The sequence below is a fragment of the Bacillus sp. AG4(2022) genome (assembly GCF_031844465.1).
Classification (GTDB): Bacteria; Bacillota; Bacilli; order Bacillales; family Cytobacillaceae; genus Bacillus_AB; species Bacillus_AB infantis.
This window is the reverse complement of sequence record NZ_JAUZVH010000001.1, coordinates 512,455-743,140: the sequence shown is the minus strand read 5'-3', so window position 1 is coordinate 743,140 and position 230,686 is coordinate 512,455. Positions and strand designations below refer to the sequence as shown.

227 protein-coding genes and 1 other annotated feature (2 of these 228 running past the window's edge) are annotated in these 230,686 nt (G+C 47.0%); of the genes, 207 read left to right on the top strand and 20 right to left on the bottom strand.

What is annotated here, in order from left to right; genetic code table 11:
- Nucleotides 1-240, top strand: the 3' end of a protein-coding gene (locus Q9R36_RS03675) for a polysaccharide deacetylase family protein (protein WP_306010333.1). The gene continues 630 nt to the left of window position 1, outside the view; the window shows 240 of its 870 coding nt (coding positions 631-870); its start codon lies beyond the left edge, outside the window; its stop codon occupies nucleotides 238-240.
- A gap of 38 nt (nucleotides 241-278) precedes the next feature.
- On the opposite strand, the gene Q9R36_RS03670 is transcribed toward Q9R36_RS03675, so the two are convergent.
- Together Q9R36_RS03670 and Q9R36_RS03665 are read right to left on the bottom strand one after the other, a co-directional pair.
- Complete coding sequence (locus tag Q9R36_RS03670) at nucleotides 279-608, bottom strand: hypothetical protein (protein ID WP_311224550.1); 330 nt, start codon at nucleotides 606-608, stop codon at nucleotides 279-281.
- A 58-nt stretch (nucleotides 609-666) separates the two neighbouring features.
- Nucleotides 667-1,101 (bottom strand): DUF1885 family protein, encoded by a 435-nt coding sequence (locus tag Q9R36_RS03665; protein WP_101550705.1) that lies wholly within the window; start codon nucleotides 1,099-1,101, stop codon nucleotides 667-669.
- A 251-nt stretch (nucleotides 1,102-1,352) separates the two neighbouring features.
- Here Q9R36_RS03665 and Q9R36_RS03660 point away from each other — a divergent pair, with 251 nt between their 5' ends.
- Nucleotides 1,353-1,475 carry a GapA-binding peptide SR1P gene (locus Q9R36_RS03660; RefSeq protein WP_083783061.1) on the top strand — a complete coding sequence of 41 codons (123 nt, stop codon included), beginning with the start codon at nucleotides 1,353-1,355 and terminating at the stop codon, nucleotides 1,473-1,475.
- A gap of 302 nt (nucleotides 1,476-1,777) precedes the next feature.
- Here Q9R36_RS03660 and Q9R36_RS03655 read toward each other — a convergent pair whose 3' ends face one another.
- Entirely contained in the window at nucleotides 1,778-3,247 is a 1,470-nt protein-coding gene (locus Q9R36_RS03655; protein ID WP_224950165.1) for an aminotransferase class I/II-fold pyridoxal phosphate-dependent enzyme, read from the bottom strand.
- A gap of 284 nt (nucleotides 3,248-3,531) precedes the next feature.
- Between Q9R36_RS03655 and Q9R36_RS03650 the strand changes: the two genes are divergently transcribed.
- Both Q9R36_RS03650 and Q9R36_RS03645 read left to right on the top strand, forming a co-directional pair.
- Entirely contained in the window at nucleotides 3,532-4,491 is a 960-nt protein-coding gene (locus Q9R36_RS03650) for an NAD(P)H-dependent flavin oxidoreductase (RefSeq protein ID WP_311224549.1), read from the top strand.
- A gap of 68 nt (nucleotides 4,492-4,559) precedes the next feature.
- Nucleotides 4,560-4,832, top strand: a complete 273-nt coding sequence (locus Q9R36_RS03645) for a UPF0223 family protein (RefSeq protein ID WP_009791105.1) — start codon at nucleotides 4,560-4,562, stop codon at nucleotides 4,830-4,832.
- A 61-nt stretch (nucleotides 4,833-4,893) separates the two neighbouring features.
- On the opposite strand, the gene Q9R36_RS03640 is transcribed toward Q9R36_RS03645, so the two are convergent.
- The gene (locus tag Q9R36_RS03640; protein WP_311224548.1) at nucleotides 4,894-5,514 is read right to left on the bottom strand and encodes a YktB family protein; all 621 of its coding nucleotides are present in this window, start codon (nucleotides 5,512-5,514) and stop codon (nucleotides 4,894-4,896) included.
- A gap of 192 nt (nucleotides 5,515-5,706) precedes the next feature.
- Here Q9R36_RS03640 and Q9R36_RS03635 point away from each other — a divergent pair, with 192 nt between their 5' ends.
- The 3 genes from Q9R36_RS03635 to Q9R36_RS03625 all read left to right on the top strand — a co-directional run bounded on the left by Q9R36_RS03635 (nucleotide 5,707) and on the right by Q9R36_RS03625 (nucleotide 7,454).
- On the top strand, nucleotides 5,707-5,901 hold the full coding sequence (locus Q9R36_RS03635; RefSeq protein WP_009791107.1) for a hypothetical protein: 195 nt from the start codon (nucleotides 5,707-5,709) through the stop codon (nucleotides 5,899-5,901).
- Between the two features lie 295 nt (nucleotides 5,902-6,196).
- Nucleotides 6,197-6,997 (top strand): inositol monophosphatase family protein, encoded by an 801-nt coding sequence (locus Q9R36_RS03630; RefSeq protein WP_009791108.1) that lies wholly within the window; start codon nucleotides 6,197-6,199, stop codon nucleotides 6,995-6,997.
- Nucleotides 6,984-7,454 (top strand): GNAT family N-acetyltransferase, encoded by a 471-nt coding sequence (locus Q9R36_RS03625; protein ID WP_253616615.1) that lies wholly within the window; start codon nucleotides 6,984-6,986, stop codon nucleotides 7,452-7,454. Before Q9R36_RS03630 ends, Q9R36_RS03625 begins: the two co-directional genes overlap by 14 nt.
- Before the next feature lie 64 nt (nucleotides 7,455-7,518).
- Here the strand turns inward: Q9R36_RS03625 and Q9R36_RS03620 are convergent, their stop codons facing one another.
- Entirely contained in the window at nucleotides 7,519-7,704 is a 186-nt protein-coding gene (locus Q9R36_RS03620) for a YlaF family protein (protein WP_009791110.1), read from the bottom strand.
- A 264-nt stretch (nucleotides 7,705-7,968) separates the two neighbouring features.
- Between Q9R36_RS03620 and typA the strand changes: the two genes are divergently transcribed.
- Genes typA through Q9R36_RS03605 form a run of 3 tightly spaced genes read left to right on the top strand, consistent with a single transcriptional unit; the run spans nucleotide 7,969 to nucleotide 10,452 of the window.
- The gene (typA, locus tag Q9R36_RS03615; RefSeq protein WP_009791111.1) at nucleotides 7,969-9,807 is read left to right on the top strand and encodes a translational GTPase TypA; all 1,839 of its coding nucleotides are present in this window, start codon (nucleotides 7,969-7,971) and stop codon (nucleotides 9,805-9,807) included.
- A gap of 24 nt (nucleotides 9,808-9,831) precedes the next feature.
- On the top strand, nucleotides 9,832-10,140 hold the full coding sequence (locus Q9R36_RS03610) for a YlaH-like family protein (RefSeq protein WP_009791112.1): 309 nt from the start codon (nucleotides 9,832-9,834) through the stop codon (nucleotides 10,138-10,140).
- A gap of 24 nt (nucleotides 10,141-10,164) precedes the next feature.
- Complete coding sequence (locus Q9R36_RS03605; RefSeq protein ID WP_094768896.1) at nucleotides 10,165-10,452, top strand: hypothetical protein; 288 nt, start codon at nucleotides 10,165-10,167, stop codon at nucleotides 10,450-10,452.
- A gap of 19 nt (nucleotides 10,453-10,471) precedes the next feature.
- On the opposite strand, the gene Q9R36_RS03600 is transcribed toward Q9R36_RS03605, so the two are convergent.
- The gene (locus tag Q9R36_RS03600) at nucleotides 10,472-10,915 is read right to left on the bottom strand and encodes a hypothetical protein (protein ID WP_101550699.1); all 444 of its coding nucleotides are present in this window, start codon (nucleotides 10,913-10,915) and stop codon (nucleotides 10,472-10,474) included.
- Nucleotides 10,909-11,109 (bottom strand): YlaI family protein, encoded by a 201-nt coding sequence (locus Q9R36_RS03595; protein ID WP_009791115.1) that lies wholly within the window; start codon nucleotides 11,107-11,109, stop codon nucleotides 10,909-10,911. Before Q9R36_RS03595 ends, Q9R36_RS03600 begins: the two co-directional genes overlap by 7 nt.
- A 260-nt stretch (nucleotides 11,110-11,369) precedes the next feature.
- Here Q9R36_RS03595 and Q9R36_RS03590 point away from each other — a divergent pair, with 260 nt between their 5' ends.
- Nucleotides 11,370-11,825: a pyridoxamine 5'-phosphate oxidase family protein gene (locus Q9R36_RS03590; protein ID WP_009791117.1), complete on the top strand. Its 456-nt coding sequence runs from the start codon at nucleotides 11,370-11,372 to the stop codon at nucleotides 11,823-11,825.
- A gap of 39 nt (nucleotides 11,826-11,864) precedes the next feature.
- Here the strand turns inward: Q9R36_RS03590 and Q9R36_RS03585 are convergent, their stop codons facing one another.
- Nucleotides 11,865-12,452: a YhcN/YlaJ family sporulation lipoprotein gene (locus Q9R36_RS03585; protein WP_022543679.1), complete on the bottom strand. Its 588-nt coding sequence runs from the start codon at nucleotides 12,450-12,452 to the stop codon at nucleotides 11,865-11,867.
- Nucleotides 12,453-12,709: 257 nt separating this feature from the next.
- Between Q9R36_RS03585 and Q9R36_RS03580 the strand changes: the two genes are divergently transcribed.
- Nucleotides 12,710-14,038, top strand: coding sequence for a PhoH family protein (locus Q9R36_RS03580; protein ID WP_009791119.1), 1,329 nt, complete (start codon nucleotides 12,710-12,712; stop codon nucleotides 14,036-14,038).
- Nucleotides 14,039-14,268: 230 nt separating this feature from the next.
- Here Q9R36_RS03580 and Q9R36_RS03575 read toward each other — a convergent pair whose 3' ends face one another.
- A complete protein-coding gene (locus Q9R36_RS03575) occupies nucleotides 14,269-14,766 on the bottom strand; it encodes a molybdopterin-binding protein (RefSeq protein ID WP_101550697.1) in 498 nt (165 codons plus the stop codon).
- Nucleotides 14,767-14,976: 210 nt separating this feature from the next.
- On the opposite strand from Q9R36_RS03575, the gene Q9R36_RS03570 reads away from it, so the two are divergent.
- From Q9R36_RS03570 to pyc, 3 genes are all read left to right on the top strand, one after another.
- Nucleotides 14,977-15,258, top strand: coding sequence for an Fpa/YlaN family protein (locus Q9R36_RS03570; RefSeq protein WP_094768883.1), 282 nt, complete (start codon nucleotides 14,977-14,979; stop codon nucleotides 15,256-15,258).
- 224 nt (nucleotides 15,259-15,482) lie between these two features.
- A complete protein-coding gene (locus Q9R36_RS03565) occupies nucleotides 15,483-16,691 on the top strand; it encodes an FtsW/RodA/SpoVE family cell cycle protein (protein ID WP_009791122.1) in 1,209 nt (402 codons plus the stop codon).
- Nucleotides 16,692-16,917: 226 nt separating this feature from the next.
- A complete protein-coding gene (gene pyc, locus Q9R36_RS03560; protein ID WP_165352506.1) occupies nucleotides 16,918-20,358 on the top strand; it encodes a pyruvate carboxylase in 3,441 nt (1,146 codons plus the stop codon).
- A gap of 119 nt (nucleotides 20,359-20,477) precedes the next feature.
- Here the strand turns inward: pyc and Q9R36_RS03555 are convergent, their stop codons facing one another.
- On the bottom strand, nucleotides 20,478-21,455 hold the full coding sequence (locus tag Q9R36_RS03555; protein ID WP_311224547.1) for a COX15/CtaA family protein: 978 nt from the start codon (nucleotides 21,453-21,455) through the stop codon (nucleotides 20,478-20,480).
- Nucleotides 21,456-21,989: 534 nt separating this feature from the next.
- Between Q9R36_RS03555 and cyoE the strand changes: the two genes are divergently transcribed.
- The 8 genes from cyoE (at nucleotide 21,990) to Q9R36_RS03515 (ending at nucleotide 30,013) form a co-directional block, all read left to right on the top strand.
- Nucleotides 21,990-22,928, top strand: a complete 939-nt coding sequence (gene cyoE, locus Q9R36_RS03550) for a heme o synthase (RefSeq protein ID WP_009791126.1) — start codon at nucleotides 21,990-21,992, stop codon at nucleotides 22,926-22,928.
- A gap of 110 nt (nucleotides 22,929-23,038) precedes the next feature.
- Nucleotides 23,039-24,106: a cytochrome c oxidase subunit II gene (coxB, locus tag Q9R36_RS03545; protein WP_009791127.1), complete on the top strand. Its 1,068-nt coding sequence runs from the start codon at nucleotides 23,039-23,041 to the stop codon at nucleotides 24,104-24,106.
- Between the two features lie 25 nt (nucleotides 24,107-24,131).
- A complete protein-coding gene (gene ctaD, locus Q9R36_RS03540) occupies nucleotides 24,132-26,009 on the top strand; it encodes a cytochrome c oxidase subunit I (RefSeq protein WP_022543683.1) in 1,878 nt (625 codons plus the stop codon).
- Nucleotides 26,009-26,638, top strand: coding sequence for a cytochrome (ubi)quinol oxidase subunit III (locus tag Q9R36_RS03535; protein ID WP_009791129.1), 630 nt, complete (start codon nucleotides 26,009-26,011; stop codon nucleotides 26,636-26,638). The genes ctaD and Q9R36_RS03535 overlap by 1 nt, the downstream gene beginning before the upstream one ends.
- A gap of 4 nt (nucleotides 26,639-26,642) precedes the next feature.
- The gene (gene ctaF / locus Q9R36_RS03530) at nucleotides 26,643-26,978 is read left to right on the top strand and encodes a cytochrome c oxidase subunit IVB (protein WP_035401058.1); all 336 of its coding nucleotides are present in this window, start codon (nucleotides 26,643-26,645) and stop codon (nucleotides 26,976-26,978) included.
- Nucleotides 26,979-27,162: 184 nt separating this feature from the next.
- On the top strand, nucleotides 27,163-28,074 hold the full coding sequence (ctaG, locus tag Q9R36_RS03525) for a cytochrome c oxidase assembly factor CtaG (protein WP_022543684.1): 912 nt from the start codon (nucleotides 27,163-27,165) through the stop codon (nucleotides 28,072-28,074).
- 159 nt (nucleotides 28,075-28,233) lie between these two features.
- Nucleotides 28,234-28,701, top strand: coding sequence for a DUF420 domain-containing protein (locus Q9R36_RS03520; protein WP_009791133.1), 468 nt, complete (start codon nucleotides 28,234-28,236; stop codon nucleotides 28,699-28,701).
- 136 nt (nucleotides 28,702-28,837) lie between these two features.
- Nucleotides 28,838-30,013, top strand: coding sequence for a GNAT family N-acetyltransferase (locus Q9R36_RS03515; protein WP_311224546.1), 1,176 nt, complete (start codon nucleotides 28,838-28,840; stop codon nucleotides 30,011-30,013).
- 110 nt (nucleotides 30,014-30,123) lie between these two features.
- On the opposite strand, the gene ytvI is transcribed toward Q9R36_RS03515, so the two are convergent.
- Together ytvI and Q9R36_RS03505 are read right to left on the bottom strand one after the other, a co-directional pair.
- Complete coding sequence (ytvI, locus tag Q9R36_RS03510; RefSeq protein ID WP_009791135.1) at nucleotides 30,124-31,182, bottom strand: sporulation integral membrane protein YtvI; 1,059 nt, start codon at nucleotides 31,180-31,182, stop codon at nucleotides 30,124-30,126.
- Nucleotides 31,183-31,376: 194 nt separating this feature from the next.
- Nucleotides 31,377-31,736, bottom strand: a complete 360-nt coding sequence (locus Q9R36_RS03505; RefSeq protein WP_009791136.1) for a YugN family protein — start codon at nucleotides 31,734-31,736, stop codon at nucleotides 31,377-31,379.
- Nucleotides 31,737-32,074: 338 nt separating this feature from the next.
- Between Q9R36_RS03505 and Q9R36_RS03500 the strand changes: the two genes are divergently transcribed.
- Nucleotides 32,075-32,506 (top strand): CBS domain-containing protein, encoded by a 432-nt coding sequence (locus Q9R36_RS03500; protein ID WP_009791138.1) that lies wholly within the window; start codon nucleotides 32,075-32,077, stop codon nucleotides 32,504-32,506.
- A 603-nt stretch (nucleotides 32,507-33,109) separates the two neighbouring features.
- Entirely contained in the window at nucleotides 33,110-34,135 is a 1,026-nt protein-coding gene (locus Q9R36_RS03495) for a CAP domain-containing protein (RefSeq protein WP_396137099.1), read from the top strand.
- A 43-nt stretch (nucleotides 34,136-34,178) separates the two neighbouring features.
- On the opposite strand, the gene Q9R36_RS03490 is transcribed toward Q9R36_RS03495, so the two are convergent.
- Both Q9R36_RS03490 and Q9R36_RS03485 read right to left on the bottom strand, forming a co-directional pair.
- Nucleotides 34,179-34,568: a hypothetical protein gene (locus tag Q9R36_RS03490; protein ID WP_009791141.1), complete on the bottom strand. Its 390-nt coding sequence runs from the start codon at nucleotides 34,566-34,568 to the stop codon at nucleotides 34,179-34,181.
- Between the two features lie 10 nt (nucleotides 34,569-34,578).
- Nucleotides 34,579-35,064 (bottom strand): PaaI family thioesterase, encoded by a 486-nt coding sequence (locus Q9R36_RS03485; RefSeq protein ID WP_311224544.1) that lies wholly within the window; start codon nucleotides 35,062-35,064, stop codon nucleotides 34,579-34,581.
- Nucleotides 35,065-35,207: 143 nt separating this feature from the next.
- Here Q9R36_RS03485 and Q9R36_RS03480 point away from each other — a divergent pair, with 143 nt between their 5' ends.
- From Q9R36_RS03480 to Q9R36_RS03460, 5 genes are all read left to right on the top strand, one after another.
- On the top strand, nucleotides 35,208-35,606 hold the full coding sequence (locus Q9R36_RS03480) for a YlbD family protein (protein WP_009791143.1): 399 nt from the start codon (nucleotides 35,208-35,210) through the stop codon (nucleotides 35,604-35,606).
- Nucleotides 35,607-35,623: 17 nt separating this feature from the next.
- Nucleotides 35,624-35,866 (top strand): YlbE-like family protein, encoded by a 243-nt coding sequence (locus Q9R36_RS03475; protein ID WP_009791144.1) that lies wholly within the window; start codon nucleotides 35,624-35,626, stop codon nucleotides 35,864-35,866.
- Between the two features lie 139 nt (nucleotides 35,867-36,005).
- Nucleotides 36,006-36,419 (top strand): hypothetical protein, encoded by a 414-nt coding sequence (locus Q9R36_RS03470; protein ID WP_253616619.1) that lies wholly within the window; start codon nucleotides 36,006-36,008, stop codon nucleotides 36,417-36,419.
- Nucleotides 36,420-36,478: 59 nt separating this feature from the next.
- Complete coding sequence (locus Q9R36_RS03465) at nucleotides 36,479-36,919, top strand: YlbF/YmcA family competence regulator (RefSeq protein ID WP_009791146.1); 441 nt, start codon at nucleotides 36,479-36,481, stop codon at nucleotides 36,917-36,919.
- Nucleotides 36,920-37,055: 136 nt separating this feature from the next.
- Nucleotides 37,056-37,331 carry a YlbG family protein gene (locus Q9R36_RS03460; RefSeq protein WP_009791147.1) on the top strand — a complete coding sequence of 92 codons (276 nt, stop codon included), beginning with the start codon at nucleotides 37,056-37,058 and terminating at the stop codon, nucleotides 37,329-37,331.
- 122 nt (nucleotides 37,332-37,453) lie between these two features.
- On the opposite strand, the gene Q9R36_RS03455 is transcribed toward Q9R36_RS03460, so the two are convergent.
- The gene (locus tag Q9R36_RS03455) at nucleotides 37,454-37,843 is read right to left on the bottom strand and encodes a DUF7147 family protein (protein ID WP_094769948.1); all 390 of its coding nucleotides are present in this window, start codon (nucleotides 37,841-37,843) and stop codon (nucleotides 37,454-37,456) included.
- 251 nt (nucleotides 37,844-38,094) lie between these two features.
- Here Q9R36_RS03455 and Q9R36_RS03450 point away from each other — a divergent pair, with 251 nt between their 5' ends.
- The 3 genes from Q9R36_RS03450 (at nucleotide 38,095) to coaD (ending at nucleotide 41,179) form a co-directional block, all read left to right on the top strand.
- A complete protein-coding gene (locus tag Q9R36_RS03450; protein WP_311224543.1) occupies nucleotides 38,095-39,513 on the top strand; it encodes a hypothetical protein in 1,419 nt (472 codons plus the stop codon).
- Between the two features lie 605 nt (nucleotides 39,514-40,118).
- Nucleotides 40,119-40,688, top strand: coding sequence for a 16S rRNA (guanine(966)-N(2))-methyltransferase RsmD (gene rsmD / locus Q9R36_RS03445; protein WP_101550679.1), 570 nt, complete (start codon nucleotides 40,119-40,121; stop codon nucleotides 40,686-40,688).
- Between the two features lie 2 nt (nucleotides 40,689-40,690).
- On the top strand, nucleotides 40,691-41,179 hold the full coding sequence (gene coaD, locus Q9R36_RS03440) for a pantetheine-phosphate adenylyltransferase (protein WP_022543689.1): 489 nt from the start codon (nucleotides 40,691-40,693) through the stop codon (nucleotides 41,177-41,179).
- Nucleotides 41,180-41,199: 20 nt separating this feature from the next.
- On the opposite strand, the gene ylbJ is transcribed toward coaD, so the two are convergent.
- On the bottom strand, nucleotides 41,200-42,426 hold the full coding sequence (gene ylbJ / locus Q9R36_RS03435; RefSeq protein ID WP_035401061.1) for a sporulation integral membrane protein YlbJ: 1,227 nt from the start codon (nucleotides 42,424-42,426) through the stop codon (nucleotides 41,200-41,202).
- A gap of 326 nt (nucleotides 42,427-42,752) precedes the next feature.
- On the opposite strand from ylbJ, the gene Q9R36_RS03430 reads away from it, so the two are divergent.
- Both Q9R36_RS03430 and Q9R36_RS03425 read left to right on the top strand, forming a co-directional pair.
- Complete coding sequence (locus Q9R36_RS03430; protein ID WP_022543690.1) at nucleotides 42,753-43,553, top strand: patatin-like phospholipase family protein; 801 nt, start codon at nucleotides 42,753-42,755, stop codon at nucleotides 43,551-43,553.
- A complete protein-coding gene (locus tag Q9R36_RS03425; protein ID WP_022543691.1) occupies nucleotides 43,540-44,562 on the top strand; it encodes a SepM family pheromone-processing serine protease in 1,023 nt (340 codons plus the stop codon). The genes Q9R36_RS03430 and Q9R36_RS03425 overlap by 14 nt, the downstream gene beginning before the upstream one ends.
- 39 nt (nucleotides 44,563-44,601) lie before the next feature.
- On the opposite strand, the gene Q9R36_RS03420 is transcribed toward Q9R36_RS03425, so the two are convergent.
- Nucleotides 44,602-45,828, bottom strand: coding sequence for a nucleotidyltransferase (locus Q9R36_RS03420; protein WP_311224542.1), 1,227 nt, complete (start codon nucleotides 45,826-45,828; stop codon nucleotides 44,602-44,604).
- 224 nt (nucleotides 45,829-46,052) lie between these two features.
- Here Q9R36_RS03420 and Q9R36_RS03415 point away from each other — a divergent pair, with 224 nt between their 5' ends.
- From Q9R36_RS03415 to Q9R36_RS03400, 4 genes are all read left to right on the top strand, one after another.
- Nucleotides 46,053-46,574: a YceD family protein gene (locus tag Q9R36_RS03415; protein ID WP_094769954.1), complete on the top strand. Its 522-nt coding sequence runs from the start codon at nucleotides 46,053-46,055 to the stop codon at nucleotides 46,572-46,574.
- 126 nt (nucleotides 46,575-46,700) lie between these two features.
- On the top strand, nucleotides 46,701-46,874 hold the full coding sequence (gene rpmF, locus Q9R36_RS03410; RefSeq protein ID WP_009791160.1) for a 50S ribosomal protein L32: 174 nt from the start codon (nucleotides 46,701-46,703) through the stop codon (nucleotides 46,872-46,874).
- Nucleotides 46,875-47,013: 139 nt separating this feature from the next.
- Complete coding sequence (locus Q9R36_RS03405; RefSeq protein WP_311224634.1) at nucleotides 47,014-47,772, top strand: enoyl-CoA hydratase/isomerase family protein; 759 nt, start codon at nucleotides 47,014-47,016, stop codon at nucleotides 47,770-47,772.
- A 78-nt stretch (nucleotides 47,773-47,850) separates the two neighbouring features.
- Nucleotides 47,851-48,453: an RsfA family transcriptional regulator gene (locus tag Q9R36_RS03400; protein WP_009791162.1), complete on the top strand. Its 603-nt coding sequence runs from the start codon at nucleotides 47,851-47,853 to the stop codon at nucleotides 48,451-48,453.
- 51 nt (nucleotides 48,454-48,504) lie between these two features.
- Here Q9R36_RS03400 and Q9R36_RS03395 read toward each other — a convergent pair whose 3' ends face one another.
- The gene (locus Q9R36_RS03395) at nucleotides 48,505-48,987 is read right to left on the bottom strand and encodes an N-acetyltransferase (protein WP_009791163.1); all 483 of its coding nucleotides are present in this window, start codon (nucleotides 48,985-48,987) and stop codon (nucleotides 48,505-48,507) included.
- Between the two features lie 341 nt (nucleotides 48,988-49,328).
- Here Q9R36_RS03395 and Q9R36_RS03390 point away from each other — a divergent pair, with 341 nt between their 5' ends.
- From Q9R36_RS03390 to pyrE, 48 genes are all read left to right on the top strand, one after another.
- Complete coding sequence (locus Q9R36_RS03390; protein WP_101551133.1) at nucleotides 49,329-50,672, top strand: acetyl-CoA carboxylase biotin carboxylase subunit; 1,344 nt, start codon at nucleotides 49,329-49,331, stop codon at nucleotides 50,670-50,672.
- Between the two features lie 14 nt (nucleotides 50,673-50,686).
- Nucleotides 50,687-50,899: a biotin/lipoyl-containing protein gene (locus tag Q9R36_RS03385; RefSeq protein ID WP_009791165.1), complete on the top strand. Its 213-nt coding sequence runs from the start codon at nucleotides 50,687-50,689 to the stop codon at nucleotides 50,897-50,899.
- A gap of 32 nt (nucleotides 50,900-50,931) precedes the next feature.
- The gene (locus Q9R36_RS03380) at nucleotides 50,932-52,473 is read left to right on the top strand and encodes an acyl-CoA carboxylase subunit beta (RefSeq protein WP_009791166.1); all 1,542 of its coding nucleotides are present in this window, start codon (nucleotides 50,932-50,934) and stop codon (nucleotides 52,471-52,473) included.
- Between the two features lie 865 nt (nucleotides 52,474-53,338).
- On the top strand, nucleotides 53,339-54,232 hold the full coding sequence (locus Q9R36_RS03375) for a 2-dehydropantoate 2-reductase (RefSeq protein WP_311224541.1): 894 nt from the start codon (nucleotides 53,339-53,341) through the stop codon (nucleotides 54,230-54,232).
- 12 nt (nucleotides 54,233-54,244) lie between these two features.
- Complete coding sequence (locus Q9R36_RS03370; protein WP_101550669.1) at nucleotides 54,245-54,640, top strand: DUF3397 domain-containing protein; 396 nt, start codon at nucleotides 54,245-54,247, stop codon at nucleotides 54,638-54,640.
- Nucleotides 54,641-54,764: 124 nt separating this feature from the next.
- On the top strand, nucleotides 54,765-56,399 hold the full coding sequence (gene bshC / locus Q9R36_RS03365) for a bacillithiol biosynthesis cysteine-adding enzyme BshC (RefSeq protein ID WP_101550667.1): 1,635 nt from the start codon (nucleotides 54,765-54,767) through the stop codon (nucleotides 56,397-56,399).
- A gap of 307 nt (nucleotides 56,400-56,706) precedes the next feature.
- Nucleotides 56,707-57,138 carry a division/cell wall cluster transcriptional repressor MraZ gene (gene mraZ / locus Q9R36_RS03360; RefSeq protein ID WP_009791171.1) on the top strand — a complete coding sequence of 144 codons (432 nt, stop codon included), beginning with the start codon at nucleotides 56,707-56,709 and terminating at the stop codon, nucleotides 57,136-57,138.
- A 61-nt stretch (nucleotides 57,139-57,199) separates the two neighbouring features.
- Nucleotides 57,200-58,132: a 16S rRNA (cytosine(1402)-N(4))-methyltransferase RsmH gene (gene rsmH / locus Q9R36_RS03355; RefSeq protein ID WP_009791172.1), complete on the top strand. Its 933-nt coding sequence runs from the start codon at nucleotides 57,200-57,202 to the stop codon at nucleotides 58,130-58,132.
- 94 nt (nucleotides 58,133-58,226) lie between these two features.
- Nucleotides 58,227-58,586 carry a cell division protein FtsL gene (gene ftsL, locus Q9R36_RS03350; RefSeq protein ID WP_009791173.1) on the top strand — a complete coding sequence of 120 codons (360 nt, stop codon included), beginning with the start codon at nucleotides 58,227-58,229 and terminating at the stop codon, nucleotides 58,584-58,586.
- Nucleotides 58,583-60,826, top strand: a complete 2,244-nt coding sequence (locus Q9R36_RS03345) for a penicillin-binding protein (protein WP_009791174.1) — start codon at nucleotides 58,583-58,585, stop codon at nucleotides 60,824-60,826. The genes ftsL and Q9R36_RS03345 overlap by 4 nt, the downstream gene beginning before the upstream one ends.
- Nucleotides 60,827-60,920: 94 nt before the next feature.
- Nucleotides 60,921-62,837: a stage V sporulation protein D gene (locus Q9R36_RS03340; protein ID WP_022543694.1), complete on the top strand. Its 1,917-nt coding sequence runs from the start codon at nucleotides 60,921-60,923 to the stop codon at nucleotides 62,835-62,837.
- A 321-nt stretch (nucleotides 62,838-63,158) separates the two neighbouring features.
- The gene (locus Q9R36_RS03335) at nucleotides 63,159-64,619 is read left to right on the top strand and encodes a UDP-N-acetylmuramoyl-L-alanyl-D-glutamate--2,6-diaminopimelate ligase (RefSeq protein WP_101550665.1); all 1,461 of its coding nucleotides are present in this window, start codon (nucleotides 63,159-63,161) and stop codon (nucleotides 64,617-64,619) included.
- Nucleotides 64,620-64,703: 84 nt separating this feature from the next.
- Nucleotides 64,704-64,853, top strand: coding sequence for a hypothetical protein (locus Q9R36_RS03330; protein WP_009791178.1), 150 nt, complete (start codon nucleotides 64,704-64,706; stop codon nucleotides 64,851-64,853).
- Between the two features lies 1 nt (nucleotide 64,854).
- Nucleotides 64,855-65,829: a phospho-N-acetylmuramoyl-pentapeptide-transferase gene (gene mraY, locus Q9R36_RS03325; RefSeq protein ID WP_009791179.1), complete on the top strand. Its 975-nt coding sequence runs from the start codon at nucleotides 64,855-64,857 to the stop codon at nucleotides 65,827-65,829.
- Entirely contained in the window at nucleotides 65,830-67,182 is a 1,353-nt protein-coding gene (gene murD / locus Q9R36_RS03320) for a UDP-N-acetylmuramoyl-L-alanine--D-glutamate ligase (RefSeq protein WP_094767511.1), read from the top strand.
- 109 nt (nucleotides 67,183-67,291) lie between these two features.
- Nucleotides 67,292-68,392: a stage V sporulation protein E gene (spoVE, locus tag Q9R36_RS03315; protein ID WP_022543696.1), complete on the top strand. Its 1,101-nt coding sequence runs from the start codon at nucleotides 67,292-67,294 to the stop codon at nucleotides 68,390-68,392.
- 280 nt (nucleotides 68,393-68,672) lie between these two features.
- Nucleotides 68,673-69,776, top strand: coding sequence for an undecaprenyldiphospho-muramoylpentapeptide beta-N-acetylglucosaminyltransferase (gene murG / locus Q9R36_RS03310; RefSeq protein WP_311224540.1), 1,104 nt, complete (start codon nucleotides 68,673-68,675; stop codon nucleotides 69,774-69,776).
- Nucleotides 69,777-69,830: 54 nt separating this feature from the next.
- On the top strand, nucleotides 69,831-70,739 hold the full coding sequence (murB, locus tag Q9R36_RS03305; RefSeq protein WP_101550663.1) for a UDP-N-acetylmuramate dehydrogenase: 909 nt from the start codon (nucleotides 69,831-69,833) through the stop codon (nucleotides 70,737-70,739).
- Between the two features lie 203 nt (nucleotides 70,740-70,942).
- On the top strand, nucleotides 70,943-71,737 hold the full coding sequence (locus Q9R36_RS03300) for a cell division protein FtsQ/DivIB (protein ID WP_094767509.1): 795 nt from the start codon (nucleotides 70,943-70,945) through the stop codon (nucleotides 71,735-71,737).
- Entirely contained in the window at nucleotides 71,697-72,416 is a 720-nt protein-coding gene (locus Q9R36_RS03295; RefSeq protein WP_101550661.1) for a DUF881 domain-containing protein, read from the top strand. The genes Q9R36_RS03300 and Q9R36_RS03295 overlap by 41 nt, the downstream gene beginning before the upstream one ends.
- Before the next feature lie 47 nt (nucleotides 72,417-72,463).
- Nucleotides 72,464-73,192: a DUF881 domain-containing protein gene (locus Q9R36_RS03290; RefSeq protein WP_022543698.1), complete on the top strand. Its 729-nt coding sequence runs from the start codon at nucleotides 72,464-72,466 to the stop codon at nucleotides 73,190-73,192.
- A complete protein-coding gene (locus Q9R36_RS03285) occupies nucleotides 73,192-73,551 on the top strand; it encodes a small basic family protein (RefSeq protein ID WP_009791189.1) in 360 nt (119 codons plus the stop codon). The genes Q9R36_RS03290 and Q9R36_RS03285 overlap by 1 nt, the downstream gene beginning before the upstream one ends.
- 126 nt (nucleotides 73,552-73,677) lie before the next feature.
- Nucleotides 73,678-74,958 carry a cell division protein FtsA gene (gene ftsA, locus Q9R36_RS03280; protein WP_101550659.1) on the top strand — a complete coding sequence of 427 codons (1,281 nt, stop codon included), beginning with the start codon at nucleotides 73,678-73,680 and terminating at the stop codon, nucleotides 74,956-74,958.
- Between the two features lie 41 nt (nucleotides 74,959-74,999).
- A complete protein-coding gene (gene ftsZ / locus Q9R36_RS03275) occupies nucleotides 75,000-76,166 on the top strand; it encodes a cell division protein FtsZ (protein ID WP_009791191.1) in 1,167 nt (388 codons plus the stop codon).
- A 270-nt stretch (nucleotides 76,167-76,436) separates the two neighbouring features.
- A complete protein-coding gene (gene spoIIGA / locus Q9R36_RS03270; protein ID WP_101550657.1) occupies nucleotides 76,437-77,375 on the top strand; it encodes a sigma-E processing peptidase SpoIIGA in 939 nt (312 codons plus the stop codon).
- A 44-nt stretch (nucleotides 77,376-77,419) separates the two neighbouring features.
- Complete coding sequence (gene sigE, locus Q9R36_RS03265; protein ID WP_009791193.1) at nucleotides 77,420-78,139, top strand: RNA polymerase sporulation sigma factor SigE; 720 nt, start codon at nucleotides 77,420-77,422, stop codon at nucleotides 78,137-78,139.
- A 143-nt stretch (nucleotides 78,140-78,282) separates the two neighbouring features.
- Nucleotides 78,283-79,062, top strand: a complete 780-nt coding sequence (gene sigG / locus Q9R36_RS03260) for an RNA polymerase sporulation sigma factor SigG (RefSeq protein WP_009791194.1) — start codon at nucleotides 78,283-78,285, stop codon at nucleotides 79,060-79,062.
- A 468-nt stretch (nucleotides 79,063-79,530) separates the two neighbouring features.
- A complete protein-coding gene (locus tag Q9R36_RS03255; protein WP_009791726.1) occupies nucleotides 79,531-79,800 on the top strand; it encodes a YlmC/YmxH family sporulation protein in 270 nt (89 codons plus the stop codon).
- A 73-nt stretch (nucleotides 79,801-79,873) separates the two neighbouring features.
- The gene (pgeF, locus tag Q9R36_RS03250) at nucleotides 79,874-80,701 is read left to right on the top strand and encodes a peptidoglycan editing factor PgeF (RefSeq protein WP_311224539.1); all 828 of its coding nucleotides are present in this window, start codon (nucleotides 79,874-79,876) and stop codon (nucleotides 80,699-80,701) included.
- A complete protein-coding gene (locus tag Q9R36_RS03245) occupies nucleotides 80,702-81,373 on the top strand; it encodes a YggS family pyridoxal phosphate-dependent enzyme (protein WP_311224538.1) in 672 nt (223 codons plus the stop codon). It begins immediately after the preceding gene.
- Between the two features lie 16 nt (nucleotides 81,374-81,389).
- Entirely contained in the window at nucleotides 81,390-81,830 is a 441-nt protein-coding gene (locus Q9R36_RS03240; protein WP_009791729.1) for a cell division protein SepF, read from the top strand.
- A 6-nt stretch (nucleotides 81,831-81,836) separates the two neighbouring features.
- Nucleotides 81,837-82,100: a YggT family protein gene (locus Q9R36_RS03235; RefSeq protein WP_009791730.1), complete on the top strand. Its 264-nt coding sequence runs from the start codon at nucleotides 81,837-81,839 to the stop codon at nucleotides 82,098-82,100.
- Nucleotides 82,101-82,208: 108 nt separating this feature from the next.
- Entirely contained in the window at nucleotides 82,209-82,982 is a 774-nt protein-coding gene (locus Q9R36_RS03230; protein WP_311224537.1) for a YlmH family RNA-binding protein, read from the top strand.
- Between the two features lie 122 nt (nucleotides 82,983-83,104).
- On the top strand, nucleotides 83,105-83,620 hold the full coding sequence (locus tag Q9R36_RS03225; RefSeq protein ID WP_022543700.1) for a DivIVA domain-containing protein: 516 nt from the start codon (nucleotides 83,105-83,107) through the stop codon (nucleotides 83,618-83,620).
- A 44-nt stretch (nucleotides 83,621-83,664) separates the two neighbouring features.
- Nucleotides 83,665-83,908 (top strand) — a binding site (T-box leader).
- A 92-nt stretch (nucleotides 83,909-84,000) separates the two neighbouring features.
- Nucleotides 84,001-86,772, top strand: a complete 2,772-nt coding sequence (gene ileS / locus Q9R36_RS03220; RefSeq protein WP_311224536.1) for an isoleucine--tRNA ligase — start codon at nucleotides 84,001-84,003, stop codon at nucleotides 86,770-86,772.
- A 195-nt stretch (nucleotides 86,773-86,967) separates the two neighbouring features.
- Nucleotides 86,968-87,309 (top strand): hypothetical protein, encoded by a 342-nt coding sequence (locus Q9R36_RS03215; RefSeq protein WP_022543701.1) that lies wholly within the window; start codon nucleotides 86,968-86,970, stop codon nucleotides 87,307-87,309.
- A gap of 99 nt (nucleotides 87,310-87,408) precedes the next feature.
- Nucleotides 87,409-87,897: a signal peptidase II gene (gene lspA / locus Q9R36_RS03210; RefSeq protein WP_022543702.1), complete on the top strand. Its 489-nt coding sequence runs from the start codon at nucleotides 87,409-87,411 to the stop codon at nucleotides 87,895-87,897.
- A complete protein-coding gene (locus Q9R36_RS03205; protein ID WP_094767499.1) occupies nucleotides 87,872-88,777 on the top strand; it encodes an RluA family pseudouridine synthase in 906 nt (301 codons plus the stop codon). The genes lspA and Q9R36_RS03205 overlap by 26 nt, the downstream gene beginning before the upstream one ends.
- 216 nt (nucleotides 88,778-88,993) lie before the next feature.
- Nucleotides 88,994-89,536, top strand: a complete 543-nt coding sequence (pyrR, locus tag Q9R36_RS03200) for a bifunctional pyr operon transcriptional regulator/uracil phosphoribosyltransferase PyrR (protein WP_009795986.1) — start codon at nucleotides 88,994-88,996, stop codon at nucleotides 89,534-89,536.
- Nucleotides 89,537-89,679: 143 nt separating this feature from the next.
- A complete protein-coding gene (locus Q9R36_RS03195) occupies nucleotides 89,680-90,984 on the top strand; it encodes a solute carrier family 23 protein (protein WP_035403544.1) in 1,305 nt (434 codons plus the stop codon).
- A gap of 175 nt (nucleotides 90,985-91,159) precedes the next feature.
- Nucleotides 91,160-92,098 carry an aspartate carbamoyltransferase catalytic subunit gene (locus Q9R36_RS03190; protein WP_035403541.1) on the top strand — a complete coding sequence of 313 codons (939 nt, stop codon included), beginning with the start codon at nucleotides 91,160-91,162 and terminating at the stop codon, nucleotides 92,096-92,098.
- Entirely contained in the window at nucleotides 92,061-93,347 is a 1,287-nt protein-coding gene (locus Q9R36_RS03185; RefSeq protein WP_009795983.1) for a dihydroorotase, read from the top strand. Before Q9R36_RS03190 ends, Q9R36_RS03185 begins: the two co-directional genes overlap by 38 nt.
- Nucleotides 93,344-94,450, top strand: coding sequence for a carbamoyl phosphate synthase small subunit (locus Q9R36_RS03180; protein WP_009795982.1), 1,107 nt, complete (start codon nucleotides 93,344-93,346; stop codon nucleotides 94,448-94,450). The genes Q9R36_RS03185 and Q9R36_RS03180 overlap by 4 nt, the downstream gene beginning before the upstream one ends.
- Nucleotides 94,429-97,641, top strand: coding sequence for a carbamoyl-phosphate synthase large subunit (gene carB / locus Q9R36_RS03175; protein ID WP_311224535.1), 3,213 nt, complete (start codon nucleotides 94,429-94,431; stop codon nucleotides 97,639-97,641). The genes Q9R36_RS03180 and carB overlap by 22 nt, the downstream gene beginning before the upstream one ends.
- Complete coding sequence (locus Q9R36_RS03170; protein WP_311224534.1) at nucleotides 97,638-98,417, top strand: dihydroorotate dehydrogenase electron transfer subunit; 780 nt, start codon at nucleotides 97,638-97,640, stop codon at nucleotides 98,415-98,417. Before carB ends, Q9R36_RS03170 begins: the two co-directional genes overlap by 4 nt.
- Nucleotides 98,414-99,355, top strand: a complete 942-nt coding sequence (locus Q9R36_RS03165) for a dihydroorotate dehydrogenase (RefSeq protein ID WP_311224533.1) — start codon at nucleotides 98,414-98,416, stop codon at nucleotides 99,353-99,355. The genes Q9R36_RS03170 and Q9R36_RS03165 overlap by 4 nt, the downstream gene beginning before the upstream one ends.
- Nucleotides 99,327-100,043, top strand: coding sequence for an orotidine-5'-phosphate decarboxylase (pyrF, locus tag Q9R36_RS03160; RefSeq protein WP_129611798.1), 717 nt, complete (start codon nucleotides 99,327-99,329; stop codon nucleotides 100,041-100,043). Before Q9R36_RS03165 ends, pyrF begins: the two co-directional genes overlap by 29 nt.
- The gene (gene pyrE, locus Q9R36_RS03155) at nucleotides 100,040-100,675 is read left to right on the top strand and encodes an orotate phosphoribosyltransferase (RefSeq protein ID WP_094767494.1); all 636 of its coding nucleotides are present in this window, start codon (nucleotides 100,040-100,042) and stop codon (nucleotides 100,673-100,675) included. Before pyrF ends, pyrE begins: the two co-directional genes overlap by 4 nt.
- Before the next feature lie 75 nt (nucleotides 100,676-100,750).
- Here the strand turns inward: pyrE and Q9R36_RS03150 are convergent, their stop codons facing one another.
- Nucleotides 100,751-102,463 carry an Rqc2 family fibronectin-binding protein gene (locus Q9R36_RS03150; RefSeq protein WP_311224532.1) on the bottom strand — a complete coding sequence of 571 codons (1,713 nt, stop codon included), beginning with the start codon at nucleotides 102,461-102,463 and terminating at the stop codon, nucleotides 100,751-100,753.
- 329 nt (nucleotides 102,464-102,792) lie between these two features.
- On the opposite strand from Q9R36_RS03150, the gene Q9R36_RS03145 reads away from it, so the two are divergent.
- The 17 genes from Q9R36_RS03145 (at nucleotide 102,793) to spoVM (ending at nucleotide 121,204) form a co-directional block, all read left to right on the top strand.
- A complete protein-coding gene (locus Q9R36_RS03145; RefSeq protein ID WP_009795974.1) occupies nucleotides 102,793-105,471 on the top strand; it encodes a calcium-translocating P-type ATPase, SERCA-type in 2,679 nt (892 codons plus the stop codon).
- Nucleotides 105,472-105,675: 204 nt separating this feature from the next.
- Complete coding sequence (locus Q9R36_RS03140; protein ID WP_148950243.1) at nucleotides 105,676-106,551, top strand: YicC/YloC family endoribonuclease; 876 nt, start codon at nucleotides 105,676-105,678, stop codon at nucleotides 106,549-106,551.
- A gap of 57 nt (nucleotides 106,552-106,608) precedes the next feature.
- Complete coding sequence (gene remA / locus Q9R36_RS03135) at nucleotides 106,609-106,872, top strand: extracellular matrix/biofilm regulator RemA (protein WP_009795972.1); 264 nt, start codon at nucleotides 106,609-106,611, stop codon at nucleotides 106,870-106,872.
- Between the two features lie 10 nt (nucleotides 106,873-106,882).
- The gene (gene gmk, locus Q9R36_RS03130; RefSeq protein ID WP_009795971.1) at nucleotides 106,883-107,497 is read left to right on the top strand and encodes a guanylate kinase; all 615 of its coding nucleotides are present in this window, start codon (nucleotides 106,883-106,885) and stop codon (nucleotides 107,495-107,497) included.
- A 4-nt stretch (nucleotides 107,498-107,501) separates the two neighbouring features.
- Complete coding sequence (rpoZ, locus tag Q9R36_RS03125; protein ID WP_022543704.1) at nucleotides 107,502-107,723, top strand: DNA-directed RNA polymerase subunit omega; 222 nt, start codon at nucleotides 107,502-107,504, stop codon at nucleotides 107,721-107,723.
- Nucleotides 107,724-108,475: 752 nt separating this feature from the next.
- Nucleotides 108,476-109,681: a bifunctional phosphopantothenoylcysteine decarboxylase/phosphopantothenate--cysteine ligase CoaBC gene (coaBC, locus tag Q9R36_RS03120; protein WP_009795968.1), complete on the top strand. Its 1,206-nt coding sequence runs from the start codon at nucleotides 108,476-108,478 to the stop codon at nucleotides 109,679-109,681.
- On the top strand, nucleotides 109,678-112,086 hold the full coding sequence (gene priA / locus Q9R36_RS03115) for a primosomal protein N' (RefSeq protein ID WP_009795967.1): 2,409 nt from the start codon (nucleotides 109,678-109,680) through the stop codon (nucleotides 112,084-112,086). Before coaBC ends, priA begins: the two co-directional genes overlap by 4 nt.
- 70 nt (nucleotides 112,087-112,156) lie before the next feature.
- The gene (gene def / locus Q9R36_RS03110; protein ID WP_035403535.1) at nucleotides 112,157-112,642 is read left to right on the top strand and encodes a peptide deformylase; all 486 of its coding nucleotides are present in this window, start codon (nucleotides 112,157-112,159) and stop codon (nucleotides 112,640-112,642) included.
- A complete protein-coding gene (gene fmt / locus Q9R36_RS03105) occupies nucleotides 112,639-113,595 on the top strand; it encodes a methionyl-tRNA formyltransferase (protein ID WP_009795965.1) in 957 nt (318 codons plus the stop codon). Before def ends, fmt begins: the two co-directional genes overlap by 4 nt.
- The gene (gene rsmB / locus Q9R36_RS03100; protein WP_101550637.1) at nucleotides 113,585-114,931 is read left to right on the top strand and encodes a 16S rRNA (cytosine(967)-C(5))-methyltransferase RsmB; all 1,347 of its coding nucleotides are present in this window, start codon (nucleotides 113,585-113,587) and stop codon (nucleotides 114,929-114,931) included. Before fmt ends, rsmB begins: the two co-directional genes overlap by 11 nt.
- The gene (rlmN, locus tag Q9R36_RS03095) at nucleotides 114,931-116,019 is read left to right on the top strand and encodes a dual-specificity RNA methyltransferase RlmN (RefSeq protein ID WP_009795963.1); all 1,089 of its coding nucleotides are present in this window, start codon (nucleotides 114,931-114,933) and stop codon (nucleotides 116,017-116,019) included. The genes rsmB and rlmN overlap by 1 nt, the downstream gene beginning before the upstream one ends.
- A gap of 4 nt (nucleotides 116,020-116,023) precedes the next feature.
- Nucleotides 116,024-116,785 carry a Stp1/IreP family PP2C-type Ser/Thr phosphatase gene (locus tag Q9R36_RS03090; protein ID WP_101550633.1) on the top strand — a complete coding sequence of 254 codons (762 nt, stop codon included), beginning with the start codon at nucleotides 116,024-116,026 and terminating at the stop codon, nucleotides 116,783-116,785.
- Nucleotides 116,779-118,755 carry a Stk1 family PASTA domain-containing Ser/Thr kinase gene (pknB, locus tag Q9R36_RS03085; RefSeq protein WP_101550631.1) on the top strand — a complete coding sequence of 659 codons (1,977 nt, stop codon included), beginning with the start codon at nucleotides 116,779-116,781 and terminating at the stop codon, nucleotides 118,753-118,755. Before Q9R36_RS03090 ends, pknB begins: the two co-directional genes overlap by 7 nt.
- Nucleotides 118,756-118,775: 20 nt before the next feature.
- The gene (gene rsgA, locus Q9R36_RS03080) at nucleotides 118,776-119,657 is read left to right on the top strand and encodes a ribosome small subunit-dependent GTPase A (RefSeq protein ID WP_009795960.1); all 882 of its coding nucleotides are present in this window, start codon (nucleotides 118,776-118,778) and stop codon (nucleotides 119,655-119,657) included.
- A gap of 1 nt (nucleotide 119,658) precedes the next feature.
- On the top strand, nucleotides 119,659-120,303 hold the full coding sequence (gene rpe / locus Q9R36_RS03075) for a ribulose-phosphate 3-epimerase (RefSeq protein ID WP_009795959.1): 645 nt from the start codon (nucleotides 119,659-119,661) through the stop codon (nucleotides 120,301-120,303).
- A 71-nt stretch (nucleotides 120,304-120,374) separates the two neighbouring features.
- The gene (locus tag Q9R36_RS03070) at nucleotides 120,375-121,019 is read left to right on the top strand and encodes a thiamine diphosphokinase (protein ID WP_094767531.1); all 645 of its coding nucleotides are present in this window, start codon (nucleotides 120,375-120,377) and stop codon (nucleotides 121,017-121,019) included.
- Nucleotides 121,020-121,123: 104 nt separating this feature from the next.
- Entirely contained in the window at nucleotides 121,124-121,204 is an 81-nt protein-coding gene (spoVM, locus tag Q9R36_RS03065) for a stage V sporulation protein SpoVM (protein ID WP_022543708.1), read from the top strand.
- 161 nt (nucleotides 121,205-121,365) lie between these two features.
- On the opposite strand, the gene rpmB is transcribed toward spoVM, so the two are convergent.
- Nucleotides 121,366-121,554, bottom strand: coding sequence for a 50S ribosomal protein L28 (rpmB, locus tag Q9R36_RS03060; RefSeq protein WP_009795956.1), 189 nt, complete (start codon nucleotides 121,552-121,554; stop codon nucleotides 121,366-121,368).
- A gap of 314 nt (nucleotides 121,555-121,868) precedes the next feature.
- Here rpmB and Q9R36_RS03055 point away from each other — a divergent pair, with 314 nt between their 5' ends.
- The 103 genes from Q9R36_RS03055 to asd form a co-directional block, all read left to right on the top strand.
- Entirely contained in the window at nucleotides 121,869-122,231 is a 363-nt protein-coding gene (locus Q9R36_RS03055) for an Asp23/Gls24 family envelope stress response protein (protein ID WP_009795954.1), read from the top strand.
- 16 nt (nucleotides 122,232-122,247) lie between these two features.
- The gene (locus Q9R36_RS03050; RefSeq protein ID WP_311224531.1) at nucleotides 122,248-123,930 is read left to right on the top strand and encodes a DAK2 domain-containing protein; all 1,683 of its coding nucleotides are present in this window, start codon (nucleotides 122,248-122,250) and stop codon (nucleotides 123,928-123,930) included.
- A gap of 99 nt (nucleotides 123,931-124,029) precedes the next feature.
- Nucleotides 124,030-126,123 (top strand): ATP-dependent DNA helicase RecG, encoded by a 2,094-nt coding sequence (gene recG / locus Q9R36_RS03045; protein WP_311224530.1) that lies wholly within the window; start codon nucleotides 124,030-124,032, stop codon nucleotides 126,121-126,123.
- Between the two features lie 108 nt (nucleotides 126,124-126,231).
- Nucleotides 126,232-126,801 carry a transcription factor FapR gene (gene fapR / locus Q9R36_RS03040; protein WP_009795951.1) on the top strand — a complete coding sequence of 190 codons (570 nt, stop codon included), beginning with the start codon at nucleotides 126,232-126,234 and terminating at the stop codon, nucleotides 126,799-126,801.
- Nucleotides 126,802-126,838: 37 nt separating this feature from the next.
- A complete protein-coding gene (gene plsX, locus Q9R36_RS03035; protein ID WP_311224633.1) occupies nucleotides 126,839-127,840 on the top strand; it encodes a phosphate acyltransferase PlsX in 1,002 nt (333 codons plus the stop codon).
- 32 nt (nucleotides 127,841-127,872) lie between these two features.
- Nucleotides 127,873-128,820, top strand: coding sequence for an ACP S-malonyltransferase (gene fabD / locus Q9R36_RS03030; protein ID WP_009795949.1), 948 nt, complete (start codon nucleotides 127,873-127,875; stop codon nucleotides 128,818-128,820).
- Nucleotides 128,817-129,560, top strand: a complete 744-nt coding sequence (gene fabG, locus Q9R36_RS03025; RefSeq protein WP_094767483.1) for a 3-oxoacyl-[acyl-carrier-protein] reductase — start codon at nucleotides 128,817-128,819, stop codon at nucleotides 129,558-129,560. The genes fabD and fabG overlap by 4 nt, the downstream gene beginning before the upstream one ends.
- A 94-nt stretch (nucleotides 129,561-129,654) precedes the next feature.
- Nucleotides 129,655-129,888 carry an acyl carrier protein gene (locus tag Q9R36_RS03020; protein ID WP_009795947.1) on the top strand — a complete coding sequence of 78 codons (234 nt, stop codon included), beginning with the start codon at nucleotides 129,655-129,657 and terminating at the stop codon, nucleotides 129,886-129,888.
- 229 nt (nucleotides 129,889-130,117) lie between these two features.
- A complete protein-coding gene (gene rnc, locus Q9R36_RS03015; RefSeq protein WP_009795945.1) occupies nucleotides 130,118-130,897 on the top strand; it encodes a ribonuclease III in 780 nt (259 codons plus the stop codon).
- Between the two features lie 13 nt (nucleotides 130,898-130,910).
- On the top strand, nucleotides 130,911-134,477 hold the full coding sequence (smc, locus tag Q9R36_RS03010; protein ID WP_311224529.1) for a chromosome segregation protein SMC: 3,567 nt from the start codon (nucleotides 130,911-130,913) through the stop codon (nucleotides 134,475-134,477).
- Nucleotides 134,478-134,556: 79 nt separating this feature from the next.
- On the top strand, nucleotides 134,557-135,546 hold the full coding sequence (gene ftsY / locus Q9R36_RS03005) for a signal recognition particle-docking protein FtsY (RefSeq protein WP_009795943.1): 990 nt from the start codon (nucleotides 134,557-134,559) through the stop codon (nucleotides 135,544-135,546).
- A gap of 327 nt (nucleotides 135,547-135,873) precedes the next feature.
- Nucleotides 135,874-136,986: an IS110 family RNA-guided transposase gene (locus Q9R36_RS03000; RefSeq protein WP_187445551.1), complete on the top strand. Its 1,113-nt coding sequence runs from the start codon at nucleotides 135,874-135,876 to the stop codon at nucleotides 136,984-136,986.
- A gap of 906 nt (nucleotides 136,987-137,892) precedes the next feature.
- A complete protein-coding gene (locus tag Q9R36_RS02995) occupies nucleotides 137,893-140,259 on the top strand; it encodes a hypothetical protein (RefSeq protein WP_311224528.1) in 2,367 nt (788 codons plus the stop codon).
- Nucleotides 140,259-141,194: an ABC transporter ATP-binding protein gene (locus tag Q9R36_RS02990; RefSeq protein ID WP_311224527.1), complete on the top strand. Its 936-nt coding sequence runs from the start codon at nucleotides 140,259-140,261 to the stop codon at nucleotides 141,192-141,194. Before Q9R36_RS02995 ends, Q9R36_RS02990 begins: the two co-directional genes overlap by 1 nt.
- Entirely contained in the window at nucleotides 141,191-142,030 is an 840-nt protein-coding gene (locus Q9R36_RS02985) for an ABC transporter permease (protein ID WP_311224526.1), read from the top strand. The genes Q9R36_RS02990 and Q9R36_RS02985 overlap by 4 nt, the downstream gene beginning before the upstream one ends.
- A 13-nt stretch (nucleotides 142,031-142,043) precedes the next feature.
- Nucleotides 142,044-143,585: a hypothetical protein gene (locus Q9R36_RS02980; protein ID WP_311224525.1), complete on the top strand. Its 1,542-nt coding sequence runs from the start codon at nucleotides 142,044-142,046 to the stop codon at nucleotides 143,583-143,585.
- A 5-nt stretch (nucleotides 143,586-143,590) separates the two neighbouring features.
- Nucleotides 143,591-144,607 (top strand): AAA family ATPase, encoded by a 1,017-nt coding sequence (locus Q9R36_RS02975; RefSeq protein ID WP_311224524.1) that lies wholly within the window; start codon nucleotides 143,591-143,593, stop codon nucleotides 144,605-144,607.
- The gene (locus Q9R36_RS02970) at nucleotides 144,600-145,466 is read left to right on the top strand and encodes a DUF58 domain-containing protein (protein WP_311224523.1); all 867 of its coding nucleotides are present in this window, start codon (nucleotides 144,600-144,602) and stop codon (nucleotides 145,464-145,466) included. The genes Q9R36_RS02975 and Q9R36_RS02970 overlap by 8 nt, the downstream gene beginning before the upstream one ends.
- Nucleotides 145,467-145,477: 11 nt before the next feature.
- Entirely contained in the window at nucleotides 145,478-147,244 is a 1,767-nt protein-coding gene (locus tag Q9R36_RS02965) for a vWA domain-containing protein (protein ID WP_311224522.1), read from the top strand.
- Nucleotides 147,228-149,990: a VWA domain-containing protein gene (locus Q9R36_RS02960; RefSeq protein WP_311224521.1), complete on the top strand. Its 2,763-nt coding sequence runs from the start codon at nucleotides 147,228-147,230 to the stop codon at nucleotides 149,988-149,990. Before Q9R36_RS02965 ends, Q9R36_RS02960 begins: the two co-directional genes overlap by 17 nt.
- A 108-nt stretch (nucleotides 149,991-150,098) precedes the next feature.
- Nucleotides 150,099-150,431: a putative DNA-binding protein gene (locus Q9R36_RS02955; RefSeq protein ID WP_009795933.1), complete on the top strand. Its 333-nt coding sequence runs from the start codon at nucleotides 150,099-150,101 to the stop codon at nucleotides 150,429-150,431.
- Between the two features lie 12 nt (nucleotides 150,432-150,443).
- Complete coding sequence (ffh, locus tag Q9R36_RS02950) at nucleotides 150,444-151,793, top strand: signal recognition particle protein (RefSeq protein ID WP_009795932.1); 1,350 nt, start codon at nucleotides 150,444-150,446, stop codon at nucleotides 151,791-151,793.
- A 169-nt stretch (nucleotides 151,794-151,962) separates the two neighbouring features.
- On the top strand, nucleotides 151,963-152,235 hold the full coding sequence (gene rpsP / locus Q9R36_RS02945; protein ID WP_009795931.1) for a 30S ribosomal protein S16: 273 nt from the start codon (nucleotides 151,963-151,965) through the stop codon (nucleotides 152,233-152,235).
- Between the two features lie 11 nt (nucleotides 152,236-152,246).
- A complete protein-coding gene (locus Q9R36_RS02940) occupies nucleotides 152,247-152,477 on the top strand; it encodes a KH domain-containing protein (RefSeq protein ID WP_009795930.1) in 231 nt (76 codons plus the stop codon).
- Between the two features lie 117 nt (nucleotides 152,478-152,594).
- Complete coding sequence (locus Q9R36_RS02935) at nucleotides 152,595-152,981, top strand: YlqD family protein (RefSeq protein WP_311224520.1); 387 nt, start codon at nucleotides 152,595-152,597, stop codon at nucleotides 152,979-152,981.
- A 15-nt stretch (nucleotides 152,982-152,996) separates the two neighbouring features.
- The gene (gene rimM, locus Q9R36_RS02930; protein WP_022543710.1) at nucleotides 152,997-153,515 is read left to right on the top strand and encodes a ribosome maturation factor RimM; all 519 of its coding nucleotides are present in this window, start codon (nucleotides 152,997-152,999) and stop codon (nucleotides 153,513-153,515) included.
- Nucleotides 153,512-154,261: a tRNA (guanosine(37)-N1)-methyltransferase TrmD gene (trmD, locus tag Q9R36_RS02925; protein ID WP_094767475.1), complete on the top strand. Its 750-nt coding sequence runs from the start codon at nucleotides 153,512-153,514 to the stop codon at nucleotides 154,259-154,261. Before rimM ends, trmD begins: the two co-directional genes overlap by 4 nt.
- Nucleotides 154,262-154,390: 129 nt before the next feature.
- On the top strand, nucleotides 154,391-154,735 hold the full coding sequence (rplS, locus tag Q9R36_RS02920; protein WP_009795926.1) for a 50S ribosomal protein L19: 345 nt from the start codon (nucleotides 154,391-154,393) through the stop codon (nucleotides 154,733-154,735).
- A 377-nt stretch (nucleotides 154,736-155,112) separates the two neighbouring features.
- Nucleotides 155,113-155,664 carry a signal peptidase I gene (lepB, locus tag Q9R36_RS02915; RefSeq protein WP_009795924.1) on the top strand — a complete coding sequence of 184 codons (552 nt, stop codon included), beginning with the start codon at nucleotides 155,113-155,115 and terminating at the stop codon, nucleotides 155,662-155,664.
- A 30-nt stretch (nucleotides 155,665-155,694) separates the two neighbouring features.
- A complete protein-coding gene (ylqF, locus tag Q9R36_RS02910; RefSeq protein WP_035403507.1) occupies nucleotides 155,695-156,567 on the top strand; it encodes a ribosome biogenesis GTPase YlqF in 873 nt (290 codons plus the stop codon).
- Nucleotides 156,568-156,729: 162 nt separating this feature from the next.
- On the top strand, nucleotides 156,730-157,497 hold the full coding sequence (locus Q9R36_RS02905; RefSeq protein WP_094767473.1) for a ribonuclease HII: 768 nt from the start codon (nucleotides 156,730-156,732) through the stop codon (nucleotides 157,495-157,497).
- Nucleotides 157,498-157,509: 12 nt separating this feature from the next.
- Complete coding sequence (locus Q9R36_RS02900; RefSeq protein WP_311224519.1) at nucleotides 157,510-159,387, top strand: hypothetical protein; 1,878 nt, start codon at nucleotides 157,510-157,512, stop codon at nucleotides 159,385-159,387.
- Nucleotides 159,384-159,683, top strand: coding sequence for an EscU/YscU/HrcU family type III secretion system export apparatus switch protein (locus tag Q9R36_RS02895; RefSeq protein ID WP_009795919.1), 300 nt, complete (start codon nucleotides 159,384-159,386; stop codon nucleotides 159,681-159,683). The genes Q9R36_RS02900 and Q9R36_RS02895 overlap by 4 nt, the downstream gene beginning before the upstream one ends.
- A 326-nt stretch (nucleotides 159,684-160,009) precedes the next feature.
- Complete coding sequence (sucC, locus tag Q9R36_RS02890) at nucleotides 160,010-161,170, top strand: ADP-forming succinate--CoA ligase subunit beta (RefSeq protein WP_311224518.1); 1,161 nt, start codon at nucleotides 160,010-160,012, stop codon at nucleotides 161,168-161,170.
- A 16-nt stretch (nucleotides 161,171-161,186) separates the two neighbouring features.
- Nucleotides 161,187-162,089 carry a succinate--CoA ligase subunit alpha gene (sucD, locus tag Q9R36_RS02885; protein ID WP_009795917.1) on the top strand — a complete coding sequence of 301 codons (903 nt, stop codon included), beginning with the start codon at nucleotides 161,187-161,189 and terminating at the stop codon, nucleotides 162,087-162,089.
- 96 nt (nucleotides 162,090-162,185) lie between these two features.
- A complete protein-coding gene (dprA, locus tag Q9R36_RS02880; protein ID WP_311224517.1) occupies nucleotides 162,186-163,031 on the top strand; it encodes a DNA-processing protein DprA in 846 nt (281 codons plus the stop codon).
- Between the two features lie 458 nt (nucleotides 163,032-163,489).
- Nucleotides 163,490-165,565: a type I DNA topoisomerase gene (gene topA / locus Q9R36_RS02875; protein WP_311224516.1), complete on the top strand. Its 2,076-nt coding sequence runs from the start codon at nucleotides 163,490-163,492 to the stop codon at nucleotides 165,563-165,565.
- 231 nt (nucleotides 165,566-165,796) lie between these two features.
- A complete protein-coding gene (trmFO, locus tag Q9R36_RS02870) occupies nucleotides 165,797-167,104 on the top strand; it encodes an FADH(2)-oxidizing methylenetetrahydrofolate--tRNA-(uracil(54)-C(5))-methyltransferase TrmFO (protein WP_009795913.1) in 1,308 nt (435 codons plus the stop codon).
- 62 nt (nucleotides 167,105-167,166) lie between these two features.
- Complete coding sequence (xerC, locus tag Q9R36_RS02865) at nucleotides 167,167-168,069, top strand: tyrosine recombinase XerC (protein ID WP_035403504.1); 903 nt, start codon at nucleotides 167,167-167,169, stop codon at nucleotides 168,067-168,069.
- Between the two features lie 22 nt (nucleotides 168,070-168,091).
- The gene (hslV, locus tag Q9R36_RS02860; RefSeq protein WP_009795911.1) at nucleotides 168,092-168,634 is read left to right on the top strand and encodes an ATP-dependent protease subunit HslV; all 543 of its coding nucleotides are present in this window, start codon (nucleotides 168,092-168,094) and stop codon (nucleotides 168,632-168,634) included.
- Between the two features lie 111 nt (nucleotides 168,635-168,745).
- Nucleotides 168,746-170,149, top strand: coding sequence for an ATP-dependent protease ATPase subunit HslU (gene hslU / locus Q9R36_RS02855; RefSeq protein ID WP_224950217.1), 1,404 nt, complete (start codon nucleotides 168,746-168,748; stop codon nucleotides 170,147-170,149).
- A gap of 116 nt (nucleotides 170,150-170,265) precedes the next feature.
- A complete protein-coding gene (gene codY / locus Q9R36_RS02850; RefSeq protein ID WP_009795909.1) occupies nucleotides 170,266-171,045 on the top strand; it encodes a GTP-sensing pleiotropic transcriptional regulator CodY in 780 nt (259 codons plus the stop codon).
- A gap of 483 nt (nucleotides 171,046-171,528) precedes the next feature.
- Nucleotides 171,529-171,927 carry a flagellar basal body rod protein FlgB gene (flgB, locus tag Q9R36_RS02845; RefSeq protein ID WP_022543712.1) on the top strand — a complete coding sequence of 133 codons (399 nt, stop codon included), beginning with the start codon at nucleotides 171,529-171,531 and terminating at the stop codon, nucleotides 171,925-171,927.
- A gap of 2 nt (nucleotides 171,928-171,929) precedes the next feature.
- Nucleotides 171,930-172,379 carry a flagellar basal body rod protein FlgC gene (gene flgC / locus Q9R36_RS02840; protein WP_009795906.1) on the top strand — a complete coding sequence of 150 codons (450 nt, stop codon included), beginning with the start codon at nucleotides 171,930-171,932 and terminating at the stop codon, nucleotides 172,377-172,379.
- A 49-nt stretch (nucleotides 172,380-172,428) separates the two neighbouring features.
- Entirely contained in the window at nucleotides 172,429-172,701 is a 273-nt protein-coding gene (fliE, locus tag Q9R36_RS02835) for a flagellar hook-basal body complex protein FliE (RefSeq protein WP_473829076.1), read from the top strand.
- 77 nt (nucleotides 172,702-172,778) lie between these two features.
- Nucleotides 172,779-174,365, top strand: a complete 1,587-nt coding sequence (gene fliF, locus Q9R36_RS02830; RefSeq protein WP_129611780.1) for a flagellar basal-body MS-ring/collar protein FliF — start codon at nucleotides 172,779-172,781, stop codon at nucleotides 174,363-174,365.
- A 12-nt stretch (nucleotides 174,366-174,377) separates the two neighbouring features.
- A complete protein-coding gene (fliG, locus tag Q9R36_RS02825) occupies nucleotides 174,378-175,394 on the top strand; it encodes a flagellar motor switch protein FliG (protein WP_311224515.1) in 1,017 nt (338 codons plus the stop codon).
- Nucleotides 175,378-176,148 carry a flagellar assembly protein FliH gene (gene fliH / locus Q9R36_RS02820; RefSeq protein WP_311224514.1) on the top strand — a complete coding sequence of 257 codons (771 nt, stop codon included), beginning with the start codon at nucleotides 175,378-175,380 and terminating at the stop codon, nucleotides 176,146-176,148. The genes fliG and fliH overlap by 17 nt, the downstream gene beginning before the upstream one ends.
- Nucleotides 176,145-177,461, top strand: a complete 1,317-nt coding sequence (gene fliI / locus Q9R36_RS02815; RefSeq protein ID WP_009795901.1) for a flagellar protein export ATPase FliI — start codon at nucleotides 176,145-176,147, stop codon at nucleotides 177,459-177,461. The genes fliH and fliI overlap by 4 nt, the downstream gene beginning before the upstream one ends.
- 3 nt (nucleotides 177,462-177,464) lie before the next feature.
- A complete protein-coding gene (gene fliJ, locus Q9R36_RS02810; protein WP_009795900.1) occupies nucleotides 177,465-177,920 on the top strand; it encodes a flagellar export protein FliJ in 456 nt (151 codons plus the stop codon).
- A complete protein-coding gene (locus Q9R36_RS02805; protein WP_101547489.1) occupies nucleotides 177,917-178,522 on the top strand; it encodes a MotE family protein in 606 nt (201 codons plus the stop codon). Before fliJ ends, Q9R36_RS02805 begins: the two co-directional genes overlap by 4 nt.
- A 30-nt stretch (nucleotides 178,523-178,552) precedes the next feature.
- On the top strand, nucleotides 178,553-179,815 hold the full coding sequence (locus Q9R36_RS02800) for a flagellar hook-length control protein FliK (protein WP_311224513.1): 1,263 nt from the start codon (nucleotides 178,553-178,555) through the stop codon (nucleotides 179,813-179,815).
- A gap of 8 nt (nucleotides 179,816-179,823) precedes the next feature.
- On the top strand, nucleotides 179,824-180,459 hold the full coding sequence (gene flgD, locus Q9R36_RS02795) for a flagellar hook assembly protein FlgD (protein ID WP_224950223.1): 636 nt from the start codon (nucleotides 179,824-179,826) through the stop codon (nucleotides 180,457-180,459).
- Between the two features lie 16 nt (nucleotides 180,460-180,475).
- A complete protein-coding gene (locus Q9R36_RS02790; protein WP_009795896.1) occupies nucleotides 180,476-180,862 on the top strand; it encodes a TIGR02530 family flagellar biosynthesis protein in 387 nt (128 codons plus the stop codon).
- A gap of 81 nt (nucleotides 180,863-180,943) precedes the next feature.
- Nucleotides 180,944-181,744: a flagellar basal body rod protein FlgG gene (gene flgG, locus Q9R36_RS02785; protein WP_224950264.1), complete on the top strand. Its 801-nt coding sequence runs from the start codon at nucleotides 180,944-180,946 to the stop codon at nucleotides 181,742-181,744.
- A 48-nt stretch (nucleotides 181,745-181,792) separates the two neighbouring features.
- Entirely contained in the window at nucleotides 181,793-182,014 is a 222-nt protein-coding gene (locus Q9R36_RS02780; protein ID WP_009795894.1) for a flagellar FlbD family protein, read from the top strand.
- Entirely contained in the window at nucleotides 182,004-182,432 is a 429-nt protein-coding gene (fliL, locus tag Q9R36_RS02775; RefSeq protein WP_009795893.1) for a flagellar basal body-associated protein FliL, read from the top strand. Before Q9R36_RS02780 ends, fliL begins: the two co-directional genes overlap by 11 nt.
- A gap of 44 nt (nucleotides 182,433-182,476) precedes the next feature.
- Nucleotides 182,477-183,475, top strand: a complete 999-nt coding sequence (gene fliM / locus Q9R36_RS02770; protein ID WP_009795892.1) for a flagellar motor switch protein FliM — start codon at nucleotides 182,477-182,479, stop codon at nucleotides 183,473-183,475.
- On the top strand, nucleotides 183,465-184,691 hold the full coding sequence (gene fliY, locus Q9R36_RS02765; RefSeq protein ID WP_009795891.1) for a flagellar motor switch phosphatase FliY: 1,227 nt from the start codon (nucleotides 183,465-183,467) through the stop codon (nucleotides 184,689-184,691). Before fliM ends, fliY begins: the two co-directional genes overlap by 11 nt.
- Nucleotides 184,692-184,712: 21 nt before the next feature.
- Nucleotides 184,713-185,075 carry a response regulator gene (locus Q9R36_RS02760; protein ID WP_009795890.1) on the top strand — a complete coding sequence of 121 codons (363 nt, stop codon included), beginning with the start codon at nucleotides 184,713-184,715 and terminating at the stop codon, nucleotides 185,073-185,075.
- Nucleotides 185,076-185,103: 28 nt separating this feature from the next.
- Nucleotides 185,104-185,793 (top strand): flagellar biosynthetic protein FliO, encoded by a 690-nt coding sequence (locus Q9R36_RS02755; RefSeq protein WP_253616647.1) that lies wholly within the window; start codon nucleotides 185,104-185,106, stop codon nucleotides 185,791-185,793.
- Complete coding sequence (fliP, locus tag Q9R36_RS02750; RefSeq protein WP_311224512.1) at nucleotides 185,790-186,455, top strand: flagellar type III secretion system pore protein FliP; 666 nt, start codon at nucleotides 185,790-185,792, stop codon at nucleotides 186,453-186,455. Before Q9R36_RS02755 ends, fliP begins: the two co-directional genes overlap by 4 nt.
- A gap of 12 nt (nucleotides 186,456-186,467) precedes the next feature.
- Nucleotides 186,468-186,737 (top strand): flagellar biosynthesis protein FliQ, encoded by a 270-nt coding sequence (fliQ, locus tag Q9R36_RS02745; protein ID WP_009795887.1) that lies wholly within the window; start codon nucleotides 186,468-186,470, stop codon nucleotides 186,735-186,737.
- Nucleotides 186,738-186,741: 4 nt separating this feature from the next.
- Nucleotides 186,742-187,524, top strand: a complete 783-nt coding sequence (fliR, locus tag Q9R36_RS02740) for a flagellar biosynthetic protein FliR (protein ID WP_009795886.1) — start codon at nucleotides 186,742-186,744, stop codon at nucleotides 187,522-187,524.
- Complete coding sequence (gene flhB / locus Q9R36_RS02735; protein WP_009795885.1) at nucleotides 187,521-188,603, top strand: flagellar biosynthesis protein FlhB; 1,083 nt, start codon at nucleotides 187,521-187,523, stop codon at nucleotides 188,601-188,603. The genes fliR and flhB overlap by 4 nt, the downstream gene beginning before the upstream one ends.
- A gap of 242 nt (nucleotides 188,604-188,845) precedes the next feature.
- Nucleotides 188,846-190,882, top strand: a complete 2,037-nt coding sequence (gene flhA / locus Q9R36_RS02730; RefSeq protein ID WP_009795884.1) for a flagellar biosynthesis protein FlhA — start codon at nucleotides 188,846-188,848, stop codon at nucleotides 190,880-190,882.
- Complete coding sequence (flhF, locus tag Q9R36_RS02725) at nucleotides 190,879-192,024, top strand: flagellar biosynthesis GTPase FlhF (protein ID WP_009795883.1); 1,146 nt, start codon at nucleotides 190,879-190,881, stop codon at nucleotides 192,022-192,024. Before flhA ends, flhF begins: the two co-directional genes overlap by 4 nt.
- Nucleotides 192,017-192,889 (top strand): MinD/ParA family protein, encoded by an 873-nt coding sequence (locus Q9R36_RS02720; protein WP_009795882.1) that lies wholly within the window; start codon nucleotides 192,017-192,019, stop codon nucleotides 192,887-192,889. Before flhF ends, Q9R36_RS02720 begins: the two co-directional genes overlap by 8 nt.
- Nucleotides 192,890-193,981: a protein-glutamate methylesterase/protein-glutamine glutaminase gene (locus Q9R36_RS02715; protein ID WP_311224511.1), complete on the top strand. Its 1,092-nt coding sequence runs from the start codon at nucleotides 192,890-192,892 to the stop codon at nucleotides 193,979-193,981.
- Between the two features lie 20 nt (nucleotides 193,982-194,001).
- On the top strand, nucleotides 194,002-196,026 hold the full coding sequence (locus Q9R36_RS02710) for a chemotaxis protein CheA (RefSeq protein ID WP_009795880.1): 2,025 nt from the start codon (nucleotides 194,002-194,004) through the stop codon (nucleotides 196,024-196,026).
- Between the two features lie 43 nt (nucleotides 196,027-196,069).
- Nucleotides 196,070-196,534 carry a chemotaxis protein CheW gene (locus tag Q9R36_RS02705; protein ID WP_009795879.1) on the top strand — a complete coding sequence of 155 codons (465 nt, stop codon included), beginning with the start codon at nucleotides 196,070-196,072 and terminating at the stop codon, nucleotides 196,532-196,534.
- Entirely contained in the window at nucleotides 196,527-197,183 is a 657-nt protein-coding gene (locus tag Q9R36_RS02700; protein ID WP_009795878.1) for a chemotaxis protein CheC, read from the top strand. Before Q9R36_RS02705 ends, Q9R36_RS02700 begins: the two co-directional genes overlap by 8 nt.
- On the top strand, nucleotides 197,176-197,673 hold the full coding sequence (locus tag Q9R36_RS02695; protein ID WP_009795877.1) for a chemotaxis protein CheD: 498 nt from the start codon (nucleotides 197,176-197,178) through the stop codon (nucleotides 197,671-197,673). The genes Q9R36_RS02700 and Q9R36_RS02695 overlap by 8 nt, the downstream gene beginning before the upstream one ends.
- A 264-nt stretch (nucleotides 197,674-197,937) precedes the next feature.
- Nucleotides 197,938-198,699, top strand: a complete 762-nt coding sequence (locus Q9R36_RS02690; protein WP_009795875.1) for a FliA/WhiG family RNA polymerase sigma factor — start codon at nucleotides 197,938-197,940, stop codon at nucleotides 198,697-198,699.
- A gap of 68 nt (nucleotides 198,700-198,767) precedes the next feature.
- The gene (locus tag Q9R36_RS02685) at nucleotides 198,768-199,073 is read left to right on the top strand and encodes a hypothetical protein (RefSeq protein WP_009795874.1); all 306 of its coding nucleotides are present in this window, start codon (nucleotides 198,768-198,770) and stop codon (nucleotides 199,071-199,073) included.
- Between the two features lie 9 nt (nucleotides 199,074-199,082).
- Nucleotides 199,083-199,697 carry a hypothetical protein gene (locus Q9R36_RS02680; RefSeq protein ID WP_009795873.1) on the top strand — a complete coding sequence of 205 codons (615 nt, stop codon included), beginning with the start codon at nucleotides 199,083-199,085 and terminating at the stop codon, nucleotides 199,695-199,697.
- A 144-nt stretch (nucleotides 199,698-199,841) separates the two neighbouring features.
- On the top strand, nucleotides 199,842-200,543 hold the full coding sequence (rpsB, locus tag Q9R36_RS02675) for a 30S ribosomal protein S2 (protein ID WP_009795872.1): 702 nt from the start codon (nucleotides 199,842-199,844) through the stop codon (nucleotides 200,541-200,543).
- 89 nt (nucleotides 200,544-200,632) lie between these two features.
- Complete coding sequence (gene tsf / locus Q9R36_RS02670; protein ID WP_009795871.1) at nucleotides 200,633-201,514, top strand: translation elongation factor Ts; 882 nt, start codon at nucleotides 200,633-200,635, stop codon at nucleotides 201,512-201,514.
- A gap of 104 nt (nucleotides 201,515-201,618) precedes the next feature.
- A complete protein-coding gene (gene pyrH / locus Q9R36_RS02665; RefSeq protein WP_009795870.1) occupies nucleotides 201,619-202,344 on the top strand; it encodes a UMP kinase in 726 nt (241 codons plus the stop codon).
- Nucleotides 202,344-202,901, top strand: coding sequence for a ribosome recycling factor (gene frr, locus Q9R36_RS02660; RefSeq protein WP_009795869.1), 558 nt, complete (start codon nucleotides 202,344-202,346; stop codon nucleotides 202,899-202,901). The genes pyrH and frr overlap by 1 nt, the downstream gene beginning before the upstream one ends.
- Nucleotides 202,902-203,188: 287 nt before the next feature.
- The gene (locus tag Q9R36_RS02655; protein ID WP_009795867.1) at nucleotides 203,189-203,965 is read left to right on the top strand and encodes an undecaprenyl pyrophosphate synthase; all 777 of its coding nucleotides are present in this window, start codon (nucleotides 203,189-203,191) and stop codon (nucleotides 203,963-203,965) included.
- Between the two features lie 19 nt (nucleotides 203,966-203,984).
- Nucleotides 203,985-204,782, top strand: a complete 798-nt coding sequence (locus tag Q9R36_RS02650) for a phosphatidate cytidylyltransferase (protein WP_094767432.1) — start codon at nucleotides 203,985-203,987, stop codon at nucleotides 204,780-204,782.
- Between the two features lie 43 nt (nucleotides 204,783-204,825).
- On the top strand, nucleotides 204,826-205,968 hold the full coding sequence (locus tag Q9R36_RS02645; protein WP_311224510.1) for a 1-deoxy-D-xylulose-5-phosphate reductoisomerase: 1,143 nt from the start codon (nucleotides 204,826-204,828) through the stop codon (nucleotides 205,966-205,968).
- Between the two features lie 242 nt (nucleotides 205,969-206,210).
- The gene (rseP, locus tag Q9R36_RS02640) at nucleotides 206,211-207,488 is read left to right on the top strand and encodes an RIP metalloprotease RseP (RefSeq protein WP_094767430.1); all 1,278 of its coding nucleotides are present in this window, start codon (nucleotides 206,211-206,213) and stop codon (nucleotides 207,486-207,488) included.
- Nucleotides 207,489-207,616: 128 nt separating this feature from the next.
- Complete coding sequence (locus Q9R36_RS02635; protein WP_311224509.1) at nucleotides 207,617-209,323, top strand: proline--tRNA ligase; 1,707 nt, start codon at nucleotides 207,617-207,619, stop codon at nucleotides 209,321-209,323.
- A 1,159-nt stretch (nucleotides 209,324-210,482) separates the two neighbouring features.
- Nucleotides 210,483-214,805: a PolC-type DNA polymerase III gene (locus Q9R36_RS02630; RefSeq protein WP_009795859.1), complete on the top strand. Its 4,323-nt coding sequence runs from the start codon at nucleotides 210,483-210,485 to the stop codon at nucleotides 214,803-214,805.
- A 339-nt stretch (nucleotides 214,806-215,144) separates the two neighbouring features.
- Complete coding sequence (gene rimP / locus Q9R36_RS02625) at nucleotides 215,145-215,618, top strand: ribosome maturation factor RimP (RefSeq protein WP_170939423.1); 474 nt, start codon at nucleotides 215,145-215,147, stop codon at nucleotides 215,616-215,618.
- A gap of 42 nt (nucleotides 215,619-215,660) precedes the next feature.
- Entirely contained in the window at nucleotides 215,661-216,845 is a 1,185-nt protein-coding gene (gene nusA / locus Q9R36_RS02620; RefSeq protein ID WP_094767427.1) for a transcription termination factor NusA, read from the top strand.
- 16 nt (nucleotides 216,846-216,861) lie between these two features.
- Complete coding sequence (rnpM, locus tag Q9R36_RS02615; protein ID WP_035403514.1) at nucleotides 216,862-217,143, top strand: RNase P modulator RnpM; 282 nt, start codon at nucleotides 216,862-216,864, stop codon at nucleotides 217,141-217,143.
- Nucleotides 217,143-217,445 (top strand): YlxQ family RNA-binding protein, encoded by a 303-nt coding sequence (locus Q9R36_RS02610; protein WP_009795854.1) that lies wholly within the window; start codon nucleotides 217,143-217,145, stop codon nucleotides 217,443-217,445. The genes rnpM and Q9R36_RS02610 overlap by 1 nt, the downstream gene beginning before the upstream one ends.
- Before the next feature lie 19 nt (nucleotides 217,446-217,464).
- The gene (gene infB / locus Q9R36_RS02605) at nucleotides 217,465-219,711 is read left to right on the top strand and encodes a translation initiation factor IF-2 (RefSeq protein WP_306009591.1); all 2,247 of its coding nucleotides are present in this window, start codon (nucleotides 217,465-217,467) and stop codon (nucleotides 219,709-219,711) included.
- Nucleotides 219,711-219,992, top strand: coding sequence for a DUF503 domain-containing protein (locus Q9R36_RS02600; protein WP_009796000.1), 282 nt, complete (start codon nucleotides 219,711-219,713; stop codon nucleotides 219,990-219,992). Before infB ends, Q9R36_RS02600 begins: the two co-directional genes overlap by 1 nt.
- A gap of 14 nt (nucleotides 219,993-220,006) precedes the next feature.
- Nucleotides 220,007-220,378, top strand: a complete 372-nt coding sequence (gene rbfA / locus Q9R36_RS02595; protein WP_022543722.1) for a 30S ribosome-binding factor RbfA — start codon at nucleotides 220,007-220,009, stop codon at nucleotides 220,376-220,378.
- 91 nt (nucleotides 220,379-220,469) lie between these two features.
- Nucleotides 220,470-221,387, top strand: coding sequence for a tRNA pseudouridine(55) synthase TruB (gene truB, locus Q9R36_RS02590; protein ID WP_094767426.1), 918 nt, complete (start codon nucleotides 220,470-220,472; stop codon nucleotides 221,385-221,387).
- 32 nt (nucleotides 221,388-221,419) lie between these two features.
- Nucleotides 221,420-222,376, top strand: a complete 957-nt coding sequence (gene ribF, locus Q9R36_RS02585) for a bifunctional riboflavin kinase/FAD synthetase (protein WP_009795997.1) — start codon at nucleotides 221,420-221,422, stop codon at nucleotides 222,374-222,376.
- A 118-nt stretch (nucleotides 222,377-222,494) separates the two neighbouring features.
- A complete protein-coding gene (gene rpsO / locus Q9R36_RS02580) occupies nucleotides 222,495-222,764 on the top strand; it encodes a 30S ribosomal protein S15 (RefSeq protein ID WP_009795996.1) in 270 nt (89 codons plus the stop codon).
- A 240-nt stretch (nucleotides 222,765-223,004) separates the two neighbouring features.
- On the top strand, nucleotides 223,005-225,125 hold the full coding sequence (gene pnp / locus Q9R36_RS02575) for a polyribonucleotide nucleotidyltransferase (protein WP_009795994.1): 2,121 nt from the start codon (nucleotides 223,005-223,007) through the stop codon (nucleotides 225,123-225,125).
- Nucleotides 225,126-225,351: 226 nt separating this feature from the next.
- The gene (locus Q9R36_RS02570) at nucleotides 225,352-226,305 is read left to right on the top strand and encodes a polysaccharide deacetylase family protein (protein ID WP_101547507.1); all 954 of its coding nucleotides are present in this window, start codon (nucleotides 225,352-225,354) and stop codon (nucleotides 226,303-226,305) included.
- 93 nt (nucleotides 226,306-226,398) lie between these two features.
- Nucleotides 226,399-227,637 carry a M16 family metallopeptidase gene (locus Q9R36_RS02565; RefSeq protein ID WP_101547508.1) on the top strand — a complete coding sequence of 413 codons (1,239 nt, stop codon included), beginning with the start codon at nucleotides 226,399-226,401 and terminating at the stop codon, nucleotides 227,635-227,637.
- 590 nt (nucleotides 227,638-228,227) lie between these two features.
- Nucleotides 228,228-228,473 (top strand): YlmC/YmxH family sporulation protein, encoded by a 246-nt coding sequence (locus Q9R36_RS02560; protein ID WP_022543725.1) that lies wholly within the window; start codon nucleotides 228,228-228,230, stop codon nucleotides 228,471-228,473.
- A 293-nt stretch (nucleotides 228,474-228,766) separates the two neighbouring features.
- Nucleotides 228,767-229,675 carry a dipicolinic acid synthetase subunit A gene (dpaA, locus tag Q9R36_RS02555; protein WP_022543727.1) on the top strand — a complete coding sequence of 303 codons (909 nt, stop codon included), beginning with the start codon at nucleotides 228,767-228,769 and terminating at the stop codon, nucleotides 229,673-229,675.
- Nucleotides 229,665-230,264 (top strand): dipicolinate synthase subunit B, encoded by a 600-nt coding sequence (locus tag Q9R36_RS02550; RefSeq protein ID WP_009791644.1) that lies wholly within the window; start codon nucleotides 229,665-229,667, stop codon nucleotides 230,262-230,264. Before dpaA ends, Q9R36_RS02550 begins: the two co-directional genes overlap by 11 nt.
- Nucleotides 230,265-230,523: 259 nt before the next feature.
- Nucleotides 230,524-230,686 carry the beginning of an aspartate-semialdehyde dehydrogenase gene (asd, locus tag Q9R36_RS02545; RefSeq protein ID WP_009791642.1) on the top strand. The gene runs 887 nt beyond the window's last position, so the window shows 163 of its 1,050 coding nt (coding positions 1-163); its start codon is at nucleotides 230,524-230,526; its stop codon lies beyond the right edge, outside the window.

Sequence of the window (230,686 nt, the reverse complement as noted above, 5' to 3'; positions counted from 1 at the left end):
GCTGCAGCGGAAGGAATGGAGCTCATGAACTGGACATATGGATACGATTGGGAAAAGGACTATCAAAACAAAGAGGCCTTGACGGACATTATGGTCAATTCCCCATATCTGACCGACGGAGCCAATCTGCTTATGCATGACAGAGATTGGACGAATGCAGCGCTGGAGGGGATTGTAAAGGGCCTTCAGGCAAAAGGGTATGAAATTGTGGATCCTGACAGGATCCAAACAGCTTTATAAACCAGAAAAAGAGCGGCATCGAGTGCCGCTCTTTCTTCTTACCTTCTAACATTCCCTTTAAATAATCTAGCTATTATAGTTGTGACTGCGAAAAAGAAAAGAAAATAGCTCAGCTCTGTCAACACGAGGGGCGTAAGCTTGTAATTCGTTTCTTTTTCCAGGGGAGATTCAAATTGTATAACCACCGGATATGCATCCTCCTGCTCTGGCAGATAGCTGGTCTGCTCGGCAAAAGGGAAAGGGCCCCCGAATAGAAGATTCTGTGTTAATGAATCCGGCTTGTCTTCCAGCCTTGCGTCAAAGATGAAAGGGGACACCAGTGCAAAAGCCAGACTGACTATTATGATGATTAGGACTCTTTTCTTCAAGCTGACAACTCCTTAATACCTGAAACTTATTTCAACGAATCTATATTATCATACCTTATTATTTTCGCCCGTTAAAGTACATAATTCTTCCGTTGAACAGCTGCAGTTCAGCCTGGAGTTTCTTAGCTAAAAATTTACAGAATTCATTCGCTTTGCTTTTGTCGCCCATTGCTGCATTTTCCGGCAGGGTAAGCTGTATATAGGATTGGATCCGCTCTGTGCTGTCAGCATCTTGTATCATTTCTGTTCCTACTCCTATCAGTATCGTATTATAACGGTCATCCAAAGATTGCAGCCAAAGCCGTTTTCCGTCTCCTTGTGTATATTCCTTTATTTCATAAGGAAAGGCTGCTTTGCTGTAACCCCAATCAACCTGATCGCCGGTTTTTGCGGTTATAGCTTTATAATATTCCAGTAAATCTTTTACCTCCTGAATTGTAATCGTTTCCTGGCTTGATGTTTTGACCAGTTTTATGTAAGCGCTGCTCGACATGAAGAAACCTCCTTTAAAAACAGAATATTTAGATTTAATTTTACCATTCTTGCGGGATGCTGTAACCTTATAGAAGTTTTTAAAAGGGAATGATCCTTCCTCCCTGGAAAAAAAGAATGAAAAATAAGCGATAACCCGCAAAATGTGTCATACAATTTAGGCTTGATATTTTAATAATGTTATAATATTATAGATTTAGAGTAAAATAAAACGCTTTCAAAACCAAATTCAGCGAAAAGGGGATTGAACAGATGGGCACAATAGTATGTCAGGATTGCAATTCAACAATCGATCACTTTGAAGATGAAAAGGTAACGGTTCTGTATGCGAAATGCAATTGCAGAAAAGGCGGACAAAAAGAGAAAAGCAATTAGAATCAGCATTAAAAATGATTTTATAGAAGAAAGCATGCAAAAATTGCATGCTTTCTTTTTTACTGTATAGGAATTTATAATTAGTAATCCTTGTGGATTATTATCAATTCTTGATCCACGTCCAGCAGCTGCGCCGAGGTCACAAGCCAAACCTCCCAAAAAGGCAAAGAACGCCTTTCGGGGAGGTTCGTCTTGAGGCCCCCCAGGATGGGGGTCATGCAGACGTTGCAGCAGGAAGTGGCGTTTTTAGTCTGCGTTCCTTAAGGGGTGGATCAAGGCGCTTGCGCTTTTGTTCCATATTCTTACCTGATCGCTTTATGCTCTTTAATCACACGCAGGAATTTGAAATCGTAGTCCTCAGGTCCCTGGACAGGCAGTCCTGCCTCCATATTTGTTTTAATATAGACAAGATTATCCTTCGTGATGATTTCCCCTGGAATGAAGATTGGAATTCCTGGAGGGTAGACCATGATGAATTCTGCAATGATGCGCCCTTCAGATTCGTCAAAAGGGACAAGCTCAGTTTCTGCATAAAAAGCATCCCGTGGCGTTAACGAAAGCACCGGTATATTAGGCAGCATCACTTTTGCATCCTTGCGTTCAGTTTCTTGAAGGCCGCCCGCAGATAATTCCCTGAGTGCAGCAAGCAGGGCATCTGCCTCTTGTTTGGTATCTCCTGGAGTAATGATGCAGAGGATATTATATAAATCTGATAGCTCGACCTCGATATTAAACTTCTCGCGGAGCCATTTTTCTACATCATATCCTGTTACATTTAACTCTTTCACAGAGATAATCAATTTGGTCGGATCATAATCATAAGCCGCCTTGGTTTCAAGAATCTCGTCACCGACACAGTAGAGGCGGTCAACCTCATTGATTTCTTTCCTCATATACTGTGCCAGGTCTATTGTCCGCTCAATCAGCTCTTTCCCCTCTGTAGCAAGTCTTCTTCTTGCAACATCAAGAGACGCAAGCAGCAGATAGGAGGTAGAGGTCGTTGTCAGCATGCTTAGGATCGACTGAACGCGCTTAGGGGAAACAAGATTTCCTTTAACATTCAGGATTGAACTTTGCGTCATTGATCCGCCCAGTTTATGGACACTGGTAGCGGCCATATCGGCGCCAGCCTGCATCGCAGACATCGGCAGGTCTTCATGGAAATGAATATGAACACCATGTGCTTCATCCACAAGGACAGGCACCTCATAGGAATGAGCGATCTCAACAATCTCCTTCAGGTTTGCTGATATTCCAAAATAGGTAGGATTGATAACCAGCACACCTTTAGCGTCGGGATGCTGGCTAAGTGCCTTCTCCACTGAATCTGTAGTGATTCCATGTGAAATTCCCAGCTTTTCATCAACCTCCGGGTGAATGAAAATAGGGGTCGCACCTGAGAAGACAATGGCTGACATCACAGATTTATGAACATTTCTTGGTACGATAATTTTGTCCCCAGGCCCGCAGACTGCCATGACCATCGTCATGATCGCTCCGCTGGTTCCCTGAACTGAAAAGAATGTATGATCTGCACCAAATGCTTCTGCAGCCAGGTCCTGCGCCTGTTTGATGATTCCTTTCGGCTGATGGAGATCATCAAGGGGGCCGATGTTAATCAAATCGATTGACAGGGCATTATCTCCGATAAATTCTCGGAACTCCGGATCAATTCCCGCCCCTTTTTTATGTCCGGGTATATGAAATTGAATAGGGTTCTTTTTTGCATGTTCCAGTAAACCGCTGAATAACGGTGTTTCAGATTGTAGCAACTATTCCCACACCTCTTTAATCATTGTCGTTAATATACTTATAAAACAAATGAATTATAGCATTAAAGCATATGGATGCAAAGCGATTCTAGCCGGCATTGGCAGGCAAATTTGCAGAGCGGCTGAATATATCCCTTTTCTGTAGCATTCGATGAAATACTCTTGACTATTCGCCCCTGCGCCCATACAGTGGATTTCCGGTTTCCCGCCTGTTAAAAAAGGAATTTTCAGCTGCTGTCCCGAAGTATTTGAAGGAGAATTGAGAAGGAAAAGGGGAGACAAAGATGAAATGGGAGACTAGAGTAACGGAATTATTGGATATACAGTACCCGATCATTCAAGGAGGCCTCGCGCATCTTGCGTACTCTGAGCTTGCAGGAGCGGTTTCCAATGCAGGCGGACTGGGACAAATAACAGCCATGTCGCTGCCTTCGCCGGAGGAGCTCAAAACGGAAATCAGAAAGGTCAAAACGATAACGGAAAAGCCTTTTGGCGTTAATTTTGCCATCGGGCAGCATGGCAGGCCATTCGAGGGGTTCCTGGAAGCAGCGCTTCAGGAGGGTGTCCCGGTCATTTCTATGACGGGCGGGAATCCGGCCCCGATTTTTGAGATGCTGAAGGGAACTGATGTCAGGAAGCTTGTGCTTGTGGCGGCAAGAAGGCAGGCTGTTAAAGCAGAAGAACTCGGCGCGGATGCTGTGATGGTTGTCGGCCAGGAGGGGGGAGGGCATCTTGGAAGGACAGATACCGGGACAATGGTGCTTGTTCCCCAGGTTTCAGATGCTGTGTCGATTCCAGTGATCGCCTCTGGCGGGATCGGCGACGGCAGGGGCTTGATGGCTGCCTTGAGCCTTGGTGCGGAAGGAATTGAAATGGGCACAAGATTTGTGGCTACAGAAGAGTGTGTGCATGCTTCAAAGCTGTATAAAGAAAGACTGGTCGGGGGATCGGAAAATGACACAATTGTCATTAAACGTTCGCTCGGGGCTCCTGCGAGGGTCATTGCCAACTCATGGGCGGACAGAATATTGGAAATTGAAAAGAATAATGGCAGTTATGAAGAACTGAAGGATTATATAAGCGGGCAGGCAAACAAGCGCTATATCCATGACGGCTCTGAAACTGAAGGATTTGCCTGGGCAGGGCAGGTAATGGGCATGATTAAGGATATTCCTTCAGCTGGCGATCTGGTCAGCAGGATTATTAAAGAAGCAGAAGATATCCGGCGCTCATGGGCAGACTAGGACAAGAATTGCAAAATTTTCTTGGACTGGTTAAAATCAGCTAAGATGCTTGAAGAGGAGTGAAATCTTTGGAATATCAATATCCAATCGACCCGGATTGGTCGACAGAAGAGATTGTAGACGTGATAAAGTTCTTTGAGAGCGTTGAAGCCGCTTATGAAAAAGGGGTCGACAGGGAAATCCTTATGGATTCGTACCGCCGTTTTAAAGAAATTGTACCAGGCAAGGCCCAGGAAAAGACAGTCTGCAGCGAATTTGAAGAAACAAGCGGGTATTCGCCATACCGTTCCGTAAAAGCAGCCAAAGAGGCAAAAGCCGGGGACAAAGTAAAAATGAAGTAAACAAAAGAACCTGCATCGATCTGATGCAGGTTCTTTTGGCAGTTTGGGCGTCTGGACCCGTTTATGCCATTTTGTATAGGGGTAATAGATTTTTAAATACAGAATCAGCTTTCTGCAGGAATTCCTCAGCGCTGAGCTTGATGGCTTCTTCACACGGTATGTTGACACCGCAGAGGATTTCCGCCTTTTTAACGTTTTCGAGGCGGTCGAACATGGCCTCAAGTTCTGACTTATCAAGGGAACTGTGAGAAACGGCGCCAGGCTTTGTGTGATCTCCTGACCATACATAGCTGCCGGGGATGCTGCTGTAAATTTCGCTTAAGTTTTTCTTTAATGCAGCCCCGAATTCCTTTTTATTGGGTGCTTCGTAAATGGTGGCAAACCAAATGAACACATGGCTTTCCCATAATCCGATCTGAAAATGGGGGAGCATTTTATATCCTCTTGGATTAGCCGCAAAGGCAACCCAGGTATCATTTGGCGGATTGATTGTCCTTCTGGCATGCTTGGCAACATGGGGATGCATTTCATCTCCTGTAAGAGCTGATAAGCCCGGCGCAAAATAGCTGCCCAGCTCCTCAAGCTTTGGACGGATATTTTCTTTCAAGCTATCCATTCTTTCTTCTAGTCCATCTATTTTAAAAACATCAAAGTCTGCATTGGAAAAGCCGCTGAATGGCATATGTATAACCTCCTGCTGATTTTGGCAACATTATAGCACAGCGCAGGAAAAAGGGGAAATGAACAGCTTCTGACCTCTTATTTACAGGCAATGGGTATCAGCACAATTTTGTTGCAACTGCTTTGAGGACTTCATATTATAATAAAAAAAGATATCTGAAAATTCAACTAAAACCGGAAGGGGTGCAAGATCATGAAACAATTAATGAATTCTGTAAAGAAAAAAGCCGGTGAAAAGGAAAGAACTGCCGTACTGAGGCTTGAAATGGATTATGAATTGGCGACACTTTTCGAAGCAATGGGCGACAATAATGAGAATGTCAAAAAAAGAACAAAACAAAAGCTCGAAAAGATACGTGAAGAGCTGGTTAGGCTGAAAGCGCTGTGAGAGAAAGGCTCTAGCATTTATTTAAATATATATAAAGGTTCATTAAAAAGGAGAAAAAATGTCAGAATGGTCAGCTGAAAACTTCTATAGAAAATAAAAACGGGCTCCCGGTAACATGGCTGGAGTCCGTTTATTATTTTTTCTGAAGGGAAAAAAGAAGGATATTGCTTAATAGAGTGAGGCGGGGGGACGCTATGCTTGAGAAGTTCCTGCATTTCCGATAATCTTATCATTAATATATGGCCGGGCGCAGGGCGCTGGCAGCTGGAGCCCGGCCTTTACGGAGGAAAGAGAAATGACGAACTGGGACCATATTGATGAAAAAGCAAAAGAATGGGTAAAAGAAGCCGGAAGAAGGATTAAGGATTCTTTCCAAAAAACGCTGACTATTGAAACGAAATCCAACCGGAATGATCTTGTGACTGACATCGACCAGGCGACCGAGCAGTTTTTTATCAGCAAAATCAATGAAACATATCCTGAACACCGCATTTTTGGCGAAGAAGGATTTGGGGACAAAATAGAGGATCTGGATGGAGTTGTCTGGATTATCGACCCAATTGATGGAACAATGAATTTTGTTCATCAGCAAAGGAATTTCGCCATATCGATCGGGATATATGAAGATGGGGTTGGAAAGATCGGCCTTATTTACGATGTGGTCCATGATGAGCTTTATCATGCTTTCCAGGGTAAAGGCGCCTATCTGGACGATATGCAAATACCGAGCCTGAAAGAAGCAAGTGTCCAGGATGCTATCATAGGGCTGAATGCTACCTGGGTCACTGAAAACAAAAGGATCGACCCAAGTCTGCTGGCCCCGCTTGTCAGGGATGTTAGAGGCACCCGTTCATACGGATCTGCTGCTATTGAAATGGCTTATGTTGCAACAGGCCGCATCGATGCATATATATCACTGAGACTGGCCCCGTGGGACTTTGCTGGAGGGAATATCCTTATAACCGAATTGGGAGGCAAAGCGACTACCCTGAAAGGGGAAGATCTGAACCTGTTAGAGCAAAGCTCAGTTTTCATCTGCAAGCCTGGCCTGCATGAAAAGATCCTCAGGGACTATTTGCAAAATGGCAGCTGGTAAGATCACCTCAAGGAGCCTTTCAGCAGGAGACTATGCTTTTTTTCAATATTTGGCTGACCATTCAGGAGAATGGCTTGTGCATGAGACACAGGGGAGGGGCATTGAGGAATACATAGAGGTGTATTCAGAACTTGATGGAGAATGGAGAGTGTGGGAGAAGGATGGTGAAAGGGCGGGTGTTACCTTCCATGTAAGAAGGGCACCTTCTAACCGGAAGCCTTGGCTCGGGACTATCCTTGTTCATCCGGACAGAAGAGGGACAGGCCTTGGCTGCGGGATCCTCTTGACACTAGGGGAAGAATTGGCTGCAGAGAATAAGGCGGTATTTGCCGCTGTTCCAGCAAGTGAATCCGGCTGGCTGGAGTTTCTTTCGAAAAGCGGCTTTGAGCAGTATAAATCCGAAAAAGATGAAGGAGGCAAAGAGCACCTCCTTTTGCTGAAGCCTCTTCAGCCATGAACAGCAACAGACTATAAAAAGAAGCCGGACCCCCAATGGGCCGGCTTCTTCGCTGGTTCTATAGTTATAATAATCCGTTTTCGCGCATTTTCTTCTTGGTTTTAAATCCGAAGCCCATTACAAGCACAAGGGCTGCAATACAGGCAATTACCCCGAATATACTTTTCTCGGCAATCGATATGCCGACACCCATGATGCAGGCTGCTGCTGCCACGGCAAAGAATAATAAAGGCCACTTAATGTTTTTCAAAAAAATCCCCCTCCCTAAAGTTTAACCGGGACCAGGCACCTGAAGATTCACTTAAAATCATAAGCAAGTCCAGAATTGAAGCATGGAAAATGTATATCAAGCCCAGTCTTTAGGTATAGTGTAGATATGTGTTCTTTTCTTTAAAATTTATTTTACACAAAAAACTTTTAGTTTACCACTGTCATTATGGTATAATGTTTTAGTTGTGATTGTTTATAAAGCTTTAAAATAAATTAGCTTAGAATATAGCTAGGAGTGAATTTTTTGAAAATCAGAGAAGATCTTCGCAATATCGCGATTATTGCCCACGTTGACCACGGAAAAACGACACTTGTTGACCAGCTGCTGAAACAGTCAGGAACTTTCCGGACTAATGAGCATGTGGAAGAACGTGCGATGGATTCCAATGACCTTGAAAGAGAGCGCGGAATTACCATCCTGGCTAAAAATACAGCCATCCAGTACAAAGATACAAGAATCAATATCCTTGATACTCCGGGCCACGCTGACTTTGGCGGCGAGGTTGAGCGTATCATGAAAATGGTTGATGGTGTTCTGCTTGTTGTCGACGCATACGAAGGCTGTATGCCGCAGACGCGCTTTGTATTGAAAAAAGCGCTTGAACAGAATCTGACGCCAATTGTTGTTGTTAACAAAATTGACCGTGACTTTGCGCGTCCTGCCGAAGTCATTGACGAAGTCCTTGACCTGTTCATCGAGCTTGATGCCAATGAAGAACAGCTTGAGTTCCCTGTTATTTATGCATCTGCCATCAATGGAACAGCAAGTACAGATCCTGAAAAGCAGGATGAGAACATGCAGTCCCTTTATGATGCGATTGTCGATCATATTCCTGCACCAGTTGACAATAGTGAAGAGCATCTTCAATTCCAGGTTGCCCTTCTTGACTATAACGACTATGTCGGAAGAATCGGGATTGGCCGTGTTTTCCGCGGAACCATGCAGGTCGGCCAGCAGGTTGCACTCATGAAGCTTGATGGAAGTGTAAAACAATTCCGTGTAAGCAAAATTTTTGGCTTCTTCGGGCTGAAGCGCCAGGAAATTCAGGAAGCGAAGGCAGGCGACCTGATTGCCGTTTCCGGAATGGAAGATATCAATGTAGGGGAAACCGTTACACCTGTTGAGCATCAGGAAGCTCTTCCTGTCCTCCGTATCGACGAGCCTACACTGCAGATGACATTCCTGGTCAATAACAGTCCATTTGCAGGAAGAGAAGGCAAGTTCGTTACATCGCGTAAAATTGAAGAAAGGCTTCGTGCCCAGCTTCAGACAGATGTAAGTCTTCGCGTTGAGAACACAGAGTCACCTGATGCTTGGGTTGTGTCAGGACGCGGTGAGCTTCACCTTTCCATCCTGATTGAAAATATGAGACGTGAAGGCTATGAGCTTCAAGTGTCAAAGCCGGAGGTCATTGTAAAAGTAATCGACGGCGTAAGATGTGAGCCTGTTGAGCGCGTGCAGATCGATGTTCCTGAGGAGCATACTGGTTCAATCATGGAATCAATCGGTGCCCGAAAAGGCGAAATGCTTGATATGATTAATAACGGCAGCGGCCAGGTCCGCCTGATCTTTAACGTTCCTGCTCGCGGCCTGATCGGATATACAACTGAATTCCTGACGCTTACCCGCGGATATGGAATCATCAACCATTCCTTTGACAGCTATCAGCCAATGGCACAGGGCCAGGTTGGCGGAAGGCGCCAGGGTGTTCTTGTGTCCATGGAAAGCGGAAAAGCTTCTACTTATGGAATCATGCAGGTTGAAGACAGAGGAATCATCTTCCTGGAAGCCGGAACAGAAATCTATGAAGGCATGATTGTTGGAGAACATACTCGTGAGAATGACATCACCGTCAATATCACAAAAGTAAAACAGGCTACCAATATACGTTCTGCCAATAAAGACCAGACGGCTACTATGAAAAAGCCGCGCATCATGACGCTTGAAGAAGCGCTTGAGTACCTAAATGATGATGAGTATTGCGAAGTGACTCCGGAATCCATCCGCCTGCGCAAGAAAATCCTGGATAAGAACGAACGTGAACGGATCGCTAAAAAGAAGAAATACGCAGAAACGAACTAAAGACTTAAAAAGGAGGAGAGCAATATGATTGCTGAACGCCTGTCTTTTTTCGCCGCGTTATATAAAGTGGACGAGAATCCTGAATTAGGAATGTGGATGCTCTATATAACCATCATTCTTTTATGTGTAGTCGTATTCAAGCTCGGATTTGCCAAAAAGCTCCCGCTGGCAAAGTCGGCTGTCATTTATTTGTTTTTAATCCTGGGCTGCACGGTCCTGACCTTTTTGGGAGTCTTTCTCCCAATTGGGGAGGGCCTGGTGGTTGCCGCCCTTATCCTGATCATCTATAAAATCAGGCTGCACCAGCAGAAAAAACAGGAAGCAGGCATGTAGCAGCCGGGGAGGCAGGTCGTTATGATGAAATCTCTGCAGGATTCAATCTATAATTGGCTTACAATCAAGGTTGTTTGCGATGCACGGCCGGAGGATACTGCAGCTGCAGAAACGGAAGAAATGTTCAAAGCTATTCTGACTGAGGACTTAAAGCTTTCAGAGATTGAGGCTGTTAAAGAAGCGGATTTTTATACTGTCTTTTTTACAGATGAAAATGAAAGAAGAAGCTTCCGTTTTCCGGCTGAGCTGATCGATGTCATGCTGGACCAAATCAATGAAGAGCCGGAGAAATATCCGAACTTCCCATTATAAGAAAAACCCGCTTCCCCCATCAGGGCAAGCGGGTTTTTCTGATTCCCAGCCAAAAGAAGCTGGCGAGGACTATGCTGTAGAGAATATGGCCTGCTGTCCACAAACCGAATGCCATCATATCACCCGGGAGCGGTACCTGCCGCTCTGCCAGAAGGGAGAGTGGAAAATAGAGCAGGAGGGCAGGAAAAGTGATGGCAAACGACCATAAAAAGCATCCCCGCAGTGTCAGCCATTTTCCGGCCTGCAGAATAAGCAGCAGGCAAAAGCTTAACAGCAGCGAAAATAGGAGATGGAAAAAGAATTCAGATGCCTCGCTCCAGCGAATATCCCCCAGCACGGGAATAAAATCGATATTCAGAAGCAGCACATACACTTTCTTGCCGGTCAATGTTTCAGCGGCCTTCAGGAATAATCCCAAAAAAAAGCCTGCTCCAGCCCCGGAGGCAAGGGCGGTTTTTACCATTCCTCTTCTTCCGTGCGGCTCCGGTAAAGCTTAAAGTTGCCTGTGGCGGCCCTTTGGTTGGTTTTTTCCGTTATTCTTTCTTCGCACGGCTTGCACATATACGTATGGATTGGCCGGTTACGCAGGCGTTTTGCCTGAAATGATTCATTTTCAATCGATTCTATCTTATCGCAAAGCACACATTTTACTCTCATAATGACACCCCGATTTATTAATGTAGTTGAATGATCAGAAGTCTGAAGCAGCACTGGTCCTCGCGGCCGGCCCTCTGCCTATTTTTCAGCCGAAGGGACAGCCCGTCAGAAAAGCTGCTTATCTATATTGCTTATTTATATTATAGTACAGTTTGGCAAGAGTTTCGAATTAGATTGCACCGGGGGCAGAGCATCTGGGAACGGGTTCTTGAAAGTTGGGGAAAGTCATACTATTATAGGACTAAGAGGAGGGGAAAGTAATGGCAAATCAAGTTGAGCCGAGGCTGATCAAGCCCTTATTCGATGAGCTTCAGCAGGAGCGGTTTGTTACTCTCGCAACAGTGGACCATGAAACAGGCGGGCCGAACGTGAATGCTATATCATGGGTCCTGGCAAAGGATGAAGAAACAATCTGCTTTGCTATTGACAGCAGATCGAGGATTATTGAAAATATTAAACATAACAGGCATGTAGTCATCAATATCATTGCCAACGAATCTACATACTCCATCCAGGGAGAAGCGGCAGTGAAGCTGGAAAAAATGGAATCTGTCCCCCTCAAGCTGGCACTTGCAGAACTGAAGATCAGTGAGGTAAGGGATGTTATGTTTTATGGATCTAAAATGACAGCTGATCCCCAATATGACAAAACATATGATAAAAAAGCAGCAGAAAGGCTCGATCAGCAGGTGATGGAGGCCATGAAAAAAGCTTAGTCGCGGGACTAAGCTTTTTTTGTGCTGATTCATATAACTTTAATCTTTATGGTAATTCGATTGCTTTTGCTGCTTATCCTCCAGCTCAGAACGTTCTGATGAATTGAGCTTGTTTTTTGGCTCCTCGGTCGCATCCTTCGGCTGGGGCTCAGTGATGTCCCCGGGAACTTCAGGCATAATCCTTCCCGTGATATCTGCGAGTTCATTCAGTATGCCCTGGATGGGACGCCCGTTTTGTATATCCTGGCCGACTTCCCGGATCCTCGCATTCAAGTCGGGGTCTGCTACTACAAGCGCCCTTGCCCCATGAGGGTCGTTGCGCAGGCTTTCTGTAACAGAATATTTAATGGAGCCCACTTCAGATCTGTCTATATCTTTATCCACATCAATCCCTACAATGGCATATCCTGCGAAAACCACAGCCGCCGCATCTTTGACATTTGGCACCCTTTCTGCCAGATCTACAAGATGCCTTGAGATTTCCTGTTCTGATTCCCTGCTGTTATTCGTTATGGTGCTGTTCTTAACATTCACCAGATTCCGGCTGCCGTCATCTGCTGATTGGCTGTTCGCAGCACAGCCTGCCAGCATTGAAACAGCGGCTATATAACCAAGCCATCTCTTCAATTTAAGCACCTCCAATTATTCTTATTCCGGATGTTTTCCAGATGCTGAAAAGCTACATGCCCGGGAAAGTTCTTCGTAAGGATTATTCTGCAAAAATTCGTCTATCTTTATGCAGGAAAACATATAGTTTACCAAGGCTTGTTTCTTAAAGCTTATGATTGCTTCTTCAAGCCAGGCAAAATGCAGGCTCCGGACAGCGAAATATAAGCCTTAGAAGAAACATTCATTTTGACCTACAAGGAGCAGGAGGCATCATATTGACGAAAATATATGTATTGGATACCAATGTCCTGCTGCAGGACCCGCATTCTATCTTTTCTTTTGAAGACAATGAAGTAGTCATTCCGGCAGTTGTCCTGGAAGAGGTTGACTCTAAGAAACGATATATGGACGAGGTTGGGAGAAATGCAAGGCAGGTTTCGAGGCTGATTGATAATCTGAGGGAAACCGGCAAGCTGCATGAAAGGATTCAGCTTGAAAATGGCGGGGGACTCAGAATTGAGCTGAATCACCGGTCTTTTCATGAATTGCAGGAGATATTCATTGAAAAAACAAATGACAACCGGATCCTTGCAGTCGCAAAGAATCTTTCACTGGAAGAAGAGACTAAGGAAAACGGCCGCCCGGTCATACTTGTCAGCAAAGATGCATTAGTGAGGGTGAAGGCGGATGCAATCGGGCTTCAGACAGAAGATTTTCTGAGTGACAGGGTGGTTGAAAATGACCATATTTATACGGGATTTCTTGAGGTGTATGTAAGCGTCGATCTTTTGGGGAGATTTTATGAAAAAGGGGAGGTGCCGCTTGCTGATATAGCCAATCACCCTTTTTATCCCAACCAATTCATCATTATGAAAGATGCACTGGGCTCTTCTTCTTCTGCGATAGGCATAGTAGACCAGGCGGGAAAGAAAGCCAGAAAGCTTGTGTTTGACGGGGACCATATCTGGGGGATCCGCCCTCGCAATGTACAGCAGACAATGGCCGCAGAGCTCCTTCTCCGTAAAGATGTGCCGCTTGTGACGCTGGTTGGGAAAGCGGGGACAGGGAAGACACTGCTCGCACTGGCAGCAGGCCTGATGCAGACTGAGGATTTCGGAGAATACAAAAAGCTGCTGGTGGCCAGGCCGATCGTTCCTGTAGGCAAGGATATCGGCTATCTCCCGGGGGAGAAAGAAGAAAAATTAAGGCCATGGATGCAGCCGATTTACGATAATCTGGAATATCTTTTTAATGCCAAGAAACCGGGCGAGCTTGATGCCATCCTTGCAGGGATGGGGTCGATCGAGGTCGAGGCGCTCACATATATAAGGGGAAGAAGCGTGCCGGATCAGTATATCATCATTGATGAAGCCCAAAACCTTACCAAGCACGAAGTAAAGACTATCCTTACCCGGGTGGGAGAAGGAAGCAAGATTGTCCTGATGGGAGATCCGGAACAGATCGACCATCCGTATCTTGATGCCTTCAATAATGGACTTACCTATGTAGTGGAAAGATTTAAGGACCAAAAGATTTCAGGCCATACTAAGCTTATTAAAGGGGAAAGGTCAGGTCTGGCACAGCTGGCAGCTGATCTTTTATAAGAGGTATATATGGCGGGCTGGAGCCGGATATAGCATTTTCAATTTCATGTCATCCGTATGGCGCACGAAAAAGGGGAACTTGAGCCGCTGTATCAGTAAGAGAGGGAACAGCGGCCTTTTATGGAACTTACTCCTGTAATACAAAAGCTGATTACGCCCTGTAGAATATTAATCTTATGCCCATAATTAAAGAGGGCGGAGCATCCCGGCTCCCCCCTCCTGCATGATAATCAGCGAACGATGAACTGCTTTATATGCCTGATCGGATTATCCTTATTGCTTCCGTCTCCGTAATAGACGTGCACCGGGCCGTCCTCTTTCAGCGGCTTGCCGTTCAGAGAGTAGCCGAGGATCAGATCTTCAGCGGTTTCCAGCGGCATTTCCACCTCGCCGTCACCGGCAGAGATGACAAAGGAAGAGGCATCTTCAGCAGGTTCGGCATTTTTAAGGAAAGGCTTTAAGGGAATGCCGAAAGTCCCGTTAAGCACTTTTTCTTTCTCGAATTTTTTTTCGGTCTTTAATGTCGGAGGATGGACAGCACCCTCCATGATTTCTCTGTCCCAGTGCTTTGAAACTGATTTTGTATACTCTTCGAGCTCATCCTTTTTGATGATATCAGCGTGAAAGAATTCGTTCAGGTCTACCCTTCGGTCATCAAAAATCCATACACCGGGATCAAGTGTGATCTCAAATTTCACTTTCCCTTTTATCATTATGATATTGTCCATAACTAGCTACCTCCTGTATGTACCTTCTTAAATTATACCTATTTTTGTCTGTGAAAGATACTATGGGACCCTCACACTGGAAGCCCCTCCTGGCGGGGTGCTGGTATTTATCCCCGCATGTGCAGCTTTCCCCTTATATGTCTTGCATTTTTGCCTTCTTAAGTATAAAATTTATAGATAGATAATCGCTCGGAAACGGGGGGATCCATGTTGGCGTCAGAACTGATAGTCGATCATCAAGAAAAAGCCAATGCCTTGCTTAAGGCGGACGCTGATAAAATATTAAAGCTTATTAAAGTGCAGATGGATAATCTGACAATGCCCCAGTGCCCTTTGTATGAGGAAGTGCTTGATACGCAGATGTTCGGTTTATCCCGTGAAATAGATTTTGCCGTCCGGCTCGGGCTCATCGAGGAAAAGACAGGCAAAGCCATCCTGGGAGAGCTTGAAAAAGAACTCTCCATCCTGCATGAAGCTTCATTAAGAAAATAAATGTAAAAAACTCAAACTTTCTTTTAACACAAGGGTTTGAGTTTTTTTGTACATGCTATGGTAAAGAAAAAGAAGTGCAGCATAATTTTAAATAGTATGACATAATTCTGATGTTTGATGAATTAATATGTTACATTAAAATTAACATTTCTTTACTTCAATGCAGGAATCTCCTTTCTATAGTAGAATAGGTAATACAACGCAGAAGATGAGGAAGAGGTTGGATGTTCAAAAAAATATTAAAATCATACGATTACACATTGATTGCTGTCGTCGTTATGCTGGCATTATTCGGTCTCATTATGATTTACAGTGCAAGTATGGTAACAGCCGTGCAAAGGTATGGCTTCGAAAGCGACCATTTCTATCAAAGACAGAAGATCTATCTGCTCGGGGCCGCCTTAGTATTTATTTTCACAGCACTCTTTCCCTATAAGGCGCTGATCAGCAATAAGATCCTTGTTCCGATGGTTTTCGGTTCACTGATCGGCCTTGGCGCTTTGTTTATATTCGGCCATGTGGCAGGGAATGCGCAAAGCTGGTTTAAACTCGGGCCATTGAGCCTCCAGCCTTCAGAATTTGTAAAGATTTTTGTTATTATTTATCTATCAGCCGTTTATGCAAAGAAACAGAGCTATATCGACCAGTTTAATAAAGGGGTTGTCCCACCCCTGGTATACTTGATCCTTGTCTGCATGCTTGTGGCTGTACAGCCGGATTTCGGGACAGCGGCAATCATTTTCCTGATATCGGCCACAATCATCCTGAGTTCCGGCATGAGCTATAAAAACATCTTAAAGCTGTGTCTGATTGCCTTTATCATTGCCCTCCCGTTTATCCTGATTATGAATGACAAGCTCTTCTCCGATGTGCAAATGGCCAGGATCCAGGTTCTTCAGGATCCCTTTGCAGATGCCCAGAATGACGGGTATCATCTTGTCAACTCTTTCCTGGCTCTCGGAGCAGGCGGTGTAAAAGGGCTCGGCCTCGGGCAGAGCGTGCAGAAGCTTGGCTATCTGCCAGAACCGCACACAGATTTCATCATGGCTGTCATAGCAGAGGAGCTGGGGGCATTCGGTGTTTGTTTCGTTCTGCTCTCACTTGGGTATATCGTTCTGAGGGGCCTGTACATAGGGATGAAATGCAAGGATCCTTTTGGAAGCCTGCTTGCCATCGGCATTGCTGGGATGATCGGCATCCAGTCATTCATCAACCTCGGAGGGATTTCAGGCGTGATACCTCTGACAGGGGTCCCGCTTCCATTTGTGAGCTACGGCGGATCTTCACTTCTGCAGCTTTCAATTGCGATGGGGATTCTTGTAAACGTATCAATGTTTGTAAACTATGAATCTAAATATAAAAATAGAGCCAGCGAAAAACAGGCAGAACAAAACCAGAAAGTTTCCGGGGGAGCCTATTTTTATAAAAAATAAGCGCAGGGGACGTGTTTTTTCCTTGCGTTTTTTTACACATTCACTCTTAATACAGGAACGCTTTAAAGCTGCAGGCATTTAAATCAGGGCTGCAGGCTTTGGCCGCTTTGCTGCAGAATCTCTGCTGCAAAGCGGCCGAAGTCTTTACATATAGCAATACAAATTAGCCAAGCCTTTCTGCAAGTTCCGGAAAGGCATCTAAAAGACTATGGATGGGGTGGAATTTGTGAGCAGACAAATTAATAAGGTACTGGTTGCCAATAGAGGAGAAATCGCAATCCGGGTTTTTCGGGCATGCACTGAGCTGAATATCCGGACCGTGGCTGTTTATTCTAAGGAAGATTCAGGCTCCTACCACCGGTATAAAGCAGATGAGGCTTACCTCGTCGGAGAAGGCAAAAAGCCGATTGATGCCTATCTGGATATAGAGGGGATCATCGGGATTGCGAAGGCAAGAAATGTTGACGCCATTCATCCCGGCTATGGTTTTTTGTCAGAAAATATTGAATTCGCTAAAAGATGTGAAGAGGAAGGCATCATTTTTATTGGACCAACTTCCCGGCACCTGGATATGTTCGGGGACAAAGTAAAGGCAAAAGATCAGGCGATGCGTGCGGAAATCCCTGTCATTCCGGGGAGCGACGGGCCGGTTAAAAGCCTGGAAGAAGTGATTTTATTCGGGAAGGACCATGGTTTCCCGATCATCATCAAAGCCTCCCTTGGCGGCGGAGGCAGAGGGATGAGGATTGTCAGAAGCCTTGATGATGTGAAAGAGGCATACGAAAGGGCGAAATCAGAAGCGAAGGCTGCTTTCGGGAATGATGAGGTTTATGTTGAAAAATTCATCGAAAACCCTAAGCATATCGAAGTTCAGATCATCGGTGACAAAAGCGGGAACATCGTCCACCTGTTTGAAAGGGACTGCTCAGTGCAGCGGCGCCATCAAAAAGTGGTCGAGGTTGCACCGTGCGTCTCTCTCTCTGAAGAATTCCGCGGGAGAATCTGTGATGCTGCTGTAAGGCTGATGAAAAATGTCGACTATGTGAATGCCGGAACAGTGGAATTCCTTACCTCCGGGGATGAGTTTTTCTTCATTGAGGTAAATCCCCGCGTACAGGTTGAGCATACGATCACTGAAATGGTGACAGGGGTGGATATTGTCCAGACGCAGATCCTTGTCGCAGAAGGATTTGATCTCCATAGCCGGGAAGTGGGGATCCCTGCACAGGAGGATATAAAGATCAATGGCTATGCGATCCAGTCCCGGGTTACCACTGAGGATCCTCTGAACAATTTTATGCCTGATACGGGGAAGCTCATGACCTACCGATCCGGTGGCGGTTTCGGGGTGAGGCTCGATGCAGGCAATGGCTTCCAGGGGGCTGTTATAACCCCATATTATGATTCGCTGCTCGTCAAACTGTCCACATGGGCACTAACCTTTGAGCAGGCTGCTTCAAAAATGGTGAGGAACCTGCAGGAATTCAGGATCCGCGGAATCAAGACAAATATTCCTTTCCTTGAAAATGTCGTCAAGCACGAGAAGTTCATTACAGGGGAATATGATACATCTTTCATCGACAAATCGCCTGAGCTGTTTTTATTCCCTAAACGAAAAGACCGCGGCACAAAGATGCTTGCCTATATCGGCAATGTAACAGTCAACGGCTTCCCGGGGGTAGAGAAAAAGAAGCGGCCGGTTTTCGAGAAGCCGAGGATTCCGAAGCTCCGCTATAACCAGGAATACCAGGACGGGACAAAGCAGATCCTGGACAGCCAGGGTCCGGAAGGTCTGGTGAAATGGATCAAGGAGCAGGATAAGGTCCTATTGACTGACACCACCTTCCGTGATGCCCATCAGTCCCTGCTGGCCACGCGCGTACGTACGACTGACATCGCGCATATTGCAGAACCGACAGCAAAGCTTCTGCCGGAAATGTTCTCTTATGAAATGTGGGGAGGGGCAACCTTTGATGTTGCATACCGTTTCTTAAAAGAGGATCCTTGGGAAAGGCTTCTCAAGCTAAGGGAAAAAATGCCGAATGTCCTTTTCCAGATGCTTTTGAGGGCTTCCAATGCTGTAGGCTATAAAAACTATCCTGATAATGTGATCAGGGAGTTTGTTCAAAAGTCTGCTTATGCAGGCATCGATGTTTTCCGTATATTTGATAGCCTGAACTGGGTCAAAGGGATGGAAGTGGCGATAGAGGCTGTGCGTGATACCGGCAAAATAGCAGAAGCAGCCATCTGCTACACCGGCGACATTTCGGACAGCGCGAGGACCAAGTATAATCTGGAATATTACAAATCAATGGCAAAGGAGCTTGAAAACCAGGGAGCGCATATTCTGGCCATTAAAGATATGGCGGGGCTGCTCAAGCCGAAATCAGCGTATGAACTGATTTCAGAGCTGAAAGAAACAGTTGATATTCCAATCCATCTTCACATGCATGATACGAGCGGGAACGGCGTCATGACCTACAGCAAGGCTATCGAGGCCGGTGTGGACATTGTGGATGTTGCACTAAGCACGATGGCCGGCCTGACTTCACAGCCAAGCGCAAGCTCCCTGTATTATGCCCTTTCAGGAGAGGAACGCCAGCCTGAAGTGAATGTTGAAGCACTGGAGCAGCTGTCCCACTATTGGGAAGATGTCCGGAAATACTACCAGGATTTTGAGTCCGGAATGAAGTCTCCACATACGGAGATCTATAAGCATGAGATGCCTGGAGGGCAGTACAGCAACCTGCAGCAGCAGGCAAAAGCGGTAGGCCTTGGGGAAAAATGGGACCTGGTCAAGGAAATGTATTCCCGGGTCAACCACATGTTCGGCGATATCATAAAAGTCACTCCTTCATCAAAGGTTGTCGGCGATATGGCTCTGTATATGGTCCAAAATGAATTGACAGAAGAAGATGTCATCACACGCGGACACTCGCTCGACTTCCCTGATTCTGTAGTTGAACTGTTTGAAGGGTCTCTCGGCCAGCCTTATGGCGGCTTCCCGAAAGAGCTTCAGGAAGTTATATTAAAGGGTAAAGAACCAATCACTGTAAGGCCGGGAGAGCTTCTGGAGGACGTGGATTTCGATAAGCTTAAGGAGAAGCTTTTCCACGAGCTCGGAAGGCCGGTGACAAGCTTTGAAGCGATTGCCTATGCACTCTATCCGAAAGTATTCATGGAATACTGCAGCACTGTCGAGCAGTTTGGCGATGTTTCCGTTCTGGATACGCCGACCTACCTGTACGGCCTGAGGCTGGGAGAAGAAATAGAAGTGGAAATTGAAACTGGAAAAACGCTGATTGTAAAGCTTGTTTCCATCGGACAGCCGCAAGCGGACGGCACCAGGATCGTTTACTTTGAATTGAACGGGCAGCCCCGCGAGGTTTCCATCAAGGATGAAAGCATTAAAATTGCTGCATCTGCAAAGATGAAGGCTGATCCTAAAAATGAGAAGCATATAGCAGCATCCATGCCAGGTACAGTTATTAAGGTTATTGTTGAAAAAGGGGAAAAGGTCGAAAAGGGCGATCATCTGATGATCACGGAAGCGATGAAGATGGAAACGACCGTCCAGGCCCCTTATTCCGGTACGGTCGGTGAAATCCATGTTGCAAATGGGGAAGCCATCCAGACTGGAGACCTTTTGATCGAGCTTTCAAAATAGAGGAAATCAGGGCCGAAAGAAAAAATATAGCAAAAGAGGATGGGCAGCCGGTGAGCTGCCCATCCTCTTTTTTATGAATACAGCAATGAAGCATTTTTTTAAAGGTGTTTCCTCGGTCCTTATTGAACAGGAACAGACCGGTGTGCCGCATTGTTTTCTTTTTCAGCTGCAGGCGGCACGCTTGCAAGTGCTGCGGCGTTTTTCCTGCTCCTTGCAGTAAGGAGGATAAAATAGCTGAAAACACCGAACAGGCATGAGATGAAGAAGGCATGTCCAAGTGCAATGAACAAGTTGAGGCGGGATATAACAACCATCGCTCCAAAAGCAACCTGAAGGGACACAAGGATAAAGGATATAATCCATCCCCAGAACACGACCTTCTGGTGGCGGTAATGCCTGACGGCCAATATAGTGATATAACCTACCCAAAGAAAAATAATTCCGGCAGCAGCCCTGTGGCCCATCTGTATCCATTCATACATATTGCCCGGCAGCATAATGCTGTCATTCAGGCAGAATGGCCAATCGCGGCAAACAAGGCTGGCATTGGTATGCCTGACGAGGGCACCGCTGTACACGACCGCATAAGAATAAATCGTAATGCCGATGATATGCTTTTGCATCCGTTTATCCAGAACAAGCTTTTCCGCCTGGAACTTTTTATCCACCTCAAAAATCAGAAGTGTGAGGAGCAGGACTGAAGCAAAAGATATCAGGGAAATCCCGAAATGAAGGGCCAGTACAAAATCTGACTGCCCCCATTTAACCGCAGCTGCTCCGATCAGACCCTGCAGGACGAGAAAGAAGAAAGAGACAAGAGCAAGGAATTTTGTTTCTCTTACATGGCCCAGCGCTTTCCAGGACCAGACCGAGAGCACCAGGACCAGTATGCCGACCCCGCCGGATACAACCCGGTGGGCCAGTTCGATGATCAGCTCCGGCGTTATATTGCTCGGGATGAGCTCTCCGTGGCAGAGCGGCCAGGATCTTCCGCATCCCATCCCGGATTCAGTTTTTGTCACAAGAGCCCCTCCAAGGAGCACCATCAGCATTCCGATCGTTGTCAGCACTGCAAACCATTTAAGCAAACGCTGCAATCATGTCACCTTCTTTTAAATTAATTTCATAAATTGCCATAATAGACTTAATCTGTATAATAATAGGGTATAATAGTTCAGGTGAGGCAGCCGGCGCATCGTATCACGAAAACGCTGACTGTTCGATACTACACAATTATGGAGGATTTTACAACTCCCCGGCAGCATATTCCGGCTATAATCTATTATTCATTCAAGTCAGTTGTACTAATAGGTAAGATCTCCGTAATGCTTCAATTATATATTATGCTAAAAAAGTAACCAGTTACAATGTTTGTCATCTCCTCGACACAAATTAGTCATAATTAATTCGAAAAAAATTCACAAAAAAACGCCAAAGTATGATTTAATATACAGAGGCATAGTTATTTTTCTACACAAACTTTTGACAATTTTTATGACATTTGAATAGTAATAACTGCTATTTCGATTAGCATTCCCTCGTTTTCTGTTGCAAATATAGCATCGTATTACTTATAGTAGTTGTAGTGTAGAAAAGCTTTATTTGTGATAAGGGTTAAAGGAGGAGAAGTTATGTCAAACACAAGGGCTTTCAGTGAAGCTGCTTTAGAAAACAGTGAACGAAGCCTTCAAGCCAATATACCGGAGACAACTGCATGGAAGGATTTCCTGGCGCTCATCAAGGTAGGTATAATCAATTCAAACATGATCACTACCTTCACTGGTTTGTGGCTGGCCCTTCATTTTACAGATCAGCATTTTTTCAACAATCTTGATATTGTTTTTTATACACTGGTCGGATCTTCACTGATCATTGCGGGTTCCTGTGCATACAACAATTACTATGACCGCGATATCGACCATTTGATGGAAAGGACAAAAGACAGGCCTACAGTTACAGGAAAGGTCAGCCCGGGCAGGGTGGCACTGCTGAGCATATCCACCATCGCATTGGGAACCTTGCTGCTGCTCCTTGCATCACCCGCAGCTGCTGTAATTGGATTGATAGGCGTCTTTAGTTATGTAGTCCTCTATACAATGTGGACTAAGCGCAAGTATGTTTCCAATACAATCGTAGGAAGCATTTCCGGAGCAGTGCCGCCGCTGATCGGCTGGGCTGCAGTTGACGGAAACCTGGACATGATAGCTTGGGCGCTGTTCCTTGTTATGTTTGCCTGGCAGCCTCCTCATTTCTACGCACTTGCCATGAGGCGTGCAGAGGAATACAGGGCAGCAGGCATACCGATGCTTCCGGTTGTAAAAGGGTTCCGCACTACGAAAAAACATATTTTTGCATGGCTGGCTGTGCTTCTGCCCCTGCCGCTGATGCTTACATCTCTCGGTCTTCCATTCCTGATCCTTGCTTCGGCATTGAATGTCGGCTGGATAGTCCTTGGGATCTATGCCAACAAATTCAAGGATGATATTAAGTGGGCAAAGGCAATGTTCATTTACTCGCTTCAATATCTGACGATTATGTTTGTGGCAATGGTGATCGTTACACTTATTTAACCTACGTTAGGAGATTCCCTTCCGCGCATGAGCGGGGGAGGGAATTTATCCATATTTTTTTTGATCAAACAACAAAAGAAATTTTTTACGAAAGAGGGGTTTGATTAAGCATGAAAAGGCTTGCAAAATGGCGTCTTGCATCACTGTTTGCAATTTTGACGCTCATTCTTTCCGGGTGCGGCGAACCGTTTTTGTCCACGCTTCAGCCTTCCGGGGAAGTTGCGAAAACGCAATATGACTTAATGCTGCTGAGCACGGCGATTATGGTGGGAGTAATTGTCGTTGTCACGGTGCTTTTCCTGGTTGTTATTTTTAAGTTTCGCCGCAAAGACGAAAGAATTCCAAAACAGGTTGAAGGAAGTCACAAATTAGAAATCATCTGGACAGTTATTCCTATTCTTCTGCTTCTTGTTCTGACCGTTCCTACAGTAGCACAGACTTTCAAGCTTGCGGATGTTTCTCCAATGGAGAAAAAGAACGAAGAAGGGAAAACGGATGCATTGGTTGTCAATGTCCGTGCAAATCTTTACTGGTGGGAATTTGAGTATCCAAACCAGGAGATCATCACTGGGCAGGAACTTGTCGTTCCAACTGGTGAAAAGGTTTACTTTAATCTGAAGGCATCTGATGTTAAGCATTCATTCTGGGTCCCTGCAGTCGGGGGCAAGATGGATACGAACACTGATAATGTCAATAAGTTCTATCTGAAGTTCGATAAAGAGAGCTCTGATGTTGCAGGCGATCTTTTTTACGGAAAATGTGCGGAGCTTTGCGGACCTTCACATGCTCTGATGGACTTCAAGGTGAAAGCAATCTCTGGCGAAGAGTTTGATCAGTGGGTTGCGGATATGCAGAATGCAGAAGAGCCTCAGCCTCAGTCAGAAGTTGCACAGCAGGGTCAGGAGATCTTTAACAACAGCTGTATCGGCTGTCACGCTGTGACTCCTGTGGATGGAAGGCCGGAGCAGGCAAGGCAGGCTCCAAACCTTGCAAACTTTGGCGAGCGCGACCGTGTTGCCGGTATCCTGGATCACAATGAAAAAGAATTGAAGAACTGGCTGAAGGATCCTGAAGCTTATAAGCCGGGGAATAAAATGACTGGTACATATGGCCAGCTTTCAGATGAGGAGCTTGACGCTCTGACAGAATATCTGATGGGCCTTAAAGTTCAGGAGTAATGAGTTCGAAAGGGAGGTAAAACTTGTGAGTACCTACGCTCAGAAGAAAGGATTCGGCGCCACTTTATGGGACTATCTAACAACAGTGGACCATAAGAAAATCGCGATCCTTTATCTAATTGCCGGCGGTTTCTTCTTTATAGTGGGTGGACTTGAAGCCATGTTCATCCGTATTCAGCTGGCAGTTCCAAACAATGATTTCTTAAGTGCCGGCTTGTACAATGAGATATTGACAATGCACGGTACAACCATGATATTCCTGGCAGCTATGCCATTGATCTTTGCTTTTATGAACGCAGTCGTTCCTCTTCAGATCGGTGCGCGGGATGTAGCGTTCCCGTTCCTTAACTCACTTGGGTTCTGGCTGTTCTTCTTTGGAGGAATCTTCCTTAATCTGTCATGGTTTTTAGGAGGGGCTCCAGATGCTGGTTGGACGTCTTACGCTTCCTTATCGATGGCATCTGAAGGCCACGGGATCGATTTCTATGCACTCGGACTGCAGATTTCCGGTGCTGGTACCCTTATCGGGGGGATTAACTTCCTTGTAACGATTGTCAATATGCGTGCCCCTGGCATGACATATATGCGTATGCCATTGTTCACATGGTCTACATTTGTAGTATCTGCACTTATTCTGTTTGCGTTCCCGGCTCTTACTGTCGGTATCTTTCTATTGATCTTTGACCGCATGTTCGGCTCTAATTTCTTTGATGTTGCCAACGGCGGAAACACAGTTATCTGGGAGCATTTATTCTGGATTTTCGGACACCCTGAAGTATATATCCTGATTCTGCCTGCTTTCGGTATTTTCTCTGAGATCTTTGCTACTTTCTCAAGAAAAAGGCTGTTCGGATATTCTTCCATGGTATTCGCAACGGTATTGATCGGTTTCCTTGGCTTCATGGTATGGGCTCACCATATGTTTACAACAGGGCTCGGGCCAATTGCCAACGCTATCTTTGCTGTAGCGACAATGGCGATCGCTGTTCCTACAGGAATCAAGATTTTCAACTGGCTCTTTACAATGTGGGGGGGAAGCATCAGATTTACAACACCGATGCTTTATGCAGTAGCCTTCATTCCTTCCTTTGTTGCCGGCGGGGTAACAGGGGTTATGAACGCAGCTGCTCCAGCCGATTACCAGTTCCATGACAGCTACTTTGTTGTAGCTCACTTCCACTATGTAATCGTTGGCGGTGTTGTTCTTGGACTATTGGCAGGCCTTCATTTCTACTGGCCAAAAATGTTTGGAACCATGCTGAGCGAAAAGCTTGGAAAGATCACTTTCTGGCTGTTCCTGATCGGTTTCCATCTGACATTCTTTATCCAGCACTTCCTGGGCTTGATGGGTATGCCTCGCCGCGTATTCACATTCCTGCCTGGACAGGGGCTTGAAACAGGAAATATGATCAGTACAATTGGTGCATTCTTCATGGCAGTTGCCGTGCTGATTTTGCTTATCAATATCATTGTGACAAGTGTTAAAAATGTTAAAGTCGGGAATGACCCTTGGGGAGACGGGCGCACACTGGAGTGGGCTATCCCTTCACCGCCGCCATTCTACAACTTTAAGCAGACGCCGCTTGTCCGCGGTTTAGATGCATACTGGCTTGAAAAGATGGAAGGCAAGAACGCGTTGACGCCTGCAGAGCCGATCGGCGATATCCATATGCCTAATTCATCTTTCATTCCATTCATGATTTCGTTTGGACTGTTCGTAGCTGCCTTTGGTGCAATGTACCACGGCGACGACGGCAACAACTGGGGCATTCCTGTCCTGATTCTCGGCATGGCCATTACACTGGGCTCCATGTTCCTGAGATCTGTCAAGGATGACCACGGCTTCCATATTCATAAAGAAGATTTACTTAAAGAAGATGATGACAAGGGGGTAAAGGCATAATGCATACAGAAGAAAAAATGACTGTAGAAACATGGCCTGCATCGCCTGAGAAACAAACCCTCGAAGCAAAGAATAAATTTCTGGGCTTCTGGTTCTTCCTTGGCGGGGAGACGGTGCTTTTCGCATCTCTCTTCGCAACCTATCTTGCTTTAAAAGATAAGGTTCCGGGAACAGAACATGCCCTGGCTAAGGACCTGTTTGAATTGCCGCTCGTCTTTGCAGCTACCATGCTTCTATTGACGAGCTCACTGACAAGCGTTTACGCCATGTACCATATGAAAAATTTCAACTTCAAGAAGATGCAGCTCTGGATGTGGATCACCGTTGCCCTCGGCGCTGCGTTCCTTGGACTGGAGATTTACGAATTCAATCACTATGTGCATGAATACCACCATACATTCACAAGCAGTGCTTTCGGTTCAGCCTTTTATACGTTGGTAGGCTTCCATGGAGGACACGTTGCATTCGGTCTCCTGTGGATCACAACACTGCTGATCCGCAACTCAAGACGGGGATTGAGCCTTTACAACGCTCCAAAATTTTATGTCGCAAGCTTATACTGGCATTTTATTGACGTTGTTTGGGTATTTATCTTTACAGTAGTATACTTAATGGGAATGGTGGGATAAACTGATGGCGAATCAACAACCGAACTCAGGTAACCCAAGAGTAGACATTGAATACCGTCGCAAGAAAAGTGCAGAGGAAATGAGAATGCAGGTCATCACTTTTGCCCTGATGATTTTCCTTACGCTTGTAGCATTTGTAGCTGTTGGCTATGAGGAATTTTCGGCATGGTTCATCGTGCCGTTCATCCTGATCCTTGCAGTTGTGCAAGTTATCTTCCAGCTTTATTATTTCATGCATATGAGCCATAAGGGCCATGAGGCTCCTGCACTGTTCCTGTATTCCGGCTTGCTCGTGGGTGCAATTACAGTATTGGCTTTCATGACAATTATCTGGTGGTAAAAAAGAAATCGGCTTTTAGCCGATTTTCTTTTTTTGTATGAATAAGGAGATTTGATGAACTTTGTGCAGGGCTTGCCTGCAGTAAGCTGTGTATTATTGAGTTTCATCTCCAGCAGCGGTATAATGGCTTTGTACATGCATTTGACAGTGCAAGCGACAATATTACTTTAAGAGGTGGCAAGCGATGCTTACACTAGACATATTCGGTTTTAGAGCGCTTTGGAGTCCTTATTTCTTTATAGTCATGCTGGCAATCCTTGCAGCCTATTTTCTGCTGACAGTAAAATACCGGCAGCGATTCAGCGGGAGCACCCCTCTTTCAGCCAAACAGGCAGTTCTGTTTACGGCTGCTATCATTCTTGTGTATGCAGTAAAAGGCTCACCGGTAGACCTGATGAGCCATATCACCTTTTACGCGCATATGATTCAGATGTCGATACTATATCTGATTGTACCGCCCCTTTTGATTACAGGGATCCCGGAATGGCTATGGCGAAAGATACTGGCACCGGCAAGTATTCAAAAAGTTTTCAGGTTCTTAACAAAGCCCCTGATAGCCCTGATTTTGTTCAATGGAATTTTCTCCATTTACCATATTCCATTGATCTTTGACGCAGTCAAGACGAATATGTGGCTTCATGGCGGCTATTCTATACTTCTGTTCATCCTTGCCGGGCTGATGTGGTGGCCTCTTGTGAATAAACTTGAAGAATACGAATCCTTGAATGGGCTGAAGAAGGTCGGGTATATTTTTGCTGACGGCATTCTTCTTACACCTGCTTGTGCGCTGATCATTTTTGCAGACACACCTATTTACGCGACCTTCTCGGATCCGCGTGCCTGGGCTGATGCCATGCATCTCTGTGTTCCTTCAGCCACGCTGGCTTCGCTCAATTTGAGCGGTCCTGAAATGTTCAACAGCATGTCTGCCCTCAATGACCAGCAGCTTGGCGGCGTTCTTATGAAGGTATTCCAGGAAGTTGTATACGGGGTTGTCCTCGCTCAGGTCTTCTTCCAATGGTACAAGAAGGAACAGCAGGAAACTGAAGCAGAACTTAAGGCTTCCAGATCGCTTGATCCGCAGATTGCCGAGTAGGAAAAAATCTCCCAGGCCGGGAGATTTTTTCTATTAAATGGTATCTGGATTTATGAACAATTAGGGAACATTGCTGAAAGAAGCGGATTGTTTATTGAAAAATCGCCGCTGTTTTAATAGAATTGATTTTGTAAACATGAGTCCAGAGAGGAAGTTATTATGAACTATTCATTGCCTGTTTTGCCTACAATCAGCACCACGTTCATTGTATTGAGCGCTGTTACAGTAGCGATCGGCTGGTATCAGATCCGCCAGCGGAAAATAGAAGCGCATAAAAAGACAATGCTGCTGGCGGCAGTATTTGCTATCATTTTCTTCATTATTTATGCGAGCAGGACGGTTTTTATCGGCAATACTGCCTTTGGAGGGCCGGATGATATAAAAATTTATTATACCTTATTTTTGATTTTCCATATTACATTGGCTACTACAGGAGCAGTATTCGGCATTGTCACACTGCTGACCGGCTATACGAATAAATTGGAAAAGCACCGAAAAATTGGTCCGATAACAAGCATCATCTGGTTTTTTACGGCGATAACAGGAGTAGCTGTTTATCTGCTGTTATATGTGTTCTATCATGGCGGGGAAACCACATCAGTCATTAAAGCAATTTTAGGATTCTGATTAAGCTCTGCAGTCCGCTGCTATACAAAAGGGAGGCTCCGCTTGACGGTGCCTCCCTTTTACGTCTTATGATTCTGAATGAAGGAAATACAAGCCACTCTATAGAATAGATAAAAGTAGAATGGAGGCAATCATAGTGGAAATAAAATTATTGCAAGAGGATTCATTTGATGAAGCCATCAGGCTTTCCAGTTATGCTTTTCAATATCATGTACCAGAAAGTGATTTCCCTAAAAGGAAAGAAACAATGAGGAAACATAAGATATATGGAGCCTATGAAGATGGAAAACTGGCTGCCAAGCTTCACTTACTGGACTTAAAAGTTAAAATTCAGGACAAAGAATGGAAAATGGGCGGAATAGCAGGAGTGGCCACCTTTCCTGAGTACAGAAGAAGGGGCTATGTATCAGGACTAATGCGCCAGGCTCTGTCGGCTATGAAGGAAAATGGGCAGATAATATCCTTTCTCCATCCCTTCAATATTCATTTTTACAGGAAATACGGATGGGAACTGGTTTCTGACCAAAAAAGAGTTGAAATCAATAAAATAGATTTACATATGATCGGCCAGCTGTCCGGAAGGATCACCAGATTTAACAAAGATACCCATGATGCAACAGCAGAAGAGATATACGACCGCTTCACCAGCAAGTTTTCCGGCATGCTTGTCAGGGACAGGGACTGGTGGCTCAAGAGTGTTTATTCCGACTATCAAATTGCGGTATGGCAAACGGATGAAGGAAGGCCGGAAGGTTATATTCTTTACAAGGTTGAAAAGAGCATCCTCGACATTCAGGAATTAGCTGCTTTAACTGCTGAAGCTCGGATTGGTTTGTGGAACTTTATCTGCCAGCATGATTCTATGGTTGATAAAGTAAAGGTGCTTACATCGGTCCACGATCCTTTCCCGTACTATCTCAAGCAGCCAAAGCAGCATATGGAGGTCACCCCTTATTTTATGGCACGGATTGTAGATCTTTCAATGGCATTGGGCACCTATCGATTTAACGGAATTCCGGAACAATCATTGTTCCTGCATGTTGCAGACGAATTAGCTCCCTGGAACACAGGGACCTATCAGCTGTCAGCCAATGGTGTTCAATACTTTCCGCCAAAAGAGGGGGGCAGCTGCGCCCATCCGCCAAAGAGAGGGCTGCAATTGAGCATCAATGCACTGACGGCTGTTATCACTGGATACAAGCGGCCGATTGAGCTGTATGAACTTGGAGAGATCAAGGGATCTGCAGAAGATGCTGACATATTTGAAAAAATGCTTCCCCATCAAAAAGCGTTTTTCTATGATTTTTTCTAACAATAATTATGAGCAGCATGAGTTTGGGTAAGCTGCCGAATCTCTTTAACTCCAGAAAAAAACAAGCAGGGATCTTTTATATAAGAGCCCTGCTTGTTTTTTGAAACTGTTTAAACTTTGAAATCCATCTTAATCAGCCCTGCTTCTTTTGCAGAATTGAAAGCAATCAAAATAAGCGGCCCGATGATAAAGCCAAGAATGCCAAGGAGCTTAAGCCCGAGATACATGGCTATCAAGGTGGAAAGTGGGGAGAGCCCGATGTGGGTTCCCATTACTTTTGGCTCTACGGTTCTTCTGATGATGAGCAGGACAGCTGCCAGGACGGCAAGCTTCGTGCCCAGAACCACATCCCCTGTCAAAAGATGAAACAGCGCCCACGGCCCGAGTATAACAATTGAGCCTATGATCGGAATGAAATCAATGATCCACAGGACGAGCGCCATGACCAGTGCGATATCCGGCGCTATGATAAGAAGCCCGACAAGACTCACAAAAAAGATGATCAGGCTTACGAGGAACTGTGCCTTGAAAAAGCCCAATACAACATAAGAGAGACGGGATGTCATGAAAGAGACCTTATCGGCTGTCTTTTCTGTCAAGTGGTTGTAGGCACCACGCCGGAGCCTCGGAAGATCGATCAGGAACAGGAATAATGCAATTAAATAAACAAGGAAGCTGACAAGATAATTCGGGATATTGGTAAGCAGCGCCTTCACATTATCAATGCTTACATATGCAACCAGTTCAGTTTTCGTTTTATTCAGGAAAGTCTGTACCTGGTTGCTGATCTCATCCACCACATCTTTTGGAAGATCTTCTGCAGCACGGGTGAACTTTTCCTCTGCATCAAGCCATGCATTGTTTATTTCATTCACATATTCCGGAGCATTTTCAACCAGCTTAATGGCTTCGGTGATCACTTTTGTCGTAATAAAATATCCGGACAGTCCAATAAACAGAACAAAAGCAATGAAAACGATCATGACGGAAATTCTTCGTTTGATGTTAAGTTTTCCCTGCAGAAGCTTTACGAGCGGTTCAAGCATGAGTGCTGTTATAAAAGCAACAATCAGCGGGACGGAAACAGGGAGGATGAAATAGAAAAGCGTGCCTATTAAGATTAGCCCAATAAGCCAGATGAAAAAACGTTTTGTAAAAAAACCGGACAAGGTGAAACTCCTTTCCAAATCACTGAGGGTTTAGCTTCAGATATTGATTCTTTAAACTGAGATATATTATTATATTATATTACGCAGAACTGCTGGCCTACAACTGATTTTGTCCGCTTTTTTATCTGGAAAAAAAGACGCATGGTTTCATGCGTCTTTTACAGTGCTTCCCATTGTAATGCGGTTCCTGCAGCTTACAGTGCAAACCCTTTAACTTTGCTCTGGATGTCTGCAAGGGTTTTTTCGCATTGGCTGACCAGTGTCTTAGGGAAGCTTTCTCCTTCTCCATACTCAATTCCATGGGGATAATAATGCTTTCCTAATAAAGGAGTCATCAGCTGGATAACGGCTTTATGGGAGCCGATATCCCCTTCCGCTGCGTAACCGAAGACACGCAGATAGAAAACGCCTTCTTTTAATTCAAACTTGCGGTCGTATGTAACTCTTTCATAATCCCATTGGCCTTCACGGACCAATCCATGTTCAAGCATCACTTCATCAAGACGTGTAAGGTCTGCTTTCAGTTCTTCCAAACCAGTATTTTCGAACTTCATCTTTGTCCCTCCTGAAAAACAATGCCGTCCTTTTGGACAGCAATTCTGTAAGTAAAGGCAACCAGCGGCCAAGCCTTTCAAAAAAGGCATCCCGGGACTATAAGCAATGAAATCGGGACCCTTTTATCTCAAATTTAATAATAGTAGAAAAATGTCAAAGTTGCAACGAATAGATGAAGAAAACTTAAAACAGTCACAATTATGCTGGTCTTTATGGCTGTCCTTATTTTGCCGCTGCAGTACATAATTATCCCTTGACTGGAAAACCTATCTTTTAGCGAATCTGTCTGCCCCTCTGAATGAGGCGGCAGGCAGGAATCAAATAAGGAGGGCTTATAATGAAGAAAATTGGCGATATAATGACAAGAGATGTAGATTGCTGCACTCTTCTGGACAATATGTATGAGGTAGCTTTGAAAATGAAGGAGCAGGATGTCGGCGCCATCCCGATTGTGGATGCTGACAGGCTTGTAGGGATGATTACAGATCGGGACATCGTGGTAAGAGGGGTGGCAGAGAAGCATCCGGGATCTACAAAAGTGGAGGATATCATGAGCAGTGATCTTGTTACAGTCTCGCCTGATGCCAATATCAGTGAAGCGTCAAGGATCATGGCTGAGCATCAGATCAGGAGGCTTCCTGTCGTAGAAAACGGCAAACTGGCCGGCATCATATCCCTCGGCGACCTTGCCGTCAGCAGCCGCACCAACGCCCAGGCCGGAATGGCCCTCACAGACATCTCTGAACACGAAAATGAAGCAACTCAATAAAAACTGCTTAGTTTAGGAAAATTTGTATAAAAAAGAGTATGAAGTTAAAGCGTATGAAGTTATCGGTCACAAAGTGCCAACAGTTTTTAAAACCCAGTTGATTGGAGTGGAGGACAAAGACTCCAGCCAATAGTGCTTTCAGGATTGAATTAATATGTGCGGCTAGCTGCTTTATAATGGGGTTAAGCAAGAACAATTTTTGAAAAACACTGATGGCCGGAGAGGAAGACACGTAGACGCCTGCGGGATTGCAGCGGAAATGTTGAGACCCCACAGCGCGCAAGCGCGAGGAGGCTCAACTCCGCCCCGCGGAAAGCGAAGTGTCTGGAACGGAGACCATCAGCCCCAATTTACAATTAAAACTGGTTTTGAAAAATTAATTTATAGGTTAATAGTTCAAACTCGGACTGCTTAAGCAGTCTTTTTGTGTTTTCAAAGACTAACCTGCAATTTTGTCATTCTATTCTATTAAAAAGAAAGTTGAAAATGATATAATAATCTATATACTGCGGCATATAATGATAGAAAAGATAGAAAAGACGGCAGGGAGGGGGCTGGAGTCTGCTAAAATTAATCCGTATTTTAATTATTGTATCCATTTTTTTGGTGATTAGTTTTTATTTTAATATATCATCAGACCCTAAAGACGAACTCCTGATCAGTGATGAGGAAACGAAACCCCAGAAAGACGATTCTCTCAGCGAGCAAAATATGATTGACGAATCTTCCTTAAAGCTTCCGGGGGAGGGCCTGTCATCGCTTATTGGCAAAAATGCCTCTGATCTGCAGGTCTTGCTTGGTGACCCGGAACGTAAAGACCCATCAGAATATGGCTATGAATGGTGGATTTATAAGAAAGGCACCAGCCAGTATGTTCAGGCGGGCGTATTGGATGGAAGGATTGTCACGCTGTTTGCCACAGGGCCCGATGCTGACGTGAGTCCTTTCCATATAGGTCAGCCGGTCAGCGAAATTTATTCTTCTGTGTTTATTGACACTAATATTAATTTTCAATACAAAGGCAGCTCATACCGGTTTGAACTCTCTGAAGACGATCTGAATACCAGGCCGCTCATCAAGGCCGGAAATATTTATGCACAGCTGTATATCGACCGTTTCACAGGCGAGCTGTCCAGCATCAGGTATATGGATGCCCCGACGCTTGTAAAGCTCCGGCCTTATGAACTGGTATACAGGGGTGACCTGATAGAAGCCGAGCCTTCAGAGCAGGCAGAAAAGAGGCTGATTGAAGAAGGCAATGAAAAACAGATATACGACATCAGCAACTTTATCAGGGCAAGGCATGAATTGAATGTGCTTGAATGGGACGAAGCTACTGCAAAAGTAGCTTATGAGCATAGCAGGGATATGTTTGAAAGCAAACAGTTTTCCCATACCTCGGAAAAATACGGCGAGCTGTCGGACAGGCTTGAGGCTGGGGAGGTTTTTTATCAGATGGCTGGCGAGAATATCGCTGCTCACTATGTGGATGCTCCCGCAGTAGTTGAAGGCTGGCTGAATAGCAAAGGCCACAGGGAGAGCCTGCTAAACCCGGATTTCACCCACCTGGGCGTCGGCGTGTACGACAGGCATTATACTCAGAATTTTATACAGAAATGGCAAGAGTGAAGATAGTCAAAGAGGCCTCCGAACTGCCGGGAGCCTCTTTTTTTTAGTCTGTTTCAAGGGATGCTGTCTGATTCAGTCCTTTTTTGGGCATTGAACGGTTTACAATGAAAATATCTTTCTGCCATTTCCCGAAAAGGATAATAAATTCGCCCTCTTTAAAACCGGGATACCTGAATTCTTGATCTGCTGCCTGCAGCTTTCTGGCTATGATTGTCTTTGCTGAAGCCTGGAGGCGCATTTCAAGCACCCAAACATACAGATGATGATAATAGCGCTGCTTTTCAAGGTGAAGCGCAGTGACTTTTCCTTCAATCACAGCTTCTTCAGGGACCATGCCAATACTTCTCCATTCTGCTTCGGAATTCCGCCTTTCCTTCCTCGTGACCCAGAAGAAGTATAAGCATATAATAGGGATGACAATGGCGGTGACCATAGCGCCCTCCTTATTTTTTTTCTATAACAAAAAAGCTGCCAGTAGCCTGTGCGATCTTCCGTCCGTCAGCCCTGTATACATCAGCAGAAAGAACCATGGTCTTCGTGCCTTTGTGGCTGAGGGCGGCTGTACATATAATGTTTTCGCCTTTACCGACAGCCAGATAGTGGATATTCAGCTGTGTGGTGACTGCCCCATAGCCCTCAGGCAGAAGGGAGTTGGCAAGGGTGCCCATTGCTGAATCGACAGCAGTGGCCGTGATCCCTCCATGCACGATGCCGAGTGTATTATGCAGGAGGGGGGAGACGGGCATTGTAATTTTGCATTCCTGTGCTGTGATGGTCCGGTCCATATGCAGGATGCCGCCTATATAGGAGCTGTTTATGTTATTCTGCTTCTTCTTCACTCCGGCAAGAAGTGTGTGCAAAACCTTCCTGTCGTCATCAGTGGCCTGTTCAAGGCAGGCTTCGAATAAATCCCTTAGCTGCTCATCCATAAATATCACCTTTCACATGCTTTCTGCTTCATATCTTATCATTTAATTGGCATTTTTTGCATCTGTGAAAGACAGCTTTCACATTTCATGAAGCTTTTTCATATGGTAAAGTAGGCGAATGCATCAGATGAGGTGATTGGATTATGACAGTAAAGAAACTTCATCCTTCCGTTGCGCAATTCAAGGACTTCGTAAAATCCAGGCCGCATATCATAAAAGAAGTAAGAGATGGAAAGTCGACGTGGCAGGATCTATACGAAGATTGGTACCTTCTCGGTGAGGAGGATGCCAGATGGGGCGAATCGGATCCTGGGGCAGAAGTGAAGGAAGAGGAGAAAAAAAGCGACTGGATGTCCACGGTGATGGGCACCGTCAAAAAAATGGATCCCGGCCAGGTGCAAGGATATATTAATAATCTCAGCCAGGCCCTGTCTGCGGTCCAGGGCGTAATCTCCCAATTCCAGACAGGAGGCCAGACCCCAGGCTCACAAAGCCCGGTCCAGGCAAAACCGCCAAATCCTTTTTCATTCCGGAAAGATTGATTTAAGGCAGGTGTGAGATGAGAAGAGATATCCTTGACTATTTAGAGCAGAAAAAAGAACTGAAGCAATTTATTAGAGAACAGCCCCAATGGTATCGCACTTTGTCCAGGAATCCCCAGGAAATACAAGCGCTGGAGGTTGCCGCACTGCATTATTATAAAAGAACGATCCCGCATCATGTTGAGAAGTTCACCAATGGCGTCCAGATGGCTTCCATGATGATGAGCATGTTTCAGGCAATGAACTCACAATCTTCATAGTAAGCTCTTCTCCCGGGAGAAGAGCTTTTTTCATTGTGTTTTAAAAAAAGATTCGCTCTCTCTTTGAAAATTTCTGCTCATAAACAGCTGCCTTCCAAGAAAGACTAGTAATAGCCTGGTGGCAAAGGAGGAACAAGAAATGAAAAAAGTAATCGCCTTGTTCATTGGAATCGGAGCAGTGCTGGCTGCCGGATGCGGCAAAGATTTGCCGGAACCGGAGGCAAAGCTGTTTGAAACAGCGGATATTGGGGCTAAAAACATTTCAGCAGCAGGGCTGGAGGAAAAGGAGAGCCCGCTATTTGTTAAATATACAATCCATGGCAGTGACCTATACATAGACTGTATCGTTACAGGAGTTTCTTTCCGGGATGGTGCAGGGGAACAGCAAGGGAAAATCCTGCTGTATGCTGACGGAAAGAAAGTGCGGGAAGTCCATGCTGCTTCCTTTTCGGTCAAAGGGCTCGCAAGCGGACTCCATCACATAAAGGTGAAAGTAGTTTCAAAAGGAAGTACTGTGGAGGCGGAAAAGGAATTTACTGTAAAAATACCTTAAGCACATACTTCGCAATTTAACATATTCATGATAGAATATGAATCGGAGGTGGGCTTTTCATGCTTGCAACAACCGAAAGAGTCGAATTGCTTGAGAGAGCTGACCAATTATCGGCCATGATTCTTACATCAGAAGCGGCGGAGCAGTACCGCGCTTGTTTATATAAAGTGAAAAACAGCAGGGAGACTCAAAGGAAAATTCAAGCCTTTGTAAAAATGAAGGAGCAGTACGAAGAAGTGCAGCGCTTCGGAAGGTATCATCCTGATTATAAAACAGTGATGATGAGCATCAGGGAAGTGAAAAGGGAGATGGACATGGATATTCATCTGGCTGAGTTCAAAAAGGCTGAAACAGATCTGCAAAGCCTGCTTGACGAAGTCAGTCTCATCATTGGAAAGTCTGTCTCGGAAAGTGTTAAGGTGCCGACTGGCAACCCGTTCTTTGACTCCAGCTGCGGAGGCGGCTGCGGATCAGGCGGAAGCTGCAGCTGTTCCGCATAAATCAGCATGGCCCGGGAGCTTGTACTCCCGGGCTTTTTGCATTCCGCAGCGGCACATAAGTCTATAAGCTTTTCTTGATATATGCCTTTTTGTTTGCTAGACTATAAAAAACTGCCAAATTGAAGGGGAAAATTATATGCTAGGTCAGCGACAGGGAATCATTGTTTGGCTTTATTCTCTTAAGCAGGCAAAAATGCTGAGACGGTTTGGAAATGTCCACTATGTTTCCAAAAAGCTGAAGTATGCGGTCATTTACTGCGATATAGAGGATACTGAGGCATTGATCCAAAAAATTTCATCCTATTCATTCGTAAAAAAGGCTGAGCCTTCCTATAAACCGTTCCTGAAGACAGAATTCGAAAATTCGAAGCCGGATAAAGCGAAAGAATACGATTATAAAATGGGTATTTAAAAAGGCAGGGAGAAATCCCTGCCTTTTTTCTGATGAACAAACAATTCAATTCTGCTGCGATGAGCCTTCTGTCCTGAAGTGCCTTAAGCTTGTCGGGTCTGATCAAGGCTTTTCCGCATTTCTTAGTGCAGCGGCTGAATATAATGGTTCAATCTGAGAATGCCGATGAGGTACTGATAGAATAATTCTTTTTCTGCAAAGAGTGCAGAAGGCTTGACTTCCAGCCGGATCATTTCCTTTTCGCAATCATCAGCTAAATCCTTAAATAATTGAAACCTGGCGTTGGGAGCTTTGTCAGGATGGGGGATACCTTCCCGGCAAATATACAGAGGCTGGAATTTCCCTGTCTCGGCAGGCCTGAGCACCGCGGCGACCGATGTCATCTCTTTCCCTTCATAAGCGGATTGAAATGCTATCAAATGCTGCAGCCGATGTTTGTTAGAACGGACAATTTCAAGTAATTCATATATATCGGAATAGCCTTCTCCCAATTCAATAAAACGCTGGATCACATAGATTCCTCCTGGTTAATATGAAAAAATTTAATGAATCTCCTGATACTTTATCACTAAGCAGAGTGTTTGAGAAGCCTGCACTCTAATCTGGAAACGGGTCCTCTGGCGGAAAATTATAGAATGAACGAAAAAAACTCAAATCACGAATCAGGATAAAAGTTTCATGAAATCGTAAAAAAAAGGATAGTCCTGGTCAGGTTCATTTGCTATTGTATGAATAAAGAATTATTTTTCGAAGGGGAATCGGCATGTGGAAAGGATTGTTTCTCAGTTTTTTGGCATTAGGGACTGTAATCGGCGCAATGCTGTTCTTTCAGTGGAATGCCTACTCCAAACAGTCAGAGCCTTCTAAGGTGCTGGAGTCAGCCCAACAGGAGCTGACAATAGAAACAACACAAGATCAATTATTCGTTACACAGACTATAAAAGGCCTGTCGAAAGGCAAAGAATACAGAACTGTCAACACAGAAAAGCAGTTCAGATGGGAATGTCCCGGCATAGAAGGGAAGGGATGCAGCTCTTCTGATGAGGATCCGTCCACATTCATTTCTGAAGACGGCAGCCTCACCTTCGAATATATAATCCCTGTGGGCGCTTCTCCAGCCGCGTTCCTGCTGACTGATTGGACGACCATGATTCCTGATGTTCACATAGATGATACACTCACCGTCATTGTAGATTCCTCCAGAAGGTCCGGAACCTGGTCTGCCGGCGGCCGCCCGGAAGGGTACAAGCAGGGAGAGCTGATCGATTATTATGTGTTTGAACGGGAAGGAGACGCACCGGCAGTCTTCTGGCAGGCTGAAAAGCTGAACACTTTTGAGGCAGGCGATAATATCATCTTTTTAGCTGCGGAAAAAGAAAACGGACTTGCCATAGCTCCGGAATCGGCGGAGAAAATGGCAGATCTTCCGTTCTTAACTTTAATACAAACCAGTTCCTATAAAGAAGCTGCCGGCAGCGGACTAATGATCATCAATCCCGGAACTGATCCAAATGAGCTGATGGCTAAAATTCTGTCTCAAGCTCTAAAAGAGAAATTCAGCGGGACACCTCCTGGTGAAACCTGGCTGCTGGATTTAGCAGCTTCGGCAGCACTCTCACAGGAGCCTGGCTCTGAAAAGGCAAAAAGTCTTCTGGCAGGGCTGAAGGAGGTCATGGGTGAAGAAGGAATGGAACGATTTTACTCTTACGTTAAAAACTCGGATTCTCTTAATGCGGAACAGCTGGATCGTTTCCTTGTAAGTGAGCTTGGAAAGGATACAAGCTATTTTACCTTGAACAAAGATGAGAAAGCACCTTATATTCCTTTTTATTTTGCCGATGAGCGGAATATAGATGTCAATGGGACAGAGTCAGATTTGGAGGCAATCGGCCTGGATGGAAAAACATATTTTCCATTTATTAAAACTGCAGGGCTGCTTGGATTCAAAGCGGAAAAAGTTTCTGCTAAAGAAATTTTCCTTCAGGGGGCAGGCAATAATAGCTACCGTTTCTATCTGGACAAAAACATTTTCATATACAATGAAGAGGACTACGGGCTCCTGGAGAATCCGCTGGTAACAGTAGGATCAGAGCTTTTTATGGACAGTCACTGGCTGGAAGCACTATTTAAAATTAAAGTTGCCGAAGATGAACACAGGATTTCTATCGAAAAAGGCAAATAAGAAAAGCTGGCGATGCCAGTTTTTTTCATTTGTTCGTCTGTTAAAAGAAAAGAATGTACCGATAACTATCTAATTTCAAACTTTCCAGCACTCCCGCCATTCTTTTGGCAGAAACAGAAAAAAACCCTGCATTCCTGCAGGGCCCTTCTATATCCCATAGGGACAGAAGGCAAAGGGAGAGGAGAAACCGGAGGAAGAACTTATGGGGAAACGTAAGTCTTCTCCGCGGTTGGCAACAACACCCTCGAATAGATGTTGTTACTTACATTATTTCCATAAAGAACACGGTTATACACCTTTTGGGAACATTTTTTGCAGTTAAGGAAATTTACTAATCCAGCGCCTGCCCCTCGAGTCATAAGCCAAGCCCCCCAAAAAGGCAAAGAACGCCTTTTCGGGTGTCTTGTCTTAAGGCCCCCAGGATGGGGGTCATGCAGACGTTGCCACAGGACGTGGCGTTCTTAGTCTGCGTTCCTTAAGTGAGCAAGGCGCTTCCGCTTTTCTAATGAATCCGCTTTCAAATAGCCTGTTGGCGGCATGGGGCGAATTGTGTTAGGATAAATAAGAAAATAAGGGAAAATGTCAAATGATTGTGGTGATGAATGATGAGAGTGGTGTCAGGTGAATGTAAAGGCATTTCTTTAAAAGCAGTGCCCGGAAATACAACAAGGCCAACCACCGATAAGGTTAAAGAAGCTATTTTTAACATGATTGGGCCGTATTTTGATGGCGGAACCGGACTCGACCTTTTTGCCGGCAGCGGAGGCCTCGGAATTGAAGCTTTAAGCCGGGGGCTGGAAAGCGTGATTTTCGTTGACCGGGAAGGAAAGGCAATCAAGACGGTCCATGAAAACCTGGAAGCCTGCGGCCTAGAAGAAAAGGCGGAGGTTTACCGGAACGATTCTGAAAGGGCATTGAAAGCGATTGTTAAAAGGGAAATTTCCTTTGACTATATCTTCCTGGACCCTCCTTATAAAAAACAGCAGCTGTTGAAGCTGATGGAATTGATCGGCCGGCATTCCCTCCTGAAAGAAGAGGGAGTTATCGTTTGTGAACATGCTTCAGATATAGAGCTGCCGGGTGAGACAGGGAATTTTGTGAAAACTAAAAGCGAGACATATGGAATAATAGCAGTTTCAATTTTTACATACAGCAACGGTAATGAAGGAGGATGACAATGGCAAGCATTGCAGTTTGTCCGGGCAGCTTTGATCCCATTACATATGGCCACCTGGATATCATTAAAAGGGCCTCGAAGGTTTTTGACCAGATTCATGTGGTCCTGCTTAATAACTCATCCAAAAATCCGCTTTTTTCTGTTGATGAGCGCATCAGCCTGATCAGTGAGGTGACGAGGGAATTCCCCAATGTGAAAGTGGACTCTTTCCAGGGACTGCTTGTTGACTATGCAAAAGGGGTCGGGGCAAGCGCAATCATCAGGGGCCTCAGGGCGGTTTCAGATTTTGAGTATGAGATGCAGATTACATCAATGAACCGGGTCTTGAATGAGGAAATAGAAACGTTTTTCATGATGACAAACAACCAATTTTCTTTTCTAAGCTCCAGCATCGTCAAAGAAGTGGCTAAATACGGCGGAGATATTTCCGAGCTTGTGCCAGAGGCTGTCCAAAAAGCGCTCAGCGGGAAATTCAGTCTTCAGCAGTAAAAATAACCGGCGTGTGCCGGTTATTTTTTTTGTGCATCTCCTGCATAAATTTGCCTGCCCAGCAGGAAAATATAGACAAGCAAAGCTGCGAGCGTTATCAGCGGTCCATGCTCTGCCAGGAAGGCTGCAGCCTGTGAATAAGCATTTCCGCCAAATAGCCCAACAGGCAAAGCATTGGAAGGGGCATCTGTATGATAGAACCTCTCATAGACTGGCCCCCAAAGAAGAAAGGCGAACATAGCCGCAGCAATTCCATGGATGATTCTTGCAGCAAAGAAAGGCTTAAAGCCGATATCTGTCTGGGCCAGAATGCTGGCCACCTGAGCCTGTACACTAAACCCTGAGAATCCCAGTACAAGACTTGTTACGATCACCTGCTGCATCAGGGTGGCCTGCTGAATCTGGCTCGTCATCTGGCTTCCCAGTGTTATTTCAAACAGACCTGATATAAATGGGATGCTGAGCTCGGAAGGAAGACTGATGCTGCTGAAGGCGACTGCTATGAATTCGGCTGCAAAAGCTGTGATATGCAGATGGAAGAGCAATTTATTGATAACCGAAAATAAGATGATGAAGCCCCCGATCATAAGCAGCGTCTGGACTGATGACATAACAGCGTCGCCGAGCAATTTACCGATGGGCCTGTTGTCATTGATTCGTGTCTGATGGAGAGCAGAAAACGCAGCCCTGAGAGAATTTTTCCTTTTTGGCTTTGAGCGGGTCATCTCTTCTTTTCTTCCATAAAATCGCATGATCAGGCCGACAGTAATATTTCCAAGATAGTGGGCCAGAGCCAGTATGATGCCGATTTTTGCATTGTTGAAAAAACCGACAGAGACTGCTCCAAAAATAAACAGGGGGTTGGATGAGTTTGTAAAAGAAACGAGCCTTTCAGCTTCTGTTTTAGTCAGCTGATCTTCCTGGCGCAGCCTGGCAGTAAGTTTTGCCCCGGCAGGATAGCCTGAAGCCATCCCCATCGCCCAGACAAAACCTCCGACGCCCGGAACGCGGAAAAGCGGCCGCATGAGCGGCTCCAGCAAAACGCCGAGGAATTTGACCACCCCGAATCCAATCAGCATCTCAGATACTATGAAAAAGGGGAGGAGAGAAGGAAAGACAATTTCCCACCACATATTGAGGCCTCTAATCGACGCGTCGACTGATTCTTGTGGAAAGGATATGAGCGATACAGCCATTAATGTAACGGATGAAGCTAATATGAGTGTTTTTAGTTTGGAACGCAACACCGGCAAATCCTCCCTTATCAGGTAAACAAACTGTGCAGCTCATGCAGAACAGTGATAAACTGTATTTATAATCAGCGGGCCGGGTCTGGAGCGGCAAACCGTCCCTCCTGAGGCGCAGTAGATTTTTCAGCCAATATACAGGGTTTTCCATTTGCTTTGCCCAATCGGCTTCAGCCGGGCACGCCTTGTCCCCATATATCCCAATATACTCATAGAAAGATAAAATAGACCATAAGATTAAACCAGGCTTTATTGTGTTTGATGCGGAGGTAAGCAAATTCTTGACTATCGCCCGCCATGAGTCATATATAAAAGGGGGGATGCTGATGAGGCAGCCCGTGATTGGATTGGCGCTGGGATCAGGGGGAGCCAGGGGGTTCGCCCATCTTGGCGTCATCAAAGTGCTGAAAGAGGAAGGAATTAACGTCGATGTGATTGCCGGGAGCAGCATGGGAGCGCTTGTAGGCTGCTTTTATGGAGCAGGACTGGACATTGACAGGCTCTATAAGCTGGCAGGTGCTTTCAAAAGAAAGTACTATCTTGATTTTACAGTGCCGAAGATGGGGTTTCTGGCTGGCAAGAAGGTGAAGGAACTTATTCGATTGTTTACCCATGGCAAGAACCTGGAAGATCTTGATATCCCTGTCAGAGTGGTTGCAACTGATCTTAAGGCAGGGGAAAAAGTTGTTTTCAGCAAAGGGCCGATTGCTGATGCCGTCAGGGCAAGCATATCAATACCCGGGATTTTCACTCCGGAAAAACTGGAAGACCGGCTCCTGGTCGATGGGGGAGTCATTGACAGGGTGCCGGTGTCAGTTGTCGAAGAAATGGGAGCGGACCTGATCATAGCTGTCGATGTGTCAAGAGTGAAGACCAGCTCTGACATCACATCGATATTCGATGTGATCATGCAAAGCCTGGATATTATGCAGATGGAGCTCGTTTCGAACCGGGAGATCGCCTCTGATATCATGATCAGACCGCATGTGGAAATGTACAGCTCAAGGGCTTTCACCAATATTGAAGATATCATCAGGATTGGGGAAGAGGAAGCAAGAAAGCAAGTTCCCAGAATAAAGGAAGCTATTCAAAATTGGAAGGGGCAAGAAGACGATGAAGAGAAATAAAATCTTCCTCCGTTCCTTCTTTATCGCTGCAGTGATTTTGCTGGCAGGGTTTTTCTATTATCTGCCTTACTATGTAACAAAACCAGGCATGGCCAAGCAGCTGGAACCGATAATTGAAGTGGAAGGCGGATATGATGAGGCAGGGGACTTCATGCTTACAACCGTCAGGATGGGCAGGGCCAATATTTACTCCTATCTGACTGCAAAGGTGAGCAAGTTCCAGGAAATCTATCCTGTCGAGGAAATTAGGCGCGAAGATGAAACTGATGAAGAATACAATGTCCGCCAGCTGCATCTGATGGACACATCAAAAACAGCAGCCATTGAGGTTGCCTATAAAAAGGCTGGCCTGCCGGTGGATTATGAGTACAGAGGGGTCTATGTGATGAATGTCCTGCCTGATATGCCTGCTGACGGAGTGCTGAAGGCCGGCGATATGATAACACAAGTCGACCATCAGAAATTCAAGTCGTCTGAAGAATTCATTTCATATGTCAGCAAACAAAAAGAGGGAGACACCATTACACTTGCCTATAAAAGAGGCGGGGAGAGCAAAGAAGCAGAGGTTTCCCTGAAAGCTTTCAAGGATGATCCTGATAAAGTCGGGATCGGCATATCGCTTGTCGATGACAAGGAGATTAAAGTCGAGCCGGAAGTCAGCCTCAATACAGAGGAAATAGGCGGTCCGTCCGCTGGATTGATGTTTTCACTGGAAATCTACAATCAGCTGACTAAGGAAGACTTGACAAGAGGTTATCAGATTGCAGGAACAGGAACCATTTCTGCCGATGGAACAGTCGGAAGGATTGGCGGGATTGAGCAGAAAATTGTAGCGGCCGACAAAGCTGGCGCAGAAATCTTTCTGGCGCCGAATGAAAATGGCGCAGCCGGGTCGAACTACAGCGAAGCAGCAAAAACTGCCGAGGAGATCGGGACAGATATGAAAATCATTCCGATCAACACATTTGAAGAAGCGGTAGATTATTTGGAAGGTTTGGATCCAAAATAACTAAGCAGGCAGGATCAATCCCTGCCTGCTCCTTTTTTGTCAGGCCCTGCTGCCTTTCAGATAGATTGGCGGCTGAGTGTATTCCATTTCCAGCAGTTTCTGGCGCTGCGGATGTGGGAGGGCTGAAGCATAGATCCTGGCTGCCCGTATATCCTGCCGCAGAGCTTCTTCCGGGCTGGAAGACAGCTTGGAGATGAGAGGCAGGCCGAGGCTTCCTTTTTGCCTGTTTAAATATATCCGCCCTTCTTCACTCATCCCGAGCAGCCGGAGATAGGATGCTGACTTAGGCTGCGGCAGCATTTCTTCTTTTTTCGTGTTGGTCAGTATATGGACACAAGCCCGCTGCAGCCTTGTCCAGGTATATCGCTTCGTTTTTATGGATTCCATAAACTCATGGAAGGTTCCTGCCTTTATGGCCGAATGCATGATTCTGTTTTCAAGGCCTTCTTCCATTTCGTAAATTTCTTTTAGTTCAGGAGCGGACATCTGGAGCAGCCGGTACTTGAGGAAGGGCCAGTACATTTCCCACTGGTGGAAGGCACCGAATGTTTTTTTATAATCTTCCATGATGTCAAGCGTTGTTCCAGGAACATATGATTTGATATCGGTCAGTTCAAGCCCGTCTGAAAACAAAGCTTTCCTGATGCTTGTTGCGCTCGCAATGGTCTCTGATGAGAAATGTTCGTCATGATAGCCGGCACTTTTTCTTTCCACAGTCAGGAGCTCCAATTCCTTATGGCGGGAATAGACCGACTTGGCGTACTGATAGCCGAGAATATTGTTCGGCTTGGACAGGTCCAGCCCGGCTTCGTCCAGCCCGAGATCTTTGAAAGCAAGTGACAATGCTTTAGGGTAGCTGTTTCCGTCTTCTATATGGTGCTTGATCCTTTCCTGGTAGGCTTCATTATGCTCATCGAGCAGATGGACGGCAGCGTTGAATGTTTCGATGTTTCCTGATTCGCTCCCAAAGCAGAGGGAGCTGCATCCTGCAGCAGCAAGAATGGAAACTGCACCGTCTGCAAAAGTTTCGGCATTTTGAACAGCGAACTTATAGGGAAGCTCAAAAACGAGGTCGGCGCCGGCTTTTAACGCCATTTCAGCCCGTGCCCATTTAGAGAGGAGCGCCGGTTCCCCTCTTTGGAGGAAATTTCCGCTCATGACAGCTATGGCAATATCTGCGCCTGCTGCTTGCCTCGATTTTTTCAGATGATATAAATGCCCGTTATGGAAAGGATTATACTCAACGATCACACCAACTGCTTTCATAAGAACATTCCCCTTATAATGGTTTAATATCGGCTGCTTGTGATAAACCTATGTTATAGTGACAGAAGCTATAATGGTAGATGAGGCTACTCCTTCAAGAGGAAAAAGCCCGGAAAATAAGCCGATTCTGCGTTTAACTAGCTTAAATTATAGTGTAAAGAAAAAATATTGACAAATAATTATATGAAAGCTATAATTACTTTTGTTGCCTTGGGGTGATTCGTATGAAATGGACAATAAGTCAATTACAGAAATATCGAAGCAAGGATTATCCGATCGATGAGACAGTGGATGTGAGCGGGATCAGGGAGACCGACCCGACGATCAGAGAAGTTTCGCCGATTCATATATTTGGCCGGGCGGATATAGATTCGTCCAAGGTGACTTTTCATTTAGCGATTAAAGGTCATCTGGTGCTGCCTTGTTCTCGTACGTTAGTTGATGTGCATTATCCAATTAATGTTGAAACAACTGAAACATTCCTCTTAAAAGGTTTGGATTATGAAACCGAAGAGGAAACCCATCAGGTGAAAGGCGATGTCATTGATCTTCAGCCGATCATTGAAGAAATCCTTTTGCTTGAAGTCCCTATGCAGGTTTTTTGCGAGGACAGCGGTGAAGAGGGGGCCCCCCAATCCGGCAAGGACTGGGAAGTCATCCAGGAGGAAGACCTTCAAAAGAAAGTCGACCCCCGTCTTGCTGGGCTTGCGAATTTCTTTGATCAAAATGATCCCTCCGGCGAATAGCAGGAGACTGGATTATGATCCCCGGAATATTTCCGGACTTATGAACTACTACAAGAAGCATTTGAAGAATCCAGCGAATACCTGGCCTTCATAACTTTCTTAATACTCTTTAAGGAGGTGGGAAGAATGGCTGTACCTTTTAGAAGAACTTCTAAAACTGCGAAAAGAAAACGTCGCACTCATTTCAAACTGCAAGTGCCTGGTATGGTAGAATGCCCAAACTGTGGTGAGATGAAACTTGCTCACCGCGTGTGCAAGGCTTGCGGAACATACAAAGGAAAAGAAGTTGTTAACGACTAATTTTCACTATTAAAAGCACAGGGATTATATCCCTGTGCTTTTAATTTTGGCATTTTCCGGGTGAAGCTGGGCTGTTCTGTGATTTTATTGCTATTTAGCCGGACTTCTTCCTATAATGGAAGAAAAGTGAAGGAAGATGATGATGCCGTATTCAATAGAACAGCATGAAGATGGGCTGCTTCAATTCACGATCAACAGGCCGGAAGTCCGGAATGCAATCAACTATGAAGTAATGGAAGGGCTGAGGGAGGCAGTCAATCTGGCGGGCAGGAAAGAGGTTAAGGCACTTATGATAACCGGAGCCGGAGGCCATGCTTTTTGTTCAGGCGGAGATTTGGGGCTCTTCCACAGCCTGAAGACAGAGGATGAGGCTTTTGGAATGCTGTCAGGGATGGCGGAAATCCTGAAAGACCTGCTGTTCCTGCCAAAACCGACAGTGGCTTTTTTAAATGGGGCGGCGGTTGGAGGAGGCTGTGAGATTGCATCTGCATGCGATTTCCGTATAGCAGCTCCGGGTGCAAAGGCTGGATTCATCCAGGGAAAGCTAGCAATTACGACCGGCTGGGGCGGCGGCTCTATTTTAATGGAGAAACTCCTGCCAGCCAATGCGCTGAAAATGCTGGCGGAAGCATCGGTTTATGGATGCTCTGAACTGCTGGAGCTCGGATTCATTCATAGGATAAGCCAAAAGGAAGCGCTCGAAAGCTGCAGGGATTATTTGTCAAAAATTCTCCAGCTGGATGTGAATGTGCTTGAAAGCTACAAAAGGCTGCAGATTAAAAAGTGGCAAAACAGCCATATTCTGCAGAGAATTGACGACGAAGTCCGCCACTGTTCAGTTCTGTGGGAAAAGGATGAGCATCATGCGCAGGTGGACAAATTTCTAAATCGCTCTTAGTCATTATAATTTATTTTGCATCAGTCTATCTTTTCTAGCAGAAGCATATGCTTTTAAAAAGACTAGGAGGGATAGCTGATGTCGACAACAAGGCAGGATGCCTGGACCCAGGATGAGGATCTGCTGCTTGCCGAAGTGGTGCTTCGCCATATCCGGGAAGGCGGTACACAGCTGCAGGCCTTCGAGGAAGTGGGAAAACAGCTTTCAAGGACCCCTGCGGCCTGCGGTTTCAGATGGAATTCTTATGTGAGGAAGCAATATAAATCAGGGATTGAGCTTGCTAAGAAACAGCGGAAGGAATTGAAGAAAAAGCCGGAAGCAGTCCAGACTGGCAAGCAGGAACCTGAATCCGCCAAAACGGAGGATGGTACCTCAACGGAAAAAGCCGCTACCGGGGCAGAAATCCCTGAAGTTGAGGTTATAGTGGGTTACATTGAAGCATTGTACCGCAAAGCCAATCAGCCAGCCGCGGCTGAGACGGGAGAGCAGATCAAGAAACTGGAAAATCAGGTATATTACCTGGCTGCAGAAAACGAAAGGCTGCTGAAGGAGATTTCTGTCATGGAAAGAGACTATGAAGCGCTTACGGAAATAATGGAAAGGGCAAGGAAGATGGTGGTGCTGAAAGAGGAAGACCGCCAGCAGAAAACAAAGAACAGCCAGCAGGTATTTCAAAAGTGATCATACTAAAAAGCGGACAATTGATGTCCGCTTTCTGGCTGTCTGCCCCTGTTATTTGCTTTCAACCGTCTGTTCAGAGGCTCCGGCAGGAATCCACACCAATGGGTTTTCTCCCAGATCCCTTTCTATGTCATACGAGACGGAAGTGAATCCCATCCTTTCCCAGAATTCCTTTGATTTGATGCGGGGATTGGTTTTGATAGGAAGACTGAAGCTTTTCGCAAAGTTCACAAGCGCAGTTCCGTACCCTTTGCCCTGGTAATCAGGAAGAACTTCCAGCTTCCAGAGCTCAAGATAATCCTGCGGCGGGCTGAAATACCGGTCAAACTTCGCAGCCTCCCGGTAAAGACTCATTCTGGCAACCAGCTTATCCCCGAAATAGATCCCGTAAAAAGGAGACTCGCTGTCGTTCTCAATAATATTGGCTTCAAGATCTTCAAACATGGATAATTCCTGCAGGCCATATTCTTTGAATCTTTTAAATTCCTCAAGTGTTTTATAGTTCACCTTTAATTTTTCTACTTTAAATTCCATTATGTTTCCCCCTTGCGTACTGGTTACATTACATCATATGAATTTTTTTGCCCTGCAGTATAGAAAATTAAACCTGCCTGTTACAGCAAATATTTGAAGGCGCTTTCCAATATTATATAACAAAATAACAAATAATTCTGCATAATCAAGTTGTAATCGATGTTGAATTTTATGGCAGCATGCAGATATCTGGAATGAATGCTGCTGTCAGGCAAAAAGAAAGAGAGCTATTAGCTATTTTCAAATAATATAGAAAGCGTTTTCAAAAAAAGAAGGGAAAAAGGAGAACTTTGTAGAAATATATTTTATTGCAGGGATTAAGCCAGGAAAGGGGACTGAATGTGCGAAAAATACTGATTGCAAACCGCGGGGAGATTGCCTCGCGCGTTATTAGAACATGCCGTGAAATGGGAATTGAAACGATTGCTGTTTACTCAGATGCAGATAGCGGAATGCCATATGTCCAGGAAGCAGATCATGCTTTCCGGATAGGGGAGCCCCCGGTTGGCAGATCTTATCTCAAAACAGATGAAATACTGCGGATTGCCAAAGCTGAAGGGGCCGATGCTATTCACCCAGGCTACGGCTTTTTGTCAGAAAACGCGGCTTTTGCCCGCGCTGCAGCTGATGCGGGAATCGTCTTCATCGGACCCTCCCCTGAGACCATAGAGCTGATGGGAGATAAAATCGTTTCCCGGGATACTATGGTAAAGGCGGGAGTTGCGGTCGTTCCGGGAAGCAGTGAAGGTGTCGCCACGCTGGAAGAAGCTATAAGCCTTGCAGATGAAATGGGCTATCCTGTCATGCTTAAGGCAAGCGGCGGCGGGGGAGGGATCGGAATGATCCGCTGTGAAAATGAGCAAGCGCTCGCTAAGTCCTACGAATCAACGAAAGCACGGGCAAAAGCTTATTTTGGCTCAGATGAAGTATTCGTAGAAAAGTATATTCCTAATGCCAGGCATATCGAGGTCCAAATATTCGGGGATTCATTCGGAAACCTTGTGCACCTGTATGAAAGGGACTGCTCCATCCAAAGAAGACACCAAAAAGTGGTTGAGGAGTCGCCATCCCCTTTTTTATCTGAGGGGACAAGGCAGAATATGCTGAAAACAGCGCTCAGAGCAGGAGAAGCGGTCGGCTATGTGAATGCCGGAACTGTTGAATTCATTGTAGATGAAGAAGAGAATTTCTATTTCCTGGAGATGAATACAAGGCTCCAGGTCGAGCATCCCGTAACCGAGCAGATCACCGGCCTGGATCTTGTAAAATGGCAGATCCTCGTGGCAAGGGGCGAAAAGCTTCCATTGCTGCAGGATGAAATAGCAAGGAACGGCCATGCAATCGAGTTCAGGCTTTATGCAGAAGATCCTGTAAGTTTCATGCCTTCTCCGGGAAAAATTGATAGCTTTTACTGGATAACGGGGGACGGGATCCGGATGGATAACGGATATCTCGCTGAAAACACAGTCACACCTTTTTACGATCCAATGATTTCGAAGTGCATCATTTTCGGGGGCTCGAGGTCAGAAGCGATCCAGCGGGCATCTGATTTCTTTACACATTTGGAAATCACGGGGATCAAAACAAATGCTCCTTTATTTCAGCAGATATTGAATGACGAAGATTTTATTAAAGGAAATTATACAACTGCCTTTTTGGCGGAAAAGAAATTTGCAGTTCATTAAGAGGAGGAAATCACATGAAAGAAATAACATCATCAATGGCTGGTACAGTTTTGAACACAATGGCAGGGCCTGGGGACGAGGTCAAGGCCGGCCAGGAAGTCATTATGCTGGAGTCCATGAAAATGGAAATCCCGGTTGAAAGCCATATGGACGGAAAAGTAGCTGAGGTAAAAGTCTCGGCCGGTGATTTTGTCAATGAAGGAGACGTTCTGATCGTACTGGAATAGCAGTCCGCCAAAAGAAATAGAGGAGGCATAACATGAAGGCAGTCAACACTTTGACCGAAACATTAAGGGAAAGGTCCGAAGCGGCAGAAGCCGGCGGGCCCCCTAAATATCATGAAAAGCTGAAGGCGCAAAATAAGCTGTTTGTCAGAAAGCGCCTCGAGCTTTTATTTGATGACGGGGAGTATATGGAAGACGGCAAATTTGCCAATTGCAAGGAAGAAGGCCTCCCGGCTGACGGTGTTGTTTGCGCCACTGGAAAAGTGGGCGGACAGACAGTCTGTGTCATGGCAAATGATTCAACCGTAAAGGCTGGATCCTGGGGGGCAAGGACCGTCGAAAAAATCATCCGGATCCAGGAAACCGCCGAGAAGCTGAAGGTTCCATTATTGTATTTAGTAGATTCTGCCGGCGCCAGGATTACAGATCAGCTGGAAATGTTTCCAAACCGCCGAGGTGCCGGCCGAATATTCTATAATCAGGTCAAGCTGTCGGGAGTCATCCCGCAGATTTGCCTGCTGTTCGGCCCATCTGCTGCAGGGGGGGCTTATATACCGGCTTTTTGTGATATCGTCATCATGGTGGATCAAAACGCATCCATGTACCTGGGTTCACCAAGGATGGCTGAAAAGGTCATTGGGGAAAAGGTGACGCTGGAAGAAATGGGCGGAGCACGTATGCATTGTTCTGTCAGCGGCTGCGGCGACGTACTTGCATACAGTGAGGAAGAAGCGATCGAATATGCCAAACGGTACTTGCCGTACTTCCCTCCAAACTTCCTGAAGAAAACGGAACTGCTGGAGGGAATGGCAGCCAAAGAGGGCCGTCAGCTGGAAGACATCATTCCGGTTAACCAAAATGCGCCTTTTGATATGTATGAATGCATTGATGCATTGATTGACGAAGGCAGTTTCTTTGAAATCAAGAAGCTGTTTGCTCCTGAAATCGTTACCGGGCTGGCACGGATAGGCGGGAGAGCTGTCGGTATCATTGCCAATCAGCCGAAGGTTAAAGGCGGTGTGCTGTTTGTTGATTCAGCCGATAAAGCGGCAAAATTCATTCAGCTCTGTGATGCCTTCCATATTCCGCTGCTGTTCCTTGCAGATGTCCCAGGTTTCATGATTGGCACAAAGGTTGAGCGCGCCGGCATTATCCGCCACGGCGCAAAGCTGATCGCAGCCATGAGCTCGGCAACTGTTCCGAAGATATCCGTCATTGTGCGAAAGGCATATGGGGCCGGATTATACGCAATGGCGGGCCCTGCATTCGAACCTGACTGCTGCATTGCCCTGCCGACCGCACAGATTGCGGTAATGGGCCCTGAAGCCGCCGTCAACGCCGTATATTCCAATAAAATCAATGAAATAGAAGATCCAAAGGAGAAAATCGCCTTTGTCCAGGAGAAGCAGCAGGAATACAAAGAACATATCGATATCTACAGGCTTGCTTCAGAATTGATCGTAGATGATATTGTCGCTGCCTCTGATCTCCGCGATCAGCTGATCGAGAGATTCTCTTATTATGAAACAAAAGAACTGAATTTCAGCGTGAGAAAGCATCCGGTTTATCCGGTTTGATAGAAAGGCCTCATCAGGGCTAGGCTTTGCTGCTGGATAATAGAAAAGAGGAGGGTTCCGGTCCAGAGGCTGGAACCCTTTATTTGTAGATAAAGAAGACAGAGGATCCTAGTCAAGGCTGCTGAGACCCTCTGACCAGGAAAAAAGAAAAACAGAGGGTTTTAGTCAGAGCCACTAAGACCCTCTAACCAGAAAAAAAGAAAACAGATGGTCTTAGTCAGAGCCACTAAGACCCTCTGATCAAGAAAAAAGAAAACAGAGGGTCTTAGTCAGAGCCACTGGGACCCTCAGATCAAGAAAAAAGAAAACAAAGGGTTTTAGTCAGAGCCACTGGGGCCCTCTGATCAAGAAAAAGAAAACAGAGGGTCTTAGTCAGAGCCACTGAGGCCCTCTGATCAAGAAAAAAGAAAACAGAGGGTCTTAGTCAGAGCCACTAAGACCCTCTAACCAGAAAAAAAAGAAAACAGATGGTCTTAGTCAAGGCCGCTAAGACCCTCTGACCAGGAAAAAAGAAAACAGAGGGTTTTAGTCAGAGCCAGTAAGACCCTCTGACCAGAAAAAAAAGAAAACAGAGGGTCTTAGTCAGAGCCAGTAAGACCCTCTGATCAAGAAAAAAGAAAACAGAGGGTTTCAGTCAGAGCCACTGAGGCCCTCTGACCACTGTAGTTCTGCTCCGCTCTACTCATCAAGCCAAAATGCCTTTAATTTACTTTTAAATACCTTCTGCGCGTGCTGGCCACTTGCCTGATTTCATCCCATAACTTCAGCTTTTTTTATAAAAAAAAGAAAAAGTCCCAGGCGGAGTACAGGAAGTTGGCTATATCTGATAGAATATTACTAAAAGTTACAAAATAGAGGAGTTATTATGAAAATAGGAATCATTGGCGGGGGGGCAATTGGATTATTATTTGCAGCATACTTGCAGAAAGGTCATGACGTCACTCTGTATGTCCGTTCTGAAGAGCAGAAAAAGCTTATCTCTTCATATGGGATTTCATTATTGGCGGAAGGCAGGGAACATATTTCTTCTGTACAGGTGCTGCTGACTGATGAATGGAAGGGAGAAGAAGAGCTCTCCATTATTGCGGTCAAGCAATATGATATCCACCCCCTTATTTCTATCATAAATGATAATCAGGCGGCCCCACCCTCTTCTTTTTTATTTCTCCAGAATGGAATGGGCCATCTGTCACTGCTTCACGAACTCAGGGCCAGGGCCATCCTTGTAGGAACTGTTGAGCATGGGGCTTTAAAAAAAGATGCAAGGACCGTTCAGCACACAGGTGCTGGAAGAACGAACATAGCGGTTTTCTCAGGAGAAGGAACAGAAGCGGCCGAATGCCTGGAGGAAACTTCAGGGGACTTTCCTTTTACTGTCCGCAAGGATTACAAGGAAATGCTCCTTCAAAAGCTTGTCATCAATGCTGTAGTCAACCCGTTGACTGGCATTCTTCAAGTGAAAAATGGAGAATTGATTGAAAATCCCTTTTATTACATAGTAGTGCAGAAATATTTTGCGGAAATTGCCGCTGTGCTGGAGCTGTCCGATCCTGAAGAAGCTTTTGATGCTTTGGTTTCAGTCTGCAGGAAAACTTCATCAAACACTTCATCTATGTTAAAAGACCTGCAAAACCAGAGGCAAACAGAAGCTGATGCCATTCTCGGATATATTCTGGGAGAAGCGGATAAAAAAAATAAACACGCTCCCCTTGTTCATGCATTTTATTCGTGCATCAAGGGGAAGGAGCCTGGAAACTAGGGGGGATCCATCATGTCATCATTCTTTTCGGCAGTTGCCGCAACACTTGTAACAGTACCGCTGCTAGGCTACCTGATTGTATTCGTCATCAGCAAGCAGATTACAGGAAGCCACAAAAAGTCAGTCCGCATTGCACTCGACTCTAGTACATTTCTTCTTATTCTTTCTGTTCATTTTTTGATCCTGGCTATTTGGGAACGGTCTTATTTATGGATTATAGTGCTGTTCATGCTGTTTGCTGCAGTCATATTCACAGTCATCCATTGGAAAGTTAAACATGAAATTAATATCCAGATGATTTTCAAGGGGTTCTGGCGATTCAATTTTCTTTTGTTTTTCTCTGCCTATATTGTCCTTTTGATCTTCGGTGTCTTTCAAAGTGTCTCCGGCTATCTGTCTATTCCGTAAGCAGGCAATGCTCCGATAGTCATTTTTGGGGCATGTTTCTCAGGCAAAGTTTTTTTCTTTTCAATTCTGACAATGATATACTCAGATAGGAGTGAAAATTGTTGACCAGAAAGGAAGTACTTAGATGGAGATTTTAAATCTCTCACTGCCGGCATCCAGCCGGTTTGCGACAGATTATACGTCTCATGAGCCTGAGGTGGAGCGTTTTTTCCATTACCGCTATCATGATGCCAGCGAATATCAAAGGCGTTTGAACGAGCTGAAGGGACGGAAGTTTTACAGAGAAGAGCTTGCCGATTATATCGGGCAATATATGTCCAGATTTCCTTCTTCGGACAAAACCGGCATTTCATTAGATAAGCTTCGCTCGGAGGACAGTGTGGTCATCATCGGCGGACAGCAAGCAGGAATATTGACTGGGCCTTTATATACTATACATAAAGTAATTTCTATAATTGTTCTTGCAAAGCAGAAGGAAGCCGAACTCGGAGTTCCCGTTGTACCGGTGTTCTGGATAGCCGGGGAGGATCATGATTATCATGAGGTCAATCATATCTTTGCGGAGAACAGCGGGCGGATTGAAAAAGCTGTGTATCCGCATAAGATACTGGAGAAGAAAATGGTATCTATGATCGAGCTGGATCGAGCCCTGTGTTTCCGCTGGGCTGAAAGCCTGATTGAAGGCTATGGAGAAACAGAGCATACAAAAGATCTGCTTCAGTTTGTCCAGCGGGCTGCCGACGAGTCAGAAACCTTTGTGGACTTTTTTTCATATATGATTATGGAGCTGTTTAAGGAATATGGCATTTTGCTTGCCGATTCAGGCGACAGCCGCCTGAGAAAGCTTGAAAAAAACATTTTCTCTGAACAGCTGAGCCAGTTTTCCTCCATCACCAAAGCTGTCAAACAGCAGCAGAGGGAAGTGGAGGCGGCCGGTTTTAAGCCGGCGATCGAAATAGGAGATAATGCAGCAAACCTTTTCTTCTATGATGAACTCAATTCTGAAAGGGTCCTTCTGGAATATAATGAGGAACTCAGCGTATTCGAAGGCAAAAACGGAGCTATTCAGTTTTCTCTTGATGAACTGTCGCTGATTGCCAAGGGATCGCCTGAAAAGCTAAGCAATAATGTGGTGACAAGGCCAATTACGCAGGAACGGCTTTTCCCGGTCCTTGCTTTTATTGCCGGCCCGGGGGAAATTGCCTATTGGGCAGAGCTCAAACAGGCATTTGAACATCTCGGCATGGAGATGCCTCCGATTGTGCCAAGGCTGAATATCACATTGCTGGAAAGGCCTGTTGCTTCGGACATCCAGGATCTGGACCTGGAAATGGCAGCGGTTTTGGAAAATGGAACAGGCAAAGAGCAGGAAGCTTTTGTGGATGGAGTAAAGGACCAGGCGCTTTCAAGCCTTTTCGGAGAAACGAAAAAGCAGCTGATCAGCCAGTATAAGATGATTGAAAGCCGTCTTCGGGAAACTGACAGGGGAATGCTGCCCCTGCTTGAAAAAAATGAATCTTTTCTTCTAAAGCAGCTGGATTTCATGGAGGCGAAGACTGAAGAAAGCTTGAAAAACAGGCATTCAGCCATTCTTTCTAAATACAGGCGGATTGAAGCTGCCTTAAGGCCATCGGGGTCGCCTCAGGAACGGATCTGGAATATCCTATATTATCTGAATTTGCATGGTCTTACCCTTATAGACGATATAATGGAGCTTCCATTTGAGTTTGATGGAAAGCATAAACTGGTAAAGCTCTAAAAAGAAGGACGGCCACTGACCTGCATGCCTGTAAAGAGGTTTGGGATGGAAACATTCCAAACCTCTTTTTTTTTATGAGTTTTTTTGAAATGGAAATTTGTTTCCCCATCCCTTGTCAATATGGCTGGGAATTTTTTCGCATTGAGAGCAGCGCCTGCATCCAGGAAAGAATTTTCCATCAGGAAATAAAAAGGAGAAAAATAATTATTTACCAGAAGGATTTGCAGAATGCAAGGAGAATATTAAAAACATGTGGAGGAAAGTGGGGGAATGTGGTACATTTGAGTTGGAAAGTGGGGTTTAGGGCATGTTCATGGGCGAATACCATCATAATGTTGATACAAAAGGCCGTTTGATAGTGCCTGCTAAATTCCGTGACAATTTGGGCGAAATGTTCATTTTGACACGCGGGCTTGATCAATGTTTGTTTGGCTATCCGCTTTCTGAATGGAAGCAGCTTGAAACAAAGCTGAAAGGGCTGCCCTTGACCAAGAAGGATGCACGAGCGTTTACCCGCTTTTTCTTTTCCGGTGCATCTGAATGCGAACTCGATAAGCAGGGAAGAATCAACATTTCCAGCCCGCTCATGCAATATGCGAAGCTGGAAAAGGAATGTGTCATAGTAGGCGTTTCCAATCGAATCGAAATATGGAGCAAACATCTGTGGGAAGATTTTTTTGCAGAGTCAGAGGAATCTTTTGCTGAAATTGCAGAAAATATGATTGGGTTTGATATATAATGGGAATGTTTTATTAGTATAATAATTCCTCGATGATTCGATTGGAAGGTGGAAGACAAGGATGTTTGATCATAAAACAGTTTTGCTGGAGGAAACGGTAGCCGGTCTCGATATTAAGCCGGATGGCGTCTATGTCGATTGTACAATGGGCGGGGCCGGCCACAGTGAACTGATTCTGACACAGCTGTCAAGCCGGGGGAAGCTGTATGCTTTTGACCAGGATGAAACAGCTATTGAAAATGCACAAGAGAAGCTCAGCAAATATGGAGACAAAATCACTATAATAAAAAGCAATTTTCTTCATTTAAAGGAAGAGCTGGAAAAAGCCGGAGTCACTGAGGTGGATGGTGTGCTCTATGATCTTGGCGTATCTTCGCCGCAGCTTGATACACCTGAGCGGGGATTCAGCTATCATCATGATGCTCCGCTTGATATGCGGATGGATAAGGATGCAAGCCTGTCCGCTTATGAAGTGGTGAATGATTGGCCGTATGAGGACCTTGTCAGGATTTTCTTCCGGTATGGCGAGGAAAAGTTCTCAAAGCAAATAGCAAGAAAGATTGAAGCCGCCAGGGAGAAAGCACCGATTGAGACGACCTCCCAGCTGGTCGAACTGATAAAAGACGGCATACCGGCACCGGCAAGAAGGAAGGGCGGCCATCCTGCCAAGCGGGTTTTCCAGGCAATCAGGATTGCTGTCAACGATGAGCTTGGTGTTTTTGAGAAGTCGCTTGAGCAGGCGATTGATATTCTAAAGCCAGGCGGCCGGATCAGTGTCATAACTTTCCACTCGCTTGAGGACAGGATATGCAAAGCGACTTTCAAGAAAGCAAGCGAGACTCCGCCGCTGCCTCCGGGCCTGCCGATCATTCCAGACGAGTTCAAGCCGGTGCTTAAGCTTGTTGCAAGGAAGCCTATACTTCCATCAGAAGAAGAGCTGGAAGAAAATAACAGGGCGCGGTCGGCAAAGCTGAGGGTTGCAGAAAAACTGTAAGCAGACTAATAAGGGGACAAGCTTAACAGCTTGCCCCAATATAAAAATTAAGGCCAGGCATTGTCCGGCCCTATATGATCACAGGAGGGATAAAATGAGCAACTTGGCAAGGAAAATGCAGCAGGAGGAAGTACAGCAGCACAAGACAGCTGTAAAGGTGAAGAAGGTTAAGATTAAGAACCTGTGGCTCTCGCCCGGCGAAAAAATAATGGGTGTCGTTTTTGGGGCCATTGTCTGTTTTGGCGCTGTCCACATCATTTCAAACCAGGCTGCCATTTATGAGATGAACAAAGATATCCAGGATATCCAAACCTCTATAAACGAGAAAGAAAAATCAAATCGCGAGCTTGAAATGCAAATCAGCGAGCTAAGTACATACGAGCGCATTTTTGAAAAAGCAAAATCTCTTGGTCTGACACTTAATGAAAATGTCAGAGGTGTACAGGATAAATGATGAAAAAACAGCCAAATATCAATTATGGAGCAGCGATATTATTTGTAATATTCAGCCTGCTCTTTTTTGTTCTGATGTACAGATTTGTGTCAATTCAAATAACAGGAGAAGCGGGCGGCCAGCCTTTGGCGGCAAAAGCGGAGCAGAAGTATACCAATGAACGCGTCCTTGAGGCGAAAAGGGGAACCATCTATGACCGGGGGGGCGATGTGGTAGCAGAGGACGCCAGCTCATTTACGCTGGTTGCCATTCTTGATAAAGATATGACTGTCAACAAAAAGAAGCCTAAGCACGTGGTTGACAAAGATAAAACGGCAAGGGAGCTTTCCAAGGTAATTGACCTGGAAGAATCCGAGATTAAGAGGATTCTATCAAAGCCTGATGCCAAACAGGTGGAGTTTGGTACGGCAGGCCGCAATATATCCAATTCGCTTAAGAGGGAAATCGAGGACCTGAAGCTTCCGGGAATTTCTTTCCGGCCGGAAATCAAGCGATTCTACCCTAATGGTATGTTTGCATCCCATCTGGTGGGCTATGTTGAAAAGCCCGAAGAAGAGGATAAGGATGAGCCGGAAAGAACGCCGGCAGTCGGAAAGCTCGGGATAGAAAAAAGCCTGAACACCGTCCTGAGCGGCATCAATGGGAAGGTAACCTATGAAAAAGATCACTGGGGATATCTTCTCCCGGGGACTGACGAAAAGGTAAAACCGGCCAAGGATGGAAATGATGTTTATCTGACGATCGATAAAAAAATCCAGACATTTCTGGAAGACAGCATGAATAGTGTCCAAAAAGAATATAATCCGAAGAAAATGGTGGCGATCGTGGCTGACCCTAAGACAGGGGACATCCTGGCCATGTCTCAGCGGCCGTCCTTCCATCCCCAGACAAGGGAAGGCCTGTCAGATGATTGGTATAATGAGGCAATCGAGACTTCATTTGAACCTGGTTCGACCATGAAGATATTTACGCTGGCATCTGCGATTGAAGAAGGGCAGTTCAATCCCAATGCCTGGTATGAGTCAGGGACCTATGTGGTGGACAAGGGATCAAGGCCGGTCCGGGACCATAACTATGGACGGGGATGGGGTTCAATCACCTATCTCGAAGGAGTGCAGCGATCCTCCAATGTTGCTTTTGCAAAAATTGCCAAAGAGCAGCTTGGCTTTGATGCTTTCAGGAAGTATTTGACCAGGTTTGGGTTTGATAATCCTACCGGAATAGACCTTCCGAATGAAACAGGTGCTAAATTCGCCTATCAGTATCCGATTGAAAAGGCAAACACTGCATTCGGACAAGGGACGGCTGTCACGCCGATCCAGCAGATCCAGGCAGCAACCGCCATTGCGAATAAAGGGCAGATGATGAAGCCCCATGTGATTGACAAAATCGTTGATTCAGCAACAGGAGAAGTAATCAAGGACACAAAGCCTGAAAGCGCCGGAAAGCCGATATCCGAAAAAACGGCGAAGGAAGTCCTTGATATACTTGAAACAGTAGTTTCATCAGAGAAAGGTACAGGCTATAAAAAATATAATCTGGAAGGCTATAAAGTTGCCGGGAAAACCGGAACCGCACAGATTCCGGGATCAGGCGGATATTTGACCGGGCCAGAAAACTATGTTTTCTCCTTCATGGGCATGGCGCCGGCAGAAGATCCTGAGCTGGTCATGTATGTGGCAGTCCAACAGCCGCAAATCGATGATTACGTAAAAGGGTCTCTGCCTGTATCGCAGATATTCAAGCCGGTTATGCAGAACAGCCTTCAATATTTGAATATAGAACCTTCAAAGCAGACGAAGGTCGAAGCAAAAGAGGTTCCGGATGTTGCAGGCCTTTCTGCGGATGATGCTGCCAAAAAGCTGAGCGGCGCAGGGTTTGTGCCGGCGGTGATCGGGAAGGGCGGCAAAATAACGGGACAGCTTCCGGAACCGGGAGCTTCTATACTCGAAGGGGAACGGGTAGTCATTAAAACGGACGGGACTTTGAATGTTCCTGATATGCAGGGCTGGTCTATGAGGGATGTTATGAAGACGGCTAAAATTGCCGGCCTGAAGCTGAATACGGTAGGCAGCGGCTTTGCAGTCAAACAGAATCTTTCCCCGGGATCTCCAGTCAAAGAAGGCGAGTTTCTAATTGTGGACTTTGAAACGCCTCTGGAACAATACAGCCGGTCAGCTGCCGAAGAGGATGAAGCTGCCGGCGGGGAAGACGCTGAAGAGGAAGAAGTATTGGATTAACAGTAAAGGGCGCACCGTTTCAGGCGGTGCGTTCTATTTGTGCCGGTACAAGCATATAGTTGAACGAGCCATAATTGAAGGAGGTTCGTTTTTCATGCGCGTTTCAAATGTTACCGTAAGAAAACGGTTGACCATTGCTTTATTGGCAGGCATACTCATCTTTTTCATCATCGATATCCGGCTCGGATATGTCCAGTTTTTCCTTGGCAGCATGCTGACGGATGAAGCTAAAGAGCTGTGGAGCCGGGACATCCCGTTCGAGCCGGAAAGGGGAGAAATCGTCGACCGCAATGGTGTGGCTTTGGCAACCAATGTCAGTGCCCCGACCGTCTATGTCGTTCCAAGGCAGGTAAAGGATCCTGATGAGACGGCTGAGAAGCTGGCCGCCATACTGAATATGTCCGAGGAGAAGGCGCTTCAGCTGATCACCAAGCAGGCATCAAGTGTGAAAATACCTGAGGGCAGAAAAATTTCCCATGAAAAAGCAACAGAAATCAGGGCAGAGGGAATGGCTGGGGTCTATATCGCCGAGGACTCCAAGCGGCATTATCCTTTTGGCAATTATCTTTCACATGTGCTCGGATTTGCCGGGATCGACAACCAGGGGCTGATGGGGCTGGAGCTTTACTATGACAAAGATCTGAAGGGCGAGAAAGGCTCTGTCAAATTTTACGCAAATGCAAAAGGACAGCGGATGAATGATATGGCAGATGATTATAAGCCGCCGGTCGATGGCATGGACCTGAAGCTGACGATCGACTCGAAGGTGCAGACGATTGTCGAGAGGGAGCTGGATATTGCAGAGGCGGCCTATAATCCGGACGGGATCATTGCGATTGCCATGAACCCGAATACAGGGGAAATCCTCGCAATGTCAAGCAGGCCGGACTTTGATCCTGCCAATTTCCGGAACGTTGCGCCGGATATTTACAACCGGAACCTGCCGGTCTGGAGCTCATATGAGCCGGGCTCCACTTTTAAAATCATCACTCTTGCAGCTGCCCTTGAAGAAGGGAAAGTAGACCTTGCCGAAGATCACTTTCATGATCCGGGCTACACTGAAGTAGGAGGAGCGAAGCTGCGCTGCTGGAAAAGAGGGGGGCATGGAAGCCAATCATTCCTCGAAGTCGTGCAGAATTCATGCAACCCGGGCTTTGTGGAATTAGGAGAAAGGCTTGGGAAGGAAACACTGTTTAAATATATTAAAGACTTTGGTTTTGGTGCAAAAACAGGCATAGATCTTCAGGGTGAATCAAAAGGGATCTTATTCGATCTTGAAAATGTCGGTCCGGTTGAACTGGCGACCACTGCTTTTGGACAGGGTGTTTCCGTTACGCCGATCCAGCAGGTTGCAGCAATATCAGCAGCCGTCAATGGCGGGACGCTGTATACACCATTTATAGCAAAAGAGCTGATTGACCCTGCTTCAGGTGAAATCGTGATGAGAAAAACCCCTGAGGCTAAGAGGAAGGTCATATCAGAGGAAACTTCTAAGGAAATCCGCCTAGCACTTGAAAGTGTAGTGGCTCAAGGGTCCGGGAAAAAAGCGTTCGTAGACGGATACAGGGTCGGCGGCAAAACCGGGACTGCGCAAAAGGCGGAAAACGGAAGATATCTCGAGAACAATCATATTGTGTCCTTTATAGGCTTTGCCCCTGCGGACGATCCTGAGCTTGTTGTTTATGTGGCAGTTGACAATCCTAAAGGCACTATCCAGTTTGGCGGGGTGGTTGCTGCACCGATCGTCGGGAATATCATGGGCGACAGCCTTAGGGCAATGGGTGTTGAGCCGAGAAAGGAACAGCTTGAAAAAGAGCTGACATGGCTGGATACTCCGATGGTGGAAGTGCCCGATTTAGTAGGCATTACGAAAAAGGAGCTCGGCGAATTGATTGTCAACCTGAAAATAGACGGCAGCGGGGAAGGCGAGACAGTTGTCAGGCAAACCCCTCAGCCTGGTGTGAAACTGAAGGAAGGGTCAACAATCAGACTGTATTTTGATGACAAATAAGAGCAGGATGCGGGCGGCCGGTCAGCGCTGCCCGTTTTCTTTAGTAAGAAGCAAAAGGAATTTATTCATCCATTTCAGTCAAAGGAAGTTTTTCTTTAAATTTTCATTACTAAATGGCTAAAAGAAGAATAATCATGTAAAATATAAGTCGCCATGCAGGAATTATTTTGGCTGAGAGCTTTAGGGAAAGCATACAGCTGCTTTTTCAGCTATGAAAAAAGCAGCTGCAGATCCGCTGCGTGGCCGACTGAGCAAAACGGCAGGGGATGATGCAGGCTGATGCTGCCTGTCTTTCCTGCGGAATGAGAGGAATGGGTTCAATTGAAATTACATACACTGCTACACTATCTCCACCCCTTTAAACCTTTTGGTGGTGATAATCCTGAAATTGTGTCCATAGAAAATGATAGCAGGCAAGTGAAAAAAGGGAGCTTGTTCATCTGCATCGAGGGCTTTACGGTTGATGGACATCATTATGCAGAAACAGCTGTCCAGAACGGGGCGGCGGCCGTTTTGGCTGAGAGGGAGCTTTCGCTGAATGTCCCTGTCATCATTGTCAAGGATACAGCAAGGGCCATGGCTGTACTGGCGGATGCTTTCTACGGCCAGCCAAGCCAGCAGCTGCATTTGATTGGAATCACCGGTACAAACGGGAAAACGACGACAAGCCATCTTATTGAAAAGATTCTGGCTGATGCCGGCAAAAGCACGGGCCTCATCGGGACGATGTACACCAAAGTCGCCGGCGAGACGCTTGAAACGAAGAATACGACGCCGGAAAGCCTGACATTGCAGAAGACCTTTGCTTCCATGGTCGAAAAGAAAGTGGAAGCGGCTGTTATGGAAGTAAGCTCCCACGCACTTGATGAAGGGCGCGTCCATGGCTGTGATTTCAATGTGGCCGTATTTACTAATCTGACACAGGACCATTTGGATTACCACAATACAATGGACGAATACAGAAGGGCTAAAGGCTTGCTTTTTGCACAGCTTGGGAGCGCGTTCTATCACAATAAACCTAAGTATGCTGTACTGAATGCCGATGATCCGGCAAGCGCCGAATACAGGAAATCGACTGCCGCGCAGATTCTGACCTATGCAATCGATAATGAGGCGGATTTGCGTGCCGTGCACATCCAGATGGATGCCAGAGGCACTTCATTTGACCTTGTCAGCCCGTTTGGCGTGCACCCTGTTGCCATGCAGCTGATCGGCAAATTCAGTGTTTATAATGTGCTGGCTGCAATTGGGGCAGCTTTGGCTTCAGGTCTTGAGCTCGAAGCGATCCTGGAATCCATTTCAACTGTCAAAGGTGTCCCGGGCAGATTTGAAACAGTGGATGCCGGACAGAATTTTTCTGTGATTGTCGACTATGCGCATACTCCTGACAGTCTGGAAAATGCATTGGAAACGGTAAAAGAGTTTGCTGAGGGCCGGATTTTCGTCGTAGTTGGCTGCGGCGGTGACAGAGACAGAACCAAAAGGCCACTGATGGCTAAAATCGCTTGCAGGCTTGCAACTGATGCGGTATTTACATCGGATAATCCGAGAAGCGAAGATCCGGAAGAAATATTGAAAGATATGGCTGCGGGCGTCCCTGAAGGAAATTATACAATGATAGCAGACCGCAAAGAGGCAATAGCATACAGTGTTGGTGCTGCAGGCAAGGGAGATGTGATTCTCATAGCAGGCAAAGGGCATGAAACATACCAGCAGATCGGCGGGCAGACATTTGACTTTGACGACAGGACTGCAGCTAGAGAAGCTATACAAAACAGATAACCAGGGCAGCAGCCGGGAAAGCTGCTGCTCCGATGATATACTCTATAACAAATAATAAATAGATATACTGAAAGGCTTTTGATCATGACGAATACTATTCAATCCAGCGGTGCCGAATGCGGCATGGCTGCCCATAACTACCATAAGATAGAAAATAAAAGTCTTAATGACAGGCTCACTACATATGATATTGCAGTAATGAATGAGCGGGCATTACAGGAAGGAGGGGAATAAAATGATGGAGCAGGCAATATTTCTGACAATCCTGATGGGGTTTTTAATAACAGTCCTACTATCTCCCATTTTCATCCCTTTCCTTAGAAGGCTGAAATTCGGCCAGAGCATCCGGGAGGAAGGACCGCAGTCGCACCAGAAAAAAACCGGTACGCCGACAATGGGCGGGATCATGATTCTGCTTTCGGTTACTGTGACTACCCTGGTGATGTCCAGCAAGTTTGCAGAGCCTACAGCGGAGATATATATGGTCCTGCTGGTCACACTGGGCTTTGGGCTTCTCGGTTTTCTAGATGATTTCATCAAGGTGGCGCTAAAAAGGAATCTAGGCCTTACTTCTAAGCAAAAGCTGCTGGGCCAGATTATCATATCGCTCATTTTTTATTTCATCTTCCAGACAAATGAATTTTCAACAGAGGTGTCTATTCCATTTACAGATCTGTCCATTGATTTAGGCTGGAGCTATGCATTGTTCATCATTTTTTGGCTCGTCGGCTTTTCCAACGCTGTCAATCTGACAGACGGGCTGGACGGACTTGTTTCCGGTACTGCGGCAATCGCGTTCGGTGCCTTTGCTGTTCTGGCATGGAACCAGTCCCAATTTGAAGTGTCGATTTTTTCAGTTGCTGTTGTGGGTGCAGTCCTGGGATTCCTTGTATTCAATGCCCATCCGGCAAAAGTATTCATGGGCGACACCGGTTCGCTTGCCCTGGGCGGTGCAATTGCAACTGTTGCCATCCTGACAAAGCTTGAGTTCATCCTGATCATCATCGGGGGAGTTTTTGTCATTGAGACGCTTTCTGTTATTCTGCAGGTAATATCTTTTAAAACAACTGGCAAGAGGATTTTTAAAATGAGTCCCCTTCACCACCATTATGAGCTTGTCGGCTGGTCGGAATGGCGCGTAGTAGTGACTTTCTGGACAGTCGGGCTCCTGTTTGCAATCCTGGGAATCTATATCGAGGTGTGGTTATAATTGAAGCAGATAGATACTTACAATCATAAAAAAATTCTTGTACTCGGACTCGCCAAGAGCGGGGTGAGTGCAGCTTCCCTGCTGCACAAGCTGGGGGCCTTCGTTACTGTTAATGATATGAAGCCTTTATCTGAAAATCCGGAAGCCCAGGGCTTGCTTGAGCAGGGGATCAAGGTTATTTGCGGAGACCATCCGATAGAGCTTTTGGATGAAGGGTTTGAACTTATTGTTAAGAACCCGGGAATCCCTTATCATAATCCAATGATAGAGGGCGCCATGGAGCGCAGCATTCCTGTCATTACAGAAGTGGAGCTTGCTTATCAGATTTCCGAAGCGCCATTTATCGCGATCACTGGAACGAACGGGAAGACAACAACCACAACCCTTGTCCATGAAATGCTGGAAGCGGGCGGAAAGTCGCCGTTGATTGCGGGGAATATTGGGACTGTTGCCACAGGCGTTGCTGAAGGTGCAAGATCCGATCATACCATTGTCATTGAGCTGTCTTCTTTCCAGCTGATGGGCATAGAGGCCTTCAGGCCGAAAATCGCGATTCTTACAAATCTGTATGATGCCCATCTGGATTATCATGGGACAAGGCATGATTACTTTGAAGCCAAAGCCAATATTACTAAAAACCAGACAGAAGAAGATTACTTTATTATCAATGCTGATCAGGAGGCTGTCATTCAATTAGCAGAAGAAAGCCGCGCCCGGATTGTGCCGTTCTCTGTCAGCAGGGTTCTTGAGGCAGGGGCATGTGTAAAGGATGGCTGGATCTGCTTTAATGGGGAGCCTGTCATGAAGCGGGAAGATGCATCCCTTCCCGGCAATCATAATCTGGAGAACATTCTTTCTTCGATTGCAGCCGCGAAGCTTTCAGGCGTGGATAATAAAGCGATCTTTAAGGTCATGTCCTCTTTTGCAGGTGTCAAACACAGACTTCAGTATATCGGTGAAGTGGATGGACGGAAATTCTACAATGATTCCAAGGCTACTAATATACTTGCTACGAAAAATGCCATTGCCGCTTTTGATGTTCCTGTCATACTGCTGGCCGGCGGCCTCGACCGCGGCAATGGCTTTGAAGAATTGATCCCTTCACTGGCTAATGTAGAAACATTGATCACCTTTGGGCAGACAGCCGGAAAAATAGAAGAGGCAGGAAAGCTTGCGGGAATAAAATCGATCATGCGTGTCGATAATGTTGCTAGCGCCGTACCCGCCGCCCACAGGCTTTCAAAGCCGGGCGATGTCATTCTCCTCTCGCCGGCATGTGCAAGCTGGGACCAATACAAAACTTTTGAGGTCAGGGGAGACATTTTTATCGATGCGGTGCATAAGCTTAAGTAAGGGCTTGTCCCGGGCGCTGACCGTCCGGGAGCGACTGCATCTTCATTGTGCTGCAAACTAGAATGCATGCTCATGCAGGCCCTAAAACTTGCATTCGAGGTGTATTCTGTTGCCAACAAAAAAATCTACTCCGGACTTTATATTGATTTTAGTTACATTTACTCTGCTGGCAGTCGGCCTCATTATGGTATACAGCGCCAGTGCCATTTGGGCAGAGTATAAGTTTGATGATTCCTTTTTCTTTGCGAAGAGGCAGATGCTCTTTGCAGCTGCAGGCATCATGGCCATGTTTTTTATCATGAATATCGATTATTGGACATGGAGGACCTGGGCCAAGGCAATTGTAATTATTTGCTTTGTACTGCTGGTTCTCGTTCTTATTCCCGGGGTGGGAAATGTAAGGAATGGATCAAGGAGCTGGATAGGCGTAGGGGCATTTTCCATCCAGCCTTCCGAATTCATGAAGCTTGCCATGATTGCGTTCCTGGCTAAGTACCTTTCTGAAAGGCAAAAGCTGATAACCTCTTTCCGCAAGGGGCTCCTCCCTTCCCTTGGGCTCGCATTTCTTGCATTCGGGATGATTATGCTTCAGCCTGACCTTGGGACAGGGACCGTGATGATCGGGACCTGTGTGGTTATGATATTTATCTCCGGGGCGAAGATAAGCCATTTTGCTGTTCTTGGGCTTATCGGCCTGGGGGGCTTTGCGGGGCTGGTGCTGTCAGCTCCGTACAGGATGAAGCGGATCACATCATTCCTTGATCCATGGGAGGATCCGCTTGGGAGCGGCTTCCAGATCATCCAGTCATTATATGCAATAGGGCCAGGCGGGCTATTCGGCCTTGGCCTCGGGGAGAGCAGGCAAAAGTTTTTTTATCTGCCTGAACCCCAGACCGATTTTATTTTTGCCATCCTGGCGGAAGAATTGGGTTTCATCGGTGGTTCTTTCGTGCTTTTATTGTTTTCTCTCCTCCTCTGGAGGGGGATAAGGATTGCGCTGGGAGCACCTGATTTGTACGGCAGCTTCCTTGCCGTGGGAATCATTGCGATGGTGGCGATCCAGGTTATGATAAACATCGGGGTTGTTACCGGGCTGATGCCGGTAACTGGGATTACACTCCCTTTCCTCAGCTATGGCGGTTCATCCCTCACTCTAATGCTGATGGCGATCGGAGTCCTCCTGAATATAAGCCGGCATGCGAGATATTGACCCTGTTTCCGACAGGGTTTCTTTTTACTTTCCGGGCTGGCTTTACAAGGGAAAGAAGCTTTCTTCTGTACAGCTTCAAAAATCAGGGTGACTATCCAGATATTTTAAGGATTTTTATTACATTTGCATGACATTAATGTTATGGCTTATTAGAGCCGTTTAGATTATAGTAGAATGGGGTAAAGCGTGAGAGTGTTTTTTAAGGGAAACTTTGTGCTGCCACCCCTTTAAGGCTATTAATGCCTGCTAAATACCAACACTCTTCTTTGAGGTGAAAGTCATGAGAATTGCAGTCAGCGGAGGCGGTACAGGAGGACATATATATCCTGCACTCGCATTGATCAGAGAAATTCAAAAAGAGAATAAAGACACAGAGTTTTTATATATAGGCACAGAAAAGGGGCTCGAAAGCACTCTCGTGGAAAGAGAAGGCATCCCGTTTAAATCTATACATATCACTGGCTTCAAAAGAAAGCTGTCTTTTGAAAATATGAAAACTGTATTCAGATTCCTGAAAGGAACAGCTGACAGCAGGAAAATGCTGAAGGACTTCAAGGCGGACATTGTCATCGGAACCGGCGGCTATGTGTGCGGTCCTGTTGTCTATGCAGCTGCCAAGCTTGGCATCCCCACAATCATACACGAGCAAAATAGTGTCCCGGGACTGACCAACAAATTCCTGAGCAGATATGTCGATAAAATCGCAGTCTGTTTTGAAGAAGCAAAAGAATTTTTTCCATCGGAAAAGGTTATCTTGACTGGAAATCCCCGCGCCTCAGAAGTGATTGGCCAGGACCCTGTCAAAGGCAGGCTTTCAGCCGGTCTGAAGACAAATATCCCTTCTGTTTTAATTTTTGGCGGCAGCAGGGGCGCAAGGCCGATTAATGAAGCTGTGCTGAAATCGCTCGCCGAGCTGCAGGATAAGCCTTACCAGGTGCTGTATGTGACAGGAGAAGTGCACTATGAGGAAGTCAGAAAAGAGGTAGAACTGGTCGGCAATCCGCCAAATGTGATCCTAAAGCCATTTGTCCATAATATGCCGGAGGTTTTGGCCGGCACGGACCTGACTGTGGCAAGGGCGGGGGCGACCACTCTTGCAGAGCTGACATCACTTGGAATCCCGAGCATACTGGTGCCAAGCCCTTATGTGACCAACAACCACCAGGAGAAGAATGCCAGGGCCCTTTCTGATAACGGGGCAGCAGAACTTCTGCTTGAAAAAGAACTGACCAGCAAGAAGCTTGTCGCTTCAATTGATGGAATACTCCTTGATGAGAAGAAACTGAAGGATATGAAAAAAGCGGCCAGGGAATTGGGGATACCGGATGCGGCCAGAAGGCTGCACCGCGTTATGGAAGACCTTGTCCGTAAGAAGGGCCAGTAGCCCAAAGAGCTTAAAAGACATAAGATAGTAAAAACAATGGAAAGGGAGGTATATATGGACGAATTGATCAGCAGGCTTAAAGATATGCAGGTTGGAAAAGTGAAAGAACAAGAACCTTTGGCCAACCATACAACCATGAAAATAGGCGGACCCGCCGATTTGTTTGTAGAGCCTTCATCTATAGACAATTTCATTAAAACAATGGAGCTTATCCGTGAACATAATATCAAGTGGAGGGTAATAGGCAGGGGATCGAATCTGCTTGTATCAGATAAAGGGATTGAAGGGGCCGTCATTAAGCTTGGCCCAGGATTGGATAAACTGGAAGTGGATGGTTCTGAAGTGACTGCGGGCGGAGGATTCTCTATTGTGAGCCTGTCCGTCCAGATCAGCCGGAAAGGCCTTTCCGGCCTGGAATTCGCAAGCGGCATCCCCGGCTCGGTCGGCGGTGCAGTCTATATGAATGCAGGCGCCCACGGGTCTGATATTTCAAAGATCCTAAAAAAAGCTTTTGTGCTCTTTGAAGATGGAACCATGGAATGGCTCACCAATGAGCAAATGAAATTTTCCTACCGTACATCAGTTCTTCAGAAGGAGCGGCCCGGCATCGTACTTGAGGCAGTGTTCAGCCTTCAGGAAGGAGAGAGGGACAGCATAGTGGCAGAGATGCAAAAGAACAAGGATTACCGGAAAGAAACACAGCCCTATAATTATCCTTGTGCAGGAAGCATCTTCCGCAATCCTCTTCCACAATATGCCGGCCAGCTGATTGAGTCTGCAGGTTTAAAAGGCCACAGCATCGGCGGGGCTAAGATTTCCGAGCTGCATGGAAACTTCATCGTAAATGCCGGCAGCGCGTCGGCCGAAGATGTTCTTGGATTGATCGAGCATGTAAAAGATACTATCTATTCCCAATTTAAGGTTAAAATGGAAACTGAAGTGGAAATTATCGGCCGAAAGTAACAGGAAATTCTCCTTACTGCTGCCATTTATTGTGATATAATATTTCCTTAGAAATAACCTTTAAAAGCCGGCAGAAGACACACCGGCATCCGGATATGCCGGTGCCCATTCTGCTTTCCGTCTGACGAGAACGTTATGCTGCCTGCCAGGCTGATAGGCTATTGGCATTATGCGGCTCAAGCTTTTATAGTGAGGTGAAGGTTATGGAGAAAGGGAACGTAGTCTCGCTGGAGGATCGAATTCCCAAACTGAAGCAGCAAAGAAGGAAAAAAGCGAACCGCAGGCTTATCGTTTTATTGCTTTTATTCTTTTCTATGATTGTTTTTGTGATATATTTCCAGTCGCCTTTAAGCCGTGTAAAAGAGATCAGCATCAGCGGAAATCAGACATACACGACAAAAGAATTGATTGCCGTAAGCGGCCTTTCTAAGAAAACAAATATTTGGAAGGTTGATAAGGGGGCAATTGAGGGTAGACTGAAAGAGCTGCCTGAAATCAGCGGGGCTGAAATAAAAACCCGCCTCCCCAATACGGTTGACATCAAGGTGGCTGAGCACAATCGCATTGCCTACATAGCGAAAGAAAAAAGTTTTTTGCCTGTACTTGAAAACGGGATGATACTTAGCAAACAGGAAATCACAGACATTCCAGTTAATGCACCGCTGCTGCTCGGATTCAAGGAGGGCGACGTCCTCCTTGAGATGATAGACAGCCTGGAAAGCCTTCCGAAAGAGGTGCTGAACGCAATTTCGGAGATTCATTATTCTCCTAAAGAAACGGACGAGTATCATATTACTCTATATATGAATGACGGGTTCGAAGTTAGTGCAACATTGCGGAGCTTTTCAGAAAAGATGGCGCATTATCCTTCAATCATCAGCCAGCTGGACCCTGGGGTCAGCGGCGTGATTGATCTGGAAGTAGGTTCTTATTTTAAAGCCTACGGTCCGGAAGGAGATGATAGCCGTGGAGAAGAAGAAGAAGAAGGTGAAAGGTAAGCGGGTTGTCCTTTCATTGGTGCTCCTTGTTCTCGGCTATATGCTTTCATTTTCCTATCACTTTACAAAAAGTGAAAATGAGGAAGCAGACATGACAGGAAGCCAGTGGGAACGGGACTCTGCACTGAGAAGCCAGCTCATCAGCATGGAAGAGCGCAACCGCAGGCTCCAGAAGGAATTGGACAGCAAACAGGGACAGGTTCTCCAATTCGAAAAGGATTTGTCAAAAGAGGCGCAGGTATATTTCAACCTGGCAGAGGACGCAGAAAAATACAGGATGTATCTTGGGAAAGTCGCCGTCCTGGGCAAAGGGGTGGAGGTCACATTGGCTGACGGGGATTATAATCCCAGCGAAGCCAATGTAAACAGCTATATTGTCCATGAACACCATGTTTTCAAGGTAATCAATGAACTGTATATCTCTGGTGCTTCAGCTGTTGCAGTTAACGGCCAGCGCCTTTCCCATGACTCATATATTTTGTGCAATGGCCCTGTCATTGAAATTGATGGAAAGCAGCATCCGGCACCTTTTATCATTGAAGCAATCGGCGATCCGGAGGTTCTTTCTTCAGCGCTGAACCTTACAGGCGGAGTCAAGGATTCGCTTGTCAACGAGAACATCCAGTTCTCGCTGGAGGAAAAGGCTGAAATCAAAATGGAACCCAATCTGGGGAATTAAATACGGCTGATCCACTTACTGGAAGCAGAGAAAGTAAGGTGGAAATCGTGAAAAGGAATCAGATCATAAGCTTTACGGTAATTTCCGCTGTGATCGGCTTTATGATTGCGGTCCAGTTCCAATCCGTCAAAGAGCCGGTGGTGAGGGATACCCGCGACACATGGCAGCTTAGGGAGGACTTGCGGAAAGAACAGGAAATTCAGCTGAGGCTGATACGGGAAATCAGATCAAACGAGCTGAAGCTTGCTCAATATGAAAATAAGCGGGAACAAAGCAAAGAACAGGTGCTGAAGGAAACGCTGGATGAGCTTAAAGAGGAAGCTGGCCTTACGGAAGTAAAAGGTCCGGGGGTTATCATCCTCATTGAGCCTGCTGTTGAAGAAGCACTCCTGGGCAATGCACCCGGTGATGTTTCGCCTGATCTGCTTAAAAGGCTGGTCAATGAGCTGAATATGCATGATGCTGAGCAAATATCGATTGACGGGCACAGAATCATTAATACGACCGTCATCCGCGATATTAACGGCGAAACCAAAATCGACGGCCATGCAGTCAGTTCTTTGCCGATTGAAGTCAGAGCGGCCGCAGAAGATATGCAGTCAGCTCAAAAGCTTTATAATCAGATGCAGGTATCCAAATCGGCAGAAGAATTTTTTGTCGAAAATCTCAGGGTCACTATCCTAAAGCCAAAGGAGAACATTGTTATCCCTGCCTATCAGGACACGATCCGGGTAAAAAATATGGAACCTGCAGAAGAAAAAGGAGGCAGTTCTTAATGTGGCTTCCCGTACTGGGTTTGCTTATCGGGGCCATACTGGGCCTTCTTACGGACTTCAGGATCCCTGATGAGTACTCCAATTATTTGTCTATTGCAGTGCTGGCTGCCCTTGACACCCTGTTTGGGGGCATCCGTGCGCATCTGCAGGATATATATGATGAAAAGGTATTTGTATCCGGCTTTTTCTTTAACATCCTGCTGGCAGCATCTTTAGCTTTTCTGGGGGTTCATCTTGGTGTAGACTTGTATTTAGCCGCTGTTTTTGCGTTTGGTGTAAGGCTTTTCCAAAACATAGCGGTCATCCGGAGAATTATTCTGACCAAATGGTCGAACCGAGAAAAAGTAGAAAAAAGTTAAGATAGAATAAAGGGAAATATATTAGTTTTGCCGAATAATTTAAATGATTATATTAATTTAAGATAAAACTAAAAATTGGCATTATTGTTGTTCAATAATCGGATTTGCAAAAGGAGGTGCCAGAGAATGAACAGCAATGAAATTTATGTTAGTCTTGACATCGGTACATCCAGTGTAAAAGTAATCATTGGTGAAATGGTCAACGACTCTTTAAACATTATCGGTGTAGGCAATGTGAAGTCTGAAGGATTGCGCAAAGGCTCAATTGTTGATATAGATGAAACCGTTCATTCTATAAAAAAGGCAATCGAACAAGCTGAGAGAATGATAGGGATGGAGATCAGGCAGGTCATCGTCGGCATCACCGGAAATCATGTCATGCTCCAGCCTTCGCATGGAGTAGTGGCAGTCTCCAGTGATAACAGGGAGATTACAGATGAAGATGTTGCAAGGGTGATCGATGCCGCCCAGGTGGTTTCCATCCCTCCTGAAAGAGAGATTGTGGATGTCATTCCGAAGCAATTCATTGTAGACGGTTTGAATGAAATAAACGACCCGCGGGGCATGATCGGTGTCCGCCTGGAAATGGAAGGCACCATTATTACAGGTTCTAAGACAATTCTACATAATATTCTGAGATGTGTTGAAAGAGCAGGGCTTGAAATTTTGGACATAACGCTCCAGCCGCTTGCAGCAGGGGCATTCGCACTTTCAAAGGACGAAATGAATCTCGGAGTGGCCTTGGTCGATATGGGCGGCGGCTCTACAACCATTGCCCTGTTCGAGCAGGGAATCATGAAGGCAACAATCGTACTTCCTGTCGGCGGGGACCATATTACAAAGGATTTATCTATTGGCCTCAGGACCTCTACAGAGGATGCCGAAAAAATCAAAACAAAATACGGTTATGCTTTTTATGACCATGCTTCTGAAGATGAAGTCTTCAGTGTCCCGATTATCGGGAGCGATCAGCACCAGCAATTTAATCAGCTTGAAATTTCTGATATTATTGAAGCAAGGATGGAAGAAATTTTCGATCTGATCCAGAATGAGATTAAGAGATTGGGAGTCAGCGACCTGCCAGGAGGCTATGTCCTGACAGGTGGAGTAGCCAACACCCAGGGCATCCTGGAACTGGCACAGATCATTTTCCAGAACCGCGTCCGGATTGCCATTCCGGATTATATCGGCGTAAGGGAGCCGCAGTATACAACAGCAGTCGGCCTGATCAAGTTTGCCTATAAAAATGCAAGGCTTCAGGGCAGGAAGATAGAGCCTGCCCAAGTGAACGAAGCGAAGGAGAAACGCGTCCAAAAACAACCGCAACCAAAAGCAAGACCGGAAAAACAGCCGGAAGAAAAGATTACATCACGAGTTAAAAAGTTCCTTGGCTACTTTTTCGAGTAAACAGTGCTTTAAGGAATATCGACGAATTAGGAGGATTTGTCATGTTGGAATTTGACACTAATTTAGATTCACTAGCGACCATAAAGGTTATCGGCGTTGGCGGCGGAGGAAATAATGCGGTAAACCGCATGATCGAACACGGCGTTCAAGGCGTAGAATTCATCGCAGTTAATACGGATGCACAGGCACTGAACCTCTCGAAAGCAGAAGTGAAAATGCAGATCGGCGGAAAGCTGACGCGCGGACTGGGTGCCGGTGCTAATCCGGAAGTAGGCAAAAAGGCTGCTGAGGAAAGCAAAGAGCAGATTGAAGAAGCACTGAAAGGCGCAGATATGGTGTTTGTCACTGCCGGAATGGGAGGCGGTACAGGTACTGGAGCTGCACCTGTCATTGCACAGATTGCAAGGGACTTGGGCGCTTTGACAGTAGGGGTCGTTACAAGGCCGTTTACATTCGAAGGCCGCAAGCGTGCCGGACAGGCTGCAGGCGGAATTGCTTCCATGAAGGAAGCTGTTGATACCCTGATTGTCATTCCGAATGACCGTCTATTAGAAATTGTAGACAAAAGCACTCCGATGCTTGAAGCATTCCGTGAAGCGGATAATGTGCTTCGCCAGGGTGTTCAGGGCATATCCGACCTGATTGCCACTCCAGGGCTGATCAACCTTGACTTTGCTGATGTAAAGACCATCATGTCAAGCAAGGGTTCTGCACTGATGGGGATCGGCGTCTCTTCAGGAGAAAACCGTGCGGCAGAAGCGGCAAAGAAAGCTGTTTCTTCTCCGCTGCTTGAAACGTCCATTGATGGTGCACAGGGTGTCCTGATGAATATCACCGGCGGTTCAAGCCTGAGCCTTTATGAGGTTCAGGAAGCTGCAGATATCGTAGCCTCCGCTTCAGACCAGGATGTCAATATGATCTTCGGTTCTGTTATCAATGAAAACCTGAAAGACGAAATCGTGGTTACAGTAATTGCGACTGGGTTCAATGAAGAAGTGGCCGCGCCAAAACCGGCACGCCCATCATTTGGACAGCCTAAACAGCAGCAGACGCATTCACCTTCCCTTAACCGGGACAGGGACAGGGAGCCAAAGCGCGAAGAGCAGAGCCATGAGCCGCCTGTAAGGAACTCATCATCTCAGTCTTCACAAGGTGAAGAAACATTGGATATCCCGACTTTCCTGAGAAACCGCAATAGAAGAAGATAAGATAGCATTCGCTGAACGGCGCCTCATATGAGGCGCCGTTTTATTTTGGTTTTTAAGATTGATTCGTATTTTTTTAGACAGGCATATAAAACAAAATACTGACAAAAACCGAAGGGAATAGTGAAAAAATTCTCCTAAACAGGCTACAGAAAGTGACACACTTCAATGATATGGCTGGGGTATACTTTTCCATAAGATTAATAGATAGATGAATAATCAGTTTTTGGCATCCGGACTTAATAAGCCGGATATGTCTGGAGTGAAGCTGGGTTGGCTATTTATTTGGATATCATTTGGCTGCTGAACTTTCTTTTTGACAGCCTCCTGCTGTATCTCACAGCGATCTTCCTGAAAAGGGATGTTTCTATTTGGCGGATACTGGCGGGCGGTGCTGCGGGCTCAATGATCGTTCTGCTCGCGGTAACACCGGTTCAGTCTATTTCCGGGCATCCGCTATCAAAGCTGCTTTTTTCAATTGTCATGGTCGTCCTTGCCTTTGGATATAAAAGGGCCGGATATTTTATTAAAGGCCTGTTTACTTTTTATATGGCAACTTTCCTCATTGGAGGGACTTTGATAGGTGCCCATTATTTTGTGAAATTTGATTTTGAGCTTTCTTCAGCCGTCCTGCTGGGAAGTGTCAAAGGCTTCGGGGATCCGATCAGCTGGATGTTTGTCATATTTGGATTTCCTGCTGCCTGGCATTTTTCACGGAAGCACGGAGAAAACATGGAAATGGCCAATCTCCAATATGACCAGCTGGCTGAGGTCTGCATTTCGATTAATGGGATTGACCTGAACTTTAAGGGGCTTGTTGATACGGGAAATCAGCTTTATGATCCAATATCCAGGACTCCGGTCATGATTGCATCCCTAAAAGGGATGGCAGAAAAGCTTCCTGAAGTTCTCCTCGCCGTTTCCCAGGATCCTGAGCCTTTCCTGATGGGGGAGGCAAGAATCCCGCCTGAATGGGAAAATCGGATGAGAATTCTTCCTTGCAAGGTGGTTGGACAAGAACATCAGCTTATTATTGCCATGAAGCCAGACAGGATCATCATCCAAAGGGGGGAAGAAAAAATCCTGGCAGGCAAGGCGCTCATCTCTTTTACAATGCAGCAGCTCTCCAGTGATGATGCATTTGACTGCATTATCCATCCAAAGATGATGACAGGTGCCGGAAAAGCAGAATCAGCGGAAAAGGTAAGTTAATAATACTATACTCGGAAAAACATAATTTAGAAGGAGGACAACTCATGAAAAATTTGAAGTTTCGCCTATCCTATTACTGGTATAAACTGCTGATCAAACTTGGGCTCAAGACTGATGAAATATTCTATATAGGCGGCAGCGAGGCTCTCCCTCCCCCTCTTTCAAAAGAAGAAGAAGAAGTTCTTCTGATTAAGCTCCCCAAAGGCGATAAAGCTGCAAGATCAATGCTGATCGAAAGAAATCTCCGCCTCGTCGTATACATTGCCCGGAAGTTTGAAAATACGGGCATCAATATTGAAGACCTGATCAGCATCGGGACAATCGGGCTCATCAAAGCGGTCAACACTTTTAATCCGGAAAAGAAAATCAAGCTTGCCACTTATGCATCCAGGTGTATTGAAAACGAAATACTGATGTACCTGAGGCGGAACAATAAAATCAGGTCGGAGGTTTCCTTCGATGAGCCTCTGAATATTGACTGGGATGGGAATGAGCTCCTTTTGTCCGATGTGCTGGGAACCGAAGAAGACATTATTACTAAGGACCTGGAGGCGAATGTAGATAAGAAGCTTCTGCTGAAGGCCCTTCACCAGCTCACTGACAGAGAGAAGCAGATCATGGAGCTCCGTTTCGGCCTCGGCTCTGGCGAGGAAAAAACACAGAAAGATGTGGCTGACATGCTTGGCATTTCACAGTCTTACATATCAAGGCTAGAAAAGAGAATCATCAAAAGATTGAAAAAGGAATTCAACAAGATGGTTTAAATTTTTTTTTATCCCGCTTAGCCCTTATTCAGACTGTATATGCCGTTTATTCCGGGGATCATGGAAAATCGGTATGTGCATATTTTTCCTTTCCGAGGAGATACTGTTTTTTGTACAGCAGCTCCTGTGAGGAGGGAAATGGATTGACTCGAAATAAAGTAGAAATTTGCGGTGTTGATACATCAAAGCTTCCCGTTTTGAAAAACGAAGAAATGAGAAAACTCTTCAAGCAAATGCATGAAGGTGATACATATGCCCGGGAGTGCCTAGTCAATGGCAACCTTCGGCTGGTACTGAGTGTCATCCAGCGCTTTAACAACAGAGGCGAATTTGTAGATGATCTCTTCCAGGTGGGATGTATCGGCCTGATGAAATCTATTGATAATTTTGATTTAAGCCAGAATGTAAAGTTCTCCACTTATGCTGTTCCGATGATCATTGGTGAGATCAGAAGGTATTTGAGGGATAATAATCCTATCAGGGTATCAAGGTCATTAAGAGATATAGCCTACAAAGCTTTGCAGGTCAGGGAACGCCTGATGAGTGAAACGTCAAAGGAACCAACGGCTGAGGAAATAGCCAGGGTCCTTGAAGTGCCCCATGAAGAAATCGTGTTTGCACTTGATGCGATACAGGATCCGGTCTCATTATTCGAGCCCATCTATAACGATGGAGGCGATCCGATATTTGTCATGGACCAGCTGAGCGACGAGCGCAATAAAGATATTCAATGGATTGAAGAAATTGCCCTCAAAGAAGGCATGCGCAGGCTTAACGAAAGAGAAAAGCTCATATTGAGAAAGCGCTTTTTCCAAGGCAAAACGCAAATGGAAGTAGCCGAAGAAATCGGCATCTCCCAAGCCCAGGTCTCCCGCCTTGAAAAAGCCGCCATCAAGCAAATGAACAAAAATATCCAAAGCTGAAAGCTGCTGAAAAGCAGCTTTTTGTTTTGGGTTTTATGTTCTAAGAAAAGGTTAGGGACTCAAAGTATGTATGTAGGGTTTAATGGCAGCCAAAAAATTCTGAAAACCTGTTGATTGCAGTGGAAGGCACGAAGACTCCTCATAAAATGCATGCGCATTTTCTTCGTGCGATGTGATTTCAGGGAAGAAAATTCAATGTCCTGTGGGAGATAGCGGAAATGTTGAGACCCCGCAGCGCGCAAGCGTGAGGAGGCTCAACTCCGCCCCACGGAAAGCGAAGTGCCTGCAAAGGTAATCAACAGCCCAATCAATAAGAAAAAAAATTGAAGATAACTTATCTCGTTATTCTTAGCTGCGTAAGATGTTTTAGCTGTTATTGAATATTTCCCTAAAACCCCCCATCAAATCAAAATATTCCATCCTTCCGCAACATATAATCAAGTAAGCAACAAATGGCGGGGGTGGACCATGGTTAAGATATCAGAATTCCAGGTCAAGGACGTAGTAAATGTGGCCGACGGCAAAAAACTTGGAAGCATCGGGGATATTGACATCAATCTGATGAGCGGAAAAATTGAAGCCGTCATCATCAGCGGAGCAGGAAAAGTCCTCGGATTCTTTGGAAAAGATGAGGATATCATCATTCCGTGGAAAAATATTCTAAAAATCGGCGAGGACGTCATTCTTGTTCGCTATAAAATCTCAGAAGAACTCAAACAGGTGGAAGAGGATGCGTAAGCTTCCTCCTTTTTTCTGTAACACGAACATTCTTTATGATAAACTAAAGAAAAACACGAAGAGGACACGATAAATGGAGCCATTTGTACTAAAGGAAAGCAAGTTTTTTTCCATTGAAGACTGGACGGAAAAGTTTCCGGGCCTTGCTGCAGGTTTTTCCACGAAAAATGGAGGGAATAGCAATGGAGACTACAGTAGCCTCAACCTTGGCCTTCATGTAAATGATTCTGTCCAGGCGGTATGCGGCAACAGGGAAATTTTCTCTGAGTCAATAGGCTTTCCATTGCCAGCATGGACGGGGGCAGAGCAGACCCATGAAACCTTTATACGGAAAGTATCAAAGGAAGATGCAGGAACAGGCGCTTTGGATTATGGGCAGGCATTCAGGAGGACTGATGGCTTTTTCACACTTGAGCAGGGCCTGCTTTTAACTCTATGCTTTGCTGACTGTGTCCCACTTTATTTCACACATCCTGATTCAGGGGCTATAGGGGCCGCACATGCCGGCTGGAAAGGGACTGTCGGCGGGATTGCCGGAAATATGACCGGTGTCTTTAAGAATGAAGGAATCGATCCGGGGGAAATTTTGGCGGCAATCGGGCCTTCCATTTGCGAAAAATGTTATATTGCCGACAGCAGAGTTGTCAATTTAGTGAAAAATAGACTAGAAGATGTCGATAAAAAACCATATAATCAAGTAAAAGAGAATCAATACCAGCTTGATCTGAAAGAAGTGAACAAACAGCTTCTCATGAAATCAGGCATCCGGGAAGAGAATATAATTGTATCCGGCTATTGCACCAGCTGCCATGAGGAATACTTTTTTTCCCATCGCAGGGATGGGGGGAAGACTGGCAGGATGATGAGCTACATAGGCTGGAAGGAGGCTGACTGCAGCTAGATGAAGGTAGAGGAAAATCTTAAGAGCATTCTAGAAAAAATAGATGAAGCCTGTAAAAGGTCAGGGAGAAATCCCGGCGAAGTGACCATAATCGCTGTAACAAAATATGTTTCCACGGAAAGGGCAAAAGAGGCGGTGTCTGCGGGAATCGCCAATTTGGGCGAAAACCGGGATGATGGTATGCTTGCCAAGCATGAAGAAATCGGCCATGCTGCCAAATGGCATTTCATCGGATCGCTGCAGACCAGGAAAGTCAAGAATATAATCGGCATTGCCGATTATATCCACTCACTGGACAGGCTTTCACTGGCGAAGGAAATAGACAAGCGGGCAGAAGAAACAGTCCAATGCCTGATACAGGTCAATGCTTCCGGTGAAGAGTCAAAACAGGGGCTTTCTCCTGAGGAAGTGATTCCGTTTGTAAAAGACCTGGAGGCTTATCCTTACATTTCTGCTGCAGGGCTGATGACGATGGCCCCTTTGACGGACGATGAGGAAGTATTGCGGCATTGTTTCCGGACACTGAAAACTCTGCAGAAGAATATCCAGGATTTAAACCTTGCTCATGCGCCTTGCAGGGAACTTTCCATGGGCATGTCCAATGACTTTGGAATTGCAGTGGAAGAAGGGGCCACCATGGTCCGGATCGGAACTGCTCTTGTCGGAGAATAAGCAGGAGGTATAAAAAATGAGCATTAAATCAAAAATAAAAACATTTTTTTTCCTTGATGATGAATATGACTATAAAGAAGAGGAAATCATCGAAGAAGAAATCGAACCTGTCAGGCCTCAAAAACAGCCTGCTTCTCCAAAGCAGAATGTGGTCAGCCTGCAAAGTGTCCAGAAGTCTTCAAAGGTTGTGCTTGTTGAACCCAGGGTATATGCCGAAGCCCAGGATATTGCAGACCAGCTTAAAAACCGCCGGGCTGTGGTAGTTAATCTGCAGCGCATCGAAAGGGACCAGGCAAAAAGGATTGTCGATTTTTTGAGCGGCACGGTATATGCCATTGGCGGCGACATCCAGAAAATTGGAACAGATATCTTTTTATGCACTCCAGATAATGTGGAGGTGTCAGGGAATATTTCCCAAATCATGCAGGAGCATGATCTAGAAAATGCGAGGTGGTAGCACTACATGGCAACAGTAGTAGGTATTTTAAGTCAAATAATTTCGTTATATTCCTGGGCATTGATTATTTACATATTGCTGTCCTGGTTTCCAAATGCAAGAGAATCGTCCATTGGCCAGTTTTTAGCCCGTATATGCGAGCCATATCTGGAACCATTCCGCAGGTTCATACCGCCGCTGGGGATGATTGATATCTCGCCGATCGTGGCGATTTTTGTCCTGCGGTTTGCCACCAGTGGACTTTATCAGCTCTATTATTGGGTTGCATAGAATTACCAATAACTTGGGACTCTGAGCAGTCCCTTTTTTGGTGGCTGCTGTGATATGCTTGAACATGTCCGCAGATGCCTTCCTGAATAATATAAAAGGAGAGTGCCGATGTCTATTTATCAGCATTTTCGGCTTGAGGAGAAAGAATTCATCGACCAGTCTCTGGGCTGGAAGGACTATGTTGAAACATCCTATGTACCTAAATTGACTGACTTCCTTGATCCGAGAGAGCAGCAGATTGTAAAAATGATTGTCGGGGAGCATTCCGGCGTGAAGCTTCGCTTATTCGGGGGAACTGAGGGTACAGAGCGAAAAAGGGCCCTTCTGTATCCTGAATACTTTACCCCTGATGAAGAAGAATTCTCTATCACGCTCTTTGAAATAAATTATCCCAGCAAATTTGTTTCAATCGAACACCCTCAAATACTTGGCAGCCTTATGGCTCTTGGCTTGAAGAGGGGGAAATTCGGGGATATCACTGTCCAGGATGAAAGGGCGCAGTTTTTTGTCTCCCGCGAAATTGAAGACTATGTAAGCATGCAGCTGGAATCGATCGGCAAAGCTTCCGTCACTCTGAAAAAATTGCCGCTGGAGAAAGCGATCACTGCAGCAGGTGCATGGGAGGAATCGTCAGCTTCTGTTTCCTCGCTGAGACTGGATGCCGTCATTTCGGCCATATACAATATTTCCAGGCAAAAATCACAGCTCTTTGTCCAGCAGGGTCTTGTAAAAGTTAATTGGGGACAAGTAGAGGATCCTTCTTTTGTTTGCGGGGAAGCTGATGTTCTTTCTGTAAGGGGAAAAGGCCGATCTAAAATCATAGAAGTAGAAGGAAAGACAAAGAAAGATAAATGGAGAATCATTACGGGAAAGCAAAAATAAATTATTTTTTTGCAGGATTTTAAAAGAAAATGTCGAATATATCTTTATCACTGTGATAATATCAGAAATCAGCGTATTCACGCTGTCATACATATGCTTTAAGACTCATAGGGGGTGGCATTATGCCTTTAACACCATTAGATATACATAACAAGGAGTTCAGCAAAGGCTTCAGAGGCTATGACGAAGATGAAGTAAACGAATTTCTTGACCAGATCATCAAGGATTACGAAATACTGATCAGGGAGAAAAAGGAGCTTTCCGAAAGGCTTACAGATCTGAATGACCGGATCGGGCATTTCACCAATATTGAGGAAACGCTGAACAAATCCATCGTCGTTGCACAGGAAGCCGCTGAAGAAGTCAGGCGCAATGCACAGAAGGAAGCCAAGCTGATCATCAAGGAAGCGGAGAAGAATGCCGACCGCATTGTGAATGAATCCTTATCAAAAGCAAGGAAGATTGCCCTGGAGATCGAGGATTTGAAGAAGCAGTCAAAGGTCTTCAGAACACGGTTCAGGATGCTGATCGAAGCACAGCTGGATATGCTCAATACAGAGGACTGGGACCATCTCCTTCAGTATGAGCTCGATTCAACGGATCTGAAATCAACTGAGGAAGAAGACTCACTGGCTTGACGTAGCCTGCATGAATCGAATATAATCCATATCATAAGAAAATATTGACTGCGTTGAAAGGGACAGTACAGCATTCTATATGCTTTTAAGATTAGCGATCCAGGGACGGTGGGAGCCTGGAATAAGCAGATTGCTGGAAGATCACCCTAGAGTACCTGCCTGAACGTTCTCCGAACCAGTAAGGTGCAGGCGTTTCATCCGCGTTAAGGATGCTTTGAGCGGGCAGAATGATTCTTTTCTGTCTACAAGGGTGGTACCGCGGGAGCTATAAGCCTTCTCGTCCCTTTACCGGGATGAGAGGGCTTTTTTTGTTTTTCTCAAGTGGAAAACGCCCGGTAACGGCAAGTCAAATTACCTAAATGAAAGCAGGAGGAATTGCAGTGGAATACAAAGATACATTATTGATGCCAAAAACAGAATTTCCGATGCGCGGAAATCTCCCAAAAAGGGAGCCGGAAATCCAGGGCAAATGGGAAGAAATGAATATTTATGAAAAGGTGCAGGAGCATACGAAGGGCCGGCCGATGTTTGTTCTCCATGATGGCCCTCCATATGCTAACGGCGATATCCATATGGGCCATGCGCTGAATAAAATCCTTAAAGATTTTATTGTCCGCTACAAGTCCATGAGCGGATTCCATGCACCATATGTACCAGGCTGGGATACCCACGGCCTGCCGATTGAGCAGGCATTGACGAATAAAGGCGTTAAGAGAAAAGAAATGACAGTTGCCGAGTTCAGAAAGCTTTGCGAGGAGTATGCCTATGAACAGGTTGACAGCCAGCGTTCACAATTTAAACGCCTTGGCGTCCGCGGCGACTGGGAAAACCCTTATATCACGCTGCAGCCTCAATATGAAGCACAGCAGATCAAGGTATTTGGCGATATGGCTAAAAAAGGCTATATCTACAAAGGGAAGAAACCGGTCTACTGGTCACCTTCCAGTGAATCAGCACTTGCCGAAGCGGAGATTGAATACCAGGATAAGCGCTCTCCTTCCATTTATGTTGGCTTTAAAGTCAAAGATGGAAAAGGTGTATTGGATCAGGATGTCCAAATCGTCATCTGGACGACAACTCCTTGGACGATCCCGGCCAATCTGGGGATCAGCGTCCATCCTGACCTTAATTATGTGGTTGCAGAAGCGGGCGGCAGCAAATATCTGGTCGCAGAAGAGCTCTTGGAATCTGTGGCAGGAGAAACTGGCTGGGAAGACCCGGCTGTCGTTAAGACAGTCAAAGGAAGCGAGCTGGAAAACATCCTTGCCTCCCATCCGCTTTATGGCCGCGATTCGCTTGTCATGCTTGGCGACCATGTAACCGTTGATGCAGGTACAGGCTGTGTCCACACTGCGCCCGGCCATGGTGAAGATGACTTTTATGTTGGCCAGAAATATGGACTTGAGGTATTGTGCCCGGTCGATGATAAGGGTCTTATGACCAATGAAGCTGAAGGCTTTGAAGGCCTCTTCTATGACGAAGCCAACAAGCCGATCACCGAAGCGCTTAAAGAAAAGGGTGCATTATTGGGCCTGAAGTTCATCACTCACTCTTATCCGCATGACTGGAGAACGAAGAAGCCGGTCATTTTCAGGGCTACAGCGCAATGGTTCGCATCCATCAAGGACTTCCGCAATGAGCTCCTGGAAGCTGTTAAAGAAACGAAATGGGTGCCGGCATGGGGAGAAACACGCCTGTTCAATATGGTCCGCGACCGCGGCGACTGGTGTATTTCCCGCCAGCGTGCATGGGGCGTTCCTATCCCTGTCTTTTATGCTGAAAACGGCGACAGCATCATTACTGATGAAACAATTGATCATGTTTCTGCCCTTTTCAGGGAACACGGCTCCAATATCTGGTTCGAGAAAGAGGCCAAAGAGCTATTGCCTGAAGGGTTCACACATCCTGGCAGCCCGAATGGCAAGTTCACAAAAGAAACGGATATCATGGATGTCTGGTTTGATTCCGGCTCATCCCACCAGGCTGTCCTGGAAGAACGCGATGATCTGCAGCGTCCTGCAGACCTTTACCTTGAAGGCTCTGATCAGTACAGAGGCTGGTTCAATTCATCCCTGTCCACCTCAGTGGCAGTAACTGGAAAGGCGCCGTATAAGGGCGTTCTTAGCCACGGCTTTGCACTTGACGGCGAAGGCAGGAAAATGAGTAAATCCATCGGAAATGTTGTCGTTCCGGCGAAGGTCATGAACCAGCTTGGAGCAGATATCCTGCGTCTTTGGGTGGCATCTGTAGACTACCAGGCAGACGTAAGAGTCTCTGACCCGATCCTGAAGCAGGTTGCTGAGGTTTACCGCAAGATCAGAAACACATTCAGATTCCTGCTTGGGAACCTGGCTGACTTCAATCCTGAGAAAGATGCAGTTGTCTTTGAAAACCTCAGGGAAGTCGATCAGTTCATGCTCGTGAAGCTGAACAAGCTGGTCAAAAACGTCAAGGAAGCTTATGACCGCTATGAATTCGCAGGCATTTACCATGTGATCAATAATTTCTGTACATTGGACTTAAGTTCATTCTACCTGGATTTTGCCAAAGATGTTCTTTACATCGAGGCCGAAGATAATGCGGACCGCCGTGCGATTCAGACAGTGCTTTATGAAAGCCTTGTTGCGCTTGCAAAGCTGACTGCGCCGATTCTTTCTCATACAGCTGATGAAGTATGGTCCTTTATCCCTGCTGCGAAGGAAGAAAGTGTCCAGCTGACAGACATGCCTGAATACAAAGAGCTTCCTAATGCAGATGAACTGATGAAAAAATGGTCATCATTCATGAATTTGCGCGATGAAGTGCTTAAAGCACTTGAAGAGGCACGAAATGAAAAAGTGATCGGGAAATCCCTGGCAGCAAAGATCACTCTTTATCCAACGGCTGAAACTAGAAGCCTTCTTGACAGCATTAAAGAAGATGTGAAACAGCTGTTCATCGTTTCCGCCTTTGAAATCGGCGGAGAGTATGGCGAGGCGCCGGAAGAAGCCCTCAAGTTCGACAAAGCGGCAATTCTTGTGTCTAAAGCAGAAGGCGAAACATGCGAGCGCTGCTGGACAGTTACACCGGAAGTCGGTGCTGATTCCAGCCACCCTTCGCTTTGCCCGCGCTGTGCAAGTGTTGTAAAAAACAACTATAGCCATTTGGCATAATAACAGACCCGGCTGCCTGGTGCAGCCGGGTTTTTGATTTTTTTCCTGTCACTTAACCCCCGAAAGATTACCTTTTTTTTCGATAAATCCTTCCACCTTATCTAAACTTTGTGCTCTTTGTTAAATGTTTATCAGGTTCTGTGCGCCCAGGCCGGAGATAATAATTTTAAACAAAGAAGAACGGAGGAAGCGGCAATGGACAGCTCATTTGAAAAGCTCTATTCAGAACTCCGTGCAACTAAAGAGGAATTGCTTCAGAGACTGGAAAGCGGAAGATGCTCAGCCCTTATCCAGCCATTAATATATGATGAGTTGGCCGATATTAACCGCGCCATCGGAAAATTGGAAAAAGGGGAATACGGAAAATGTGAAATATCCGGGGAATTGATACCGGAAAATCTGCTGTCAGTCATCCCAACTATGGTAGCATTGTCAGATTATGATAAGCTTGGGGCGTTTTGCCGAAAGCCGATGGAATCAGTTTTTGAACCGTCCGCAGACACCGCTTCTTTCTTGATGATGATTATGAGAGGCTGAACCGGTCAGCAGCAGCCTTCATAGTGGATAAAAGGTGTCGTTTTCATGGAGATTATGCTAAAATGCTAAGGTAATGACTTCAAATTGGAGGTAGCCTTTGTGTTTTATTACATAATTGCCTTATTTGTTATTGCTCTGGATCAGCTGACCAAATGGCTGATTGTTAAAAATATGGAGCTTGGTGAAAGCATCCCGGTGATCGAGAATTTTCTTTATATCACATCGCACCGCAACAGGGGGGCGGCATGGGGAATTCTTGAAGGGCAAATGTGGTTTTTCTATGTTATTACAGTTGCCGTCATCATAGGTATTGTCTATTACATCAAGACCGCAGCAAAAGGGAAGCGATTGCTTGGCATCGCACTGGGATTAATGCTCGGAGGGGCGATCGGCAATTTTATCGACAGGGTTTTCCGCAAAGAAGTGGTTGATTTCGTCAACACATATATCTTTGGATATGATTTTCCTGTCTTTAATGTGGCCGATTCATCATTGGTTGTCGGGGTAATCATACTGATGATACAAATGCTCCGGGAAGAGCGGGAAGCGAAGGAGAAATCGAATGGAGAAAATGGAATACATCATTAATGAAGAAGTGGCAGGGGAAAGGCTTGATAAAGCTGTTTCACTGCTGAACGAAGAGCTGTCAAGATCACAGGCGCAGCAAATGATCAAGGATGGCCATATCCTTGTCAACGGCCAGGGAACTAAAACGAATTATAAATGCAGCACTGATGATAAGATTGAAATATCATTCCCAGAACCGGAAGAGCTTGATGTCTTACCGGAAGAGATGGACCTTGATATCTATTATGAAGATGGTGATGTCCTTGTCGTTAATAAGCCTAAGGGAATGGTCGTCCATCCTGCGCCAGGTCATGCATCAGGAACGCTGGTCAATGGCCTTATGGCACACTGCAAGGACCTTTCCGGCATCAATGGCGTCCTGCGCCCGGGAATCGTTCACCGCATCGATAAGGATACATCAGGCCTGCTGATGGTTGCCAAGAATGATATGGCCCATGAAAGCCTGGTGAATCAGCTTGTTGAAAAAACCGTGACAAGGAAGTACCAGGCAATTGTTCATGGAACCATCCCTCATGACTATGGGACGGTTGATGCTCCACTTGGAAGGGATCCTAAAGACAGGCAGAGCATGACAGTGGTGGATGGCGGAAAGCATGCGGTCACGCATTTTCATGTGATTCACCGCTACAAGGATTTTACCCATGTGGAATGCCAGCTTGAAACAGGAAGGACCCACCAGATCCGCGTTCATATGAAATATATCGGCTATCCGCTGGCAGGGGACCCGAAGTACGGGCCAAGAAAGACACTTGAAATCGGCGGACAGGCACTGCATGCAGGTGTTCTGGGCTTTGTGCATCCAAGAACCGGGGAATACATGGAATTTGAGGCTCCTCTTCCGGCATACTTCTCGGAACTCCTGGAAAAACTGGGCAAGTAGCATCTAAAAAATAATAATCGTTGACATCTGTCCTAAAATATTTTACTATAGCTTTAATGAATATGACCTTTAAGACCAGTCCTGTGAGACTGAGAAGGTATCGGATACGGAAGGGATTCCCCTTCCTGCACTAAAAGTGCAGCCAAACCTCTCGTCGTGCAGGCGGGAGGTTTTTTTATACAAGAATCGTGCAGCCTGATGCTGGAGGGTGATAACATGACACAAAAAGCAGTGGTATTAGATGAACAGGCAATCAGGAGGGCATTGACCAGGATCGCCCATGAAATCATTGAGAAGAACAAAGGGATAGATGAATGTGTGCTTGTAGGGATCAGGACCCGAGGCATCTACTTGGCAAATCGCCTGGCTGACAGGATTGAACAGATCGAGGGTAAAAGGATCCCTGTCGGGGAGTTGGATATTACACTGTACCGTGATGATCTGACAAAGAAAACGGATGACGATCAGCCGCTGGTCAAAGGCAGCGACATTCCGCAGGATATCACCAATCAAAAAGTCATCCTCATCGACGATGTACTGTATACAGGCAGGACAGTCAGAGCGGGCCTCGATGCCCTGGTAGACATCGGCAGACCGGCTGCGATTCAGCTGGCAGTCCTGGTGGACAGGGGCCATAGAGAGCTCCCGATCCGGGCAGATTATGTAGGCAAAAACATACCGACTTCCAGCTCGGAAAAAATAGTCGTTGAACTGAAGGAAGTAGATGAAACCGATCAAGTAAGCATCTTTGAAAACTGAACATCCCCCTTTTAACGCAGTCCAGAGAGGCTGGCAAAGGGGAACATGGCTGGTGTCTTTTCAGCTGTGCTCCTATGCCCTCTGTGCGAAAAAGCAAGAGGGTTTTTTTGCGGGGAAAAGACGAATACAAAGGAGACAAAGCCATGAATAAACCATTATTAGACGTAAACGAAGTACCAAAGCCATTTCAATGGATTACCTTAAGCATCCAGCATTTATTCGCCATGTTCGGCGCAACCATTCTTGTTCCTTACCTCGTCGGACTTGATCCGGCCATTGCACTCATTTCGAGCGGACTTGGAACCATTGCTTTTCTGATCATCACAAAATGGCAGGTTCCGGCATATCTTGGCTCATCCTTTGCCTTCATCGCACCGATCATCGCAGCGAAGACCGCAGGCGGGCCGGGCGCAGCCATGATCGGCAGCTTTATGGCCGGCCTGGTATACGGCATCGTGGCGCTCATCATTAAAAAAGCAGGTTATCGCTGGATCATGAAGCTGCTTCCGCCTGTTGTGGTCGGCCCGGTCATCATTGTCATCGGACTTGGTCTTGCAGGCACAGCGGTAGGAATGGCAATGAACAATGCAGACGGGGAATACAGCTTCCTGTACTTTTCCGCCGGCCTCGTCACATTGGCGGCCACGATTGTTTTCTCCATCTACTTTAAAGGGATGCTGAGCATGATCCCGATTCTTGGCGGGATCATCATCGGGTATATATACTCCGTATTTGCGGGTCTTGTAGATTTCACTCCGGTTCTCGAAGCAAAGTGGTTTGAAGCACCAAATTTCCTCATTCCATTTGCAGATTATAAAGTTGATCTGTCATCATTGAAGATCGCATTGCTGATGGTGCCTGTAGCAGTCGTCACTTTATCAGAGCATATAGGCCACCAGCTTGTTCTCAGCAAAGTTGTAGGCAGGGATTATATTAAAAACCCGGGACTTCACAGGTCGATTCTCGGGGACGGGATGGCAACCATCATTTCCGCGCTGATCGGCGGACCGCCTAAAACAACTTACGGCGAAAATATCGGCGTCCTTGCGATCACAAGGGTCTACAGTGTATATGTGCTGGCCGGTGCTGCAGTAGTTGCGACAGTGTTTGGCTTCATCGGCAAGATCACTGCGCTGATCGCTTCAATCCCGACACCTGTGATGGGCGGGGTTTCCATCCTGCTGTTCGGCATCATCGCCTCGTCCGGATTGAGAATGCTGGTTGACAGCAAGGTGGACTTTGGGGACAAACGGAATCTGGTCATCTCGTCTGTCATCCTGGTCATCGGGATCGGCGGAGCCCATGTAACTCTGGGCGGATTAAATCTGGAAGGTATGGCGCTCGCGGCAATCTGCGGTGTGGTGCTCAACCTGATCCTGCCAGGCAAACCTCAGATTGAAGAAGATATGTTTGAAGCGGAAACCGAAAAAAAAAGTAATGTTGCATAAGAAAGACACTTTTTAAAGAAGTCCAGAGAGGCTTGCAAGGGTGTTGATGTGCTGCGGGAGGAAGCTCGGCTGCTTTTTCCCGTGCAGTATGGCATGTTGACTTTTCAGCACCCTGAACCAGGTTCAGGGTGCTTTTTTTACAGCCTTGCCCGCCTCCGTTAAGGGGGAAGCAAAGATGAAAGATCTGCTCACGATGAATGAATTGAGCTTAATGGAAATCGGGGAGATTCTGAAACAGGCGCAGGAGTTTGCTGAAGGCGCAGTGTGGAGGCCGTCTTCACAGTCCTTCGTTGCCAATCTCTTCTTTGAGGCAAGCACAAGGACCAAGTGCAGCTTTGAAGTTGCTGAGAGGAGGCTTGGACTTGATGTCATCCCGTTTGAAGCAGGGACTTCAAGCGTCCAGAAGGGCGAATCGCTTTATGACACGGTGAGGACACTCGAGTCCATTGGTGTCGATGCGGTGGTCATCCGCCATCAGGAGGAAGATTACTTTAGCGCACTTTCCGGTAAGATAGGCATCCCGGTCCTGAATGCAGGTGACGGCTGCGGGCACCATCCAACCCAGTCGCTGCTGGATCTGCTGACGATCCGGCAGGAGTTCCGCCGCTTTGCCGGCTTGAAGGTGGCCATCATCGGCGACATCCTTCACAGCAGGGTGGCAAGGTCCAATGCTGAAGCACTGGCAAGGCTTGGGGCAGAGGTTGTATTCTCAGGGCCGGAAGAATGGTTCGACCCTTCCTTCCGCCATTCTGGAAGCTTTGAAGAAATCGATGAAGCGGCTGCGACTGCGGATGTGGTCATGCTCCTGAGAATACAGCATGAGAGGCATCAGGAAAGCACAGGGATGTCTGCTGCCGAGTACCACGAAAAATACGGACTGACAGAAAAGCGCGAAAGGCGGATGAAGCAGGGAAGCATCATCATGCATCCTGCCCCGGTCAACAGAGGGGTTGAAATAGCTGACAGCCTGGTGGAATGCAGCAGGTCGAGAATTTTCAAACAAATGGAAAATGGTGTATTTGTCCGCATGGCAGTGCTGAAAAGGGCACTTGAACATAAAGAGGGGAGAGGTAATCATGAAAAAGCTGATCAAAAATGGCAGATTGCTTACTGAAAACGGAGAGCTGGTACAGAAGGATATCCTGATCGAGGGCGGAAAAATTGCGAAGATCGGGGTTGAATTTGAAGGTACAGATGCTGAAGTGATAGATGCAGGAGGGCTGCTGGCAGTCCCGGGCTTGGTCGATCTTCATGTACACCTGCGGGAACCGGGGGGAGAAAAGAAAGAAACGATTGAAACAGGGACCCTGGCTGCAGCACGCGGAGGCTTTACAACAATTGCCCCAATGCCGAACACCAGGCCGGTGCCTGACACGGTGGAGCAGCTGGAATGGCTGAACAGAAGGATTGCGGAAACGGCTCATGTGCGGGTCCTTCCTTATGCTTCGATCACCGTCAGGCAGCTTGGCAGTGAGCTGACCGATTTTGAAGGGCTGAAGCAGGCCGGCGCCTTTGCTTTTACTGATGACGGCGTGGGAGTGCAGTCAGCCGGGATGATGCTTTCTGCGATGAAAAAAGCTGCTGCTGTCAGCATGCCTGTCGTTGCTCACTGCGAAGAAAATACGCTGATCAATAAAGGCTCTGTCCATGAAGGGGAATTTTCAAGAAAGCATGCAATCAATGGGATTCCATCTGTATGCGAATCTGTACATATTGCTAGAGATGTGCTCCTGGCTGAAGCGGCTGGCTGCCACTATCATGTGTGCCACATCTCTACTAAAGAGTCTGTCAGGGTTGTCAGAGACAGCAAAAGGGCAGGGATCAAGGTAACTGCCGAGGTTACGCCTCATCATCTGCTCTTATGCGAAGATGATATTCCGGGCCTTGACGCAAATTTCAAGATGAATCCGCCGCTAAGGAGCGCCAGTGACCGTGAGGCACTAATAGAAGGTCTTTTGGACGGTACGATTGATTTTATCGCAACCGATCACGCCCCGCATACCTCGGAAGAAAAAGAGGAGGGAATGGAGCTGGCCCCATTTGGGATCACAGGGCTTGAAACAGCCTTTCCGCTTCTCTACACACATCTGGTGCTAAAGGGGACCCTTACTTTAAAACAGCTGGTTGATTTCATGACAATCAAGCCTTCAGAAGCTTTCGGCCTGCCATATGGAAAGCTGGAGGAAGGTTCCCCTGCCGACCTGGTGCTGGTTAATCTGGATCATGGGCAGAACATTGATCCGCAGGAATTTGTTTCAAAAGGGAAAAACACCCCATTCTCAGGCTGGAACTGCAAAGGCTGGCCGGTCCTGACAATAGCGGGCGGAAAAACGGTATGGGCGAAGGAGAGTGTCAACGCATGAAAAAACAGCTGATTTTGGAAGACGGAACCATTTTTATCGGGGAAGGTTTTGGGAGCGATTCTGCAGCTTTCGGAGAAGTCGTATTCAACACAGGGATGACCGGATATCAGGAAATCCTCTCTGACCCTTCATACTGCAGCCAGATCGTGGTGCTGACTTACCCTCTAATCGGGAATTATGGCATCAACAGGGATGATTTTGAGAGCATTCTGCCGGCGATTCACGGATTTGTTGTTAAAGAAGCGGCTGAATACCCTTCTAACTGGAGGAACGAGCATTCTTTAGGCGCTTATCTTGAAGCGAAAGGCATTCCTGGAATAGCGGGGATCGACACTAGGAAACTGACAAGAATCATCCGGAAGCATGGAACTTTAAAAGGGAGCATATGCCCGATTGAACAGGATCCTTCCGAAGTGATTGAAAAACTGAAATCTGCTGTCCTTCCGCATGACCAGGTGAAAAGAGTATCAACGAAGACAGCCTATCCTTCCCCGGGCCGCGGGCGCAGGGTCGTACTTGTGGATTACGGCATGAAGCATGGAATTCTCAGGGAGCTGAACAAGCGCGGCTGTGATGTGATCGTGGTGCCATACCATACAACAAGCGAAGAGATCCTCAGCCTGAGCCCTGACGGGGTTATGCTTTCAAATGGGCCTGGGGACCCGAAAGATGTAGTGGAAGCCATCCCGATGATACAGGGGCTGCTCGGGAAGGTCCCATTGTTTGGAATCTGCCTCGGCCACCAGCTGTTTGCCCTTGCTTGCGGCGCTGATACTGAGAAACTGAAATTCGGCCACAGGGGGTCCAATCATCCTGTCAAAGAACTTAAAACAGGGAAAGTGGCGCTGACTTCACAAAATCATGGATACTCTGTCAACGAAGATTCTATTTACGGTACACCGCTTGAAGTGACGCATATTGCGCTTAATGACGGGACAGTCGAAGGGCTGAAACATAAGAATGTACCTGCTTTTACAGTCCAATATCATCCTGAAGCCTCTCCGGGGCCGGAAGATGCCAATAATCTTTTTGAACAATTTATGCAAATGATCGAATCTGAGAAACGGGAAGGTGCTGCAGCATGCCAAAGCGTACAGATATAAAAAGCATTCTAGTGATCGGGTCGGGGCCCATTGTCATCGGGCAGGCGGCAGAATTCGACTATGCCGGGACACAGGCCTGCATAGCGCTGAAAGAAGAAGGATACAGGGTCATCCTTGTCAACTCGAATCCGGCGACCATCATGACAGATACAGAGATTGCCGATGCCGTCTATATTGAACCCCTGACACTTGAGTTTGTCAGCAGGATCATCCGCAAAGAGCGCCCGGATGCGATCGTTCCGACCCTGGGGGGACAGACCGGCCTGAACCTGGCAGTCGAGCTTTCTAAAGCAGGCGTGCTTGAAGAGTGCGGTGTGGAAGTGCTCGGCACAAAGCTGTCGGCCATTGAAAAGGCGGAAGACCGCGATCTGTTCAGAAGCTTAATGAATGAATTGGGTGAGCCGGTCCCTGAAAGTGAAATCATCCATAATATCGATGAGGCCCTTGCATTTGCAGAGCAGATCGGCTATCCGGTGATTGTCCGTCCTGCTTTCACGCTCGGCGGAACAGGGGGCGGCATCTGCCATGATGAGGAAGAACTGCTGGAAATCACGGCGAGCGGCCTGAAGAACAGCCCTGTCACCCAGTGCCTGCTCGAGAAGAGCATAGCTGGCTTCAAAGAAATAGAATACGAGGTTATGAGAGACTCGAACGATAATGCGATCGTTGTCTGCAATATGGAGAACATCGATCCGGTAGGGGTACATACAGGAGATTCTATCGTTGTCGCTCCGAGCCAGACCTTAAGCGACCGTGAATACCAGCTGCTCCGCAATGTATCGCTGAAAATCATCCGTGCCCTGGAAATCGAGGGAGGCTGCAATGTTCAGCTCGCGCTGGATCCATACAGCTTCGACTATTACATCATTGAAGTGAATCCTCGTGTCAGCCGCTCTTCTGCGCTGGCTTCAAAAGCAACAGGCTATCCGATTGCCAAACTGGCGGCGAAGATTGCCGTTGGCCTGACGCTTGATGAGATGATGAACCCGGTCACCGGAAAAACGTATGCGTGCTTTGAGCCTGCCCTTGACTATATTGTCACCAAGATCCCGCGCTGGCCTTTTGATAAATTTGAGTCAGCCAACCGCTCTCTCGGTACACAGATGAAAGCAACAGGTGAGGTAATGGCCATCGGGCGGACTTTTGAAGAGTCACTGCTTAAGGCCATCAGGTCGCTGGAAGCCAATGTATACCATTTTGCTTTGAATAATCCTGAGGAAATCGATGATGCTCTTATGGAAAAGCGTATCCGCAAAGCAGGCGATGAGAGGCTGTTCTACATCTCTGAAGCGCTGAGGCGGGGAGTAACGATCGAAACCATCCATGAGTGGAGCGAGATCGACTTATTCTTCCTTTATAAAATGAACAAAATCGTGGCATTTGAGAAGACACTCTCTGGCAAACGGTTTGACCAGGACACAGCGAAAAAAGCAAAGGAAATGGGCTTTTCTGACCTGGTGATTGCGGGGCTGTGGGATGCCTCAGAGCAGGAGGTCTACAGCTGGAGGAAGAAAAACGGCATTGTACCGGTATATAAGATGGTTGATACCTGTGCGGCGGAGTTCGAATCAGAAACACCTTATTATTACGGAACCTATGAAGAAGAAAACGAGTCTATCGTTACAGACAGGAAAAGCATCGTCGTGCTTGGGTCCGGGCCGATCCGCATTGGTCAGGGAATTGAGTTCGACTATGCAACCGTACACTCTGTATGGGCAATTAAAGAAGCCGGCTATGAAGCAATCATCATCAACAATAATCCGGAAACTGTGTCTACAGACTTCAGCATTTCCGATAAGCTTTATTTTGAACCGCTGACGATTGAGGATGTTATGCATATCATCGATCTGGAAAAACCCGAGGGGGCAGTGGTCCAATTCGGGGGCCAGACAGCGATCAATCTTGCGGCAGAACTTGTGAAACGAGGAGTGAAAATCCTCGGGACATCACTTGAAAACCTTGACCGTGCTGAGGACAGGGACAAATTTGAAATGGCGCTGACAGACCTGGGCATTCCCCAGCCGCAGGGAAAGACAGCTTTCTCTGCAGAAGATGCGGCCGTTATTGCTGCTGAAATCGGCTACCCTGTCCTTGTCCGCCCTTCATATGTCCTTGGAGGCAGGGCAATGGAGATTGTCTATAAAGAAGAAGAGCTGCTTCATTATATGAAAAATGCGGTACGTGTGAATCCGGAACATCCTGTTCTGATCGACCGCTACCTGACAGGCAAGGAAATCGAAGTTGATGCAATTTCTGACGGAGAAAGAGTCGTCATTCCAGGCATCATGGAGCATATCGAACGGGCAGGCGTCCACTCGGGCGACTCCATCGCCGTATACCCGCCTCAAAATCTGACTGATGAAGTGAAAGCGAAACTGGCCGAATATACGGAAAAGCTGGCAAAGGGCCTCGGCATCATCGGTCTCCTGAATATCCAGTATGTAGTGGCAAAAGGAGAGGTATTTGTCCTGGAAGTGAACCCGCGGTCCAGCCGGACAGTTCCATTCCTGTCTAAAATAACCAATGTCCCGATGGCTAATATTGCAACAAAGGTAATCCTTGGGCAGTCGCTTGAAAGCCAGGGGTATGAGTCAGGCCTTGTACCTGAAAAGCAGGGCGTGTATGTAAAGGTGCCGGTGTTTTCCTTTGCTAAGCTAAGACGGGTAGACATCACGCTCGGCCCTGAGATGAAGTCGACAGGTGAAGTCATGGGGAAAGATCATACCCTTGAAAAAGCCTTATATAAAGGCCTTGTCGCATCAGGTATGAAAATCAGCAGTTACGGAAATGTCCTGATGACAGTGGCCGACAAAGATAAAGAAGAAGCGCTCGCACTTGCCAGGAGGTTTGCAGAAATCGGCTATCAGGTAATGGCGACAAGCGGTACGGCAGGCTATTTCTCTGCAGCAGGCATTCCAGTGAAAGTGGTCGGCAAAATCGGGGCAGAAGGCCCGGACCTGCTGGATGTCATCCGCAATGGAGAGGCACAGCTGGTCATCAATACGCTGACAAAAGGAAAGCAGCCGGCGCGCGACGGCTTCCGGATCCGCAGGGAATCAGTGGAAAACGGGGTCGCGTGCCTGACATCCCTGGACACAGCTGAAGCGATTCTCCAGGTAATTGAATCCATGAACTTCTCAGCAGAGGCCATGATGCCGGGCAGCCATGAGAAGAAGGCGGTCCTTCTATGATCAGGAAGGAACTCTGTACGATCGTTTCACATCAGGAAATTGCTAAAGACATTTATGAGCTCACCTTAAAAGGTGAGCTTGTCAATGAGATGGAGACTGCGGGACAGTTCGTCCATTTAAAAGTATCAAACGGATATGACCCGCTTTTAAGAAGGCCGATTTCGATTGCGGAAATCAATAAAAGCCGCCAGACCTTTACGATGATCTACAGGGCAGGAGGCAGGGGCACTATTCTGCTGGCTTCAAAGCAGTCAGGCGAAAAGGTCGATGTCCTTGGTCCGCTGGGCAATGGCTTTCCTGACAATGAAGCCCTGCCAGGCCAGACAGCCCTCCTTATAGGCGGGGGAATTGGTGTGCCGCCCTTATATGATTTGTCTCAAAGGCTGAAGGCGCGGGGCGTCAAGGCGGTACATGTGCTTGGATTTCAATCGGCTGAACAAGTGTTTTATGAAAAGGAATTTTCAGTGCTGGGAGAAACATATATTGCAACCGCGGATGGAACATACGGATCCAGGGGCTTTGTGACAGATATTATCAGCCGGGAATCGCTTGTATTTGATGTAATATATGCCTGCGGGCCGACACCAATGCTCAGGGCACTGGAAAATGCCTACCTGGACAAAAAGGTATTTTTATCGCTGGAAGAGCGGATGGGATGCGGCCTGGGTGCATGCTTTGCCTGTGTCTGCCATACGGCGGATGACCCGGAGGGCTTCAGCTATAAAAAAGTCTGCACTGACGGGCCTGTGTTCAGGGCAGGGGAGGTTGTACTATGAGTATGCTGAATGTGGAGCTGCCAGGATTAACCCTTAAAAATCCGATCATGCCTGCCTCCGGCTGCTTCGGCTTCGGAAAGGAATACAGCGGGCTGTATGATTTGAGCCTGCTGGGAGCCATTATGATAAAAGCGACCACTCTTGAGCCGAGATTCGGGAATCCGACTCCTAGGGTCGCTGAAACACCAGCTGGGATGCTGAATGCAATCGGCCTGCAAAATCCGGGGCTTGATCATGTGCTTATGGAAGAGCTTCCGAGACTGGAGCAATATGATGTTCCTATTATCGCCAATATAGCAGGCAGCACGGAAGAAGATTATATAGAAGTGGCCAGAGAGTTATCAAAGGCATCCAATGTAAAGGCTTTGGAGGTGAACATTTCCTGCCCGAACGTCAAGACGGGCGGCATAGCTTTCGGGACCATCCCCGAAATCGCAAAGAGCCTGACAAAGAAAGTAAAGGCTGCATCTGCAGTGCCTGTTTATGTAAAACTGTCCCCGAATGTCACCAATATTGTAGAAATGGCTAAAGCCGTTGAAGAAGGCGGTGCAGACGGTCTTACTATGATTAATACACTTCTTGGCATGAGGATGGATCTGAACACAGGCCGACCAATCCTTGCCAACCGGACGGGAGGCCTTTCCGGACCATCGATAAAGCCTGTGGCGTTAAGGATGATCTATGAAGTGAGCCAGCAGGTGGATCTGCCCATCATCGGAATGGGCGGAGTGGAAACAGCGGAGGATGTGATTGAGTTCTTTTATGCAGGGGCTTCAGCTGTTGCGGTCGGAACAGCCAATTTCGTCGATCCTTTTGTCTGTCCAAACATAATAGATAAGCTCCCAGAATTGCTGGAGAAGCTTGGTTTTGAGCATATTAGCGAATGTACGGGAAGGAGCTGGGGCCAGCATGAAGAATCCGCTTATCATCGCGCTTGATTTTGCTGAAAAGGAAGAAGTCTTATCCTTCCTCGGGAAATTTCCGGAAGAAAAATTATTTGTCAAAGTGGGCATGGAGCTTTTTTACCAGGAGGGACCTGACATGGTCCGGGAACTGAAGGCGGCCGGGCATGAAGTATTCCTGGATTTAAAGCTCCATGATATTCCTAATACAGTCGGCAGTGCCATGCGAAGGATTGCCGGTCTTGGATGCGATCTGGTGAATGTCCATGCAGCCGGCGGCAGCGAAATGATGAAAGCCGCCCTTGAAGGGCTGGATGAAGGGACAGCAGCCGGAAAAAAAAGGCCTCTGTGCATTGCGGTGACACAGCTCACCAGCACATCAGAGGAACAGATGCGGGCAGAGCAGCTGATCCCTGTTGCACTGAATGATTCTGTTATTCATTATGCAGGGCTTGCCAGACAGTCAGGGCTTGATGGCGTCGTCTGCTCCCCGCATGAAGCAAAGCTGCTGAACAGCCGTTTTGGGGAAGGATTCCTGACAGTGACGCCAGGCATCCGTCTGGCAGAAGAGGCGGCAGGTGATCAAAAGAGGATCAGCACACCGGGATTTGCAAGGCAGGAAGGAGTCTCGGCCATAGTAGTAGGCCGTTCCATCACAAAAGCTGCTGATCCGTATGAAGCTTATCTGTCATTTAAAAATCAATGGGAGGGCGTTTTGTCATGAATAAAACAATTGCTGAAAGATTGCTGGAAATTGGAGCGGTTACTCTGCAGCCTTCCAATCCTTTCACCTGGTCATCGGGGCTGCTGTCTCCCATCTACTGTGATAACCGCCTGACAATGTCCTATCCGGAGGTGCGCAGGGAAATAGCCGCAGGGCTTAAAGTGCTTATAGAAGAGCATTTCCCTGACGCTGAAGTTATTGCCGGAACTGCGACTGCAGGCATTCCTCATGCCGCCTGGGCAAGCGATTTGCTGGAATTGCCGATGTGCTATGTCCGTTCAAAAGCGAAAGAGCATGGAAAAGGAAAGCAGATTGAAGGAAGAGCGGAAAAAGGGCAGAAAGTAGTTGTGGTCGAAGATCTTATTTCAACTGGAGGCAGCGTCATCACAGCTGTTGATGCTCTTCGTGAAGCAGGCTGTGAAGTGCTTGGGGCTGTATCCATTTTTACATATGAGCTGAAGCAGGGCGATCAGAAGCTTGCTGAAGCAGGGATACAGTCATATTCCCTGGCCACCTTCACAGAGCTTGCGGAGACAGCAAGAGAGAAGGGCCATATCACAACTGGCGAAATGGATGCCCTTTCGGAATGGAGAGAGAATCCAGCCGAATGGGGCGCTGCTGCCAGACAATAATTGAAGTACTTAAAGTAAGATTTCTTTTCTTGAAATAAAAAAGGAAGCAGAATCTGCGGACTCTGCTTCTTTTTTTTATTGTGATTTTTTTAGTGTCAAAACTGTTTCTTCGTCCGGCGTAACATAAACAGTCTGCTGATTGTCATAGATGACAAACCCAGGTTTTGCACCGCTTGGCTTTTTGACATGGCGCACCTGGGTATAGTCAACAGGCACCGAGCCGGAGCTGCGGGCCTTGCTGAAATAGGCAGCAAGCTTTGCGGCTTCAAGTATCGTTTCATCTGAAGGTGTTTTATCCCTGATGACGACATGAGAGCCGGGGATATCCTTTGTATGAAGCCAGATTTCATCTCTGGCAGCAAGCTTATTGGTCAGATAGTCATTTTGCTTGTTGTTCTTGCCGACATAAATTTCTGTACCGTCTGTTGCTGTATATCTGTCCAGGACTGGCTTCACATTGGCTGATTTTTTATTTTGCTTTTTCTGGCGGATGCGGATATAGCCGCCCTCTGCCAGCTCTTCTCTTATTTCCTCGATATCTTTAGTGGAAGCCGCTTCAACCTGCTGCAAAAGGGACTCAAAGTATGCGGCCTCTTCCTTTGCCTTATCGATCTGCTCTTTAACAATGCCGGCGGCTGTTTTAGCTTTCTGATATTTGGTGAAATATTTCTGCGCATTCTCTGAAGGAGTTTTTTGCGGATCGAGCGGGATGACCATCGTCGCGCCGTTTTCATCATAATAGTTGATGACCTCGATTTCCTTCATGCCTTTTTCAGCCATATACAGATTAGCCGTGAGCAGTTCGCCGGACAGCTGGTACTGATCGGCATTCCTGGCTTCCTCCAGCGTTTTTTCAAGCTTCTCGATCTTTTTCTCGTTTTTCTCTTTCTCATTGATAATAAAGCGCTCAAGGTCATTTCCCTGCTGCTTGACCCGGTCCCTTTCGGCCTTCCCGAAATAAAACCGGTCCAGCATCCCGCTTAAGGTTTCGAAAGTCCGGCTGCTGCCTCCTGTATGCTCAAGAGGGAACAGGTAAAAATTCTCCTTCTGTCCTGCCGTAATGGCTGGAGTATACTCATGATTTTTAACTGGTCCCAGCAAATCCAAAAATGCCTTGGGAATTGTATTGCGGTTGCTCATTCTTGCACGTTTGACAGCTTCTTTCGCGAAAAGAGGCGAAATGCCCGCAAATTGTTCCACAAGCTGCTTATCCATTTTCCCGGCATTAAAATCAAGCCTTCTAAGTATATCCTCTTCTTCAAGCCCCAGCGGGTTGATTTTATTCTGTTCCGGCGGGTTTACATATTCCTGGCCGGGCAGGATGGCCCTGTGGCTGTTCAGGGCATATGATACATGCTTGATGCTGTCAAGGATCATATTGCGGCCTTTATCTACAAGTACGATGTTGCTGTGGCGCCCCATGATTTCCACAATCAGCTGTTTGTATGAGATATCGCCAATCTCATTCCGCCCTTTAACATCAAGGATGAGAATCCTGTCCAGGCCAACCTGGCGGATATCTTCCAGTATGTAGCCTTCCAGATGCTTCCGGAGGAGCATGCAGAACATAGGGGGCTCACTTGGGTTTTCGTACGCCTCATGGGTCAGCTGCGCCCGCGCATAGCTTGGATGGGCGGAAAGCAGCAGCTTGTGGTTTTTTCCATTCGCCCTGATGACGAGTACAATTTCGTTTTTGAACGGCTGGTGGATTTTATTGATCCGCCCGCCCTGCAATGTATCTGAGAGCTCATGTGCCATGGCTCTTGTAAACAATCCATCAAATGACATAAGGAACATCCTTTTCTTTTGTCCGGCTGGGGATGATCCCAATCCGGGTGAGTATTTTCAGCGGCTGTTATATGCAGCGCTTTTTTGCTTCTAATATCTTATTTTAGCAAAAATCCTGCAGGATTGCTCATTCTTCCCCTGGCTTCTGGCATTTTTTTGGACAGGTCTGAATAAGATTTCTTAGAGCGGAGTGGGACAGCTTTGTGCCAGAATCTGCCGCAGGGCTGGAAGACGGGGGAATTCATTCAGATCGAGCAGGATTTCTGTCATGGCCTGCTTCAAGGTGGCAGGCTCCCATAGAATTTTAAAGGAGGAAGAGTGATGGCCGGATGAAGTTCCATGAGATGAATGAAAGAGAAGTGGAAGAAGCATTAAATACGGATTTTTCGGCTGGGCTGACCGATGATGATGTGAAAAAACGGAGGAACCAGCATGGCTTCAATGAACTTTCAGAAGGGGAAAAGCAGTCGGCACTGCTGCTGTTTTTCAGCCAGTTCAAAGATTTTATGGTGCTGGTCCTGCTTGCGGCCACTCTTGTTTCAGGGCTGTTGGGAGAATATATTGATGCGATTGCCATCATTGCGATTGTCATCATTAATGGTTTGTTAGGCTTTTTCCAGGAAAGGAAAGCAGAGAAATCGCTCTCTGCTCTAAAGGAATTGTCCGCTCCACAGGTACAGGTCCTCCGCAGCGGGAAGTGGGTCAGAGTTCCCTCCAAGGATGTAGTCCCAGGTGACCTGCTCAAGTTCTCGAGCGGAGACCGGATTGGTGCAGACATCAGGCTGATTGAATCCAAGAGCCTTGAAATTGAAGAGTCTGCTTTGACGGGTGAGTCGGTTCCTGTCCAAAAGACGACTGCATCTTTAAAAGCAGATAATCCGGGGCTTGGCGATATGGAGAATATGGCCTTTATGGGTACGATGATTACCAGGGGCAGCGGTGTTGGGGTCGTTGTCGCTACTGGCATGAAGACAGCTATGGGCCAGATAGCCGATCTGCTTCAGAATGCTGAAACGATGGAAACACCCCTTCAGCGCAGGCTTGAGCAGCTTGGTAAAATTCTGATTACGGCAGCTCTCCTTTTGACAGTACTGGTCGTCCTGGTCGGCGTCATCCAGGGCCACGAACTTTACACGATGTTCCTCGCAGGCGTTTCCCTTGCAGTAGCAGCCATTCCAGAAGGGCTGCCAGCCATTGTAACGGTTGCCTTATCGCTCGGCGTCCAGCGGATGATCAAGAAAAAGGCCATCGTCAGGAAGCTCCCGGCTGTAGAAACGCTTGGATGCGCTTCTGTCATTTGTTCTGACAAAACCGGAACGATGACACAGAACCAAATGACGGTCACCCATCTCTGGAGCGGAGGGAAACAGTGGACGGTGGACGGCATCGGCTACGAGCCTTCCGGAACCTTTTATAGTGATGATAAGCGGGTGGATGTTAAAGCCCAGAAGTCACTCCAGCAGATGCTGATGTTCGGGCTGCTTTGCAACCATGCAGAGCTTACAGAGAAAAAAGGGGAATACAGCATTGATGGAGATCCCACAGAAGGAGCTCTCCTGGTAGCGGCTATGAAGGCTGGCTACAGGAGGGAAAGCCTGATGGACCAGTACCAGGTCCTCAATGAGTTTCCTTTTGATTCGGCCAGGAAAATGATGAGCATCATTGTCAAAGACAGAAACGGCAGGCAGTTCATTGTTACAAAGGGTGCACCGGATGTTTTGGCGGGAATCAGCGATTCTATTCTTTGGAACGACAAGCGCCAGATGATGACGGGGGAAATGAAAAAAGAGGTCCAGGAAGCGATTGATGGACTTGCTTCCCAGGCGCTGCGGACCATTGCCATCGGCTTCAGGGAGCTCCCGGCAAACCAGGTGGTCCTTGATGAGAAAGAAGCAGAGAAAAACCTTACGCTGATCGGGCTCCAGGGCATGATAGATCCTCCCCGCCCTGAAGTACGGACAGCGGTGAAGGAGTGCAGGGAAGCAGGCATTAAAACCGTGATGATTACGGGAGACCATGTTATCACTGCCAAGGCGATTGCCAAACAGCTTGGCATCCTGACAGGCAGCAGCAAGGTGCTTGACGGGAAAGCGCTCTCCGAGATGTCCGTTGGCCAGCTGGAGGATGTGGTTGATGAGGTTTCCGTCTTTGCAAGGGTGTCACCGGAGCATAAGCTTAAAATTGTCAAAGCCCTGCAAAACAAAGGACATATAGTTGCAATGACAGGCGACGGGGTCAATGACGCGCCTGCCATCAAAGCTGCTGACATTGGAGTGGCTATGGGCATTACAGGAACAGATGTGGCGAAGGAAGCTTCCGCTCTTGTTCTTCTGGACGATAACTTCGCCACGATCAAGGCAGCGATCAAAGAAGGACGGAATATCTATGAAAATATCCGCAAGTTCATCAGATATCTCCTTGCCTCCAACGTGGGTGAAATTCTGGTGATGCTCTTTGCAATGCTCCTTGCATTGCCGCTGCCGCTGGTTCCTATCCAGATTCTCTGGGTCAATCTGGTTACAGACGGGCTCCCGGCAATGGCTCTCGGACTTGATCAGCCGGAGGATGACGTGATGAAAAGGAAGCCGCGGAGTCCGAAGGAAGGCGTTTTTGCAAGAGGGCTCGGCTGGAAGGTGGTTTCCCGGGGCTTTTTGATCGGAATTGTAACACTGGCAGCATTCATGCTTGCATACAAGAATAATCCGGATCAGCTGGGATATGCCCAGACAGTGGCATTTGCTACCCTTGTCCTTGCCCAGCTCATCCATGTGTTTGATTGCCGGAGCGAAAAGTCAGTTCTGGCCAGGAATCCGTTCGGCAATAAATATCTTGTATGGGCCGTGATTTCTTCGCTTCTGCTGATGATTATCGTCATATACTATCCGCCGCTGCAGCCAATCTTCCACACGATGGCTATACAGCCTGGAGACTGGATTATGATCACAGCACTTGCTTCCGTTCCAACTTTTTTGCTTGCCGGAACGTTTTTGTTAAGAAAAACAAAATAAATTATGGTATAATCCTAAAGGTAGTAGAGAAGCCTCTATTACCTTTTCTTTTGTCTTGAAACGCCGGCAAGCTTTGCTTGCTGCTCAGCATACATAAATCTTGAGCAAGATTTGAAAGCCTCATAGCAGCTCCAGCTTTTGGAGACAGGGAAGAAAGTTGCTGTCTGCCGGGAATGGCCCCGAAAAAAGAATGGATGTGATTTTGTGGTTTCAAGTATGACCGGCTACGGCCGGAGCAATAAAAGCACTGATGGCTTCTCGGTCAACATCGAACTGAAAACAGTGAACCACCGGTTTTCCGAGCACCAGCTCCGGATGCCAAGGCAGATGATCAGGCTTGAGGATAAAATAAAGAAGGTTCTGGCCTCCAGGATTAAGCGGGGCAGAGTCGAATTATTTGCCAGCATAGAAGGGGAAGGGGCCGTCAGCCGGAAAGTTAATGTTGACTGGGACCTCCTGGATGAATATTATCAATACATAATGCAAATCAAAGAAAGATATCATTTGAGCGATGGTCCGTCAATCACAGATCTGATCAGCCGCGAGGATATGCTCTCCATCCAGGAAGAGGATGCAGCGGATGGAGAGCTTGAAGCGATTGTCATTGAGGCGGTCGAGGAAGCTGCAGAGCGGCTGGTTTCCATGCGGAAAGCTGAAGGAGCAGAGCTGGAAAAAGATATCCGGGTCCAGCTGGATAAGCTGCAGGCCTGCCTTGCGCAGCTTAAGAACCTTGCCCCGCTGGTTATCAAGCAATATGGCGACCGTCTTGAAAAGAAGATGACAGAGTTCCTTGGCGAGCAGATTGACCAAAACCGCATCCTGGCCGAGGTGGCTGTGTTCTCTGATAAAGCCGATATAAATGAGGAAATAACGAGGCTTGACAGCCATATCGGCCAGTTTGAAAGCACCCTTCTGCTGGAAGAGCCTGTCGGCAGGAAGCTTGACTTCCTTCTCCAGGAAATGAACAGGGAAGCCAACACGATTGGATCTAAGGCTAATGATTCCTCGATTGCCAGGGAAGTGGTTGAGATGAAAAGCCTTCTGGAAAAGATGAAAGAGCAGGTCCAGAATATAGAATAAACGTTTAAAAGACTTCAATAACGGCCAAAATAAGTAACTGACGATTGGAGGACCACCATGCCGATTAAACTGATTAATATCGGGTTTGGCAATATCGTGTCAGCAAACCGGATTATTTCGATCGTAAGCCCTGAATCAGCACCGATCAAAAGGATTATCCAGGATGCCCGGGACCGGGGCTCTCTTATAGATGCGACATATGGCAGGCGGACAAGGGCTGTCATTGTGATGGACAGCGACCATGTTATTTTGTCTGCTGTCCAGCCGGAGACGGTCGCCCACCGATTAAATGACCGTGATGAAATTATTGATGAAGGGTAGGATCTAATAAATGCAGGAAAAGGGTTTACTAATCGTTCTTTCTGGTCCTTCAGGGGTAGGTAAAGGAACTGTACGAAAACAGATTTTTTCACAGCCGGATACTTCTTTTGAGTATTCGATTTCAATGACTACCAGGCTTCCGCGTGATGGCGAGGTTCATGGAGTCGATTACTTTTTTTCAAAAAGGGAAGAGTTTGAAGAGCTGATCAAACAGGAAAAGCTCCTTGAATATGCCGAATTCGTCGGCAACTATTATGGTACTCCTGTTGATTATGTAAGGGAGACACTGGATAAAGGAAGAGATGTATTCCTTGAGATCGAAGTCCAGGGCGCACGGCAGGTCCGTGAAAAATTCCCTGACGGCCTGTTCATTTTCCTTATGCCGCCAAGCCTTACAGAGCTGAAAAACCGGATAACGACAAGGGGAACTGAGACAGAGGATGTTATCAAGAATCGTCTGACTGCGGCCAAGGAAGAAATTGAAATGATGAATCTGTATGATTATGTTGTAGAGAATGACCAGGTGGAACTCGCAAGCGAAAGGATCAAATCCATTGTTGTGGCTGAACATTGCCGCAGGGAACGGGTCGAGCCGCGCTATAAAAAAATGCTGGAGGTTGAATGAACTTATGCTGTATCCTTCTATTGACTCTTTAATGACTAAAATTGACTCTAAATATTCCCTTGTATCTGTGGCGGCAAAACGTGCCCGCAAGCTTCAGATTGATGCGAAGCCTCAGCTGGACAAATATGTGTCACACAAAAATGTCGGCAAGGCGCTTGAAGAAATTCATGCCGACGAGCTTCACTACAGATTAGGAGAAGTTCCACAGGGTGAAGAGCTGGAATAAATGTTAAAATAACAACCTGGCATGCGGGGTTGTTATTTTTTTTGCTGCCCGGGGCATGCGGGACCCGGCGCTTGATGCTTGTCGGCTCTGAGCAAGCCGCTTCCGCATTTCGATTTGTCCAGCTCCAGGCGCTAGCCCCTCGAGTCATAAGCCACTTCAGGATTGAAGGCAAAGAACGCCTTCTATCCTGAAGCGTCTTATGCTTGTCGGGGCTGAACAAGCGCCTTCCGCATTTCGAATTGTCCAGCTCCAGCGGCTAGAGCCTCGAGTCATAAGCCACGGCAGAATTAAAGGCAAAGAACGCCTTTTATTCTGCCGCGTCTTATGCTGGGCCCACAGGATGTGGGTCATGCAGGCGTTGCCACAGGACGTGGCGTCTTTAGCCTGCGTTCCTAAATTCTGAGCAAGCCGCTTCCGCATTTCGATTTGTCCAGCTCCAGGCGCTAGCCCCTCGAGTCATAAGCCACTTCAGGATTGAAGGCAAAGAACGCCTTCTATCCTGAAGCGTCTTATGCTTGTCGGGGCTGAACAAGCGCCTTCCGCATTTCGATTTGTCCAGCTCCAGCGGCTAGAGCCTCGAGTCATAAGCCACGGCAGAATTAAAGGCAAAGAACGCCTTTTATTCTGCCGCGTCTTATGCTTGTCGGCTCTGAGCAAGCCGCTTCCGCATTTCGGTATAAAATAGATGAAATATATGTTCGTTTGGAGCATAATGGAGTTTAGAATATTGGGTTTGGATGGGGGTTCGGTTTATGCTGAATGGAAAAAGGATTCTCTTGTGTGTTACAGGCGGGATTGCTGTTTACAAGGCGGCAGCGCTGACCAGCAAGCTGACTCAGGCCGGCGCGGAGGTTAAGGTCATGATGAGTGAGTCTGCAGTGAAATTCGTGGCGCCGCTGACCTTTCAGGCACTTTCCCGCCATGACGTTTATATAGATACTTTTGATGAAAAAGACTCCAGGGTGATTGCCCATATCGATTTGGCTGATTGGGCCGACCTTATTCTGGTTGCACCGGCGACTGCCAATGTGATCGGCAAGCTGGCCAATGGGATTGCGGATAATATGATCACAACAACGCTCCTGGCTGCGACTGCGCCTGTTTGGATTGCTCCGGCAATGAATGTGCATATGTATGACCACCCGGCAGTACAGAAAAATATCAAACTGCTTTATGATTACGGCTGCAGATTCATTGAACCTGGTGAAGGCTACCTGGCTTGCGGGTATGTTGGGAAAGGCCGTCTCGAGGAGCCGGAAATGATCGTCAGCAATATAGAAGGATTTTTCAGGAACAGCGGAAGCCTTGCAGGCAAAAAAGTCGTGGTGACAGCAGGACCGACAAGGGAAAAAATTGATCCTGTACGCTATATCACCAACCATTCTTCAGGAAAGATGGGCTATGCCATTGCAGAAGAAGCCTTGAAGGCAGGTGCTCTGGTTACGCTGATTTCAGGTCCGTCTTCGCTGGCGAAGCCTGCCGGAGCAGCTGTTATTGATGTTGAAAGTGCCGAAGAGATGTATCAGGCTGTTGATGGTGTATTTGATGGAGCTGATATTGTCATTAAAACGGCGGCAGTTTCTGACTACCGCCCTAAAGTGGTGCACGAAAGCAAGGTGAAGAAGCAGGATGGGGACCAGGTTCTTGAGCTTGAGCGGACCAAGGACATCCTGCTGGATCTTGGCCGCAGAAAAAAACAGCAGATCCTCATTGGATTTGCTGCTGAGACGGATCATGTAGAAGAATATGCCAGAAAGAAACTGGCCAAAAAGAATGCTGATATGATCGTTGCCAATAATGTAAAATCTGAAGGCGCAGGGTTCGGCACAGATACGAATATTATCACCATATACAAAAGAGATGGCGGAGCAATAGCGCTGCCGCTTATGAGCAAGCATGAGGCTGCTGCCAGGATCCTGCAAGAAGCCTCAGCTCTGCTAAAGGATGATAACCGATGAATATTGCGAGTGTCATAGTCGATGTGCCGGCCAAACAGACTGACAGGGCCTTTGATTATAAGATCCCTGACAGCCTTATCGGGGCAATCAAGCCGGGTATGCGTGTCATAGTACCTTTTGGACCGAGAAAAATACAGGGATTCGTCATCGGCTTAAAGGACAGCTCTGATTTCGGCAAGCTGAAGGAACTCATTGAGCCGATGGACCTGACGCCTGTTCTGAACACGGAGCTTCTTTCTCTCGGCAATTGGCTGACCAGCCATACTCTCAGCTATAAAATATCCGCCTTCCAGGCGATGCTGCCTGCAGCGCTTAAGGCGAAATATACGAAAAAGATAAGGCCAGCCGGCGGCTTGGAGACAGCTTCTTTGCCGGAGGCTGTGCAGAGTGCTTTTGGAACCAGGGACGAGGTACTCTGGGAAGATGCTTCCAAAGCGGGGCTCCTGCCGCTTATGCAGAAAGAAGCGGATAAGGGGAACCTTGAGGTCATCTATGAAGTGAAGGAAAAGGTACGGAAGAAGAAGCTGAAGCATATTATCCCTGCTGCACCGGAAAAGCTGATCAGCTTCAAAGAGGATCTGCCAGTCCAGGCTTCCAGGCAGAAAGAGGTCATCGATTATTTTATTGTTAATAATGGACCTGTTGAATTGCGCGAGCTTCTCCCCGCCCTGGGTGTTTCCGCTTCCACCATCAAAGGGCTCGTTCAAAAGGGCATACTTGCTGAAAAAGAAATGGAAGTCTACCGGGATCCCTATGAAGACCGGAACTTTGAGGCAACATCTCCGCTTACACTGACCCCTGAGCAGGATGCGGCCATCAGGCCAATCCTTTCGTCCATTAATGAAACTGAGCACCATGTCTTCCTGCTGTACGGAGTCACTGGCAGCGGAAAAACCGAGGTTTACCTTCAATCCATTCAGCGCGTCCTTGAGCAGGGGCGGGAGGCGATTGTCCTTGTTCCCGAGATTTCCCTGACTCCGCAAATGGTGACCAGGTTTAAGGGCAGGTTCGGGAATCAGGTTGCCGTCCTCCACAGCGGGCTCTCTGCCGGCGAAAAATATGATGAGTGGAGAAAAATTCAGCGCAAGGAAGTGAAGGTTGTTGTCGGGGCAAGGTCTGCCGTTTTCGCCCCCTTCGAGAACCTTGGGATCATCATTATTGATGAAGAACATGAAAACAGCTATAAACAGGAAGAGAATCCCAGATATCATGCGAGGGATGCTGCGATTGAAAGGGCTCAGTACCACAGCTGCCCTGTTGTCCTCGGGAGTGCGACACCTTCCCTTGAGACCTTTGCAAGGGCCCAGAAGGGTGTCTATAAAAAGCTGGAGCTCACCAAAAGGATGAACAGCCAGCCTCTCCCAAAGGTGGAAATCGTGGACATGCGGGAAGAATTAAGGGAAGGGAACCGCTCCATGTTCTCCCGCCAGCTTCTTGAAAAATTAAAGGACAGGCTGGAGAAGAAAGAGCAGACGGTACTTTTCCTCAATAAAAGGGGACATTCCTCTTTTGTCATGTGCAGGGACTGCGGATATGTCGTCAATTGCCCTAATTGCGATATCTCGCTTACCTACCACCAATACAGCCAGCAGATGAAATGCCATTACTGCGGCCATGAAGATCATGTCCCCCCTGTATGTCCGGAATGCGGAAGCGAACATATCCGCTATTTCGGGACAGGCACGCAGAAAGTGGAAGAAGAGCTTGGAAAAATCCTGCCTGAAGCCAGGGTCGTCAGGATGGACGTTGATACAACGAGCCGAAAAGGCTCCCATGAAAGGCTGCTGAACGAATTCCAGGAGGGGCATGCTGATATCCTCCTTGGAACGCAGATGATAGCCAAGGGGCTTGACTTTCCGAATATTACACTTGTAGGTGTGCTTTCAGCGGATACAATGCTTCACCTCCCCGATTTCCGGGCGTCTGAAAAAACGTTCCAGCTTCTGACACAGGTGAGCGGAAGGGCTGGGCGTCATGAGCTGGAGGGAGAAGTGGTCATACAAACCTACACGCCTGAGCATTACAGCATCGAACTTGCCGGTGAGCAGGATTTCGAAAGCTTCTACCGGACAGAAATGATGGTGAGGAAGATGCATCAATATCCTCCCTTCTATTATATATCGCTCATCACTGTCAGCCATGAAGATTTAATGAAGGCTGTTTCGGTGACAGAAAAAATCACGCAGTTTGCTGCAGCAAGGCTGAGCCCGGAGGCTAACATCCTCGGCCCGGTGGCATCGCCGATTCCGCGGATCAATAATAGATATCGCTATCAATGTCTGATAAAATACAAACGGGAACCCGGATTGGAAAAAGTATTAAAATCGGTTCTCGACCATTATCAGCAGGAGATATCTGCAGGTTTGCAGATATCGGTTGATCTTAATCCCTATATTATGATGTAGACGGGGATTAATGGTTATGAGTTTCGGGGATTTTGTTGAAAATAGAGAAAAAGACATTGGAGGCAATGATTTGGCCGTTAGAAAAATAGTTACTTATCCAGCAGAGATACTTGAAGAGCCGTGCGAGACGGTTACTGAATTCGATAAGAAGCTTGTGAAGCTTTTGAATGATATGTATGATACGATGATAGAGTTTGACGGCGTAGGGCTTGCCGCCCCCCAGATCGGGATCAGGAAAAGAATCGCCGTCGTTGATATTGATGATGAAAACGGGACGATTGAGCTCATCAATCCGGAAATCATTGAAACAGGCGGGGAGCAGACAGGCCCTGAGGGATGTCTGAGCTTCCCCGGACTGTATGGAGAAGTGACAAGACCGTTCACTGTTAAAATAAAAGCCCAGGACAGAAAAGGAAAAAGCTTCACACTGGAGGCAGATGATTTTCTGGCAAGGGCGATTCAGCATGAAATCGATCATTTGGATGGTGTCCTGTTTACTTCAAAAGTGAACAGATACCTGGAAGAAGAAGAGTTGGAAGGGTTGGAAAGCGAATGACAAAAATCGTATTTATGGGAACACCGGATTTCTCGGTGCCTATCTTAAAGCAATTAATATCGGAAGGCTATAATGTGATTGCAGCGGTAACGCAGCCGGACAGGCCGGTCGGCAGGAAAAGAGTCCTGACGCCCCCTCCCGTCAAGGCGGAAGCTGTAAAGCAGGGAATCCCTGTCTACCAGCCCGAGAAAATCCGCGTAAAAGAGGAGCTGGAGAAGATCCTGGCCCTTGAGCCTGACCTGATCGTCACAGCTGCATTTGGCCAGATTTTGCCGAAGGAGCTGCTGGATTACCCTAAATACGGCTGCATCAATGTTCATGCTTCCCTGCTTCCTGAGCTGAGGGGCGGCGCACCGATCCATTATTCGATCATCCAGGGGAAAGAAAAGACAGGCATCACCATCATGTATATGGCTGAAAAGCTGGATGCAGGCGATATTCTGACACAGGCTGAGGTTAAAATCGATGAGCAGGATACAGCTGGATCTCTGTTCGATAAGCTGAGCGCTGCGGGAGCAGCACTTCTGTCAGAGACACTTCCCAAGCTGCTAAAGGGTGAACTCGAGCCAATTCCCCAGAATGATGAAGAGGCGACATTTGCTTATAATATAAAAAGAGAGCAGGAACAGGTAGATTGGACCAAGACTGGCGAAGAGATATACAACCATATCCGCGGCATGAATCCCTGGCCTGTTGCTTTTACCACTCTTGACGGGTCAGTAGTGAAACTGTGGAGCTCTGCAAAAGTCGGCTTGAAGGAAAAAGCCCTTCCCGGAACAGTTGTCGGGATTGAAAAAGATGGCTTTATCGCGGCAGCCGGGAATATGACCGGCATTAAGATTACCGAGCTGCAGCCGGCAGGAAAGAAAAAAATGTCCGGAGAACAATTTCTCCGCGGTGCAGGCTCTTCCCTGAGCATCGGCACTGTGCTGGGAGAACAGCATGGCGAATAAAAATGTGCGCGAGGCAGCGGTAGAGCTGCTGGAAGCGATCGAAAAAAACCAGTCATACAGCAATCTCCTCCTGAACAGCAGCATCAAGAAAAACGATATCAGCAGCAAAGATGTCGGGCTCCTTACTGAGCTTGTCTACGGAACCCTGCAAAGGAAAATGACCCTTGATTATCAAATGGAGCCATTCCTTAAGAATCCCAAGAAACTTGAAAGCTGGGTGAGGCAGCTGCTCAGGATCACTTTTTACCAGATGATCTATCTGGATAAAATCCCTGACCGTGCCGCTATCTATGAAGCGGTGGAAATAGCCAAGCGCAAAGGGCATAAAGGTATTTCCGGGATGGTGAATGGCGTGCTGAGAAGCCTCCAGAGGCAGGGTGCCCGCAGTCTCGACAGCATCAAAGACAGTGTGGAAAGGCTGGCAATGGAAACGAGCCATCCGCTCTGGCTTGTCAAAAGATGGGTCGACCAGCTCGGGTTTGAACGCGCAAAAGAAATGTGCGAGCTTAATCTGACAGCTCCCATGCAGACAGGAAGGGTCAACCTTATGAAAGTAAGCATGGATGAATGCATGGCGATGCTGGAAGAAGAAGGCTACCTAGTAGAAGCCAGCCCTGTCATACCCGAGGCAGTCAAAAGCAAAAAAGGGAATCTTGCTCATTCACGGGCATTCAAGGAAGGCTATCTGAGCATCCAGGATGAAAGTTCTATGCTTGCGGCATATGCCCTGGGAGCAGAAAAGGATAATCATGTTCTTGATGCCTGTGCCGCTCCGGGCGGGAAAACAACCCATATTGCCGAAAAGCTTGGAAATACAGGACAAGTCATCTCCCTTGACCTGCATGAACATAAGGTTAAGCTTATTGATGACAATGCCAGAAGACTGGGACTGTCAAATATCGAGACAAAGGCGATGGACAGCAGGACAGTACAGGAACACTTCAATGCGGGCTCTTTTGACCGCATCCTGCTTGACGCCCCATGTTCAGGCCTTGGTGTAATGAGGCGGAAGCCTGACATGAAATACACTAAAAAAGAAGAAGATATCATGCACCTGCAGAAGGTGCAGCTCAAACTGCTGGAAGCAGTCGCCCCTTTGCTGAAGGACGGGGGAACCCTTGTCTACAGCACATGTACAGTGGATCGGGAAGAAAACGAAAACGCCGTGAGGCAATTCCTTGATTCACATCCCGAATTCTCCGGCGACCATTCCTTAGCAGAGAGACTGCCTGATGCAGTGAAAGCATTGGCAAAAGATTTTGAACTACAAATATTGCCCCAGGACCTGGGGTCGGACGGCTTTTATATAGCCAGCCTGAGAAAGAAGGTGCAATAGTGGAAAACGTTAAAACAACAGAGAAGAAGCAGACAGCCGAGCAAAAACCATCCATCTATTCATTGCAGCTCGATGAGCTGAAGGATTGGCTCAAGGAAAATAACGAGAAGGCATTCCGTGCCGCCCAGATTTTCGAATGGCTTTACCAGAAACGGGTGGCATCATTCGAAGATATGACAAACCTCTCAAAAGCTTTGAGAGATAAACTGAATGAAACCTTTACCCTGACGACATTAAAAACACTTATCCAGCAGACCTCTTCGGATGGAACAATCAAGTTTCTGTTCGAGCTTCATGACGGCTATTCCATCGAAACCGTTTTGATGCGCCACGAATACGGAAATTCCGTCTGTGTGACAACCCAGGTGGGCTGCCGGATAGGCTGTACATTCTGCGCTTCCACACTCGGAGGATTAAAACGTAATTTAGAAGCAGGAGAAATCGTTGCCCAGGTCGTAAAAGTACAACAGGCACTTGATGAAACGGATGAAAGGGTCAGCTCTGTTGTCATCATGGGCATCGGCGAGCCATTTGACAATTATGATCATATGATGTCTTTCCTAAGAATCATCAACCATGATGACGGGCTCAATATCGGAGCGCGCCATATTACGGTTTCAACAAGCGGGATCATTCCGAAAATCTACAAATTTGCAGATGAAAACATGCAGATCAACTTCGCAGTTTCCCTGCATGCGCCAAACACGGAAATCCGCAGCAGGCTGATGCCGATCAACCGTGCATATAAACTGCCGGACCTGATGGAAGCCATCCGCTATTATGTCGATAAAACGGGCAGGCGGGTAAGCTTTGAATATGGCTTGTTCGGGAGTGTAAATGACCAGGTGGAGCATGCTGAGGAGCTGGCTTCTCTGATTAAAGGGCTGAAATGCCACGTGAACCTGATTCCCGTCAATTATGTGCCTGAAAGGGATTATGTAAGAACACCGAAGGATCAGATCTTTGCTTTTGAAAAAGCGCTGAAGAACAGAGGTGTGAACGTGACCATCCGCCGTGAGCAGGGCCATGATATTGATGCAGCATGCGGCCAGCTCCGTGCGAAGGAGCGCAAAGAAGAGACGAGGTGACAGAATGAAAGCTGTCTTTATGACGGACAGGGGAAAGATCCGTCAGCATAATGAAGATAACGGCGGAATTTTTGTCAACCGCAGCGGGCAGCGCCTTGCCATCGTAGCCGATGGCATGGGCGGCCACCGTGCGGGTGACGTTGCCAGTGAGATGACCCTCCTGAAGCTGAAGGAGCTCTGGGAAGGCAATGCAGGGATTGAGACACCTGAGCAGGCTGAAGAATGGCTGAGGACCAATATCGGGGAAGTGAATGCCCTGTTGTTCGAACATTCAAAGAATAACAGTGAATGCGAGGGCATGGGGACGACCATTGTTGCCGCCATTGCGACCGGCCTGTTTGCCACCATTGCCAATATTGGCGACAGCAGGGGTTACATATTGAATGAATCTGGGTTCAAGCAGCTGACAGAAGATCATTCCCTTGTGAATGAGCTCCTCCGGTCAGGCCAGATTACAAAAGAAGATGCAGAGCATCACCCCCGGAAGAATGTTTTGCTGAGAGCACTTGGAACAGAAGAAAAGGTACAGATGGACACCAGGACCATCGTATTTGAGGAAGAAGATCTGCTGCTTCTCAGTTCGGATGGATTGACAAATAAGGTTTCAGAGCAGGAGATGCATGAAATCCTTGCCGGGGAGAAAAAGCTCGATGATAAGGCAGCGGATCTGATCCGGCTTGCCAATGACAACGGCGGTGAGGACAATATCACCCTTGTGATTGTCGAGTTCATGGAAGCCGGCAGCTCTGGTGATACAGAATGCTGATTGGTAAAAGAATAAGCGGCCGCTATAAGATTTTGGATATGATCGGCGGCGGCGGGATGGCGAATGTTTATCTGGCGCATGACATGATCCTGGACCGCGATGTGGCCGTAAAGATCCTGCGCCTGGATTTTGCTGAAAATGATGAATTCATCAGGAGATTCCACCGTGAAGCGCAATCGGCTACAAGCCTCGCACATCCGAATATAGTGAGCATCTATGACGTCGGCGAAGAAGATTCAATCTATTATATTGTCATGGAATATGTGGAAGGGCAAACACTCAAACAGTATATACAGCAGCATTCCCCTGTACCCGTTGACACGGCACTGGATATTATGAAACAGCTTCTTTCCGCTATTTCCCACGCCCATCAGCATCATATTGTGCACAGGGACATCAAGCCGCATAATATCCTGGTTGACCGGCTCGGGAATGTGAAAATTACAGATTTCGGGATTGCCATGGCCCTGAGTTCAACAAGCATCACCCAGACCAACTCTGTGCTTGGCTCTGTCCATTATCTATCCCCTGAACAGGCAAGAGGGGGGATGGCCAATAAGAAATCGGATATATACTCCCTTGGAATTGTGATGTTTGAGCTTCTGACCGGCAGGCTGCCGTTTTCAGGAGAGTCGGCGGTTTCCATCGCGCTTAAGCATCTTCAGTCCGAAACCCCTTCATTAAGAAGGTGGAATCCGTCTATTCCCCAAAGCGTTGAGAATATCGTCCTGAAGGCAACTGCGAAGGACCCCTTCCACCGGTATGAAAATGTAGAGGATATGGAGGAAGATATCAGGACCGCCCTTGAACCGGACAGAATGAATGAGAAGAAATTTTCGGTGCCTGATGATGATGATGCCACCAAAGCGATTCCGGTGATCACAAGCGATCGCCCCTATCAGAATATGGACGAAACGCGCGTACATGAAAAAGATGATAAAGGCTCTTCAGCGGGTCCGGCTCCTGCTGCCAAAAAACAAAAGAAAGATAAGAAAAAGAAGAAGAAGTGGCCGATTGTCCTTGTTTCTCTTTTTCTCTTCTTTGTTGTAATGGGAGTACTGGCCCTGACAGTCCTTCCTGAGCTGTTTCTGCCAAAGGAAATCGAGGTTCCTGATGTGGCAGGGGAAACGATTGAGGATGCCACATCCATACTGACAAAAGCAGGTTTTGAGGTGGAAGATCCGGTCGAGATTAATGATGAAGAGGTAGAAGAGGGACTCGTTATCAAAACCGATCCGAAAGCCGGCAGGATGGCGAAGGAAGAATCCAGTATAACGATATATTTAAGTTCCGGGAAAGAGAAGTTTGAAATGTCGGACTATACCGGAAGATCCTTTGAAGAGGTCGAAAGCCTCCTCGAGAAAGAGGGCTTTACACAAATCACCCGGGAGGACGCCAATAATGAGGATGAGCCTGAAGGTACAATCCTTGAGCAGTCAATCGATGAAGGGGAAGAAGTAATCCCTGGCGAAACCGGGATCGAGTTCACCGTAAGCAGTGGACCCGCGCCCATTGTCCTGAAGGATCTTACTGGTCTGAATCTAAAGGGAGTTCAGGATTATGCCGAATCAACGGGACTGAAGATCGATACATCAAAAGAAGAGTACCATGATACAGTTGAAAAAGGCCTCGTCATCAGCCAGTCGCAGCCCGCAGGAACTGAGCTTGGCAAAGGTTCAGGCCTGTCAGTCACCTTCTCAAAAGGCAAGGAAGAGATTCCTCCAAAAACAGTGCCCATAGAAATCACGATACCATATGAGCCTGAGGAAGAAGGGGAGCCGCAGGAAATCCAGATCCTTGTGGAAGATATGAATAATAAGATGACAGCGCCTTTTGATACCTTCTACATTACGGAAGAACGTAAGTATAATATGGAACTATTGATACAGGAAGGCAGCAAAGCGTATTATAAAGTTCTGAGAAACAGCCAGCAGATTATTGATGAAGAAGTCGATTATCCCGGGAACTAAAAAGAATTAGGAGTGTTTGTATGCCTGAAGGCAAAATCATTAAGGCATTAAGCGGATTCTATTATGTGCTTAGCGGCGAAAGAACTGTGCAATGCAGGGGCAGGGGAGTGTTCAGGAAAAATAAGATCACACCCCTTGTCGGAGACAATGTCGTATATCAGGCAGATAACGACAGTGAAGGATACATCCTTGAAGTGAAAGAAAGAAAAAATGAACTGATCAGGCCTCCGATTGCCAATGTGGATCAGGCCATTCTTGTTTTTTCAGCTATTGAACCGGATTTCAGTACAGCTTTACTTGACCGTTTCCTTGTGCTGGTTGAATTTAACCATATCCAGCCGGTTATCTGCATCTCAAAAATGGATCTGGTAAATGAAGAAGAAAGAATGAAGATTGAGGACTACGCAGCTTCGTACAGGGACGCAGGCTATGATGTGCTGCTGACTTCTTCAGAAAATGGGATCGGGATTGATGAACTGCTTCCTTTCCTTGAAAGAGGAATTTCAGTTTTTGCAGGGCAGTCGGGAGTTGGAAAGTCTTCTCTCCTCAATGCCCTCAGGCCGGAGCTGGAACTCAAAACGGACATCATTTCCTCACATCTGGGAAGAGGGAAGCATACAACACGCCACGTGGAGCTGATTGAAATCGGCCAGGGATTTGTTGCTGATACGCCGGGATTCAGTTCCCTTGAATTCACCGATATTGAAGCAGAAGAACTGAATTTCTGCTTCCCTGATATCAGGGAAAAAAGCGAGGCTTGCAAATTCCGTGCCTGCCTGCATATTTCCGAGCCGAAATGTGCGGTCAAAGCAGCGGTTGACAACGGAGAGATCCCGCAATACAGGTATGAGCATTACAAAGATTTCCTCCAGGAAATAAAAGATAGAAAGCCGAGGTATTAATATGGTTAAGATTGCACCATCGATATTATCTGCTGATTTTTCCCGGCTGGGAGAAGAAATCAAGGATGTAGAAAGGGGAGGGGCCGACTATATCCATGTGGATGTAATGGATGGCCATTTTGTCCCGAATATCACGATCGGCCCGCTGATTGTAGAGGCAGTCAGACCGATTACAAAGCTGCCGCTTGATGTGCATCTGATGATTGAAAATCCAGATCAGTATATCGAAGCCTTCGCCAAGGCAGGCGCCGATTATATTACAGTCCATGCAGAAGCATCCAGGCATCTGCACCGGACGATCCATCTTATCAAGTCTTATGGTGTAAAAGCAGGCGTCGTCCTGAATCCAGCTACACCGGCAGAAGCTCTTAAGCATATCATCCAGGATATCGACATGGTCCTGCTGATGACAGTGAATCCTGGCTTTGGGGGCCAGAAATTCATTTCATCGGTGCTCCCGAAAATCAGGCAGGTAAAAGAAATGGCTGCAGAGCAGGGGCTGGATCTTGAAATTGAAGTGGATGGCGGTGTGAATGAGGAGACGGCTAAGCTCTGTATAGAGGCAGGCGCAAATGTCCTTGTCGCCGGTTCTGCCGTTTATAATCAGAAAGACCGCGCGAAAGCAATCGCAGCACTTAGAGGATAAAAAAAGAAAAGCCAGCTGAATGATTCGGCTGGCTTTTCTATAAACTAATTTAAGAAAGACAGGTGATACCGCTGATTATCCATATACTTGCAGGAGGGCCGGTGGAACTTCTTCCGGAACTTGTACCTGCTGATGAAGGGGATATTTGGGCAGGTGTGGACCGGGGAGTCTTTACCCTGCTCTCAAAAGGAATTGTTCCGCAGGCCGCATTCGGCGACTTTGATTCAGTATCTCCCGATGAGATGATGAAAATCCGGGAAGCTGTAAAGAAAGTCCGGCTGTTCAACCCTGAGAAAGATGAAACCGATATGGAGCTTGCCATCATCTGGGCACTGAAGCAGGAACCCGAAGCCATCAAAATATATGGAGGGACCGGGGGGCGCCTCGACCACTTCTTTGGCAATGTGCAGCTCCTCATCGGGCCGCTCCTGAAAGGCGCTAGCACCCATATCGAGCTGATAGACAGCAGAAATATCATTTATGCCAAAGGCCCGGGGGCTTATACTGTCCTGCCCTTGGAGAATATGAAATATGTCTCCTTCGTCCCGGTGACGAGCCATATAAAGGACCTGACGCTCGAAGGCTTTAAATATCCGCTGAAAAATAAATATGTCCCGCTCGGGTCTACCCTGTGCATTAGTAACGAACTTAATCATGATTATGGTACTTTTTCATTTACCGAAGGCATAATAATGGTGATAAGGAGTCATGATTAAAAGTCTTAAACAAAGTGTACTCATCTTAATCTTTTGAATATGATGGTAAGGGCGCAAAAGAGGACAGAGAGATTTGCGGTTAGATGGCGAGGAGGGACATATCCATGAAGTTTTATACGATTAAATTGCCGAAGTTTTTAGGCGGACTTGTCCGCGCGATGCTAGGAACCTTCAAAAAGGAATAAAAGTGATAGATCCATAGCAGAACGTACAAAAATACCACACCTTCAGCAGCATCCGGACAGCGGATGCTGATTTTTTTTGCAAGGAAGGATATAGAAGCAAGTGCGGTTTGCGGGGACGGAGAAATAAAAAAGGACATCCGCGGGATGTCCTTTTCGAGCTGTTACACTCGTTCTACTTTACCTGATTTAAGCGCTCTTGCAGAAACCCAAACACGTTTAGGCTTACCGTCTACAAGGATGCGAACTTTTTGAAGGTTAGCTCCCCAAGTACGCTTGTTTGCATTCATAGCGTGGGAACGCTTATTGCCTGAAGTTGTTTTTCTACCTGTTACGACACATTTGCGTGGCATGTATATTTCCCTCCTAACTCACAAAGCTTGAAACTATTTTTTCATGCTTTCATTTGCAATGATCATATTGCTCAATCTAAGTAATGGAAAAACAGTAACGAGTATGTTTTTCGGCATTAAAAGATACTTTAATAATTTATCATACAACCCAAATGAATGCAATAGTTGTGATGCAACCTTTCAAGAAAATTTCCTTGACATAGTATACGGGAAGCTGCCCTATAATAAGAAAGGGGAAGTATAGCTTTTAAATTTACCCTTGATATAGTAAAATGACTTTAGTCAAGGAGCAATTTCCAAAGGGGGAACGACTCATGTCCATTGAATTAAAAACGAAATTCGGGCAAATTGATATATCTAATGATGTGATTGCTACTATTGCCGGTGGCGCAGCTGTTGACTGCTACGGCATTGTAGGGATGGCTTCCAAGAACCAGATTAAGGACGGGCTTACCGATATTCTGCGCAAGGAAAACTTTACACGCGGTGTGATTGTGCGCCAGGAAAGCGAAGAAGTACATATCGATATGTATATTATTGTGAGTTATGGAACGAAAATTTCCGAGGTTGCCCACAACGTGCAATCAAAAGTAAAGTACACCCTTGATAAAACTGTTGGACTTGCCGTTGACTCGGTTAATATTTACGTTCAGGGAGTTCGTGTAACGAACCCGTAGTGAGGAGGAAAGATTTGTGTCAATTACAGTTTTAGATGGAAAGCGTTTCGCGGAAATGGTGATGCAGGGTGCAAACCACTTATCCTCTAATGCCAAATATGTAGATGCGCTAAACGTTTTCCCGGTTCCTGATGGAGATACAGGAACCAATATGAATTTATCGATGACTTCCGGAGCGAAGGAAGTCAGGAATAATGTCCAGGCGCATATTGGAAAAGTGGGCACTGCCCTTTCAAAAGGATTATTGATGGGTGCCCGCGGGAATTCGGGTGTCATCCTGTCACAGCTGTTCCGCGGCTTCTCTAAAGCAATTGAGCAAAAGTCTGAAATTACAGCAAGCGAGTTTGCAGACGCGCTGAATACTGGTGTCGAGACCGCCTATAAAGCTGTCATGAAGCCGGTTGAAGGGACGATCCTGACCGTTGCAAAGGATTCTGCCAAAAGGGGTGTCCAGGCTGCGCAAAGCGAGGACGATATTATCAAAGTCCTTGAGGAAGTCCTGAAGGAAGCAAAAGCTTCGCTGAACAGGACGCCTGACCTGCTGCCTGTTCTGAAGGAAGTCGGCGTTGTGGACAGCGGCGGGCAAGGCCTTGTATTTGTCTACGAAGGCTTTCTTGCTGAGCTGAAGGGCGAAAAGCTTCCTGACGCACCTGCCTCTCTTCCGAGCATGGATGAAATGGTAAATGCCGAACATCATAAATCAATCCAGGGGCATATCAATACGGCAGATATTGAATTCGGCTATTGCACTGAATTCATGGTTAAGCTTGAAGAAGAAAAACTGAACGGAAAAAACTTTTCTGAAGATCTTTTCCGTCAGGATTTAAGCCGTTTCGGTGATTCTCTTCTGGTGATTGCCGATGAAGAACTGGTGAAGGTACATATTCATTCTGAGCAGCCCGGAGATGTGCTGAGCTATGGCCAGAAATATGGCAGCCTGGTGAATATGAAAATTGAAAATATGCGCCAGCAGCACACAAACATAGTGGGTGAGACACATACCCCGCTAAGGACCGGAGAACCTGCCAAAACAAACGAGAAGCTTGAATACGGCATTGTAGCTGTGTCTATGGGCAGCGGCATTGCTGACCTTTTCAGAAGCATTGGCGCCCATGTTGTCATTGAAGGCGGCCAGACAATGAATCCGAGCACCGAGGACATTGTTAAGGCCATAAAGGATGCGAATGCCAAAAAGATCATCATCCTGCCGAACAACAAGAACATTATTATGGCTGCCCAGCAGGCCGCCGAGGTAGCAGAGGAAGACGTTGTTGTCATTCCATCCAAAACTGTGCCGCAGGGTATGGCTGCACTGCTTGCTTTCAATCCTGGTGCAGGCCTTCAGGACAATGAAAGCGGCATGAGCGAGGCTTTAAGCCATGTCAAGACAGGACAGATCACTTTTGCTGTCCGTGACACGAGCATCGACGGCCTTGAAATCGAAAAAGAAGATTTCATGGGAATCGCTGATGGCAAAATCGTTGTCAAAGATAAGGATAAGACTGAATCAGCCAAAAAGCTCCTCACACATATGATTGATGAGGATGCTGAAATTATTACAATCCTTAAGGGCGAGGATGCATCCGAGGCAGATTTGGAGGCCATTGCAGACTTCCTGGAAAAAGAATACGAAGACATAGAAGTTGAAGTGCATGACGGCAAACAGCCATTGTACGCTTTCATCTTTTCAATCGAATAGCCTTACCAGGAAATAGAAGGGGATGCCCCTTCTATTTCTATCTATGCAGGCATGCAATGCCCCCGAAACTTGCCGAAGCTCCCAAATAGAGATCCCCGGATGCATCCACAGTCATATTCTCCTATAAAGTATAATCGAAATCAGGTGATTAATATGTTGAACGAACCAGTTACAAGTATAAAAGGAATAGGTGCAGAGACCGCTGAAGCACTGGCAGATATGAATATTTTTACTGTCGGCGACCTTTTGGAGCATTTTCCGTTCCGCTATGAGGACTACCGGCTTAAAGACCTGTCAGAAGTCAAGCATGAGGAAAGGGTTACAGTGGAGGGGAAAATCCACAGCGAGCCTTTGCTGACTTATTATGGGAGAAAACGGTCGCGCCTGACGATAAGAGTCCTTGTCGGCCGTTATTTGATCCAGGCGGTATTTTTTAACCAGCCTTACTTAAAAAAGAAGTTTGCCATCAATGATTCTGTCACGATTACCGGGAAGTGGGATCAGCACCGCCAGATGATTTCCGCCAGTGAAATTCATCTTGGGGAGAATGCAGCTTCCAAGGATTTCGAACCTGTATACGCAGTGAAAGGCAGCATTACGGTAAAAGGCATCCGCAGATTCATTGGCATGGCGTTCAGCCAGTATGCTGACAGCATTGTGGAGACACTGCCTGAGCGGCTTCTTGAGCAGTATAAGCTCTTGAACAGGAAAGATGCCCTCAGGGCGATGCATTTTCCGGGCGGGCCCGAGGATTTGAAGCAGGCAAGGCGCAGATTTGTTTATGAAGAATTCTTATATTTCCAGCTTAAAATGCAGGCGCTCAGAAAATTCGAGCGTGAACAGTCAAAAGGGATTGTCCAGACGTATGACTTGAAAAAGCTGAAAGAATTCATCGGATCGCTTCCCTTTCCTTTGACTGGAGCCCAAAAAAGAGTAGTGAACGAAATCCTGTCTGATATGAAATCCCCATACCGGATGAACAGGCTCCTGCAGGGTGATGTAGGCTCCGGCAAGACGGTCGTAGCTGCCATCGGTTTATATGCAGCAGCAACAGCAGGCTATCAGGGGGCACTGATGGTCCCGACAGAGATACTTGCCGAGCAGCATGAGAAATCGCTGAAAGAGCTGCTGGAGCCTCAGGGCCTGTCGTGTGAGCTGCTGACAAGCTCTGTCAAGGGAAAGAAGAGAAAAGAGATCCTAGCCAGGCTTTCGGAAGGGGAAATTGATGTTCTGATCGGTACCCATGCCCTCATCCAGCAGGAAGTCGAGTTCAAGCGGCTCGGATTTGTCATAACAGACGAACAGCACCGGTTCGGCGTAGAACAGCGCAGGGTGCTCCGTGAAAAAGGTGAAAGCCCTGATGTCCTGTTCATGACAGCAACTCCGATTCCAAGGACGCTTGCCATAACGGTGTTCGGGGAAATGGATGTATCTATTATTGATGAGATGCCTGCAGGCAGGAAGACAATCGAAACTTACTGGGCAAAGCAGGAAATGCTGGACCGGATTCTCCAATTCATGGAGAAGGAGCTTTCCAAAGGAAGGCAGGCATACGTCATTTGCCCGCTGATTGAGGAATCGGACAAGCTGGATGTCCAGAATGCAATCGATGTCCACAGCAATCTGACATTCTATTTTCAGGACCGGTATAAAGTAGGGCTGATGCATGGGAGGCTCCATCCGGAGGAAAAGGATGGAGTGATGAAAGAGTTCAGCCGCAACGAGATACAGATCCTTGTATCTACAACTGTCGTTGAAGTTGGGGTCAATGTGCCTAATGCTACCATTATGGTAATCTATGATGCGGAGAGATTCGGGCTGTCCCAGCTGCACCAGCTGAGAGGAAGGGTCGGAAGGGGAAGCGAACAGTCTTATTGCATCCTCCTTGCCGATCCAAAATCAGAGGTCGGGAAAGAACGGATGAAAATCATGTCTGAGACCAATGATGGTTTTGTTCTCAGTGAAAAGGATCTGGAACTGAGGGGGCCCGGAGACTTTTTCGGCCGCAAGCAAAGCGGCATGCCTGAATTCAAGGTGGCAGATATGGTCCATGACTACCGCGCTCTTGAAACGGCACGGAATGATGCATCGAAGCTGATACAGTCCAGCATCTTCTGGGAAGGTCCGGAATATGGGATGCTAAGGGAATATCTTAAAAATACAGGCGTATTCCATGGGGAAAAGCTTGATTGAAGCGGGAAGCAGACGGAGACAGAACGGAAAAGTTCTGCCTTGCGCTCTGCTTTTTTTTTGTATATACTGCTATTAGTACCTAGTCTTAATATCTCGGCGGTGGAGGATATGAGAAAAAATAAAAAAGAACGCCAGCAGCTGCTGGTTGAAACGATAAAGGATAATCCCTTCATTACAGACGAGGATCTGGCCGACCGTTTTTCAGTCAGCGTCCAGACCATCCGGCTCGACCGTCTCGAGCTTTCCATTCCCGAGCTGAGGGAAAGGATCAAAAATGTTGCGGAGAAATCTTTCGAGGATGAAGTAAAATCTCTTCCCATAGATGAAGTCATTGGGGAAATCATTGACATAGAACTTGATAATACGGCGATTTCTATATTTGATGTAAAAGAAGAGCATGTATTCAAAAGGAACCGGATTGCCCGAGGCCACCACCTTTTTGCACAGGCCAATTCACTGGCTGTCGCTGTCATAAATGACGAGCTGGCACTAACGGCTAAAGCGAGCATACAGTTTACCCGCTCAGTACACCAGAATGAGAGGGTAATCGCAAAAGCAAAAGTCGTTAAGATCGACAACAGCTCTGGCAGGACACTTGTAGAGGTTTCAAGCTTTGCGAACAATGAACTGGTTTTCAAAGGCGAGTTCGACATGTTCCGTTCCCACAGAGAAGCATGAAAATAATCCGTTAACAAGCAGGGGATGATGCAGAATGATGAAGATAGCGATAGATGCAATGGGCGGAGACAATGCCCCAAAGGAAATTGTACTCGGGGCCATGAAGGCTGCAGCAGAATTCAAGGACATACATATTACACTCGTCGGTGACGAAAAGAGAATCAGGGAGCATCTCACAGTGCGTGAGCGGATCGAAATCATCCATACAGAAGAGATGATCCTTGGGACCGATGAACCGGTCAGGGCAGTGCGGAGGAAGAAGGATGCTTCTATGGTCCTCGCAGCCAGGCAGGTCGCTGATGGCAATGCTGATGCATGCATTTCAGCCGGGAATACAGGCGCACTGATGGCAGCAGGGTTATTCGTTGTAGGAAGGATCGAGGGCATTGAAAGGCCGGCATTATCGCCGACTTTGCCGACAATAGATGGCAAGGGATTCCTCCTGCTTGATGTAGGGGCAAATGTCGATGCCAAACCTGAGCACCTTCTGCAGTATGCCGTCATGGGATCGATATATTGCGAAAAAGTCAGGGGCATCTCCAATCCCCGAGTAGGCCTTTTAAATATCGGCACAGAAGAAAAAAAAGGAAATGAACTGGCCAAGAGTGCATTTGGATTGATCAAAGATGCCGGACTGAATTTTGTCGGGAATGTAGAAGCAAGGGATCTCCTGGAAGGTGCGGCAGATGTTGTCGTCACTGATGGATTTACAGGGAATATGGTTCTGAAGACGATAGAAGGCACCGCCTTATCCGTCTTTAAAATGATGAAAGAGGCGATGACAAGCAGCCTGAAGAGCAAAATGGCAGCAGCAGTGCTGAAGCCGGACCTTGTCCAGCTGAAATCAAAGATGGACTATTCGGAGTACGGCGGAGCCGGGCTGTTCGGACTGAACGCTCCTGTCATCAAGGCCCATGGTTCCTCTGACAGCAATGCGCTCTACAGCGCAGTCAGGCAGACACGTGAAATGGTGCAGAATAATGTGGCGGAAACAATAAAGGCAGCAGCAGAAAAGCTGCCTGTAACAGGCAGGGAATAGCCTGCAGATTTCTTTGAAAAGGAGAAGAGAAAATGGGGAAAATTGCATTTTTATTTCCTGGCCAGGGCTCTCAGACTGTTGGCATGGGGAAATCTTTGGCAGAATCAGATAATAAAGTAAAAGCTGTCTTTGATCAGGCAGACCAAAGGCTGAATGATAAGCTATCAAGCCTGATATTTGAAGGACCGCAGGAGACACTGACATTAACGGTCAATGCCCAGCCGGCGCTTTTGACGACAAGCATTGCCATTCTCGCTAAGTTCCGTGAGTCAGGAATCAGAGCTGATTATACAGCCGGACACAGCCTTGGTGAATATACTGCCCTTGTCGCTGCAGGCAGCATCTCTTTTGAAGACGCGGTGCATGCGGTAAGAAAAAGAGGCGAGTTCATGGAGGCGGCGGTTCCAAACGGTGAAGGCACGATGGCAGCAGTCCTCGGCCTCGGCAGGGATGAACTGCGTGCGGTGACAGAGGAAATTTCAGGGAAAGGACATCCGGTACAGCTGGCAAACCTGAATTGCCCCGGCCAGATCGTAATATCCGGCTCCAGGCAGGGCGTTGAGCAAGCTTCTGCAAAAGCGAAAGAAGCAGGCGCCAAGAGGGTCCTTCCGCTTGATGTCAGCGGACCGTTCCACTCATCTCTGATGAAGCCGGCAGCAGAGAATTTGCGGGGTGTCCTGGACAGCATCACGGTTTCCGATGCGCAAATTCCAGTCATTTCCAATGTCAGTGCCGCCGAAATGACGGAATCAGGGGATATTAAAGAAAAGCTTGTCCAGCAGCTCTATTCCCCGGTGCTGTGGGAGGATTCTATTGAAAGGATGATCGGCCTCGGAGTCGATACATTCATTGAAATCGGCCCAGGAAAAGTTTTATCAGGGCTTGTGAAAAAAGTAAACCGCTCAGCCAAAACATATGCTGTTTCAGATGAAGCAAGCTGTGCGGCTGCAATTGAGGCATTAAAGGGGGAACCGCAATGAAGCTTGAGGGCAAGTCAGCGATCGTAACAGGCGCTTCCAGGGGAATTGGCCGCGAAATTGCATTGGAGCTTGCGAGGCAAGGAGCCAATGTGACAGTCAACTATTCCGGAAGCGAAGCAAAAGCTAACGAGACTGTTGAAGAAATTAAGGCGCTCGGCCGTGACGCATTTGCTGTAAAGGCAGATGTATCAGACAGTGAGGCTGTAACGGCCATGATGAAAGAGACAATCGAAAAATTCGGAAGCATTGATATTCTTGTCAATAATGCAGGCATCACCCGCGATAATCTTCTTATGAGAATGAAAGAGGAAGAATGGGATGAAGTCATCAGCATCAATCTCAAAGGTGTCTTCCTTTGCACGAAGGCGGCAACAAGGCAAATGATGAAGCAGCGCAGCGGCAGGATCATCAATGTATCATCGATCGTCGGTGTCAGCGGCAACCCTGGACAGGCCAACTATGTTGCCGCAAAGGCAGGCGTCATCGGCTTGACAAAAACTTCTGCAAAAGAACTGGCTACAAGGGGAATCACCGTCAATGCAATTGCCCCTGGCTTCATCTCGACTGATATGACAGACAAGCTTAATGAAGAAGTGAAAGAGCAGATGCTGTCAGGAATCCCCCTCGGACGGCTTGGCGAACCTTCAGATATTGCAAAGGTAGCCTTATTCCTGGCTTCTGAGGACAGCCGCTATATGACAGGGCAGACCCTCCATGTTGACGGCGGAATGGTGATGTAGAAGCCTCTTCAGCAGACAAAAGAAAAAATTGTTAGGCTGGACATTTATTAATCTGCTAAAATGCTCTATAATGTCTTGAGGGGAGGTGACAAGCATGGCAGATGTGTTAGAACGTGTAACAAAGATCATCGTAGATCGTCTTGGTGTTGAAGAGTCTGAAGTAACATTGGAAGCTTCTTTCAAAGAAAATCTTGGCGCAGATTCCCTGGATGTAGTTGAACTGGTTATGGAACTGGAAGATGAATTCGATATGGAAATCTCTGACGATGATGCAGAAAAGATCGCAACAGTCGGCGACGCTGTGAATTACATAAAAGCTAATGTGTAATCGTTAGATTGAGCAAAGCTCCGTTTTGAACGGGGCTTTCTTCTATAAAGGCGGATACAGGGATGATTCACCTGCCGGCAGAGCCCGTGCTTCCTGATGAATCGGCCCATTGGTCCAAGAGGCTGGAAGCTGCCTGGAATATTCAGGATGCTTTCAGGTTTTTTTGCGTTTTTAAGAATTATTACGTAAACTGATAATGTATGTAAACTATTAGCAAGGTGGAGGCAATATGCGCAAGAACAATAAAGACCAAGAGAAAAAAGCATACCGCGCGGCAGAAATGCAATTCAGGGAGTTCCAGAAGAAAATCGGGATTTCCTTTGAAAATGAAAAGCTGCTGAAGCAGGCTTTTACACATTCATCGTATGTGAATGAGCATCGGAGAAAGCCGTATGAAGATAATGAACGGCTGGAGTTTTTAGGGGACGCCGTACTTGAACTGACTGTATCCCAATTTTTATACAAGAAATATCCCATGATGAGCGAAGGAGAGCTGACAAAGCTGAGAGCGGCAGTTGTGTGTGAGCCATCCCTGGTTACATTTGCCAATGAGCTTGAGTTCGGGAAGCTCGTCCTTCTCGGCAAAGGGGAGGAAATGACAGGCGGAAGAGAGCGTCCGGCTTTGCTTGCAGATGTGTTCGAGGCATTTATCGGCGCATTATACCTGGAAAAAGGGATAGATACAGTCATCGGATTTTTAGAACAAACGGTCTTTCCAAAAATAAATTCGGGTGCTTTTTCTCATGTGATGGATTTCAAGAGCCAGCTTCAGGAGCTCGTCCAGCGTGATGGAGCGGGTGCAATTGAGTATAAGATCCTTCAGGAAAAAGGCCCTGCACACAGCAGGGAGTTTGTCTCGCGTGTTTCCTTGTCAGGGAATGAGCTCGGGACCGGGACAGGCAGATCGAAAAAAGAAGCAGAACAGCACGCGGCACAGATGGCGCTGGAGATTTTAAAATCCCATTTGCAGAATGACTCAACATCCCAAGAAAATCAACCGAGAAGCTAGGAGGGATATATCAGTGTTTCTGAAACGGCTAGATATTGCAGGCTTTAAATCCTTCGCCGAGAAGTCCTCTGTCGATTTTGTCCCTGGCGTGACAGCTGTTGTCGGCCCGAATGGGAGCGGCAAAAGCAATATTACAGACTCCATCCGCTGGGTGCTTGGCGAGCAGTCCGCGAAGTCCCTGAGGGGATCGAAAATGGAGGATATCATCTTTGCCGGGAGCGACAGCAGGAAATCGCTGAATTTTGCAGAGGTGACCCTGACCCTTGATAACGAAGATCAGTTCCTCCCGCTTGATTATAATGAAGTGAGTGTTACGAGGAGAGTCTACCGCTCAGGGGACAGTGAATTTTATATAAACAGCCAATCATGCCGCCTGAAGGATATCATCGATTTGTTCATGGATTCAGGCCTTGGGCGGGAGGCATTCTCCATTATAAGCCAGGGGAAGGTAGAAGAAATCTTAAACAGCAAGGCTGAGGACCGGAGGAGCATTTTTGAAGAAGCGGCCGGAGTCCTGAAATATAAAACAAGGAAGAAAAAGGCTGAGGCCAAGCTTCTTGAAACCCAGGAAAACCTGAACCGGGTGAATGATATCGTCTATGAGCTCGAAAGCCAGGTGGAGCCGCTGAAGATCCAGTCTTCCATCGCCAAGGACTACCTGCAGCAAAAAGAAGAGCTGGAAAAAATCGAAGTTGCCCTTACAGCCTTTGAGATTGAGGACCTTCACGGAAAATGGGAGGCTCTTTCTGCCGTGCTTGAAAAGCTGAAAAAGGAAGAAGAAGCTTTGGGCGGTGCGATCGGGGAAAAGGAAGCTGAAATCGAAGTGGCAAGGGCAGGCATTTCAGACCTTGATGAGTCCATCAATGATCTGCAGGGTGTGCTGCTTCATGCCAGCGAGGAGCTGGAAAAGCTCGAGGGCAGGAAAGAAGTCCTCAAAGAACGGAAGAAAAATGCTTCCCATAATAAAGAACAGCTGAAGAGAAATATAGAAGAGCTGGGGGAAAAGGAAGCTTCTCTTAAAGAAAGAAAAGCAATGCAGCAGGAGATTGCCGATGTTCTTCAGAGAGAGGCAGCTGAGCTTCAGAAAAAGCTAAGAGAAAAACAGGCTGAGCTGAAGCTTTATAGTGAAAATACAGAAGAAAAAATCGACTCTCTCAAAAGTGATTATATTGAATTGCTGAACAGGCAGGCTGCTTTTAAAAATGAATTTCAATATATCGGCCAGCAGCTGGCCCAGCAGGGAGCAAGATCAACCCGACTTGAGTCAGACAATGAAAAGTTTCTTTCGGAACGAAAGCAGATAGAAGACCAAAAGAAAGAAATCATTGGCAGGCTTGAACAGATACAGGGCGAGCTTGAGGAACAGGTCCGCCTTTTCAAGAATGAGCAGGCAAAAACCGAATCTTTGAAAACGAACTATCAGAAGCAGGAAACGACTCTTTACCAGGCCTATCAGTATCTTCAGCAGGCCAAGTCCCGCAAAGATATGCTGGAAGAGCTGGAGGAGGACTATTCCGGCTTCTTCCAGGGAGTCAAAGAAGTGCTGAAGGCAAGGGGCGGCGCACTTAAGGGCATTGAAGGTGCGATCGCTGAGCTGATTGCGGTGCCGAAGCAGTATGAGACTGCAATTGAAACCGCTCTTGGCGGTGCGATGCAGCATGTTGTGGTAGCGAACGAAGAGAATGGCCGCAGCGCCATCCAGTTCCTGAAAAAGCATTCATACGGCCGGGCGACCTTCCTGCCGCTGAATGTCATTAAAGGAAAGTCGCTGTCACAGGGCCAGCTGCAATCGCTAAAGCTGCATCCATCTTTTATCGGTGCTGCCGCTGACCTGGTATCTTTTGATTCAAAGTATGAAGAGGTCGTTAAAAACCTTCTCGGCAATGTCATAGTTTCAAAGGATCTAAAGGGAGCCAATGAAATGGCAAAGATCCTTAATTACAGAAGCCGGTTTGTCACAATGGAAGGCGATGTTGTAAACCCGGGCGGCAGCATGACAGGCGGCGCCGTCAAGCAAAAATCCTCTTCTTTGCTCAGCCGGAAGACAGAGCTTGAAGAGCTGAAAGAACGTTTGGCCGAAATGGATTCCAAGACGCAGCTGCTGGAAGAGCAGGTGAGAAGGGTCAAGGGAGACATAAATAAGCAGGAAGAACTGATTGAAAACCTGCGCAGATCCGGTGAAGAACTGAGGCTGAAGGAAAACTCCCTGAAGGGCGATCTCCGGGAAGTGGAGATGGCTGAGAAGAACATAAATGAACGCCTTTCCTTGTATGATATGGATAAGTCGCAATCTGCCGAAGAGTCCCAGAAGCTTTCAGCCAGGAAATCTGCACTTGAGCTTGAGCTTGAGAAGATGCAAAAAAGCATCACTGGCCTGGAGGAAGAAATCGAGGTGCTCACACAGCAGAAAAACACTAGGATGACCTCCAAGGAAACGCTCATGGACATGATCGGCGAGCTAAAGATTACGCTGGCATCCAAGAACGAACAGCTGAACTTCGCTAAAGATACTTTCGCGTCCATTGAGGGAGAGCTGGCGGAAACATCAGAGAAGCTTCAGACCTTCAAGGAAGATTTGTCGCTGCTGTCATCAGAGCTGACCAGCAGCTCTTCAGGAGAAGAAGTGCTCGAGGAAGCCGCAAGGAAGAAGCTGAAAGATAAGCAGGAAGCCATCGACTTGATTTCTTCCAGGAAAGAGGAGCGCCTTAAACTCCAGGAAACACTTGAAGACCTGGAGCTTTCAGCCAAGGAGCTCCGCCGCCTTCATAAGGGCATGACTGAGAGCATGAAGGATGAGGAAGTGCGATTGAACAGGCTGGATGTTGAACTGGATAACCGCCTGGCCCATCTCAGGGAGGAATATCTGCTTACCTTTGAAGCAGCCAGGGAGGAGTATCCGCTCCACATTCCTGCTGAGGAAGCACGCAAAAAGGTTAAGCTCATCAAATTGTCCATTGAGGAGCTAGGGACAGTGAACCTGGGTTCCATTGAGGAATATGAGCGCGTATCAGAGCGCTATGAGTTCCTGCTGGCACAGAAGAATGATCTGCAGGAAGCGAAGGACACTCTCTTCCAGGTAATTGATGAAATGGATGAAGAAATGAAAAAAAGATTCAGGCAGACATTTGAAGGAATCAGATTCCATTTTGAGTCTGTCTTCCAGGCGCTGTTTGGCGGAGGCAGGGCAGATCTAAAGCTGACACAGCCTGACGATCTGCTTAATACAGGCGTTGACATCGTTGCCCAGCCGCCAGGCAAGAAGCTGCAGAATCTGGGGCTCTTATCAGGCGGGGAGAGGGCGCTCACGGCAATCGCGCTGCTATTCTCAATCCTGAAGGTGCGCCCCGTACCGTTCTGCATCCTGGATGAAGTGGAGGCTGCGCTCGATGAAGCCAACGTCCAGCGCTTTAGCCAATATCTGAAGAGATACAGTGAGGAAACACAGTTTATCGTCATCACCCACCGCAAAGGGACGATGGAAGAAGCAGACGTCCTGTACGGTGTAACGATGCAGGAATCAGGTGTTTCAAAGCTTGTCTCAGTCAGACTTGAAGAAACCCGGGAGCTTGTTCCGCAATAGACAGGCAAAATATGCCGGAAAAGGGGTGTACGCTCTTTTTCCGGCGATACATACAGATGAATGAGAAGGAAGTGAACAGATGAGTTTCTTTAAAAAACTGAAAGATAAAATTACGAAGCAAACCGATACAGTGACAGAAAAATTCAAGGATGGCCTGACAAAAACGAGGGATAATTTTTCCGGCAAGGTCAATGATCTTGTAGCGAGGTACAGGAAGGTCGATGAGGACTTCTTCGAAGAGCTTGAGGAAATTCTCATTCAGGCTGACGTGGGCTTTGACACGGTCATGGAGCTTGTAGAAGAGCTGAGAATGGAAGTGAAGCGCAAAAACATCCAGGACCCGCAAGGCGTGCAAAGCATCATTTCCGAGAAACTGGTTGAAATATATGAGGGAAGCGGGGAAGCATCTTCCGCTTTGAATATCCAGGAAGGCGACCTGACAGTCATCCTGTTCGTAGGTGTGAATGGGGTCGGCAAGACTACCTCAATCGGCAAGCTGGCGCATAAGTTCAAGTCTGAAGGAAAAAAGGTGCTCATGGCCGCAGGGGATACTTTCCGTGCGGGGGCCATCGAGCAGCTTGAAGTCTGGGGAGACCGGGTCGGCGTCGAAGTCATCAAGCAGGCAGAAGGATCTGATCCGGCAGCTGTTATGTTTGATGCCGTCAGGGCTGCGAAATCAAGGAATGCAGATATCCTTCTTTGTGACACCGCAGGACGCCTTCAGAACAAGGTCAACCTGATGAAGGAGCTTGAAAAAGTCAAGCGGGTGATCGAAAGGGAAATCCCCGGCGCCCCGCATGAAGTATTGCTCGCCCTTGATGCAACAACAGGGCAGAATGCCATGATCCAGGCAAAAACCTTCAAGGAAGCAACAGATGTGAGCGGAATCGTCCTGACAAAGCTTGATGGCACCGCAAAAGGCGGCATCGTCCTGGCCATCCGCAAGGAACTCGACATTCCCGTCAAATTCGTCGGCCTCGGAGAAAAAATGGACGACCTGCAGGAATTCGACGCAGAACGCTATGTCTACGGCCTATTCGCTGACATGGTCGAGAATGCGGAAGAGTAAATGATAAAAGATCAGCAGCTGCAAATGCAGCTGCTTTTCAGTTTGGAGAAAAAGGTAGCATTAAAAGTTTTTTTTGCTGCCCTTTGCCTTTTATTCAGTAAGAACCAACTTGCTGCAAAATTAATTTGAAACCCGTTGATTGGAGTGGAAGGCACGTAGACTCCTGCGGGATTGCAGCGGCAGAGCTGAGACCCCGCAGGAGGTACGACGAGTTATCATGAACGAAACTAGCTCCTACTCGTAACATCGTAGGTTAATCTGGTTAGAATGTTTACTGTTAAAATACATTCCCAAATCAGAGCTACATTACGGAAGGAGCTAGTTATTATGCAGGATACCATAAAATACGTAGGTTTAGACGTCTCAAAAGAAAAGATTGCGGTCGCTATCGCAGAAGAAGGCCGGGCAGAGCCTAGATACTGGGGATTGATCCCCCATACCCCAGAAGCAGTAAAGAAATTAATGAAAAAGTTAGGCAGGCCTGAAACACTCCGAGTGTGTTATGAAGCCGGTCCGACCGGATATCCACTTTATCGGCTACTTATGGCAATGGGGATTCAGTGCTCGGTAATTGCCCCTTCTCTTATTCCTAAAAGACCCGGAGAACGCATTAAGACGGACCGCAGGGATTCTATTCGCTTAGCTCATTTGTACCGTGCTGGCGAATTGACTGCCATCTATGTTCCAGATAAAGAAGATGAGGCGCTGCGGGATCTTATTAGATGCAGAGAAGACGCCAAAGAAGACGAACTGAGGGGGAAGCATCGATTAAGTAAGTTTTTACTTCGCAATGACATTAAACCACCAAGTGGAATAAACAAGTGGACAAAAAAGTATTTTGAATGGCTTGATACTTTAAAGTTTGAAAACACTTCCCTGCAAATCACTTTCCAGGAATACTATCACCAAATTAAAGAATTATCACAACGGATTCTAAGGCTGGAAGAAGAAATTAGGATTCAGTCCAATGAAGGGGTTCACGCCCAGAAAATTCAGGCACTCCAATCATTAAGGGGTGTGGCTTTTATCACAGCGACAAGCATTGTGGCAGAAATCGGTTCGTTTAAACGTTTTACTACGCCCAAACAATTCATGGCGTATGTTGGTCTGATACCTAGCGAGTATTCAAGTGGAGAAAGAAGAAGCCAAGGACAGATAACCAAAACAGGAAATCGGCATGTGCGGCGATTATTGGTAGAGGCCTCATGGAGCTATAGATATAAGCCAGCTGTGAAAGGAGAACTTAAAAAACGACAAAACGGCCAGTCTCCAACTATCCAGGCAATATCATGGAAGGCACAGAACAGGCTGCATAAAAAGTATTTCCGTTTACTAGCGAGAGGTAAAGAAAGTCCAAAAGCCGTTACAGCTGTCGCGAGAGAATTGGCAGGATTTATTTGGGCAGTGATGCAAGAAGTAGAAGACATTCCTCAAGGGTAAAAAAGAGAAGTAGTGATCTATCGGAAGATAGAGGTTTTAAATAGAACTGAGAATAGGGCTCGAAGGCAAAGAGAAAAACCGGAAAGGAAGATCCACGTGCCTCCTCTGTGCTATATCTTAATAGATTAACGCACGTCGCGAGTTAGTGGCAGGTCCTTTATACGGAAAGATAAAATGTGAAAACCCACGAATATCAGAATGATAACCGCAGTTGAGTTTTTGCCTTCGTGCCGTGTTTTTATCTTCTATTCCTATCAATAACAGGAGGTCGATTATTCCTTCTTTTAGCTCTAACTAGCCTCTCATCGCTTGGATGGGCCGTCAAGGAGACCACTTGACCGCCCATCCAAGCGATGAGAATTGGTCAGTAAGCTAAAGAAGAAGCTATTCTAGCCAATTTGGCTAAATATCTAACCAGCACAAGAAGCCAAAATAGCTTCTCTTCTTAAAAGTGCCCAAAAATAAAACCAAAACGATGGTGGAGTGGGAATCTTGACAGTTTCGTTCATATCAGGAGGCTCAGCGCCGCCCCGTGGAAAGCGAAGTGCCTGGAGCGGAAATCAACACCCTTGTTCAGAAAAGTAACTCATGTGCTTGTGAAAAGGGTTCGATGTCCCGCGAAAAGCGAAGTGCCTGAAACGCAAATCAACATTCTTCGTCGACGAGCAAAACTTTTTAAAATGATCCAGCAGTCTGCAAAACGCAGGCTGTTTTTTTGAGCTTTAATTGGATTTTTTTCTCATTCCTTGTAGGGACATCCTGATTTATTTCGTCTATTATACATGAGCCGGCACCGCTTGCCGGAAAAGCAAAGTCAGCAATAGATTTATATTTTCAAAGAATTGCAAACTTTTGCCGGCTCCTGTTCGTCTATTGTAGTGGAATAATATTCTGGGGGGAGTTTTTTTGCGTAAACATACAAAAGCAATCATTGCTGTGATTGCTGCATTGCTGCTGTTTCTTATCTTAAACCAGCCTGCTTATGCAGCACCGGCAGACATCAGCATTTCAGTAGAAGCAGGCCTGGACGGAAATGTTAAAAGGGGAAAAGGCTTTCCCTTGACTATCAAAGCTGAAAATACAGGAGAGGCGTTCAGCGGGGATCTGCTGATTGATTTTCACCCTTCCTATAATTCCGGCGGAGCCATGAGCATCAAGGCAAATCTGCCGGAAAATTCTTCGAAAACCTTTCACATAACAATACCGGGCAATTCGGAGGACCACCCATCATCATATCAGAACCTCCCTGCCATCCACCTTTATAAAGGGAGCTGGAAGGACGGGAATAAAGTCAAGTTCTCCGGCGACACGAAGCTGAAGGCGAAATACATAGAAGGCGGAGAAATGACAATGGGCATCCTGAGCGAGGACTATGACCGGCTCAAGGAGCTGAGGATCCTTCCCTCTGCAGCAGTGGAGACACTTGAGCTGAAAAAAGAACAGCTTCCTGAAGAAGGGCTCGGGCTTGAAATGCTCGACTATCTCCTGCTCGACGAATTTGCTGTTTCCGACCTGACAGAGGCCCAGCAAAATGCCATTAAGGATTGGGTTGGGAATGGTGGAATACTGATTGCCGGTGCAGCTCCTGATGCGGGCCAATCCCTGGGTGTCCTTTATACACTTCTGCCGATGAAGCCGGATAAAGAAGGGGATTCTTCTGCCTCCTTTCTTGCGGAAAAAGGAGAGAATGAGCCTCCTTTCAAGGAGCTGCCTATGTTTTACGGCCCTGTCGAAAATCAGGCGGAAATCCTCTCGCTTAGCGGGAATGTCCCTGCAGCAGTGAAAGCTGACTATGGAAGCGGCACAATCCTGCAGACTGCCTTTTCACTCGGCGATGAGCCGCTGTCTTCCTGGACTGGCTACAGCAGGTGGTTTGGCGGGATTCTGCAGTCAGTCCCTGCACCATCTGCCGCAGGAAGCCAGTATGGACCGGATATTTATGATCCGCTGACCTATGAATTTGCTGAAGCAAATGAATATTTCCCTGCTTCCAGCTTTTCAATTGGTCAGCTCTTGCTGCTGCTCATCGGCTATATAATCGTCATTGTCCCGATCCTTTATTTTATTTTGAAGAAGCGGGACAAACGAGAACATGCCTGGTGGATCATCCCTTCTTTGGCTGTGCTGATGTCAGTGGCCATTTTTGGCATCGGGGCAAAAGACAGGCTTGGACAGCCTCAGGTCAATCAACTGGGCGTCTATAAAGCAGTGAACAGCCAGCTTATCGGTATTCAGGCGGCAACCCTGCTTTCAAACACAAGCGGTGAATATGCATTCTCTGTTCCCCGCGGGGAATTCAATGCGATCCCCAGCACTTTGAACAGACCGGGGACAGATCATTCCGGCGGCGGTGTCATTGAACAGAGCCGCAAGGAAACGAGGATTGTTTTTAATGCAGTAGAGTATTGGTCATCCAGGACCATATTCGGCAAATCGCAAAAAGAAAAGGAAGGCGGCCTGGAGGCTGATCTGACGCTTAAGGACAAACGGCTGTCAGGCACTGTGACAAATAGCTTCCCATATGATTTTGAAGAGCTGTATATATGGACCCGCTCGAATAAGATCAATGTCGGCAGCCTGAAAAAAGGTGAAACACTGAAAGTCGACGAAAAAGTGAAGAATGACTTTCTCACCGCCCCGTATATGTCGGGCGCCGGCTATGGCTATCCGGGGCCGAACCAGGATCTGGATCTGATGAAGAAAGAAAGGCTTGAATATGCTGCATCTGCCTTCCTTTTCTCAGGGAGCGGGACTGCTGAAGGCCCGATGCTGGCCGGACTTACGAAGGACAGTGTCATTGAGGCGGATCTTCTGTCCAAAAAAGAAAAAATTTCGGGCCTGAATCTCATCTTTGAACCATTTGAAGCGAAGGTTGATTTTACAGGCGAGTTCTCCCTGTCCAATGAGGTGCTTGATACCGAGCTTGAGGCGGTGCAGGGCATGGTTTACGAAAAGAACGTCAATGGCAGCAAAGATCAAATGATGGCTGATGATGGGGAATATCAGTTCATTGCATCTCTGCCTGCACAAGTGAAAGGAAAATCCCTGGCATTCAGTGAGCTGTCCGTATCGACAAAGGCCAAATTTGCTGAATATGCAGTCCTGAACCATGAATCTGGCGAAATGGAGCCGTTCGAATCAAAGCTCACTATCCAGGAAGATATCGGCAGCTATATTGGCAAAGATGGAAAAGTGGTTGTCCGCATTATCAAGACATCGAAGGACCCTCAAATCACGATGCCGAAAATAACGATTAAAGGGGAGGCATCCTAATGATAGAGATTATTGATTTAACAAAGAGATATGGTAAATTTACAGCCCTGAACAGCTTGAACCTCCAAATAGAAAAAGGTTCGGTCTTCGGGTTTGTCGGCCAGAACGGCGCAGGCAAATCGACCACCTTCTCTATTCTGGCGACACTGTTGGCGCCTACATCTGGAACCGCCTATGTAAATGGCTATAATGTCGCTGACGAGCCGAAGATGGTTCGCCGGCAAATCGGCTATATGCCAGATTTTTTTGGTGTTTATGATCAGCTGAAGGCAGAAGAGTATCTCCATTTTTACGGTGCCAGCTATGGGATCGATTTCAAGGAAAGGGAAAAGCTTATTCCCCAGCTCCTGGACCTGGTCAACCTTGAGCACAAACGCGATTCTTATGTTGACCTGCTCTCAAGGGGAATGAAACAGAGGCTCTGTCTGGCAAGGAGCCTCATCCATGACCCGGAAGTCCTTATCCTCGATGAACCTGCATCAGGGCTCGACCCGCGGGCGCGCGTGGAAATGAGGGAGATATTGAAGGAGCTGAAGAACATGGGCAAGACCATTCTTATTTCTTCACATATCCTCCCGGAGCTTGCAGAAATGTGCGACACGATCGGGATCATCGATCAAGGGATGCTGGTAGCTGAAGGGTCAGTCACAGAAATACAGGCAAAACTGCGCGGAGAGAAACTGATCATGGTCAAAGTCCTTAAGGATGTGCACAAAGCCTTTTCATTCTTTGAGGACACTCCCGGTGTGAGCGGGCTAAGACCCGGGGAAGGTGAAAATTTACTCCAGTTTGTCTACAAAGGGGATGATGCCGGCCAGATTGCTCTGCTGAAAAACGCGATAGAAGCCGGTCTCTCAATTGCTAGCTTTGCAGAAGCGGAAACCGACCTTGAAGATGTATTCATGGAAATTACGAAAGGAGTGGAACTTTCATGAAAAATTTTGCCGTAAATCCCGTCCTGAATAAAGAAATAAAACTGCGGTTCCGCTCGTTCAAGAGCTTTCTCGGCGTATTATTTTATCTCCTGGCATTAGGTGTTATTATATTGGGTTTCATTTTTATTAATATGATGTCGAACAGCCAGGGGTATTTCAAGCCTGACCAGAGCAGGGAGATGTTCATTGTCCTGTCCTTTCTGCAGCTTGCCCTGATATTGTTCATTACACCCGGGCTGACAGCAGGGGTCATCAGCAGTGAAAGAGAGAGGCAGACCCTTAATATCATGCTGACGACGACACAGAGCTCCGCGAGCATCATCATCAGCAAGCTCGTATCTGCTATTTCCTTCCTGCTCCTGCTTATCGTAGCCAGCCTTCCGCTTTACAGCATCGTATTCCTGTTTGGAGGGGTATCTCCTGGACAGGTGGCCCTGACACTCGGATTCTACATCTTTACGATCATGGTTTACGGCAGCCTTGGGGTATTGTTTTCAACGCTGATCCGGAAAACAGTCGTTTCTATGGTTACAACCTATGGGGCCACACTTTTTCTGGTCGGGGGAACGGCATTTCTGACGATGATTTTGATGCAGTTAGGGAATATGAATCCAAATGTGCAGACAGACAGCCCGTTTGCTTATTTTACCGCCATGCTGAATCCTGCCATGGTCCTTCTCGGCATTTTTACACCTGACTTTCTGAGGGAGCTTGCTAATGAGACAGGAATCGAATTTCCGCTCTGGATCGCCCACCTGATCGCAAGCTCGGTGATTTTTGTGCTGGCGCTGCTGATCAGCATAAGAAAGCTCAGGCCAAATATGAAAAAGGGATAGGAGTTGTCAGCGTATGGCCAAACAAAACAGGGAGCAGTTCTTAAATCTGCTGAAGCCTGTCCGGCGCCAGCTTCTCTTTGCAGCTGCAATGAAGGAGCTTCAGCTTCTCCTTTTTTACGGAGGTGCCTCCATACTTATCGTCCTGCTTTTGGCCCGGACGGTGGTCATCACAAATCTGCCGGTATATCTTTTTGCAGCTGCTTTTGCGTCTCTATCTTTTTCTTTCTGGAGGTTCTGGATCCGGAAGCCGGGCTTTCGGGAGGCAGCTGCCGTTTACAACCGCTTTGTACCTGATGACAGGGTGCTTACGGCATACTCACTATTGAACAGCGAAGGGCTAATGGAGCTGCTGCAGCTTGAAGAGGCCTTAGCTTATATGAAGATGGACCAGGCATCTGTCCTGAAACGCAAAAAGCAGTTCTTCTACCCTAAATGGTTCCTCGGAGCGCTGGCTGTTCTTCTCGCCGTTTCAGCCGCCGCTTTTCTTCCCAGCACGAAAATGGAAAGAGCAAGCCAGCTTGACGAAGAAAAAGAAATTGTAGAATCCGCTGAAAAACAGCTCAATGAAAAAGCAGAGAAAGAGAAGAATCCGGAAACAAGGAAGCTGATAGAGGAAACGGCAGATGAAATCAGCAAGCTTGACTCTGCCGCAGAGGCTTTGAAAGAGCTTGAAAAAAAGAATAAGTCGCTGGAGCTGCAGAAAATGAAGGAGCAGGAAAGGCAAAGGAAGCTAGAAGAAACTAAAAGCCGGCTTGATAATGCCGGCTTAAGCTCCCTTGCGGCTGCACTGGATAACAAAGACCTGAACAAAGCGATGGATGAGCTGAAGGAACTGCAGAAAAATCTGGAGGAACTTTCAGATAAGCAAAAAGAAGCTCTCCAGGAGCTGGCTCAAAAGGACGGGCCTTTGACAGATAAAGAGCTCGATAAGCTGGCACAGCAGCTGGAGCAAGCCTTAAACTCCTCCGATGCATTGTCCAGGCTCGCTGCCGCACAGCAGGCTGTCGGCCAGGCAGGGACAAAACTCCACAGCCAAATGTCTGCTAATGGAATGAATCCGGGACAGCTGGCTCTCTCAGGATCCACCGGACAGCCCGCCCCCGGGCAGAGTCCTGGCCAGAGCACAGGCACGGGCGCCCAGCAGCCTGGCAAAGGAAACGCCGGGAATGGATCCGGAAGCGGCTCAGGCACCGGCTCAGGCACCGGCTCAGGTTCAGGTTCAGGCTCAGGCTCAAGCGGATCGGGTTCATCCTCAGGCGGAATGGGATCAGGTGCCGGACTTGGCCAAGGCTCGAGGGAGCTCCTGACTGTGCCGGAAAGGATTACGGGCCAGGTGAATACGGAAACTGATTCAGGCCAATTAGGCGATGGAGGGCCGGCCGGACAAAGCGAGGGAGCCGGGCCCATCCTGCGGGGGAGCGCCAGGCCGTACAGCGAAGTCTATGAATCTTATGAACGATCTTACCGGGAAAGCTCTGAGCGCTACAAGCTGCCTGATGAACTGGCAGAAATCGTAAAGAACTATTTTACAAATATAGATCCTGATGGAGAGTGAGAAATATGGCGTCAATTGAAGAGAAGGCAAACCGATTTAAAGAAGCAGCCGCTATCCTGGATAAAGTGAAGGAAGAAATCAGGTCATTTATCGTCGGGCAGGAGGACGTGATCGATCAGGTGCTGTGGAGCATCATCTCCGGCGGCCATGTACTGCTTGAAGGCCTCCCCGGCATGGGGAAGACCATGCTGGTCAAGACAATATCGGAAAGCATGGATCTGAAGTTTTCGCGGATCCAGTTCACTCCTGACCTCATGCCATCCGATATAACAGGAACCATGCTTCTGCAGCCTGACGGGAGCGGGAAGCAAGCTTTTGTTTTTCATGAAGGGCCTTTATTTGGAAACATCATTCTCGCAGATGAAATCAACCGTGCGACGCCGAAAACACAAAGTTCGCTGCTGGAAGCGATGGGGGAAAAAACAGTCACAATCATGGGTGAGACAAAAATGATGGACCGCCCATTCTTTGTTCTGGCTACCCAGAACCCGATTGATATGGAAGGGACCTATCCGCTTCCTGAAGCACAGCTGGACAGGTTCATATGCAAAATTCAGGTCTCATACCCGACGAAGGAAGAATTGAAAGAGATCGTATTAAGGACGACAGGGACCCGGACTGCCTCCGTTCAAAAAGCAGCTGCAAAAAAAGATGTATTGGAGATCCAGGATTTGGCGAAGGAGATTCTGGTCAGTGAAGAAATGATTGATGCAGCTGTATCGATCATTTCAGCCACACATCCAGAGTCGCCGGATGCAACGGGGATGGTCAGGCAGTACATCCAGTTCGGGAGCGGCCCAAGGGGACTGCAGAGCCTGATCATGATGGCGAAAGCAAGGGCAATGTCACAGGGGAGATACCATGTTTCCATGGGAGATTTAAGGAAGGCAGCGCTCCCGGTGCTCCGCCACCGCCTCATCGTAAACTTTGAAGCTGACAGCAGCGGCATTTCGGCAGATGAAATCATCCGGGATCTGGTCGAATCCAGAAATCCTGCCAGGGATGGCCGTCAGCATGCATAAAGGAGGCGGACTTCTTTCAAGGCTGCAGAAAAAGCGCCTGCAGGTCAAAACGAAGAAGCGCGGCGCCCATAAAGGGACAAGGCAGTCCAGCGGCTTTGGTTCTTCTCTTGAATTTTCCGATTTCAGGCTCTATCAGCCGGGAGACGATGTCAGGCAAATCGACTGGAATGTTTTCGGTCGCACCCAAAAGCATTATATAAAGCGGTTCCTCGATGAACAGGAGATTTCAGCTGCTGTTTATCTGGACACATCCTCTTCCATGCAAAGCATTGACCAAAAATGGAAGCTGGCTAAAGAATTGGCCGCCTCACTCTGCTATATCGCTCTTTCAGGTGGAGACAGGCTCTATTTCGCCTCTTTGCCCTCTGGAAGTAAAGCCTCTCTCAGAAGAAAAGGAGCCAATTACAGCAAGCAGGTATATGCAGAAATCCTCCAGCTGGAAGGTGCCGGAATCAATGAGGGTTATTCAGACCATTTAAGCCGTGCCCTGCAAAAAAACCAGCAGCTGTCCATCCTCATTACCGACACTATGGAGCCGCTCAGCGTTCTTGAGTCTGCAATGAAAAGGATAGGGGCCATGAAACAGGATTTCTGGCTGCTGCAGATTCTGGCTAAGGAGGAAGCCGAGCCGAATTACAGTGGAGATATCAGGCTGATTGACAGCGAAAGCAGTACTTCTGTTAATGTCAGTATGAATCCCGTGATTGTTGATGGATATAAGAAGAGGCTGGAAGAGCATGGCAGGCAGCTTGAGGCGGCCTGCAGGAAATATGGGGGGCAGTTTGTACCGATTACAGCTGAAACAGACATCCAGACCATTTTATTGCGCATCCTGCCTGGTAAAGGCATGTTGAATTGAGGTGAAACACGATGCTCTTTTTTAGCCCGATCTATTTTTTATTAGTCTTTTTTATCATCGCCTTTATATTATTCTACTTTTTCCGGAAGCAGTTTGATGAGAAAATCATTCCTTCCAATATGCTTTGGGTGGAGGCAGTGAATGAGTGGCAGGCATCGCCCTGGCTGAAGAAGCTTCAGCAGAATCTATTATTCTGGCTGCAGCTTCTCTCCCTGCTGCTGCTGCTGTTCGCGCTGGTCCGGCCTTACTGGTTAGGAGAAGAATTAAAGGGGAGCCGCTTGATATTTGTTGTCGATCCCTCTGCATCCATGCTTGCTGAAAGAGATGGTGAACCGGTCTTTGAGAAGGCAAGGGAGAAGATGCTTTCGCTTGCCGGCAGCATGGCCGGCCAGGAGGTTACTCTGATAAGAGCCGGGGAGAATCCGGAGATCCTCCTGTCGGGGGAAAAGGAGAAAGCTGCTGTTAAAAAGTCAATCAATGCTCTTGAAATTACTTATGAGCATGAAAACATGACTAAAGCGCTGCAGCTGGCCAATTCTTTGGCAGATGCAGAGAATTCAGCTATATACATATTTTCTGATGGATTTGAAAAAGAAGCAGCCGCGGCCCTGGATGAAGGAAATTATACAGAAGTCCATAATTTCGGAAAAGAAGGGCAGAATCTTGCGCTTTTATCTTTTGGTGTTGTCCGGGAAGGCGAGGGGATTGCCGGAGGCGCTTCCGTTGAGAACCAGTCAGCGGAGGAGGCCGCTTTTTCCTTCCGGATACTATATGAGGGCCAGGTGCTCTTTGAACAGGAAGTGGAGATTGAAGGAAACGGGCAAACTGTAGTCCAGATTCCCGGACTCCCCGAGCATCCGTATTATAAGGCAGAAATAAGGGCGGATGATGCTTATCAAGCCGACAATGAGCTGACAGCGATCTATAATGAGCCGAGCCAAAAGGTGATTGCCGTTGGCAGCATCAGTCCATTTGTGCTGAAAGGCTTTGAAACATGGGGTGCTGAACTGGTTCAGGCCGATCCTTCAACAGCTGCAGCCGGGGAAGAAGGCATATACCTTGCAGATGCCGGCAGCCTTGAAGCGGCAGAGGGAAGGCCTGTAATCATCTTCAATGCGGAAACAGGAAGGGAAAAGCTGGAAGAACTGCCGGAGGCCGCGGATGATCCGATTCTTGAACATGTGGGGGCCGAGAGTATTTTCATTGATTCCTCGTACGAGCCGCTTAAAGGTGATTGGGAAACCCTCCTGCAGTCAGGCGGGCGCCCTCTGATCCAGAAGGGAACACAGAATGGGACTCCGGCTTTGCTGATCAATTTCGCTTTGGAAGATTCTGATTGGCCATTGCAGCCCGGTTTTCCGGTCTTCTTGTATAATGCCTATCAATGGCTGGCTGCCCAGTCAGATTTTCTTGGCTATTTTTCACCAGGGGAAGAGAAGTGGCTCAATGCAGGGGCTGGCTCTGGTTCACTGGATATTTACAATGATGAAAACGAAAATCTATATTCACTGGATCTGGCAAAGGAAAACTTTGCTGCTCCCTATAAGCCGGGAGTCTACCAGGCTGCCGCAGGGGAAGAACATTATTTTTTCTCTGTCCTGCTTGATGACAGGGAAAAAGCTGCCAGGCATGCCTCTTCCTTTACAATGAATAATAAAAGTGCTTCAAATGGCTATGAGGAAAAAGAGCAGAACGGACTTTGGTTTTGGCTCGCATTATTCGCTTTCATCCTGATAGCAGCAGAATGGGAGGTGTTCAGGCGTGGGAATAGAATTTAAACATCCTTTTATGCTTTTGCTCATCATTCCTTCCCTGCTCCTGGTATTCTTGTACATCAAGACAGCAAAGGGCAGGGGAAATAGGAAGGGAGCAGCTGTGATGAGGGCCATCGTGTTCATTCTGCTTGCCTTTGCGCTGGCTGTCCCTTCAATCAGACTGCCTGCTCCGGGAAAAACGGTGGTTTTCATCGCCGACCGCTCTGCCAGTGTGCAGGGCAGGGAAGGAGAGCTGCTGGATTTCATCGATGCCGGAATTCAGTCCAAAGGAAAGGAAGATTCATATGCCGTGATCTCGGCTGGAGAAACAGCTGCTGCTGAAAGCTCTCTGGCCAGTATGAAGGGGGAGTTCCGGGAGTTCAGTACTGACACCGGGAAGGGTGAAACGAATCTCGAGGCAGGCATTCAGCTGGCTTCGACTCTCATGCCGGAGGAAACCCCTGGGAGGATTGTCCTTTTATCAGACGGAAGGGAAACGGCCGGAAGCAGCCGTGAAGCGGCAAAGCTTTTGAAGAACCGGGGGATAGAGCTTGATTATGTCCTGCTGGACAGCAGCAGGAAAGAGGACATGTCCATTTCCAGCCTGGAAGTCCCTCCGGCCTTATATGAAGGTGAAGAAGCATCCATCACAATGGCGATAGACAGCAATTCTTCAAAAGAAGCTGATTTAAGGCTTTCTGTAAACAGCCGGGAAGTCCTGAAAGAGAGTATCACGGTTAAAGAAGGAAAAAATGTCTATACCTTCAAGCACAAAATCGATGAAACAGGCTTATCCGCAATCAAGGCTGAAATTTCCGCTGAAGGGGATGGATTCATAGAAAACAATAGCCTTCAGTCTGCTGTCAATATTAAAGGGACTCCCAAGGTTTTGATCGTAGAGCAGGAAAAAAGCCAGCTTGAAAACATACTGGACGGGTCAGGACTTCTGGCCGATTCCATCGTGCCGGAAAAACTGCCTACCTCACTTTCCGGGTTTCTTCCCTATCAGTCCATCATTTTCAATAATATACCGGCAACGGTGGTTTCCGAGAATCAGATGATGCTTATCGAAAAGGCTGTAAAGGAATTTGGCTCAGGATTCATTATGGCGGGGGGAGAGAACAGCTTTGGTCTTGGCGGCTATTTCAAAACGCCGATTGAAAAGCTGCTGCCTGTCAACATGGATATTAAAGGGAAGAAGGAAATGCCCTCCCTCGGCCTTATGATTGTAATGGACCGTTCTGGAAGCATGGCAGGGAGCAAGCTGGAACTGGCAAAAGAGGCGGCAGCAAGATCAGTTGAACTCTTGCGAGAGAAAGATACTTTGGGATTCATAGCATTTGATGACCGGCCGTGGGTCATCGTGGAAACCGGACCGCTTGAAGATAAAAAGGACGCGGTGGACAAAATTGGCTCAGTCACTCCCGGGGGAGGCACGGAGATCTTTACTTCCCTCGAAAAAGCATACGAAGAGCTGGAGAACCTTAAGCTCCAGCGGAAGCATATCATCCTCCTGACAGACGGGCAGTCTGCCAGGAGCACTGATTATGAAAGCATGATAGAGACGGGGAAAGAAAACAATATTACTCTATCGACTGTGGCGCTTGGAAGCGATGCCGACCGGAATCTGCTGGAAGAGCTGGCTGGGCTTGGTACCGGGCGCTTCTACGATGTCACGGATTCATCGGTGATTCCGAGCATTCTATCAAGGGAAACTGTTATGGCGACGAGAACATATATCGAAGACAATCCTTTTTATCCATCTTTGCGGCCGTATCCGGAATGGGGCGATTTTTTTGCAGGCGGCGTTCCGCAGATGAATGCCTATATTGCTTCTGAAGCCAAACAGGGTGCAGAGGTCCCCCTTCTCAGTGAGAAAGAGGATCCGATCCTGGCTCAATGGCAGTATGGCATCGGCCATACGATCGCCTTTACTTCGGATATAAGCGGAAAATGGTCGGGGGACTGGGCCCGCTGGGAAAAATGGCCGCAGTTCATCAATAAACTCGCCAGCATTTCACTTCCAAAATATGAGAGCGAAGCTTACAGCCTTTCAGTCCGAAGAGAAAACGAAGAAACTGCCGTTTTGCTTGAAGGAAACAGCAAGGCTGCCCTCCCTGCAGAAATAGCAGTTATTTCAGATAGCGGGGAAAAAATTGATGCAAGCACTAAACTGGCAGCTCCCGGCAAGTACGAAATTAAAATGCCTTCAGAGCCTGGCATGTTTTATGTCAATATCAGCCAGCAAAGCCTGTCGGGAGAAACAAGGACCTATAAAACCGGCTTTACTCTCCCGTATTCAGAAGAATATTTGATGCAAAAAGAAAATGAAGGACTCCTTAAGGAAATCTCTGCCTTGACGGGAGGAGAGCGGCTCGAAGAAGGCAAGGAGGCATTCCGCCCGCTGAAGGCAGGAAGTTTTGAAAAGGCATCAATCAGTGAATGGCTGCTTCTTGCTGCATTCCTCCTCTTCTTTGCGGAGATAGCGGCCAGGAGGTTCGGGCTCAGGCTGATTCCGGACAGACGAAGGACCAGGAAGGCTGCAGCGGCCGGTGGAAGCCGGCCATTAGAGAAAACAGCTGCCAAAGTTCGGGCGGCCGACCGGCAGAAAGGCGTCCGGGTTCCGGAGTCCCGCGCTCAGGTAGCAGAGCCCGCCGCGCGGCAGGGTGAGGTCCGGAAACCAAAAGGACGCTCTGGAGCAAGCATCAGTCCGGATGAGCGGGAAGAGAGAATGAAACGCCTGCTGGAAGCCAAAAAGAGGAAACGCTGACAAAGGCCGAAGAAGCGGCGCCGGGCCCGGATTTCCTTGACACAGTTTGGGGTTCTGTGTAAACTGTTTTATTGTAAAGGCTTTTCACTTAACAAGGGGGAATGAGCTATGCTGGAGAAGACGACGAGGATGAACTATCTGTATGACTTTTATCAGTCGTTGTTGACGCCGAAGCAGCGGAGCTATATGTCCCTGTATTATCTGGATGATTATTCGCTCGGTGAGATTGCCGAGGAATATGACGTCAGCCGGCAGGCAGTGTACGATAACATCAAGCGTACCGAAGCAATGCTGGAGGAATATGAAGAAAAGCTGCTGTTATTTCATAAATTTCAACAGCGCAGCAAACTTATTCGCGAAATGAGAACTTTTCTTGAAGAAGGCAGTCCTTCCCATCAATTTCTGATGGAAGCAGTGGCTGAGCTAGAGAAATTAGATTAGGAGGCGGCATATATGGCATTTGAAGGATTAGCCGACCGACTGCAAAATACGATACAGAAGATCCGCGGCAAAGGGAAAGTATCCGAGGCGGACGTCAAAGAGATGATGCGCGAAGTGCGCCTGGCCCTTTTGGAAGCAGACGTCAACTTTAAGGTTGTCAAAGAGTTTGTGAAAAAGGTCAGCGAGCGTTCAATCGGCCAGGAAGTGCTGAAGAGCCTGACGCCGGGCCAGCAGGTTATAAAGGTTGTTAAAGAGGAGCTTACCGAACTGATGGGCGGGGAGCAGAGCAAAGTGGCGGTATCCAATCGCCCGCCGACCGTGATCATGATGGTCGGGCTCCAGGGTGCCGGTAAAACGACCACCACAGGGAAGCTTGCGAACCTGCTCCGTAAAAAGCATAACCGCAATCCGCTGCTGGTGGCTGCGGACATCTACCGTCCGGCTGCCATCAAACAGCTTGAAACGCTCGGCAAACAGATCAATATGCCTGTATTCTCTCTCGGCGACCAGGTCTCGCCTGTTGAGATAGCCAGGCAGGCCATCGCCAAGGCGAAGGAAGACCACCATGATTATGTGCTGATCGATACGGCAGGGCGCCTTCATGTGGATGAAGCCCTCATGGATGAGCTCAAACAGATCAAGGAGCTTTCCAAGCCGGATGAGATCTTCCTTGTCGTAGATGCAATGACAGGGCAGGATGCAGTGAATGTCGCCCAGAGCTTCAACGAGCAGCTGGGGCTGACAGGCGTTGTCCTGACAAAGCTTGACGGCGATACACGGGGGGGAGCTGCGCTTTCCATCCGTTCTGTTACCAGCACGCCGATCAAATTCGTCGGACTCGGGGAAAAGATGGATGCAATTGAAGCCTTCCATCCGGAAAGAATGGCGTCCCGGATACTCGGCATGGGAGATGTCCTCACCTTGATCGAGAAGGCTCAATCCAATGTTGATGAAGAAAAGGCAAAAGAGCTCGAAAAGAAAATGCGGACTGCTTCCTTTACCTTTGATGACTTCCTTGACCAGCTTGGCCAGGTCCGCAATATGGGGCCGCTGGATGAAATTCTGAAAATGATGCCCGGCGCCAACAAAATCAAGGGGCTTAATAATATGCAGATCGATGAAAAGCAGATCGCGCATGTCGAGGCCATCATCAAATCGATGACAAAGGAAGAGAAGACACATCCGGAAATCATCAACGCGAACCGCCGGAAGAGGATTGCGAAGGGCAGCGGCAGGACCGTACCCGAAGTGAACCGTCTTCTCAAGCAGTTCGAGGATATGAAAAAAATGATGAAGCAGATGACAGGAATGCAGCAAAAGGGGAAAAAGAAAGGCTTCAAGCTGCCTTTCAATCCGTTTTGATTTTTGTCCCTCTGCACCTGGAAAGCATGTCCCGGCATGCTCAAAAGCACGGCTGAAAAGCCGCGGGAATCAAGTTTTTATAACATGTAAAGAAAAAACACTTTACAAACCATTTATCTATTGATATTATATTATCTTGTGTGAAACTATTCGGAGGTGCTTATTTAACATGGCAGTAAAAATTCGCTTAAAACGTATGGGAGCTAAAAAATCCCCTTTCTATCGTATTGTAGTAGCAGATTCTCGTTCTCCTCGTGACGGACGTTTCATTGAAACAGTTGGAACTTACAATCCAGTTGCACAGCCTGCGAAGGTTGAAATCAACGAAGAGCTTGCTCTTAAATGGATGAACGATGGCGCTAAGCCTTCTGACACAGTACGCAACCTGTTCTCTAAAGAAGGCATTATGGAGAAATTCCATAACGCTAAGAACGGCAAGTAATTCTGCGCGTGATGAAAGAGCTTATCGAAACGATCGTTAAGCCCCTGGTTGATTTTCCCGATGATGTCCGGGTGGATGTCCGGGAAGATGACCACCGCGTTACCTATCAGCTTTCTGTCAACAAGAGTGACATGGGGAAAGTGATCGGGAAGCAAGGGCGCGTCGCTAAATCGATACGGACTGTTGTGTATGCAGCAGGATCATCACAGCAAAAAAGAATTTTCTTGGAAATAACTGAATGAACCTTCCCGAGGCATGTCCGGAGGAATTAGAAAAAGGAGGGGGATCCCCTCCTTTTTTTACCATTCAGAAGCTTTTAGAAGTTGGTTCGGTACCAGGACGCTGAAGGAGGCTTAAGGGTGAAAATACTTCAAACCGCCACAGTTAAACAGATCTTAACCGAAAAAAGCAAAAGGAAGCTTTTTGAAACCTATATGGAAAGAAAAACACAGCTTTTGAAAGAATGTGAACAGCTTCGCTTTGAAGCGAGAAAGATAGAGAAATCGAAAAAGTTCCAGCAGGCAGGCCTGACTGCCAATTTTGAAAAAGAAACAGACAGGCGCAAAGAAAAGATCAAGCTGCTGGAGTTTCAAATAGAACAACTACATATGCTACCATTAGGCAGTGAACTGAAGGAAAAAGAAGTTCAGGCTGTCGTGGAGATCGGCATTGGCGACACCTGGGATGAGGTATCCGCAAACAAAACCATCATCATTGAAGATGGAGTCGTTAAAGAAATTCGCTAGAGGTGATCGGCAAAGATGGAAAAGTGGTTCAATGTAGGGAAGATTGTCAATACACACGGTGTCAGGGGCGAAGTAAGGGTCGTATCCCGCACCGATTTTCCGGAAGAGCGCTATAAGGCAGGCAGCCATTTATTCTTATTCCAGGCGGGTTCGAAGGAACCGGTGAAGCTGACTGTAAAAACACACAGACAGCATAAATCGTTTGATCTGCTTACTTTTGAAGGCCTGGACAGCCTGAATGAGGCGGAAAAGCTTAAAGGCGCAATATTGAAGGTCTCTGAAGACCAGCTGGGGCAGCTGGAGGAAAATGAGTATTATTTCCATGAAATCCTCGGCTGTACCGTGAAAACAATTGATGAAGAAGAAATAGGGGAAATAACGGAAATCCTGACCCCTGGCGCCAACGATGTGTGGGTGGTCAGCAAAAAGGGGCAGAAAGATATACTGATCCCTTATATTGAAGATGTTGTCAAAAAAGTGGATGTGAAAGAAAAAGTCATCATCATTGAACCGATGGAAGGCTTGCTGTCATGATGAAGATCGATGTACTTACTCTGTTTCCCGAGATGTTCGGCGGTGTTTTCGGCCATAGCATCCTGAAGAAGGCAGAAGAAAATAACGCTGTCAGCTACAATGTAGTCAATTTCAGGGACTATGCCGACAATAAGCATAAAACGGTTGATGATTATCCATACGGCGGGGGAGCCGGCATGGTGCTGAAGCCCCAGCCGATATTTGACGCAGTTGCTGACTTAAAGGTGAAGGCAGGCGGCGGAGAGCCGAGAGTCGTCCTCCTATGCCCCCAGGGTGAGCGTTATACCCAGAAAAAGGCGGAGGAGCTTTCTTCCCTCGATCATTTGATTTTTGTGTGCGGCCATTATGAAGGCTACGATGAACGGATAAGGGAGCATCTTGTGACAGATGAGATCTCTATCGGAGACTTCGTGCTTACCGGAGGGGAGCTTGGGGCCATGGTGCTGATTGACAGCATCGTCCGCCTTCTCCCGGGTGTCCTCGGAAATGAGGAGTCTCATATGAAGGATTCGTTCAGCACCGGATTTCTGGAGCATCCGCATTATACAAGGCCCGCGGACTTCAGGGGGATGAAAGTGCCTGATATCCTGACCTCAGGCAACCACCGCCTTGTTGATGAGTGGAGGATGAAAGAGTCTCTGAAAAGGACCTATCTCCGCCGCCCGGATCTCTTTGAAGGGGCAGAGCTGACAAAAGAGCAGGTCCGCCTTCTCGAAGAAATAAAAAAAGAGCATAATAGCTATTGATGACAGGCATTGTTTATGTTATGATAGTTTTTGTGGCTTGGGCTGAGTGATCGGCCGGGTCTTATAACGATGTTCCGCTGCAATAAAGAAAGTCTGTGCAAGAGCATCTGTTGGAAGGAGTTGAAAACGATGCATAAATTAATCGAAGAAATTACAAAAGAACAGCTTCGCGCTGATGTTCCTGCGTTCCGTCCTGGTGATACTGTACGTGTACACGTTAAAGTTATCGAGGGTACACGCGAACGTGTTCAGGTGTATGAAGGTGTTGTAATTAAGCGTCGTGGTGGTGGAATCAGCGAAACTTTTACAGTACGTAAAGTTTCTTACGGTGTAGGCGTTGAGCGTACATTCCCTGTACACACACCAAAAATTGCGAAGCTTGAAGTTATGCGCCGCGGTAAAGTACGCCGTGCGAAACTTTACTACCTGCGTAACCTGCGCGGTAAAAAAGCTCGTATCAAAGAAATCCGATAAAAGTAAAGCGGCGGTGCGCTCTGCACCGCCAATTGCGAAGAAGGAGCTTGTATATCAAGCTCCTTTTTCACATAAAAGCGTTAAGTATGACGTGCTAATCAGCCGGATCCGGCCTTGGCCAAACTCGGCGCCAGCCGGGTTTTTTCATTTGGCTTTTTTCACCCGATCTCCTTTTGCAGCTGCACTTGCCTGGCTTCCGGATTTTTTCAGGGCTCTGGAGGTGCAGGGGCTTAAATGGCAGAAAATAGGCCAATACTAGGAATTATACATCCCATCGTGTTTATTGAAGTGAAATAATGTAAATGTAAAGAATGAATCATGCAGATAATCAGTAGGACGCTGGATATATCTTTTAGCAGAGATTGGTGGGAACTAACATGGGAAAGAGCAAAAGTGAATTCTGGGAATGGACAAAGGCGCTGATCATCGCTGTGCTCCTTGCGGCTGTCATCCGCTATTTCTTATTCGCCCCGATTGTGGTGGATGGACTGTCGATGATGCCGACGCTCCACGATACGGACAGGATGATCGTGAATAAGTTCTCGTATAAGATTGGCGACCCAAAGAGATTTGACATCATCGTCTTTCATGCCCCGGAAAACAAGGACTACATAAAAAGGGTAATCGGCCTGCCGGGTGACAGGATCGAATACAAAGATGATATCTTATATGTAAATGGCGAAGCGGTCGAGGAGCCGTATCTTGATGAATACAAGAAAGAGGTCATCGACGGGCCGCTGACAGAGCCTTTTACACTTGAAGATAAAATCGGGCAGGAGACCGTGCCGGAGGGCCATCTCTTCGTAATGGGCGATAACCGGCGCTACAGCAAGGACAGCCGCCATATCGGCACCATCCCGATGGAAAAGGTGCTTGGGGATACAAATATCATCTATTGGCCCCTTGAGGACTTCCGCATCGTAAAATAGCAATTATTCTAGTCAGAAAGGGTGGCAGCCTTGACAATACAATGGTTTCCAGGGCATATGGCAAAAGCCCGCAGGCAGGTCACAGAAAAGCTGAAGCTTGTTGATATTATCTTTGAACTTGTCGACGCGCGCCTGCCGCAGTCTTCAAGAAATCCAATGATCGACGAGATCATCCAGCATAAACCGAGGCTTGTGCTGCTCAATAAGGCTGATATGGCTGATAAAGAAGCCACAAAGGCCTGGATCCGCTATTTTAGCGATAGAGGGATCAAAGCGCTTGCCATTAATTCACAGGCAGGGTCCGGCATGAAGGATATCTCCTCTGCAGCACAGGAAATATTGAAGGAAAAGTTTGACCGTATGAGAGCCAAAGGTGTAAAGCCAAGGGCGATCAGGGGAATGATCGTAGGAATCCCGAATGTCGGCAAGTCAACGCTCATCAACCGCCTTGCAAAGAAAAATATTGCCAAAACAGGCAATATGCCCGGGGTGACGAAAGCACAGCAGTGGATAAAGGCCGGCAAGGAAATGGAACTCCTGGATACACCGGGGATTTTATGGCCGAAATTTGAAGACCAGGAAGTGGGCCTCAAGCTGGCTCTTTCCGGAGCGATAAAAGATACCATTTTAAATCTTCATGACATCGCCATTTATGCATTGAAGTTTCTTGAAAAGCACTATCCTGGAAGGCTGCTGGAAAGATACAGCCTTGAAGAATTCCCTGAGGAAGCAGTAGAAGCCTTCGATAAAATCGGAAGGCTGAGAGGCTGCTTAATGGGCGGGGGCGAAGTCGATTATGATAAAGTCGCAGAGCTGATCATCCGGGAAATCCGGACAGAAAAGCTTGGCCCATTATCATTTGAACATCCGTCAGATTTTGCAGCAGGCGAACCTGCAGAGTAAATCGGCTTTTTTTGTCCGCAATACCGTTTTAAAATGTTAAAATAAAATAGCAGCATTAAATAAAGGCCTCTGCATGGGGCCTTTATTTTTTGATATATATCCGGAAGGGCCCGGCAGGATGACTGGCCCTTCCTTCTACATAATGGCATAAGGGTGGATGGAATGAAACAGCTTACAATCAGTGAAATCAGCGAGAAGCTGAAGGATCTGAAAGACGACAACGACCCATTTTTTGGGGAGCTCAAATCTGATGGACGCAAAGGGGTGCAGCAGCTGCTTGCGAGATGGGACAGGCAAAGGGCCGAGGAGGCCAGGCTTTACGGCCGGTACCAGGAAATGACTGTATTTGAGCGGAGGCTGAAGAAAAGCGGCTGGACAATGATTGCAGGCACGGATGAAGCCGGCAGGGGGCCGCTGGCCGGCCCTGTCATCGCAGCAGCAGTCATACTGCCGGAAGGATTTTATCTTCCTGGCCTTGATGACTCCAAGAAGCTGTCTGAAGCAAAAAGGGACGAATTTTACAAAGAAATCATGTCCGGCGCCGCTGCTGTCGGAATCGGCCGCATTAGCGCAGGGGAAATCGACCGGATCAATATCCTTCAAGCTTCAAAGAAAGCAATGCTCCTGGCCTTGGCAGACATGGGCAGTACACCGGATTATTTACTGACAGATGCGGTTGATCTGGATGTTCCCTATCAGGCAGAGGCAGTCATAAAAGGCGACAGCAAAAGTGTGACGATTGCTGCTGCCTCTGTGATAGCCAAGGTAACGAGGGACCGGTATATGAGGGAACTTGACGAGCAGTATCCTCACTACGGCTTCGGCCGGAATATGGGCTACGGCACCCGGCAGCATCTTGAGGCAATTGAAAAGCACGGGATCATCAATGAACATCGAAAAAGCTTTGCCCCGATCAAGGGCATGTATTAGAGGCGAAGAGGAATGGATCCGCTGAATATTGTCGGTTCAATACTGCAGAACAGAAACAGCGGCGGTCCTAAGCCGCTTGCCTTGAACCCCGGGCAAATCGTAAGCGCAAAGGTCATTAAGCTTCATCCCAATCAGACCGCAGAGGTCATGATTGGAGGGCAGAAGGTGATAGCGCAGCTTGAAACAGCATTGTCGGTAAATGAGCGGTACTGGCTGCAGGTCCTGCCGGGAGATGGGGCTCCGCGGCTGAGGCTTCTTCCTGGTGCTGAAGCACAAAAGGGAATGAACGCTGAAGAAGTATTGCTTAATAAGCTGGCACTTGCAGCCGCCAAGACGAATATTGATATGGTTTCTTTTTTGGTAAAAGAGCAGCTGCCGATTACAAAAGAGGGCTTGTCCGCGATTGCAGAATGGCTCGGCGGCAGCCGGCCTTCACAGAATCAGCTTGAAGCAATCAAGCAGGCCCTGGCAAGGCAGCTGCCGGTTTCAGGCAGGGTTTTGGATTCTTTGATGGCTGCACAGGGAGGAAAGCCCATCCAAGCCCTTCTCACAGAGCTTGTGGACCTGCTGGATCAGCCTGGTGTGGGCACTTCGGGGAAAGCGCTTCTTCATATGGCGGCAGATCTTGGGGCTTCATTAAAGATGAAGCAGGGGGAAGAATCACTCTTGTTCTTAGTGAAAGAATGGCTGGGAAGCCAGGACGGGAAGCGTGCCGAAGGGGCCAGGCACCTGCTGGAAGCAGCCGGCGCCCTGCCAAAAGGGCTGAAGGAGGCCGACCTTCTTCAGCGGATTCTTGTTTCCAGTGGACAGGCTGGGAGGCCTGCAGGATCCCTGGAAGACCTCTTAAAGGCTTTTGCCGGCAGATTGCAGGGGAATATGCATAGATCCTCTAACGAGTCAGGAGAAGGGATGGAGGGGGCAAAAACTGCACAGAACGCCTCTATGTCGAATTCGGATGCAGATATCGATCCTGCAGGCCGCCCAGCTTCGGCTGTCCTGCAGCCGGAACGAACTGCAGAAGCATGGAAGGGCCAGCTTTTTTCAGCGCTTGCCGGCAGAGATATGAAGCCGGCAGAAGCCATTCAGCTTCTGCGGATTTTGCATCCGCAAATGCCTGAGTTTGAAAAGGTGTCCGAAAGCATCAAGCTATTAACTGAAAGCGATCCAGAAGGGCAGGGAGAAAAAAGCATGGACGCCAGGCAGGTACTGCTTGGCGAAATCTCGGCAAAATCAGCCGCGGCTGCCGCAGCCGGGGACGGGCTGCTGCAGTCCAGGCTAACGCACATACTGAAAAGCCTGGGCTATTCCCACGATCATGCAGTGCTCAGCTTCCTCTCGGGCGGGGATGACAGCGGCTTGAAGAATGAATCACTTAAAATGATGCTATTGCAGTTTCTGAAGGAAGGTCCTCCCATTCAGCACAAAGAGGCTGCGGAGCAATTGCTGAATAAATTGACGGGACACCAGCTATTGGCTCAAGAAACAGGACCGCTGCAGCAGTATATATTCCAGCTGCCTGTCCCGCTGTGGAACAGGACAGCGGAAATGACCATGCAATGGAGCGGAAGGAAGCTGGCCGATGGGAGAATCGATCCTGCCTATTGCCGCGTCATTTTCTACCTGGACTTGGACCATTTAAAGGAAACGATAGTCGATGTCCAGGTCCAGAACAGAATCGTGCAGATCAAGGTCTTTAACGGGGACAGCCGCATCAGGGAGTGGGCAGCCCCTTTTACAGACGGATTGAAAAAAGGGCTGGAAGAGCTGGATTACAGGCTTTCTTCCATTGTCTTCGAGAAAGGCAGCGGTGCCCAGCCGCAAACAAAAGGGATGGCGTACCAGCCATTGTCCGATTCAGGGAAATACAGCGGAGTTGATATAAAAATATGAAACAGCAGGACCCGAAGATCAGGAAGGAAGCCGTCGCCCTATCCTATAGGGACGGACAAGAAGCACCTAAGGTTAAGGCCAAAGGAAAGGGACTGACAGCCGAGAATATCCTCGAAAAAGCGAAAGAGCATAATATTCCCATTCAGGAAGACGCGTCACTGGTTGAATTGCTCGGGAAGCTGAACATCGATGAAAATATCCCGGAGGAGCTGTATCAGGCAGTGGCAGAAATTTTCGCCTTTGTTTATAAAGCCGACCGCCGGGCAGGAGAGCACAGCAGGGGACAGGGATTATAGCCTGTCCTTAGTCATATTTGGCAGCAGAGCTCTTTTGAGGAAAGAGCGCTTTCCAAAGTCATATTTTCTCACTTGGAAAGCCGCGGCCAGGACCTGCTCCCGAAGGATAACTGATCATCCTTTCATAAATATATTTCTATGCTGAAAAAACAATTTTTGAAAATAAAAAATGAAAACGCTTTACTTTACAGGGTTTTTTATAGATTTAAATTTTAAAATTTTTAAAGAAATATAATATTTTAATCATAATTGTAGACAAGGGTGTGCTCATTTTATAAAATGAAAGCGCAGTCTATTTTTTGAAGAGTTTGATAGGAGGATGGGAAATGAATATTCATGAGTACCAGGGAAAAGAAGTCCTCAGAAAATACGGGGTAACGGTTCCGAATGGAAAGGTCGCTTTTACAGTTGAAGAAGCAGTAGAAGCAGCCAAAGAACTTGGCACAGAGGTAGTTGTAGTTAAAGCGCAGATCCATGCCGGCGGACGCGGAAAAGCGGGCGGCGTCAAGGTTGCGAAAAACCTCGATGAAGTACGTACATATGCATCTGAAATCCTGGGGAAAACACTGGTCACGCACCAGACAGGCCTTGAAGGGAAAGAAGTGAAGCGCCTCCTGATTGAAGAAGGCTGTGATATCCAGAAAGAATATTATGTCGGCCTTGTGCTTGACCGTGCAACTTCCCGTGTCGTGCTGATGGCGTCTGAAGAAGGCGGCACAGAAATCGAAGAAGTTGCTGAAAAAACACCAGAAAAGATTTTCAAGGAAGAAATCGATCCGGTCATCGGCCTGACAGCTTTCCAGGCGCGCCGCATCGCTTTCAATATCAATATCCCGGGCAAGCTTGTCAACCAGGCAGCAAAGTTCATGCTCGCGCTTTATAATGCTTATATTGAGAAGGACTGCTCTATTGCAGAAATCAATCCGCTTGTTGTCACTGGCGACGGCAAGGTTATGGCACTTGATGCAAAGCTTAATTTTGATTCAAATGCCCTGTACCGCCAAAAGGATATTCTTGAGTACCGTGATTTGGAAGAAGAAGATCCAAAAGAAATCGAAGCTTCAAAATATGACCTAAGCTACATTTCCCTTGACGGAAACATCGGATGCATGGTCAACGGTGCTGGCCTGGCAATGGCGACAATGGATATTGTCAAGCATTACGGCGGCGACCCTGCCAACTTCCTTGATGTTGGGGGCGGTGCAACAGCAGAGAAAGTAACGGAAGCATTCAAAATCATCCTTTCTGATCCGAATGTAAAAGGAATCTTTGTCAATATCTTTGGCGGAATCATGAAATGCGACGTCATTGCAGAAGGCGTTGTAGAGGCTGCAAAGCAGGTTGGCCTGAAAGTGCCGCTTGTTGTACGCCTTGAAGGCACGAACGTAGACCTTGGCAAAAAGATTCTCGCAGAATCCGATATTGATATTATCGCAGCGGATTCCATGAGTGACGGGGCAGAAAAAATCGTTTCACTAGTAGGTTAAGAAAGGGGAATTTGACGTGAGTGTATTCATTAATAAAGATACAAAAGTAATAGTTCAAGGGATAACAGGTTCAACTGCCCTTTTCCATACAAAGCAGATGCTGGAATACGGCACACAAATCGTCGGGGGCACAACTCCAGGCAAGGGCGGCATGGAAGTGGAAGGAGTACCTGTATTCAATACAGTTCAGGAAGCTGTCAAAGAAACAGGTGCAACTGCCTCTGTCATTTATGTTCCTGCTGCTTTTGCTGCAGATGCCATCCTTGAGGCGGTAGATGCAGAGCTTGACCTGGCCATCTGTATTACAGAGCATATCCCTGTTCTTGATATGGTTAAAGTGAAACGTTATATGGAAGGCAAGAAGACCCGCCTGGTCGGCCCTAACTGCCCTGGCGTTATCACGCCTGATGAGTGCAAAATCGGGATCATGCCAGGATATATCCATACAAAAGGGCATGTCGGCGTAGTGTCCCGCTCCGGTACATTGACGTATGAAGCTGTCCACCAGCTCACACAGGCTGGAATCGGCCAGTCCACTGCAGTTGGAATCGGCGGAGACCCTGTCAACGGAACAAACTTCATCGATGTATTAAAAGCATTCAATGAAGATCCGGAAACCAAAGCGGTCATCATGATCGGTGAAATCGGCGGAACGGCTGAAGAAGAAGCAGCAGAGTGGGTAAAAGCTAACATGACAAAGCCTGTTGTCGGCTTTATCGGCGGCCGCACTGCACCTCCAGGGAAGCGCATGGGCCATGCCGGCGCCATCATCTCAGGAGGTAAAGGCACTGCTGACGAAAAAATCCGTGTGATGAATGAATGCGGAATCCAGGTTGCCGATACTCCATCCGTAATGGGTGAAACTTTGATTAAGGTCCTGAAAGAAAAAGGCCTTTTCGACGAATGCAAAACGCACTAAACCTATAAATCAGACTTTCCGGTCCCCTTGCCTCAAGGGGACTATTTCTCCTTCTTTTAACTCCCTCTCTAAAAAATCCTATCAGGAGGTCCGCAAATGGACGAATTCAAGCTGAAATTTATCTCCCTCCATCACAAAAGCTCCTGGAGCAGCATTTATCATTTCCTAAAGAAAGATCCCCACATGAAAACCTCCCTGTCAGCAGCTTTCTCTGAACCCGATCGTAAACTCTTTTTCCCGACTAACAGCAGCCTGGAGACAACGATAGAGAAAATCAGACAATACGAGAAATACGGCATTCACTGCATTACAATATTTGAACCTGAATATCCACCGCTTCTTAAGGAAATTTATCAGCCTCCCTGGGTGCTATACGCAAAAGGAGACATCAGCTTTTTGCATCTGGATCCCAAGCTTGCGGTTGTAGGCTCCAGGCAGATAACAGGATACGGCAGGAGCGCAATAAAAAAAGTATTTCCGGGCTTGGTGGGAAAGGGAGTGACCATCGTAAGCGGCCTTGCAGCCGGAGTGGATGCAGAGGCGCATGAAACAGCCATTTCGCTCGGCGGCCGGACGATCGGTGTCATTGCTGGAGGCCTTAATCATATTTACCCAAAATCCAATGAACGGCTGGCAAAAAGGATGATGGAAGATCATCTTGTCATTTCTGAATATCCGCCTGATGCACGGCCTGACAGATGGCAGTTCCCAATGAGGAACAGAATCATCAGCGGGCTTTCCCAGGGGACCTTTATAATAGAAGCAAAAAGCAAGAGCGGATCGCTGATTACGGCAAATTATGCGGTCAATGAAGGCAGGGATGTGTTTGCCCTGCCAGGCAGCATATTCAGCCCGGCTTCCGCAGGCACGAATGAATTGATCCAGCAGGGCGCAAAGCTGATTGCAGATGCCAGTGAGATACTTGAAGAACTTAATTTTTAAGAAAATCCCGTAAGGCAGAACAAAGATTTTCTTAAAAAAGGCATAAAAGTATGCATTTGAATTGTATAATTCATCACAGTGCATTTTTGCTGAAAATAGTCTGAAATTAGAAAATTTATGTCAAAAAGGTTGAAATTATTTAAAATCTGTTATACATTGTGCAACAGACGCAATGTAAAGGCTGCAAAACAGGCTGTAACCGTTTGCTTGTCGAGCCGGCCATGTTTTGCCATCCATACATGATGCTATCAGAGATTTGACAACCCATAGCAGCATGGACAATAATAATGGAATATTTCACCCCCTGCCGGATTGCAGGATGAAAAATATTTAAAAATGGAATCTGCAGCTGCCTTGCTTCTGTAGACTATCAAACAAAAAAATAAAATAAAATCAGCGCCGCCCGCCCGCAAATGACAGCAGGCGGCCAATCTTATCCCTCTTAAGGAGGATGTTTAATGGCAGATTATTTAGTGATCGTTGAGTCGCCTGCCAAGGCGAAGACGATTGAAAGATACTTGGGAAAAAAATATAAAGTAAGAGCATCGATGGGGCATATAAGAGATCTCCCTAAAAGCCAGATGGGCGTTGATGTGGAAAACCGCTTTGAACCAAAATACATCACGATACGCGGCAAGGGCCCTGTGTTAAAAGAACTTAAAACAGCTGCAAAGAAAGCCAAGAAAATCTATCTCGCAGCTGACCCCGATCGCGAAGGGGAAGCCATTGCCTGGCATTTGGCGCACAGCCTGGACATGGATGTCCATTCTGACTGCCGTGTGGTTTTCAATGAAATCACAAAGGATGCCATCAAAGAATCATTTAAAACTCCGCGGCCGATTAATATGGATCTTGTGGATGCCCAGCAGGCGCGCAGGATCCTGGACAGGCTCGTCGGCTATAATATAAGCCCTTTATTATGGAAGAAAGTAAAAAAAGGATTGAGCGCCGGAAGGGTGCAGTCAGTGGCAGTCCGGCTGATCATCGACCGGGAAAAGGAAATCAAGGAATTTATCCCTGAAGAATACTGGTCAATTGATGGTGAATTCCTGAAAGGAAAGTCCGTGTTCGAAGCGTCCTTCTACAGTGCGCAGGGACAGAAGACGGACTTAAAATCAGAACAGGATGTAAAAGAGATCCTCGGAATGATGAAGGGGAACAAGTTCACTGTTGCTTCCGTCTCGAAGAAGGAACGGAAACGGAATCCAGCTGCTCCCTTCACAACATCTTCCCTTCAGCAGGAGGCAGCCAGGAAATTAAACTTCAGGGCTAAGAAAACAATGATGCTTGCCCAGCAGCTGTATGAGGGAATTGATCTTGGTTCAGAAGGGACGGTCGGTCTCATCACCTATATGAGAACAGACTCGACCCGGATCTCTGAAATCGCACAGACCGAGGCGGCAGGCTATATCACAGAGTCTTATGGCAAGGACTATCTCCCTGGGGAGAAAAAGAAAGAAACCAAGAAATCCAATGCACAGGATGCGCACGAAGCCATCAGGCCGACAAGCACCCTGCGGGAGCCGGCAAGTCTTAAAGAGTTTTTATCAAGAGACCAGCTCCGTCTGTATAAACTGATATGGGAACGTTTTGTGGCAAGCCAGATGGCATCTGCAGTCATGGATACAATGAGTGTGGATCTGAAGAACGGGGAAGTTGTCTTCCGGGCCACCGGCTCAAAAGTGAAGTTCCCCGGCTTTATGAAGGTTTATGTCGAAGGCAGCGACGATCAGGCTGAAGAAAAAGATAATATGCTCCCCGACCTGAAGGAAGGCGATGAGGTCCTGAAAAAGGACATTGAGCCGAAGCAGCATTTCACCCAGCCGCCGCCACGCTATACAGAGGCAAGGCTGGTAAAGACACTGGAAGAGCTCGGGATCGGAAGGCCGTCAACCTTTGCCCCGACACTGGATACAATTCAAAAACGCGGCTATGTAGCGCTTGATAATAAGCGCTTCATCCCTACAGAACTTGGAGAAATAGTCCTGGAACTGATTCTCGAATTTTTCCCGGAAATATTGGATGTCGAGTTTACGGCCAAGATGGAGCAGGATCTTGATGATGTAGAAGACGGCAAAGAAAATTGGAAGAATATCATCGAAGAATTCTACAAAGATTTCGAGAAGCATCTGGACAAAGCCGAAAAAGAAATGCAGGAAGTAGAAATAAAGGATGAGCCCGCAGGAGAAGATTGTGAAAAATGCGGACATGAAATGGTTTATAAAATGGGGCGCTACGGCAAGTTTATGGCCTGCTCAAATTTCCCTGAATGCAGGAACACAAAAGCGATTGTGAAAGAAATCGGTGTGAAATGCCCGAACTGCAAAGAGGGGAATATAATAGAAAGAAAAAGTAAAAAACGCCGCATCTTCTACGGCTGCGACCGGTTCCCGGAATGCGAATTCATCTCATGGGATAAACCGCTTGCCAGACAGTGTCCGAAATGCGATAATGTCCTGGTTGAGAAAAAGCTTAAAAAGGGCGTCCAGGTTCAATGCATTGAATGTGACTATAAAGAAGAAAAGCAAGGCTAAGGGTGGGCTTTATGCTCACTCTTTTCTGTTTCGCGGGAAAATATGGCAGTGCAATGCTTGAAACTTTTTTATTTTTCATACGTATTGTACAATGCAGATTGGATATGAATGAATGCCGTCCATTTTGGGAACAAAATTAAAGATTGGACAGGCCCTTTAAAAGAGATAAGAAGTCCGGCTGGATCAATAAACCAGTTTAACTATTCATAAGTATACCTGGAGGTTCGTAAAATGAAAGAAGCAGCAATCAATGTTATCGGGGCGGGGCTTGCCGGAAGTGAAGCAGCCTGGCAGATCGCGAAAAGAGGAATAAAGGTAAATCTGTATGAAATGAGGCCTGTAAAACAGACCCCGGCCCATCATACAGATAAATTTGCCGAGCTGGTCTGCAGCAATTCTCTCCGGGCCAACAACCTGACAAACGCGGTTGGCGTACTGAAAGAGGAAATGAGGATGCTTGACTCTGTTATCATCAATTCGGCTGATGCATGTGCCGTACCGGCAGGAGGAGCACTGGCAGTAGACCGGCATGAATTCGCCGGAAAGGTAACAGAGCAGGTCAGGAACCATCCGAATGTAACCGTGATGAATGAAGAAGTGACTGAAATTCCAGAGGGGATCACTGTCATTGCAACCGGTCCCCTAACGAGTGAGTCACTGTCCAAGCAGCTGAAGGAGCTGACAGGCGAGGATCATTTATATTTTTATGATGCAGCAGCGCCTATCATTGAAAAAGACAGCATCAACATGGAAAAGGCTTACCTTAAATCAAGATATGATAAAGGGGAAGCAGCATATATCAACTGTCCGATGACAGAAGAAGAATTTGAAACATTCTATAACGCCCTGATCAGTGCCGAGACGGTCCCATTGAAAGAATTCGAAAAAGAGATTTTCTTTGAAGGATGTATGCCGATCGAGGTGATGGCAAACAGGGGAAAGAAAACCATGCTGTTTGGGCCGATGAAGCCGGTAGGCCTGGAAGACCCGCGGACAGGCAAGCGCCCGTATGCAGTTGTCCAGCTGAGGCAGGATGATGCGGCAGGAACTCTTTATAATATAGTAGGTTTTCAAACGCATCTGAAATGGGGCCCGCAAAAGGAAGTGCTGAGGCTGATTCCGGGATTGGAAGAAGCAGAGATTGTACGCTATGGCGTCATGCACCGCAATACTTTCATCAACTCGCCGAAAGTGCTCGAGGCAACCTATCAATTCAGAAACCGTGACGGCCTGTTCTTTGCCGGGCAGATGACAGGTGTGGAAGGATATGTGGAATCGGCAGCTAGCGGCCTGATCGCAGGCATCAACGCAGCCAGGCTGGCAGAGGGCAAAGAACTTCTGGAATTCCCTCATGAAACGGCCATCGGCAGCATGGCAAGATATATCACGACAACAAACTCTAAAAACTTCCAGCCGATGAATGCCAATTTCGGACTGTTCCCTGAACTGCCGGTTAAGATCAAAGGCAAACAGGAGCGCAATGAACAGCATGCTAACAGAGCGCTGGAAACAATTCAGAACTTTGTGAAAAATATGTAAATTTTATTGCATGGGCTACTAAATTGTGATACTATTTAGTAGCTCTTGTGAGGTGAATCATTTTGAGCCCAAATGTGAACGATTCGTTACAATCATTTATTGAATATTTACAAATAGAAAGAAATTATTCACAATATACTATTGAACACTACCAGCATGATATTAAAGAGTTTTTCTTGTTCATGTCTGAACAAGCCATTCAATCAGTTAATGATGTTGAATATTTTGATGTCAGGCTTTATTTGACCAGGTTATACGAGCAAAAGCTTTCCAGGAAATCGGCAGCCCGCAAAATATCCAGCCTCAGAAGCTTTTATAAGTTTCTGGCAAGAGAGAAACTGGCAAATGACAACCCTTTTTCTGCCGTTTCGCTCCCGAAACTGGAAAAAAGGCTGCCTGAATTTTTTTATGAAGAAGAACTGAACTGCCTTTTTGAAAGCTGTGAAACAGATAGCCCCCTTGGAAAAAGGAATAAGGCTCTCCTTGAACTTCTGTATGCCACAGGCATGCGGGTCAGTGAATGCAGCCAGATCAGCCTGAAGGACATCGATATGGCTTTATCGACTGTGCTGGTGCATGGGAAAGGGCAGAAGGACAGGTATATCCCTTTCGGAAGCTTCGCACAGGATGCTTTGGAGCTATACATAACTGAAGGCAGAAAAGAACTGTTAACAGGCAGGGAAAGCCATGACAGACTATTTGTCAATTTCCGGGGCGGCCCCCTGACACCGCGGGGCATCCGGGAAATATTAAATAAAATGATCCAGAAATCTTCTTTGGAAGGCACTATTCACCCGCATATGCTTCGGCACTCCTTTGCTACGCATCTTTTATCAAATGGTGCTGATATGAGGACTGTACAGGAGCTCCTGGGGCATGCCTTCCTTTCATCCACCCAGGTATATACACATGTTACAAATGAATATTTGCGCAAGACCTATTTGAACACCCACCCGCGGGCATAAGCTCCAAAAGGAGGAATAATCAATGTCTCAATTTCATGCTACAACTATTTTTGCCGTACAGCATAACGGGAAGTGCGCCATGGCAGGGGATGGCCAGGTCACATTCGGAAATGCTGTCGTCATGAAGCATACAGCAAGAAAAGTCAGGAAATTGTTCAACGGAAAAGTGATTGCAGGCTTCGCAGGATCGGTGGCGGATGCATTCACCCTGTTCGAATTGTTTGAAAGCAGGCTTGAGGAGTATAATGGAAACCTGCAAAGGGCGGCCGTTGAGCTTGCGAAAGAGTGGAGAAGCGATAAGGTCCTGAGAAAGCTCGAAGCCATGCTTATTGTCATGAACGAATCAGATCTTCTTCTCATTTCCGGGACCGGGGAAGTGATTGAACCTGATGACGGGATATTGGCAATCGGTTCAGGCGGCAACTATGCGCTGGCTGCTGGAAGGTCCCTGAAAAAATATGCAGGGGAACACCTGACAGCAAAGGAAATCGCCAGGTCTTCGCTTGAGGTGGCAGCTGAAATCTGTGTATATACGAACGAAAATATAATAGTGGAAGAGCTGTAGAAGGCTGCTCCCCTGCAGCGGATATTCCGTTTGCGGGGCAGGCGCCTGAAATTTGAGGCTGACGCCACAGGCTTGATCGTCTTGGCCGGCTAATACAAAGGAGTGCTGAATATGAGCTTAAGTACAAATTTAACACCCAGACAAATTGTTGAACGGCTTGACCAATATATCATTGGACAGAAAGATGCAAAGAAAGCAGTGGCAGTTGCTTTAAGGAACCGCTACCGCCGCGGCCTGCTCGAGGAAGCTATCCGCGATGAAATCAGCCCGAAGAATATCCTGATGATCGGACCAACCGGTGTAGGGAAGACGGAAATTGCCCGCAGGATGGCTAAGCTTGTCGGCGCTCCATTTGTAAAGGTCGAAGCCACGAAATTTACAGAAGTCGGATATGTTGGCCGTGATGTAGAGTCAATGGTGCGTGATCTGGTGGAGACATCGGTCCGCCTTGTAAAGGAAGAAAAAATGCAAAGCGTGAAAGAAAGGGCAGAAGAGAATGCGAACCGCCGCATTGTAGATATGCTCGTCCCTTCAGGCAAAAAAGCAGCTTCCTACAAAAATCCGCTGGAAATGCTGTTTGGCGGCGGAGGCGGCCAGGATCAGGAAAATGAACCAGCGGAGGATTACAGCCTTACAGAAAAACGGAAGATCGCCAGGGAAAAGCTTGCTATGGGCGAGCTTGAAAATGAATTGATCACCGTCGAGGTCGAAGAGCAGCAGCCGTCCATGTTTGATATGCTTCAAGGCTCCGGAATGGAGCAGATGGGCATGAATATGCAGGATGCGCTAAGCGGACTTATGCCAAAGAAAAGGAAGAAGCGCAAGCTGACTGTCCGGGAAGCGCGCAAAGTCCTTTCGAATGAAGAAGCACAAAAGCTGATCGATATGGATGAAGTGACCCAGGAAGCTGTCTTCAGGGCAGAGCAGAGCGGCATCATTTTCATTGACGAAATTGATAAGATCGCCAGCAAATCAAGCGGAGGATCAAATGCCGATGTATCAAGGGAAGGCGTACAGCGTGATATCCTTCCTATTGTTGAAGGCTCAACGGTCGTTACGAAATACGGCTCTGTCAAAACAGATCATGTCCTTTTCATGGCAGCAGGGGCATTCCATATCGCCAAGCCGTCTGACTTGATACCGGAACTTCAGGGGAGATTCCCGATCAGGGTAGAGCTGACAAAGCTGACAGTCGAAGATTTTTATAAAATTTTGGTTGAACCTGATAATGCACTGACAAAACAATATACTGCATTATTGGAAACAGAAGGTATACAAATTGAATTTTCTGACGATGCTATTCGTAGAATCGCTGAAGTGGCATACGAGGTTAATCAGAATACAGACAATATCGGCGCAAGAAGACTTCATACAATCCTTGAGAAACTGCTTGAGGATCTGTCTTTCGAAGCACCGGAAATTTCAATGGGCAAGGTGACCATCACCCCTCAGTATGTTGAGGAGAAACTTGGTGCCATCTCCCGCAATAAAGACCTGAGCCAGTTTATCTTATAGTTTTAACAAAAAGGTGTTAGGGTACAACAAACACATACGTACCAATGCCACTAAGGGATGAACACAGGTTATATCATTTAATAAGCAGTGTGTCACAGCCAATAGGAGGAAGAACAATGGATTTATTAACGAAAACAAGAAAAATTAATGCAATGCTGCAGAAAGCTGCCGGAAAACCGGTAAACTTCAAAGAAATGGCCGAGACGCTTAGTGAAGTGATCGAAGCGAATATCTTTGTGGTAAGCCGCCGCGGAAAGCTGCTTGGCTTTGCAGTAAACCAGCAGATCGAAAATGAGCGCATGAAAAAAATGCTTGAAGACCGTCAATTCCCTGAAGAATACACCAAGAGCCTGTTCAATATCCAGGAGACGTCTTCAAATCTTGATGTAGAAAGCGATTATACTGCTTTCCCTGTTGAAAACAAGGAGCTGTTTAAGAACGGTCTGACAACGATCGTACCAATCATCGGGGGCGGAGAGCGCCTAGGTACGCTGATCCTCGCAAGGCTTCAGGAGCAGTTCCATGACGATGATCTGATTCTTGGCGAATACGGTGCAACAGTTGTCGGTATGGAAATCCTGCGTGAAAAAGCGGAGGAGATCGAAGAAGAGGCGCGCAGCAAGGCTGTTGTACAAATGGCTATCAGCTCCCTTTCATACAGTGAGCTGGAAGCGATCGAGCATATCTTTGAAGAGCTTAACGGCAAAGAAGGCCTGCTTGTTGCTTCAAAAATTGCCGACAGAGTCGGAATTACGCGTTCTGTGATCGTAAACGCATTGAGAAAGCTGGAAAGCGCAGGAGTCATTGAATCGCGTTCACTCGGCATGAAGGGAACATATATTAAAGTCCTGAACGATAAGTTCCTCGTCGAACTGGAAAAACTGAAAACAAGCTGATATATCACAAAAAACCTGTTTCTGAAGAAACAGGTTTTTTTATTTTGGTTTTAAATGATCAATTATTACGGACATTACAGGGATTTTACATAATTCGTCGGAAAAGCTTGGTAAATCATAGAAATAATATTATATCTTAATAATGATAAAAGTCGTATTTTTGCTAACATGAGAAAGATGTCAATAATGGATATAGGAAAAAGGAACTAATTGATTCGCAGCTTGAATTTTATTAATAAACCCGCATTCTGTAAGGAAAGAAAGCATGAAGCGACAAAGCTTTCTGCATAAAAAAGGATTTTGTTCGTTCCAAAGAATGAAACATCAAAATAGGACTTATGAATTATTAAATTTAACTTTAACTTCATAGACATATTATTTCAAATTCATTACAATAGTGATTAAGATTGAAAATTCGCCTATAATCATCAAATTTCAACAAGAATTAACATTTTTTCTACTTTATACTGGCAGGTGCTGAAATTGAATATTTTTTCTAATACGATATCGACACTTGAAAATTCTTTAAATCAAGCGTCCTTGAAACAGAAGGTTGTAGCGCAGAATATTGCGAATGCAGACACCCCGAATTATAAAGCAAAGGATGTAAGCTTTAAATCTGTTCTTCAGTCAGAAATGGCCATAGGCGGGATAGAGGCGAAACGGACGGATGTCCGCCATTACAGCTTTGCTGCTGAGGGCAGCGGGCAGTCCGGAGTCATTATCAATAAAAATACGGACTTTAATCACAATGGCAATAATGTGGATATGGATAAAGAAATGTCAGAGCTGGCAGAGAACCAAATCTACTATAATGCCCTGGTTGAAAGGATCAGCGGGAAATTCACCAGTCTTCAGAATGTGATAAGAGGTGGAAGATAATCATGAGCATGTTTCATAGCATGAACACAACATCCTCTGCCCTGACAGCGCAAAGGCTGAGGATGGATGTCATTTCGTCAAATATGGCAAACGTTGATTCAACAAGGGGCAAGCTTGTCAATGGCGAGTGGCAGCCTTATACAAGGAAAGAAGTTGTGATGCAGCCGCAGGAAAAAAACTTTTCTTCATTCCTGAATACAGCTATGAATGCAGGCAGTGCAGGCAGCGGCGTGCGTGTATCGGAAATCAGGGAAGATCAGACACCGTTCAAGCTTGTTTATGACCCGAGTCATCCTGATGCAAATGAAGCAGGATACGTACAGATGCCGAATGTGGATCCCCTCAGGGAAATGGTAGACCTGATAAGCGCAACACGTTCTTACGAGGCAAACGTCACAGTCTTCAATGCTTCTAAAAGCATGATGATGAAAGCCTTGGAGATAGGAAAGTAAAGGAGACTCTATGATGAATAATATTTCTTTTTCGCCTGTTTCAAGCATCATGCAGCCGGCAAAGATCACAGGAACGGCTGCCGGAAGCGCGGCAGAAGGACATAAAAGCTTTGCTTCCATGCTTAAGCAATCGATTGATAATGTAAACAGCTCCCAGCTGCAATCTGATGTTATGACAGAAAAGCTTGCCCGGGGCGAAGATATCGGCCTCCACGAAGTGATGATTGCGTCACAAAAAGCCAGCATTACCATGCAGGCTGCGCTTGAAGTCAGGAATAAAGTGATAGAGGCATATCAGGAAACCATGAGAATGCAGGTTTAATAGATTGCTGATTTAAGATTATGATGTTTAGCGGTTATTAGCTGCGGCTTGCTAGACAGGATAACCGGGGGATTGTGATGAAAGAAAAGCTTCAAAAATTTTTCAACCCATTAAAAGAATTTTGGCAGAGCCGGACTAAGAAGCAGAAGGGGCTAATGGCTGGCTCTCTTATTTTGCTCATATTGATTGCTTCGGCTGCCGTACTCCTGGCAGGGAGGACAACGATGGTTCCTTTATACAGCAATCTGTCACCCTCTGAAACAGGGGCAATAAAGGAAAGCCTGGACGGAAGAGGAATTGCTTCCGAAATAGCCGATGGAGGCTCAACCATCATGGTCCCGGAGGAAGTAGTGGATACGTTGAAGGTAGAGCTTGCCGCTGAAGGCATCCCGAAATCAGGCAGCATTGATTATTCGTTTTTCAGCCAGAATGCCGGAATAGGAATGACTGAAAATGAATTTAACGTTCTGAAGCTGGATGCTATGCAGACAGAGCTGTCCAATCTGATAAAAGGGATAGAAGGTGTCAATGATGCCAAAGTCATGATCAATCTTCCTGAAAAGGGAATTTTTATAAATGACCAGACAGAAGAAGCATCTGCGAGCATCGTTTTGAACACAAAGCCGGGGTATCAGTTCGAAACGGAGCAGATCAAATCCCTGTATCATCTGATTTCAAAAAGTGTTCCTAATCTGCCTACAGATAATATCGTCGTAACAAACCAATTCTTTGAGTATTTTGATTTGGAAAACAGCAATGATACTTCAGGCAAAACAATCACGGCCCAGCTCGATGTAAAAAAACAGATCGAGAGAGATGTCCAGCGCCAGGTCCAAAGCATGCTCAGTACGCTGATGGGCCCGGAAAAAGTAGTGGTTTCCGTTTCTGCTGATATAGACTTTACCCAGGAAAACAGGGAAGAAAACCTGGTTACGCCTGTAGATGAAGAAAATATGGAAGGCATTGCGATCAGCGCCAAGAAAATCACTGAAACCTTTACTGGAAGCGCGGAAGAAGCGGGCGGTATTGCAGGCACCGGTGATAACGAGATTACTAATTATCCTGGAGCAGCTGAAGGCTCAAATGGCGATTACGAGCGGATAGAAGAAACGATCAATAATGAAGTCAATAAAATCCGGAAAGAAATTGTAGAAAGCCCTTATAAGGTAAGAGATCTCGGCATTCAGGTAATGGTAGAACCGCCGACAGCTGACGATCCGACTTCCCTTCCGCAGGAGCGGGTCGATGATATTACTCAGATTCTCAGCACCATTGTCAGGACCACAATCGATAAGAAAGCTGCCGGTGCAGATCTTACAGATGAAGATATTGCTGACAAAGTGGTTGTATCTGTTCAGCAGTTCCAGGGCAAAACAGAATTCCCTGAAGAAAGTGCTGCTGTTATTCCTTGGTGGGTATACGCCATTGGCGGTGTTCTGGTTGCGATCATTCTTCTGCTGGTGTTCCTGTTTATCAGGGCGAGGAGAAAGAGCCAGGAAGAGCAGGCAGAACTGGAAGAACAGGTTGAACCTGTCACCATCAAAGATGTGAACGAAGAACAGGAAACAGAAAGCAGCCTGAGAAGGAAGCAGCTTGAAAAGATGGCAAAAGAAAAACCGGAGGACTTTGCGAAGCTTCTGCGGTCATGGATTGCAGAAGACTAGGAGGGTTTTTAATTGGCAAAAAAAGAATTGAAAGAATTAACGGGCAAGCAAAAAGCAGCCATACTGCTGATCTCACTTGGACCTGATGTTGCCGCTTCGGTGTACAAGCATTTAAGTGTAGAAGAAGTAGAAAAGCTGACGCTTGAGATTTCAGGGGTCAGAAAGGTCGAGTCCCATTCCAAGGAGGAAATTCTTGAAGAATTCCATAATATTGCCCTCGCGCAGGATTATATCTCCCAGGGAGGCATCGGCTACGCAAAAACGGTCCTGGAAAAAGCGTTAGGAGAGGAGCAGGCAGCCCTGATCATTAACAGGCTGACTTCATCCCTTCAGGTGCGGCCATTTGATTTTGCCAGGAAGGCAGATCCGGCGCAGATACTTAATTTCATCCAAAATGAGCATCCCCAGACAATATCGCTGATTCTTTCCTATCTGGATCCTCCTCAGGCAGGGCAGATATTGTCTGAGCTGCCGCAGGAGATGCAGGCGGATATTGCCAGAAGAATAGCGGTTATGGACAGCACATCGCCTGAGATCATCAATGAAGTTGAGCAGATTCTCGAACGGAAGCTTTCTGCAACAGTCACTCAGGATTATACGCAAACTGGCGGTATTGAAGCGGTTGTCGATGTTCTTAACGGAGTCGACAGAACAACAGAACGGACAATCCTGGACGCCCTTGAGATCCAGGATCCTGAACTCGCAGAGGAAATCAAGAAGAGGATGTTTGTGTTCGAGGATATTGTCACCCTTGACAGCCGTGCAATCCAGCGGGTGATCAGGGACTGTGAAAGCGAAGACCTGATGCTTTCATTGAAGGTCTCCAGTGATGATGTCAAAGACATTGTCTTCAAAAACATGTCTACCCGGATGGTTGAAACCTTCAAGGAGGAAATGGAATATATGGGCCCTGTCAGGCTGAGGGATGTAGAAGAAGCCCAGTCAAGGATCGTAGCCATTATCCGCCGCCTTGAAGAAGCCGGGGAAATCGTCGTAGCGCGCGGCGGAGGGGATGATATTATTGTCTAGGCTTATCAAGTCGCATTGGGCCCAGCCTTCAGAGCAGCAGAAAAAAGTCATATCCATTAAGCTGCTGAATCAGGATTTGCCAGCCGCCGAGCTGCAGGAAGAAGCGCCATTTAATCAGCAGCTTCTTATAGATGAGGCCCGCAGAGAAGCAGAGTCCATCATTCAGCAGGCGAATGAAGAAGCCCGGCAGCTCCTGGAGCATATAGAACAGGAGCGGGTTCGATTCGAGCAGGAGAAAGAAGAGGCAAGAGAGTCAGCGAGGCATGACGGATTCCAGGAAGGCCTGGCAGAAGGAAGGCAATCGGGCCTTATGGAGTTCAGTGAAACGATAGGGTTTGCAAAAGAAATTGTTGAATCATCCAAAGCTGACTACCAGAATACGATTGAGTCTTCGGAAGGGACGATCCTTGATATTGGCATCAAAGTGGCTGAAAGAATTCTCAGCAGTGTGCTTGAAGAAGACAGCAGCAGATTCCTGCCGGTTGTCAAAAGAGCCCTCAAGGAATCGCGGGAATACCGGGAGGTCCAGCTCCATGTCCATCCCGGCCGCTACAGTTTCCTGCTTGAGCATAAGGATGAGCTGCTGGCCATCTATCCAAAGGAAACTAATCTTTATATCTATCCTGACGAAGAGCTGGAAGAGTGCAGCTGCGTCATTGAGTCTCCCGGCGGAAGGATAAATGCCGGTGTTGACAGCCAGCTTGAAGAAATGAAAAGGAAGCTGATTGAACTGCTGGAGAGTGAAAATAATTGAAGGCTGCAGATCTGATTAGTGAGATAGGGCAGATTGATACGTACAAACGCTACGGTAAAGTGAAAAAAGTAGTGGGCCTGATGATTGAGTCACAGGGTCCTGAAAGCTCCATCGGAGATGTTTGCATCATCCATGTGGGTTCAGGGAAAAAGCGGAAGATCATGGCTGAGGTTGTAGGCTTTAAAGAGGAAAATGTCATTTTGATGCCATATACAGCTATCAGTGAGATAGCCCCGGGGAGCCTTGTGGAAGCGACTTTAAAGCCTCTGGAAATCAAAATCGGAACGTCCCTTATTGGCGAGGTAATAGATGCGCTCGGGCACCCGCTTGACGGAAAAGCATTGCCCAAGGGGCTGGCTTCTGTACCGACTGAGCAGGACCCCCCAAACCCGATGAACCGCCCGCCGATTTCCGCACCGGTGGAGGTCGGGGTAAGGGCGATCGACAGTCTCCTGACAGTCGGCTACGGCCAGCGGGTTGGCATATTTGCAGGCAGCGGCGTCGGAAAGAGTACGCTGCTGGGAATGGTCGCCAGAAATACAAAGGCTGACCTGAATGTGATAGCGCTCATCGGAGAGCGAGGCAGGGAAGTCAGGGAATTCATCGAGAATGACCTTGGCGAAGAGGGCCTCAAGAGGTCGATCGTCATTGCCGCCACTTCTGACCAGCCTGCACTGATGAGGATAAAGGGTGCATATACAGCCACCGCAATCGCTGAATATTTTCGTGATAAAGGCTTGAATGTTGTATTGATGATGGACTCGGTGACAAGAGTTGCCATGGCGCAAAGGGAAGTAGGCCTTGCGATAGGGGAGCCGCCGACCACGAAAGGCTATACACCGTCTGTATTCGCGGTGCTGCCAAAGCTGCTTGAACGTACAGGGACGAACCATAAGGGATCGATTACAGCTTTTTACACAGTGCTGGTGGACGGCGACGATATGAATGAGCCGATAGCTGATACTGTCAGGGGAATACTTGATGGGCACTTCGTCCTTGACCGGGCCCTGGCCAATAAAGGGCAGTACCCGGCTATCAATGTATTAAAAAGCGTCAGCAGGGTGATGAACAATATCGTTCCGCATGAGCATAAAAAAAGCGCAGAATTGCTGCGCGAAAGGCTGAGCACTTATATAAACTCCGAAGATCTTATCAATATTGGAGCATATAAAAAAGGGACATCAAGGGAGATTGACCAGGCTGTCCGCCTCTATCCGGAAATCATCTCATTTTTAAAACAGGGAACAGAAGAAAAAGTAACGATGCAGGACAGCATACAGCACCTGCTCCGTTTAATGGAAACAGGTGAATAATTCATGCAATATCAATACAGATTTGAAAAGGTAATGTCGATACGGGAAAGGGAAAAGGACGAAGCCCTGGACAGCTATAACCAATCTGTCCGAAGGTTTGAAGAAGCGGCAGGAAAGCTTTATGAGCTCCTTAAGAAGAAGGAAGATCTGGAGGAGTTCCAGTTCTCCAAGCTTGCCAGCGGATTGCCGGTCCAGGAAATCAGGCATTATCAGCATTTTATCCACAGCCTTGAAAAAACGATCGAACACTACCAGCAGGTTGTATTCAATGCGAGAAATCAGATGAATTATTATCAGGATAAATTAACGGAAAAAAATATAGAAGTAAAAAAATACGAAAAGATGAAAGAGAAAGATATTGTCCGTTTTGCGGAATCTATGAAGCTGGAAGAAAACAGGCAAATGGATGATATCTCGATTCAGCTGTATGCCAATCGGGGAAGCCAGGTGGGCCAATGAATAAAACGGCAGAAGAGACAGAAAAAAAATACAGCAAGTTTCAAATGTTTTTTATATTGGTTGTGATTCCTCTCCTTTTTGCGATTGCAGTTACATTGATTGTATTAACTGTCAATGGGACCAACGTATTTGAAGCAGGCAGGGAACTGGGCAGCAAAATCCCTGTTATCTCGGAGATGATCGATAAGGAACAGTCAGCTGCTGATAAAGAAGCTGATCAGAGGATCGTCGAGCTTGGAGCAGCTATTGAAGACAGAGAAGCACAGATTGAGCGGCTGGAGTCCCAGCTGGAATCGAAAGACAGCGAGATTGAGGAAAATGAGCTGGAAAAACAGCAGCTGCAGAATCAGATAGACGAACTCCTGGCTATACAAGAGGAAAACAAGCGTGCGTTCAAGGATATTGTAAAAACCTATGAAACGATGTCAGCCAAAAATGCTGCGCCCATCCTTGCACAGATGAATGATGATGAGGCCCTTCAGATCCTCTCGAATGTAAAGCCTGACACGCTGGCAGGCATCATGGAAAAAATGCTGCCGGAAGATGCTGCAAAGTTCACAGAGCTTTTGACAAATGAAAGCAGCCGGTCAGCTTCAGAATGACTCAGCGTGATATGAAAGGGGGTGAAAAGAATGCAGCTAACAGGTTTGGGGGCAATCGTTAGTGCAGGTCCGGCCGCTGCAAATGCGGGAAAAACTGAGGCGGGCCAGGGATTCACGGCTATGATGTCAATGCTTTTGGCAGGCCAGGGAGAAATCCAGCAGGAGTCCAGCGGGAAACCCCGTGAAGCTGATCAGGAGGCTCTCATGTCACTGGCTGAATTCATGTCTGCTGATTCCCTGCTTGATCTGGAGGGCGGACATCAGCTGCTCGACCAGCTTTTGAGCGGTAAAGATACCGGTCTGCTTGAACAGATTCAGAGCTATCTTGGATTGTCTGACGAAAGGATATCTTCCATAGTAACTGACCTAAACAAGTACTTGTCAGATTTAACAGGGAAACAGGCAGATGAACATATAAATATTGAACAGTTGCCATACTTGGAAAACATCATGCACATACTTGCTCAATTGACCGCTCTTCCAGAAAATAAAGTCGCCGGTTTACTTTCAAAAGAACTTATCGATGCAGCCAAAATTGTAAAGTTATACGACCTTCTTCAAAAAAATGCCGACTTTGCTGGAGAACAGCCGCTCGCCAAAGGAGCAAGGCAATTGCTTGAAAAACTTGACGCTTTTATCATGTCAGCGGCAAGCAAAGAAAAGCTCCACTATTTGCAGAAAACTTATACCCAGCTTTCAAATGATTTAAACCTGGGCCGGCAAAAAAGCAATGAAGGCAAATATCAATTGCCAGACGGCGGAAAAACCATTTCCAGGCTGGATGCTGGTGCATCTTCGTTCACTCTGATGCCGCAGATGACAAAAGTTGAGCATCTGACACTGATGCAGTCTAACCAGGGGAAGATGGTCTCAACTGAGCAGCTTATCGAACAATTTGAATCTATCCTGGCAAAAAGCCAGCTCACAAAAACAGGCGGGGTGCAGCGGATGTTTTTACGGCTCAATCCCGAAAATTTGGGATCGCTGAGGATCGAATTGATCCAAAAGGATTCCCAGCTTACAGCCAGGATTCTTACATCAACAGGTGCAGCTAAGGAAATGCTTGATTCCCAGGTGAATGGACTTAAACAGGCACTCCACTCTCAAAATATCCAGGTAGAACGGATTGAAATTTCACAGCAGCTGAGCCAGCAGGAGAGAATGCCGCAGCGTGATGCCCAGCAGCAGCAGCAGGGGCAAAATCAGCCTGACAGGCAAAAACAGCAGGCTGGAAGAGATGAAGAATCGGCCGGTGAATCTTTTGAAGAAATTCTATTAAATACAGAAGCATAGGTGGTAGCATGGCAAATACAATTGATTCGTCTTTGATGCTTTCAAGCTATAAAAAGGAAGAACGGAAAACCGGGTCAGATATTTTGGGCAAAGATGATTTCTTAAAGATATTGATGGTTCAGCTGCAAAACCAGGATCCTTCAAACCCCTTGCAGGATAAAGATTTTATTGCCCAGATGGCAACATTCTCATCTCTGGAGCAGATGACAAACATGAACACAAGCATACAAAAGCTCGTCCAAATGCAGGAACAGGATTCTTTGATTGCCTATAGTGAATTTGCCGGCAAGGAAATCAAATGGCATAAAGTCGCAGAATCAGAGGATCCGAATGCACAGCCTTCGATCGAGGAAGGAGCAGGAAGAGTTGCCTCCATCCAGTTCAAGAATGGCAATGCTGTTTTTATCCTGGAAGATGGGACAGAGCTGGGACCAGCCAATATTTCCGAAGTCAAGGGAGGATCCCAGGATAACAGCCTCATGCAGGCGAGCATGCTGATTGGAAGAATGATAACCTTTCTTGGGGAAAATGGGGCTGAGCAAAAGGATTTTGTTAAATCTGTCAGCCTTAAAGGCGGAACTACGCTCTTCCAGCTGGGCAATGGTACAGCTGTGAATTCATCGCAAATTACCGAAATCGAATAGGATAGGAAGTGATTGGATGGGCAAGCAAGTGTATCTTCCAATTCAATCGCAATTAAATCCGGCAGTTCCAAGAAAGCCGCAGGCACACAGAAATACACATCTTGCTTCTTTTTCAGATCATCTGCAGAATGCCATTAATATTCCGGCAAAGCTGAATATCAGCAGGCATGCCAGTGAAAGGCTGCAGCAGAGGGATATACATATCACTGCTGACCGCTGGGATCAGGTTGAAACAAAGGTGGCAGAAGCAAAGGGAATGGGAATCGCAGAGTCACTTGTCCTGCTGCCGGAAGCCGCATTAATAGTAAGCGTCCGGAATAACACGGTGATCACGGCGATGGAACGGAAGGAAGCAAACAGCCAGATTTTTACGAATATTGACGGAACGATACTGATGGATTAACACTAAATGGGCCGGACCTCATTGAGGAAGCCACGTCTGCCGACTGACTGAAGCAGACTTAACATGAAAGGAGCAGATAAAATGCTGCGTTCAATGTACTCAGGAATTAGCGGAATGAAAAACTTCCAGACAAAGTTAGATGTAATCGGCAATAATATTGCCAATGTGAATACCTTTGGATTTAAAAAAGGCCGGGTTACTTTTAAGGATATGGTGAGCCAGACGGTTTCGGGGGCGACCGGGGCAGGTAACGGAGTAGGTGGAATCAATCCAAAGCAAGTGGGATTGGGATCTCAAATGTCTGCTATTGATACTATTGATACTCAAGGTAGTTTGCAGACTACAGGAAGAATTTTGGATATAGGTATACAAGGTGATGGTTACTTTAAGGTTCAAAAAGGTACTAATACCTTTTACACAAGAGCCGGAAATTTTTATTTTGATAACACCGGCAATCTTGTAACAGCCTCAGGAGAAAAAATTCTTGATAGCACCACACCAGGAAATGCGATTACGATTGCTAATATCAGTCAAATTGAAAATCTTAGCATAGGAGCAGACGGCAGCATCTCTTATGTTCAAGGCGGAACGGCATCAACTGGTCCAACCATAGGACTTGCAAGGTTTTCAAATAATGGAGGGCTTGAAAAAGTAGGAAATAACCTTTATAAGTCTACTGCCAACTCAGGACCAGCACAAAATGTTTTACCTGGTACTTCTGGAGCGGGATCACTCGTATCAGGTTCCCTCGAAATGTCCAATGTAGACCTTTCTGAGGAATTCACTGAAATGATCGTGGCTCAGCGCGGATTCCAGGCGAATACCCGCATCATCACAACTTCCGACGAGATCCTGCAGGAACTGGTAAACTTAAAACGTTAAGCTGAGGAGGGACAGGGCTGGAGGCTTCCTTCGGTCCTGGCGCTTACAATGATTACTGTTACAAGGCTGAATGGAAAGACATTTACAATTAATGCTGTTTATATTGAAACGGTCGAATCTTTTCCCGACACGACCATTACACTGGCCAATGGAAGAAAGTATGTGGTGAAGGATGATGAGGACTCGGTGAAAAGGAAGATTATCGGGTTCTATCAGTCTATCGGATTGCTTGGGCACAAACAGCTGGAGGGAATGGAAAATGAAGAATAATAAACTCTTAATGATCATGCTGTTTTTGCTCATAGCTATCACTCTGGTTGGTGCGGTGGCATTGGTCGTTGTTATGAAATATACAGACGGTGCAGAGGAGAAAGAGCCTTCAATTGAAGAAGTGCTGGAAGCATCTGTGGACATTAACCAGATCACAACGAATTTGGCCAGCGATGATTTTATCCGCATCTCCTTCAAGGTTGAGACTGACAGCAAAAAAGCGAAGGAAGAGCTTGAGAAGAGAGATTTCCAGGTCAAGAATATTATCATCCAGGAGCTTTCAGAAAAGAAGGCGGAAGACCTGCAGGGCAAAGAAGGCAAAATCAGCCTGCAGGAGGACCTTAAATCAAAAATCAACAGCCTGATGCAAAACGGAAAAGTAGAGAGTGTCTATATCACTGAGTCTCTCCTCCAATAATCCGGATTTTCCTCGGCAGATTACGAAGATGGAGGTGAGGGTTCATGTCTGGTGAGGTTTTATCGCAAAATGAAATCGATGCACTGCTTTCCGCTATATCAACAGGGGAAATGGATGCAGATGAATTAAAGAAAGAACAGTCTGAGAAGAAAGTGAAAGTATATGATTTTAAGAGGGCACTCCGGTTTTCAAAAGACCAGGTTCGGAGCCTGACCAGGATTCACGAAAATTTTGCCCGTCTATTGACGACCTTCTTCTCAGCGCAATTAAGGACCTATGTCCAGATCTCGGTGGCTTCTGCCGACCAGATACCATATGAGGAATTTATCAGATCGATTCCGAAAATGACGATATTGAATGTATTCGAGGTACCCCCGCTCGATGGAAGGATCCTGATGGAGGTCAATCCTAATATTGCCTATGCGATGATGGACCGGATGATGGGCGGCAGGGGTTCGAGCATCAATAAAGTCGATACATTGACAGAAATCGAGACAAAGATCATGTCCAATACTTTTGAACGGGCATTTGAGCATTTGAGGGAGGCATGGAGCACGATTACCGAAATCGATCCTTTCCTTGCCGAATTCGAGATCAATCCGCAGTTTCTGCAGATGGTCTCACCAAATGAAACGGTTGTCGTCATATCGCTGAACACCATGATCGGCGAAACAAGCGGGATGATCAATATCTGCATACCCCATGTTGTGCTTGAACCGATCATTCCCAAGCTTTCTGTCCATTACTGGATGCAGACAGAGAAAAAGGAAAGGGAGCCAGAGGAGCTCGGCAGGCTTGAGGACAGCATACAGAAGGCACAGGTGCCGGTTTCAGCAGAACTGGGCTCTGCCGATATTTCCATCCAGGATTTCCTTATGCTTGATCTCGGGGATGTCATTGAGCTGAACCAGGCGATTGACCGTCCGCTGACGATCAAAATCGGGGATATCCCTAAATTTACAGGACAGCCCGGTAAGGCGAATAAAAAGCTGGCTATTCAAATACTTGATACATTGAAGGGGGGAGACAGCGATGATGAGTGACGATATGCTCTCGCAAGATGAAATAGATGCCCTTTTAAGAGGAACCGACGACACAGAGGAAGACGATATTTTTTCAGTTGAAGATTACCTATCCATGATGGAACAGGATGCGCTTGGTGAAATCGGGAATATCTCTTTTGGCAGTTCTGCTACTGCTTTATCTACACTTTTGAATCAAAAGGTTGAAATAACAACCCCGACTGTTTCTGTCATATTAAAAAGAAAGCTTCAAGAGGAGTTTCCGCACCCGTATGTGGCCATCCAGGTCAGCTATACAGAAGGATTCTCAGGAAGCAATCTGCTTGTCATTAAACAATCAGATGCTGCAATCATTGCAGATCTCATGCTGGGCGGAGACGGATTGAACCCCGCAGATCTGCTTGGCGAAATCCAGCTGAGCGCCGTGCAGGAAGCAATGAACCAGATGATGGGTTCCGCTGCAACTTCCATGTCCACCATTTTCAGCAAACGGGTTGATATTTCGCCACCATCCATTGATTTTCTGGATGTGCAGCAAGGGGAAGGGACAGATAGGATTCCGGATGACGATATGCTTGTAAAGGTATCTTTCAGGCTGAAAATTGGGGATCTGATTGATTCAAGCATCATGCAGGTGGTCCCGCTGGAATTTGCTAAAAGGCTGGTTGAAGAGCTTATGAATCCGGGGGCGCAGGCTGAAAACCCGGCTGCAGATTTGAGCAAGCCTGACCCTGTGCAGGCACAGGAGCCAGCATTCCATCAACCGCCGGCAGAACCAGTGCCGGATATGGCAGCAGCCCCTCCCGGCTATGGACAGGGAACTGCGCAATACTCCGGCATGGAAACACAGACGCAGCGTCCGGCTGCCCAGGCGGCTCCCCAGCATCTTGGGGCACATTATCCAGGCGGACAGCCGCCGCAGGTTCAGCCTGCTGTATTTTCAAACTTTGAGCCTCAGCAGCTTCAGGAGTCTGAAACAAAGAATCTGAATATGCTCCTGGATATTCCTTTGCAGGTGACAGTAGAGCTGGGCAGGACAAAGCGTTCTGTTAAAGATATACTGGAGCTTTCCGCGGGATCTATCATCGAACTGGACAAGCTTGCAGGAGAACCGGTAGATATTCTTGTCAACAGCCGCCTGATTGCAAAAGGCGAAGTGGTTGTTATTGAAGAGAACTTTGGTGTCAGGGTCACAGATATCATCAGCCAGAGCGACAGGATCAAAAATTTAAGATAACTAATATGGGGGTTAAGTATTATGGCACAGAAGATTTTGATAGTGGACGATGCGGCATTCATGCGAATGATGATTAAGGACATCCTGTCCAAGAATGGCTACGACGTTGTCGGCGAGGCAGCGGATGGGGCCCAGGCTGTAGAAAAATACAAAGAAACACAGCCTGACCTGGTGACAATGGACATAACGATGCCGGAGATGGATGGCATCACTGCACTGAAAGAAATCAAAAAGCTTAATCCTTCTGCAAAGGTCATCATGTGTTCGGCCATGGGTCAGCAGGCGATGGTCATCGATGCCATCCAGGCCGGCGCAAAGGATTTTATCGTTAAGCCTTTCCAGGCTGACAGGGTCTTGGAAGCTATCTCAAAAACCTTAGGCTAAAAGCAATTTTAAAAATAGAGGGTGCATCATGTTGCAAATAGTTAAACAATTGCTCATAACCCTGCTTCTTGCTGCAGCTGCTTTGCCGGGCCTTCAAACTGTGGCCCAGGCAGAGCAGCTGAATAACAGCGTCAAAGACTGCTTTGAGCAGAAAGCGGGAGATTGCGCAGAGCCTGCAAAGGGAGCCGGCTCGGCTGCAAAGGAAGAAGGATCTGGCGGAGTTGGCATTAACAGCTGGGATATAGCCAAGATGATTTTTGCCACAGCATTTGTCATTGGCCTGCTGTACTTTCTGCTTAAATTCATCAACAAAAAAAGCCGGACCTATAAATCTTCCCAGCTTGTCGAAAATCTCGGCGGCGCCTCGCTCGGAGCCAGCAAAAGCATTCAGATCATCAAAGTAGGCAGGCAGCTTCTTGTAGTGGGTGTGGGTGATAATATACAGCTGTTGAAAGAAATAGATGATGAAGAAGAATATCATCAGATCATCAATGATTATAACAACAAAATGGAACAGCTTGTTCAGCCAAGCGATATTGTGACAAAAGTGATTCAAAGAGCAAAGGCAGCCAGAACGGCAAATGCGGCAAAATCAAAATCCGCTGAAGGCAGCAATGGTGATTTTCAGTCTGTCTTAAAAGGACAGCTGGAAGAGCTGAGCAGAGAGCGCAGGAAAATTCACCAGGAAATGGAGCAGAAGGGGCCTAAAGATCAATGAATGAATTTATGGAATTTTTCAATGCGAGCTCCCCTGATAATGTATCCACTTCAATAAAAATGCTCCTGCTGCTGACGGTTTTATCGCTGGCGCCAAGCATATTGATTTTAATGACATGTTTCACCAGGATCATCATTGTTCTTTCTTTTGTCAGAACGGCGCTTGCTACCCAGCAAATGCCACCCAACCAGGTGCTTGTAGGCCTCTCGCTTTTTTTGACATTCTTCATCATGGCACCCACCTTCCAGGAGGTTAATGAACAGGCGCTGACTCCGCTTTTTAATGATGAAATCAATCTTGAACAGGCGTACGAAAAAGCTTCTGTCCCTTTCAAGGACTTTATGAGCGCCCATACAAGGCAGAAGGATTTAGCTTTGTTCCTGGAATATTCCGGTGCCGAAACGCCGGAATCCATACAGGATATTCCGCTGACAGCGCTGGTTCCGGCATTTGCCATCAGTGAGATAAAAACTGCTTTCCAGATTGGATTTATGATTTTTATCCCTTTCCTAGTGATTGATATGATAGTGGCCAGTGTGCTTATGTCTATGGGGATGATGATGCTTCCGCCGGTCATGATATCACTTCCGTTTAAAATTTTGCTGTTCGTTCTTGTGGATGGATGGTATCTCGTGGTCAAATCTTTACTACAAAGTTTTTAAGCAGGTGAATGAATGAGTCCCGAAACAGTTATATCGATCGCAGAGCAAGGGATTATGAGTGTTTTATATATCAGCGGGCCGCTTTTGGTGCTTGCGCTTGTCGTGGGGCTGATTGTCAGCATCTTTCAGGCGACCACCCAGATCCAGGAACAGACCTTGGCATTTGTGCCAAAGATCGTTGCTGTCCTTCTCGGTGTTGTTTTTTTCGGCCCTTGGATGCTCAGCCATATGCTTTCTTATACAAATGAAATATTTTCAAATCTGACTAGATTTGTAGGATGATGACATGCTAGATTTACTTCCGGCGTTTCCTGCTTTTTTACTGATATTTGTAAGAGTGACTTCCTTCTTTCTTCTGATGCCGCTTTTTTCTTACCGGTCAATCCCTAATACCCATAAAATTGGCTTGGGCTTTTTTCTGGCCTGGATCATCTTTTATGCGGCGGATGCCCCGGCATTTGAAATTAATGGTGCCTATTATTTGCTGATTATGAAAGAAGCACTGGTTGGGCTTGTCATAGGCTTTATATCATATTTAATCCTTTCGGCCATTCAAATAGCAGGCGGTTTGATCGACTTTCAGATGGGTTTCGCCATCGCCAATGTAATTGATCCGCAAACAGGTGCGCAAAGCCCGCTCATGGGCCAGTATTTATACACGATATCTCTGTTTTTCCTCCTGATGGTCAATGGGCATCATCTGCTCATTGATGGTATTTTCTACAGCTATCAGGCTATACCGCTCGACCAGCCGTGGATCCCGTTCGGGGATGAAGGTATGGCTGAATATATGCTGCGGGCCTTTAATTCGATGTTCATATCGGCATTCCAGATGTCTGTGCCGGTGGTCGGGTGTCTGTTCCTTGTGGATGTGGCGCTCGGAATTGTAGCAAGGACCGTTCCCCAGCTGAATGTGTTTGTAGTCGGAATTCCGCTGAAAATCGGCGTTAGCTTCATTGTTCTTGTTGCTGTTATGAGTGTCCTGCTCTATGTAGTCTCGCAGCTTTTCGGCGCGATGGCCAGTACAATGAAAGGCCTGATGGATCTGATAGGGGGAGCGTCTGGATGAATAGGATCAGGCTTGATTTACAGTTTTTCAGCGGGGAGAAGACAGAAAAGGCCACCCCCAAGAAGCGTCAGGACTCCCGTAAAAAAGGGCAGGTTGCCAAAAGCCAGGATGTCAATACAGCCTTGGTTCTGCTGGCTGTATTCCTGTTTCTCCTTTTTGCAGGCGGATATTTAAAAAATATCATCATGTATTTGCTGACGCACTCTTTTCAGGAATTTATGCTCATGGAACTGACCGAGAGCAATGTACAGGCCATTTTCCTTGCAGTCATGAAGGAATTGGCTTTGTTTCTGGGACCGGTCATGCTGATTGCCATGATTGCCGGGGCAGCAGCCAATTATATGCAGGTTGGATTTTTATTTTCAACCGAAGCCATTCAGTTTAAGCTGGAAAAAATAGATCCTATCAAAGGATTTAAAAGAATTTTTTCAATGAGGGCCATTGTGGAGCTGCTGAAGTCGGTCTTAAAGATCGGATTTGTCGGTGCGGTCACATTTGTGGTTTTATGGATGCGGATTGACGAAATCCTGATGCTTTCACAAAAATCCCCGGGGGCGGCACTGATCATTTTGGCCAGTCTTACCGTGCAGATGGGCTTATTTGCATCAGCTGCGCTTCTCTTTTTATCTGTCCTGGATTATCTCTATCAGAAGTATGATTTCGAGAAAAACATCCGGATGTCCAAGCAGGACATAAAAGATGAATATAAAAACATTGAAGGCGATCCTTTGATCAAGTCAAAGATCAAGCAGAAGCAAAGAGAAATGGCGATGAGCCGCATGATGCAGGAAGTGCCGAACGCCGATGTCGTCATCACCAATCCTACCCACTTTGCCATTGCCCTGAAGTATGACGAAGAAAAGCAGGATGCACCGTATGTGGTGGCAAAAGGCGCAGATTATGTTGCACAGAAAATCAAATATATAGCCAAAGAAAATGAGGTAATTACGGTGGAGAACAGGCCGCTGGCGAGGGCTCTGTACAGCCAGACTGAAATCGGCAGCACCATACCTGAGGAGTTTTTTAAAACGGTTGCGGAAATCCTTGCGTATGTATACCGCACCAAGAACAAAATGTAAGCAGCAGCGAAGAGGCCTGAACAGTCCGGCCATGATGACGCTTCTGAATAGAGCGGAGTCCTTCGTCTGCGTTCCATCGAACCAAGTGCCTTACGCATTTCTAAATTGTCCAGCTCCAGGCACTAGCCCCTCGAGGTCTTAAGCCACATAAGGACGGGAGGAAGAACGCCTCCCATCCTTATGCGTCTTAAGCTTGTCGTGGCTGAACAAGTGCCTTACGCATTTCTGTTAGGAGAGAGATTATGTCTGGTAGAGATTTATCGGTTGTTGTCAGTGTCATCCTGATTGTCGCCATGCTTATCATACCATTTCCATCGTGGCTGTTAAGCATCCTGATCATCATGAATATATCACTGGCGCTTCTCGTTTTGCTGATATCCATGAATATGAATGAACCGCTGCAGTTTTCCATTTTTCCATCGCTCCTGCTGCTGCTGACATTATTCAGGCTTGGACTGAATGTATCCACGACCCGGTCTATTTTATCAAAAGGTGAAGCAGGCGGTGTCGTTGAGACGTTCGGGACATTCGTTGTCGGCGGGAATGTAATAGTAGGGATGGTTGTTTTCCTTATCCTGATTATTATCCAATTTATCGTTATAACAAAAGGTTCTGAGCGTGTTTCAGAGGTTGCAGCAAGATTTACGCTTGATGCAATGCCAGGAAAGCAGATGAGCATCGATGCTGATCTGAATGCGGGGATGATTTCTGAGCATGAAGCAAGGGAAAGACGGGAAAAGGTCAGCCGGGAAGCTGATTTCTACGGCTCGATGGATGGTGCGAGCAAATTTGTAAAAGGGGACAGCATAGCCGGGATCATCATTGTCCTGATCAACCTAATATTCGGGATTGTCATTGGCATGATGCAGCAGGGACTTGGCTTCGCTGATGCGGCCAGCCGCTATTCGCTGCTGACAGTGGGTGACGGGATCGTCAGCCAGATCCCTGCATTGCTTATTTCAACCGCGACAGGAATTGTCGTGACCCGGGCAGCATCCGAAGGGAATCTGGGCAAGGATATTACTTCACAGATACTCGCATACCCAAAGATGCTGTATGTAACCGGAGCGACAATATTCCTGCTTGGACTGTTTACGCCTATCAGCAATATCCTTACTTTCCCGATTGCCGGATTGTTTGCTTTTGGCGGATTTATGTTATCAAGGGTGAAGGAGCCTGATAAAGAGCAGCTTCAGGAGATAGAGGAAGAGCTGGAAACAGATGAAATGAAGAGTCCTGAAAGTGTGGTCAGCCTTCTGAATGTGGACCCCATTGAATTCGAGTTTGGCTATGGGCTTATCCCGCTTGCAGACGCCAATCAGGGCGGAGACCTTCTTGACAGGATCGTGATGATCCGGAGGCAGCTTGCAATTGAACTGGGGCTGGTCATTCCTGTGGTGAGAATCAGGGATAATATCCAGCTGCAGCCGAATGAATACAGGCTGAAGATTAAAGGAAATGAAATGGCCCGCGGTGAGCTGCTGCTTGACCATTATCTGGCCATGAGCCCCGGGATTGAAGATGACAGCATCGACGGGATTGATACGGTCGAGCCTTCCTTTGGGCTTCCAGCCAAATGGATAACAGAGGAAACGAAAGAGCAGGCAGAAATTTTTGGCTACACGGTAGTGGACCCCCCTTCGGTCGTCTCTACCCATATTACTGAAATCATCAAAGCGAACGCCTATGATCTGCTCGGAAGGCAGGAGACAAAGCAGCTGATTGACCATCTGAAGGAAAGTTACCCGATCCTTGCAGACGAAGTCACGCCAAATCCATTGTCAGTTGGCGAAGTTCAAAAGGTATTGGCCAAGCTGCTTAAGGAGAATGTTTCTATCCGCAACCTGCCGATCATTTTTGAAACGCTGGCTGATTTTGGAAAAGTGACATCTGATACAGATCTGCTCACTGAATATGTAAGGCAGGCGCTGGCCCGCCAGATCACCAACCAGTATTCCGCACAGGGCGATTCCCTGAAAGTTGTGACATTGTCAGGGAAAATTGAAAAGCTGATAGCAGAAGGCATCCAGCAGACTGAGCATGGGAATTATCTTTCAATGGATCCGGCTGTTTCACAAAGCATCCTGGAATCGATCGCTTCCCAGGTGGAGCAGCTTTCCATCATGGACCAGTCGCCTATCGTTCTTTGCTCGCCAGCCGTTAGGATGTATGTGAGACAATTGACAGAACGGTATTTCCCGCTCGTGCCGATCCTTTCCTATAATGAATTGGAAGCAAATGTAGAAGTACAAAGTGTAGGGGTGGTGAACATCGATTGAAAGTAAAAAAATTCACGGCACCTTCAATGCCTGAAGCAATGAAAATCATCCGCGAAGAGCTTGGCAGCGATGCAGTCATCCTGAATTCCAAAATGGTGCAGACAAACGGATTCCTAGGGTTTTTCAAGAAAAGGAATATTGAAGTCATTGCAGCAATAGATCCTGAGCCCAGCCAGCCTAAGGAAGTATTAAAAGAAAAAATGATCGAGCCTCCGCCTGTAAAGGCAGCTGAATTTTTTCCAAAAGCAGGGGGACCTTCTTCGGAAGAACTGGCAGCGGAAATCCGGGAGCTTAAGCGTTTAATGCAGCAGTCTTCTTCTGGAGGAAGCTTAAGAGCCCAATCTTCCCTGCCGCTTCCGCTCAAGAAAGTGCAGGAAGAGCTGGCAGGACAGGAAGTGGAACCTTCAATCATTGAAGAGCTTATGGAAAAGCTTTTGGTAAAATGGTATAAATCTGACTTAGAACCTGATTTTAACAAGATTAATAGCTGGCTGAGGGAACTTTTGACGGCAAAGCTCGAAACAGCCCAATATGGCGGAATTGCGTTTGATCACAAAATCATTAACTTTGTCGGACCTACAGGCGTTGGCAAAACAACTACTCTGGCTAAAATAGCTGCTGAATGTGTGATAAAGCAAAAGAAAAAAACGGCCTTCATCACTACAGACACGTATAGAATCGCTGCCATCGACCAGCTGAAAACATATGCAGATATACTCGATGTGCCTATGGAAGTATGCTATACAGAGGAAGATTTCAAGGCTGCAGTGGACACTTTCAAGGACTTTGAGGTCATTTTGATTGATACAGCGGGACGCAATTTCCGCAACCCGAAATATGTCCAGGAGCTTAAAAGCCTGCTTGAGGCAGAAAGCAGCCAGACCTATCTGGTCCTATCGTTAACATCCAAGCAAAGGGATATGGAAGAAACAATCAAACAATTTTCAGTAGTGGACATTAACAGGTTCATATTCACAAAAGCAGATGAAACGTCGACCTTTGGACCGCTGCTCAACATAATTGATAAAACAGGAAAAGGGGCAGCCTATCTGACTACCGGCCAAAATGTCCCGGATGATCTTGTGCCCGCCGGCCCGAAAACAATAGCCGGGGCGATAATGGGAGAATCAAAGTATGAATGACCAGGCAGAACAGCTTAGAAGGAAACTGAGGAACGGGGAAGATAAGGCTTCAGCAAAGACTATCGCTGTAATAAGCGGGAAAGGAGGAGTAGGGAAATCGAATTTTTCCCTGAACTTCTCCCTTTCACTCCAGGAAAAAGGGCATGATGTTCTGCTGCTGGATCTTGATATCGGAATGGGGAATATAGATGTCCTGCTTGGCCTTGCTTCTCCTTATTCGGCTGCAGACTATTTTGCAGGCAATGCTTCACTCGAGAAAATCATTTCAGTGGGACCGCATGGACTCCATTACATAGCAGGGGGAACAGGCCTTTCTCAGCTGGCCGAGATCTCAGCACCGGTGCTTGACCAATTTTTCTTGGATTTCTCGGAGCTGTTTTCTAAATATGAATATATCATTCTGGATATGGGTGCGGGAATCAGCAGCCAATCTCTTCATTTTATTTTATCCGTGAATGAACTGATAGCAGTGACAACCCCTGAGCCGACTTCTTTGACCGATGCTTATGCTGCTTTGAAGTTCATCCATCTCAGGGACAATAAGATGCCGATTAGTATAGTCGTCAATAAAGCAGAAACAGAGAAGGAAGCAGCCTCGGCGTTTAACAGGATATCACAAGTAATGGAAAGCTTCCTGGGAAAAAGGGTCACAAGGCTTGGCGCTGTTCCTGATGACCGCAGCGTTCAGCAGGCCGTCAGGAAGCAGACCCCTTATCTGCTTTATAAAAGAAGCTCGGCAGCTTCAAGGGCCACTCTTGACATTGCTGATTTTTTCCTGCAGCAGAACGGGAAGCAGCAGGCTGATGGGAAGGTTCCCTTTATGTCGCGGCTTAAGCAATTGCTTTTTGAAAAGGGGCGGAGCTAAATGGGCAAGATCAATGTACTCGTAGTGGATGACTCTGCTTTTATGAGAAAGCTTATCTCTGACTTCCTCTCTGAGAATGAACAAATCAATATATGCGGAACCGCTAAAGATGGGGAAGATGCTTTAAGGAAGATTGAGGAATTGAAGCCGGATGTCGTTACCATGGATGTGGAAATGCCGAAGCTTAATGGACTTGATGCATTAAAGAGAATCATGGAAGTTCATCCCCTTCCTGTCGTCATGCTGGCCAGTGCCACCAAAGAAGGCGCAGAAAAGACAATGAACAGCATCCAGCTCGGAGCTGCCGATTTTATCTCAAAGCCTTCAGGTTCTATTTCACTGGACTTGTTCAAAATTAAACAGGAGCTTGCAGAGAAGGTCATTGCTGCAAGCAGGATATCAGCTGCCAAACTGGCAGACAAGCCTTTATATGGAAAAAATACTATTAAGCTATACGAAAATTATAGTAAAATAGAACCAGAGACTTTCGGACCGCCCCTCAAGCCAGGCAGCCTGCCCGCAGCAGACAAGCTTGTGTGCATCGGTACCTCAACCGGCGGGCCGAGAGCGCTTCAAAAGGTGTTTTCCAAGCTTCCAGGGTCCCTGGATGCACCAGTGCTTGTTGTCCAGCATATGCCTCCAGGCTTTACCAAGTCATTGGCTGACAGGCTGGATCTCTTGTCGGAGCTGTGTGTAAAAGAAGCCGAGCACGGCGAATTGCTGAAAAAAGGGACAGCTTACATAGCGCCCGGGGGCCTTCACCTGACAGTACAGCAGACGAAAGCCGGCTTGATGGCGGTCTTAAGTGAAGCTGCGCCGGTCAATGGGCACAGGCCATCAGTAGATATACTGTTTGAGTCGGCAAGCATGATTGAAAATTGCCATAAAATCGCTGTAATCCTGACTGGCATGGGTTCAGACGGGACAAAAGGCTTATCAGCAATCAAGAGCAAAGGAAATGCTTCTGCTATTGCAGAATCAAAAGATTCAGCGATTGTATTCGGAATGCCGAGGACGGCAATAGAAACCGGGCTTGTCGATAAAGTTGCGAATATAGAAGAAATTGCTGAAAAAATAAAGAGCTATGTTTAATTCAGAGGGGTGAAAGCGCCATGGAAATGAGCCAATATTTAGAAGTATTTATTGAAGAAAGCAGGGAGCATCTGCAAGCGATTAATGAACATCTGCTTGAACTTGAAAAGAATCCTGCCGATTTGAAAATAATTAATGAAATATTCAGATCTGCCCATACGTTAAAAGGAATGTCTGCCACAATGGGTTACGAAGACCTGGCCCGCCTGACCCACCAGATGGAGAATGTTCTTGACGCTATTAGAAATCAAAAGATAGGCGTCACGCCTGAACTCCTGGATACCGTTTTCCTGGCAGTCGATGATTTGGAAGCCATGGTATTATCCATTTCAGAAGGAGGGGATGGAAAGCGCGATGTCAGTACGGCGGTAAAGCAGCTGGAGCTGATTGAAAATGGCCAAACCCCTTTAATGGAATCGCGTCAGGAAGCGGCGGCTGCGGCTGCTGCAGAAGCAGAAGTTCCTGCAGAGCTGAGAAGTGATTATGATGAATTTGAACGGACTGTGCTCAGCCAGTCAAAGGAACAGGGCTTTGACGTTTTCGAGATATCCATCTCTTTGAGGGAAGATTGCCTCCTGAAGGCTGCGAGAGTATTTATGGTGTTCGAAGTATTGGAGAAGTCCGGTGAAATCATTAAGTCCAATCCTCCTGTGGACGTGCTGGAGGAAGAGCAATTTGATTCAGCCTTTACGGTCACGCTGGTTACAAAGGAACCAAAAGAAGAGATTCAGGCGAAGATCATGAAAGTATCAGAAATTGAAAAGGCAGAAATCATAAACATTGACCTGATGCCTGCCAGTCCGGCTGAAGAAGAACCGGCGCCTGCACCCGGCATCATCCAGCCTGTGGAAGAACCAAAAGAAGAAAGCAGGAATGGTGCACCGGCCAAACAGGCAAGCAGCAAAACAATCCGGGTGAATATAGAGCGTCTGGATATATTGATGAATCTGTTTGAAGAGCTTGTCATTGACAGGGGAAGACTTGAGCAGATTTCGAAAGAGCTCAACAACCAGGAGCTCCACGAAACCGTTGAAAGAATGTCCCGCATCTCAGGAGACCTTCAGAATATTATTCTCAATATGAGGATGGTGCCTGTTGAAACGGTATTTAACCGCTTCCCTAGGATGGTCCGCCAGCTGGCCAGGGACCTGAATAAGAAAATCAATCTTGAAATTGTAGGTGCAGAAACAGAACTGGACAGAACGGTTATAGATGAAATTGGCGATCCTTTAGTACACTTGATCCGCAATGCACTGGATCACGGAGTTGAAACTCCGGAAGTACGGAAGGCGAACGGGAAAAATGAAGAAGGGACAGTCGTTCTGAAAGCGTACCACAGCGGCAACCACGTCTTCATCGAACTGATCGATGACGGAGCTGGGATAAACCGTGACAAAGTCCTGCAAAAAGCTGTCAAAAACGGCATTATAACGGAGCAGGCAGGCGCTTCATTAACTGACAAACAGGTGTACGAGCTCATTTTTGCATCCGGTTTTTCCACTGCAGACAAAATCTCGGATGTTTCCGGCAGGGGCGTAGGCCTGGATGTAGTGAAAAGCACCATTGAATCATTAGGCGGAACAGTCACGATTGATTCCCAGGAAGGAAAAGGCTCAACCTTCTCCATCCAGCTTCCGCTGACACTTTCCATCATTTCTGTCATGCTGATTGAAGTACAGAAGGAAAAGTATGCGATTCCTCTTTCGTCTATTATTGAAACGGCAATCATTAAAAAAGAGGATATCATGAATGCCCACAACCAGAAGGTCATAGATTTCCGCGGCAAGGTCGTTCCGCTTCTGTTCCTGAAGGATGTGTTCGCTGTTCCTGTGCATTTGGAGGAAGATGGTTATTATTCGGTGGTCATCGTCCGCAAAGGGGACAAGATGGCTGGACTGGTAGTCGACTCGTTTATTGGACAGCAGGAGATCGTGCTTAAATCACTCGGAGGCTATCTGAATGATATTTTTGCAATTTCCGGAGCTACGATCCTTGGGGATGGGCAGGTTGCATTGATTGTTGACTGCAATGCTTTAATAAATTAATAGACTGGCATGAAAGCTACTGCCAATTCAGGGAGTGTATGAAATGAGTGAAACAATGACCGCAGATTTAAAACTGATCATTTTCTTATTAAAAGATAAAGAATATGCGATACCGGTCTCTCAAGTAAGATCAATCGAGAAAGTACAGCATATTACAAGAGTGCCCGGGGCAGCCTCCTCTGTCAAAGGAGTGATCAATCTGCGCGGCGTGGTTACCCCGATCATTGACCTGAGGACAAGATTCGGTCTTGAACAGAAAGAGTATAGTGACAGCACAAGGGTCATCATCGCCTCGGCCGATGAGATGGAAGTCGGCCTCGTGGTTGACGGGGCCAATGATGTGATCGACGTATCAGAAGATTCTATAGAACCATCGCCGAACGTGATCGGCGCCGAGGAGGCGGAGTTCATAAGCGGTGTCGTCAAAGTGGAAAAACGCCTGCTGATCCTGATCGACCTTGGAAAGATTCTGGAAGGCGGAGAAATGAAGCTGGCAGGCCATGAGTAAGCAGACCGGCAGCTTCCTGCACGGCATTTCATCCCTGCACCTGGACCTGCTGAAGGAGATCGGCAATATCGGGGCAGGGCATGCAGCAACCGCGCTGTCGACTTTGCTGGATAAAAAGATTGATATGAGAGTCCCGAATGTTAAGATCGTCTCATTTGATGAAATGATGGAAATGGCCGGGGGCCCGGAAAATGTAGTGGCCAGCGTTTTTCTGAGAATCGAGGGCGATGCCCCCGGAAGCATGTTCTTCATCCTTCCGGTGGAGCAGGCCGAATCCTTCATCCGGCAGATGACTGCTGATGACAGATTTCAGCTGGCAGAACCGCCTTTTGATGAAATAGGGCTGTCAGCTCTGCAGGAAATGGGCAATATTCTGGCAGGCTCCTATTTGTCCTCACTCTCTGATTTTACAAATCTTTCACTCTATCCTTCAGTGCCTGCACTCGGAATCGATATGGCAGGAGCGATCATCAGCTTCGGCCTTATAGAGCTTTCCCAGGTGAGCGACAGTGCAATTGTCATCGAGACAACTTTGACTGAAGTGGCACCGGCTGTCACGCATACATTAAAAGGCCATTTTTTTCTGCTGCCGGACCCCTGCTCCTTTGAAGTGATTTTCAGCTCTTTGGGAGTATTGGGCGATGAATGAAATTGCCAGCATCATCAAGGTCGGTATAGCAGATTTGAAAATCGCATCTATGCCTGACATACTGCGCACCTCGGGACTTGGCTCCTGCGTAGGAGCAGCGGTATATGACCAGTCATCAGGCCTCGCGGGAATGGCACATATCATGCTTCCTGATTCTTCCCTTGCGCGAGCCGGTTCAATCAATAAGCTGAAGTACGCCGATACAGCGATCGAAGAACTCGTAAGGCAGATGGTCCGGCACGGGGCAAGTCCGGGATTTCTCAGGGCCAAGATTGCCGGAGGGGCGCAGATGTTCCAATTTTCTTCAGGAAGCGACCTTATGAGAATCGGGCCGAGAAATGTGGAAGCAGTCAAAATAGCCCTGCAAGTGCATAATATCAGGCTGATTGCAGAGGATGTCGGAGGAAACAGCGGAAGGACAATAGAATTCAACACGAAGACGTCCATGCTGCAGATCAAAACGGTCAACAAAGGGGTCACTGAGCTGTAGGGCAGCCCTGCTCGAACATGAAAACAATTCTAATAGCTTCATCCCCGGGCACAATCCATCTCCAGAAAAAAGTCAGCCATTTGAATGGGGCTGATTTTTTTCCGCTTTTGGCCCAGTGAAAAAGCGGGATGAGCTGACTGAGGATATATAGGAAATGTTTCCTGAATCTGAGAATTTCAACTGCTGCAATATTAATAGGAAAGCAATTTTGATATAATTTACAAATACTACACCGGGCTTGCGCTTAAGGAGGTATACGTACGAATGCATGGACAATCATCTGATGAACAAGCATATTGGGCATTATGGCAGCAAAGCCGTGATGCTGAGGCCGGCAATTCCCTTGTAAAAAGATATATGCCTCTAGTGAGCTATCATGTTCAGAGAATCTCTGCCGGCCTCCCGAAAAATGTTTCCAGGGATGAGCTGAGGAGCCTCGGCTTGATGGGGTTGTATGATGCGCTTGAAAAGTTCGATCCCACAAGGGACCTGAAGTTTGATACGTACGCTTCCTTCCGGATCAGAGGATCGATTATAGATGGCCTGAGAAAAGAGGACTGGCTTCCAAGGAGCACAAGGGAAAAAGCAAAAAAGATCGAAGCTGCAGCGGAAAGGCTGGAGCAGCATCTAATGAGAAAGGCGACGGCGGCTGAAATCGGGAAAGAAGTGGACCTGCACGAAGATGAAGTGCAGACGGTCATGAGCGAGCATTTTTTCGCAAATGTCCTTTCAATGGATGAACAGCCTCAGGATCAGGATGAGAAGGATGGAGCAACCTATATCCTTAAAGACCATCGCGCAGTGGTCCCGGAGGAGAAGGTGGCAAAAGATGAACTCCTGTCAGAGATGGCCGATGCGGTTTCCTGCCTGAATGAAAAAGAACAATTGGTCATCAGCCTTTTCTATAAAGAAGAGCTGACACTGACAGAGATTGGCCAGGTGATGGGGCTTTCCACTTCAAGGATATCCCAGATCCATACGAAAGCCATATTCAGCTTGAGGCATACACTTCAAAAGATCATGTAAATGGCTTGGCCCGAGGGTATCATGCACTGCTGATAACAGCAGGAGCGATCTGAAGGGAAGTGTCCGATATGAGTTTGAAGCTGATTGAAATGCAGGTTGCCCTTCCAAGGATGCAGGATGCATCCAAGATCCAGGAGCAGCTGCAGCAGAGAGGACAAATGATGAACGACCAGGCGGCAAGGGCTGTGCAGAAGCAGGAGGAGAAGGACAGGAAGTCGGTCGTGAAGAAGCATTCCCGGCTTCAGGCCGGCTGGCAGAAGGAACGGAGCCCAAACAGCGGCGGATCGCTGCCTGAAAAGGAAAAGGAAGAAAAGGATGAAATCGTAAAAGAGGTTCATCCCTACAAAGGAACATCAATTGATTTTAGAAGATAGAGGGATTCAATGACTATTTTTCTGCTGGCAGTCAGTTTGATTATCAATCTGATTCTCATTTTTGCAGTAGCACTATTGTATATGCGCCAAAATCGCCTTTTTGAAATGGAGAAAAGGCAGGGGCAGTCATTCAGGGAAGTGGAAGATGCAATAGCCGCTTTCATAGTAGAAATAAAAGAAGATAACGACAAGCTGCTGAGGAACATTCAAAAAAGCTCACAGCCTGCAGGGGATGTTCATTCTGAAACTAATGGGACTGCGGCTGCCCAAGCTGCAGATGCCGGTGCGGGCAGAGTGAAAGATCCTCCCGCACCCAATCTGAGAAAAGGTTCCTCGATGCAGAAGAAGGCTGCCCAGGCGTACAGCCAAAAGAAGGAGCCGATGCCGGAGGATTATATGCTTTTCCCCGAGGATATTGTCGAGCTCGGAGAAGCCTCCCAGAGCGGGGCTGAACCTTCCCCGGCAGAACCTGAAGAAAGCGGACAGGCAGGCGGATCCATCCTGGAACAGGCCCAAACCCTTCACGATCAGGGGTTTGCCGAAGAGGAGATAGCCAGGAAACTTGGCAGGGGGAAAACTGAAATATCATTATTATTGAAATTTCGTCAAAATCGGCAGGAATAACTTGATTGTAAAAGTCACTTGTGCTATATTTACTCATGGTGTTAATACACACGCCTATGGATTCAGGCAATTGGTGCTGTTTTGTACAGTTTTTGACTGAAGATGATATGGGCGGAGGCAAACAAACCATTAGGAGGAACTAACATGTCAGTAATTTCAATGAAACAGCTGCTTGAAGCTGGTGTACACTTCGGTCACCAGACTCGCCGCTGGAACCCTAAGATGAAGAAATATATCTTCACTGAGCGTAACGGCATCTACATCATCGACCTTCAGAAGACGGTCAAGAAAGTAGAAGAAGCTTATAACTACGTGAAAGAACTTGCTGGTAACGGCGGAACAATCCTTTTCGTTGGTACAAAGAAGCAAGCTCAGGATTCTGTTAAGGAAGAAGCTCTCCGTTCTGGTATGTACTTTGTAAACCAGCGCTGGTTAGGCGGAACTTTAACTAACTTTGAAACAATCCAGAAGCGTATCACTCGCTTGAAGGACATCGAAAGAATGTCTGAAGACGGAACTTTCGAAGTGCTTCCTAAGAAAGAAGTTGTACAGTTAAGAAAAGAACAAGAACGTCTTGAAAAATTCCTTGGCGGAATTAAAGATATGAAGACTCTTCCAGACGCTCTATTCATCATTGACCCGCGCAAAGAGCGCATTGCAGTTGCAGAAGCTCACAAGCTGAACATCCCTATCGTCGGCATCGTTGATACAAACTGCGATCCGGACGAAATCGATGTTGTTATCCCTGCAAACGATGATGCTATCCGCGCTGTTAAGCTTCTAACAGGTAAAATGGCTGATGCTATCCTTGAAGCTAAGCAAGGGGAAGAAGTAACAACTGCTTAATGTCTGTAAAGGTGATAATAGGGAGCACCCTTTATCACCTTTTTTTAAAGAAAATATGAAAATTACATATATTTAAGGAGGATTTCACTATGGCAATTACTGCTCAACTCGTTAAAGAATTGCGTGAAAAGACTGGCGCTGGAATGATGGACTGCAAAAAGGCGCTTCAGGAAACAGATGGTGATATGGAAAAAGCAATCGATTTCCTTCGCGAAAAAGGTATCGCTAAAGCTGCTAAAAAATCTGACCGCATCGCGGCAGAAGGGACAACTTACATCCTTGCACAAGGCAATGAAGCTGTCATCCTTGAAGTGAACTCTGAAACAGATTTCGTTGCAAAAAACGAAGGCTTCCAGGTTCTTGTAAAAGAATTGGCAGAGCACCTGCTTAAAAACAAGCCTGCTTCTGCTGAAGAAGCTGCTTCACAAACAATGGAAAACGGTGCGACTGTAGAAGCGCACATCAATGCTGCAATCGCTAAGATCGGAGAAAAGCTTTCCCTTCGCCGTTTTGAAGTGAAAAGCAAGACTGACAGCGACGCATTCGGTGCTTACCTGCACATGGGCGGACGCATTGGCGTTCTGACTGTTCTTGAAGGTTCAACTGATGAGCAGGCTGCTAAAGACGTAGCTATGCACATTGCTGCATTGAACCCTAAATATGTGTCACGCGATGAAGTTTCTGCTGAAGAAGTAGAGCGCGAGCGCCAGGTTCTGACTCAGCAGGCTTTAAACGAAGGCAAGCCTGAAAACATTGTTGCAAAAATGGTAGAAGGCCGTTTGAGCAAATATTTTGAAGACGTTTGTGTCCTTGACCAGGCATTCGTTAAGAATCCTGACCAAAAGGTTCGCGACTTCGTAAAATCAACTGGCGGAACTCTTAGCGAATTCGTTCGCTACGAAGTAGGAGAAGGCATTGAAAAGCGCGAAGACAACTTTGCGGAAGAAGTTATGAACCAGGTGAAAAAATAATAGATAAAAGCCGTTGAATCTGCTTTTATGAAGGTAATCGGGGAACACATTGTGTTCCCTCTTTTTCAAGAAATCATGTAATTCCAATACATATGGAGGTTCTTATGAGCAGCCCTAAATACAAACGAGTTGTCTTAAAATTAAGCGGTGAAGCTTTAGCAGGAGAGCAGGGCTTCGGCATTAATCCTTCTGTCATCAAGTCGGTTGCGCAGCAGGTGAAGGAAGTTTCCGATCTTGGGGTCGAAGTGGCGGTCGTCGTAGGCGGCGGCAACATCTGGCGCGGGAAGATCGGGGAAGAGATGGGGATGGACAGGGCGAATGCAGACTATATGGGCATGCTTGCAACTGTCATGAATTCCCTTGCCCTTCAGGACAGCCTTGAAATGCTGGATGTTGAATCACGCGTTCAGACATCCATCGAAATGCGCCAGGTTGCAGAGCCTTATATCCGCAGGCGTGCAATCCGCCATCTGGAAAAAAAGCGTGTCGTAATCTTCGCAGCCGGTACTGGCAACCCGTATTTTTCAACAGATACTACAGCAGCATTGCGTGCTGCTGAAATCGAAGCAGAAGTTATCTTAATGGCGAAAAATAATGTAGATGGGGTATACTCCGCAGATCCTCGGCTAGATGTAAATGCGGTTAAATATGAAGAATTGTCTTATCTGGATGTCCTGAAAGAGGGGCTTGCCGTAATGGATTCAACAGCTTCCTCCTTATGCATGGACAATAATATTCCGCTTATTGTATTCTCAATTATGGATAACGGCAATATTAAGCGTGCCGTATGCGGTGAAAAAATCGGAACGATCGTCAGGGGGAATAAATAATGCCAAAACAAGTTATTTCAAACTCGAAGGAACGTATGACAAAAGCAATCCAGGCGTATTCACGGGAGCTTGCAAGCATCCGCGCAGGCCGGGCAAGCGCTTCGCTGCTTGACAGGATCACTGTGGATTATTATGGGGCGCCTACACCGGTCAACCAGCTTGCTGGAATTTCCGTGCCTGAGGCCCGCCTTCTCGTCATCCAGCCTTATGATAAGAGCATTCTTGGAGAAATCGAAAAGGCGATCATTAAATCTGACCTTGGCCTGAATCCTACGAATGACGGGAATCTGCTTCGCCTTGCCATCCCTGCCCTGACTGAGGAACGCAGGAAAGAGCTTGTGAAGGTAGTCAAAAAAGAATCAGAAGATGCAAAGGTCGCAATCCGCAACATCCGCCGCGATGCCAACGATGATCTGAAGAAGCTGGAGAAAAACGGCGAGATTACTGAAGATGACCTTCGCGGCTACTCAGATGACATCCAGAAGATGACAGATGAGCATATCACAAAGGTCGACAGCATCACAAAAGACAAAGAAAAAGAAATTCTTGAGGTTTAATTCTTTTTCCGGTGTTATATCAGCTAAATATACAAGAACCCTCTATGTATATAGGGGGTTTTTTTGCTCATATGGCGATATGGAGCATAATTATGGCATCCTGCCATAATGTGCTGCTTCTTGTATTCTTATTTTTATTATGTTTACATATTCTTTTTTATAGAGATATCTTCATTTATTTTTGGTATGATAAGAACGTGCGGATTTTGGGAACAGGCAAATCGTACATTTTGGGGAAAGATCTTTTTTCGGAGGATAAGAGAAACGCATTTTGAAGGAGCCGTCTTATGTTAAATAAAATTAAAAAATGGAAGAACCAAGCACCTTCTTCCGATCTCCGAGAGCGCATAATAAAAATAAGGGAACAAAAAGTACCTTCTCATGTAGCGATAATAATGGATGGGAATGGCCGCTGGGCCAAAAAGCGGGCCCTGCCGAGAATAGCAGGGCACCATGAAGGGATGAAGGTGGTCAGGAGGACGACTAAGCTTGCCAACGAGCTCGGAATCAAGACTCTGACCCTTTACGCTTTTTCGACTGAGAACTGGAAACGGCCGAAGCTTGAAGTCGATTATCTCATGAAGCTTCCGGAAGAATTCCTGGGAACTTTCCTTCCAGAGCTGGTTGAGGAAAATGTCCGTGTCCAGATGATAGGCTATAAAGATAAGCTTCCGGGCCATACACTCAGAGCGATTGAAAAGGCAATGGAAGAAACAAAGGACAATGATGGCCTCATTCTGAACTTTGCTCTCAATTACGGCAGCCGGGCAGAAATACTCGAAGCCGTCAAACGGGTCTTAAATGATTGCCAAAGTGGCATAATGGAAGAAAGCGAACTGAATGAAGAAGTTTTTTCAGCCTACCTAATGACTGAAGGGCTGGAAGATCCCGATCTTCTGATCCGGACAAGCGGAGAAATCCGCCTGAGCAATTTCATGCTGTGGCAGCTGGCTTATACGGAGTTCTGGTTCACAGATGTATTATGGCCGGACTTCACTGAGGGAGAATTGCTCGAGGCCATTGAGGTGTTCCAAAACCGTCAGAGGCGGTTCGGAGGAGTATAATAAAGGTGTTGAAAACTAGATGAAGCAAAGAATCATAACAGCGATCATTTTTGGAGCTATACTAATCCCTGTTGTCATATACGGAGGGACACCGGTTGTGCTGCTTGCCTATGTGCTTGCCGCCGCGGCTTTATTTGAAGTATTGAAAATGCGCAGGCTTAAGATGTTATCAGTGCCCGGCATTATTACACTTGCTCTATTATGGGGGCTGATGCTTCCTGATGGTGCACAGGAATGGCCGGCATTGCAGTTTGCTGCCGGATCAAAGACAGAAATCGGGATGCTTGCTGTCCTGCTTTTGCTGACCTATACCGTGGCATCAAAGAACAGATTTACTTTTGATGATGCAGCCTTTTCAATTCTTGCATCCATATATGTGGGGATTGGCTTTTACTATTTTATTGAAACACGTGAAGCAGGCATTTTATTTATCTTTTTCTCTTTATTCATTGTATGGGCAACAGATTCCGGTGCCTATTTTATCGGGAAAGCCATGGGGAAAAACAAGCTGTGGCCTGAAATCAGTCCGAATAAAACGGTGGAAGGCTTTATAGGCGGGGTCGTATGCGCGGTCGCCGTTGCAGTTCTGTTCGTCCTGCTGACTGATATAGACGCGACACTGCTGCAGCTTACTTTCATCACGATTGTTCTGTCTATCTTCGGCCAAATAGGAGATCTGGCAGAATCGGCGCTTAAAAGGCATTATGAAGTGAAAGATTCCGGGACAATCCTTCCCGGGCACGGCGGCATCCTGGACAGGTTTGACAGCCTTTTATTCGTATGGCCGCTTCTGCATTTTTTCCAGCTGCTTAACTAGCCGGGAGAGTCTAGCTTGTTGAAACAATAGGAGTTGAACAATAGTGAAATATATTAGTTTAATGGGGGCAACCGGTTCTATCGGCACCCAGACCCTTGATGTCATAAGGGAGCATCCAGAGCAATTCAGGCTGGCCAGCATGAGCATCGGCAGAAACCTTGAACTTGGCAGGAAAATTATGTCGGAATTCAAACCTGAGCTGGTAGCGGCTGCAGAGAAGAATGATGCAGACACACTCGCAGGCGAGTTCCCGGGAATTAAGTTTGCTTATGGCCAGGAAGGGCTTATAGAAACAGCCGTACATCCAAAATCAGATGTCCTCGTTAACGCTGTCCTTGGCAGCGTCGGCCTTCAGCCGACACTTCATGCCATTGAAGCAAAGAAAACAATTGCGATTGCCAACAAGGAAACACTTGTCACTGCAGGCCATATCGTCATGGATGCAGCCAGGAGAAACGGTGTGGAGCTTCTTCCTGTCGACAGTGAGCACTCCGCTATCTTCCAGGCGCTTCAGGGGGAAAAAGAGAAGAATATCGATAAACTCATCCTTACAGCGTCCGGGGGAAGCTTCCGCGATAAAACAAGGGAAGAACTCAAAGATGTGACTGTTGAACAGGCTTTAAACCATCCAAACTGGTCTATGGGAGCTAAAATAACCATTGATTCTGCAACAATGATGAATAAAGGTCTTGAAGTGATAGAGGCCCATTGGCTGTTTTCTATAGCATATGAAAAAATTGAGGTCCTTCTTCATAAGGAAAGCATCATCCATTCTATGGTGGAATTCCATGACAGCTCTGTCATCGCCCAGCTGGGGACGCCTGATATGAGGGTGCCGATACAGTACGCCCTGACATATCCGGACCGCCTTCCCCACCGGACCGGCAAGAAGCTTAATCTGGCAGAAATCGGACAGCTTCATTTCCAGGAGATGGATTACAGCCGATTCCGCTGCCTGCAATTCGCATTTGATGCCGGCAGGCGGGGAGGCACACTTCCTGCTGTCCTGAACGCAGCTAACGAAGCGGCGGTTGCAGCTTTCCTGGAAGGTAAAATCACTTTCCTCCAGATAGAGGATTTAGTCGAAAAGGCTATGGAAAAGCATGCTGTTTCAGATAACCCGGGCCTCGAGGAAATCCAGGAAGTTGATCGTCAGACAAGGCAGCTGGTAAACTCGCTTCTATAAGCTGGTGTTCAGTACAGGAAAGAGGAGATCCAAAGAGGGTTTTGGCGCTTGAAGATTGCCGCCTTTCCGGCTCCATGCGCCATCCGCTTGCGGGAAAGCCGGCTGGCGAAAAGTCAAATAAAAACCTATCAGCCTGTTACCCTTGAAGCCTGCAGGATGAGGGCCAGGCAGACTTTGCCGCACGGCGCGGGCAGCTTTCGCTTTTCTTACTGAACAACCTCTAAAAAAAGGTGGTTATATTTTTGGATACTGTGATAGCCTTTATTATCATTTTCGGAGCCCTTGTTTTTTTCCATGAGTTGGGGCACTTTGTATTCGCCAAAAGGGCCGGCATTCTTTGCCGTGAATTTGCCATAGGTTTCGGCCCCAAGGTGTTCTCCCATAAAAAAGGAGAAACTGTCTACACCATCCGTCTGCTTCCGATTGGGGGATTTGTCAGGATGGCAGGGGAAGATCCTGAAATGGTGGAAATCAAACCGGGCTATCGTGTTGGTTTGATTTTGGATAATGACGAACGGGTCAGCAAAATCATCCTTAATAATAAAGATAAATATCCGGATGCAAGGCCGATTGAAGTGGAATATGCCGACATCGAGCATGATCTTGTCATCCGCGGCTATGCCGAGGGTGAAGAGGAAGAAAGGCTTGTTTCATATCCGATCAACAAGGATGCTCTCCTTGTCGAGGATGGTGTGGAAACGCTCATCGCCCCGTATGACAGGCAGTTTGCTTCCAAGACGCTCGGACAGAGGACCATGGCCATATTTGCCGGACCGATGATGAACTTCATCCTTGCATTTGTCGTATTTGTACTGATCGGTCTTCTTCAGGGGATGCCGACAAACGAACCTGAGCTTGGCCGGCTGACTCCTGATGGAGCTGCGAAGGAATCTGGCCTCCTTGAAGGAGATCAGGTCCAGAGCATCAATGGCGCTGAAATCTCTAGCTGGAACGATGTGGTGGAAATCATCCAGAAGAGTCCAGGTAAAGAGCTGGATTTCATCCTCAGCCGCGACGGAGAAGAGCTTGAAATCCCTGTAACTCCTGAGGCAAGGGAAGTTGAAGGGGAAAAAGGCAAAGAAACCATTGGCATAATCGGCGTGTACAGCCCGATGGAGAAATCTCCGCTGAAAGCCATCGCTTATGGTGCAGAAGAAACATACACATGGACGAAAGAAATTTTCGTCATGCTTGGTAAGCTTGTCACAGGCCAGTTCTCCATTGATGCTTTATCAGGCCCTGTCGGCATTTATGTATCAACAGATACAGTGGCTAAATCAGGCATCTATTATCTGATGAAATGGGCAGGAATACTGAGCATCAACCTTGGAATCATGAATCTGCTCCCAATTCCGGCACTTGATGGCGGGAGGCTTATGTTTTTTGCAGTGGAAGCATTGCGGGGCAAGCCGATTGACCGCAACAAGGAAGGGATGGTCCATTTTATCGGATTCGCCCTCCTTATGCTGCTGATGCTTGTTGTCACATGGAATGATATCCAGCGTTTCTTCCTGCAATAGAATAAAATAAACATCTGCGGCTATCTCCAGAACCGGCGATAGCCCAGTTTTTTCTCCGGATACCCGGGAAACAGGACGAGCCCTTACACTGATTAAGAATTAATATATGAAACGAAGAGGTGCTGATTATGAAGCAAAGCATGACACTTATCCCAACTTTAAGAGAAGTACCGGCAGATGCCGAGGTCAGAAGCCACCAGCTTCTCCTCAGGGCAGGATTCATCCGCCAGAACGCAGCGGGTGTATACAGCTATCTGCCAATGGCACGAAAAGTGCTGCAGAAAATCGAGGCCATCGTCCGGGAAGAAATGGATGACGCAGGGGCGAGCGAACTGTTGATGCCGGCGCTCCAGCAGGCTGAGCTGTGGCAGGAATCAGGAAGATGGTATACATACGGGCCAGAGCTTATGAGATTAAAGGATCGTAATGACCGGGAGTTTGCTTTGGGTGCAACCCATGAAGAAGTAATCACCAGCCTGGTACGTGACGAAGTAAAATCATATAAAAGACTGCCATTGACGCTTTATCAGATCCAGACAAAATTCAGGGATGAACAGAGGCCGCGTTTCGGAATTCTGCGCGGGCGCGAATTCATCATGAAAGATGCGTACTCTTTCCATTCTTCACAGGAAAGCCTTGATGAAGTTTACAGCAGGCTCTTTACAGCCTACTCTAATATCTTTACACGCTGCGGACTGAACTTCAGGGCAGTTATTGCTGATTCTGGCGCTATGGGCGGAAAAGATACCCATGAATTCATGGTGCTTTCCGATATCGGGGAAGATACGATTGCTTATTCCGATGCTTCGAATTATGCTGCCAATGTTGAAATGGCACCAGTCATCAACGCATATGCGAAAAGTGATGCCGCTCCAAAGGAATTGGAAAAGGTCCAGACGGAAAATCAAAGGTCGATTGAAGAAGTGTCTTCATTCCTGAATGTGTCAAGCGAGGAATGCATTAAATCCCTTCTTTTCAAGGTTGATGACAAATATGTGCTGGTTCTTGTCCGCGGTGACCACGAGGTAAACGATATTAAACTGAAGAACCTCTTCTCAGCTGCTTCGGCTGAATTGGCTTCTCCGGAAGAAACACGCAGCATCCTTGGCTGTTCTGTAGGATCACTGGGCCCAATCGGCGCTAAAGATGTTGAAATTGTTGCAGACCATGCTGTGGAAGCAGTAGTGAACGGCGTATGCGGTGCGAATGAAGAAGGATTCCACTATATCAATGTCAATGCCGGACGCGATTTTGAAGTCTCTCAATTTGCCGATCTCCGCTTTATCCAGGAAGGCGACCTCTCGCCGGATGGAAACGGCAAAATCCTTTTTGCAAAGGGCATTGAAGTCGGCCATGTCTTCAAACTTGGCACCCGCTACAGTGAAGCAATGAATGCCGTTTACCTTGACGAGAACGGCCGTACCCAGCCGATGATCATGGGCTGCTATGGCATCGGGGTATCCCGTATCCTTGCAGCAATCGCCGAACAGTACAACGATGACAAAGGCTTCATATGGCCGGCAGATCTCGCGCCATTCAAGGTTCACGTCATTGCCGTAAACATGAAGGACGAAGCACAGGCAGGCCTCGGAGAAGAGCTTTACAAAGAACTCCGTGGAAATGGCTACGAAGTACTCTTTGACGACAGGCCCGAAAGAGCCGGCGTAAAATTTGCCGACGCCGACCTCATCGGACTTCCAGTCAGAATAACAGCCGGCAAAAAAGCCTCCGAAGGCATCGTCGAAGTAAAAGTAAGAAGCACAGGCGAAATGGAAGAAATCCACAAAGACCAGCTATTAGAGCATATTGCGTCCATCCTTACTTCACAAAAGTAATTTAAGACTATAGACGGATCCCGCTGCGGGGTCCGTTTTCATTTGGGGAAAACAGTTAGTGAAAGATTCATTTCTATGTAGGATATTAAAAGTTATTAGAACTGCAAAAAAAATATAAAAGCCTGTTGATTGGAGTGGAAGGCACGAAGACTCCTGTGGGAAATAGCGGCAAGGCTGAGACCCCGCAGCGCGCAAGCGCGAGGAGGCTCAAACTCCGCCCCACGGAAAGCGAAGTGCCTGCAACGGAACTGAACACCCCATATAAAAGCAGAAACAATTTGCAGGAATAGAGCATAGGAATTTGGTTTTTAGAATTTAATACGCAAAAAAAGTTCAAAGCCCCTGTTGATTGGAGTGGAAGGCACGAAGACTCCTGTGGGAAATAGCGGCAAGGCTGAGACCCCGCAGCGCGCAAGCGTGAGGAGGCTCAAACTCCGCCCCACGGAAAGAGAAGTGCCTGCAACGGAAATCAACACCCTATATAAAAGCAGAAACAATTTGCAGGAATAGAGCATAGGAATTTGGTTTTTAGAAATTTAATACGCAAAAAAAGTTCAAAGCCCCTGTTGATTGGAGTGGAAGGCACGAAGACTCCTGTGGGAAATAGCGGCAAGGCTGAGACCCCGCAGCGCGCAAGCGTGAGGAGGCTCAGCGTCGCCCCACGGAAAGCGAAGTGCCTGCAACGGAAATCAACACCCCATATAAAAGCAGAAACAATTTGCAGGAATAGAGCATAAGAATTAAGTTTTCAGAAATTTAATACGCAAAAAAAGTTCAAAGCCCCTGTTGATTGGAGTGGAAGGCACGAAGACTCCTGTGGGAGATAGCGGAAATGTTGAGACCCCACAGCGCGCAAGCGCGAGGAGGCTCAACTCCGCCCCACGGAAAGCGAAGTGCCTGCAACGCAAATCAACAGACTCATATACAGCAGGCATTTTTCTGCAAATCACAACCAAATTACTCCAGGGGTTAGATATCATTGTTCTAATTGATAATGTAAAAGACTTTAAAAAGTAGACATGCCAAATTAAAACCAACTTCATTTTCACACTATTTCTTTTTCAAAACACACCCACTCTTTATGGTATAATGACTAATGTTTCTAACCAAAAAAACAATCACAAATAGAAAATAGATTTTAAGGATAGGAGAGAGAACGATGAGCGATGCCACAGGCAAAAAAGAGCGATTCCACCTCTTGCTCCAGCAGCTTCAACTCACAGAAGATGCCTTTGTAAAGCATTTCGAAAATGCACAAATAGACAAAGTAGTAATAGAAAAGCAAGCGAAGAAATGGCATTTTTACTTCATGTTTGACAGCATCCTGCCATGCAGTGTCTTCAGCCGGTTTTCTGTCCAGCTTGAAAAAACATTTTCACATATAGCAAACACATCTTTTACGATAGAAGTGGCAGACCAGAACTTCACACAAGAGCTTCTCCTGGATTACTGGAAAAGCTGCATCCAGGAAATCGAGGGGATATCACCTCCGCTGATCAAGCTTCTGAATGAACAGACGCCGAAGGTTCAGGGAACGAAAGTCATATTGAATGTCCGCAATGAAATGGAAGGGCTGGCGATCAAGCGGAAGTATGCCGGCATGATAGCGAATGTCTTCCAGACGTTTGGCTTTCCCATGCTGACAATCGATACAGAAATAAATGCCGATTCCTCATCAAACGCCGAATATGAGCAATTCCTGAAGGCAAAGCAGCAGGAAGATCAGGAACGGGGCCGCCAGGCAATGATCGATATGCAGAAAAAAGAAGCCGAGGGAGACTCAGGCTCCGGCGAACTGCAGGGACCGCTTTCTATCGGCCTTACCATCAAGGACGATGCCGACTTCAGGCGTCTTGAGGAAATTGTCGATGAAGAGCGCAGGGTTGCGGTTGAAGGCTTTATTTTTGCAGCTGAAACAAAAGAGCTCCGAAGCGGCAGGACCTTGCTGACTTTTAAGGTCACAGACTATACAAGCTCCATCATGGTCAAAATGTTCTCGCGCGATAAAGAAGATGCAGCCCTGTTCCAGCATGTCCAAAAAGGCATGTGGGTGAAGGTGCGCGGAAGCATTCAGAATGATACTTTTGTTCGTGACCTGGTCATGATCGGAAACGACATTAATGAGATTAAGCCGGTCCTGAGAAAAGACACGGCACCGGAAGACGAGAAACGGGTCGAGCTTCACCTTCATACGCCTATGAGCCAGATGGACGCAGTTTCATCGGTAAGTGCGCTGGTATCACAGGCGAAAAAATGGGGCCATAAGGCGATTGCCATTACAGACCATGCCGTGGCGCAGTCATTCCCTGAGGCATTTGGTGCCGGAAAGAAAAATGATATTAAAATCCTTTACGGAGTCGAAATCAATCTGATTGATGACGGCGTTCCGATTGCCTATAATTCTGCCCCGATCCCTCTGGCAGAAGGTACGTATATCGTCTTTGACGTCGAAACAACAGGGCTTTCCGCTGTTTATGACACGATCATCGAGCTTGCGGCTGTCAAAATACATGACGGCGAAATCATAGACAGATTCGAATCATTTGCGAACCCGCATCATCCTCTGTCAGCGACAACGATAGATTTAACAGGCATCACGGATGACGATGTCAGGAATGCCCCAGAGGTAGAAGAGGTGCTCCGCAGGTTTAAAGAGTGGTCCCAGAATGATATCCTGGTTGCCCATAACGCTTCATTTGATATGGGCTTTTTGAATACAGGGTATAAAAGATATGGTCTCGGCAAAGCCGCCAACCCTGTCATCGACACTCTGGAACTAGCAAGATTCCTGCTTCCTGAGATGAAGAACCACCGCCTGAACACATTGGCAAAGAAATTCGATGTTGAGCTCACACAGCATCACAGAGCCATTTATGATGCTGAAGCTACAGGTTATCTATTGATCAAGATGCTCAAAGAGGTTATGCAAAAAGGCATTGAATATCATAATCAGCTTAATGACAATATGGGCAAGGGCAATGCCTACCAAAGGGCGCGTCCGTCCCATTGCACACTGCTGGCCCAAACAGAGGCGGGCCTTAAGAATTTATTTAAACTTGTATCCATTTCACATATGAACTATTTTTACCGGGTTCCGAGGGTTCCCCGTTCATTGCTTGAAAAGTACAGGGAAGGTATCCTTGTCGGCTCTGGCTGCGACCGCGGCGAGGTTTTTGAAGCGATGATGCAGAAGGGGCCGGAAGAAGCTGAAGATCTGGCTTCCTTTTATGACTATCTTGAAGTCCATCCAAAAGCTGTCTATGCACACCTGATTGAATTGGAGCTGGTCAGGGATGAAAAAGCACTGGAAGAAATCATTTCGAATATCGTGAAGCTTGGTGAAAAGCTGGACATCCCTGTCGCAGCTACCGGGAATGTCCATTACTTGAATCCTGTTGATAAAATATACAGGAAGATCCTGATCAATTCACAGGGCGGCGCCAATCCGCTGAACCGCCACCAGCTCCCGGATGTACATTTCCGGACAACCAATGAAATGCTCGACGCCTTCTCCTTCCTCGGCAAGGAAAAGGCAAAGGAAATTGTTGTCGAAAACACCAATAAAGTTGCCGACATGATAGATTCCATTAAACCGATCAAGGACGACTTGTACACTCCGAAAATCGATGGTGCGGATGAAGAAATGCGCAATATGAGCTATGACATGGCAAGGCGGATTTACGGGGATGAACTGCCGGAAATCGTCGAGGCCAGGCTTGAAAAAGAGCTTAAGAGCATCATTGGCCATGGATTTGCCGTTATTTATCTCATCTCTCATAAGCTAGTAAAAAAATCGCTGAATGATGGGTATCTCGTTGGTTCGCGGGGATCGGTCGGTTCTTCTTTTGTCGCAACCATGACCGAGATTACGGAAGTAAACCCGCTGCCGCCGCATTATGTCTGCCCGGCCTGCAAGCATTCCGAGTTCTTTAACGACGGCTCTGTCGGATCGGGCTTTGATCTTCCTGACAAAAACTGCCCGACCTGCGATATTCCCTACCGCAAAGACGGCCATGACATCCCGTTTGAAACGTTCCTTGGATTCAAAGGGGACAAAGTCCCTGATATTGACTTGAACTTCTCAGGCGAATATCAGCCGAGGGCACATAATTACACAAAGGTATTGTTCGGTGAAGACAATGTTTACCGTGCGGGAACGATCGGCACTGTAGCAGATAAAACGGCTTACGGATATGTTAAGGCATATCAGCAGGACAACAACCTGCAGATCCGCGGTGCAGAGATTGACCGCCTTGCATCAGGATGCACAGGCGTAAAAAGAACAACCGGCCAGCATCCGGGGGGTATCATCGTTGTCCCTGACTATATGGATATCTTCGATTTCTCGCCGATCCAGTTTCCGGCCGATGACAGAACATCTGAATGGAAGACGACCCATTTTGACTTCCATTCAATTCATGATAATCTCCTGAAGCTCGATATACTCGGCCATGATGACCCGACTGTCATCAGGATGCTCCAGGATCTGAGCGGGATCGACCCTAAGACAATACCGACTGATGATCCCGAGGTCATGAAGATTTTCTCCGGGACTGAATCATTGGGCGTTACTCAAGATCAGATCATGTGTAAAACAGGGACGCTTGGCATACCGGAATTCGGGACGCGCTTTGTCCGCCAGATGCTTGAGGATACAAAGCCGACCACCTTCTCTGAGCTTGTCCAGATATCAGGCCTGTCGCACGGGACGGATGTATGGCTCGGCAATGCACAGGAGCTTATCCATAACAGCATCTGTACTCTGAGTGAAGTAATAGGCTGCCGTGATGACATCATGGTCTATCTGATCTATCAGGGGCTGGAGCCTGCCTTTGCCTTTAAGATCATGGAGTCGGTCCGTAAAGGAAAGGGACTCTCTGATGATATGGAAGAAGAAATGCGAAAAAATGAAGTGCCGGAATGGTATATTGATTCCTGCAAAAAGATTAAATATATGTTCCCGAAAGCACATGCTGCCGCCTATGTGCTGATGGCTGTCCGGATCGCTTATTTTAAAGTCCACCATGCCCTCCTTTACTATGCGGCCTACTTTACGGTCAGGGCTGAAGACTTTGATGTGGAAGCAATGGTCCGCGGATCACAGGCAATCAGGGCGAAGATCGAGGAAATCAACGCAAAAGGACTTGACGCATCTCCAAAGGAAAAGAACCTTCTTACCGTTATGGAGCTTGCTCTAGAAATGAACGAACGCGGCTATAAATTCTCGAAAGTGGACTTATACCGTTCGGATGCAACTGATTTCATCATCGACGGCGATTCTCTCATCCCGCCATTCAATGCAATACCGGGGCTTGGCACAAATGCAGCCCTTAACATTGTAAAGGCAAGGGGAGAAGGGGAGTTTCTTTCTAAAGAAGATCTCCAGCAAAGAGGAAGGATTTCCAAAACAATCCTTGAGTACCTGGATAATCACGGCTGCCTGGAGTCGCTCCCTGATCAAAACCAGCTGTCATTATTCTAAACCAGACGTTTGGCTGCTGACTCTGCTGGCATGGCAAACCCTTGCCAGCACGGCTATTCCATTTGCATAAAAAATTTGGTTATGGTATAGTTTTATTGGAAATACTAAGGATAACTCTCGAAAAAGAGTGGGGCAACCCACTCTTTCGTGTTGTGTACGCTAATTTCTGAACGCTTCTCCAGGCATCTGCTCTGTGAAAGAAGCATGTTCCGGCTGAAAGCCCCCCCCTTAGAGGGGGGTCTCTTTAAATGCCGGGGCCGGGCTTTTTACAGGCATGGGCCTGAGCATCCCGGGATATTACATACGGGTTTAAGGATGCCTTAACACCAAAGGAGGGAAATTATGAGCAAAGTGACTGAAACCGTCGAAGAGCTGGTCACCCCTATTGTGGATGAACTCAATCTGGAGCTGGTTGATATTGAATATGTGAAAGAAGGAAAAGAGTGGTTCCTTCGCGTATTTATTGATAAGGAGCAGGGTGTCGACATTGAAGAATGCGGCCTTGTCAGCGAAAGGCTCAGCGAAAAGCTCGACGAACTCGATCCTATTCCTTATAACTATTTCCTGGAAGTCTCATCGCCGGGTGCTGAACGCCCTCTGAAAAAAGAGAAGGACTATAAAAGTGCAATCGGAAAAAATGTCCTCATTAAAACGTATGAACCAATAGATGGCGAAAAAACGTTTGAAGGTAAGCTCACTCAATTTGATGGTGAGACAGTGACTGTGGAAGTCAGGGTCAAGACAAGAATAAAAACAATTTCCATTCCTTATGAAAAAGTGGCCAATGCCCGTTTGGCAGTTACTTTCTCATAAGGAAGAAACGAGATTTAGGAGATTAAAGGGGGATACAATCTCATGAGCAGTGAATTGCTGGATGCTCTGACGTTGCTGGAAAAAGAAAAAGGAATTTCTCGGGATATCATTATTGAGGCCATTGAAGCAGCCTTGATTTCAGCTTACCGCCGAAACTTCAACCAGGCGCAAAATGTCCGCATCGATTTGAACCTTGGAAGCGGAACGATGAGGGTTTTTGCCCGCAAGGAAGTAGTAGAGCAGGTCTTTGACCCGCGTCTTGAAATCAGCCTTGATGAAGCCAAGGGCATCAACCCGAATTATCAGGTTGAAGATGTGGTTGAATTAGAGGTCACTCCGAAGGACTTCGGCCGAATCGCTGCACAGACTGCCAAGCAGGTTGTAACACAGCGTGTCCGTGAGGCAGAGCGCGGGATCATCTATTCAGAATTCATCGACCGCGAAGAAGACATCATGACCGGGATCGTCCAGAGGCAGGACCCTAAATTCATTTACGTCAGCCTCGGCAAGATCGAAGCCATCCTTCCGGCCAATGAGCAGATGCCGAATGAACAATATAAGCCTCATGACAGGATCAAGGTTTTTATCACGAAAGTTGAGAAAACGACTAAAGGGCCGCAGATTTTTGTTTCCCGGACGCATCCTGGCTTATTGAAGCGCCTGTTTGAAATTGAAGTGCCTGAAATTTATGACGGCACCGTTGAAATTAAATCGGTTTCAAGGGAAGCGGGAGACCGTTCCAAGATCTCAGTTCATGCTGACAACAGCGAAGTCGATCCGGTTGGATCCTGTGTAGGTCCAAAAGGGACTCGTGTACAGGCAGTCGTCAATGAGCTGAAAGGCGAGAAAATCGACATTGTTAAATGGTCGCCGGATCCGGTTGTCTTTGTAGCCAATGCATTGAGCCCTTCCAAGGTGCTGGATGTTATTGTGAATGAAGAAGATAAGGCAACAACCGTAATCGTGCCGGATTACCAGCTTTCGCTTGCAATCGGGAAGCGCGGGCAGAATGCGCGCCTTGCTGCCAAGCTGACCGGCTGGAAAATCGACATTAAATCTGAGACTGAAGCCCGTGAATCAGGCATTTTCCCTCGTGAAGAGTCACTTCTTACTTTTGATGAAGAAGATTACGCTGATGATGCGGATTATGATACTGATACAGACTTCACTGCGGAAGAAGAGGCAGATTTTGAATCTGATTATGACGCAGATGAAGACAGGGAGTAAGAAAGGGTGAATGATCGTGAACAAGAATAAAAAGGTTCCCATGCGTAAATGTGTCGCTACCGGTGAAATGAAGCCGAAAAAAGAACTGGTTCGCATCGTTCGCTCTAAGGAAGGCGAGGTCTCTTTGGATCTGACCGGGAAAAAGTCAGGCCGGGGAGCTTATCTTTCCAGAGATAAAGAAGCAGTCTTATCAGCACAAAAGAAAAACATACTCTCAAATCATCTGGATGCAGCAGTGGATGATTCTATATATGAAGAGCTTTTAGAGCTCATAGAGAAGGAGAAACGACTATCCTGATGAACTCAAATCAATGGATGTCATTGCTTGGCTTGGCCAATCGAGCACGCAAGATCATATCGGGTGAAGAGCTCTCCGTCAAAGAAATAAGGGGCGGCAAGGCGAAGCTCGTGCTGCTGTCAGCAGATGCGTCTGCGAATACAGCAAAAAAAGTGACAGACAAATGTAAATCCTATAACGTTCCATATAAAATAGTGGAAAATCGTCACCTTCTTGGTCAAGCGATCGGAAAAGAAGCACGTGTAGTTGTGGCTGTCCTTGACAGCGGGTTTGCAAAAAAACTGTTGACGCTGCTCGATTAATTCTACCGGGGGTGAAAATATGAGTAAAATGCGCGTCTATGAATATGCAAAGAAATTCAATATTTCAAGCAAAGACGTTATTACAAAATTGAAAGACATGAACGTGGAAGTTTCAAACCATATGACAACGATTGAAAACGATGCTGTTAAAAAGCTGGATGAAATTTTCGGCAAAAAGGCCGACACTAAACCAGCCAGGCCTAATCAGTCAGCAGGAAATCAAAAGCCGCAGCAGAACAGCCAGCCAAGGCCAAAAGCTTCAGGCGAGCAGAACAGCAATAGCAGCAGCCGCGACAAAGCAAGGCCATCTGCACCGGCAAACCGTTCAGGCGGCGGCAATCAATCCAAGTCATTTGGAAACAATAACAACAATAACAGCAGCCGCGGCAATAACAACAATAACCGCAATAAGAACAACAACAATAACAATAATAAAAACCGCAACAACCGCAATAACCAGAATAAAGGGAAGCAGCATACTAACCATGCTCCTCAGCCCCGCAAAGAAAAAGAACTTCCGGCTAAAATCACCTTCAGTGATTCATTGACTGTGGCGGAGCTCGCTAAGAAGCTTCACCGTGAACCTTCAGAAATCATCAAAAAGCTCTTTATGCTTGGCGTAATGGCTACGATCAACCAGGATCTTGACAAAGATGCCATCGAGCTGATTGCCGGTGAATACGGCGTGGAAGTAGAGGAAGAAATCCTCATCGATACAACTGACCTTGAGGTTTACTTCACAGAAGATGAAAGTGCTGAACTGTCTGAAAGGCCGTCTGTCGTAACGATCATGGGCCACGTTGACCATGGTAAAACGACTCTTCTTGACAGCATCAGGAACACAAAGGTGACTGCAGGCGAGGCTGGCGGAATCACCCAGCATATCGGTGCTTATCAGGTAGAAGAAAACGGCAAGAAGATTACTTTCCTTGATACACCGGGACACGCCGCGTTTACGACTATGCGTGCCCGTGGAGCAAAGATCACGGATATTACAATCCTGGTTGTTGCAGCTGACGACGGAGTTATGCCTCAGACTGTAGAAGCAATCAACCATGCAAAGGCAGCCGAGGTGCCGATCATCGTTGCCGTCAACAAAATGGATAAGCCTGCTGCCAATCCTGACCGCGTGATGCAGGAACTGACAGAGCACGGACTTGTGCCTGAAGCGTGGGGCGGAGAAACGATCTTTGTTCCGCTTTCAGCCCTGACTGGAGATGGAATCGACTCCCTGCTTGAGATGATCCTTCTTGTCAGCGAGGTTGAAGAATACAAAGCCAACCCTGACCGCAATGCAGTCGGAACGGTCATTGAAGCACAGCTTGACAAAGGCAGGGGTTCAGTTGCTACCCTTCTTGTCCAGAATGGAACACTTAAGGTCGGCGATCCAATCGTAGTCGGCACGACGTTTGGACGTGTGCGTGCAATGGTCAATGATCTTGGCCGCCGCGTCAAAGAAGCAGGTCCATCCACACCAGTTGAAATCACTGGTCTGAATGATGTGCCGCTTGCAGGCGACCGCTTTGTCGTATTCAAGGATGAAAAAACAGCCCGCCAGGTCGGCGAAGTGCGTTCACAGCAGGCGATCCAGGCCCAGAGAAGCGAAAAGACGCGCGTCAGCCTTGATAACTTGTTTGAACATATGAAACAAGGGGAAATGAAAGATCTAAACATCATTATCAAAGCGGATGTTCAAGGGTCCGCCGAGGCGCTTGCAGCTGCCTTGAATAAGATAGATGTTGAAGGTGTCAATGTAAGGATCATTCATACAGCAGTCGGTGCGATCAATGAATCAGACATCACCCTTGCCGCTGCTTCAAATGCCATTGTCATCGGCTTTAACGTAAGGCCTGATAATAATGCGAAGCGTGCAGCAGATACTGAGGAAGTGGATGTTCGCCTCCACAGAATCATCTACAAAGTGATCGACGAGATCGAATCAGCCATGAAAGGCATGCTTGATCCGGAATTCGAAGAGAAAGTCATCGGCCAGGCTGAGATCCGCCAAACCTTCAAGGTATCAAAGGTTGGAACGATTGCCGGCTCCTATGTTACAGATGGAAAAATCACACGTGACAGCGGCATCCGCCTCATCCGAGACGGAGTGGTCATTTTTGAAGGCGAAATCGATGCCCTCAAACGCTTTAAGGATGACGCGAAAGAAGTCAGCCAGGGCTACGAGTGCGGAATTACCATCAAAAACTTCAATGATGTAAAAGAAGGCGACGTTGTCGAAGCATATATCATGGAAGAAGTGGAACGTTAATGGTAGTTGGCCTTGCAGCCTGCGAATGCATGATTTATGATGCACATTCCTTAAAAGAAAAAAGGGCTGTTCTGCAGAGGATCATCATGCGGCTCAGGCAGAGGCATAATCTGTCTGTTGCTGAAGTTGATTTCCAGGATACGTGGCAGAGGACCAAAATTGCCGTTGCGGCAGTTGCTTCTGCCCGTGTCTCCGCTGAAGCGGAGCTGCAGAACGCTCTCAAGCTAATCGATTCGTTTCCGGAAATAGAACGGACAATCACAGATATAGAGTGGCTTTAACAAGAGGTGATCATATGAGCCATAGAGCAAACAGAGTTGGAGAACAAATGAAGAAAGAGCTTGGCGAGATCATTGGCCGAAAGATCAAGGATCCCCGCATTGGCTTTGTGACTGTAACTGATGTTGCTGTTACCGGAGACCTGCAGCAGGCAACCGTGTATATCTCGGTTCTCGGCGATGAAGAGAAAAGGGAAAACACGCTCAAAGGACTTGCCAAAGCAAAAGGGTTCATCCGTTCAGAAATTGGACAGCGCATCCGGCTTCGCAAAACACCTGAAATCATCTTTGAGTTTGATGAATCAATCGATTATGGAAATCGCATTGATACACTTCTTCATAAAATCCAGGAAGAAGGCCAATCTAAAGAAGAACAGGATAAAGAATAAGCTTCCGGAAAAGGATAGACTCTGGTCTATCCTTTTTTTGGCTGTCCAGGCCGGGGAGCCAGCGTACATATAGTATTGGAGGGGTATGGAAATGGAAGGAATCATACCGTTATTTAAACCTAAAGGGATGACATCCCATGATTGTGTATTCAAGCTGCGCAAAATCCTGAGGATGAAAAGGATCGGCCACACCGGCACACTTGATCCGGATGTGACGGGAGTCCTTCCCATCTGCATTGGCAGGGCCACAAAAGTCGCGGAATATATCACCGATGCCGGAAAGGCTTATGAGGGCGAAGTCACACTCGGCTTTTCCACTTCAACAGAAGACGCATCTGGTGAAAAAATTGAAGAAAAACCTGTTGCCGGTAGAGTTACAAGAGCACAAGTCATTGATGTCCTTGAGAATCTAAAGGGTGAGATCACACAGACGCCGCCTATGTACTCTGCTGTAAAGGTGAATGGCAAAAGGCTTTATGAATATGCCAGAAAAGGAATCGAGGTAGAGAGGCCGACACGAAAGGTCAGCATCTACTCAATCGAGCTGCTGAGCGAGGAGCAGGAATTTGAAGGGCCCAATCCTTCTTTCCGCTTCCGGGTCGAATGCAGCAAAGGGACTTACATCCGTACGCTTGCTGTAATGATCGGTGAAGCGCTGGGTTATCCTGCCCATATGTCGGGCCTTGAAAGAATCCGCTCAGCCTCTTTTGCGAAAGAAGAGTGCCTGACATTCGAAGACATTGAAGCTCTTCAGGAAAGCGGTGAGCTTGCAGCAAAAATCAGGCCGCTCGAAGAGGGGATTTCTCATTTGCCGAAATACACGATTAGTGATACAGTTGCAGAGAAAGTAAAAAATGGAGCACTTCTGAATATACCGGATTTCCTGGAGAAAGAAACAGGCCCGATTGTCGTCCAGACAGAGGCAGGGACTGCCCTGGCCATCTATCTTCACCATCCGGCAAAGCCCGGCCTTATGAAGCCGTCAAAAGTGCTTAGAAACGAAGCATAGTATCCAGCAATAGAAAAAGGTGAGTATCATCAATGGAAGTCATTGCTATTAAACATCCCCATCAATTTGCCAGAACGGATTTTCCCGGGCTGTCCATGGCCCTGGGTTATTTTGACGGGGTTCATCTCGGACATCAGAAAGTCATTCTTGAAGCGAAAAAAGCGGCAGAGCAAAAAGGGCTGAAAAGCGCAGTCATGACCTTTGATCCCCACCCTTCTGTCGTACTGGGGAAAAGCGTACAGCATATAGAGTATATAACGCCTCTTGAAGATAAAATCAAAGAGATATCGAAGCTTGGCGCCGATTATTTATTTGTCGTCGAATTCAGCAGCAGCTTTGCCAGCCTGCTTCCCCAGGAGTTTGCTGACCAATACCTGATCGGCCTCAATGCCAGGCATATAGTGGCTGGTTTCGACTACAGCTATGGCAGGATGGGCAAAGGCACGATGGAGACCCTTCCGTTTCATTCAAGGGAAGAATTTACATACACCGTGGTCGACAAGCTCACAGACGGCACGGAAAAAATCAGTTCCACCCTCATCCGCCAGAAAATCAGAGAGGGGCATACAGAAGAACTTCCGGGACTGCTGGGCAGATATTATACCACGCGCGGCACTGTCATCCATGGAGATAAGCGGGGCAGGACGATCGGCTTTCCAACCGCAAACATCGACATCGGAACCAGCTATATCTATCCGCCGACAGGGGTGTATGCCGCCAGGATGCGCGTTGATGGGAGCTGGGTAGAAGGCGTCTGCAATGTCGGCTATAAACCGACATTCAATAAGCCGGCTGCCGACCGGCCCTCAATAGAGGTCCACCTCTTCGATTTCAGCAGGGAAATTTACGGCTCTGAAGTAGAGATAGAATGGCACCGCTATTTGCGTTCAGAGAGGAAGTTCTCAGGCGTAGATGAACTGGTTGCCCAAATTTCGAGGGATAAAGACGCAGCTGTCGGCTACTTTGAAAATAATGAAGGTTTAACTTGATTTTTGTCCTGAAAAGCTGTATTCTTATAAACGTACCAAAAATAAGAACCTTTGCTTGGCAAGTCGAGTCACCGACGCTTGCTCAGTGACAGGGGATAAACATTAGGAGGTGAACAGGATGGCAATCACTCAAGAACGTAAAAATGAACTGATCAATGAGTACAAAACTCATGAGAACGATACTGGATCTCCAGAAGTTCAAATCGCTGTCCTTACAGAATCAATCAACAACTTAAACGATCACTTACGCACTCACAAGAAAGACCACCATTCACGCCGCGGTCTTCTTAAGATGGTAGGTAGACGCCGTAACCTATTGACTTACCTGCGTAACAAGGATGTTACTCGTTACCGTGAGTTAATCACTAAGCTTGGTTTACGCCGATAGTATTGAAAGCGGGATTTTTTCCCGCTTTTTTATCGTCTTTAAGTGATATTTACAGAAAGCCGGCTTATAAAAAAGCAGGCTTTCTGTATACATAGATTGATTTTTTACATAGAAATTGTGCATACTAAATACAACTATGTCTTTTTTTGATTTATAAAAGAATTTTACGATGGTTTAGGCTAATACAATAATTCGCTAAACCTCTAAAAAGTTTACACGCAGAGAGGGGTTTATAAAGCAATGGGACAAGATAAGAAGATTTATTCCTTGGACTGGGCCGGACGTACGCTTACAGTGGAAATCGGGCAGCTTGCAAAGCAGGCCAATGGAGCAGCGCTGATCCGTTATGGAGATACAGCAGTCCTCAGTACAGCAACAGCATCAAAAGAGCCAAAAAACCTTGACTTCTTCCCGCTGACAGTCAATTACGAAGAACGCTTGTATGCAGTTGGGAAAATACCTGGAGGCTTCATTAAACGTGAAGGCCGTCCAAGTGAAAAGGCCATTCTGGCCAGCCGCCTGATCGACAGGCCGATCCGCCCGCTGTTTGCTGACGGTTTCCGCAATGAGGTCCAGGTTGTAAGTATGGTAATGAGCGTTGATCAGGACTGCTCTTCCGAGATGGCCGCTATGTTTGGTTCATCTTTGGCACTGAGTGTTTCTGATATCCCGTTCGGCGGCCCGATTGCGGGTGTCACAGTAGGGCGCATCAATGGCGAGTTTGTCATTAACCCGACTGTGGAGCAGCAGAATGAGAGCGATATGCATCTTGTTGTAGCAGGTACAAAGGATGCCATCAACATGGTTGAAGCCGGTGCAGATGAAGTGCCGGAAGAAACAATGCTTGAAGCCATTATGTATGGCCATGAAGAAATCAAACGCCTGATTTCCTTCCAGGAACAGATCGTTTCAGAAGTCGGAAAAGAAAAAACAGAAATCAAATTATATGAAATAGATGCTGACATTGAATCCAAGGTTCGCGAAGCAGCCGAGAAGGACATGGTTTCAGCGATTCAGGTGCAGGAAAAGCATGCGCGTGAAGCTGCCATTAAAACGGTGAAAGATGCAGTATTGGCACAATATGAAGAGCAGGAAGCAGACGATGAGACCATCAAACAGGTGAAAAAGGTGCTGGACAAGCTTGTCAAAGCTGAAGTCCGCAGACTGATCACTGAAGAAAAGGTTCGCCCGGACGGCCGCGGCCTTGATGTAATCCGTCCTCTGTCTTCTGAAATCGGCCTGCTGCCGCGCACACACGGTTCAGGGCTGTTTACAAGGGGACAGACCCAGGCTCTGAGCATCTGTACGCTTGGCGCACTCGGTGATGTCCAGATCCTTGACGGACTTGGCATCGAAGAAGAGAAACGCTTTATGCACCACTATAATTTCCCTAACTTCAGCGTAGGGGAAACTGGGCCGATGAGAGGTCCGGGACGCCGTGAAATCGGGCATGGAGCTCTTGGTGAACGTGCTCTTGAGCCGGTTATCCCGAATGAAAAGGATTTCCCTTATACAGTCCGCCTGGTTTCAGAGGTTCTTGAATCGAACGGCTCTACTTCCCAGGCAAGCATCTGTGCGAGCACACTTGCGATGATGGATGCCGGTGTTCCGATTAAGGCTCCTGTAGCAGGCATCGCCATGGGGCTTATCAAGTCAGGCGACTATTACTCAATCCTTACTGATATCCAGGGGATGGAAGACCATCTTGGAGACATGGACTTTAAGGTGGCAGGTACATCCAAGGGTGTAACAGCTCTGCAGATGGATATCAAGATTGAGGGGCTTTCCCGCGAAATCCTTGAAGAAGCGCTCCAGCAGGCGAAAGCAGGCAGGATGCAAATCCTCGACTCTATGCTTGCAACCATTGCAGAGCCGAAGAAGGAACTTTCCAGATATGCGCCTAAGATCCTGACGATGACAATCAATCCGGACAAAATCCGCGATGTTATCGGGCCAAGCGGAAAGCAGATCAATAAGATCATTGAAGAAACTGGCGTCAAAATCGACATCGAGCAGGATGGAACTGTCTTCATTTCTTCTGTAGACCAGGAAATGAACGACAAGGCCAAGAAGATCATCGAAGACATCGTCCGCGAGGTTGAAGTCGGCCAGATGTACCTTGGTAAGGTCAAGAGAATTGAAAAGTTCGGTGCCTTTGTTGAAATCTTCAACGGAAAAGACGGACTGGTTCATATTTCCGAGCTTGCCGAAGAGCGCGTAGGCAAAGTGGAGGACGTCCTGTCACTTGGAGACGAATTGCTTGTAAAAGTAACAGAAATCGACAAGCAGGGCAGAGTCAACCTTTCCCGCAAAGCAGTTCTGAAGGAACAGCGCGAAAAGCAGGAGAAGGCACAGGATTAATTTTTACCGGTTCATCATAAGATGAAGGCTTGGCCGGCATGCCGGGGACGCAGACGAATTGCAGCTTCCTGCCGGCTTTGGCTTCAGCCGGATTTTAAAGCCAGGGAGATCCCTGGCTTTTTCTATACATACAGAACCATGGCATCTGCAGCCCTCAGTATATTTCCAGCCGCTGTTCTACCCTGTCCACCCTTCACATAAAAATTAGTGAAGGAGGGCTGAGAAAATGAAGAAATTAGCTGGTATGCTGCTGATCGGTGCTTTTTCACTGATGCTGGTCAATAACCCTTTTACAGATCTTTATGTATCGCAGCTGAAAATGGATAGCCTTGCTGTAACAGCAGAGTCAGATTCTCTTATACAAAGGATAGAGAAGGAATCTGAGAACTATTACATAGCTCCACAAGATGCCAGGATCGACCCGGTCTGGAAGGCTATACCCGGCTACAATGGGGTAAAGGTTGATGTAGAGGCATCGTATAAAAAAATGAAGGGCGAGAAGAAATTCGATCCCGACAAATTGGTGCTGGAGCAGATTGAACCAGAAAAGAAACTGGGTGATTTGCCTCCTGCCCCCATTTATAAAGGGAATCCCGACAAACCTATGGTATCTTTCATCATAAACGTTGCATGGGGAAACGAGTACTTATCGGGGATGCTTGCCACTTTGAAGAAACATAAGGTAACAGCCACTTTTTTTCTTGAAGGAAGATGGGTCCAGCAGAATCCTGAGCTTGCCAAGATGATTACAGAAGCAGGGCATGAAGCCGGGAATCATTCCTTTACCCATCCGGATATGAAAACCATATCCTCGGCCCGCATCAGGGAAGAGATTGAAAAGACCAACCAGGTCATTAAAGCAACAACCGGACAGGAAGTCACCTGGTTTGCTCCCCCAAGCGGAAGCTACCGGGATGAAACGGTCAGGATTGCAGCTGAAAAGAAACTGAAGACGGTCATGTGGAGCCTCGATACAGTCGACTGGCGGAAGCCTTCCCCGGAAGAGCTGCTGAACAGAGTGGTCCCAAAGGTGCATAATGGAGCAATCATTTTAATGCATCCAACCGATTCTACAGCTAAGTCACTCGACAGTATGATCACGCAAATCAAAGGAAAAGACTTTGAAATTGCCTCAGTTTCAAGATTGTTAAGCGAAGAGCGTATTATGGATAAAAAGTGATAGATAAACAGGATTTTGGAAAAAATAACAATAATGAGCTATACTAACTAAACCGCGCTAAATGCACCAGGATAGAGAACAGGAGGAGTTGCTTTGATAAAGAAATATACATGCCAAAATGGTGTAAGAGTAGTTCTGGAAAATATACCGACGGTCCGTTCAGTTGCAATCGGTGTCTGGATCGGGACCGGTTCAAGGAATGAGCATCCCGGCAATAACGGAGTCTCTCATTTTCTGGAGCATATGTTCTTTAAAGGGACAAAAACAAGGACAGCCAGGGAGATAGCAGAATCCTTTGACAGCATTGGCGGCCAGGTTAATGCATTCACATCAAAGGAATACACATGCTATTATGCCAAGGTCCTTGATACACACTCAAAATTTGCACTTGATGTACTGGCCGATATGTTCTTTAATTCCACCTTTGTGGATGAAGAATTAAATAAAGAGAAAAATGTTGTGCTCGAGGAAATCAAGATGTATGAAGATACGCCAGATGATATCGTCCATGATCTTCTTGGAAAGGCTATATATGAGAGCCATCCGCTTGGCTACCCGATCCTCGGGACTGAGGAAACATTGGAGACCTTTAAAGGGGACACATTAAGGGAGTACATGCATGAAACTTATACGCCTGAAAATGTTGTCATCTCCATTGCCGGCAATATCTCCGATTCTTTCATCCAGGAAGTGGAGAAGCTGTTCGGCTCCTATGAAGCCGGGAAGCAGGAAAGAAATCAGGAAATGCCTGTTTTTCATTCAAACCGGGTCTCACGGAAAAAAGAGACTGAACAGGCTCATCTATGCTTAGGCTATGAAGGGCTTCCAGTCGGCCATAAAGATATGTACAGCCTGATTCTTCTGAACAATATCCTTGGCGGAAGCATGAGCAGCCGCCTGTTCCAGGACGTTAGAGAACAAAGAGGACTGGCATACTCTGTCTTTTCTTATCACTCTTCATTCCAGGATACGGGAATGGTTACGATTTACGGCGGAACCGGAGCCAAGCAGCTGGATGTACTGTTTGAAACAATCCAGGAAACGCTTGCTACATTGAAGAGGGACGGCATCACTGAGAAAGAGCTGAAAAACAGCAAGGAACAGATGAAGGGAAGCCTGATGCTGAGCCTTGAAAGCACAAACAGCCGCATGAGCCGCAATGGCAAGAACGAACTGCTGCTCGGAAGGCACCGTTCACTCGATGAGATAGTCGAACAAATTGATAAAGTCTCAGAAGCGGGAGTCAACGAAATGGCAAACTCCATCTTCTCAGACCAATTCTCTGTTTCATTGATCAGCCCTGACGGCGTACTGCCAAAGAATCTGGCTTAAATAGAGAAGTGACTTGAACCCGGCGTGAGTGCCGGGTTTTTGTTATGTTTTGGCCAAAGCTCAGATGGAACTTTGGGGAAACTGGATAGAGGAGGCATCAATTGCTGCCAACTGAGCCCCTATGAGTGTTTGGTGGAATAGAGGGTGCCAGTGCGCGGTCAACTAAGGCCCTCTGAGAGCCAGTTTGGCTGGATAGAGGGTGTTAGTGGGACCGACTAAGGCCTTCTGAAAGTCATTTTGCGGGATAGAGGGTGTTAGTCCGGCCGACTAAAGCCTTCTGAAAGTCATTTTGCGGGATAGAGGGTGTTAGTGGGACCGACTAAGGCCCTCTGAAAGTCAATTTGCGGGATAGAGGGTGTTAGTCCGGCCGACTAAAGCCTTCTAAAAGTCAATTTACAAAATAGAGGGTGTTAGTCCATCCAACTAACCCCCTCTGAAAGTCATTTTTCAGAATAGAGGGTGCCAGTGCCTCCAGCAAAAACCCTCAACCTTGCCCCCCCTATGTTTTTATCAATCGAAAAGATGGATTGCTTCTAAAATCAATTTCCTGCCGTAAATATATATTGAGGACAAAGACTGGGGGGATTTGCGTGAGACTCAGTGAGCTGAGCGGGAAGGAAATAGTTGATGCGAAAAAAGCTGAGCGCCTCGGAGTGCTGGGCCAGACTGACCTTGAAATAAATGAAAAGGACGGACAAATCAAGGCCCTCCTCATTCCGTCGCTGAAATGGTTCGGCCTGAAGCGTCAGGGAGGGGAAATTACAGTGCCCTGGCAGCATATCAAGAAAATCGGCAATGATATGATTATCATTGATATGCCTGATGATGACAGCTGATCAGCAGAACAAGGCGTGGCGGCCGTTAGTGAAGCATGCGGCTGCTGGCAAAAGGGGTGCGGAATGATCTTTCATTCTGCACCCCTTTTGTTTTGCCATTATGGACTTTTGATAGTGTTCTCTCAGACAAGCGTCCTCCGCATTGGTTTAGGTTTATGTTCAGCATTATCTGTCCGCCCATATTTCTGCCTTAAAAAACTCACCTTATCTGGGTTGCTGTCATAGGATGTTGGAGTAGTTATGTATGAGACTTTAGATTCCTGTAAGATTCTTTAGAAGAAGGTGAATATTTCATGCTGACAGGGATGCAAATAGCAGTGATGGGCGGGGATGCCCGGCAGCTGGAGATCATCAGGAAGCTGACAGAACTGGATGCCAGGCTCTTGCTGATTGGCTTTGAGCAGCTGGATCATGCTTTTACCGGAGCATCGAAGGAGAAAGTGGATGAAGTAGATTTTTCAGCTCTGGATAGCATAATCCTGCCTGTGCCAGGCACCAATCTGGAAGGGCAGGTTGAGACTATATTTTCAAATGAGAAAGTATTTTTAACAGAAGATATGATCGCCCAAACACAGCCGCACTGCACCATATATTCCGGCATTACAAATTCCTATCTGGATGCTATCACCAGTCAGAATGACAGAAGGCTGGTGCAGCTGTTTGAGAGGGACGACATTGCCATCTATAATTCGATTCCGACTGTAGAAGGGACGATCATGATGGCCATCCAGCACACTGATTTTACCATTCACGGATCCAATGTGGTGGTGCTTGGCCTGGGCAGAGTCGGTATGAGTGTGGCGAGAACCTTTCACTCTCTAGGGGCAAAGGTAAAGGTTGGCGCAAGAAAGAGCGAGCATATTGCGAGAATTACTGAAATGGGGCTCACTCCGTTCCATTTGGATGATATTCAGTCATTTGTCAAAGATACGGACATTTGCATTAACACCATACCGCATCTGATTGTCAGTGCTTCGGTCATCAGCAAGATGCCGGTCCATACCTTGATCATTGATCTGGCATCAAAGCCTGGCGGGACAGATTTCCGCTATGCCGAAAAGAGGGGCATCAAGGCATTGCTGGCCCCGGGACTTCCAGGAATCGTTGCCCCGAAAACAGCAGGGCAGATTCTGGCCAATGTGCTGGCCCTTCTGCTGGCCGATGACTTTCAAAATAAAAGGGGGCAATACCATGACGCTTAAAGGTAAAAAGATCGGGTTTGGCCTTACTGGTTCACATTGTACTTATGATGCTGTATTCCCTGAGATTGAAAAGCTTGTCAATGCAGGAGCAGAGGTGCTCCCGGTTGTCACCGGCACTGTTCAGAATACTGAAACGAGATTTGGAGCGGGGGAGGATTGGATTGCGAGAATCGAGAACCTGACTGGCAATAAGGTGATTGATTCAATTGTAAAGGCAGAACCCCTCGGACCGAAGATACCGCTGGACTGCATGGTCATTGCGCCATTGACAGGAAACTCCATGAGCAAGTTCGCCAATGCGATGACAGATTCCCCGGTCCTGATGGCGGCAAAGGCAACGCTCAGGAATCAGAGTCCTGTTGTAGTCGGCATCTCCACAAATGATGCCCTTGGGCTGAACGGAATGAATCTGATGAGGCTGATGGCAGTGAAGAATATTTACTTCATCCCATTCGGACAGGATGATCCAGTTAAGAAGCCCAATTCCATGGTTGCCAGAATGACCCTGCTTTCAGAAACGATTGAAGCGGCCATCACGGGAAAACAGCTCCAGCCGGTCATTGTTGAACGCTATAAAGACGGCAACTGATCTCTGCACCTTCCATCACAAAAAAGTTTATTTCTTTAACGGGTGAATATGTTAAAATGAAAATATTAAATATGAGTTTGTCCAGCTATTCAATCATTGGACCATCATCTCATATACTGGAAGCATAGTGAATGCTATACTACAATAAGAATGGCGGTGGCGAAGAAATCAACAGCTGCCGTCCTCTTATATTGCCTGTAAAAGAAAAAGCAGCCTAAAATCGATTAATCATTTTGTATGCTGGAAGGGGAAGTTTTGGATGGAGAACAAAAAAGGATTTCACGTTGCAGTCGTCGGAGCTACCGGAGCTGTTGGACAGCAGATGCTGCAGACTTTAGAAAGCAGAGATTTCCCTGTATCGAAATTAACTTTACTATCTTCTGCCCGCTCAGCCGGCACAAAGGTAAGTTATAAAGGAAATG

What these genes read in the sequence shown, in the direction of transcription:
- Q9R36_RS03665 (WP_101550705.1), bottom strand. Translation starts at nt 1,101, where the DNA reads ATGTCGAGCAGCGCTTACATAAAACTGGTCAAAACATCAAGCCAGGAA.
- Q9R36_RS03660 (WP_083783061.1), top strand. Translation starts at nt 1,353, where the DNA reads ATGGGCACAATAGTATGTCAGGATTGCAATTCAACAATCGATCACTTT.
- Q9R36_RS03650 (WP_311224549.1), top strand. Translation starts at nt 3,532, where the DNA reads ATGAAATGGGAGACTAGAGTAACGGAATTATTGGATATACAGTACCCG.
- Q9R36_RS03640 (WP_311224548.1), bottom strand. Translation starts at nt 5,514, where the DNA reads ATGCCATTCAGCGGCTTTTCCAATGCAGACTTTGATGTTTTTAAAATA.
- Q9R36_RS03635 (WP_009791107.1), top strand. Translation starts at nt 5,707, where the DNA reads ATGAAACAATTAATGAATTCTGTAAAGAAAAAAGCCGGTGAAAAGGAA.
- Q9R36_RS03630 (WP_009791108.1), top strand. Translation starts at nt 6,197, where the DNA reads ATGACGAACTGGGACCATATTGATGAAAAAGCAAAAGAATGGGTAAAA.
- Q9R36_RS03625 (WP_253616615.1), top strand. Translation starts at nt 6,984, where the DNA reads ATGGCAGCTGGTAAGATCACCTCAAGGAGCCTTTCAGCAGGAGACTAT.
- Q9R36_RS03610 (WP_009791112.1), top strand. Translation starts at nt 9,832, where the DNA reads ATGATTGCTGAACGCCTGTCTTTTTTCGCCGCGTTATATAAAGTGGAC.
- Q9R36_RS03605 (WP_094768896.1), top strand. Translation starts at nt 10,165, where the DNA reads ATGAAATCTCTGCAGGATTCAATCTATAATTGGCTTACAATCAAGGTT.
- Q9R36_RS03600 (WP_101550699.1), bottom strand. Translation starts at nt 10,915, where the DNA reads ATGGTAAAAACCGCCCTTGCCTCCGGGGCTGGAGCAGGCTTTTTTTTG.
- Q9R36_RS03595 (WP_009791115.1), bottom strand. Translation starts at nt 11,109, where the DNA reads ATGAGAGTAAAATGTGTGCTTTGCGATAAGATAGAATCGATTGAAAAT.
- Q9R36_RS03590 (WP_009791117.1), top strand. Translation starts at nt 11,370, where the DNA reads ATGGCAAATCAAGTTGAGCCGAGGCTGATCAAGCCCTTATTCGATGAG.
- Q9R36_RS03575 (WP_101550697.1), bottom strand. Translation starts at nt 14,766, where the DNA reads ATGGACAATATCATAATGATAAAAGGGAAAGTGAAATTTGAGATCACA.
- Q9R36_RS03565 (WP_009791122.1), top strand. Translation starts at nt 15,483, where the DNA reads ATGTTCAAAAAAATATTAAAATCATACGATTACACATTGATTGCTGTC.
- cyoE (WP_009791126.1), top strand. Translation starts at nt 21,990, where the DNA reads ATGTCAAACACAAGGGCTTTCAGTGAAGCTGCTTTAGAAAACAGTGAA.
- coxB (WP_009791127.1), top strand. Translation starts at nt 23,039, where the DNA reads ATGAAAAGGCTTGCAAAATGGCGTCTTGCATCACTGTTTGCAATTTTG.
- Q9R36_RS03535 (WP_009791129.1), top strand. Translation starts at nt 26,009, where the DNA reads ATGCATACAGAAGAAAAAATGACTGTAGAAACATGGCCTGCATCGCCT.
- ctaF (WP_035401058.1), top strand. Translation starts at nt 26,643, where the DNA reads ATGGCGAATCAACAACCGAACTCAGGTAACCCAAGAGTAGACATTGAA.
- ctaG (WP_022543684.1), top strand. Translation starts at nt 27,163, where the DNA reads ATGCTTACACTAGACATATTCGGTTTTAGAGCGCTTTGGAGTCCTTAT.
- Q9R36_RS03520 (WP_009791133.1), top strand. Translation starts at nt 28,234, where the DNA reads ATGAACTATTCATTGCCTGTTTTGCCTACAATCAGCACCACGTTCATT.
- Q9R36_RS03505 (WP_009791136.1), bottom strand. Translation starts at nt 31,736, where the DNA reads ATGAAGTTCGAAAATACTGGTTTGGAAGAACTGAAAGCAGACCTTACA.
- Q9R36_RS03500 (WP_009791138.1), top strand. Translation starts at nt 32,075, where the DNA reads ATGAAGAAAATTGGCGATATAATGACAAGAGATGTAGATTGCTGCACT.
- Q9R36_RS03490 (WP_009791141.1), bottom strand. Translation starts at nt 34,568, where the DNA reads ATGGTCACCGCCATTGTCATCCCTATTATATGCTTATACTTCTTCTGG.
- Q9R36_RS03485 (WP_311224544.1), bottom strand. Translation starts at nt 35,064, where the DNA reads ATGGATGAGCAGCTAAGGGATTTATTCGAAGCCTGCCTTGAACAGGCC.
- Q9R36_RS03480 (WP_009791143.1), top strand. Translation starts at nt 35,208, where the DNA reads ATGACAGTAAAGAAACTTCATCCTTCCGTTGCGCAATTCAAGGACTTC.
- Q9R36_RS03475 (WP_009791144.1), top strand. Translation starts at nt 35,624, where the DNA reads ATGAGAAGAGATATCCTTGACTATTTAGAGCAGAAAAAAGAACTGAAG.
- Q9R36_RS03470 (WP_253616619.1), top strand. Translation starts at nt 36,006, where the DNA reads ATGAAAAAAGTAATCGCCTTGTTCATTGGAATCGGAGCAGTGCTGGCT.
- Q9R36_RS03465 (WP_009791146.1), top strand. Translation starts at nt 36,479, where the DNA reads ATGCTTGCAACAACCGAAAGAGTCGAATTGCTTGAGAGAGCTGACCAA.
- Q9R36_RS03460 (WP_009791147.1), top strand. Translation starts at nt 37,056, where the DNA reads ATGCTAGGTCAGCGACAGGGAATCATTGTTTGGCTTTATTCTCTTAAG.
- Q9R36_RS03450 (WP_311224543.1), top strand. Translation starts at nt 38,095, where the DNA reads ATGTGGAAAGGATTGTTTCTCAGTTTTTTGGCATTAGGGACTGTAATC.
- rsmD (WP_101550679.1), top strand. Translation starts at nt 40,119, where the DNA reads ATGAGAGTGGTGTCAGGTGAATGTAAAGGCATTTCTTTAAAAGCAGTG.
- coaD (WP_022543689.1), top strand. Translation starts at nt 40,691, where the DNA reads ATGGCAAGCATTGCAGTTTGTCCGGGCAGCTTTGATCCCATTACATAT.
- Q9R36_RS03430 (WP_022543690.1), top strand. Translation starts at nt 42,753, where the DNA reads ATGAGGCAGCCCGTGATTGGATTGGCGCTGGGATCAGGGGGAGCCAGG.
- Q9R36_RS03425 (WP_022543691.1), top strand. Translation starts at nt 43,540, where the DNA reads ATGAAGAGAAATAAAATCTTCCTCCGTTCCTTCTTTATCGCTGCAGTG.
- Q9R36_RS03420 (WP_311224542.1), bottom strand. Translation starts at nt 45,828, where the DNA reads ATGAAAGCAGTTGGTGTGATCGTTGAGTATAATCCTTTCCATAACGGG.
- Q9R36_RS03415 (WP_094769954.1), top strand. Translation starts at nt 46,053, where the DNA reads ATGAAATGGACAATAAGTCAATTACAGAAATATCGAAGCAAGGATTAT.
- rpmF (WP_009791160.1), top strand. Translation starts at nt 46,701, where the DNA reads ATGGCTGTACCTTTTAGAAGAACTTCTAAAACTGCGAAAAGAAAACGT.
- Q9R36_RS03405 (WP_311224634.1), top strand. Translation starts at nt 47,014, where the DNA reads ATGATGCCGTATTCAATAGAACAGCATGAAGATGGGCTGCTTCAATTC.
- Q9R36_RS03400 (WP_009791162.1), top strand. Translation starts at nt 47,851, where the DNA reads ATGTCGACAACAAGGCAGGATGCCTGGACCCAGGATGAGGATCTGCTG.
- Q9R36_RS03395 (WP_009791163.1), bottom strand. Translation starts at nt 48,987, where the DNA reads ATGGAATTTAAAGTAGAAAAATTAAAGGTGAACTATAAAACACTTGAG.
- Q9R36_RS03385 (WP_009791165.1), top strand. Translation starts at nt 50,687, where the DNA reads ATGAAAGAAATAACATCATCAATGGCTGGTACAGTTTTGAACACAATG.
- Q9R36_RS03380 (WP_009791166.1), top strand. Translation starts at nt 50,932, where the DNA reads ATGAAGGCAGTCAACACTTTGACCGAAACATTAAGGGAAAGGTCCGAA.
- Q9R36_RS03375 (WP_311224541.1), top strand. Translation starts at nt 53,339, where the DNA reads ATGAAAATAGGAATCATTGGCGGGGGGGCAATTGGATTATTATTTGCA.
- Q9R36_RS03370 (WP_101550669.1), top strand. Translation starts at nt 54,245, where the DNA reads ATGTCATCATTCTTTTCGGCAGTTGCCGCAACACTTGTAACAGTACCG.
- bshC (WP_101550667.1), top strand. Translation starts at nt 54,765, where the DNA reads ATGGAGATTTTAAATCTCTCACTGCCGGCATCCAGCCGGTTTGCGACA.
- mraZ (WP_009791171.1), top strand. Translation starts at nt 56,707, where the DNA reads ATGTTCATGGGCGAATACCATCATAATGTTGATACAAAAGGCCGTTTG.
- rsmH (WP_009791172.1), top strand. Translation starts at nt 57,200, where the DNA reads ATGTTTGATCATAAAACAGTTTTGCTGGAGGAAACGGTAGCCGGTCTC.
- ftsL (WP_009791173.1), top strand. Translation starts at nt 58,227, where the DNA reads ATGAGCAACTTGGCAAGGAAAATGCAGCAGGAGGAAGTACAGCAGCAC.
- Q9R36_RS03345 (WP_009791174.1), top strand. Translation starts at nt 58,583, where the DNA reads ATGATGAAAAAACAGCCAAATATCAATTATGGAGCAGCGATATTATTT.
- Q9R36_RS03340 (WP_022543694.1), top strand. Translation starts at nt 60,921, where the DNA reads ATGCGCGTTTCAAATGTTACCGTAAGAAAACGGTTGACCATTGCTTTA.
- Q9R36_RS03330 (WP_009791178.1), top strand. Translation starts at nt 64,704, where the DNA reads ATGACGAATACTATTCAATCCAGCGGTGCCGAATGCGGCATGGCTGCC.
- mraY (WP_009791179.1), top strand. Translation starts at nt 64,855, where the DNA reads ATGATGGAGCAGGCAATATTTCTGACAATCCTGATGGGGTTTTTAATA.
- murG (WP_311224540.1), top strand. Translation starts at nt 68,673, where the DNA reads ATGAGAATTGCAGTCAGCGGAGGCGGTACAGGAGGACATATATATCCT.
- murB (WP_101550663.1), top strand. Translation starts at nt 69,831, where the DNA reads ATGGACGAATTGATCAGCAGGCTTAAAGATATGCAGGTTGGAAAAGTG.
- Q9R36_RS03300 (WP_094767509.1), top strand. Translation starts at nt 70,943, where the DNA reads ATGGAGAAAGGGAACGTAGTCTCGCTGGAGGATCGAATTCCCAAACTG.
- Q9R36_RS03295 (WP_101550661.1), top strand. Translation starts at nt 71,697, where the DNA reads ATGATAGCCGTGGAGAAGAAGAAGAAGAAGGTGAAAGGTAAGCGGGTT.
- Q9R36_RS03285 (WP_009791189.1), top strand. Translation starts at nt 73,192, where the DNA reads ATGTGGCTTCCCGTACTGGGTTTGCTTATCGGGGCCATACTGGGCCTT.
- ftsA (WP_101550659.1), top strand. Translation starts at nt 73,678, where the DNA reads ATGAACAGCAATGAAATTTATGTTAGTCTTGACATCGGTACATCCAGT.
- ftsZ (WP_009791191.1), top strand. Translation starts at nt 75,000, where the DNA reads ATGTTGGAATTTGACACTAATTTAGATTCACTAGCGACCATAAAGGTT.
- sigE (WP_009791193.1), top strand. Translation starts at nt 77,420, where the DNA reads ATGAAAAATTTGAAGTTTCGCCTATCCTATTACTGGTATAAACTGCTG.
- Q9R36_RS03255 (WP_009791726.1), top strand. Translation starts at nt 79,531, where the DNA reads ATGGTTAAGATATCAGAATTCCAGGTCAAGGACGTAGTAAATGTGGCC.
- pgeF (WP_311224539.1), top strand. Translation starts at nt 79,874, where the DNA reads ATGGAGCCATTTGTACTAAAGGAAAGCAAGTTTTTTTCCATTGAAGAC.
- Q9R36_RS03245 (WP_311224538.1), top strand. Translation starts at nt 80,702, where the DNA reads ATGAAGGTAGAGGAAAATCTTAAGAGCATTCTAGAAAAAATAGATGAA.
- Q9R36_RS03240 (WP_009791729.1), top strand. Translation starts at nt 81,390, where the DNA reads ATGAGCATTAAATCAAAAATAAAAACATTTTTTTTCCTTGATGATGAA.
- Q9R36_RS03235 (WP_009791730.1), top strand. Translation starts at nt 81,837, where the DNA reads ATGGCAACAGTAGTAGGTATTTTAAGTCAAATAATTTCGTTATATTCC.
- Q9R36_RS03230 (WP_311224537.1), top strand. Translation starts at nt 82,209, where the DNA reads ATGTCTATTTATCAGCATTTTCGGCTTGAGGAGAAAGAATTCATCGAC.
- Q9R36_RS03225 (WP_022543700.1), top strand. Translation starts at nt 83,105, where the DNA reads ATGCCTTTAACACCATTAGATATACATAACAAGGAGTTCAGCAAAGGC.
- Q9R36_RS03215 (WP_022543701.1), top strand. Translation starts at nt 86,968, where the DNA reads ATGGACAGCTCATTTGAAAAGCTCTATTCAGAACTCCGTGCAACTAAA.
- Q9R36_RS03205 (WP_094767499.1), top strand. Translation starts at nt 87,872, where the DNA reads ATGGAGAAAATGGAATACATCATTAATGAAGAAGTGGCAGGGGAAAGG.
- pyrR (WP_009795986.1), top strand. Translation starts at nt 88,994, where the DNA reads ATGACACAAAAAGCAGTGGTATTAGATGAACAGGCAATCAGGAGGGCA.
- Q9R36_RS03195 (WP_035403544.1), top strand. Translation starts at nt 89,680, where the DNA reads ATGAATAAACCATTATTAGACGTAAACGAAGTACCAAAGCCATTTCAA.
- Q9R36_RS03190 (WP_035403541.1), top strand. Translation starts at nt 91,160, where the DNA reads ATGAAAGATCTGCTCACGATGAATGAATTGAGCTTAATGGAAATCGGG.
- Q9R36_RS03185 (WP_009795983.1), top strand. Translation starts at nt 92,061, where the DNA reads ATGAAAAAGCTGATCAAAAATGGCAGATTGCTTACTGAAAACGGAGAG.
- Q9R36_RS03180 (WP_009795982.1), top strand. Translation starts at nt 93,344, where the DNA reads ATGAAAAAACAGCTGATTTTGGAAGACGGAACCATTTTTATCGGGGAA.
- carB (WP_311224535.1), top strand. Translation starts at nt 94,429, where the DNA reads ATGCCAAAGCGTACAGATATAAAAAGCATTCTAGTGATCGGGTCGGGG.
- Q9R36_RS03170 (WP_311224534.1), top strand. Translation starts at nt 97,638, where the DNA reads ATGATCAGGAAGGAACTCTGTACGATCGTTTCACATCAGGAAATTGCT.
- Q9R36_RS03165 (WP_311224533.1), top strand. Translation starts at nt 98,414, where the DNA reads ATGAGTATGCTGAATGTGGAGCTGCCAGGATTAACCCTTAAAAATCCG.
- pyrF (WP_129611798.1), top strand. Translation starts at nt 99,327, where the DNA reads ATGAAGAATCCGCTTATCATCGCGCTTGATTTTGCTGAAAAGGAAGAA.
- pyrE (WP_094767494.1), top strand. Translation starts at nt 100,040, where the DNA reads ATGAATAAAACAATTGCTGAAAGATTGCTGGAAATTGGAGCGGTTACT.
- Q9R36_RS03150 (WP_311224532.1), bottom strand. Translation starts at nt 102,463, where the DNA reads ATGTCATTTGATGGATTGTTTACAAGAGCCATGGCACATGAGCTCTCA.
- Q9R36_RS03145 (WP_009795974.1), top strand. Translation starts at nt 102,793, where the DNA reads ATGAAGTTCCATGAGATGAATGAAAGAGAAGTGGAAGAAGCATTAAAT.
- remA (WP_009795972.1), top strand. Translation starts at nt 106,609, where the DNA reads ATGCCGATTAAACTGATTAATATCGGGTTTGGCAATATCGTGTCAGCA.
- gmk (WP_009795971.1), top strand. Translation starts at nt 106,883, where the DNA reads ATGCAGGAAAAGGGTTTACTAATCGTTCTTTCTGGTCCTTCAGGGGTA.
- rpoZ (WP_022543704.1), top strand. Translation starts at nt 107,502, where the DNA reads ATGCTGTATCCTTCTATTGACTCTTTAATGACTAAAATTGACTCTAAA.
- coaBC (WP_009795968.1), top strand. Translation starts at nt 108,476, where the DNA reads ATGCTGAATGGAAAAAGGATTCTCTTGTGTGTTACAGGCGGGATTGCT.
- priA (WP_009795967.1), top strand. Translation starts at nt 109,678, where the DNA reads ATGAATATTGCGAGTGTCATAGTCGATGTGCCGGCCAAACAGACTGAC.
- fmt (WP_009795965.1), top strand. Translation starts at nt 112,639, where the DNA reads ATGACAAAAATCGTATTTATGGGAACACCGGATTTCTCGGTGCCTATC.
- rsmB (WP_101550637.1), top strand. Translation starts at nt 113,585, where the DNA reads ATGGCGAATAAAAATGTGCGCGAGGCAGCGGTAGAGCTGCTGGAAGCG.
- Q9R36_RS03090 (WP_101550633.1), top strand. Translation starts at nt 116,024, where the DNA reads ATGAAAGCTGTCTTTATGACGGACAGGGGAAAGATCCGTCAGCATAAT.
- pknB (WP_101550631.1), top strand. Translation starts at nt 116,779, where the DNA reads ATGCTGATTGGTAAAAGAATAAGCGGCCGCTATAAGATTTTGGATATG.
- rsgA (WP_009795960.1), top strand. Translation starts at nt 118,776, where the DNA reads ATGCCTGAAGGCAAAATCATTAAGGCATTAAGCGGATTCTATTATGTG.
- rpe (WP_009795959.1), top strand. Translation starts at nt 119,659, where the DNA reads ATGGTTAAGATTGCACCATCGATATTATCTGCTGATTTTTCCCGGCTG.
- spoVM (WP_022543708.1), top strand. Translation starts at nt 121,124, where the DNA reads ATGAAGTTTTATACGATTAAATTGCCGAAGTTTTTAGGCGGACTTGTC.
- rpmB (WP_009795956.1), bottom strand. Translation starts at nt 121,554, where the DNA reads ATGCCACGCAAATGTGTCGTAACAGGTAGAAAAACAACTTCAGGCAAT.
- Q9R36_RS03055 (WP_009795954.1), top strand. Translation starts at nt 121,869, where the DNA reads ATGTCCATTGAATTAAAAACGAAATTCGGGCAAATTGATATATCTAAT.
- recG (WP_311224530.1), top strand. Translation starts at nt 124,030, where the DNA reads ATGCATCCACAGTCATATTCTCCTATAAAGTATAATCGAAATCAGGTG.
- fapR (WP_009795951.1), top strand. Translation starts at nt 126,232, where the DNA reads ATGAGAAAAAATAAAAAAGAACGCCAGCAGCTGCTGGTTGAAACGATA.
- plsX (WP_311224633.1), top strand. Translation starts at nt 126,839, where the DNA reads ATGAAGATAGCGATAGATGCAATGGGCGGAGACAATGCCCCAAAGGAA.
- fabD (WP_009795949.1), top strand. Translation starts at nt 127,873, where the DNA reads ATGGGGAAAATTGCATTTTTATTTCCTGGCCAGGGCTCTCAGACTGTT.
- fabG (WP_094767483.1), top strand. Translation starts at nt 128,817, where the DNA reads ATGAAGCTTGAGGGCAAGTCAGCGATCGTAACAGGCGCTTCCAGGGGA.
- Q9R36_RS03020 (WP_009795947.1), top strand. Translation starts at nt 129,655, where the DNA reads ATGGCAGATGTGTTAGAACGTGTAACAAAGATCATCGTAGATCGTCTT.
- rnc (WP_009795945.1), top strand. Translation starts at nt 130,118, where the DNA reads ATGCGCAAGAACAATAAAGACCAAGAGAAAAAAGCATACCGCGCGGCA.
- ftsY (WP_009795943.1), top strand. Translation starts at nt 134,557, where the DNA reads ATGAGTTTCTTTAAAAAACTGAAAGATAAAATTACGAAGCAAACCGAT.
- Q9R36_RS03000 (WP_187445551.1), top strand. Translation starts at nt 135,874, where the DNA reads ATGCAGGATACCATAAAATACGTAGGTTTAGACGTCTCAAAAGAAAAG.
- Q9R36_RS02990 (WP_311224527.1), top strand. Translation starts at nt 140,259, where the DNA reads ATGATAGAGATTATTGATTTAACAAAGAGATATGGTAAATTTACAGCC.
- Q9R36_RS02985 (WP_311224526.1), top strand. Translation starts at nt 141,191, where the DNA reads ATGAAAAATTTTGCCGTAAATCCCGTCCTGAATAAAGAAATAAAACTG.
- Q9R36_RS02980 (WP_311224525.1), top strand. Translation starts at nt 142,044, where the DNA reads ATGGCCAAACAAAACAGGGAGCAGTTCTTAAATCTGCTGAAGCCTGTC.
- Q9R36_RS02975 (WP_311224524.1), top strand. Translation starts at nt 143,591, where the DNA reads ATGGCGTCAATTGAAGAGAAGGCAAACCGATTTAAAGAAGCAGCCGCT.
- Q9R36_RS02970 (WP_311224523.1), top strand. Translation starts at nt 144,600, where the DNA reads ATGCATAAAGGAGGCGGACTTCTTTCAAGGCTGCAGAAAAAGCGCCTG.
- Q9R36_RS02965 (WP_311224522.1), top strand. Translation starts at nt 145,478, where the DNA reads ATGCTCTTTTTTAGCCCGATCTATTTTTTATTAGTCTTTTTTATCATC.
- Q9R36_RS02955 (WP_009795933.1), top strand. Translation starts at nt 150,099, where the DNA reads ATGCTGGAGAAGACGACGAGGATGAACTATCTGTATGACTTTTATCAG.
- ffh (WP_009795932.1), top strand. Translation starts at nt 150,444, where the DNA reads ATGGCATTTGAAGGATTAGCCGACCGACTGCAAAATACGATACAGAAG.
- rpsP (WP_009795931.1), top strand. Translation starts at nt 151,963, where the DNA reads ATGGCAGTAAAAATTCGCTTAAAACGTATGGGAGCTAAAAAATCCCCT.
- Q9R36_RS02940 (WP_009795930.1), top strand. Translation starts at nt 152,247, where the DNA reads ATGAAAGAGCTTATCGAAACGATCGTTAAGCCCCTGGTTGATTTTCCC.
- rimM (WP_022543710.1), top strand. Translation starts at nt 152,997, where the DNA reads ATGGAAAAGTGGTTCAATGTAGGGAAGATTGTCAATACACACGGTGTC.
- trmD (WP_094767475.1), top strand. Translation starts at nt 153,512, where the DNA reads ATGATGAAGATCGATGTACTTACTCTGTTTCCCGAGATGTTCGGCGGT.
- rplS (WP_009795926.1), top strand. Translation starts at nt 154,391, where the DNA reads ATGCATAAATTAATCGAAGAAATTACAAAAGAACAGCTTCGCGCTGAT.
- lepB (WP_009795924.1), top strand. Translation starts at nt 155,113, where the DNA reads ATGGGAAAGAGCAAAAGTGAATTCTGGGAATGGACAAAGGCGCTGATC.
- Q9R36_RS02905 (WP_094767473.1), top strand. Translation starts at nt 156,730, where the DNA reads ATGAAACAGCTTACAATCAGTGAAATCAGCGAGAAGCTGAAGGATCTG.
- Q9R36_RS02900 (WP_311224519.1), top strand. Translation starts at nt 157,510, where the DNA reads ATGGATCCGCTGAATATTGTCGGTTCAATACTGCAGAACAGAAACAGC.
- Q9R36_RS02895 (WP_009795919.1), top strand. Translation starts at nt 159,384, where the DNA reads ATGAAACAGCAGGACCCGAAGATCAGGAAGGAAGCCGTCGCCCTATCC.
- sucC (WP_311224518.1), top strand. Translation starts at nt 160,010, where the DNA reads ATGAATATTCATGAGTACCAGGGAAAAGAAGTCCTCAGAAAATACGGG.
- dprA (WP_311224517.1), top strand. Translation starts at nt 162,186, where the DNA reads ATGGACGAATTCAAGCTGAAATTTATCTCCCTCCATCACAAAAGCTCC.
- topA (WP_311224516.1), top strand. Translation starts at nt 163,490, where the DNA reads ATGGCAGATTATTTAGTGATCGTTGAGTCGCCTGCCAAGGCGAAGACG.
- trmFO (WP_009795913.1), top strand. Translation starts at nt 165,797, where the DNA reads ATGAAAGAAGCAGCAATCAATGTTATCGGGGCGGGGCTTGCCGGAAGT.
- hslV (WP_009795911.1), top strand. Translation starts at nt 168,092, where the DNA reads ATGTCTCAATTTCATGCTACAACTATTTTTGCCGTACAGCATAACGGG.
- hslU (WP_224950217.1), top strand. Translation starts at nt 168,746, where the DNA reads ATGAGCTTAAGTACAAATTTAACACCCAGACAAATTGTTGAACGGCTT.
- codY (WP_009795909.1), top strand. Translation starts at nt 170,266, where the DNA reads ATGGATTTATTAACGAAAACAAGAAAAATTAATGCAATGCTGCAGAAA.
- flgC (WP_009795906.1), top strand. Translation starts at nt 171,930, where the DNA reads ATGAGCATGTTTCATAGCATGAACACAACATCCTCTGCCCTGACAGCG.
- fliE (WP_473829076.1), top strand. Translation starts at nt 172,429, where the DNA reads ATGCAGCCGGCAAAGATCACAGGAACGGCTGCCGGAAGCGCGGCAGAA.
- fliF (WP_129611780.1), top strand. Translation starts at nt 172,779, where the DNA reads ATGAAAGAAAAGCTTCAAAAATTTTTCAACCCATTAAAAGAATTTTGG.
- fliH (WP_311224514.1), top strand. Translation starts at nt 175,378, where the DNA reads ATGATATTATTGTCTAGGCTTATCAAGTCGCATTGGGCCCAGCCTTCA.
- fliJ (WP_009795900.1), top strand. Translation starts at nt 177,465, where the DNA reads ATGCAATATCAATACAGATTTGAAAAGGTAATGTCGATACGGGAAAGG.
- Q9R36_RS02805 (WP_101547489.1), top strand. Translation starts at nt 177,917, where the DNA reads ATGAATAAAACGGCAGAAGAGACAGAAAAAAAATACAGCAAGTTTCAA.
- Q9R36_RS02800 (WP_311224513.1), top strand. Translation starts at nt 178,553, where the DNA reads ATGCAGCTAACAGGTTTGGGGGCAATCGTTAGTGCAGGTCCGGCCGCT.
- flgD (WP_224950223.1), top strand. Translation starts at nt 179,824, where the DNA reads ATGGCAAATACAATTGATTCGTCTTTGATGCTTTCAAGCTATAAAAAG.
- Q9R36_RS02790 (WP_009795896.1), top strand. Translation starts at nt 180,476, where the DNA reads ATGGGCAAGCAAGTGTATCTTCCAATTCAATCGCAATTAAATCCGGCA.
- flgG (WP_224950264.1), top strand. Translation starts at nt 180,944, where the DNA reads ATGCTGCGTTCAATGTACTCAGGAATTAGCGGAATGAAAAACTTCCAG.
- Q9R36_RS02780 (WP_009795894.1), top strand. Translation starts at nt 181,793, where the DNA reads ATGATTACTGTTACAAGGCTGAATGGAAAGACATTTACAATTAATGCT.
- fliL (WP_009795893.1), top strand. Translation starts at nt 182,004, where the DNA reads ATGAAGAATAATAAACTCTTAATGATCATGCTGTTTTTGCTCATAGCT.
- fliM (WP_009795892.1), top strand. Translation starts at nt 182,477, where the DNA reads ATGTCTGGTGAGGTTTTATCGCAAAATGAAATCGATGCACTGCTTTCC.
- fliY (WP_009795891.1), top strand. Translation starts at nt 183,465, where the DNA reads ATGATGAGTGACGATATGCTCTCGCAAGATGAAATAGATGCCCTTTTA.
- Q9R36_RS02760 (WP_009795890.1), top strand. Translation starts at nt 184,713, where the DNA reads ATGGCACAGAAGATTTTGATAGTGGACGATGCGGCATTCATGCGAATG.
- Q9R36_RS02755 (WP_253616647.1), top strand. Translation starts at nt 185,104, where the DNA reads ATGTTGCAAATAGTTAAACAATTGCTCATAACCCTGCTTCTTGCTGCA.
- fliP (WP_311224512.1), top strand. Translation starts at nt 185,790, where the DNA reads ATGAATGAATTTATGGAATTTTTCAATGCGAGCTCCCCTGATAATGTA.
- fliQ (WP_009795887.1), top strand. Translation starts at nt 186,468, where the DNA reads ATGAGTCCCGAAACAGTTATATCGATCGCAGAGCAAGGGATTATGAGT.
- fliR (WP_009795886.1), top strand. Translation starts at nt 186,742, where the DNA reads ATGCTAGATTTACTTCCGGCGTTTCCTGCTTTTTTACTGATATTTGTA.
- flhB (WP_009795885.1), top strand. Translation starts at nt 187,521, where the DNA reads ATGAATAGGATCAGGCTTGATTTACAGTTTTTCAGCGGGGAGAAGACA.
- flhA (WP_009795884.1), top strand. Translation starts at nt 188,846, where the DNA reads ATGTCTGGTAGAGATTTATCGGTTGTTGTCAGTGTCATCCTGATTGTC.
- Q9R36_RS02720 (WP_009795882.1), top strand. Translation starts at nt 192,017, where the DNA reads ATGAATGACCAGGCAGAACAGCTTAGAAGGAAACTGAGGAACGGGGAA.
- Q9R36_RS02715 (WP_311224511.1), top strand. Translation starts at nt 192,890, where the DNA reads ATGGGCAAGATCAATGTACTCGTAGTGGATGACTCTGCTTTTATGAGA.
- Q9R36_RS02710 (WP_009795880.1), top strand. Translation starts at nt 194,002, where the DNA reads ATGGAAATGAGCCAATATTTAGAAGTATTTATTGAAGAAAGCAGGGAG.
- Q9R36_RS02705 (WP_009795879.1), top strand. Translation starts at nt 196,070, where the DNA reads ATGAGTGAAACAATGACCGCAGATTTAAAACTGATCATTTTCTTATTA.
- Q9R36_RS02700 (WP_009795878.1), top strand. Translation starts at nt 196,527, where the DNA reads ATGAGTAAGCAGACCGGCAGCTTCCTGCACGGCATTTCATCCCTGCAC.
- Q9R36_RS02695 (WP_009795877.1), top strand. Translation starts at nt 197,176, where the DNA reads ATGAATGAAATTGCCAGCATCATCAAGGTCGGTATAGCAGATTTGAAA.
- Q9R36_RS02690 (WP_009795875.1), top strand. Translation starts at nt 197,938, where the DNA reads ATGCATGGACAATCATCTGATGAACAAGCATATTGGGCATTATGGCAG.
- Q9R36_RS02685 (WP_009795874.1), top strand. Translation starts at nt 198,768, where the DNA reads ATGAGTTTGAAGCTGATTGAAATGCAGGTTGCCCTTCCAAGGATGCAG.
- Q9R36_RS02680 (WP_009795873.1), top strand. Translation starts at nt 199,083, where the DNA reads ATGACTATTTTTCTGCTGGCAGTCAGTTTGATTATCAATCTGATTCTC.
- rpsB (WP_009795872.1), top strand. Translation starts at nt 199,842, where the DNA reads ATGTCAGTAATTTCAATGAAACAGCTGCTTGAAGCTGGTGTACACTTC.
- tsf (WP_009795871.1), top strand. Translation starts at nt 200,633, where the DNA reads ATGGCAATTACTGCTCAACTCGTTAAAGAATTGCGTGAAAAGACTGGC.
- pyrH (WP_009795870.1), top strand. Translation starts at nt 201,619, where the DNA reads ATGAGCAGCCCTAAATACAAACGAGTTGTCTTAAAATTAAGCGGTGAA.
- frr (WP_009795869.1), top strand. Translation starts at nt 202,344, where the DNA reads ATGCCAAAACAAGTTATTTCAAACTCGAAGGAACGTATGACAAAAGCA.
- Q9R36_RS02655 (WP_009795867.1), top strand. Translation starts at nt 203,189, where the DNA reads ATGTTAAATAAAATTAAAAAATGGAAGAACCAAGCACCTTCTTCCGAT.
- Q9R36_RS02650 (WP_094767432.1), top strand. Translation starts at nt 203,985, where the DNA reads ATGAAGCAAAGAATCATAACAGCGATCATTTTTGGAGCTATACTAATC.
- Q9R36_RS02635 (WP_311224509.1), top strand. Translation starts at nt 207,617, where the DNA reads ATGAAGCAAAGCATGACACTTATCCCAACTTTAAGAGAAGTACCGGCA.
- Q9R36_RS02630 (WP_009795859.1), top strand. Translation starts at nt 210,483, where the DNA reads ATGAGCGATGCCACAGGCAAAAAAGAGCGATTCCACCTCTTGCTCCAG.
- nusA (WP_094767427.1), top strand. Translation starts at nt 215,661, where the DNA reads ATGAGCAGTGAATTGCTGGATGCTCTGACGTTGCTGGAAAAAGAAAAA.
- Q9R36_RS02610 (WP_009795854.1), top strand. Translation starts at nt 217,143, where the DNA reads ATGAACTCAAATCAATGGATGTCATTGCTTGGCTTGGCCAATCGAGCA.
- infB (WP_306009591.1), top strand. Translation starts at nt 217,465, where the DNA reads ATGAGTAAAATGCGCGTCTATGAATATGCAAAGAAATTCAATATTTCA.
- Q9R36_RS02600 (WP_009796000.1), top strand. Translation starts at nt 219,711, where the DNA reads ATGGTAGTTGGCCTTGCAGCCTGCGAATGCATGATTTATGATGCACAT.
- rbfA (WP_022543722.1), top strand. Translation starts at nt 220,007, where the DNA reads ATGAGCCATAGAGCAAACAGAGTTGGAGAACAAATGAAGAAAGAGCTT.
- truB (WP_094767426.1), top strand. Translation starts at nt 220,470, where the DNA reads ATGGAAGGAATCATACCGTTATTTAAACCTAAAGGGATGACATCCCAT.
- ribF (WP_009795997.1), top strand. Translation starts at nt 221,420, where the DNA reads ATGGAAGTCATTGCTATTAAACATCCCCATCAATTTGCCAGAACGGAT.
- rpsO (WP_009795996.1), top strand. Translation starts at nt 222,495, where the DNA reads ATGGCAATCACTCAAGAACGTAAAAATGAACTGATCAATGAGTACAAA.
- pnp (WP_009795994.1), top strand. Translation starts at nt 223,005, where the DNA reads ATGGGACAAGATAAGAAGATTTATTCCTTGGACTGGGCCGGACGTACG.
- Q9R36_RS02570 (WP_101547507.1), top strand. Translation starts at nt 225,352, where the DNA reads ATGAAGAAATTAGCTGGTATGCTGCTGATCGGTGCTTTTTCACTGATG.
- dpaA (WP_022543727.1), top strand. Translation starts at nt 228,767, where the DNA reads ATGCTGACAGGGATGCAAATAGCAGTGATGGGCGGGGATGCCCGGCAG.
- Q9R36_RS02550 (WP_009791644.1), top strand. Translation starts at nt 229,665, where the DNA reads ATGACGCTTAAAGGTAAAAAGATCGGGTTTGGCCTTACTGGTTCACAT.